Below are 198,262 nucleotides of genomic sequence, written 5' to 3'. Positions count from 1 at the left end.
CGAGAGCGACGAACACGCCGTCGAGCTCGGCCGAATACTGTGCCATGCGGCTAAGTATTGTCCGCCCCCAATACTTAGCGCAAGAGCAAAGTATTCAGATCGTGCCAGGCACCAGGCCGCGGCGCGCTCGACCAGGGATCGGCCTGTTGCGATGTTCCTCGCACGGAGGCCTGCGCGCTCCCGGTAGGCTCCCCGAGTCGCAGCGGAGACCAGGGAGTTCGTCGTGACGCACGAGGTGCGGGAGATCGAGGTCAAATACCGGGTGAGTGACCTGGCGGCGTTGGAGGACGCTCTCGTGCGGCGAGGGGCTCTGCTGTCGGCCCCCGTGCACCAAGACGATCAGGCGTATGCCGAGGACGGGTGGACCTACGCCCAGCCCAAGATCGGTAGGTCGTTCGCCCGGCTGCGCACCCAGCAGGGGCGGCACCTGTTCACCGTGAAGAAGCCCGTCGACAACGCGATGGCGTGTCTGGAGCACGAGACCACGGTCTCCGACCGCGAGCAGATGCACCACGCCATCACGCTCATGGGGTTCCATCCCACGATCCGCATCGTGAAGGTCCGACGCACCGCGACGCTGGGCGACATGACGATCTGTGTCGATGAGGTGGAACACGCCGGAGCCTTCGTCGAGATCGAACGCACCGTGCAGGGGCAGGAGTCCGGCGTCGCCGTTCAGGAGGAGCTCGATGGCTTCGCGCGGTCTCTCGGCGTCGCCTTGGAGCGCACGACCGACACCTACGATTCACTGGTGCGCGCCGCGCTGTCCCCGGCCTAGAACCTGGAACAGGGACAGGTCACCGGCCTCGACCGGGTCACCACACGGCAGGTAGGCCGCTTTCACATGGTCAGCTGGACCGCCGTGAACGCGGCTGTGCGGACGACGTCAGCGTGACCGGTCTTCTTCCAGCGGTCGGCAACACCGGGCTCGGCGGGTTTCCGCCTGGCAGCTGTGACCACTGTGGGTCCGGTGACTCAAGCGCGGAGGCCGGGCGTCACGGGGGTGACGCCCGGCCTCGCGGTCGGGGCCGGTCGACGGGGCGCCCGTCGACCGGGGACAGCCGTTACCGGCGGGAGCCGGCTAGCCGATCAGGTGCTTCATGATCTTCTTGATGGTCGCGGCACGCTCGGCCGGGGAGGCCACCTGCTCCAGGCCGAAGCCGAGGAAGACGGTGTCCTTCGTCGAGACGGCCGCCGTCTTGTCGGCCTGTGCCCTGGCGAAGTCACCGGCGTTCGCCGGGCTGCCCGGGGGCGGCCCGGGGATCGCCCAGGCGCCGAGGCCGGACTCGAAGCCCTCGGCGGCGAGCTGGCCGCCGACGGTGGTGACCTTGGTGTCGTCCACGAACGCGCCGGCGCCGCCGGTGGCGGGGTCGGTCACGTAGCTGACCGACACCTCGACCTTCTTGCCCGCGTACGCGGACAGGTCGAAGGCGACCGGCTGCCAGCCGCCGGAGCTACCGGTGAAGGCGTTCCAGGCACCGCTCGTCCCGGTCGGCGCACAGGGGTTGCCCGGGGTGAGGTAGCGCAGCAGCCACGGGTGCTCGTCCAGCAGGAAGCCGGCCTCGCACTGGGCGGGGACGTCGGTGCTGGTTCGGCCGTTGAGGTCGGGCAGGGTGGTCCAGTCGTCCTGGCCGACCGTGTGCGCCTCGACGATGACGTTGTCGTAGCCCTCCTCGGTGTCGTACGAGAGCTGGAACTGCAGCTTGGGCTGCTGCGCGGCCGGGACTGCCGCGAGGTCGATCGTGCGCGTCAGCCTCTTGTACGCGTCGTCGGTGTGCGGGCCCGCCACGTACCAGCCGCCCTCGACCGGGTCGAACGGGCCGGTCGCCCCGATGTAGTCGCCCGAGGCCCAGCTCTTGAACTGGGGGAACTTCGCGGGCGGCAGCGTGTTGCTGGTCACCTGCAGGTTGCCCGCCTCGTCCAGCGGGTTGTCGGCGAGCGCCGGGCCGCCGAAGGTGCCGCTCGTGCCGTTCAGCCCGGGACCGGTGCCGGTGAACCCGGTCGGCCCGACGCGCGGGTTGCGACCGTAGACACCGAGGTAGTACTGGGCGAAGTCGTCGGCGAGGATGAGGCACTCCTCGAAGAAGCCGTCCTGGGTGGTGATGACGCAGTCGGAGTCCGGCGCGCCGTCCAGGCCGTAGTAGATGCCGCCGAGGCTGGTGCCGAAGAAGCCGAAGTATCCGGCCGTCTCCCCGGTGTAGAGCAGCTTGCCTCCCTCGTTGAGGTAGTCGCGGACGGAGACGGTCAGATCCTGCTGCTCGCGCTTGACGTCCATGTCGGGAAGCGGGCCGAACGGGGTCTCGGTCTCCACGTCCTGGGCGTCCATCGCGAGCCGGTCGTCACCGAGGTACCAGGCCACCGCCTTGAAGTGGCCGAGCACCCCGAGGTGGTGCGGCACGCCCTGGGCGTCGACGTCCCACGTCTCCGAGGCGTATCCGGCGGTCTGCAGCGCCTGCCTGTACTGCGCCGCGTACTTCGGCGCGGTCACCGACGCCGGGTAGTCGGGGTTGAATCCCGTGTAGTCCTCGTTCGCCACGATGAGGACCTTGGCCTTGGACTTCTTCTCCAGTTTGTACGTGAAGTGTTCGCTCTCCACGGTCCCGACGCCGGGCTTGTGGCCGGTGAACCAGACCTCGACCTTGTCTCCCGGTTTCGCGCCCTCCACCTTGGAGCGGTACTCGGCGAAGTACAGCTTGTTCTCGTCGCCGTACCGCTCGCCGCCCTTCCACTCGCTGAGGCCGCGCTGGCGCACGGGGCCGCCGTTGATACGGAAGCGCAGCTGCTTGGTGAGCAGGGACCTCCGCATGGTGACGGCCACCGGCTGCGGGTCACCGTACGAGACGGTGAAGCTGTCGGGCCGGAAGTCGGGGACCGTGCGGCCCACCGGGGAGACCGGCGCGTCGGGGGTCTTCACGGACTTGGCGAGATTGACCGCGAGCGGGACGTTCTTGGCGAACTCCGCCTGGATCAGGGCCTCGCTGTCGGGGAAGGTGAAGCCCGAGCCGCCCGCGCAGTCGGCGAGCGTCCACTCGTCGTCGGGGACGCTCTCGACCGCGACCTCGCAGGTGCTCATCTCCGGTGTGATCGTGAGCGCGTCGTGCTTGTTGGTCATGTGACCGTCGGTCTCGCCGTTGGTCGTGTAGAGCTCGGCGCCGATGTCGGGGTCGTAGCCGGGTACGGCCGGCGTCGCGTCGTCACCGAGCAGCGCCTCGAAGATGAGGTCGTCGGGAGAGGGGGTCGCCTGCTGCCAGCCGACGCCGTACAGCAGCAGCTGGGCGGCCGAGTGGTAGTTGAGGATGTAGGTGAAGTCGACCCGCTTGGCGAGGTTGTCGACGGCCTTGGTCTCGGGTTCCGACTGCGCGCTCGGGCCCCGGTAGGTCTGGCTCGCCGGGTTGTCGGAGGAGCCCTCGTTGTCGTAGCCCCACTTGTAGGCGAAGTTACGGTTCAGGTCGACGCCGTCGGCGCTGGTGATCTGGCCGTCGTTGTTGTTGTCGCGGAGGTTCTTGCGCCAGAGGCGGTTGCCCGCGGTGAAGGTGTGGTCGTAGCCGTCGGGGTTGGAGACGGGGATGAACCAGAGCTCGACGTTGTCGACGAGCTGGGTGATCTCGGGGTTGGTGCCGTAGCCGTTCAGGTAGTGGAGCAGGAGCCTGCGGTTCATCTCCGGGGTGATCCACTCACGGGCGTGCTGGGCGGACATGTAGAGCACGGCCTTGCGCGCCCCGTCCTTGAGCTGCCGCGCGTTCTTCGTCACCTTGATCGCGGTGAGCGGCTGCCCCTTGACCGTGGTGCCGAGGTCGACGACCTTGGCGATGTTCGGCTTGGCGTTCGCCGCGTTGACGATCTGCTCGCGGATGCCGCCGGCGCCGCTGTACGGCTTGAAGACGCCGTCCCCCTTCGCCGCCTGCCTGCTCGCCGCCGCGGGCCGCTGGACCTTCAGGTCGAGGCCCGCCTTGCCGAGCTGCTCCGCCTGGGCCGCGCCGAGGATCGCCTCGACGCTGACCTTCTCACCGTTCGCGGACCTGGTGATCCGCAGTTCCTCACGCTCGACACCCGACTTCAGCAGCTCGTCCATCTGCTGCGGGGTGAGCTCGCCGACGTAGACGCTCACTCCGTCGTCGCCGTCGGCGGATGGATCGGGTACCGCCGCCGCGGGCGTGCTCACCATCAGGCCCAGAAGCAGGACCGCGATTGCGAGAACGACCGATCTCGCACGTTTCATTGCGACCTCCGTACATCCCCCGAAAGATAGGAATGCACGAAATCTGGGGGATAGTCGGACCTGAGTCAACGTCAACCATCGCCATGATTCCGCGCTGACCTGATCCGGTCAGGACGCGCCCGGGACTTCCGGAATCGCGAGGGACGCGCGGCGTGCGAGTCCTCGAAGACGCTCCCGAAGCCCTCTCCGAAGCCGTCTTCATGGACCGTCTCCGGAGACGGTCCATGAAGACGGCGAGGGTCCCGGCCGGGCGAACCTGGCCGGGACCCTCCTGGCGGGGAACCGCGAAACCGTCAGCTCCCGAAGTCGCCCGTGGCGACCCCGGCCGCGTAGCGAAGCCCGCCGTACAGGTGGGCGCGGAAGTTCGGCTCGCTGTAGGACTCGATGGTGTGGCCGAGGCCGGTGTACCAGGACCGGCCGCCCTCGTACGTCCTGTACCAGGCGATCGGGTGGTCGTCTCCCATCGACCCGCCGGAGTAGGTCGACTCGTCCAGCGTGGCGAGCACGTGGACGGTGGAGCGCGGGTTGGTGCGGTAGTTGTACAGCTCGTCGGTGCGCACCCAGGTCGTCGGCAGGTGAGCCGTCGAGGGGTGCGCGCCGTCCTCCACCCGTACGGTCACCTGCTGGATCTCGGGGTGGGAGGAGAAGTAGGCGCCGACGAGGCCGCCGTAGAAGGGCCAGTCGTACTCGGTGTCGGCGGCGGAGTGGACGCCCACGTATCCGCCACCGTCCGCGACGTACGACTCGAACGCCGTCTTCTGCGCGGCGTCGAGCACGTCGCCGGTGGTCATCAGGAAGACGACCGCCCGGTATCGGGCGAGGTTCTCGGCGGTGAAGACACCGGCGTCCTCGGTGGCGTCGACGGTGAAGCCGTTCTCGGTCGCGAGTTCGCCCAGCGCGGCGATGCCCGCCGGGATGGAGTCGTGCCGGAACCCGGCCGTCTTGGAGAAGACCAGAACCTCGTATGCCGGATCAACGGTCATAAACGGAGCACCCAGACCAATCGTGACGACGAACATCGCGGTGATCGCCGCGATGATATTACGTACCCTAAATCCCCATTTTTCATAGGAAGTAGCTGTATCGCGTAGATCGCTGGGTGCCGTACCCCCGCGCGTGGCGGAGCCGGACAGCCGGGATCCCGTTCGGTGGGGCTCACCGGCGCCGGTCGGGGCCGGATGGCTGCGATCGGATAAACCAGTCGAAGCCGGGGTGGACCAACCAGGATCATGACTTCCATGACGTTCCACGACGACAAGGACAGCGGCCGATCCCGCCGGGAGATCCTCGCCGAGTTGCACGACTCGCTGGATCGGCGGTACCGGCCCGAGGACGTCGCCGATCTGGTGCTGCGAGCACTGGACGGGCAGCTGTCGCGGCGTGAGCGTACGGTGTTGGAGCGCGCGGCCAGGTACTCCTCCCGTCGCGAGGGCTGGTTCTCCTCGATGTCCGCCGATTACGCGAGGCCGGTGGGCGGTGCCCGGCAGGTCGCGGCGGCGAACCGCCTGTTCGAGCGGTCGGCGCAGGTCGACCCCGACGTTCCCGAGTCGCTGCTGGAGTTCGCGGCGAACATGGGACGCGAGATCCGGTGGACGCCGGACCGCGGTGACTTCCTGGCCGACCGGCTCAACCGGGACGCCCGGGAGGCCGCGGGCATGGACCTGTCCAAGCGGCAGTACAACCGCCGGTTCAGGGTGCTGCGCCGGGTCGCCGCCAAGGCGGGCACGCTGGGTACCGAGCAGGTCAAGCGGCGTCTGCTCATGGTGGGCGTCACGGGATTCGGCGCGGACATCCCACTGGAGCGGTTCGTCTCCGACGTCGACGCCGCGTGCTTCGTGGCGTACTACACCGCGCGCCGCAAAACGCGCCGGAAGTTCAGCCTGTCCGGGCGGGACAACCCGTTCGACGAGATCGCGTCGATGCTGCTCGACCGGTGCGCGGACCGGAGCGACTGGTGGATGATCGCCCAGGTACGCACGACTCCCGACATCCTTGGACGCCTGACCGACGAGGAGCGCGGACGGCTGCTGGGGCAGTGGTCGGCCGTCATGCGGCACAGCGCCGATGTGCTACGCGCCTGCTGGAACCCCGGCACCGACCGCACCACGATGCTCGTACGGCGCGGGGACGACTCCACCACGTGGAACAACCTGGCGGTCGCCTACAACGCGGCCCGGGCCGCCTGGTTGTCCTGCCTGGCGTCGCTGGACGCGTTGGAACTGCTGGAAGTGGCCTGTCCCGGCAAGGTGATGCGCCTGATGGCCGCCGATCTGGCCGCCTGGCATCGCGATACCGGCGGCGACGTCGATCCCGACACCGCGGTGTGGGCGGCGCTGCCGCTGCCCTGGGAGGTGCTGGACGGCACCGCGGCCTGCCCGCGGGTCACCGTGGAGGCGGCCTGCCATGCGGCCGGGCTGGACCCGGAGCAGACGGGGTGGACCGCGCCCGCGGCTCGACGTGGCGTCGCGGCGTTTCGGCCGACGCCCGAACTGGTGCACGGGGTGACCGTCGCCGATCCGGTGTGGGCGGCCCTGCTGCGGCGTGCCGGGGTGTTCAGCGGCAAGGGCGTGAAGCCCGAGCTGGCCGCCGACGCCCGCCACGGGCTGGCCTCCGGAGTCGTGGTCGGTGATCTGCCCGCCGCGGACCTCCCGGAGAAATAGGCCGGTCACCCCGTTGAGGGTCAGCGGTGGCGCCGCCGGGCTTCGGATCGGGTGAGCGCCGGTGCGGGCCCGTCGGCGCCACCGATATGCCGGAATACCGGTGGCGTCCGCCAGGTGGCAACGGTCATACTGAGGCGCGGCCCGCTGTAGCTCAGTGGTAGAGCGCCTGGCTCTTCATCCGGGTGGACGCCGGTTCGAGCCCGGCCGGCGGTGCCGTACACGGTGGGATATCGCCTCGTGGTAGCTCAGTGGTAGAGCGCCCGGCTCTGGACCGGGTGGACGCCGGTTCGAGCCCGGCCGACGAGGCCTTCCACCGAACGCTCCGGGCACCGATCGTGTCGCCCCCTCCACCGGACAGAGGTCGCCTCCGGCGAAGTGGTGGACGAGCGGGTCTTCACGCGATCCCCACCGCCGAGACCGGACTTCTTCTCGCAGGTGAGCCGGGAGCCGACCGGGTCCCCTCCTTACCGCGCACCGTGGAAACACGGGTCGAACCTCACGGCACCACTCGACGAATGAAGATCCTGCCGCGAAAGAACAGATTCCAGAAAAGGCGGATCCGGCCGGCTCAGGCTTTCCCATCGCACATCCGCCGGATCGAGGCGGCCTTTCCGGCCGCGCGTCGACGGCGCCTTCCCGAGATTTCCGGTCATACGGCGACGGGGCGGTGGCGACTTTCCGGCCACACGTCGGCGCAGGATCGGAGATGGGCGCCGGACCGCCGTTCCCCTCCCTTCAGCACCGAACCAGAATTAAAATGATATTTCATACCATTCCACCTAAATCGCCTCACAGATCTTCGCGACCTCGCACTGACACGACTTCACATCGGTGACCCTCCGGCACGCGCGAGGGCCGCGAAACGCGGCCGGTCCACCGGATCCGACCACGGCGGGACGGTCGACTCCCCGAGGGAGCGAGCACCTCCACGACCTGCGACGACACAAAAGCCCTGCTCTCACCCGCCGGAATCGAGACATCTCATCCGAAGGACCGACGGCGGGAGAATCAACCGAGCCGTATTCCAAAGAAAGCACATCAGTGGATATGGTGACGCACGCCGGTATCTACGGCAGAATCAGTGACCTGTCAGGCGGCACAACGAACAACATCGATCTCCTGCGAGGTTTCATGGTTGTGGTGGCGGCTCCGAATGCCTCCGGTCACGGGGTCATCAACATAGAGCTCGACGAATTCGAGACGAACGACCACGCCTCGATCTACGACGACGACACCCGGGGGGCACTGGAAAAGCCCTTGGAAATCAGCCGCCACCTGTTCAGCGAGGCACTCCAGATGGTGGCGAACTGCGCCTACGAGGCGCGCAACCAGATCGAGGCCATGGAGGAGAAGGCCCGTCCCGACGAGTTCGAGATGCAGCTCGCCGTGAAGGTCGACGGCAAGGTCGGCGCGAAGATCGTGGAGTTGAGCTCGGGGGCACAGATCATGGTGACGCTGCGCTGGAGGAAGCCGGCTCCATGACCAAGGTGCGGATTCTGCCCTACAGCCACGTCGTCGGACAGGCCGACCTGCTCCGATGCCTGGAGCTCGCCTTCGTCGCCCCGGGCATCGGCGGTGTGCTGCTCAGCGGCGAGCGCGGCACGGCGAAGTCGACCACGGTGCGGTCCTTCAGCCTGATGGCCTACGGCGAGCTTCCGGTCACGCTGCCCATCAACGCCACCGAAGACCGCGTGCTGGGCGGCTGGAGCATCGACGCGCTGATGACGGGCAGGACCGAGCGGCAGCCGGGCCTGCTGGAGGCCGCCGACAAACAGGGCCTCCTCTACATCGACGAGGTCAACCTCCTCGACGACCACCTGGTCAACATCATCCTGGACGTCACCTCGACCAACGTGCTCGTGGTCCACCGGGAAGGGCTCGACCGGCCGACGATCCCCGTCAGGTTCACCCTGGTCGGCACCATGAATCCGGAGGAGGGGTGGTTGCGCCCGCAGCTTCTCGACCGGTTCGGCCTGCTGGTGCCCGTGAGTGCCGAGACGGCGGCCGAGCAGCGGCACGAGATCCTCCGCACGGTCCTGCGGTTCGAGGAGGAGATCACCAAGTCGGACTCCTCGTGGCTGGAGAACGGCGCCAGACAGGATCGGGAGATAAGAAAGCGGCTCAACCGTGCCAGGGCGAGGGTGGGAGAGGTGAAGATGCCGGACGAGATCCTCGGCCTCTGCTCCCGGATCTCGGCGAAGTTCGAGGTGGCCGGACACCGCGGCGAGAAGGTGATGGCACTCGCCGCCAGAGCGCGAGCGGCGCTGGACGGACACGGCACCGTCACGTCCGACGACGTCCGCGCGGTCGCCGAGTTCGCCCTCGCGCACCGCCTTCCCGAGGCGGTGTACGGAGAGTCGATCAAGTGGACCGCCAAGGAGCGAGACCAGCTGGACACGATCATCTTGGGGTGACCATGGCCATGCCGACCGCGTCGCGAGTGAGGTACGCCCTGGCGTGCGCCGCGCTCGATCCACGGCTTCGCGGGGTGCTCCTGTTCGACCTTGAGCCCGCCCTGCTGCTCGACATCGGGCAGTGGCTCGGCTCACTCCTCGGAAACCCCCACCCGTACGTGCTGGGAGCGTCGGCCGTCGCGGACAGCGCGTGGATCGGCCTGTCCTCCGGGCCCACGTTCGGCGTCTCCCCCGGTCCCCTGGTCGACAGGCCCGGTGCTCCTCCTCTCACCGTCCTCGTCTCCGATCTCGCGAAGCTCTCGCTCACCGGGCAGCGGGCCGCGCTCACCCTCCTGGACACCGACGTGGCCCACCTGGAGCGCGAAGGGCTCGGCGTGACCTGGGCACCGCGAAGCCGGTGGGTGGCCGTCTGCGCCCGCGCCGACATCGGCCGGATCCCTCCGCATCTGCTCGACCGCTTCCCGCTGCGCATCGACGCCTCAGGACTCTCCGCGGACCTGGACCCCCCGTCGGAGGAGTGGCGTCGCGCGCTGGCCGGGGGCCGACCGGCGACCGTACCCGACGAGGTGGTCACAGGAATCGTCGGCCGTACCGCGACAGGCACGGCCGGTGCGCGCCGAGACCTCGCCCTCGCCAGGATCGGCCGGGCGCTGGCGACCCTCGACGGCCGTGCGCGGACCACGGACGCCGACGTCGAGCGAGCGGTGTCACTCCTGCGTCTCCCTCCACCACGCGGCCGGGGTCACGGCGACGACTCCGGCCCCGGCGGTGGCGTTCAGGAAGGGGACGCCCTCGTGGGAGGCGGAGGGGCCGGACGGCGGCGCGACAGGGAGGAGCGGTCCCCGCGGGCGCGAACGGACGGGTTCGACGTCGTCTCCCCGGCTCCCGCCGAGCCGCTCGCTCCGGGACCCGCCCCGCCCGCCGACCTCGGCGGCCCCTACCCGGAGGACGACATCGAGCCGGAACGGGACCCGGGGTCGCTTCGCTCCCAGGCGACGCGGCACTCCTCCTCACGGCCGAGCCACGGCAGGTCCATCGGATCGCGCCCCGGCGCCTTCGGCGACCTGGCGATCGTCGCCACCATCCTCGGCGCCGCTCCCTTGCAGGCCCGGCGGTGCGAGGATCACTACTCACGCCCCCCGCATCCCCTGCACCTGATCCCACCGGATCTGAGGGTCCATCGCCGAGGCGCCGACCCGGCCAGGCTCCTCGTCCTCGTCCTCGACCACACGTGCAGGGCGGGCTGGAACTGGCTCGACGCCCTCGCCCCCTATCTGCAGTGGGCCTACACCGGCAGGGCGGCCGTCTGTGTGATCGAGGTCGGCGCCGCGGGCGTCGCCAACGAGCTCCGCGCCCAGCGGTTCAGCGCGTCCAGCCTGCTCGACCCGCGGGTCGTACGGGCCCTGGAACGGCCCGTCGGCCGCTGCACCCCGCTCGCGCATGGGCTCGACCTCGCCGTCGAGACTTTGCGCCACCGGCTCCACCTGGGGAGGGTGCCCGCCGACGACGTGCTGCTCGTCATCGTCACCGACGGGCGCGGCAACATCCCGTTGCGCGCGAGCGCGACGGGTGAGCTGCCCGACCTCGTCGGCAGGGAGGGAGTGGAGGACGCGCTGGCGATGGCACGAGAACTGAGCAGGATGAAACGGATCCACGCCGTCGTCCTCGATCCCGGGCCCCGGCCGGGCGCCACCCTGACCCGCGCGCTGGCCGAGGCCTGCGGTGCCCGGCTCCAGCACGGCGGTGAACCCCGGTGAGCGGCATGCCGAACGGGCTGCGCAGGGCACTGATCAACGGCGGACGTCCCTTCAACCCGCACGCCGCCGGACCGGCGCGTCCGCGGCCCCCCGGGGATCCCGGGGTGGCGGAGGCACCGGCCGGCGCCCCGGGGGCGGAGGTTTCCACGACGACCGTCCTTCCCTCCACCCCCGTCGACCCGACCGCCGGTCTGCCCCCCAGGACCGCCCGCCTGAACGTGTGGCGGGAGAGCGGCACCGGCAGGGAGAGTTACGGGCTCGCGGGGATCTGCTGCTGCGGCATCGCGCTCACCTACCAGAGACAGCCTCAGCAGGTGAGGCCTCCCAAGCTCGCCCTGGGAGACCTCATCCGTCGCGGCAGCGGCGGGGAGTCTCCGGTCGAGACGTTCTGGCGCCTCAGAAGCTGGTCCAAGGACGCGAGCGAGGGCCTCAAAGGCTTCATCTCCGCGATCCGCCGGGCGCACGGCGACGACGTACGCATGATCATCGAGGATTTCACGGGCTACGACCTCCCCTGGGAGTTGCTGCGGCACCGCGACAGGGGCCTGGCCGGTGAGTGGCTGGGCGCGCTGTTCCCGATCGCGCGCTCGGTGGGGACACCGCCCGCCGCGGTGACCGACTGCACCGGAGAGATCCTCGCCTACGTCGCTCCCGACATGTCCGACGACCGCGCCCTGCTGGATCGATTCCGGACGACCACCACGGACGTCACCCTCAAGGACCTGCTGAATCTCCTGGACGCGGAGGGCGACCCCGTCTCGCTGGTCTACGTGGCCTGCCACGGAAGATACGGGAACGCCGACAAGCCCTCCTCGGGAGCCGAGATCAAACTCCTCGAGGGCTCTCGCGACTCGAAGCGCGGGATCAGTCTCCGCCAGGTCCACGCGCGCGACCTGCTCCGCCTGGAACGAGCCGGCGGGCTCGTCTTCCTCAACGCCTGCCACTCCGCCAGGGAGAGGGTCGATCCCGACCTCGACAACACCGTCCTGCGCAGCTTCGCCAGGGTCTTCCTTGACGCCGGGGCCTCCGGGTTCATCGGGACCATGGGAGAGGTCGGCCTGAAACACGGGTACGACCTGGCGAAGAACCTGCTCGACGCGCTCTCCGAGAACCCGGGGACGCCCGTCGCCGTGGCCCTGCGCGACCATCGGAGAAGAGTGTCGGCCCCGATCGGGGACGACCTTGACGAGGACGACAAGGAGGCCGTCGGGAAGCTGCTCCCGTTCTTCTACGCCTTCATGTACGCGTACTTCGGAAGCCCGGAGACCACCCTGAGGCCGACGCCACGCGAGGAGACCCGGTGAGTCCGCCCACCATCCAGCTGGAGCCGCTGGTCAGCTGGCCCCGGACCATGACGGTGGGCCAGGAGTATCTGGTCACGGTGGACCTCAGGCTCGCGCGTCCCGGAGACGAGTGGCCGTACAGGGAGGAGGAGTTCGTCTTCAGCTGCATGCTCGACGGCGGGGAGCGGATCGCCGTCGAGTCGGTGGACGACATCTCGGTGATCCTTCACCGGTTCGGTGGCACGTACGGGCCCGCGAGGTTCGTCGTGACCGCGCGGGGAGAGGCCGGAGACCACAGGCTCCGGCTCAGCCTCAGCACCCAGAGGGGTGCCACCGTGAGGACCGACATGCTGCCCGTGCGCATCACCGCGCTCCCGTACGGGGAGGACCGCCGGGACGATCTTCAGGCGACACCCGGGATTCCCCTGCCCGGAGACCGGACGAGGCGGGAGAGGACCTGGATCGCCGCGATCCATCGGGGAGACGATCCCAGGCCGGTGGGCGCCGGAGTCCTCGTCGGCGAGAACCGGCTGCTCACCTGCGCCCATCTCGTCGCCCACACCGGCCACCGCTCCACGGAACGGTTGTGGGTGACCTTTCCCCGGGCGAACACGCCGACGCGTCGCTACGGCGCCTCGGTGGTCTCGGTGGGGACCTCGGTCGCGCCGTCGGCGACGTCTCCGGGCGGCCCCGCGTTCCTGCTGCTCGCGGAGCGCCCTTCAGCGGAGGTGGTCTCGGCGCCCCTACGGCTGGAGGAGGCGGACGACCTGGTGGGGCGGCGGTGGCTGGTGGAGGGGCAGGTCGACGTCGAGGGCCGGAGTGTGATCGTCAAGGGGATGATGGATCCCGCTTTCGCCCACGGGAACGTCACGCTCACCGCCGACCCGGGCCATCGGCTGGATCCCGGCCTCAGCGGCGCCCCGGTGTGGTCGCCGGGCTACGCGGCCGTCGTCGGAATGGTCGCCTCCGCCGACGACCTCGGCGGCGGGGTGGCGATCACGATGCGGGAGGTGAACAGACTGCTTCCCGGACAGCTGCCCGAGGCGCCCGGCAGCAGACCGGACCGGATGAACGGCCCGAACCTCTGGGGACGCCCCGCTCTCGTGCCTGACCCCGTCGCGTCGTATCCCGGTACCGGTGCCTCGCCGCCTGTCGGCATCGATTTCCTGGACGAAGCCGCCTACCTGATGGATGAGATGGACGCGCGTCCCGCTCCCGTGCCGCCGAAGCGGGCAGACGTGATCTTCGCCATCGAGATGTCCGGGAGGCACGAGACGGTCCAGCGACGCAGGCAACTGGCCGCGGACATCATCGAACGGCTCGCGGTCACCTACCCCGGCGAGGTGAACGTCGCGGTCGTCGGCTACACCTACCACGACTACAAGCGCCGCGGCGACGGGCGCCGGCCGGTGGTCACCGGCTCCTGGCTGGAACCCGCGGAGGACGCCCTGGAGTCACTGGCGCAGCTGGAGTCGACGTCGGAGGTCTTCCCCGGGGCGGCTCCCCTGGAGGACGCGCTGCACTACATCGACGAGCGCCTTCCCCCCGATGAGCAGGACCGGCCCGTCGTCCTGCTGGTGCTGGCGGGGCAACCGCCCCACCCGGCGAGGGCGAGCCGAGACGCCGCGCTTCCCTGCCCGAACCGCTACGACCACCGGAAACTGACCGATCGGCTCGCCGAGCGCGGGGTGCGTCTCATGGCCGTCACCGACGCCCCACCCGGCCGGGTGTCCCCGCACCTGCGAAGGATCGGCGCCGACCACTCCGTGGAACTGCGGCGGGCCGACCCCGCCGCCCTCGTGGACGCGATGGCCATACGAAACGTCGCGTCCGCCGGGAGTCCCGTGCTCACGCGCGTGACCGCGGCCGGGCGCGACCTGGCAACCGACCCCGAATACATCGTGCGCCGCATCGGGTTGCTGGGCGCCGTGGGCAGCGGCAAGTCGGCCTTTCTCGGCGCGCTCAGCGTGGCGGTCCTGCGCCAGGACTCCGGCCTGTCGGTGCTGGGTGCCGACAGCGCGGCGGCCGCTCGGCTCGTCGAACTCACCGACGCCCTCGTGCGGGAACGCAGGTTCCCCCCGGCGAGCGCCGACCTGGACGACGCGGAGGTGACGATCCGGACGAGCCGGTTGTCCCGGGGCTTCATGGGAATGGGGCGCCGTGAGACCGGCGTCGTCCTCCACCTCGGCTCCATGACCACCTCAGGCAGGCCGCGCGAGGACATGGCACGATGGCTCGCCGCCTGTGACGATCTGATCTATCTCTTCGACCCCCTCCGCGAATCCGGGTGGGACGACGCCACCGGCTTCTTCCTGAGGACGCTGCCGAAGCTCGGCCTGCCTCTCGACGAGACCGGTCGCCTGCCGCACCGTCTCGCGGTCTGTGTGACCAAGTTCGACGACTACAGGGTGCTGGAGACGGCCAACCGGCTGAGACTGCTCACGACCGACCCCGAGGACCCCTTCCGGTTTCCCCGGGTGGTCGGCGAGGACGCCGAGGAGTTGTTCACGCAGTTGTGCGGGTTGTCGGACGTGTACCCCGGCATGTTTCCCAACGTCCTCGGTCGTCTGTTCCACGAAAACCGGACCAGATACTTCGTGACCTCGTCGATCGGCTTCTATCTCGATCCCAGGAAGAGGCTTTTCGACATGGAGGACTACCAGAACATCGTTCCGGCGGCCCCCGGATCCGAGGGCCTCCAACCGGCCTCCTCCACCGAATCCGGTGCCCACCCCGCCGGTGAGGTCCGGGTACGCGGCGAGGTGCATCCGATCGACGTGGAGAAGCCCTTCCTCTGGCTGGCGCAGCCGTGAGGCGGAGCGCTCCGGGGTCCTTCTCTCCCCGGTCCGAGGCCGGAGGCGTGCGCGGTAGGTGATCCGAGGCGGCGCGGGAGCGTGCTGCTTCCGTGACAGGGGAACGTGCGTGCGCGACGGATCGGGACCCTCCGGGATGTCATCGCTAGAGCTGGAATTTCTCGAAGGTCTTTGACGTGATGCCCCCCTGGACGAGGAGCTCGCGGAAGACGAGCTGCGCGAGCAGTTGGCGGGCGGGGGCGTCGCACAGCAGTGCGAGCGCGGCGAGCCGCGGCACCGGCAACACTTCGGTATGAGAGGTGAAGGCCTCCCGTAACTCGTCGGAGTCGATGGACGAGCCGTAGTCGGCCACCAGCAGGACGAGGCATCTCTCGAACCGGCTGTCCGCGTCGGTCCCCTCAAGCCGCTCGATCGCGGCCCTGAGACGTGCGCGGCCCCGCAACGCCGTGCCGATGCCGGCCCGCTGTGAGGGCTTGGCGCAGCGGGCCGCGAGTTCCGAGCACACCAGCCGCACGACGGAGGTGTCGATCGGCTCCCGTTCTCCCGCCTCGACCAGTTTCTCGACGGAGAGCGACGCGAGGGCCGGCGCGGACCGGCGCGGGTCGAGGCGGCCGGCGAGCCGCACCGTGACGGCCGGATCGGCCACCGGCATCCGGGACAGCGCGGTCAGGAGCCGTGCGGGAACCGGATCCACGTCCCTGAAGATCTGCTCAAGCCCGTCCACGGTGAGCTTGGGCCCGTAGGCCACGCTCAGCACCAGGTCGTAGAGATGCTCCTGGACCGACGGGACCAGGACGGGACTACTGGCCAGGAGGCGGCGGTCGCTCACGATGTTGCGGCGGCGACGCACGCCGCCGTTCACGGCGGCCGAACCCCGCAGCGCGTCGAGCCGGGCCAGGTGATCGGGGATCAGGCCGACCTGCCCCTCCTCGATGCTGTCGGCGCAGGCGATCAGCAGGTCGTCGATCGACGTGTGGGAGGGTTCGCCACCGGACTCGACGATCGAAGGGACGACCTCCAGGTCCTCCGTGGAGAACCTTCGCTGCCCGGTGTCGCGGGCGAACCGCGCGATCAGCCCGGCGAGTCCCTTCTCCATCCCGCTCGCCAGCATCTCGTGGTAGCGGTGGGCGACGGGATGGCTCTCGGGAACGCTCACCTCCTGCTTCCAGGCGATGGTGAGCGCGTTCTCAGAGGGGTGATCGGCGAAGAACAGCCTGCTCCGGTGACCGGTCGCGAGGGGAGCCCACGTCGAGGCGATCAGTTTGGTCCTGAAGCCGTACGGGAGCAGCGCGGCCACCGTGTCCAGGAACCTGAGCCGGTCGAGCAGCGACACTCCACCGCCTTCGACGACGCAGACCTTTTTCCCGGTGAGCAGGAGGGCCGCCGCGCCGATGACGGTCTGGTCCACGGCCTCGGCGGTGACCTCGGCGTCCAGTGCCGGCGGGTCGATGACGAGCGGACCGCCGTCCGGCGGTCTCTGATCTTTCAGCGCCCGGTAGAGCCGCTCGTAGGAGACGGGGCCGAAGGCGGCCTGCGCGTAGGGCACGCAGAAGCAGCGGGTGACCGCTATCTCCCGGCCCAACCCGTCGAACGTGCCGGACCACTCCTGGACGGCGAGGAAGATGTGCGCGTCCTCGGCGGCGCCGGCCCAGGCGATCGTCACCTGGGGGAGCTGCCTGGGGGTCGTCATCGCGTACCGCTCGACGAGCTCGGAGAAGCCCGAGCGGGGGATCCGTCCCTGACCGCAGGACAGGACCTCGGGCAGGCCCTTGCTCCCGGGGGACATGCCCCACAGCGCCCACTCGACGGTTATCGGCATGGCCGGCCTCCCACTCAGGGACCCGGGATGAGCATGAGGAACTCCACGAGCGCGATGATCGCGAACGTGATGATGAGGAAATACAGGGTGAAGACGGGTACGGGATACTCGGCCCTTTTACCGCGGCGCCCGCGTCCGAACCACCTCTTCCTCGGCGGATCGGCCGCGGTCAGGCTGCCCACGCCCGACTCGGATTCGAGCAGCAGTCTCTCGGCCTTCTCGATGTTCTCGTACTGGAGGCCGGAAGCGCGCACGAGGTTGACAGCGGACTTCTTCACCGCGTCCCCCGCGCCCTTGCCGAACAGGAGCACCGCGGTGGTGAACAGGGGCGCCGACCGCCCACCCGAGGAGCGGATGACCTCCTCGAACTGTTTGGGGCCGAACTCCTGCCCGTAGGCAGCACCCAGCAGGTCGCGGAGCCTGTCGAACCGGGCCTGGCCTCCGGCCGGATGAAGCCCGCTGATCGCGTCGGCGAGATAACCGTGCTCGCGCAGGGCCTCGGCGATCTGGTGGTCCTCGGCATCGCCGCCACCCCGCTCGACGAGCTCGTCACAGACGATCTTCACCACCAGCTTGTCACAGCGCTGCCACGCCGCCGCCGCGACCAGCTCCCTGGTCTGCATCGGCTTGAGCGTCTCCTCCAGCTTCTCCGGGCCCTGCTCGTACGCCGCGTTTATGGAGGCGACCAAATCGGGGAGTCTGTGAACGATCGCCGTCGTCGGCGCCCTGTCCTGCCGAGCCACCTCCTGGGTGATCCCGTCCATCTGCGGCGCGGACGTGGCCTCCGGGCCGTATTCGATCATCTGGATCACCGCGGACAGCCGGCCCTGCAGATTTTCGGGCAGGACGTCCTTCAGCTGCCGCAGCCGAAGGTCCTTGATGATTTTCTGGTATCGGGCCCGCTCTTCGCCCGTGAACTGCAGCCCTCGGGTCGAGACAGCATCGTCCAGTCTTTGGATGGCATCTCTGATCTCGGCCGTCTCTCCGCGTTTGACGGCATCGGCGCACTCGGTCAGCAGCCCTGCCACCGAGTCCTGAGCGCGCGGGGACACGGGCGGGGGCATGAGTGCGGGCGGGGAGGGTCTGAACCCCCGTAGGAGGTCCAGCGCACGGGCCCTGCCGTTCTTGCCGAACGTGAGCGGTTCGGTCCGCGAGGCGAGCCAGCCGACCAGATCGGCGTCCGGATCGTGACGCGCCAGCAGGGTGAGGTAACGGTACGCGTCCTCCTCCCGATCGGGGATCTCCGCCGGCCGTCCCCAGACGACCGGGTATGTCCCTGCCGGGACGTGCTGGGTGAACGCGAGCCTGATCTTGTGGTCGGCGGTGCTGCTCGCCCAGGTCGACGCCGTCAGCCTCGCGCGCATGCCGTACGGGAGCAGCGCGGCCACCGTGTCGAGGAATCGCAGACGCTCGATCATCGGAACGGCCTCGCCACCCACGACGCAGACGTGCTGACCGGTCATGAGCAGCGCGGCCGCGTAGATGGCCGTCCGGTCGATCCTCGCCGCGACCGCGCCGGAGTCGAGCTCGGGAACGGAGACGACAAGTTGCCTGTCCGTGGGCAGCAAGACCCCCCCGAGGGCCTGGTGGAGATCTTCGTAGGACACGGGGAAGGCGGGCTGGGCGATGTGGGCGTACGGCAGGCAGAAGTAGTGGGTGCGGGCGATCCTGCGGTGCCGCCTGTCCTCCTCGTCCGACCAGCTCTGGATGGCCAGGACCAGGTGCGCGTCGTCCCCGCTGCCCACCCATGCGATCACGACCTGGGGCAGTTCCTCGGGAGTGCCGATCGTGTAGACGGTCCTGATGTCCTCGAAGTCGTCGCGGCTGAGCAGCCCCTCGCTGCAGGCGAGGATCCGGTAGTCGTCACCGCTGCCGGGGGGTTTTCCCCCGACCGCCCATTCGAACGGCAGTCGCACCGTGCTCATCGGCCAGTCCTCCTGATCGGCTACGGCGCGGAAATCCGCTGCCCGAGCCAGAGCATCGGCTCCATCACATTGATGGGACGCACCTCACCGCGTATCCGAATCTCGGTGTTGTATCGGGTCTCGGAGGCCGACTCACCGTCCACCGGCCGGGAAATCGTCGGAACAAGATTCTGATAGTCGTCCATGTCGAAGAGCTTGTTCTTCGGACCGACATAGAAACCAATCGATGACGTGACAAAGTACCTAATTCGGTCTTCACGGAAAAATCGCCCAATAGCATTCAGCACCATATCCGCGTTTCCGCTCGCCGACACCCTGCACAGCTGCTGGAACAGCTCTTTCGCGTCGTCGTTCGCCACCCGGGGAAACCCGAAGGGATCCTCGGGGTCGGTCGTGAGCAGCCTCAGCCGCTTCGCCGTCTCCAGCACCTTGAAGTCGTCGAACTTGGTGATGCAGACCGCGAGATGGTGCGGCAGCTTGCCGTCCGTCACCGCGGATCCGGCGATCACCTGCTCGGCGAGCTGGGCCAGGGCCCCGTAGAAGTATTCGAACGCGTCACCGTCCTCGTTCTCCCTGATGGGATCGAAGAGGAAGACGATGCCCCTGCTGTGCACCAGGTTGCGGAGCAGGTCCTGCTGGGAGGCGCCACCTCCTCGCTGGTTGCCGAACGCCCCGCCGGGCGGGTCGAGGAGATTGATGCCGATCTTGAGGGCACGGGGCGTTCTTGACCTGCGAAACCAGCGTGTACGCCGCTTGTGCCGCCCCACCAGGAACCAGTTGTAGTTGTCCAGCCCCTGCGTCGCCGGAGGGAACACCTTGTCCCGCGACAGTGCCGTGGTCTTCTCCGTCAGAAAGCTGGTGGACTGGGCGTCCGCGCCCACGACGCTCCAGTCGCCCTCCTGGCGGAGCAGGGCGATGTTGAGCGCGGCGAGAAGCGTGGTCTTCCCACTGCCCGGAGCGCCCCACATCGCGATGTTGGGCAGCGAACGCTCGGATCCGAGGTCGGGAGCCACGCGCTGCCCGCTCCACATGTTCGTCATGGCACCTCAATCAGGGGGAAGGGGATCGGTTGGTCCTGAGGCGCCGTCAGACCGAGCTCGGCACCGAACTCTCGGATGTCCAGAGCGTCCAGCCAGGTCAGCGCGGTGGCACCCAGGCGGGACCAGACGGGGTCGGCCTCTCCGACGTCTCGGTCGCAGATCGCTCCGAACGCGATGCCGGGGTGCTGTCCGAGCCGGCGCAGCAGCGCGCGCCAGTCGTGGCGATACGGGCAGGGCAGGATCGTCCCGTTCACCCTGGCCGGATGCGGCGGCCGGTCGCCGACCGTGAGGAGCACCGTCCGCTCGGCCTCTCCCTCACCGATCCGGCCGGCCACCACGGCGAGCATGTCCTCCAGCTGCGCACCGTGCGGGTGGCCTTCCGGCGCCGGGTCGCGCTCCTCCAGGCGGGACAGCGAGGCGAGGGCCTGCCCGGGAGGAGCCAGCCAGTCCGCGACCTCGACCTTCACCTCGGGGACCCTCCGGTCGTAGGAGTGCGCACCGTAGGCGACCAGTGAAACCCGGAGGAAACCCGAGGGGTCCGCGGACATCCTCGTGATCATCTGACGGATGCGGTCGAGCCGCGTCGTGACGTCACCCGGAGCACCGCTGATCTCCACCGCGCAGATCAGGTGCCGCGAGCCGTCCCGGGGGTCGAGCCGGCGCGGGACCGCCTCGACCAGGTCGGCCCAGCTGCGGTCGTCGTCCACCAGCCCCGGCAGACCGAGGAAACGGACCCGGCCGGGTCTCTCCAGCTCGACCGTGAAATCGTGAAGGCCGGGAACGAGTCTCGCCGACTGCACCGACAGCAGCAGCGGCCTCCGCCCCCAGGCCACCACGGCGAACGCGGTGCCCCTCTCGTCACCCGCCTCGCAGCGAGCGCTGACCTCGGCGACCGCGCCGGGCCTCGCCCCGATGCCGAACAGCTGGTGAGCGGCGAGTTCGAGCTCACCCGTCACCGCGCTCCGCCTCAGCACGACCAGCTCGTACGGGCGGTCCAGCGGGTCGTTCCCGACGACCTCGCGCAGCAGCGCGTCGACCCGCACGTCCGCCTGGACGAAAGCCATCGCCTCAGGGCACGCCGCGTGCAGCCAGGTCATCGCCTGCCCGGCCAGCGGGCTGTCGGGGAAGGAGCAGACAAGGATCAGCATGTCATGGGAGTGGACGTCCGCGGCGCGGAGGACGGCTTCCTCCGTGGGATCCTGCCTCGCGGCATCACGCCGCGCGGGGTCCTGCCACGTGAGGTCGCCCCGCGCGAAATCGCGCCCGCGCTCCCCCGACAGAGAGGTCCACGGGATCACCGGGGTGAACCGGCAGCGCGGCCTGCCCAGGTCGTCGCGGCGCAGGTGGAACGTGGTGATGCCGTCGGCGGCCACCTCCACCACGGTCAGCCCCCCGGACTCGTCGAGTCCCGCGACCGCCCCGGCGAGAGCCTTGCGGAGCGGAACCTCACCCGGCTCGGTCACCTGATGGCCTCCGTAACGCGTCTGAAGAAAGGCGCGGAGCACCGTCGGCGCGACGACTCCGCCCGCCTCCCGAAGCCCTCGGCGAATTCCCGAACATCTGCGGCGTAATTCCCTTTCCGCCTTTTGTCAAGGTCGCGACGGCCTCACAATGATCATCTCCGGGCACTGCCCGGACCTGATTTCCCTGCGGTATAAGGAATCACACCTTACGGAATTATAATAGTGTCCATGTCATGGCGACGCCCCGCGCTCGTGACCTAAAGTTCATAGCCGCCGGTTCGAGCGCCATTCGGAAGGGGAATAGATGAGGACACTCCTGATTGCCCTGTCCGGCGCACGCCCAGAAATCCTGAAGCTCTGCCCGACCGAGCAGGGCAAGTTCGAGGGCATCGGCGGGGCGGTGCTCACCACCAGCGTGCTGGCGGTCGTGTCGATGACGTTCGCCCTCAACTCCGCGCTCGGCGTCTCCCTCCTCATCGCCATTCCCGCCAGCCTCGTCTGGGGCCTCGCCATCATGAGCCTCGACCGCTGGCTGGTCAGCACCATGCACGCCGACGGGTCGCGCCGCTGGCGGGTGGCCCTGCCGCGGATCCTCATGGCCGTGCTGCTCGGCATCGTCATCTCCACCCCGCTGGTGCTGCAGATCTTCAAATCCGAGATCGACGCGCAGATCGTCCAGATCAAACAGCAGCGCGCCAACGAATTCGCCACGCGGCAGAGCGCGGGCAGCGTCGGGCGTGAAGTCGACGACCTCCGCAAGGAGGTGACCGCTCTCCAGAACGTGATCACTTCGGAGGGCGACGTCCCGCTGGATCCCGCCAAGGACCCGAAGGTCAAGTCACTGACGGCCGAGCGCGACGCCCAGCAGAAGCAGACCGAGAAGCTCTACGACGAGTGGCAGTGCCAGCTCTACGGCGGCAAGACGTGCCCGCGCAAGGGCAACGGCCCCCTCGCCCAGGCCAGTGAGAGAACGTACGAGAAGGCCAAGAGCCGGGTCGACCTGCTCAACCGGCAGATCGAGGAGCGCAAGGCGGAGCTCACCGCCACGGACGAGAACAGCAGGTCAGAGCGCCTCGCCCAGGCGAGGCAGGCACTGCCCAAGACCCAGGAGTCGCTCGACGCCGCCGTGCGGCGCCAGAGCGACCTGCAGAACGCGTTCGACGCGGAGAACCGCGCCACCGGCGGGCTGCTGATCCGGCTGCAGGCGCTCAACGAGGTGTCCGGCGAGGACATCACCCTCAGGTTGACCCACCTCCTGCTGATCCTGCTGTTCCTGCTGATCGAGTGCCTGCCGGTCGCGGTCAAGCTGATGCAGAAGCCGGGCAACTACGAGAAGATCCTCAACCTCGCCGCGAAGCAGGAGTTCCGCGACGCGCGAGACAGTTACAGCTCCCAGTTCGGTTCCGCCATCCCCTCACCGGGTTCCGCGACGCGGCAGGACCCCGGCGACGACCCCGCATCGATATGGGACATCTGGGAGGAGCCAGACCCGTTACGCGCCGCCCACAGGGTGCAGACTCCGGCCGGGCCGTCGAACACCGCGCGGATGACCGACCCTCGCACCCCGGACGGCGACCTCTACTCCGCCGAGGACGACATGCTGCGCGCGATGCCGAACACCCGGGCGTTCCGCAGATCCGACTCCGGCGGCGGCCCCGCGGGCGAGCGGCCCGGCAGGATCGAGCTGTTCCCCGATGACGACGACTGATCCTGCGTGACCCCCGAGACGAACGGCCGCGCGGTCAACGGCCGCTACCGGCTCCTGTCCGTGATCGGCAGCGGCGGGATGGGCAACGTGTGGCTCGCCGAGGACGAGATGCTCGGCCGCCGCGTCGCGCTCAAGGAGCTCGTCCTGTCACCGAACGGAGAGGCCCTGTCCGTGCGCCGCCGGCGCGTGCTGCGCGAGGCGCGGGCCGCGGCGCGGATCAGGCACCCCGGCATCGTCGAGGTCTACGACGTGGTCGTGCAGGACGACCTCTCCTGGATCGTGATGGCCTACGTCAAGGGCCACTCGCTCCAGGACCTGATCGAGCGCGGCCCCCTCGACGAGCGCCGGACCGCCGAGATCGGCGGGCGGGTGCTGGCCGCGTTGACCGCCGCGCACCGGGCCGACGTGCTTCACCGTGACGTGAAGCCCGCCAACATCCTCCTCGGCGAGGAGGGCGAGGTGTTCCTCGTCGACTTCGGCATCGCCCACATCGTCGGTGAGGGCCGCCTCACCTCGCAGAACACCTTCGCGGGCACCCTGGAGTACATGGCGCCCGAACGGATCAACGACCTCCCTTCGGGACCGCCCGCCGACCTGTGGTCCCTGGGCGTCACCCTCTTCCACTCCCTGGAGGGCCACTCCCCGTTCCTCCGCGGCAGCGTGCCGGCCACCATGAAGGCCATCGCCTTCGACGCCCCTCCCCCCCTCACCCGTACGGGGGCACTGTCCGACGCGGTCGTCAGGCTGCTGCGTAAGGCACCCGAGCGGCGGATGGACGCCCGGGAGCTCAAGGAGGTTCTGAGGTCGATCGTCGACGCCCCTCGGGGTCACCCCGCGCAGCACCGATCCCGCCCCGCTCCCGCATCCCCTTCTCCCGGCTTCACGCCCTCGCCTCCACCGCCTCGCCGCGAGGCGCCCCCCGCCTCTCCCCCACCTCCGCCGCACCGTCGCCAGGCGACCCCCGCGTCTCCCCCACCCGACCTCACCCCCTCACCTCCCTCCCCCCACCTCGCCCACTCCCCCTCGCGCCGCCCCGTGCCCGCAGTCGCGGATCGCACGCCGGAGAGGTCCGTGGACCTCGGAGGGCTGGATCCGGCGGAAACCGCACGGGTTCTCGGCGCCATGGCGACCTCATCCGCGGCGCGGCTGCTCGCCCGCCTTCCCACGGAGTCCGTCCAGCGGGTGCTGATCCGGATGGAAGCGGGCGTCGCGGCGGCGATCCTGCTGGAACTGTCCGCGGCGAGGGCCGCCTCGATCCTCGGCGCGGCTCCGGCGAGGACCGGCGGCGCCGTGCTGAACGTGATGGCGGCCAAGCCTCAGGAGGCCGCCGCGATACTGCGAGCGATGGGAACGGCCCGCGCCGGCCAGGCACTGAGCCACGTCGACCCCGGGCGGGGCGGCGCCCTGCTGGGCGCCGTTCCCCCCGGTGAGGCCGCGAAGATCCTCGCGTGCACGGACACCCGGACCACGGCCGGAATCGTCCGAGCCCTCTCGACGGGCCCGCTCGCCATCCGCCTGATCGAGACGATGCCGGCGAAAAGAGCGTGCGGCGTGCTCGGCTACCTGCCCCCGGCCATCATCGCCGGACTGCTCGGATCCTCCTCCGACGGCCGTGCCGACCGCCTGCTCAACGGGCTCGACGACGCCGTACGCGCTCAGGTCCTGCGCCACCTGCATCCGCCGAGGGAGCAACGGCCGCGCGGGGGAGGGGCACCTCCGGAAAACCCGGGTGGTGGCCGGAGGTGACCGCCGGACGACGACCGGGTGAGGACCGGGTGAAGGTCTGGCGGAAGCCGGACAAGCACCGGACGACGACCGGATGAAGGCCCGCGGTAGGGGCGGGGCGAGGCCGGAAATGACTGAGGGCACCCCCGCGATACGGAAGGTGCCCAGGTCATCGGCTTGAGCCGGTGGTGCGCCGCCAGGGACTCGAACCCCGGACCCGCTGATTAAGAGTCAGCTGCTCTAACCAACTGAGCTAGCGGCGCTTGCGACGGAGGTAACTCTAGCAGCAGCCTCAGCGCGCTCGCACCCCGGTTGATCCCGGTCGGACCCTGTGCGGATCCGCCAGTGAGTCGCCCGGGGTCCGGACCCGCCGCTGAACAGACGCGGGGCCGGACAGTCCCCCAACTGTCCGGCCCCGGCCTCTTCGCGGGCTTTGCCGTCGTCTCCCCCAAGACTCGGGCGGCTCCGCTCAGGAACGCGATCCCCCTCGCGTTCTTATCCGGTGAAAAGTCTCTGCAACGCTCCCCCCGGGCTTCGCAGACCCCTCGACCTGCAACAACACTACCTAGTCAAATGCAACGAGCGCGTCATCCAAAGGTTGATTTTGCGCCTACACCCAACCTTGACCCGGTATCACCGAAGCGCCGTCAGCCCTGCGGGCACGGGAAAACGTGCCGTCGAGGAGGCGATCGCATTGGTTCGGGGTCGGTGGCGCATCGGCTGGGGCGCCCGGCGGGGTCGTCAGGGGAGTTCGAGATTGATCTCGGTATTGTCCTTCAGAGCGCGGCTCACCGTGCAGTACTTCTCCTCGACGCGGTGGGCCACGGCGCGGAAGACCTCGGCGGCCTTCTCGTCGCCCTCGGGCAGTTCCACGTCGTAGGTGATGGTGATCGGCCCCAGCCTGGAGGTCTCGATCTTCTCGGCCTGGACGGTCATGGCGAGACGGACCATGCGGTGGCCGCGCTGGGCCGTGAGCGGCTCCACGGTGACGATGTTGCAGCCGCCGAGCGCGGCGAGCAGCAGCTCGACGGGGGTGAACACCCCCTGCTCGTCACCGCCGCCCATCGCGACCTCGGCTCCGCGGTCGTTACGCGCCACGAACCCGTCCTCGGTCCGCTCCACTCTCACCTGTGCCATGGCGTCCCTCCCCTGAGAACCTGCCGATCACCCTACAGAGGCTCGCAGGCGGAGGAACGCCCGGGTTGAGGCGGCAAGGAGACTCCCTCAGGCTTCGGGATGTTTGGAGAGGTATTCGATGTAGAACGGTCGCAACGCCTCTCCCAGCTCTCCGTGGCCCGAGGCCATCGCATCGCTGAGCAGGGCCGAGACCTTGCTGAGGTCGTTGGTCGTCTCAGTCTCGCTGCCCGTGGACGCATTCGCCGCGGGGATCAACGTGAGCAACTCCCACAGAAAGCCGAGATCTCCGTGGTGCACGGCGTAGTGCACCGCGCGATCATGCAGTTCCTGGGCCGACAGCGTCTCAAGCTCGTCCGTTTCCAACAGACCCACCCCCTCACGCCCCTTCTGCCCCGAGAATATGACCATCATGCGCAATTGACGGTATGCACCGTCAGCGCGTCGGCCGTGGCGACGTTTTTCCCGTGGTGGCGCCGCGAAAGCAGGTCGATGAACGCCCGAAGGGCGTTCTCCGCCCGTCGACCATGGTCCCAGCTGAGATGATCTTGGTCTCACAGAGTCATGGGGCCACTTCGTCGATCATGTCCGCCGACCTGGTTTCCGTCCCGGACCCGGCTTCCGTCCCCGGCCTGGGTTCCGTCCCCGCACCGGCTTTCGTCCCCGCACCGGTCCCGGGACCGGGCTTGGGTGGAGGGCCCGGCTTCGGCGGAGGCCCCGGCTTGGGAACCGGCCCCGGCCTGGGCGGAGGTCCCGGCTTGGGGACAGGACGTGATTCGGTCCCGGGTTCCGCACCGGGTTTCGTTCCGGCTCCCTCCTCGGGACTCCTCCCGGCCCCCGTCCCGAGCCCCCTCCCGGGTTCCCCCCCGGGGCTCCTCCCGGCTCGCGCGGACGGCTCCCCCTGTCGGTCGGCGGACGATCGGTTATCGGACATGATGCGGCCCTCCTCGGCGATTCGTGCTCCTCACCTGGGACTCTCCCATCCGGCGGAGGTCCTTCCCGCCGAGGAACGGCACGCCTGACAGGATCTCGCCACTTTCATGACCGCATACGGTCACGGATGCGAAACTCTCCACGGGAGCCGGGGGCGGCTCGCCGTCCCGCCGATCGGGGCGACCGGTGCCTCCGTGTCACCCGGTGACGATCGGAGCCGCAGATGCCGGGGCGATACAGCAGACTCCCTGTTATACGCATATATCCACTCTCAAGATGTGGACCTATCGCCCGTCCAACCATCCATGCGAGGATGCCGAAACGTGAAAATACTCATCAAAATAGTGGTCGTAGCAGCCGCTCTATGGGCGGCGACCCAACTCGTGAGCGGTATCGCCGTGTCCGCGGCGAGCCCGGCCAAGGAGATCGGCACGCTCGTCGTCGTCGCCCTCATCTTCGGGGTCGTCAACGCGGTCCTGAAGCCGATCATCGCGACGCTCGGCTGCGCCTTCTACATCCTCACACTCGGCCTGTTCGCCCTGGTGGTCAACGCCGGTCTGCTGCTGCTGACCAGCTGGATCGCCGAGCAGCTCCGGGTTCCCTTCCACGTCGACGGCTTCTGGGCCGCGTTCTGGGGAGCGATCGTCATCGCCCTGGTCAGCTGGCTGCTCGACCTGATCTTCGACGCGATCGTCGGCGACTGAGCGGATGACCTTCGTCCTTGACGGCGCCCACCTGACCTGCGAGCAGGTCGACCGGGCGGCCCACGGCTCCGGGATCGCGCTGGGCTCCACCGCCCGCGCGCAGGCGGCGTGGCGGATGGCCGGCCTGCTCAACGGGCCCGTGTACGGCCGGACCACCGGGGTGGGCGCCAACAAGGACGTGGAGACCGAGGACACCGGCCTGGATCTGCTCCGCAGCCACGCGGGCGGCGCCGGGCCGACGATCGAGGCGTTCCGCGCCCGCGCCACCCTCGTCGTCCGTCTCAACCAGTTGCTGGCCGGCGGCTCGGGGGTCGACCCGGCCCTCCTTCCCGTTCTCGCCGCCGCCGTCAACCTGGGCCTCACCCCGCCGATCCGCACCTACGGCGCCATCGGCACCGGCGACCTCACCGCCCTCGCCACCACCGCGCTCTGCCTCCTCGGCGAGCTTCCCTGGACCCGGCCCTCGGACACCGTACGGATCGAGGCACCAGCCGGGGACACCCGGAATCCCCCGACCGAGGCCGAGACCAGAACCGGGACCGGAACCGAAGCCGGGACCCAGGCCGGAGCCGGGACCTGGACCGACACCCGAGCCGGGACCGGCACCGGGACCGGGGACACCCGGTCCTGGGAGCGAGCCGAAGGCGGCCCTCCGGGGACGCGGCCGGGGGATCCCGTACCCCGGTTCGCGCTCGCCTCCGTCGACGCGCTGCCGTTCATCAGCTCGGGCGCGGCGACCCTGGCGGACGCGGCGCTGGCCTGTCACCGTCTGGGGGTCCTCCTGTCCGCCGCCACGGCGGTCGCGGCCCGTTCCTTCCGGGCGATCGAGGCCTCGCTCGAACCGCTCTCCCCCGTCGTGCAACGCGGCGCCGAGCAGACCGAGGTGGCGGCCGGGCTGCGCGCCCTGGTCGGCTCCACCAGCCCGCGCCGCGTTCAGGACCCGTACGGCTACCGGGCCTTTCCGCAGGTCCACGGAGCCGTGCTCGACGCCCTCGGACGAGCGGAACGAACGATCACCGAGGAGATGAACGCGGCTCCCGAGAACCCGCTGATCGCCGGTGGCCGGGCCTGGCACAACGGCAACTTCCACTCCGCGCGGGTCGCGCTCGCCCTCGACGCCCTGCGGTCCGCGCTCGTGCAGACCGCGACGCTGAGCGCGGCCAGGCTCGCCACCCTGAACGACCCGGCCCACACGGGACTGCTCCCCTTCCTCGCCGAGCGTCCCGGACTGTCCGGGGTGATGATCCTCGAATACGTCGCGCACTCCGCCCTGGCCGAGCTGCGCCACCTGGCCGCCCCGGTCACCCTGGGCGGCGCCGTGCTCTCCCTCGGCACCGAGGACCACGCGAGCTTCACCCCGCAGGCGGCCCGCTCCGCGCTCGCCGCCGCCGAACCGCTGGAGATCGTCCTGGCGTGCGAGCTGGTGGCCTCCGTACGAGCCCTGCGGCAGCGCGGCCTGCCCTGCGACCTGCCGCTCGATCCGGCGATGCGCGACCGCCCGCTGGACGCCGACCTCGACGCGGCGCGCGGGCTCCTGCCCGGTCTCGTCCCCTGAGACCTCCGAGTTCTTCACGACCCGTGAGGTTCACGTGGCCGGGTCAGCCCACCGAGCCGCGTTCGCGGAGCTGGGGGGCCTGGACGATACGGCGGCGGCGCGTGGCGGTGCCGTCGGCGGCGGCCACGACGATACGGACGGCGGCGCGGACGATGCCGTCGATGTCCCAGTCGACCGTGGTCAGGCCGGGGGTGAGCAGGCCCGACATGGGGTGGTCGTCGTAGCCCATCACGGACACCTCGAACGGTATGCCGAGCTTCCGCTCGGCCGAGGCCGCGTAGACGCCGTAGGCGATCGAGTCGGCGAAGCAGAAGAACGCCCGGTGTCCGGCGTCGAGCATCTCGCCCGCGACCCGGGTGGCCGGTCCCAGCGACTGCGAGGCGGTGACCATCTCGATGTCGAGTCCCAGCCTCCCGGCCTCGGCCATGACGTGCACGTCCGCGGGCCGGTCAGGGGTGCTGGCCCGGGTCGAGGTGAGGACGGCCAGGCGCCGGTGCCCCCGCTTGCGCAGATGCTCCAGCGCGAGGGTCACCCCGGCCCGGTTGTCGAAGACGACCTCGCCCGCGGCGCGTGCCCCGGCCAGGGCGTCACCGATCGACACCACCGGCAGCCCCTCGCACAGCTCGGCCCAGAGCGGCGCCGCGGGATCGACCGGCTGCACGATCAGCGCGTCCACCCGCTGGTCGCGGAGCTGTCTGGCGAGCGTCTTCTCCCTGGCGGGGTCTCCGGCGGCGTCCAGGATGAGGGCGTACCGGTCGTTGTCCTTGAGCGCGCGGCCGATGCCCACGGCGAGCGCCTGCTGCCAGAGATCCTCCAGGGAGCCGCAGAGCAGTCCGATCATGCCGGTCCTGCCGCTGGCCAGGGCCCGGGCGATCGGGTCGGCCTCGTAGCCGAGCTCGGCCGCGGCCCGGCGCACCCGCTCGATGGTCTCCTCCGACACCTGCATGCCACGCAGGGCGTAGGAGACAGAGGCCGGTGACAGACCGGTGGCCTTCGCCACCTCACGGATGGTCGCTCGTTTCCGGGGCTGGGGCATCGGTCCAGCCTATTCCCCGGGACCTTCGGGGGCGCGTTCCCCGCGCGATCAGAGGCGTCGCAGGAAGTCGGGAGATGTCGGGAGGTATTGACACGATGCAGGGTGAAGCGGTTCACTGAAACGGTTCACTGAACCGTGTCACTGTTGGATGTGGCAAGGTGAGAGTGTTTACCCCTATTCTAGGTAGGGAATGCCGCGAAGCGTGGAAGGAGGAGATCCGTCGTGACCGTCGACGTTCACCAGCATCTGTGGACGCCCGCGTTCGTGGACGCGCTCAGACGGCGTACGGCCGCGCCCCGGCTCGACGGCTGGACCCTCCACCTGGACGGCGAGCCCGCCTACGAGGTCGACCCCGCCGATCATGACCTCGCCGGACGCCTCGCGCTGAACGCGGATCTCGACCTCGCCCTCGTGTCGCTGTCCAGCCCGCTCGGCATCGAGTCCCTGCCCCCCGAGGACGCCTGGCCGATCATCGACGCCTACCACGAGGACGCCCTCGCCCTGCCCGCGCCCTTCGGCGCCTGGGCGGCGACCTGCCTCAGCGAGATCGACCCCGCCAGGCTCGCCAAGGCCCTCGACAGACGAGGCGACGCGCGAGACGACGCCCGGCACGGTGTACGGAACGCGACGGGAGACGACATCCGCAGCGGCGTACGAGACGACGCGAAGGACCGCGACACGGCGGGCGGCACGGAGAGTGCCGCGAAGAGCGGCACGGAGAGCGGCGTCGAGAACGGCAGGACGGACGCGCGACCCGGACTCGTCGGGCTCCAGCTGCCCGCGACCGCGGTGCGCGACGCCGCGGGTCTGGCGAGGGTCGCCCCGCTGCTGGACGTCCTCACCGAGCGCGACCTGCCGCTCTTCGTGCACCCGGGACCCGCCACCGAGCCGGAGGGGCCCGGCTGGTGGCCCGCCGTCGTGCCGTACGTGCAGCAGATGCACGCCGCGTGGTACGCCTTCGCCGCCTTCGGCCGGTCCCGCCACCCCCGCCTGCGGGTCTGCTTCTCGCTGCTCGCCGGGCTGGCACCGCTGCACTCCGAGCGCCTGGCCAACCGGGGCGGCGAGGGCCGGGGACAGGTCGATCCGAACCTGTTCCTGGAGACCTCCTCCTACGGCCCGCGCGCCGTCGACGCGATCGTCCGCGAACTCGGCGTCGACGTCGTGGTGAGCGGCTCCGACCAGCCCTACGCCATCGCACCCGACCCCGCGCTCGGCAACGCCGCCTGGCACGCCATCGCGGTCACCAACCCGAACCGCCTGCTGAACGGAAAGGAGTCGCGCAAGTGAACCAGTACCAGGGCCGCGAGAGCTGTGCGCTCCCGGCGACCGGAGCCGCGAGCCCGCGGCGCGCACGAGCCGCCCGGCCCGCCGACCGCGCCGGTCACGCCATTCACACCGGACGAGTGGACATCGCGGTCTCCGGACCGGTCGGCGGTGAGACCTCATGAGCTACGAGGCCCTGCCCGCTCGCGCCCTCGACCGGCGCGAACTCCTCGACCTGGTCAACGAGCTGGCCGCCGACCCGTCCCGGTGGCAGGACCAGGTGGAGTTCCCCGAGGAGGGGGGACGCCACTTCGCCTCCCTCTACCGCGACTCCCACGTGGACGTCTGGCTGCTGTGCTGGCGGCCCGAGGACGACACCGGCTGGCACGACCACGACACCTCCTCGGGGGCGGTCCGCGTGGTGGCCGGGACGCTTCTGGAGTGCAACCCCCGCATCGGCGGCGAGCACCTGGAGACCGTGATCTCGGAGGGCGAGTCCTTCTCCTTCGGTCCCGACCACATCCACCGGCTGACCGGCGCGGTTCACGGCAGCGTCTCGATCCACGCGTACTCGCCGCCGCTGTGGCGCCTGGGCCAGTACTCCATCAGCGACAGCGGCGTGATGCGCCGCGTCTCGGTCAGCTACGCCGACGAGCTGCGTCCCATGGACGACGCCGAGCAGATGGCCGGCGTCGCCTGACCTCTTCCATCGATCGTACGGTCGCCGCACCCGTTTGTTTTACGGGTGCGGCGATCGTACGGATCGGGTGTCTCGTCGCGGACCCAGGCGTCCGTCACAGCAGTCTGAGCGCGTAAAAGATCGCGAGCAGGAGCGTCACCGCCCCCGCGAAGGCAGCGCCACCCAGCAGGATGGCCGAAGAGACGGCGGCCCCGCCCACGGTGGACAGAATGCCCGCGATCAAACTGATGATCACACCGATGAGCACCGCGATGATGACCAGAAGCGCCCGATGAGTCGACTCGCTCACACGTTCCCCTTCGCTCGACCTTGATCACCCAGCGCCCCGAACCAACGTCGGTGAGGGCATAGATCACCCGGGTGATTAGTATCTGCGGCCTGCGGGGAACGCGGCCTGCGTGCTCACCTGTCCGGTGCGCGCGGCTCATCTCATGGACAAAGCACCTCAGATCTTAGGACGATCGAGAAGCTCGGGTAAAGAAAAACTTGCCGTAAGACGCGAAGAGTCGCGCAGGACTGGTGCCACTGCAGACGGACATGACCTACCCGAATTGCTTCCTTATTTCCGCAAGAAATCAAGCTGTTACCGGACCATGACAACCTGCGAGAACCTGTCAGCTCAGCAGGCCGAGCAGCCGTTCTGCCTGGCGCTCCAAGGTGCCGTACGGGTTGCGCGCGGAAAAAGAACTTCCAGGACCCAACATGCACATCCACGAGAAAGCGAACAAGCGTCGGAAAGCCAGCACCCGGGCCGTCTCGGTCACGCTCAGATCGAGGTGTTCCAGCAACGCGGGACCGTCGAATATACCGTCGACCTGCGAGATGTGCTCGACGGCTTCCGCGAGTTCGAAAGCACGGTCACTACGTCCAGAGTCTTCCCAGTCGATCAAACGGATACGTTTTCCGTCCCACAGGTAGTTGGCCAGATTGCTGTCGGAGAGCCCGAAAACGGGCGTCATCTCCCCCATCAACCGATCCAGGCGGGAATCGACGAGCCATTTCGAACCTGCGGCGAAGGCCTCGGCCACCACCGGATCGCCACCCAGATCGGGAGTTGCCGCTTGGAGCCTCTGAGCCTTGGCGATGGCCACGGACGGATTCCACGCGGAGGGCGCCAGATCAACCAGCACCCGCATGGGAATCGCTCGGTGCAGAGTTGTGATCGCCTCGGCCATCGCTTCGATCTGCTCTGATGTGACATCCAGTCCACGAAGGGGAACACCATCCAGGCGCGACATCACCACCACGGGTGGCTCCGCCTCCAAGTGGGCCTCAAGCGGCAGTGGAGCCAGCTCAGGCGCATATTCCGCGAGCAAGGTCAGCGCCCGCCACTCCTGCTCGTGCTCACCTCGGCCCCACGACTCGAAGGTTTTGATCACCCGGTCAGGATGCATTTCAATGCCGTGAGTGCTCGACTGACCAGTCACCCGTTTCTCCTGCCCCTTTGGCTCCTCCTGAACCTGAACGCAGGATCTCGGCCCAGGTGGTTCCCGAGGCTACCTCCATACGGGAGCCGCACAAGAAGGATCAGTAGCTCATGATTCGCGCGAGAGGCAGGAAAGAGACACTCCGCGCGTGGGGCACAGGCGGGCCTTACAGGTCTATTCGCAGAGCTTGCCGGATACGCCGTTGAAGCCGGTGTGATCGACCGCCCGCACCACCTCAGGCAGAACTCCTTAGATCAGCGGCGGACGCCCCAGACGTGCCATGCGCCAGACCGTGCTCCACCGCATCGGGTGGCGATCACCACACGATGTGGTGCACCCTTCGACGAATCCGCTGACCCATGCCCGGAGCCCCGCCAAAGGAGGTCTGCGGACGACGGTGATCACGGTCCAGGTGGCGAGGTAGACCGGCACCAGCACTGCGGGCAGGTGGCGCTTGGCCAGCCAGACGCGATTGCGGGCGACCATACGGAAATACACGGCATGGCGTGTCGGAGAGGTCCGAGGATGCTGTAGCACCAACTCCGGGCGGTATTCGATGCGCCAACCCGCGTCCAGCGCCCGCCACGCCACGTCGGTTTCCTCGTGCGCGTAGAAGAACGGCTCCGGCCAGGTACCGATATCGTCCACCACCGCCATCCGGATGGCGTTGCCGCCGCCGAGGAACGTGGTGACCTCCGAGGGACGCAGCGGTTGACCACTGCGGAGCCGGGGAACGTGACGGCGCTGTGTGTGGCCGGTCTCGTCCGCGATGCGAAAACTGACGATTCCCAGGTCAGAGCTGTGAGCGAACAGGCGGCGAATCGTGTCGGCGGTGCCGGAACGCGGCAGGAGTCCGTCGTCATCCAGATACATGACGACGTCGATGTCCCCGTGGTCGCGGAGAGCGGCGAGCGCGGCGTTACGCCCGCCGGAGATTCCCCGGTTCTCGGGCAGTTCCAGACCCTCGACTCCTGCGGGCAGTCGTCCCAGCTTGGTGCCGTTGCCGACGACCACGACGCGCATCACCGGCCCGGATTGCGCTTCGACGGAGTCCAGGAGCGCGGTGAGTTCGGCCGGCCGATCACCCATTGTGAGGATGACCACTCCGATCCTCACGCCTGCGGGCGAGGCGGGAGCCCTGTGGTCCTCGTACGGCATGCCTACCTCTCTCATCAGCGGGGCGGGAGGACGAGTGCATCACCGCTGGCTGTCCGAAAGCCTGGAAGGCCATGCCACAGTGATCGTACAGCGCCTGCCATCTGGGCCGTTGCTTTGCGGCCATGTTCAGATCGCCTGTCGTCAACGTAGTTCCGAGTGGCGCGGTGTGAGCGGATTTCATGGTGCTCCCCCGCGCCTGCCGTGCGCGGCCTCCTCGCACAACCGCTGGTACCTGTCGGCCACGGCGGCCCAACTGTAGGAGCGGTGTGTGTGCCGCGCCGCGTTGGCCGCCCGCCGGGCTCGTTCCACGGGGTCGGCCAAGGCTGCGGAAAGGGTCTCGACCAGATCGGTGACATTGTCGGGCTTCACGAGCCAACCGTCGGCACGACTGCCGCAACCGGTGATGATGCTCGCCGGGCCTCCCGTGTTCGTCGCGATCGGCGGCGTTCCGCAGGCGGCGGCCTCGATGTAGACCATGCCGAAGCTCTCGTTGACGGCGGGGGCGACCATGAGATCAGCACAGTTGAGGCCGTCGGGAAGCTCGTCATGGTCGCGCCAGCCGATGAAGTAGACATGATCGTCGATTTCGAGACGTCGAGCCGCGGTCAGCGGGTGCTCGCCTTCCGTTTCACCCGGGTAACCGCCCCACAGCAACAGGACAGGCGCCGGGTCCGCGGTCTTCAGGATCGCAGTGAACGCTTCGAGCAGGACGTTGAGCCGTTTTACCTGTTGGAACCGGCCTATCCACAACAGCACGGGACGCAGTGCTCCACTCGCGTCGACCATCCTGTCGAGATCGCTCGCGGTGTAGCGGATACTGCCGGGTTCCTGACCTGGCGCCCATCCCCGTGGGTCGTCGATCAGCCAGCGGCGTAGCCGCGCCAGGCGCTGGTCGTCGTCGAGGTGCTGCGGCACGAAACGCGTGGTGTCCACGCCGTTGGGCACCACCGTGATGTCGTCTTCCGGAATGCCCAGCAGGCGATTCACCTCGACGCGGTCACTGTCGGAGACCACGACGATCCGCCCGGCACAGCGGGCGTACCGGCGCATCTGCCCACTCCACAGATCGGCGTACCGCCACAACCTCCAGTCCTTCGTGTGGACATACGCGAGCTCCTCCCCGGTGAGACCCGCGTCCTTCAGGAGTCGCTCCAGAACCATGCGCTTCCGTCCAAGGTCATTGTCATGACAGGCATCACCCAGGGTGCTGAGTGATACGCCGAGGCGTTCAGCGAACCGGGTGACCTGCTGGGCCCGATCGAGAAGCTTGAGGTCGGTGCCGTGGAAAGTCGTGATGACCGGGATCCCTGGATAGGCACGACGGACCGCGACCTGCAGGTGGCTCAGATGGTGCAGGTGAACGACGGCGGGACGGGGGCTGCGGTGACCGGTCAGGTGCTCGTTCCAGGCGCTGATCAGGTGCTGGTTCGTCGCGGGTGCCACGGCGGTGAACATGCGGTCAGGTGCGCTGGGCCCGCGATCTTCGTAAGAAGGATGAAAGGGAGCGGATTGCCCGTCCATGCCACTCCCGCCGTGAGCGTAAGCGGCTGCCGCGGCGTTGTAGTCCATCGCAGCCACATCCAGGCCGGCATAGAAGGTGGGCGCGTGGCTGAAGTCGCCGCTCGTGCCCAGCGATCCGCACAGGATGCGAGACGTGAGACCGCGGCCGGTGAGCTCGCGGCCGAGATAGCGGATCACCTGAGCTGATCCGCCACGTGGGAAGAACTGGACGACGGTGTCCACGGTGAGCATGAAATGTCCTGACGATCAAGATGGAGAGGCGGACAGGGCGCTGAGAGACGGTTACTTCACTGGCGGATGAAGTCGTGGTCGACGAGGGACACGCAGGTGCCGGTACGGGCGGCGGTGAGGATCGCTTCGGTGGCCGCGACGGCGGCAGCGCCCTGACGCAGTGTGACGATGTCGTTCGGCAGGCCGAGCAACGCATCTCGGAAGGCTTCGTGCTGGATGCGGAACGGCTCCGCACCCGGGACCTCGTAGGTTGTGATCTTTCTTATGGGCACCGCGGTGCCCGGAGTATCGCCGTTGTCGTAGTGGGTGATCGTGCGGGTCAGGGCGTCGGCCATCACGCATCCCCTGGCCGTGTGCGCGATGACGATACGTTCCCTGTGCGGCGAGATACGGCTCACCTGGAGGTCAACGATCTCGCCACCGCTGAGGCGCAGAATCGCTGCGGCGAGATCTTCATACGGACCATCGTTCACGCTGCTGACCTGGGCGGCAACGGAGGTGATGTGGCGGCCGGTGAGCCAGGTCGCCAGATCGACGTCGTGGATGGCGATGTCGGTTACCACGCCGACATCACGGATCCGGTCCGGGAAGGGACCATGGCGGCGGGTCGCCACCTGGTAGACGGCACCGAAGTCTCCCTCGCGCAGGCGGACGCAGAGTTCCCGTACGGCTGGATTGCGCCGCTCGGTGTGCCCCACCGCGCCAATCAAACCGGCGCGCTCGAAGGCTTCCACCAGCCGAAACGCTGCGGGGAGGGAGGAAGCGAGGGGCTTTTCGATGAGGGCGTGCACTCCTGCGGCAGCGAGCGCGACGCCGATACGCTCGTGCTCGGTGGTCGGTGTCGCGACGACGCAGTAGTCCAGCTCGATGTCCAGCAGTTCATCGACGTCGCCGACTGTTCGAACACCGTTGAACCTGGAACGCCGCCCTGGATCGGTGTCAGCGACCGCGACCAGGGAGACGCCGTCCAGCGAGCTCAGAACCCTGGTGTGGACGCTCCCCGCCCATCCCAGCCCGATGACCGCGGCTCTGAGTGGTGTCGTCATTGCTCTACCAGCCAAGTAGGTGAAGGCGGACGTCTCCGGCGGAGGCCGGGACGTGAAGGCAGGTGATCTCAGATGCGCGGGGCGACGCTGGCGTTCCAGTTCGCGACCCGGTCGCCTTCAGTGCGGAGCCAGTCGGGGATGGCCGCTGGTACCGCGCGCAGCCAGTCCACGTAACGGGCGATACCCGCCTCCACGCTGATTTGCGGTTCCCAGCCCAAGGCCTGGCTCATCCGGTTGGTGTCCGCGCACCCGCCGAGCGGATCCTGTGCGGGCCTGGGCGCGTCACACAACTGTGCGTCGGGAAAATGGGTCTGGATCAGCTCGGCGACCCGCCGCACAGAAGTGATGCGGCCGGTTCCGAGGTTGACGGTCTGGCCTCCTGCCTCCTCGCTGACCAGGGCCAGGCAGATGCCGGTTGCGGCATCCTCGACGTGGACGAAGTCGCGGACCTGACGGCCGCCGTTGTTCAGCGGTAGCGGATCACCGATCGCGGCGTACATCGCGAACTGGGCGATCACCCACGAGTAGGCGCCTGGTTTCGGGATTTGGTGCTCGCCATACACGCTGAAGGGCCGCATCACGGTGAAATCGACGCCTGCGGCGTTCAGCAGGAACCGGGTCTGCCACTCTCCCCAGGCTTTCGCCGCGGCGTACACGTTGAGAGGGCTGATCGGCTGGTCCTCGGTGAAGGTCTGGACGGCGTCACTTCCAGTGGCTCCGTGCCCGTAGACCTGCGCCGAGGAGATGAACAGGAAGCGGCGCACGTCACCGGCGTCGGCCACGGCTCGCAGCACCGTCTCGACCCCCGCGACGTTGGAGTGGAAAGCGGTCTCGGGGTCGCGGGTACAACCAGCGACGGTCGAGTGCGCGGCCGCGTGGATGACGTAGTCGCTGTCGCGGACCAGGTCCCTGACGAGGCTCTCATCGCAGATGTCGCCGATCCGCAGACCGGCCTCGCGCGCGTCGGCCTTGGGCAGGGTCGGCATCGTCTCGTAGCCGCTGAGGTTATCCAGGGCCGTGACGTGCACTCCGGCGGCTTCCAACATCCGCCCGATCACAGCGCCGATCAGTCCCGCACCGCCCGTGATCAGTACTTGCCGGCCGGAGAGGGCGGCGAGCCGGTTGTCCATGTGATCTCCTCGCATCGGTTTTCCGGGAAGCTCGGTCTTCCGGGAAGGAATGAGGGCCGGAACGCGCCGCCGCAGATCTGGCGGCACCGACCGGCAGGGCAGCGGTCAGAAACAGATGAAGGATCCGGTGAACTTGGTGAGCGCGAAGTGACCGTCACGGTCGATGACGGCCTGGACCCGCGCTCGCGCCCGCGCCCGCAGCTCTGCGAAAAAGTCCTCACCGAGGTCGCCCGGGTCGGAGGCCGCGCAGCAGTAGTTGTGGGCGGAGTAGAAGGCCATGAATGCCTCTACGTCGGCGAAGCGCAGCTGGTCCTGCCAGGTGCGAAGCTCGACCTGTGTGAAACGCGGGTTCAGATACTCAGCTCCGTTGATGAGGGAGATCCGGGCTTTCGGTGTTGCCTTGAACAGCCGTGCCGGGGCGTCCATCTCCCGCAGGACGGCGAAGTGTGTCTGGTACATCTCCACCATCGATTCGGGCCGGTCGGTCGTGAGTACGAATCTCCCGCCGGGACGCAGCACGCGCCGCACCTCGGCCAGGCACCGGTCGATATCGGGGACGTAGTGCATCATGTACGTCGCGATCACCCGGTCGAAGGAGTCGTCACTGAACGCGGAGAGGTCATCCGCACTGCCTTCGACCCACTCACATGGGGTGGCGACACCGGCCAGCCGCGCCTTGGCGGCCTGGAGCACCCCGGGCGCGATGTCCAGTCCGACGATGCGGCCCTCGGCGAGGTGAGGGCGGAGGTGCTCCAGGACGAACCCGTTGCCGCATCCCACGTCGAGCAGCGTCTCGGTGCCGGCGAGCTCCAGTTGCTCGGCCAGGTGGTCGATCAGCGAGCGAGGACTGGTGCGGTAACGGTTGTGCGCGAGTTGCTTGCCGTCGAGCATCCGCGTGTCGGCGAAGAACACGTCGCGGGCGTCCCTGGCGGACAGTTCGAAGAACTCCTCGGGGATGATCTCAGCGGCGAGCCTGTCCATCTCGGGTGTACGGAAGTCCATGACGATCCTTTCAGGTGCGCGCGGGAGGCGATGGAACAGGGCCGGTTGGCCATTTGGTGCCGACGTACTTGTGCGGCAGCAGTTCCGCGAGTGGAGCGCACGTGCCGACGCCCTCGACGGAGACCACCACCGACAAGCCCGGTTCATGGTCGAGCAGGAGCTCGCGGCACAGCCCGCACGGCGGGACGATGCGAGCCGGGCCGTCTTCGCTGGGTTTGGGAAAGCGCACCGCGGCGACCGCGACCAGTGGTGCCCCAGTGGCCATCCGTGCGACCCCCAGCGCAACCGCTTCGGCGCAGATCGCCGCGCGGCCGACCATGGCGTCCAGGTGCAAGCCCAGATGAACGGCGCCGTCCGTGTCCAGCAACGCGGCGCCGATCTGGTGACGGGCGAGGACGTACCGTTCGGCGATCAGCTCGTGGGCTGCGGCCACCAGACGCCGGCCGACCTCGTCCTGGCAGGCGCCGCTCGGATCGCCTCTCTCTACGGCGGTCATACGACGACGCCTGCGGAAACGAGGAAGTCGCGGTGAATCTGTGATTCTTGCGGTCCGCGCGTTCCCTGGTACTTGCCCGTGTAGAGAGTGATGTCGCCCTGGGGGATCCAGAACGTCACCTGGCCGATCAGCAGACCAGGGTAGACACGGACGGGCTGTACGGCGTGAAGCTGCAGCGTCCACTGGTTGACGGAGCCGATGTCGATCAGGTCGGCGGTCACGTGTACGAACAGGCCAAGACGTGCGATTCCGGAGCGAGCCCGGATGATCGGCACGTAGTGATCGCTGCCCATGATTTCGACCGTGCTGCCGAGATAGATCCGATCCGGTTTCAGGATCAGCCCCGCTTCGGGGATGACCAGTTCCTTCACCGGATTGGGACGGCGTACGTCGAGCACCTCATCGGTGTAGACCTTCAGGGTGGCGCCGAGGCGGAAGTTGTAGCTGTTGGGATTGACCTGCTCGGCGTGGAAAGGCTCGATGGTGATGCGGCCTGCCTCGTACTGGCGAGTGATCTCCGGTCCCGTCAAGATCATTCCTTGGCTCCTCTGCGAGCGGGGCGGCGCCCTGCGGTCAGCAGGCCGGGATAGGGAGGGACGGCTTCGGAGAAGCGTCCGAAGTGGCCGTCGTAGGGAAGCCGGTCACCGGAGGGAACCCAGAAGGACACCTGGCCGACGATCATCCCGGCGTAGACGCGGACGGCCTGACACACGACGATCTCCAACGTCCAGCGGTGAACCGCACCCAGGTTTCCCAGGTCGGCGGAGACCTGCAGGTAGACGCCGAGCCTCCCGAGAGAGGAGCGGCCGATCAGAGATGGCACGTAGTGGTCGCTGCCGATCCGCTCGACGGTGGTACCCAGGTACACCCGGCCCGGCCGCAGTACGGCTCCCTCGTCGGGAATGGTGATCTCCCGCACCAAGTGCTCCCCCAGCGCGTCGACCACTGGACCGCGATATGTGCGCAGCACCGCACCCAGACGGTAGTTGTAGCTGTTGGGGTTGACCTGCTCGGAGTCGAAGGGCTCCAGGGCGATGCGTCCTGCCTTCTGTTGGCGGATGATCTCTGGTCCGGTGAGGATCACGGCATGACTTCGCGCACGAGCTCGGCCGCCCGGCCTCGCAACTGCTTCAAGCCACCGTCATTGATCACCCGGTGGTGGGGAGCGCAGTCCGGCGGAAGCTCGGTGACATGGTCGTCCGCGCCCGGCGACAGATCCCCGCGGGCCTGCTTGCGGGGCTGCCTTATCCTCTCCGGTGCCCACACCTCCACCAGAAGGAAGCCCATCTCGGCCAGCGCCTCGACGTCAGGAGCTCGCATGTCGTCGCACACCACCGCACCGCCGGGATACTTCTCGGCGGCCTGGACGACCCGACGGACGAATGGGTCGATCAGCGCGGCGGAGTTGATCCGGCGCAGGTGAACGGCCAGGTCGTTGAGCAACAACCCGTCTTGCTGGCCGAGGTCCAGCAGGGGGCGTCCCGCGAACACGTGGATGACAGCTTGGAGTGTGTACAGCGGAGCGGCGAGCTTCAGGGGTACGACCGGCACGCCGACGGCGGTGAACTCCTGGCCGAGGAAGGCTCCGAACGTGGATTTACCGGCTCCCGGCCTTCCGTAGAGTGCAATCTTGATCATGATGTCGACCTCCTCACGGGGCAGGGCTGGTCGGGAACGAATTCGCATGACCGGCGGCCAACCAGTCGCTGAAGGCTCAGGGCGGGTTTCTCAGGACCGGTCCTCACGGCGGATCCATCCGGCTCGTCGGGACGATGAACCAGACGGCTTTGCCTTCCGGTCCGCTTCTGGTGACGTAGGTGGCGTTACGCCAACCGCAGCGGCCTCCCGACAGCTCGAAAACGATGCCCAAGCCACGACCGTGTTCTGATTCGACTCCGGTGGCACGCATGGCCGGTCTGACGGTGCCGCTGTCTGTCATCTCGACACGGAACTCTTCCCCGAGGGATCGCAGGACCAGCTCGAAAGGCGGGTCCCCGTACATGACGGCGTTCCCCACCAGCTCGCTCACCATGAGCACCGCGTCGTCCACCGGATCCCGAGGAACGAACAGTTCGGTGAGAGCCTCCCGGATCAGATTCCTGGCTTGGGCAGCGGCTTGCGCGTCCTCTCGTAAGGGCCATGCGGCGACGATGGCCGATCGAGGCTGGAGCAGGGTCACCACGATGCCTCCCTCTGCTGCTCTACTGCTGGACGAGTTCAACGATGTCGCGAACCGATTACCGTCGGTAGCGAGAGAGGTCCGCACGCAGGTGCGGTGGATTCACACTGAGAGTGCGGCGGATTCACACCTTCAACAGGCCACTGCCGCGCGAGCACCTGACTTACGGTCGGGATATGCCTGGTCACGATGTGAATTGCGCCAGGAGGATCCGGGCACAGAGCCCTGGCAGGTCCTCTGGTGCGCTCGCTGAGGAGATCCGCTCCTGCTGTGGTCATTCCCCTCTCAAGGCGTACCGGCTGGCCAGAGGATGGACCATCGAGAGAGCCGTCGCGTCCTTTCACGAGATGTGCGCCCGCGAAGGCCTCGGAACGCGCGGCCTGACCGCTCGATCATGGATCGAGTGGGAGAGGGAGCACCTGCCCAGCGCCGACTACCAGGACCTTCTCTGCCGGCTGTTGCTGACCGGACCGGTGCAACTGGGATTCGCGCGCTCATACGCGCCAGTAGGCGGACCCACTTCGCCGCCGTTCCACAAAGAGGCCCTTGTAGCCGACGCGGCTCGTGAGTCACTCGCGCATGCCGCCGCTGCCCAGCTCACCGATGTGAGTACGGTGACTTTGGAACATGCCGACGACGAGATCCGCCGGCTGGCGGCCGAGTACGTCTACGCCGATCCCATGCCGCTCTTTCACCGGATGCTTCGGCTGCGTGGTGAGATCTTCGCGCTGCTGGACGGACGCGTCCGACCGGCTCAGGCCGTCCAGCTGACACTGATGGCCGGGCAGGTATGCGGGTTGCTCGCCAACGCGAGCCTTGACCTGGGCAATCGGGCCGCGGCGTCCGCACAGGCCAGGGCTGCGTGGACCTACGCCTCGATCATCGATCACCATGCACTGCGTGCCTGGGTACGCGGCCTCCAGGCCATGATCGCCTACTGGACGGGGTTCCCTGAGACGGCGGCCGATCTCGCCCGCGACGGGAAGCGGTACGCACCTGGGACCACGGCGTTCGCGCGCCTCGCCGGTATAGAGGCGCTCGCGTCGGCGGCGATGGGCATGAGGCCCGACGCCTTACGCGCGATCGGTAGTGCTTGGGATCGTTCGGGTTCTCACGACGACCTCCACGACGACGTCGGCGGCGAGTTCGGATTCGACCTGGCCAAGCACTCCTATCTCGCCGCTGGCACGTACATCCACCTGCGGTGTCCCGAGAACGCGATCGTTCTCGCCGAACAGGCGATCTCGCTTTATCAGTCAGGCCCGCCGCATCTGCGGGCCTATGGAAACGAGGCGATCGCCTGCTCCGATCTCGCTGTGGGACACCTTCTCAACGGTGACCTGGAGGCAACCGCGGCTGTAATCACCAAAGTCCTGTCGCTTCCCGAACACCAGCGCATCGACGGTCTGGCCCAGCGTCTCAACGGTGTACGCCTCAAGGTGGCCGGGGAGTCACGGTTTCACGGCTGTCCACGGGCGCGAGCGCTCGTCGAGCGCCTTGAGGAGTTCTCCTTCCTGTCGTCTCCTCGGGAGCTCTGCCGGTGAGTGCCGTCCTGTCGGAGAGTTCCACCTTGCTCCGGCTGTGCCGCGTGGCCGGCATCGACGGTAGGGACGCCCGGCTGATCCGTGTGTGCGTAAACGTGGTCTTCCATCTCCCACGTGCCAAAGCCGTGGCGCGGATCGCCTCGGCGGAGACGGCTACCCGCGCGCGTCGGGTGGTCCATCTGGCGCACTGGCTCGAAGCCATCGGGTTTCCCGCCGTACGTATTCACCGTGACGTTCCCGAAGCAATCCTCATGGACGGCCAGGTCGCCACATTCTGGGAACATCTTCCCCAGCAGGTCGGCTCCCCTCCTGTCGTACGGCTCGCACCACTGCTACGACGACTGCACGCGCAGATATCACCCTCCCCGCTGCCGTCCTGGGATCCCGTGACGGAAGCCCGGAGCAACCTGCGGCTGGCTCGGGAAGTCGTTCACGATCGTGATCGTGGTCTTCTGCTGGACTGGTGTGACCGGCTGGAGGCGGAACTGCCCACACTCCGGCGCAGCCTGCCGTACGGGCTGATACACGGTGATGCATGGGCGGGAAATCTGCTCTGGCGCGGGGAGGGGGTGGTTCTCTGTGACCTCGATCAGATGTGCTACGGGCCTCGGGCGTGGGATCTGGTACCCACCGCGGTAAACGCGTTGCGCTTCGGTCACCCGCCCGCGGACGAGCTTCTGGCGGCGTACGGCTTCGACGTGACCGCCTCGGCGGCGTTTCCCCTACTGAGGCAGGTTCGCGAACTGATCATGTTGACCGGGGTGTTACCGGCCCTGCCTGACCGCCCCTCCATCGCCGGAGAGTTCAGGCGGAGAGTCGCGAGTCTCCGGGGAAACGGCCCAGATCGGTGGACACCCTATGGATAGCTGCGAGCTCACCTGCTGTGACGTAGCGTTGTAGCCGACGACGTTTGGGAGGCCCCACGATGGCCAAGCCTGGACATGACGCCGATTGCGCCCAGCGCATCCGCATACGCCGACTCGCCCCGGAGGCGGATCCTCCGCCGATCGGTGTGCTGCACGCGATCGCGGCGGAGATTGGCGGGTGCTGCGAGCACCATCCGCTGAAGTGCTTCCGGCTCGCTCTGGGCTGGAGCAGCGCGGACAAGGCCGTCCAGGCGATGCACCGCATGTGCCAGACCCACGCTCTCGGTTCTCGCGGACTGACCAAGAGGTCCTGGCTGGACTGGGAGAACGGGCATCGTCCCGGCGCGGACTACCTCGACCTGCTGTGTCGCCTCTTCCAGACCGGCCCGGTAGAGCTCGGGTTCGCCACCGACTGCTCCCCAGGCGTGAAGACCCCGGTCCCCGTACCCGAACGGGAGATGATCATGAGTGCCGCCAACGAGTCCAGCGACCACGCCGCCGAGGCCGAGGCGGCCGTCGTCGGCCCCAACGCCCTGGAGCAGTTGAGCGACGACATCACCCGCCTTGCCCGCGCCTACGTACACGCGGCACCTCTTCCTCTTTTCGGTGAGCTGACGCGCATCCGCAATCGCACGTATCGTCTCATCGAACGCACTCGCCACCCCGGCCAGCAGCGTGACCTCTATCTGGTCGCCGGACAGGTCTGCGGGCTGCTGGGGAGCGCGAGCTTCGACCTCGGCTACCCGCACGCGGCGGCGGAGCAGGCCAGGGCGGCCCGGGTCTACGGTGAGGTCATCGGCCATGACGAGCTGACCGCGTGGGCCGACGGTCTGCTGGCCTGCGTGGAGTTCTGGGCCGACCGTCCGGCACAGGCGCTGCGGTTGGTGGAACGGGGCCTCGCTCTCGCCCCCACCGGCACCGCCCGGGTCCGCCTGCTCAGCATCGCGGCGCGAGCATCCGCCCTGCTCGGTGATGTCGAGGGGGTTCGCAAAGCGATTCGCAGCGCCCGGGACGCCCGCGGCCCTCAAGGGGAGTTGCATGACGGTGTGGGTGGCGAGTTCGGCTTCGACGAGGCGCGACAGGCCTTCTGCGCTGGGTCCGCTTATCTGAGGGCCGGGTTGGCGCCGGATGCGGAGACCGAATGTGAGCGCGCGCTCGCCCTATACCGTCGCGCACCTACCGAAGAGCGGTGGTACGCCGCCGAAGCGAGCGCCTCCGTCGATCTCGCGGCGTCCCGTCTGCTCTCCGATGACGTCAGCGGAGCAACGGACGCCCTCTCCCCCGTGTTCACGCTGCCGGCGGACAAGCGAGTCGATGGTCTGGTGAAGCGGCTTCATCAGGTCCGAACGTCACTCGCTGCGGTCCCGTCTCGGGAGACGACCACCTTGGCGGGAAAGATCGAGATATTCGCCGCCGAAACCGTCACGCGAACGCCCATCTCTTTTTAACGGCGATTCCAGATCTCAAGGAGCTCTCGCTCCCTCTCCTGGGACAACCCGTGGTGAGCCTGACGGTCGTAGGCAGAAGGGTCTCCGCTCTTGGACAACCATCCGTAGGTGTCTCGCACCGTCTCCTCGATCGGGCGGCAGGTCAGCCCGGCGTGTGCCGCCCTGGTCATGTCCACGGACCAGGTGCCCAGGGGAGTCCGCCACAGTGGGATCTCGGTCCACTGCCCGACCCGATGATCGATCAGGAATTCATCGTCGACCCAGGTCAACATGGCATCCGACCCGATCTCGGCGACGCAGGCGTCGAGCATCCGCCCAAAGGTGGCCTGCCCCTGAGGCGCCACCACGTTGAAGGTTCCTGCCGTCTTCCTCTCCAGGCACTTGAGGGTGAACGCGGCCAGGTCCCGGATGTCGACCGGCTGGATCGGCTTCGTGGCATCCCCCGGTGCGAGCACCCGGCCGCCGCGCTCGATTCGCCGTAGCCACCAGGTCAGGCGGCCGACGTTCTCCTGTGGCCCGAGGATCACTCCGGGGCGCAGGACGGTGACCCGGCCGTCAAAGGCGTCCACCGCCGCGCGCTCACAACCGGCCTTGTAGGCCCCGTACTGCGCGGCCGTCCACGTCGCCTCGTCCTCAGCCGTGCCTGACACGTCCGGTGCGCATTCGTAGGCGGGACTTTCCTCGCTGACAGGCTCGGCCGGCCAGGCCGGATAGACCGAGACGGTGGAGAAGAAGACATAGGCGTCCGCCCGGCCCGACAGGAGACGGGCTGCATCCCCGACGACTTTGGGCACGTACCCGCTGGTGTCGACAACCCAGTCCCACTCGCGGCCGGTGACCAGCTCGCGGAGATGAGTCGCGTTCTCCCGGTCTCCTCGGAGAACCTCCACACCGGGCACGTCCTGGCCCGTCCGGCCGCGGTTGAACGTCGTCACCTGATGCCCGAGGGCAAGGGCGTGTTCCACGAACACTCTGCCAACAAAGCGTGTTCCGCCCAGCACCAAGACATTCATGGGCACGATCATCACTCAGCGAGGACGGTGTGGTCGACTGAGGTTTCGCAGAAAGTAAGGGAGTACGGGGATCTCGCCTACGCGAGACCCCCGTTCTGAGGGCCGGGCGGGGACGTGTCAGAAGACGCGCGCCCTGACGGCGTTGGCCATGCCCGGGTCGTCGGCGAAGACGCCGTCGACGCCGAGGGAGTAGAGCCTCTCCAGCCAGCCCATCACGTTGCCGGTGGCGCGCGGGTAGGCCGGACTCGCCGGGTTGCCGAGCCGGAAGTCCACCGGGAGCTGCGCGTTCTCGTTCCGCACGGTCCAGGTGTGGACCTTCAGACCGGCGCGGTGGGCGTCGCGGACGAGCGTGGTGGGCGGCAGGAGGCGGCCGTCGGGACCGGCGGGCACGATCCGCCTGGTGTCGACGCCGATGCCGTCCGCGTAGCCCGCCACGTCACGGAGCCCCGCAGGAGTGACCATCGTGTCGTAGGTGCGCTGGTCTCCGGCGGCGACCCAGTCGTACGGGGCGCCGGTGGCGGTGATGAGCTGGATCAGCGGCAGCCTGGTCTTCTTCCTCAGCTCGCGCAGGTTGGCGGTCTCGAAGGACTGGATGAAGACCGGGTCGCGGCTCCCGCGCCAGCCGTGGCGGCCGAGCACCTCGATCAGCGGCTCCTCCAGGGAGAGCCCGATGGAGTCGAAATAGCTCGGGTGCTTGGTCTCGGGGTAGACGCCGACCCCGCTCCGCTTGGCGAGCGCGACGACCTCGTCGAAGGTCGGGATCTCCGCGAGTCCGTTGAAGGCGGTGTTGTTCGGACGCAGGTCGGGGATGCGCTCCTCGGCCCTGAGCGTCTTCAACTCGGCGAGCGTGAAGTCCTCGGTGAACCAGCCGGTGATCGAGACGCCGTCGATCGTCTTGGTCGTCCGGCGCCCCGCGAACTCGGGGTGGCTCTCGACGTCCGTGGTGCCGCCGATCTCGTTCTCGTGCCTGGCCACCAGCACGTGGTCCTTCGTCGAGACAAGGTCGGGCTCGATGTAGTCGGCACCCAGCGCGATCGCGGTCTCGTACGAGAGCAGGGTGTGCTCGGGCCGGTACGCGCTGGCGCCCCGGTGGCCGATGACGACGGGTTCGCGGCCACGGGGCTCGGCGGTGGCGGGTTCGGGTTGCTGCAGCACAACGGCGACGGTACCGGTCGCGAGGACCGCCAGCGCCGCGGACAGAAGCCTACGGATCATGTTCAGGACGCTAGAAGGCCCAGATGGCCGATGGGACAACGACTCGCAAAGGAAACGGGTCGCGGGGACAGCGACTCGTAAAGGTACGGTTTCCGAGCCGGAGAGAAGCCGGAACGGGTGTCGGGCCGGGACGAACGAGTCCCCGGCGGGGCGTGAGCCGTCCCGGGGAGGACGGGTCTTCGGCCCGGCGGGGGCGTGCGTTCCGGGAGGGCGAGTCCTCGGCCGGGCGTGAGCCGTCCGCTCAGGCCGAGGAGGGTGAGCCCTCGGCCGGGTGTGAGCCGTCCGTGCCGACCACCGTGACCGGACGGCCCGCCAGGAATCCGGCTCCCAGTTGCAGGGCGCACGCGCCGAGCCCCGCCAGCAGTGGCAGTGTCCAGCCGCCCGAGAGCTGGTAGAGAGCTCCGATCAGGAGCGGTCCGAGCGCGGCCAGCGTGTAGCCGACGGACTGGGCGACGGCCGACAGCGCGGTCACCGAGACCGGGTCGGGCGCGCGGAGCGTGATGATGAGCAGGGCGAGCGCGATCGAGGCGCCCTGCCCCACCCCAAGGACGATCATCCACAGCCACGGCAGGGCGGCCGGCGCGAACAGCACGCCGAGGTATCCGGCGATCGTGAGAACGGTCGCGGCGGTGACGTACGGCACCTGTGACCGGGCGCGTCCCGCGAGCACCGGGACGGTCAGCGTGGCCGCCACCTGGGCCAGGTTGGTGAGGCTGAGCATGTATCCGGCCTGGTCGGCGGGGAGTCCCGCGTCCTTGAAGATCGTCGGTATCCAGGCCAGCATGATGTAGAAGGTGAGCGACTGTATGCCCATGTAGGCGGTGACGTACCAGGTCACCCGGTTGCGGAGCAGCAGGGCGAACGGCCTGGGCGCGGCCTCCTGGCGAGCGGGGCGGCGCAGCGCCTGGGGCAGCCAGAGCACCGCCGCGGCCAGTGCGGGGATCGCGGTCATCGCGGTCACCTCGCGCCAGCCGAGCCCGGTGGCCCGCTCGATCGGCACCACGGAACCCGACGCCAGGGCGGCGCCCAGCACCAGGCCGGAGACGTAGATCGCGGTGAACGGCCCGACCCGCGAGGGGAAGTGCTGCTTGACCACGCCGGGCATCGCGACGTTCATCACCGCGATGGCCGTACCGGCGACGGCAGCACCCGCGTAGAGGGCCGGGACGCTGCCCGCGGCGCGCAGTGTCACCCCGGCCGCCAGGATCAGCAGCCCGGCCAGAAGCGTGCGGTCCAGGCCGAAGCGGCGGGCGAGCAGGGGAGCGAGCGGGCCGAGGACGCCCAGGCAGACCACCATGACCGTGGTGATCGCCCCTCCCCCGGCGGCGTTCAGCCCGAGATCGTTCATGATCTCGTCCAGCACCGGGGAGAAGCCCGCGAGCGCGGGCCGCAGGTTGAGCGACGCGAGCACGAATCCCGCGATGAGCAGAACCCGCGACGCCGACGACACCGGCGGCATCAACGGCGTCCCCGACGCCCGCGACACACTGACTCCCCGTTCGGACATTGCCCAACTCTCCCATAAGCCTCACGGCGCACCATCAGGGGCAGCTGGGTCATCACAAAAGGGTGTCAGGACACGGCCTGCCGCCGTCACGGCGCACCGTCGGGGAAGTCGGGTCAGGCGATCAGAAGGGGTAGGTCGCGATATTTCCTTGCATCGTCACCCAGCGGGTCTCGGTGAAAGCCTCGATGTTGGCCCGTCCTCCGCCGAAACGCGAGCCGGTGCCCGAGGCCCCGACCCCGCCGAACGGGGCCACCGCCTCGTCGTCCACCGTCTGGTCGTTGACGTGCACGATCCCGGTGGGAACGAGGTCGGCCAGCGCGAGGCCCCGCATCGCGTCGCGGGTGAGGATGCCCAGCGACAGGCCGTACTCGCTGTCGGACGCCAGCGCGGCGGCCTCCTCGATCGTGGAGAACGGCACGACGGGCGCCACCGGGCCGAACACCTCCTGGACGTAGGCGGGAGCGCGCTCGGGCAGGTCCGCCAGGACCGTGGGCCGGTAGAAGAGCCCTTCGTAGGTACCGCCCGCCGCCAGCCGCGCCCCGGCGTCGACGCTCGCGGTGACCAGGTTGTGCACCTTGTCCCGCTGGCCCGAGTCGATGAGCGGGCCGAGCGCGACCTGCCCGCCCGCGGGGTCGCCGACCGGCAGGTGGTCGGCCTTCTCCGCGAGCCGGGCCACATACTCCTCCGCGATCGAGGAGTGCACCAGGTGGCGTCCGGTGGTCATGCAGATCTGCCCCTGGTGCAGGAAGGAGCCCCACGCGCCCGCGGAGACCGCGAGGTCCAGGTCCGCGTCGTCCAGGACGATGAGCGCGCTGTTCCCGCCGAGTTCCAGATGCACCCGCTTGAGCAGCCGCCCGCACGCCTCGCCGACCGCGCGTCCCGCCGAGGTCGAGCCGGTGAAGGAGATCACCCGTACCAGCGGATCGCCGACGAGCGCCTGCCCCGCCTCCACCCCTCCCGGCAGCACCTGAAGCACGCCGGACGGCAGTCCCGCCTCCTCGAAGACGCGGGCGATGGCGACACCCCCGGAGACGGCGGTGCGTGGGTCGGGCTTGAGGATCACCGCGTTGCCCAGGGCGAGCGCAGGGGCGACCGAACGGATGGCGAGGATGAGCGGGAAGTTGAACGGCGCGATCACGCCGACCACCCCCACCGGTACCCGCCTGGCCAGGCTGAGCCGCTGCTTGACGGTCGGCAGGATCTCTCCCGGCGGCTGGGACGCCAGCGCGGCGGCCTCGTAGCACTCCTGGGCGGCGACGTGTGTCTCCACGCCCGCCTTGGGGCGGATCGACCCGGCCTCGCGAACGATCCAGTCCTGGATCTCCTCCGCGTGATCCTCGAACAGCCTCCCGGCCCGTCGCAGCACGGCCGCCCGCTCCTCGAAGGAGGCCGCCGCCCACTCCCGCTGCGCCCGTACGGCGAGCACGGCCGCCGCCGCCACGTCCTCGGCCCCCGCCACGCCGACCCTGCCGAGTTCGGCTCCGGTGGCGGGCTCGACCACGGCCGCGTCTCCCGCGTGCGAAGTCACCCAGCCGTTCCCGAAGACCTGCCCGGTCCACGTCTTCGCATCCATGAGGGTCGTACGGGGCACGGGACCTCCCGAGGGAAAGGACTAAGGGATAATGTTCGTTATGCGAACAATGATTCCCTCAACGAACGAGACGTATCGCGGAAGCTACGCCGCTTATGTCGGATATGTCAAGGAACGATCACCGAGGGATCGACCCCGCGGACAGCGGCGGCGAGGTCCGCCGCGACCACGACCTCCGCGCACCCTCAGACCGGCGGCCGCGACCTCCGAGCACTCCCAGACAGGAGCCCTCCACCGTGAACGACGTCTACATCCTCGACGCGGTCCGCACGCCCATCGGCCGGTACGGCGGAGCCCTGTCGGGCGTCCGCCCCGACGACCTCGCCGCCCACGTCGTCCGCGCGCTGGCCGACCGCGCCCCCGCCCTCGACCCGGCCGCGATCGAGGATGTGTTCTTCGGCGCGGCCAACGGCGCGGGCGAGGACAACCGGGACGTCGCACGGATGGCCGTGCTCCTCGCCGGGCTGCCGGTGACGGTGCCCGGCACGACCCTCAACCGGCTGTGCGGCTCCGGCCTGGAGGCGGCGATCGCCGCCTCCCGCGCGGTGGCCGTGGGCGACGCGTCCCTGGTGGTCGCCGGGGGCTCCGAGTCGATGAGCCGGGCGCCGTGGGTGATGCCCAAGCCCGCGAGGGGCTTCGAGCGGGGAGAGCGGTCCCTGCACGACACGGCCCTCGGCTGGCGCATGGTCAACCCCCGGATGCCCGCCGAGTGGACGGTCGCCCTGGGCGAGGGCGCCGAGATCCTCGCCAACCGCTACGCCATCGGCCGCGAGGCCCAGGACCGGTTCGCGCTGCGCAGCCACCGGCGCGCGGCGGCGGCCTGGGAGGGTGGCGTCTTCCAGCGCGAGGTGGTCCCGCTCGACGCCCTCGACCACGACGAGTCCGTCAGGGCCGACTCGACCCAGGAGTCCCTGTCCGGCCTGAAGCCGGTCTTCCGCCACGACGGCACCGTCACCGCGGGCAACGCCTCCCCCCTCAACGACGGCGCCGCCGCACTGCTCATCGGCGACGAGGCGGGTGCCGCCCGATCCGGGCGGGACCCGCTGGCCAGGATCGTCTCCCGCGCGGTGATCGGCGTCGAGCCGCACCTGTTCGGCATCGGACCCGTCGACGCGGCCCGCACGGCACTCAAGCGCGCGGGCATCGGCTGGTCCGACCTGAGTGTGGTCGAGCTCAACGAGGCGTTCGCCGCCCAGTCGCTGGCCTGCCTCGCCGAGTGGCCCGACCTCGACCCCGAGATCGTAAACGTCAACGGCGGCGCCATCGCCCTCGGCCACCCCCTCGGCTCCTCGGGGGCGCGCATCCTCGGCGCCCTCGCCCACGAACTGCACCGCAGGGGCGGCGGGTACGGTCTGGCCGCGATCTGCATCGGCGTGGGCCAAGGCCTCGCCGTCGTCCTTGAGGGAACGGGCTCCTGAGCGGCGTCCGGACCACCCGGAGGTGGACATGATCTCTCCCACGACCGGCGGCCCGTCCTCAGGCCCCTCTCCCGACGACCTTTCTCCCGGCCTGTTCTCCGATCCGCATCCCGGCCCGCCCGACCCGTCCGACGCGTCCGGCACGTCCGGCACGTCCGGCGCGTCTGGTCCGCCCGACCCGTCCGGTCCGTCTTCAGGCCCCTCCACCGGCCTGTTCTCAGGGATGTTCGCCAGGGGCGAGGCGTCGGCGCGGGTGTCGGACGTCGCCTGGCTCGCCGCCATGCTGGACGTCGAGGCCGCGCTCGCCGGCGCGCAGGCCGGGATCGGCCTCGTCCCCGCCGAGGTGCCCGCCGCGCTGGCCGCGGCCTGCCGTCCCGAGCTGTACGACATCGCCGAACTGGGCCGCGAGGCCGCGCGGACCGGCAACCCCGTCATCCCCCTGGTCGCCGCCCTGCGAGAACGGATCGAGCCGGAGCTGCGGCGGTTCGTCCACTACGGCGCCACCAGCCAGGACGTCAACGACACCGCGGCCATGCTGATCGCCCGTCGCGCCCTCGCACCGGTCCTCACCGACCTGTCGGCCTGCGCGAACGCCTGCGCGCGACTGGCGTCCGAACACCGCGACACCGTCATGGCCGGACGTACCGTGCTGCAACACGCCGTACCCATCACGTTCGGGCTGAAGGCGGCGGGCTGGCTCAGCGCACTGGACCACGCCAGGACCGGCCTCGCGCGGGTGCCGCTGCCGGTCCAGTACGGCGGGGCCGCGGGCACCCTCTCGGTCCTCGGCGCGCGAGGACATGAGGTGCCGCCACTCCTCGCGGCCGAGCTGGGACTCGCCGAGCCGGTCGTCCCCTGGCACACCGACCGGACCCCGGTGGCCCGGCTCGCCTGCGCACTCGGCACCGTCGCCGGGACACTCGGCAAGACCGCGAACGACGTGAAGCTGCTCGCCCAGACCGAGGTGGCGGAGGTCGCCGAGCCGACGGGTCCCGGCCGGGGCACCTCCAGCGCGATGCCGCACAAGCGCAACCCGGTGGGTTCGATGTCCGTACTCGCCTGCGTCCAGCGCGTCCCCGGGCTGGTCGCCTCGATCCTCGACGGCATGGTCCAGGAGCACGAGCGCGCGGCCGGCCCCTGGCAGGCCGAGTGGGAAACGCTGGGCGAGCTGTTCAGGCTCGTCGGCAGCGCCGCCTCCTGGCTCCGTGAGGTACTGGAGGGCCTCACCGTGGACGTCGCGAGGATGCGCGCCAACCTCGGCGCGACCCGCGGGCTGCTCATGGCCGAGCAGGTCGTCGTACGCCTCGGAGGCACCCCCGAGGCCCGGCGACTGGTGGACGCCGCCTGCGCCCGCGCCACCGGAGAGGGCTCGCAACTGCGGGAGGTCCTGCTCGCCGATCCCGGTGTCCGTCTGAGCGCCGAGGAGATCGACGCGGCCCTCGACCCGGCGGGCGCCCTCGGCTCCGCCGCCGTCTTCGTCGACCGGGCGCTCGCCGCCCACGAGAACCTCGGATGAGCCCGCACCTGAGCGGACCGACCGCGGACGAGTGGCATGAACGGACGGGAGACCGGAAAATGAGCGGCACGGGCGAGCGGGAAGCCGGGGGCACGGGCGGGGCGGCCGGACGAATGAGCGGCTTGGACGGACAGAAGCGCGGGGAGGCCCGAAGAATGAGCGACGCGGATGCGCGGAGGCCCGGGGAGACCGGGGAGATGAGCGACACGAAGAGGTGGGAGGCCGGGGACGCGACGCGCCGGGCCGTGCTCGGCGGCGAGCACGTGGACCGCGCCGTCGCGACGACCACCCCGTTCACCGCGGACTTCCAGGAGTTCATCACCAGGTACGCCTGGGGCGAGATCTGGACCCGCCCCGGCCTGGACCGGCGCACCCGCAGCTGTGTCACGCTGGCCATGCTCGCCGCGCTCGGGCACGAGAACGAGCTGGCCATGCACGTGAGGGCCGCGCTCCGCATCGGCCTGACCGAGGAGGAGATCAAGGAGGTCCTGCTGCAGACCGCGATCTACGCGGGCGTGCCCGCCGCCAACCGGGCGTTCGCGGTGGCACGGGCGGCACTGAGGTCCGAGGGAGACTTCGAGGGAAACGGGGAGGGCGGGGATGACCGAACCGATTGACCGTGGCTCGGAGCATGTCCAGTCACTGGCACGCGGGCTCTCGGTGATCAAGGCGTTCAGCGCGACGAGCCCCGAGCTGACGCTCAGCGAGGTGGCCCGCGCGACCGGCCTGACCAGGGCCGCGGCCCGGCGGTTCCTGCTGACGCTCGTCGACCTCGGCTACGTCAGGACCGACGGGCGGCTGTTCGCGCTCTCCCCCCGCGTCCTGGATCTCGGGTACGCCTACCTGTCCGGCCTCTCGCTGCCCGAGGTGGCCGAGCCGCACCTCGAACGCCTCGTCGCCGAGGTGCGCGAGTCGGCGTCGGTGGCGGTGCTCGACGGCGAGGACGTCGTCTACGTGGCCCGGGTGGCCACCAGCAGGATCATGCGGGTGACCATCAACATCGGCACCCGCTTCCCGGCCCACTGCACCTCGATGGGCAGGGTGCTGCTCGCCTGGCTGCCGCCCGACGACCTCGACGCCTACCTCGGGCGCGTCGAGTTCCACCGGTTCACCCCCAACACGATCACCTCCCCCGCCGCCCTCAGGACCGAGTTGGAGAAGGTCCGCGCCCAGGGCTGGGCCATGGTCGACCAGGAGTTAGAGGAGGGCCTGCGCTCGATCGCCGTCCCCGTCAGGGAACGTTCGGGACGGGTGAGCGCCGCGATCAACATCTCCTCGCACGCGAGCCGGACGACCCCGGAGTCCGCCCGTCGCGATCTGCTCCCGCCGCTGCTCGCCACCGCCGCGCGGGTGGAGACCGACCTGCACGCCTCGGGCGTCAGGAGCGGTTCCCTCTCCCACCGCTGACCCCTGTCCCTCTCCCCGTCCCACCGCTGCCCCTGTCCCCCGCTGTCTCCGTCCCCGCGAAGGCGCAGGTCGGCGCGGGGTTGGCCGTGACGACGGCGGGCATACCGACCTCGTTGCCGACTCGGGGGAGAGCGCATGTCGCAGGGGTGGAGGACAGCCGTTCCGCGGCGACGGCCACGGGCCAGGACCGCCACGGGGTCAGGGCACATCCACGATCCGGCCTGCCCGCGCCTGGCGGGAAGGCGACGGGCGTGAGCCCGGTGGCGGGGATCCTCGCCGGCGCGGCGGGCACCACCGCGCTGAACATCGCCGGCTACCTGGACATGGTCGTACGTGGCCGGGCCGCGAGCGGGTTGCCGGCCGAGGCCGCGGGCAAGCTGGCCGACCGCGCGGGTGCCGACCTCGGCTCGGGGGAGGCCGCCGACAGCAGGCGCGAGGGCATGGGCGCGCTGCTCGGGTACGCGACGGGCCTGGGCGTCGGCGGGCTGTACGGCCTGCTGACCGGAGACCGTCGCGTCCCGCCGCCGTTGGCCGCCCTGGGACTGTCGGCGATGGCGATGGCCGCGAGCGTGGCCCCCCTCACCACACTGGGCCTGACCGATCCGCGCGAGTGGGACGCGTCGTCCTGGGTCTCCGACATCGTCCCGCACCTCGCCTACGGCCTGACGGCCGCGACCGTCTACGACCGCCTGACCCGCCCCTGACCCGGATGACACCCCGACGCGCGTACGCGATCTACGACGGGTTGATCAACGACTGGGGCGTCAAGGTGCTGGAGAGCGTGCTCGCCAGCGAGGCCGAACGGCTCAGGGCCGATATCCGACGCCTCACCCCCGGCGAAAGCGTCGACCTCTGCCCCCCCTGTGGCCGGGAACATCACAGAAAAGGCTGGAACATGGGGAACGTGCCCGAGAGTGCCTCAGTCAGCGAGACCCATGTAAGCGAACAGACTGTCCTCGACCAGGGAAAGGTACTGCGCGGGTAACCGTCCCAAATAGTCGCCGAGTTCCTCCTTGAGGAACGGCTGGGCGCAGACCGTACGCACCCAGCACTTACTGGGAAGGTTGCCTGTTCCCTGGGCGAGCTTGACGCAGTATTCGGTCTTGCGCGTAGTCGCCGTTGACGTGGGGACGACGTACACCAAGGGCCAGTCGTCCTGTTCGTTTTTCGCGTCACCGCTGAGAACGATCACTGGCCGTTTCGGATGGAAGTTGCGCTGGTCATTGGGAGGCATCGTGAGCGACCGGTCGGGCACGAGGTAAACGCCACCCTTACGGATGGAACCCTTCACTGATCATCCAGCATCTTCGCGTTAGCTCGCCGGAGGCCGTCTCTCATCCCCCGGAACTCCGCCTCAAGAACGGCGCCAACCCCTGGATCGTCCTGCTGTGAAGGGCGCGCTCCGCGTCGTGACCGGAAGCGCTCTAGAAGCGTTTCCACCTGCCTGCGCCGCCGCGCACGATTGAGATCGAGTAGTGCTCCTCGCTCGCCGCCCGCCTGCGCCTCGATGACGGGAATGGTCTCGCGGGAAAGATGCTCAAGGTCGGTCGCGCTCTTGCCTCCGTGCAGGCGAAGCACATCCCGAACACATTCCATGTCGGTCGCATTCAGTGGATCTTCAATATCGACGGTCAGGGTGAGCAGGTGCGAGCCACAGCCCGTATCCCGATGATCGTGGCGTTCCACCAACTCGCTTTCCACCACCCAGTCCTCTGCCCGCGTAAGCGCGTGATCATAGGGACCTTGCTCGCCCCATCGCCACGTGGCGCCGGTGAACGGGGTGTATCCCGACTCCACGGCCTCCAGGTCGGCGAGATAGAGAAACCTCGACAGCTTGGTCCTGTTGACCTGGCAATTCAGCTCATGGGCCACCTTCACCACCGCGAGAACGGCACCGGCGAGAGGGTTGGGGGATTCGAGAGGTCTACTCATCACCGCTCCTCCCCTACTGTGCCTCGATATCACGGTACTCCTGTCGGTTGCTCGTCATCCGTGGTCATCGCCGGGCCGCATCCCCAAAGACAGGTCACGACGCTGCGTTGACCAATCATTACACTAAGGCACGTCGAAGTCAGTTGATTACGTAACGATGCCCGGTCTCCTGGGGCGGAGCATCGTCATGCGGGCGACTGTCCGCCGGTTCTCAGGGGGCGGTGCAGGGCGAGGGAACTGAGGACCGTCACGGCTCCCATGAGGACGATCGCCATGTGCGGGGAGGTCAGCTCGGCGGCGACGCCGGCGAGGGCGCCGCCCACGGCCTGGCCGGTCATCATTCCTGCGGCGGCCAGGCCGAAGGCCTGCCCCCTCACGGCTTCCGGCACCGCGTCCACGAACCACCGCTGCAATCCCAGCTGGCAGGCGCTCGACGCGGCGGTGGCGAGCATCACGATCAGCGCGGCTCCCGCGAGCCCCGGCTGGAGGACGAAGGCGAGCAGGGGGACGCCCGACACGATCGCGAAGGGAAACGCCAGTCGTTCCCTTCCGGTGGGCGAGACGAACCGGCCGATGACGAAGTTTCCGATCGCCAGGCCGACAGAGGCGGCGGCGAGCGCGAATCCTGCGGTGTTTCCCAGGTAGGGGACCATCATCGCCTCGGCACCCACCACGAGCGAGATCGGCAACCACTGCGCGAACAGCAGGCCGCGTACGCGGGAGTCCGTCAGCAGGGTCCGGTTGACGCGCAGCGTCTCCCGTACGGCGCCGCCACCCGCCCGGGTCCGGGCATCCGCCTTGCCCGTCTCCTCGGTGAGGGAGCCGCTGCCTGGAATACCCGTGTCAGAGAGCTCGCCATCGGAGAGGTTCTCATCGGGAAGGCCACCGCCGGAGGGGCCACCCTCCTTTGTGTCGGCGCCGGGCGAGCCGGTGCCCCTCGCGTTCCTGGCGGGGAAGTCGGGCAGGCCGTAACGCAGCACCGCGGCCGCCAGGAGGGACAGGACCGCGGTGACGGTCAGCGCCCCCTCGGGTCCGACGAAGGCGAGGATGGCGCCGCCCGCCGCGAGGCCGCCGATCTGGGCCCCGGCGGACGTCACGTTCAGCACCGACCTGGCCAGGACGAACGCGTCGCCGGGCAGCAGGTCGGGCAGGAGTGCGCTGCGCGCCGCCCCGAAGACCGGCGAGAACAGACCGGTGGTGAGAACGAGGACGAGCATCCCCCAGACGGGCAGCCCGGTGAAGGCGAGGAGCAGGCAGGTCACCATCCGCAGCAGCTCACCGGTGATCATCAGCGCGCGCGGGCGGAGCCGATCGGCCAGCGAGAGCAGGAACGTCCCGCCGACGATGTAGGGGAGGAAACCCACCATGTACGCCGCCGCCGACAGTCCCGGCGAGCCGGTCCGCGCGTACACCAGCGCCGACAGGGCGAGCATCTTGACCTGGTCCCCCGCCACCAGGAGGGTGAAGCTTCCGAACAGGACACGGAACTCCCGGCTCGCGAAGACCTCCGTATAGGTCGCGCCGCGCTCTTGTGTGGTCATGGACACGATGGTGGAAGACGCCCGGACGGCCGACTAACCTTTCGGATATATCCGAAAGGTCGCCTAGTGGTCTTCCGCATCGAGGTCACCCCGCACGACATCATGGCGAGCAGGTTCGCCATCTCCCCGCTCATCGTGACCAAGCACGCGCTCTGGATCCTCTCCGGCAGGCGGGAGGCCGGGCAGTGGCGGGCGTGGATCGGCAGGATGCGGGAGCCGTACGAGAGGCTGCTGCTCACCCACCCCGGGCTGGTTCCCATGGTGGCGCTGTTCCGCGAGCGGTACTACAACGCCGACTTCCCCGCACCGCCGCCGACCGGCGTGAACACCCCGTTCGAGACGGAGATCGCGGTGGTGCGGGCCACCCCGGTGGCGCGGGCGCACGCCGAGATCACCAGGAACCTGGAGGGGGCGCCGCGCCTTCCCCGGCCCGTCATGGACGTGCTGTTCTCGCCAGAGGTCGTACGGCTGTTCGCCGAGGCGCTGAGTGCGATCTGGCAGGAGATCGTGTCCCCCGCGTGGCCGCGCTTCCACGCGATCCTGGAGCGGGACGTGATCCAGCGGGCGGGCCGCCTCGCGACCTACGGCTGGGGCGCGGCACTCGACGACCTCAACCCCCGGGTCCGGTGGCGTCCCGACGGTGTCATCGAGGTGCTTTCCAGGGGCGCGGACGAGACCCACCGGCTCGACGGGCGCGGGCTGCTCTTCATACCGACCGTGTTCCCCACCGGGATCGGCTCCTACCTGGAGTCCCACTGGCCGTATGCGATCAGCTATCCGGCTCGGGGCACCGGCGTCCCGCCCGAGACGCCGGACGGCCTGGCCGGACTGATCGGCAGAACCAGGACCCGCCTCCTGCTGGAGTTGGCGACCCCGGCGACCACCACCCAGCTCGTATCCCTGCTGGAGCTGAGCCTGGGGACCGTGGGCGGGCACATCTCCGCCCTGCGCAGGGCGGGCCTGGTCACCGGGAGCCGCGCCGGTCGCGGTGTCCTGTACCACCGCACCGCGCTGGGCGACTCCCTGGTCAGCCCATCAGGGCTGCGGTCCTGAGGAGCCGACGGCCGATCACGCGATGAGGAACGCGGCCCGGAACACGATGCCCCGGACGCTCACGCCGCGTGCGACGGGAGAGAGACGCCGGTCAGCTTGGCGCACGCGTCGAGAAGACCGTCCTGCAACTCGGGCGAGCGCGCGGCGGGATGGACGAAACACGGTTTCCGGTGGTGGAAGTAACCGCCGGTCACGGTGGCCTCGGGGTCCTGGCTCACGGCGAGCCACGCCTGCGTCACCGGCCCCTGGGAAAGGTCGTCGGGCGCGCCCGGACCTCCCATCTTCGTCGGGACCCAGCCGGGTTCGAGCGCGTTGGACAGCACGTCGGGCCATCGGCGGGCGACCGCGAACGCGAGGACGACGTCCAGCAGCTTGCTGTCAGCGTACGCCCGCGAGCCGTCCCAGGGCCGGGCGGTCCACTGGAGGTCGTCCAGACCGGTGTCCCCGCCGCGATGCATGCCCGAGCTCAGGTAGACCAGCCGATCGGGCGGGGTGATGAGTGCCGTGAGCAGGTAAGGGGCGAGCACGTTGACCGCGAACACGTGGGCGAGCCCGTCGGCGGTCTCGATCCTGCGCGGCTCCCGGTATCCGACGGCGGCGTTGTGGATGATCGCGTCGTAGCGGGCCGTCCTGCCGGCCTGGGCGGCGACCGACCGCATTCCCTCGATGGTGGTCAGGTCGCCGATGAGGACGGCTTCGGCCTCCGGCAGCGCGTCGCGCGCGTCACCGGCGCGGGTGTCGTTACGTGCGTGCAGGGTGACGTCATGGCCGTCGTGGGCCAGCAGCCGGGCGGCCATGAGACCGAGGCCGTCGGTGGAACCGGTGATCAGAACGCGCGCCATGGAGACGATCCCCTTCGTCGAACGGGCTGATCGTTGACTACCCAGCGGAACGGGAAAGCACGCCGCCGGATGGGCATCAGGCCAGGTCAAACCCCTGCCAGGCCATCTCGGGGAGGCTATCGGACGCGCCCGGACACGGTCGGACACGGTCGGCGACCACCTGCAGGTCACCTCGGAGAGGCCGTCAGACGCGCTGGACGGCTCCGTCGGACAGTGCCACGACGGTGACCCCGAAGTCGTGGATCGTCGCCGACAGCTCGTCGGACGCGAGGCCGGGGGCCACGACGACCAGGGAGCCGCGCATCAGCGCCAGCCCGATCAGTGTCGTCATGGCCAGACTGCACTTCAGGGGCCAGGTCACCAGCAGGACGTCGGACTTGCCCAGCTCGGCACCCTCGTCGAGCGTGTTCATCCGCGTGATCAGGTCGTGGTGGGTGAGCACCCCCCCGTCGTCGATCAGGAGGGCGGGCTGCACCGCCGGATCGAGGAAGGGCAGCGGGACGGGCTCCAGGAGCAGCAGGTCGGCGAAGTCGACGGTGTCACGGGCCTGACCGAACGCGATCACCTGCCGGACCCGCGAGTCCTCCACGGCCCGCAACGACACGTCCGCCAGGCGCGGGGTGGTGATGAGCAGCCGCGCGTCCCACTCGGCCAGCAGGTCGGCCATCTCCTCGCATCCGGAGGTGATCGGCGCCGCCACCCCTCCCGCCGCGATGACCGTGTGCACCGCCAGTGTCTGGGCCACCGCGCTGTCCACGTGGATCCCGGCCACCTGGCGCCGTCTGGCTCCCCGCCTCACCAGGCCCGACGCCCCCCGCGTCACCTCCGCGGCCAGCCGGCGATAGCCGTACACCACCCCGGCACCGAGGTCGATCAGCGCGGGTCGATCACCTCGACCGTGTGCGTAGCCGAACACCGCCTCGGTGAGGGTGCAGCTGGTTGACGGGGAGGTGGGTCTCATGCCGCATGACGGTAGGGCCGTTCCATCCGCGCGGGCATCCGTAGATGTATGTAGATGACTGTGTATTCGGCCTCCTGCCCCCGGCGCACACCGGGTCGGCGGGTCCCGCACCCCCGGCGTGCACCCGGTCGGCGGGTCCCGCACCCTCGACGAAACCGCTCCCCGTGCTCCGAATCCCCGTTGAAAACGTGCCTCCGCATCGAATCCCCTGCATCCCCGGCGGGCGTCGGGGCCACGGGCTCCGCCCTTCGACGAAACCAACGAAATCGATGAAACCGCTCCTTGCGCTCGAAACCCCCGATGCGACCGGTCCGTCGACTCCCCGGCCTCCGCGAACCTCCGTGGCCTCCGCGAAAACGGAGACGCGATGGGCGGGCCCGAGCCCTGCGCGACTCGAGCCCGCTGTCGCATGGCCCATGACCCAGGTCTCCACCCCTCCGAGGAGACCCGGGCCATCAACGGGGACACGCGACGTCCGCGGCGTGCTCGACCGAGACGCCCGGGATGGTGTGGACCTGCCGTCCCGGACCGGAACTGTGACCGGCACGGTGCGGAAGGCTGGACGTCATCGGTCGAACACCAGGAAAACGTACGGCGCGCGGTGAGCACGACACATGCACCGGACTGCGTATCCGGAGATGTATCTTCACGCCCACGAATGTGTAGCCCGAGGTATGTAGAGCCGCACCCCCGCCGGACGGGACGCGCGAACGCGCGGCCTAGGAGCGGTTCTGCTCGATGACCCAGGTCGCCACCTGGGTGCGGGAGGAGAAGCCGAGCTTGCCCAGGATGTTGGCGACGTGCCTGGCGGCGGTGGCGGGGCTGATCACCAGCTCGTCGGCGATGGCCTTGTTGCTCATCCCCCTCGCGATCAGCTCGGCGATCTCCCATTCGCGGCAGGTGAGCGTGGTCAGCGGGGCCGCGACCGGATGCTTGCCGAGCAGCAGGGGCGCCTCGGACGGCTCGTCGAACTGCAGCGCGTAGCGGACCGCCTGTTCCTGGGACATCTCCTGGCCGTGCGCCCACAGCTGGGCGACGAGCGCGTCACCGAGGCGCGCACGGGCGGGCTGGAGCAGTTCCTCCATCCGCGCCCCGAACCCGGGTGGCAGTACGGCGCCGCTCATCGCGCTCCTGATCGCGGCGGAGGCCCCGGCCAGGCGCACCGCCCGGCGGTCGTCCTCCTCGGCGAGCGCGAGTTGTGCGAGCGTCTCGATGCGGCGGGCCACGCCGAGCCGCTGTCCGGTCCCGATGCAGAGTCTCAGGCTCTCGATCAGCCTGACCCGCGCGGTGGGGAGGTCTCCCTGGGCCAGCGCGATCCGGCCGAGCCCCGACAGGCAGGTGATCGCCTGCCAGTGGGCGGTGATGTCCTGGAGCATGTCGAGGGCGCGCTCGTAGCGGACGCGTGCCTCCACGAGGTCGCCGCGGAGCCAGGCGACCTGGGCGAGGCCGATGAGGGCGACCGGCGCGGCCCAGTGGTTGTCGAGTTCGTGGGCGATGGCGAGCGCGGCCTCGAAGGATCGCTGTGACTCCTTCGCCCTGCCCTCGGACAGCGCGAACGTGCCCTCCATGGAACGGATGACCGTCTCGTGCCAGGGGTCGTCGACCGTGCGTACGGCTTCCAGCGCCTCGTCGAGCAGGGACCTGACCCTCTCGGGGCGCCGCTGGTAGATGGCCACCCAGGCGAGGATGGCGAGCGCGCCGCTGAGCGGCCCGTACAGGCCCGCCTCGCGGCACAGGCCGACCGCGGCGGTGCAGGCGATCTGCGCGGTGTCGGGGTCGCCCTGCCCGAAGGCCACCTGCCCGCGCAGCGCGAGGGCGTCGCCGCGCACGCACGGCGTCAGCTCCTCGGGTGCGGCGTCGAGCAGGCGGTCGAGCCACTTGTCGGCCGGGGTGAACCTCCCTCCGGCGATGATCGGCCAGCGCAGCAGGACGAGGAGGCGCAGCGCGCTCTCCGGGTCGCCCGCGGACTCGACCGACCAGCGCACCGCCGCCCACACGTTGGCCTGGAGTTCGTCCAGCATGACCAGCATCGGGCAGATCTCCGGCCAGGTCGGGCGGGGGCGCCGGACGATCGTCCGGTGGATCCTGGCGGCGACCTCGATCATGTGGTCGCGGTGCAGCCGCCGGAACTCGGGCTCCTCGCCCGAGGCGTCGAGCTGTTCGACGGCGTACTCGCGGATCGTCTCCAGCATGCGGTAACGCGTCTCGCCGGCCACCTGGGCGTCGGCCAGGACCAGCGACTTGTCGACCAGGTCGCAGAGCACCCCCAGGACGTCCTCGGCCCACAGCGCGTTGCCCGCGCAGACCTGCTCGGCCATGTCGAGCGTCCACCCGCCGGTGAAGACCGCCAGCCGGCGCAGCAGGATCCGCTCGGGCTCGTTGAGCTGCTGGTAGCTCCAGTCGACGGTGGCCCTGAGCGTCTGCTGCCTGGCCGGGGCCGTCCGGTCGCCCGCGGAGAGCAGCCGGAACCTGTCCCTGATCCTGGCGTTGATCTGCTCCACGGTCAGCACCCTGCACAGGGCCGCGGCGAGCTCGATCGCGAGCGGCATCCCGTCGAGCGCCTCGCAGAGCCCGACGATGTCGGCCGCGTTCTGCTCGGTGACGGAGAAGGCCCGCGACGCGGCGGTGGCGCGGTCGGCGAAAAGGCGCACCGCCTCGCTGGTGTTGAGGAGGAGGTGCACCGCCTCGCCGGCGCCGAGGTCGTGGTCGCCCCCCCTGGGCAGGGTGAGCGGTGGCACCCGCCACACGGTCTCCCCCGCCACCCTGAGCGGCTCGCGGCTGGTCGTGATCACGCGCACGTCGGGACAGACGGTGAGCACGGCGCGGCAGAACCTCGCTGCCTCCTCGATGAGCGACTCGCAGTTGTCCATGACGAGCAGCAGCCGCCGGTCGCCGAGCGCGTCGATCAGGGTGTCGGCCAGCGCGCGGGACGGCTCGGCCTTCACCCCGAGCACGGCGGCCACCCGGGGTTCGATCTGGTCGCCGCGCACCGCGTCGGCCAGCTCGACCAGCCAGACGCCGCCGGGGAAATCCTCCGCCACCTGGCGCGCGACCCGGACCGCGAGCCTGCTCTTGCCGATGCCGCCCGCACCGCAGAGCGTCACCACCCGGGCGACACCCAGCAGGTCGATGAGCTCTTCCACGTCGGCTTCACGCCCCACGAAACCGTTGGGTTCGAGGGGAAGGTTGCCTCCGGTGAGGGAGGCGTGTGCGGTGTCCTGGGTCATCGGCTCTTAACGAGGTCGCGGATAGAACCGTCACAGAAAGTGTGACATCAATTACCGAACCATGCCCAACTCTTAGCACCTTTTCTCGCCTGCGACTCCTTCTTCCTCGAAGGGAAGGGCTTCTCGTCAAGCCGCCCGCGTGGATCGTCCCGCCCGGCCTTGGCCGCCCCCGGCCATCCGATGGCCATCACCGACGCGTCGACTCACACTGCTCCCATGACAGACTCCCCTGCCGACCAAGCTCCCGAGATCGGCGAGATCAGCGTCTCCGGCTGGTACGCCCACACCGACAAGATGGCGAAGGTCGGCTTCCTCACCATCGCCCGCAGGCTTCCCGCGCTGGTGTCGCAGGCCGTCAGGCTGGCGTGGCTGGCCGACCCCCGTGACACCGTCGTCGCGATCACCCTGAGCCTGCTGGGCGGGATCTTCACCGCGTTCGGACTGTTCGCCACCACGGGGGTGCTGTCGGCGCTGTTCGAGGCGGGACCGACCCCCGAGCGGGTGCGGGCCGCCCTGCCCAGCCTGATCCTGGTGGGTGTCGCCGCGACCCTGCGTACCCTCACGCAGGCGGGCGCGGGCTGGGCGCAGTCGCGACTGGAACCCCAGGTCGGCCGGATCGCCGAGGAACGTCTGTACGGGCTGACCAGCCGGGTCGACCTCGCGTCCTTCGACGACCCCGAATTCCACGACGCGCTCCAGCGGGCCAGGTCGCGCGGGGTCGCCGTCGCGGACGAGGTGGTGAGCACCGCGATCAACACGCTGACCGCGCTCATCGGCATCGTCGCCGCGGCGAGCGTGCTGGGAGTGCTGCACCCGGTCCTGCTGCCGCTGCTGGTGCTCGCGGTGCTCCCCGACGCGTGGGCGGCGGTCCGCGCGGCGCGCATGCGCTACACGACGATGTACGCCCTGATCCCGGCCAGGCGCCGTAAATGGATCATCGCGGAGCTGCTGGCCGATCGTGAGCCGGCCGCGGAGGTGCGCTCGTTCACCATGCGCGGCTTCCTGATGCGGATGTACGACGCGGTGGCGACGGCCGAGCAGAACGTGATGCTCGGACTGGCACGGCGCCAGGCCCTCGCGCGGGTGGTGGGCGAGGCGCTGGGCGGCGTCGGCACGGCCGTGGTCTACGTCGCCCTGGGCGTGCTGCTCGCGATGGGCGCGGTCCCCCTCGCGGTCGCGGGCACCGCGGTGCTCGCGATCCGTTCCGGCCAGACCTACCTCGCCAACCTGATGCACGCCACGAACCGCCTCTACGAGGAGGGCCTGTACTTCACCGACTTCCTCGACTTCTGCGTCGAGACCGAGAGCGGGCTGCCCGCCGGACGCCCGGCGCGGGCACCGGAGGATTTCGAGCGGATCACCGCCGAGGACGTCGTCTTCACCTACCCGGGAGCCACGGAGCCCGCGCTCCGAGGGCTCACGGTCACCATCGGCAGGGGGGAGGTGATCGCCCTCGTCGGGGAGAACGGTTCCGGCAAGACCACCCTGGCCAAGATCCTGTCGGGGCTGTACGAACCGGACAGCGGCCGGGTCAGCTGGGACGGCACGAACCTGGCGGACGTCGACCCCGACGAGCTGCGCACTCGCATCGCGGTCATCGCCCAGGACCACACGCGCTGGCCGCTGACCGCCCGGTACAACATCAGCATGGGCACCGACAAGGGGGAGCCGGCGCTCGTCGCGGCGGCCGAGGTCGCGGGCGCCGACCGGGTGGTGGCCGAGTTGCCGCACGGCTACGGCACCCTGCTCGACCGGCGGTTCAAGGACGGCCAGGAGCTGTCGGGCGGCCAGTGGCAGCGGATCGCCATAGCCCGGGGGTTCCACAGGGACGCTCCGCTGCTGATCTGCGACGAGCCCACCGCCGCCCTGGACGCCCGCGCCGAGCACGCCCTGTTCGAACGCATCCGGCGGCACGCCGACGGGCGCACCGTGCTGCTCATCACCCACCGGCTGGCGAGCGTCCGCTACGCCGACCGGATCTACGTCCTCGACCACGGCGAGGTCGTCGAGCACGGCACCCATGAGGAGCTCATGGATCTGGACGGCCTCTACGCCGACCTCTACGGCCTCCAGGCGAGGGCCTACTCGGCCTGACCGCCGAGGAACGCCTCGATCACGCCCTTCGCGATCGAGGCCGCCCGCCGGTCGGGGCCGCCGCCCTCGACCAGCACTCCGACGGCGATCCGCGGGGAGACCGTGGGGGCGAAGCCGCTGAAGACGGCGTGGTCCTCCCCTGCGGGGACGTTCTCCTCCGTGCCGGTCCTCCCCGCACCCTTCTTCCTCCGGAAGGCCGCGGCGGCACCGGTTCCCTCCTTGCCGGTGGTGGCGATCATCATCTCGGTGAGCCGTTCCGCCTCCTCGGCGCCGACCGCGCGGCGGTACGGCGAGGGCTCGGTCACGTCGATCACCGTGCCGTCGGCGAGGCGGACCTCGTCCACGAGATGGGGACGCATCAGCGAGCCGTCGTTGGCCACCGCCGCCGCGATCATCGCGATCATGAGCGGGGTCGCCCGGACGTCGGACCGTCCCAGGGCCGACATCGCGGTCCGCGCGTCGTCCAGTTCGGCGGGATAGACGCTTCTGGTCACCGGCATGGGCACCTCCAGGTCGTCGGTGTCGAACCCGAAGGCCTCCGCGCGCTCGCGCAGCGCGTCCTGGCCGAGGTCGATCCCGATCTTCGCGAAGGGGGTGTCGCAGGAGAGCCTGAACGCCTGGAGCAGCGGAAGGTCGACGTCGCCGCAGGCGGCGCGGCCGTCGCGCAGGTGGGTGCCGGCGCCGGGAAGGTGGAAGGAGGGCGGGGTGCCGACGTGGGTGCCGAGGTCGTAGCGTCCCGAGCCGAGCGCCGCCGCACTGGTGATGACCTTGAAGGCCGATCCCAGCGGGTAGGTCCGCTGGATCGCCCGGTTCAGCAGGGGGTCCGCGGGGTCGCCCCGCAGCCGCTTGTCCGTCATGTCGAGCATGGCCGCGTCGAAGCTCGCGTAGAGGTTCGGGTCGTAGGAGGGCAGCGAGACCATGGCGAGGATCGCGCCGGTGCGAGGATCGATCGCGACGACGGCGCCGGGCCTTCCCGTGGCGCGCAGCCCGTCGTACGCGGCCCGCTGGGCACCGCGGTCGACGGTGAGCCTGAGTGTGGCGCCGTCGCGGGTGCCCTCGACCAGCCCGTGCACCTTCACCCTGGGGTCCTTCCCCGACAGCAGTGCCTCCTCGGCCTGCTCGACGCCGCCGGTGCCGCGGAGCGAGAAGTGCCCGGTGATCGTGGCGTAGAGCGGACCCCCGGGATAGACCCTTCGGTACCGGTAGGCGGCCTTCCCTGCCCTGCGGCTGGTGGCGACGACCGTGCCGTCGCGGAGCAGGATCCCGCCCCGGGGGTTCTCCAGGCGCGCGATCATCGTCCGCCGGTTGCGCGGGTCCTCGTTGAGCCGTTCGGAGTCCAGCGCCTGGAGGTAGGTCACATTGGCGAGAAGGGCGAACATCATCCCTCCGCACATCAGAGCGACGTGACGCAGCGGAATGTTGATCCGGCGTGCCCGCGGTGCGATCATTACCCCTCCCCGGACACCCGACCTCGATACCGGTTTAACAGCCGGACCGAAAAGGGCACCTCGGCCGGGGGCAAAGCCGTCGTACGACTTCTGAACGGCCATATACCTCAGGGGTCACGCCGACACGAACCGCGCGGCCGCCCCCTTCCCCACCGACCTGGACACGCGGCCGCCGACGGCGCGGATCGACGCGGGCCGACGCGGGCCGCACGGTTCTCGGGGAGAGCGGATCGACGCGGGCCGCGCGACCTCCCGCCTGACCACCGGCGCGGGCCGCACGGTCCCCGACCTCCCACCGTGGCGGGGCTCACGGTTTCTAGCCGGCCACCGAGCGGTAGTACGCGATCTTGTTCCGGATCGCCCGCTGCCGCTCGCGCAGGTTCTCGACCTGCTCCTGCACCCGCCGGTCGTGGGCTTCGAGCAGCGCGATCCGGTCGTGGACCGTGTGGTCGCCCTCCCTGATCATCTCCGCGAAGCGGATCATCTCCGCGACCGGCATGCCGGTGTCGCGCAGGCAGCGGACCATACCGAGCCAGCCGACGTCCTTCTCGGTGAACCTGCGCTGCCCGGCCGCGTTGCGGTCGATCGACTCAAGCAACCCGATCCGCTCGTAGTAGCGGAGCGTGTCGAGGCTGAAGCCGGTCTCCTCCACCACCTGTCTCGGTGTGTACACACTCACACTCGTGGCCCCCATCGAATAACCGCCTAACCGAAAAGTCGCCCCTGCCGACCTGTCGCCACCGGCGAATCGGCACAATCAAAAACGGCCCCGATCCGGTGTGCCCACACCGGCTCAGAGCCTTGTCATATCCACCTGCGGAGAGTCCAGAGGATAAACCACGCATAACCCTACCTATGCCCTCCCGGCCCTCACAAACAGTTTTTCTCCATCATTTCCCGGCCATCCACTTGCCCTGGAGTTCACTCCAGCATTCAAGGTGGTGCCCATGACTCACATCCCCCTCGCTCTGGGCACCATCCCCTTCGGTACGACGGTCGACGACAAGACCGTCTTCGCGATTCTCGACCGGTTCGTCGACGCCGGAGGCGCCCTGCTGGACACCGCGAACAACTACCCGTTCTGGAACGAGGGCGCCACCGGCGACGAGAGCGAACTCGCCATCGGCCGCTGGCTGGCCGCCCGGGGCAACCGCGACCGGATCCTGCTGAGCACCAAGTGCGGCGGACGGCCGACCGTCCCCGATGACCGGACCCTGGACTCCGCCGAGGGCCTGTCCGCCCCGGTGATCGCCGCCGCCGCCGAGGGCAGCCTGCGCCGGCTGGGCACCGACCACGTCGACGTGTACTGGGCACACATCGAAGACCGTTCCGTTCCCCTGGAGGAGACCCTGGGCGCCTTCGCCGAACTCGCCCAGGCGGGCAAGGTCCGCGAGATCGGCGCGAGCAACGTACCGGCCTGGCGCCTGGAGCGCGCCCGCGCCGTCTCGCGGGCGAACGGCTGGCCGCCCTACACGAACGTGCAGCTCCGCCACACCTACCTGCGCCCCCGGCCCGGGGTGCCGCTGCGGGAGGGGGGCCACGTCCTGGCCCAGGACGACATGCTCGACTATCTGCGCTCGGAGTCCGACCTCACCCTGTGGGCGTACAACACGCTCATGTTCGGCGCCTACACCCGCGAGGACCGCCCGATCCAGGACATCTATGATCACCCGGGCACCACGCGCGGGCTCGCCGTGCTGCGGGAGATCGCGGGTGAGCTGAACGCGACCGTCAACCAGGTGGTGCTGGCCTGGCTGATCGGCGGTGACGTGAGGACGATCCCGATCGTCGGCGTGACCTCCATCGCCCAGCTGGAGGAGGCCCTGGGCGCCCTGGACCTCAAGCTCGACGACGAGCACCGCGCCCGCCTGGATGCCGCCCGCTGAGGGCACCCGCCGACGACGGACGGTTTCGCCGGCCGGCCCCGCTGACGGGCCGGCGGAACCGGCCGTCGTCTGCGGGGGGAAGGGCGGGTCAGTCCTGGGGCAGGTGCGCCGACAGGTAGCGGCGGACCAGGTGCTTGCACTCGACGATCAGGTCGGGATCCCCGTCGGGCAGGGAGCGGAAGGCGAGCTTGAGCACCGCGTCGGCGGCCTCCACCGCGACGAAGAGCACCCGGTCCAGCTCGGGTCCGATCGGGGCACCGACCACCTCGACGATGATCGTACGGAGCCGGTCGGCCACGATGGCGTTGTTCTCCAGCGCGGCGTCGAGCATGCGATTGGTCCCCTTGACCGCGGGACCGCCGGGGGTGGCGAGCACCTCCCCGAAGTCGACGACCCCGAAGCCCGGCGTGGACCGCTTCATCGCGACGAACTCGTCGATCGCGAGGTCGACCATCTCCGTCCACTCCGACAGCCGCACCTCGGAGAGCCTGGCCGTGACCCGGCCGAGGAACGCCTCCAGGTTGCGCAGCGCCAGCGCGCGCACGAGTCCTTGTTTGTCGGGGAAGAACTGGTAGAAGGTGCCGATGGGCACCTCCGCGCGGCGCGCGACCTCCTTGGTGGTCAGTGCCTCGTAGCCGACCTCGTCCAGCAGTCGCGCGCACTCGTCCAGCATGCGCTCCACCCGTTCCAGGCTGCGGCGCTGGGCGGGCCGACGGCGAAGCGTTCCCCCGGAGACGTTCGTCATCTCCCCATCATCCCCCACGGACAGACCGAGGGATTAACATGAGCCAGACTCGCGCTATCTGGAGGTCGGGATGTTTCTGTGGGGTACGGCGACCGCGTCCTACCAGATCGAGGGCGGCGTCGCCGAGGACGGACGAGGTGTCTCGATCTGGGACACCTTCTCCCACGAGCCCGGCCGCGTCCGCGACGGCGACACCGGCGACGTGACCTGCGACCACTACCACCGCTGGCCGGAGGACCTCGGGCTGATGTCCGATCTCGGGGTGAACTCCTACCGCTTCTCCATCGCCTGGCCGCGCGTCCAGCCGGACGGCAAGGGCGCGATCAACCGGGCGGGCCTCGACTTCTACGACCGGCTCGTCGACGCGCTCCACGAGAAGGACATCGTCCCCGCGGCCACGCTCTTCCACTGGGACCTGCCCCAGCCCCTGGAGGACGAGGGCGGCTGGCTGAACCGCGACACCGCCTACCGTTTCGCCGAGTACGCCGCGGCCGTGGCCGACAGGCTCGCCGACCGGGTCCCCCTGTGGATCACCCTGAACGAGCCCTTCATCCACATGGTCTTCGGCTACGCCCTGGGCACCCACGCCCCCGGCAGGACCCTCGTCCTGGACGCGCTGCCCGCCGTCCACCACCAGTTGCTCGGGCACGGCCTGGCCGTGCCCGAGCTCAGGGCACGCGGCGCGGAGAAGGTTCTGATCACCAACAACTGCACCCCGGTCTGGCCCGCCTCCCCCGACCCCGCCGACCTCGCCGCCGCCGACGCCTACGACACCCTGCACAACCGCCTGTTCAACGACCCCGTACTCCTCGGCGCCTATCCCGACCTGTCCGCGTACGGGGTGAGCCTCGACTGTGTGCGCGACGGCGACCTGGACCTGATCGGCACGCCCCTCGACGGCATCGGTATCAACTACTACAACCCCACTCGGATCGGCGCGCCCACCGGTGAGGGCCTCCCCTTCGAGGACGTGGGCGTCACCGGCTACCCCACCACCGCCTTCGGCTGGCCCGTCGTCCCCGACGGCCTGCGCGAACTGCTCTGCGGTCTCAAAGCCCGGTACGGTGACGCGCTCCCGCCGGTCTACGTCACCGAGAACGGCTGTTCCCAGCCCGACGAGCCCGGCCCCGGCGGGACCGTGGACGACCAGGGCAGGATCGCCTTCCTCGACGGCCACATCGAGGCCCTCGGGCGGGCGCGGGCCGAGGGGGTGGACGTGCGCGGCTACTACGTCTGGTCCCTGCTGGACAACTTCGAGTGGGCCGAGGGCTTCAGCCAGCGCTTCGGGCTCGTGCACGTCGACTTCCCCACCGGTACGCGCACCCCGAAGGCCTCCTACCACTGGCTGCGCGACCGCATCTCGCGCGGCGCGCCCTCCCCGTCGTGACGCGCGGCGCGGGCGGCCCCCTCACCGCACCCGGCCGCGCCGCCCACGCCGACCTCCGCGCCGCCCACACCGGATCTTCTCGTCGCCCGCGAGGCGCCGGGGCGCCCTTCCACGAGCCGCCCCCGGTGTGCCGCGCCGCAGGAAAACCCGTTGCGACGAAACGAGACGGGTCGTACCGTCTAGGGCCATGTGCCTGTACTTCGCCTACCAGATGGTCGGCTACGTGATCCGTCCCCGCCACAGCCGGCCTTCGGCCCGCTAGGGGACCGCGTTCACCTGTTTTTCCGTTCTGCACGCGTCCCCTGAGCGCGCCCAGGGCCTCCGAGACCTTCCTTCACCTCGGACCCGAAAGGGCGAAAAGCTGTGGCGCACTCCTTCGCGCACGGAAACCATTCACACACCCAGAGAAAGGTCGGAAACGGCGGTGGCCGCAGTGAGCGCGACCGCGCCAGACGCACCCTCTCGCAGAACTTCCTCGTCGATCCGCACGCCGTGCGGCGGATGGCCGAGGCGGCAGGATCGCACCAGCTGGTCCTGGAGCCCGGCGCGGGAGAGGGTGCCCTCACCCTCGCCCTCGCCGGAAGCTGCGCCAGGGTGGTGGCGTACGAGATCGACCCGCTGCACGCGGGCAAACTCGCCGCCCGCACCCGCGACGACGACCGGATCGAGGTGGTCAGGGGCGACTTCCTGACCGCCCGGATTCCGCGCGAGCCGTTCGCGGTCGCCGGGAACATCCCGTACTCGATCACCTCGAAGATCGTCGACTGGTGTCTGCGCGCACCGGCGCTCACCTCGGCGACCCTGCTCACCCAGCTGGAGTACGCGCGCAAGCGTTCCGGCGACTTCGGCCGCTGGAGCAGGCTGACCGTGCTGACCTGGCCCGGCCACTCCTGGGAGCTGCTCGGCCACGTCGGCCGCGCGAGTTTCCGGCCGGTGCCCGCCGTCGACTCCGCGATCCTGCGGATCGAGTCGCGTCCCGTCCCGCTGCTGCCCGGCGGCCGGGACGCGGCCTGGCGGGAGTTCGTCGAGTACGGCTTCACCGGGCTGGGCGGTTCGCTGCACGCCTCGCTGCGGATGCGGTACGCGTCCCACCGGGTCGACGCCGCGTTCGCGGAGGCGCGGGTCGACCGCGACACCGTGGTGGCGTTCGTCCATCCCGACCGGTGGCTCACGCTCTTCGAGCTGCTTCACCGATGACACCCGGGACCCCCGGGGGCCGGCCCGCCCCATCGGCCGGCCCCCGGGGGTCCCGGCGGACGGCTGTTCGCGCGGGGCCTACCCCTTGGCACCGTACGGGCGGTCGCGCCGGGCGTCGTGCAGGATCGAGCCCCACCAGTGAAGCTGGTCGAGCATCGTCTTCGCGTTCGCGTCGTGCCTCTCGGGCTCCTTGAGGTCGCCGTCGGGGCCGAACAGCTCGAAGTACCGGGGGAAGCTGACGTAGTCGCGGACCGTGTGGGCGTGCAACTCGCCGAAGACCTGCCGCAACTGCTCTATCGCGAGGAGGCCGCCGCTCCCCCCGCTGTAGCCGACGAAGCCGACCGCCTTCGCCTCCCACTCGGTGTAGTGCCAGTCGATCGCGGCCTTCAGCGAGGCCGGGAAGCTGCGGTTGTAGTCCGGCGTCACCACGACGATCGCGTCGGCCGCGTCGATCCGCCGGGTGAGGTCCGCCATCTCGGCGGGACGGGCCATGTCGGGTTCGAGCGCCGGCGGCAGGGGCGGCAGTTCCAGCGGCAGGGGCGTCTCCGTCAGATCGACGAGGTCCACCGCGAACCGGCCGTGCCGCTCGGCCCGCTCGACGAACCAGTTCGCGACCACGGGGCCGAACCGTTCCTGCCGCACGCTACCGATGATCACCGCGAGGTTGAGGGTCTCACTGGGCATGGCTGTGCTCCCTGCTGGAGATACGGGTTCATGGGTGACCGGAAGGGTCACGTCCCCCAACCTGCCGGGCGGCGCGGAGACCAGGAAGACCGGGCCGAGACTGGTAGTGGCAGGGCCACGACCACGGCGGCCACGGCCTGTTACGTTCGAAACGTGAGCGACAACGAGCTGGGCATGTTCCTGCGCATCCGCCGTGAAGCCGTCACCCCCGCCGAGGTGGGGCTGTCCACCGGCCCCCGCCGCCGCACGCCGGGCCTGCGCAGGGCCGAGCTCGCCACGCTCGCCGGAGTCAGCGTCGAATACCTCACCCGGCTCGAACAGGGACGAGACCGCCGCCCGTCCACCCCCGTACTCTCCGCGCTCGCCACCGCGCTACGGCTGACCACGAGCGAACGCGTCCACCTGCACCGGCTCTCCAAATCGGCCGACGGCGGCTTCACCTGCATGGACGCGCCGACCCCGGCCCGCGCGGTCCGCCCCACCGTACGGGCACTGCTCGACCGGCTGGAGCCCGCCCCCGCCCTGCTGCTCAACCGGCTGAGCGAGGTCCTCGCCTGGACGACGGGGTACGACCGGCTGGCGCGGCCGGTCGGCCTGCTGGACGGCGATCCGCCGAACCTCGCCCGCTTCGTGTTCACCGACAGCCGGGCTCGGACCGCCTACCCCGACTGGGAGCATGTCGCCGACGAACAGGCCGCCACGCTCAAGCAGGGACCGTTCAGGGCGGACTGGAACATCGCCGCGCTCGCCGACGAACTCGCCGTCACCGCCGGGGCGGATTTCGCCGGGCGGGTGGACACCCTGCCCGGCCTCCCGAAGTCCAGCGGCGTCACGCGGCTGGTCCACCCCGACGCCGGTGAGCTGCGCCTGGCGTACGAAACCCTCGAACTACCCGTCGACGACGACCAGCGCCTCATCGTCCATCTCCCCGCCGACGACGCCACCGCCGCCGCACTCGACCGCCTCACCGGCCGCCGACCGGGCGCGCTGCGCGCGGTGTCCGGCTGACGCGGGACACGTCGCCGCTGGGAAAGCGGTGCGTCCACCCGGATCGTACGGATCATCCGGCACGGGAGACGTCACCCGCCGGGGAAGCGGACCATACCCGCGTACGGCCACGATCGGGTCCGTACCAGCGTGGCTCCCCCCACTCTGCGTCACAACCGGCATAATCGAGACGATCAGCCTGGTCAGGGCGCACGCGCGATGCTCCCATCCGGTTCGTACCGCCGGGCGGATCCCCTCCACCGACACCCACGTCACGCCACGTGACGACCGTACAGCGACCCGGGCGTCAGGCAGGAGGAGCGCATGCGTCTCGCCATCCGGATCGGAGTGGCCACCACTCTCATGGCCGCCCCGAGCGCCCCGGCCGAGCCGGTCGCCCCGCCCACTCCCGCGGCCGCCGCCAGGCCGGTCGCACCGCCCACTCCCGCGCCGGCCGCCAGGGGCGACGTCAAGGCCCTCCCCACCCCGATCGTCGCGGCCAACGCCGCCCCCACCCCCGCACCCGTCGCCACGAACGGCGTCAGAGCCGTCCCCACCCCGGTCGCCACGGCCGCACCCACCCCGACTCCCACGCTCACCCCCACCCCCCTCGCCACGGCAACCCCCACCGCCACCGCCAGCGCCACCGCGACCGTGAACGCCACTTCGACCGCGACCGCGACCATCAAGAGCAAGACCAAGAGCACGGTCTGGCTGCCTCCCTTCGGCGGCAGGAACACCATCCCCCCGTGGCTGAAAAAGGTCCCTTCGCTCCGCGTCGTCCCCACGTGGCCCCGCCAGGCCAGCAGCGTCCGGATATTCGTGCACTGCCCCCCGAACTCGAACCACGCGATCATCGGCTCCGGCGCGTTCAACCTCAAGGGGTCGAGGCGCATCTACCGGGAGGTGGGGCTGGGACTCTCCAACCGAGGGCTGGGGCACCGCGCCGCGTCCATCTCCCGCTTCGTCCTGCCGGGATCCCACGGGGCGTGCCTGACGTGCGTGAAGGTCACGATGAACAAGCAGACCGGCATCAGGCGGATCAAGGTGCTCGGCCGGGCCTCCGCCCCCCTCTACGTACGAAGGTTCAGCATCTGGCAGTTCTTCAACGCCTCGACCACCTGCGTCAAACGCGACCGTTGCTGACCCCTCGCAGCACCGCCCGGCGAACTATCAGGGCTCGCCGGTAGGTTCCGCGAGCGGTTGGCGACATCGCGTCCACCGGTGATCGGGAAGGCGGCTCGACGGCGGCGGAAGGCCGAACCAGCGGACTTCCCCGGGGGACGCGTTCGACGGGCGGATGACCGCGAAGATCCTCGACAGGCGCGAATCCCCCCGGATAGCCTGCGCACCCCCGAGGAAATGAGCGGAGTCTTCGTGAGCGTTGATTCGACCCGGCTGACACTCACCGAGAGGGCGGGCTTGAGCTGCGGCCCAGAGGTGATGCGCGAGGCGCTGTACACGCAGCGCAGGAGCCTCGCCGGTCGCCTCGCCGAGTTGACGCCGTCCGACTGGGCGGCTCCGACGCACTGCACGGAGTGGTCCGTTCACGACGTCGTCCGCCACATCGTCGATGTGGCGGAGTATCACGTCGCCGAGCTCACCGGCCAGTCGGGGTACACCCGCTTCAACGGGCTCGGATCGTTCGATCCCACCTCGACTCCCGACCTGTGGCTCCAGGACTCCGCGGGCCGGTCCCCCGTGCAGACGGTCGAGGCGCTCCTGAGGGTGACGGAGGACGAGTACGAGAGCCTCGGTGCCCGAATCGAGAAGGGCGACGCCTCCCTGGAGCGCAACATCGCGGGTCGCGAGACCCTGTGGTCGGTGCGGTCCCTGCACGTGCTGTGGGACACCTGGCTCCACGAGCGCGACCTGTCGCGGACCCTGCGGGCGGACGGCCCGCCGGACGTCACCGTTCAGCGCCTCGCCGCCCTGTACGGCCTGCTGTTCGCCGGAGGTGTCGCCGCGCTGTTCGGTGACCTCCCACAGGTGTCCTTCCAGCTCGTGGGCAGCCCCGACGGCGTGTACGAGATCTCGGGGCGTCAGGACGACGTCAAGGTGACCGCCGCAAGCGCCTCGCCCCCTGACCTCGACGGACCGTTCGAGGCGGTGATGGGGAGCCTCTCCGGGCGCGGCCCCTCTCTCGCCGAGATCGTCGGGGTCTCGAACGCCGCCGTCGAGGGCCTTTCGAAACTGTCCACCACCATGAGGCCCGAGGATCCCGAAGACACGTGATCCCGAGCGTGCCCGGGCCGAGGTGAGAGACGCCGGTTCGCCGAGCGCGTCCAGGGCCGGGTGAGGAGCACCGGTTCGCCGAACGTGCTCCGATCGAGGGAAGACGCAGGTTCACCGAGCGGACCCCGGCCGGGGGAAGGCGCGGGTTCGCCGAGCGGACCCGCGCACCGTCGCGGTGCTCCCGAACATCGCGGAAGATCACGGAAGATCACGGAAATCATCGGCCGATCCAGGTCTTTTGTGACTCCGGACACAGGATTTCACCTCACCGAAACCTACGGCGGTATCGCGTCTGGGTAGAGTCCCGCCATCCTCGACAATGTTGATCCCTTCATCGGCACAGCGGCCACCGACCTGCCTCGGGCACACGGTCTGGCCGCTACGTGGTGGTGGCCGAAACCGCAGGTGGGCAACACCCATCCGGGCGCCACGTCACCGCTGGGCATGGTGTCGGCCTGCGCCTACTCCGGCGCGTACCCGACGGGCTACGGCAGATACACCAAGAACACCGAGGGCGTCCCCGAGGAGATGTTCGAGCGGCTGCAGGCGTCCGGGTTCACCCACTTCCAGCAGTCGGGCACCGGCGCGATCCGCAAGTACTACAACTACGTCCGGGTCACCCCGATGGTGCAGCCACTGGACGCGCTGGGCGAGGCCTGGCCGCTGCACGACGAGGTGGCGGAGGCGGGCTACTACGCGGCCACCCTCGACACCGGGATCCGCTGCGAGCTCACCGTGGGCACCAAGGTCGCCGTGCACCGATACACGTTCCCCGGGCACAGCAGCGCCCGCGTGGTGGTCGACCTGTCCTGCGGCGGCCTCGCCATCGAGCACGGCCGCACCGTGCCGTTGCGGGCGCAGGTGGAGAGCATGGGCCACGGCCGGGCCCAGGGCACGGTGGCGATGGAGGGCGTCCCGCTCTCGGTGTACCTGGACGTCGACGCTCCCGGCTGGCGGCAGATGCTCTGGTACGACCGGCGGCTCATCGACGGCGGCACCCGCCTGGACTTCGACAGCATCCGGCACACCACGTTGCGTCCCTTCGGCATGCTCTTCATGGGTCCCACCGAGCCCGGGCAGACGATCGAGGTGCGGCTCGGGTTCTCGCTGCGCGGGTGCGACCAGGCGCGGGAGAACCTGGAGCGCGAGTGCGGGACCCGGCCGGCGTTCGACGTGGTGCGGTCCAAGACCAGGGTCCGCTGGGGCGACCATCTCGACCGCGTCCAGGTCGAGGGCGGCACGCCGGCCCGCCGCACCGTGTTCGCGACGGCGCTCTACCACTCGCTGATCAAGCCGTGCTTCGCCGACGACGAGAGCCCGTTCTGGCCGACCTCCGGACCGTTCGCGTTCGACGTGTGCACCATGTGGGACATCTACAAGACGCAGTTGCCGCTGCTCGCGGCCATCGTCCCCGACCGGGCCGCGCATCTGCTGGAGTCGCTGATCCGGGTCTGCGAGGAGGAGGGCAACTTCCCCATCGGCTACCGGATGGCTCGCGGCGCCGACCGGTTCTACCGCCAGGCGAGCGCGCTCGCGCACACCGCGCTGGCCGACGCCCACGCTCTCGGCCGGGCGGGCCTGGACTGGAACTGGGCGCTCGTGCACATGGTCGACGACCTGCGTCGCCTGTACGGCGAGGAGTTCTTCGAGCACGGGGTGGTGCACCCGATCACCCACACCCTCGACCTCGCCTACGGCCACCACTGCACGGCGCAGGTCGCCCGGGCGATGAACGACCGGCGCCTCGCCGACGACCTCGACGACCGCAGCCGCCGGTGGGTGAACGCCTTCGACCCGAGTACGGGACTGCTGCGCGACTCGGAGTTCTACGAGGGCGGCAAGTGGAACTACTCGTTCCGGCTGCTGCACGACATGGCCGCGAGGATCGCCCTGGCGGGCGGCGACCGGGCCTTCATCGGCATGCTGGACAGGTTCTTCGGCTTCGACGCCGCACCGGTGACACAGCCGGGGCTGCGCCCCCAGGCTGCGGAGATGGCGGCCGGATACGCCCTGAACCGGTTCGAGGGGCTGAACAACGAGCCCGACATGGAAGCGCCGTGGGCGTATCACTACGCGGGACGGCCCGACCGTACGGCCGAGGTGGTCCAGGCGGCGCTGACCTGGCAGTTCGGCACCGGCTCCGGCGGGCTGCCCGGCAACGACGACTCCGGCGGCCTGAGTTCCTGGTACGTCTGGGCGTCGCTGGGACTGTTCCCGATCGCCGGCCAGAACCTGTTCCTGATCAACGCGCCCGCGTTCTCCGGGGCCGTGCTCAAGGCCGGCGGCAACGAGTTCGTCATCGAGACCAGTGGGCACCGCGAGACGCCGATCGGTGTCGACGGCGTCGACCGTGACCCGCCGGCGCAGTACGTCCAGTCGGCGACCCTCAACGGCGAACCCATGAACGCGACGCATCTGAGCGCCGCCACCGTGCATCGGGGCGGCGTGTTGCACCTGCGGCTGGGCCCGGAACCGTCCGGGTGGGGGCGGGAGGTCCGCCCCCCGTCTCTTTCAGATCCGCCCGCCAGAACGAAGGAAGCACGATGACCAACCCCCGCCGCCGTCTCGTCATCGTTGTCAGGGCCGACCCGGTCATCTGCGGCCATTCCGGCGAGGCCCGTAACCTCGCCGAGGTGGCGCTGACCCGCGGGTTCGACGACGTACGCCTGCTGACCTGGCCGATCCCCGCGCTGCAGGCGGCCGGGCTGCCGCTCAAGCCGCTCGACCGGCTGCTGCCGTACAGCGCCGGGATCACCGTGGAGCGTCCCGAGGCGGTCGGCGACTACCGGGTGCCCGACGGGCGCCACCAGGCGGGACTCACCGGGCGCCTTGTCGAGCTGCTCGCCGAACCGGTACCCACGACCTGCCTGTCTATGTATCTCGTGCCGCACACCTCGGTGGTCATGGACGCGGTCACCTCCGCGCGCGCCGCCGGGTTCGCGCCCGACGTGCACACCGTCGCGAAGGCGGTCGGCTCCGACGTGACCAACGTGATCCGGTCGTGCCTGCGGGAGGGCCGGTTCGGCGCGGCGACCGTGCTGTTCACCACGTTCCTCGCCAACGACGAGGTCGTCGCGGTCTCCGAGTACACCCGGGAGGAGATCGTCGCCTCGGCCGAGCAGGTGGACGCGCACTGCGGCACCACGTTCGCCGAGCAGTGCCGGCGTCGCGTGACCGTCAGTTATCCGCCGATCGACTCCGCCGCCTTCCTCGACCCGGATCCGGCCGACGTGGACGCCGCGCTCGCGAAACGCGGTCTGGAGCGCGACGGATACATCCTGTTCCTGTCCCGGGTGACCCGGGCGAAGGGCATCCACGACCTGATGGCCGCCTACGGCCGGATGCGCTGCCGGTCGCGGGTGAAGCTGGTCGTCGCCGGCACCGGGCCCGCGCTGGAGGAGATCCGGGCGCTGGCCAAGGATGACGACCGGGTGACGATCCTCACCGATGTGGACGACAACGAGAAGCCACTGCTCATGCGCGGCTGCGCGGCCTACGTCCTGCCCACCAAACCCGAGCCCGACTTCGTCGAGACGTTCGGCATCGCCCTCGCCGAGAAGATGCTGGCCGGAGGCGGACCGATCGTCACGACCAGGACGGGCGGGACCCTGGAGGCGGTCGGCGACACCGCCGTCATCGTCGAGCCCAGGGACATCGGCGGCCTCGCCGCGGCCGTGGACCGGGTGGTCCTGGAGATGTCCGCCGCCGAGCGCCAGGAGCTGGAACAGCGCGCCCGCACCCGCGCGATGACGTTCGACCGGGCGGCGGTGTTCGACAACCTGTTCCCCCAGAAAGCTCTCACCGTCGGCGCCCTCTGACCGCGAGGATGGAGGTGAACGCCTCCCGGTGAGGTCCGGCTCGTCGTCCGGCCGACCGTGGTGTCCTCAACAGGATCTGCCGGCCCTCCGTCCGGCCCGGTTCCCATGGAGTTCCCAGGCAGAGTTTGTAGCACTTTCGACTGAGATTAATGAGTATGGGTAGATGGAGCCCATGCCGCAGGAGACCGACGCGGCCGGGGCTCGAAAAGCCGTGGCCGGAAGGACCGGGCGGTTCGTCGTCGGAGGTGGCGCGCTCGTCGTCGTCGCGCTGCTCGCGTACTGGCTGGGAAGCGGCGGCGGGAACGGCGAGGAGGCCGCGTCCGGGCCGAGCGCGACACCGACGCCCAGCGCGACGCTCACGGTGACCGACGTCTTCAAGAGGGTCGGGCCGTCGGTGGTGGTCATCCAGGCCGATAAGTCGCTCGGCACCGGGGTGATCGCCGCCGAGGACGGCACGATCCTGACGGCGCACCACGTCGTCAAAGGCACTTCCGACAAAGGCGGTTCCGGCGAAGACGCCGGGAAGGTCACCGTGACGTTCGCCGACGGCACCAGGACGAAGGCCGTCGTCGCGTCGTCGAACCCCAAGCTCGACGTCGCGACCCTCAAACCCGAGAAGCTGCCCGAGATCGTCGTCCCGGCGACGCTCGGCGGCACCGCGGCCGTGGGCGCGCCCGTCGTGGCGATCGGCAATCCGCTGGGCCTCACCTACAGCGTCTCCACCGGCGTCGTATCGGGCCTGAACCGGACCGCCAAGGACGGCGGCCCGGACGGGCTCATCCAGTTCGACGCCTCCGTGAACCCCGGCAGCTCCGGCGGCCCCCTCCTCGACGCCCGCGGCCTGGTCATCGGGGTCGTCGTCTCGATCGCCGACCCGGGAAACGACGAGGCGTTCGCCGGCATCGCGTTCGCGGTGCCGATCGGTACGGCCCTGGGCGGCGGCGAAGGCGACGGGCCGCCAGGTGACGGACCCCAGATCTGACCGCGGCGCCACGAGAAGGAACACCATTCGACGTCCTCCCCACACCTCAAGGCAGGGGCCTCCACGCCGGAAGGAACACGATGACCTCGACCAGGTTCTCCGAGTCGGCCCACCCGCTCGAACAGGTGCTGTTCGAGGTCAAACGCACGATCGTCGGGCAGGACGTCCTGCTGGAACGCATGGCCGTCGCGTTGATCGCCGGTGGCCACCTGCTCGTCGAGGGCGTACCCGGCCTCGCCAAGACGCTCGCGGTGAGGTCGATGGCCGCCGCGATCGCCGGCAGTTTCCAGCGCGTCCAGTTCACCCCCGACCTGGTACCGGCCGACCTCGTGGGCACGCGGGTCTACCACCAGCACTCCGGGGAGTTCAAAACCGAACTCGGCCCGGTGTTCGCGAACCTGCTGCTCGCCGACGAGATCAACCGCGCCCCCGCCAAGGTGCAGAGCGCCCTGCTGGAGGTGATGCAGGAGCACCAGGTGACGATCGGCCGCGAGACGTTCCGGGTGCCCGAGCCGTTCCTGGTCATGGCGACGGAGAACCCGATCGAGTCGGAGGGCACCTACCCGCTGCCCGAGGCGCAGGTCGACCGTTTCATGATGAAGGTGGTCGTCGACTACCCGACCCAGGTCGAGGAGCGGGCGATCGTCGAACGAGCGCTGCGCCCGCCCGAGCCGCCGCAGCCGATGGTCACGGCCGAGGACCTGATCGCGATGCGGGCCCGCGCCCAGCAGGTGTACGTCGACCTGGCGATCGTCGACTACGCGGTACGGCTCGTCTCCGTGACCCGTTCCCCGGGGATGGCCGGGCTCGGCGAGCTGGAACGGTACGTCACCCACGGCGCGAGCCCGCGGGCGTCCATCGCGCTCGTCACCGGCGCCCGGGCGCTGGCGTTCCTGCGCGGCCGCGACTACGTCCTGCCGCACGACCTGTCCGAGATCGCGCTCGACGTGCTGCGCCACCGCCTCGTGCTGTCCTACGAGGCCCTCGCGGACGACGTCGACACCGACGCGATCATCACCGCGGTGCTCGGGGCCGTCCGTATGCCCGACGTCGTCCTGCAGAACCGCTGAACCGCCATGGCCACCGCCCCCGAGAAACTCCTGCTCCGCCTGGAGTGGAAGGTCGTCCGCAGGCTCGACGGCCGGCTCCAGGGTGCCCACCACACCGCGCACCGCGGCTCGGGAATCGACTTCACCGGGCTGCGCACCTACAGCGAAGGCGATGACGCCCGGCACATCGACTGGAACGTGACCGCACGGCTGGACGAGCCGCACCTGCGAGTGTTCACCGAAGATCGCGAACTGACGGTGTGGCTCGTCCTCGACCGGTCGGCGTCGATGACGGCCGGCCGACCGGGACGCGGCAAGCACGACGTACTCGCCGAACTCGCGCTCGTCCTCGCCCGGCTGTTCGGCCGGGGCGGCAACCGCGTCGGCGCCCTGCTCTTCGACACCGGGAAGCCGCGCGTCGTGCCGCCCGGCACCTCCCGGCGGCACGCGCTGCGGATCGGCGCCGAGCTGGAACACACCTCCGGGGCGCGCGACGGCGCCGGACTGAAACGTACTTCCGGGGTACGCGACGGCGCCGAACCGGAACGCACCTCCACGACGCGCGGCGGCACCGGACCGGAACGTCCTCCCAAGATCGGCATCGGCGCCGAACCGGAACGTCCTCCCAGGACCGGCGTCGGCGCCACGCTGAAACGCGCCTTCAAGATACGCGCCGACGCCGAGCCGAAACGCGCTTCCACGCCCCACTCCGGCACCACCACCGACCTGGCCGAGATGCTCGACGCGGCCGGACGACTCGCGCGCCGCCGCGCGCTCATCGTCGTACTGTCCGACTTCATCGGCGACGGCGACTGGGAGCGTTCACTCCAGCGCCTGGCCCGGCGGCACGAGGTGGTCGCCCTGCGGATCGTCGACACGGCCGACGACGTACTGCCCGAGGCCGGGCTGATCGTGGTCGAGGACGCCGAGACCGGCGAGCAGCTCGTCGTCGACTCCGCCGACCCGCTGCTACGGGTCCGCCTCCGCGCCGCCGTCGACGCCCGCGACGCCCGGCTCAAGGCGGGCATGCGCCGGGCAGGGGTGCCCGTCCACCGCATCGACACCGACCGCGACCTCGGCGAGGCGCTCGTCGAGGTCGTCGCCCGGACCAAGGACCGGTCGCCATGACCGAGCATGCCGGAACCATCGTTCGGCCCCGGGGCCGAACCGCCACGTCCGAGCACATCGGCACCGTCGCTCGAACCCGAAACCGAACCACCACGACCGAGTACCTCGGAACCATCACCCGAACCGGGAACCGAGAGGCCGTCAACGGACGCCCGAGACCGGCGAAGGATGCCTCGTGACGCTGTCCTTCCCGCTGCTGCTCGCCGTCGGACTGCTCCTCACCGCGGCGCTCGCCTGGGCGGCCGTCGTCTCGGCGCGCCGCAGAACGGCCGCCCTCACCGCCGCCGGGGTCGCGGTGCCCGGCGGTCGCCAGGCGTACCTCGGGATCGGCCTGGTGATCGCCGGCGTCGGGATACTCGCGGTCGCCGCGGCCGGACCTGCGGCGATGGTGCCGGTCCCGCGGACCGCGGGCACCGTCATCCTCGCCGTCGACGTCTCCAACAGCATGGGAGCCGACGACGTCGCGCCCACCCGGCTCGCGGCCGCGCAACGGGCGGCCCGCGCGTTCGTGGCGGCGCAGCCCGACAGCGTCGACATCGGAGTCGTCGCGTTCGAACGCGGTGCGCTCACCACCGCCCGGCCCGACGCCGACCACTCCGTCGCGCTCAAGGCCATCGACCGGCTGAAGGTCGTCGGTGGCACCTCGTTGGGAACGGCCATCACGGCCTCCCTGTCGGCGATCACCGGCAAACAGGTGACCGTCGGCCGCGACGGCCCCGCGCCCGACATCGGCTACTGGCCGTCCGCGACGATCGTGATGTTCTCCGACGGCCAGAACGGGGGCGGGGACGTCGAACAGGCCGCCGCGGTGGCCCAGCGGGCGGGCGTCCACATCCACACCGTCGGGGTCGGCACCACGGCCGGGGCGACGGTGAAGGTCGACGGCTACCATCTGCAGACCTCGCTTGAGGAGGACACCCTCACCTTGATCGCGCAGACCACCGGTGGCGCCTACCACCCGGCCTCCGACACCGCGCGACTCGACGGGATCGCCGACACGATCGACCTGCGGGTCACCGTCTCCGACGAACCTCTGCCCCTCGCCGGCGGACTGATCGGGCTCGCCCTCGCCCTGCTCACCGCGGGCGCGGCGCTCACCGTACTCCGAACCGGACGGGTGATCTGAGTGTCGTTCTCGTGGCCGTGGGCGCTGCTCTCTCTCCTCGTCATCCCGCTGATCTTCGCCGTCCGCGAGTGGGCGCGCCGCCGCCGTCGGCGGGCCGCCGTGCACGTCACCTCCATCGCGCTCGTACGCGGCGCCCTGCCCGGTCGTACGCTCTGGACGCGGAAGATCCCCACGGCGCTGTTCGCGGTCGGGCTCGCGCTGCTCGCGGTCGGGGCCGCGCGACCGCAGGCGTCGGTCCCGGTGCCGCAGACCTCGGCGACGATCCTGCTCGCGCTCGACACCTCCGGCTCCATGTGCTCGACGGACGTCGACCCCAACCGCATCACCGCCGCGAGGAAGGCCGCCGCCGAGTTCATCGAGTCACAGCGGGGCGGGCCGCGCATCGGCCTGGTCACCTTCGCGGGCACCGCGGGCCTGCTCGTCCCACCCACCGACGACACCGACTCGCTGATCGAGGCGTTGGACGATCTCACCGTGTCCCGTGGCACCGCGATCGGGCAGGCCGTGCTCACCTCGATCGACGCGATCGCGGAGGTCGACCCGTCGGTCGCCCCCACCGGGGCGGACCCCGGCGACAGCGGATCGGGTTACGCCGGTGCCGCGATCGTCGTACTCACCGACGGCGCCAACATCCAGGGCGTCGACCCGCAGGTCGCCGCCCAGGAGGCGGCCCTGCGCCGCGTCCGCGTCTTCACCATCGGCTTCGGTACCACGGACCCGGCCCCGATGGTCTGCGAGAACTCGCAGTTCGACGGCCGCGGCTTCGGCGGCTGGGGCGGTGGCGGCTGGGGAGGCGGCCGTGGCGGATTCGACAGGGGCCGCAACCCCCGCACCATCGACGAGCCCGCCCTCAAACAGATGGCCCAGACCACCGGCGGCTCCTACCATCGCGCCGAGAACGCCGACCAGCTCCAAAGCGCCCTCGACGCCCTCCCCGGCACCTTCACCGTCATCCGCCAACAGGTCGACACCGCCGCCGCCTTCGCCACCGGCGGCGGCCTCCTCGTCGCCGCGGCCCTCGCCCTCTCCCTCTGGTGGAACCGCCTTCGGCCTCCGATCCGCTGACCGCACCCGCGGCCGCGCGAAACCTCAGCGACGACCGTCGAGCGGGGCGTACAGCGAGAGATGCGGGGACAGGGCGCGGAGGAAGTCCGGGGCATCGAAGACCGCGCCCGCGGAGGCGACGCCCGCACTCCGAGCGCTCCCGGCGCCGCCGGTGCTCCCTCCGCCCTTGGCATCGCCGGAACTCTCAACGCCGCCGACGCCTCCGGTACCGGCGCTGCCGACACCCCTGGTCCGGCCGCTGAGGATACGGTCGACGGCCTCCACCGCGAGCGGCGCACTGATGGCGTAGATGTCCTGACCGGCGGCGGTCACCCGGCGTTCCGTGCCGCCGGAGCGGACGAGGACGTCGACGACGAAGGTCTGCGCGGAACGGCCACGCTCGTCGACGGCGGTCGGAGCCGGAGCGTCGGGAGCGGACAGGTCCGAGGCCGCCTTGGCGGTCATGTAGGTGCGCACCTCCGGGACCGCCAGGTGGCTGGGAACGGTGACGACGTCGGCCATGGTGAACTCTCCGATCACGCTCTGGGAGCCGAGCGGAGCAGGGAAGGGCCACTCCAGGGTCGGCAGGGCGTCGTCGTGATACTCCAGCCGTCCACCGGTGAAGCGAACACGGCGACCACCTCGCCGCTGCCCCGAGACCACGCCCGAGGCGAGCGTTCCGCCGGTGGGGTGCCAGCTGCTCAGGCCGTAGGCGATGTGCGCCTCGTCCGCCACCGTCCAGTCGCCCATCGCGGTGGTGACCAGGAGGTCGCCGAGCCCGCCGAAGAAGGCCATCGCCGGGACCACCAGGGTGCCCGCGGCGCGGGCGCGCTCCGCGAAGCGCGCGAACGTGTCGACGTTCGCCTCGATCTCGGCGGCCACGTCGACATACGGAATGCCGGCGCGCAATGCCGCCTCGATGAGCGGGGCGGCGGTCGTGGCGAAGGGCCCGGCGCAGTTGATCACGGCGACCGCGCCTTTCAGCGCGCGGTCGAGCGAGACCGGATCGTCGACCGATGCCCGCCGCGTCTCAACTCCGGGGTGGGCCTCCGCCAGCACCGTCAGCTTGTCCTGATCACGGCCGAGCAGCAGCGGGACGTACCCGCGCTCGCGCAACTCCGCGACCACGAACCGCCCGGTGTGCCCGTAGGCGCCGAGCACCGCCACGTTCCGACCCATTTCCATGCCTGCTCCCCCGTACTCGAAGTGATCCACCGCCGAAATCCTGTCCGCGTTGCCCCATCGAGGCCAGTGTCTGGAATGACATGACCCGTACAATTCCCGACATGAGTTCTGTCCCGCGCTCCGTCGCGGTCGCCGCCACCGACGGGATGCTCCACTTCGAACTGGCCCTCGCCTACGAGGTCTTCGGCTCCGCCCCCGCCGCTCTGCCCGGCCCCTGGTACGACGTCCGGGTGTGCGGCACGCACGCCGTCCGGGTCGGCCGGTTCCTACTGGAACCGGACTGCGGGCTCGACCGGCTGGCGCACGCCGACACCGTGATCGTCCCCGCCCTGGCGGACGTCGACGAGGACCCGCCGGCCGACCTGGTCGAGGCGGTGCGCACGGCCCACGCGTCGGGCGCGCGGGTGGTCTCCCTGTGCACGGGCGCGTTCGTGCTCGCCGCCGCCGGCCTGCTGGACGGGCTGCGCGCGACCACGCACTGGGCTCACACCGAGGAACTGGCCGCGCGCTACCCCCGGGTGGAGGTCGACCCGGACGTGCTCTACGTCGACAACGGCAGCGTGCTCACATCCGCGGGCAAGGCCGCGGCGATGGACCTGTGCCTGCACCTGGTACGCCGCGACCACGGCTCCACGATCGCCAACGTGGTCGCCCGCCGCCTGGTCGTACCGCCCCACCGGGCCGGCGGCCAGGCCCAGTTCGTCACCACACCGGTGCCCGCCCAGGACGGCCACCCCCTGGCCGAGCTGCTCACCTGGGTGATGCGGCGACTGGACCAGCCTCTCACCGTTGAGGACCTGGCCCGTCAGGCGAACATGAGCTCGCGCCACCTGGCCCGCCACTTCCGCTCGGTGGTCGGCACCACCCCGCTGCAGTGGCTGTTGACACAGCGGATCCGCCGCGCACAGGAGCTGCTGGAGAGCACGGACGACAGCGTCGAGACCATCGCCTCGGCCGCGGGCATGGGCACGGCGACGACCCTGCGCCGCCACTTCCACCGCACGATCGGCGTACCGCCGGACACCTACCGCCGCACATTCCGATCGTGAGACCACTCACCGACCTCGAAACCGTCCCGGCCGCGTATTCACGACAGCGGGCGAAGGCCCGTCCCGGGGAGCCGTAGCCCTCCCAGGTGTCCGGACCTCCGCCCGAGGCGCTTCACCCGATCGCTCTCATGCGCCGAACCGGCTGGTCGGCGTCAGCTGCGCAGGGTCCATCGCTGGTTGGCCTGGCCGTTGCAGGACCAAAGGATGATCTTCGTGCCGTTCGCTGTGGCGGCGGCGTTCGCGTCGAGACACAGGCCGGACTGCACGCCGGTGACGGTGCCGTTGGCGTTGACGTTCCACTGCTGGTTGGCCTGACCGTTGCAGTCCCAGATGACCACCTGGGTACCGTTCGCGGTGCCCTGCCCGTAGGCGTCCAGGCACTTGTTGCCGTACACCTGCAACTGCTTGCCCGCGGTGTAGGTGAACCGCTGGTTGGTGCCGCTCCCGCAGTCCCAGATCTGCGCCTGGGTGCCGTTGACGGTGCTGGAGTTCGGCACGTCGATGCAACGGTTGGACTGACCGCCGACGATCTGGACGTTCTGCTGCGGGTTACCGCCGCCCGCAGGCGCGTAACCGGCGGCGGTGATGTTGGCCTGTACGGCGTTCTCGGTGGCGGCCGTCGGATAACCGGAGGTCAACACGCCCTCGAAGAAGGTGCCGCGGGCGGAGACGCTGTTGTCGCCGCCGATACCGAGCAGGATGGCACCCTCCTTCTTCATCGGGTGGTAGCCGCTGGGACGCGGTCCGTCGAAGTAGGTCGTCAGACCGCCCGACTGCGCGTTCCCACCCCGGATCGCCCAGTGGTTCGGCTCGCCCTTGACGATGGCCGTGACGAAGCGGTGGTTGATCGACGGGAGGTTGTTGTAGCCCGCGTTCACCCCGGAGAAGAGTCCCCACTCCATGTCGGCCATGATCCAGGGACCGGCTCCGGCCCCGTAGCCCCACTGTTTGTTGGCGCCGAAGTAGACGGTCTCCATGATGCCGCGGGCGTCGGCCTGACCGTCCGTCTGCGCGTTGCCGTAGTCGAAGCAGCACCACTGGTTGTAGTGCGTGCCGTCGACGACGGCGTAGATGCCCTCGGGCTGGTCACCGGTCGCGACGCCGTTGGTGTTGTTGTTGCGGTAGCCGGTGCCGGGCTCCACGCGGACACCGTATGCCTTGTTCCCGTTGATGGTGATCGGCGCCGCGGTCGCGTTCGCGAGGTTGTCCCATCCACCGGGGCCAGGGCCGGGCCAGAAGCCGGGCGGCGCCTGGGTGAGCCGGTTATTGCGGCCGGACTGGTCATAGATGATGGTGATGAGGCAGGTCGTGCCGGCGCAGAACGAGTCCTGCGCGGCCGCGTTGGCGTACCCGCCCGCGCTCAGCACGCCGATGTCGCGGGTGGTGTTGTCCGAGGCGCGCCTGACCTGGTACAACGGGCCGTTGTACGCGCCGTACAGCGCCCGGGTCGTGCTGTGCGCCGCCACACACGGCGTGCCGCCCGCGGCGTAGATGTCGCATGACTGCGCCGCCGCGGCCTTGGCCGTACCGGCGCCGACCGGCCACGTCATGGCGATCAGCACGCTCGCACCGATCGCGAGCGACCTTCTCAGGGTCCCGAAAAGCATCATGCCTTCTTCTCTCGATGAAGAAATCGCGATCGGACAGCGCCGGGACGACAGGCCAGGTCGTGATGTTAGCGCTAACATAAATGGCTCGTCTGACAGCGATTCGCGGCTGAAGATACTGCGGAGTACATTCAACGGATGCCCTCGCGTCAATAGAGTGGGCTGAATCTCTCGGACATCCGACCGCCGTCGACGCATTACCTGGATCTCTGCCGTGACACACCTCACCGTCACGATGAGCCATCGTGAAACTTTCATCCGTGACACCCGCCAGACGGTGAGCCATCTGTTCGTCAAGGGCATCGTGCGACCGTCGAGCATCGGCCACACGGTGGGCGGCACGAAGCCGAACCATCTTGCGTTGTACGGATTCATCGCGTTCCGAAAGCGCACCTGAGCGAACAGGCTCCCGATCTCCTCTCCCGGCGGTCAGTCACCTTGGTGCGGCGGGGCGGTGCTCTCCCGGATCGTCAGCGTGGTCGCCAGTTCGAGGCCGACCTGCTGCGTTTCCTCGCCGCGGCCAAGAGCGAGCGCCAGTTCGGTGGCCGTAACGGCCATCTCGGTCAGTGGCTGGTGGACGGTGGTCAGCGGAGGGTCGACGAACGCGGCGACCGGCAGATCGTCGAAGCCGACCACGCTCAGGTCTCCGGGAATCCGCAGTTCCAGCTCGCGAGCAGCCTGGTAGACCCCGAGTGCCTGAAGGTCGTTGCAGGCGAAGATCGCCGTCGGCCGCTCCCGGCCTCCCAACAGCCTGATCGCGGCCTCACGGCCGTCCTCTCTCGTGAGTTCGGTACGCACGACGAGGCTGTCGTCCATCGACAGACCCGCCGTCTCCAGGGCAGAGCGGTAGCCGTCGAGCCTGGCGCGGCAGCACAGGATGCGGTCCGGGCCTGCGATCATCGCGATGCGCCTGTGGCCCAGCTCGATGAGATGCCGGGTGGCCGACCGTCCGCCGGCCCAGTTGGTCGCTCCGACGAAAGGGACGCCGTCCGGTAGTTCGGTGGTGGGGTCGAAGACCACGAACGGAATGTCCTTGGCCCGCAACTGGTTCCGCTGTTCCTCCGACAGCTGGGCCACCGTCACGACGCATGCCGGACGGCGGGCCAGGGTCTCGTCGATCGGGTGTTCCGTGGAATCCTGGTGAGGGCCGAACTCCGTCAGCACAACACCCACTCGGTGCTCACGGGCCACCCGCTCGACTCCTCGGATGATCTCCAGGCCCCACATGTCCTGGAGCTCGCCGAAGACGAGCTCCATCATGTTCTTACGGTTGGTCTTTCGATAGCCGTACTCGCTGATCAGCGCCTCTACTCGGGCACGGGTGTCAGCGGAAACGCCGGCACGGCCATTGATGACCTTGGAGACCGTCGGAACGGACACTCCGGCGGTCTCCGCGATGTAGGAAATGGTCACGGGACGCGTGGGGTCGCCTGCGGGGTGCTCTCCGTCGGAGACCGGGCCGCCCGCCTCGACGTACGACAACGTGGCCCCCTTCTTCGCGTTTCGTTCTCGCCGGTGAGCCGTCGCGGGCCTGTTCACGGCACGAGGACAACCCGTCGGGTTTCACTTGAACGGCGCCGTGCGTCCTCGTCGAGCGACTCGTCGTCGAACCAGTCGCACCGGACGGTGCCCGCCGCGGCGTAGAGACCTGTCACACGCCCGGTGAAACCGCCGGCGACCTCCGTCGACGGGTATCTGCCGTCGAGTTCGGCCAGCACGTCGACCCCACCGTCCGCGTCTTCGATACCGAAACGGAGCCTATCGGGTTCTTTCAGGGGATGCCGCTCCTCGGGCCGGGTGGCGAGGATGTCGATTCGAAGCCGGACCGGCCCAAGGGTTGTGTGACGGATGGCCGCGACGGTGTGAAGCGAGCCGACCTGTGCCCGGTGCACCGGATCCCGGCGTGGAGGATCGGCACGCCGGGGAAGTACTCGAGGCTGGAACAGGCCAGGAAGTAGTCGTCGCCGACCCTGCGGATGCTCGAATCCGGGTGCGTACCGGAGATCACCGAGTTGACGAACGTGCCGTTGGTCCAGAGCTCCGCCACAGGATTTCGTATTTCCGCTCCCGCTCCCTCATCGAATGATCGTCGGCCTGAAACATTCAGGAACCATAGCCAGAAACTTTCTTCGTCTCTCGCCCTCTCGTCACTGTGGGCGACCACCGCGACGGAGCATACGTGGCTCTTGGCCTGCCTCTTTGCCTTCCTCATCAGGACAGGGTCCGCCATGTCCGATCCGAGCCTTTCATCGAGCATGTCGGCAGGGGATGGACAGCACCGCTCCTCCCTCTTATTTAATGTTTCCGGTCAATATGACAGAAACTTTCTCAGCAACCGGATGGAGCGCGCATGGTGGCCGCCCTCGACTCCGGCGCTTCCGCCGACACCGCCACACCGCCCACCGAGGCGAGCGAGACGGCTGTCGGCGTCCTCACCGTCGCGCCGATCGCCGCCTACCCGTTCGTCCAACGCCACTTCATCAAGGAGTGCTGATCGGCGCCGTCAAAGGTCGACGCGCCCGAAGGAGGACAACCGTGAAACCGCACAGGTTACGAAGAGCCCGCTCACGGATCGGCGCCGCCCTCGCCACCGTGATCGCGTTATTGACAGTCAGCACGATGACGGCTTTCAACGCCCAGGCCGCCACCGGATGCCGCGTGGAGTACACGGTCTCGTCCCAATGGCAAGGCGGGTTCACCGCCAACGTGAACGTCACCAACCTCGGCGACCCGGTCAACACCTGGCGGCTCGCCTGGACGTTCCCATCGGGACAGCAGATCACCCAGGCGTGGAACGCGACGGTCACCTCGTCCGGGGCGCAGACAACCGCCGCGAACATGAGCTACAACGGGACCGTGGCGACCAACGCCTCGGTCTCCTTCGGCTTCAACGGTTCATGGTCCGGCAGCAACACCGCGCCCGCCACGTTCACCCTCAACGGCGTCACGTGCTCGGGAAACGTCGGACCGTCTCCCAGCCCGACCCCTTCCCCGACCCCTTCGCCGACCCCTTCCCCCTCACCGACCCCGCAGCCGGGGGACGCGATGGCCACCGTGGCCGCGATGCAACCCGGGTGGAATCTGGGCAACACCCTCGACGCGATTCCCGACGAGACCGCCTGGGGCAATCCGCTGACGACCCAGACCCTGCTCCGGCACGTACGGTCCCAGGGGTACAAGAGCATCCGGCTGCCGATCACCTGGAGCAACCACCACGGCCCCGCACCGGACTACACCATCGACACCGCCTGGCTGAACCGCGTCCGCCAGATCGTCGACTGGTCGCTGGCCGAGGACTTCTACGTGATGATCAACCTCCACCACGACTCATGGCAGTGGATCAACGGCTACCCGGCCGACTCCACAACCGTGATGAACCGGTACAAGGCCCTGTGGCGGCAGATCTCCGGCACCTTCCGCAACCACTCGCCGAAGCTGGTGTTCGAGAGCATCAACGAGCCGCAGTTCGCAGGCACGTCCGGAGACGACCAGAGCGACCAGGTGACGAACACCTTCAACACGGAGTTCGTCCACCTCGTGCGGCAGTCGGGCGGGGGCAACACCACCCGGCTTCTCGTGCTGCCCACCCTGCACACCAGCGGCGAGCAGGCTCGGCTGGACGCGTTGAACACCACCATCACCGCACTGCGTGATCCCAACCTGGCCGCGACGGTCCACTTCTACGGCTGGTGGCCGTTCAGCGTCAACATCGCGGGCGGCACCCGATATGACAGCAATGTCGAACAGGACCTCGTCGGTACCTTCGACCGGGTACGGACCACATTCGTCTCCCGCGGAATCCCCGTGATCATCGGAGAGTGGGCACTCCTCAGCTGGGATCACACCAGGCCCGGCATCATCGAGCGGGGCGAGTTCCTGAAGTATCTGGAGGCGGTCGGATATCACGCCCGGATCCGGAACCTCACCACCATGGTCTGGGACGCGGGCCAGTTCCTGAACCGCAACGAACTGAAGTGGCGCGACCAGGGCGTCTACGAGATGTTCAAGGCGAGCTGGACCACACGCTCGGGGACGGCATCCTCCGATCAGGTGTACCTGCCACGGACCGGCACGATCACCAGCCGGACGCTCACGCTCAACCCCAACGGCACCACCTTCCAGGGCCTGCGGCAGGGCGGCACCAACCTCGCCCAGGGCGCCGACTACACCGTTTCCGGCAACACACTCACCCTCACCGCCTCAGCCCTCACCAGGCTGGCCGGAAGCCGCGCCTACGGCGTGAACTCCACCATCGAGGCCCGGTTCTCCCAGGGCACCCCATGGTCGATCAGCATCATCAGCTCCGACACACCGACCCAGTCCGCCGCGAGTGGCACGACCAGCTCGTTCACCATTCCCACCCAGTTCCGCGGAGACCAGCTCGCCACGATGGAGGCCAAGTACGCCGACGGCAGCCCCGCCGGACCGGCCAACTGGACCACCTACAAGGAGTTCTGGCAGAACTTCCAGCCCGACTACAACGCGAACAGCATCATCTTGAAGCCCGAGTTCTTCGCCGAGGTCAACGACGGCCGGATCACCCTGACCTTCCACTTCTGGAGCGGAAAGCAGCTCACGTACTACATCACCAAGTCCGGAAGCACCGTGACCGGCGCCACCACCTGACAGCGGCTCCCTGACAGCGGATGGAACAGGTATCGGTACCTGTTTTCGACCTGAAGTTTCCACCGGTACCGGTACCTGTTCGAATTCACTCTCCCAGAGCATCGAGACCTGATCCGTCATCGTTGTTGACGACGCGCGAATGGTGACCGACCTACGGTGGCCTCTCGAAGTGGAGGCCGCACCGGGACGCGACCGACCGCGGTACCCCGGATTCAACAGCCGCGACTCTCGGCCTTCCGGCGAATCCTCGCGCTTCCGTACTGCCCCGGAGGCAGGCACACCGGGCACGGGCCGGGGAACCGGCCGTGAGCGTCGGGCATGTACCGCCAGCCGGTGACCCGGACGTACGGCCCGGTCTCGCGATCACCTGCCTCATCCGACACGTCACGGGCCGGACCGGTCACAGCGTGGCGTCCTCCCAGTGCGGGGTATGCGATTCGATGTCCTCCGGCACGCGAATCCGCCCGCCCACGAGAACGAGTGGCGCGATCTCGGTGCTCTCGTGGAAGCGCAGGTAGCCGACGAAGGATTCGACACCGTCGGCCGGCGCGCCGATCGAGCACCCGCCGAGCCAGTCCAGCAGTGTCCGGAGCCGGTAGAAGTCGTCGGGATGGAGTTCTTGGCGTACCGTCAGCGCCCAGCCGTCAGGCCGCTCTCGCGCGACCAGGTCGGCGACGAGCGCGCCTCCTACCCGCCAGGCGGCGCCTCGCCGCGCGAACACCGGCTCCACCTCCGCGTCCTCCCACTCGCAGTCGGGGTCGTCGGGATCACCGAGCGGATAGGTCTCCACATATCGGTCAGAGCCGATCGGCAGGCGCTCGGGCCGCGGCCCCTGCCCCACGTGCCACCGCAGTTCGGCGAGCTCGTCGTCGGTCACGTCAGCGCGAATGTTCACCGACAGCACGAGTTCGTAGATGTCCCCCATCGGCACACCGTACCGTCGCGTCACCCTGAGAGATCGTTCTGGGAGGAGTTCACACGGAACGAGACCATCGTCCGTTGTCTGTCGCGTTCGCCTTGTCCGCCCCGGGGGAATCGGTAGTCTGCGGCAATGCCATTCGATCATCGATCTATTGGCGCGGCAGCGCTGACGGCGGCCGTCGCGCTCACCACGGCCGCCCCCTCGGCCGCGCGGGCGCACGAAGCGCCCACGACCTCGGCGGATCGCGTCCTACGGGTCTACAACAACAACATCGAGAACCTGGTCAGGAACAACGCCGACGGCTCGTGCACCCGGGTCTCGGGTCCGGACCACCTCACGTCGATGCTGGTCGACGACAACGACCGAACCGGCACCTCAGGTGTGCAAGCGCCCGACCTCCTGATCGTGCAGCAGGTGCGCGGCACCGGACAGGCCACCGCGTACGCCGACCAGCTCTCGGCCAAGTTCGGCTATCCGGCGGGCACCTACAGGGCGATCGTGGCCTGGGACGACCCCGAGGAGTGGGGCGGCACGCACAGGTGCAGTCAGCAATCGCTCGGCGACCTGAAGAAGAAGCAGACCAACGGGATCCTCTACAACACCAGAACGTTGAGCCTCGCGGCGGGCGACATCTCGAAATACTGGAGCGCGGGCTGGCTGAAGCCGGGAACGTCCTACCGCGACGGGGCCGGGTGCACGCTGTACAAGCCGCCGAGCAACGACGCGAGCAGCGCCAACGAGCACAAGTGGAAGCGCACGAGCGCCATCGCCGCGAAGTTCACCGTCAAGGCGACGGGAACACCGGTGTTCGCCGCGACCATGCACCTCCCGGAAGAGAACGGGGCGAACGCCTGCGCGGGCGCCGGCTCCGCGGGCATCGCGAAATCCGGCATCCATCTCGGCGCGGACGCCACGAGCCTGATGAACGCGTCGACCATCCGCGTGATCGGGATCGACGCCAACCGCACGGGCATCGCCCCGACGACGCTGGGCGGCTTCGGCATGACCGGTTACGGAACGAAGGCGACCTCCGGCTCCAGGAAGATTGACTACCTGTTCGTCAAGGGCACCGTGCGACCGTCGAGCATCGGCCACACGGTGGGCAGCACGAAGTCGAACCATCTCGCGCTGTACGGATTCATCACGTTCTGAAAGCGCACCTGAGCGAACGGGCTCATCTACCGACCGGTCAGTCATCGTGGTGCGGCTGGGCATCGAAGAAAACGGACGCATTGTGCGGCTACCTCACCAGGGCACGTGGGCACCTGCCCCGAGACTGGCCCTCCGTGACCTTGTGCGAGCCGGATGCCGAAGAGCGCGCCGAGGCGGGTCGAAACCTGCTCTGGTTCAGCACCTCGACCGCGAAGCCCGATAGCACCCACACGCACCTCACGTTGTCTGCTCCTCGGACAACACGATCAAGCGTACGAGTGAGAAGGAAAATCCTCTCGCGTCGTTGCCCAATCCTCTCGGCACCTAGGAGGGTGCCGTTGAGTGCGAAGTACCGGACGTGGCGCGACTGAAGATTCGATAGGAATGTGCAAGGCGTCGCGAGCTTTCTTCTACCTCCGCGCACGTGGAGCTGTTGTTATTACAGCTATCGAATCCACGAAACGAAACGGATGGTTCAATCATGCGCGTCGCCATCATCACCGGGGCCAGCTCGGGCATCGGGCAGAGCGCCGCCGTCCAGCTCGCGCGGCGCGGGACAGGCGTCATCCTGACCTATCAGGGTAACGAAGCCGGAGCTTTGGACACGGTCGCGACGATCGAGAAGGCCGGCGGTACGGCCGTCGCACTCCCCCTCGATGTCGGCCGCTCCGAGACGTTCCCGGCCTTCCGCGACTCGGTGGTCGCGGCACTGCGCGACACCTGGCAGCGGGACAGCTTCGACTTCCTGGTCAACAACGCCGGGGCCGGCCACATGGCCCTGTTCGAGGACACCACCGAGGAGATTTTCGACCGGCTCACGCGCGTACTCCTCAAAGGACCGTACTTCCTGACCCAGACGCTGCTGCCGCTGATGGTCGACGGCGGCGCGATCGTCAACACCACGAGCAGCTCGTCCCAATCCTTGGGCCTGGAGCCCGGCTACTCGGCGTACGGGAGCCTGAAGGGCGGTCTTGTGGTCCTCACCCGCTACATGGCCAAGGAGTTCAGCAAGCGGGGCATCCGCGTCAACTCCGTCTCGCCCGGCGTCACCCGCACCCGCATCGGCGACGACGCGTTCGCACGTTTCCCCGAGCTGATCCCCGGCATCGCCGCCCGTACCGCCCTCGGCCGGATCGGCGAGCCGGACGACGTCGGCATGGCCATCGCGATGCTGCTCGGCGAGGAAAGCCGCTGGATCACCGCGCAGGACATCGAGGCCTCCGGTGGGTACAACCTCTGACGACCGGGCCGCGTCGAGCTGTGGCCCGCGGCACCGCACGATCACGGAACGCGGGATCACCGTCAAGCGAGCGTGCCGGTGGCCCCGCGGGACGCGGGGCCACCGGCACGGCAGGTCATGCGAGGTGGTGGCGGGGATCGGTCAGCGACCCCAACCCGGCGTGGTGCCGCACTTGGCTTTCGCGTTGAGGCAGACCTTCACGAGCGCGCCGAGCGTCTCCGGCGTCCACGCGTTCATGAAGTCCCCGTGGATCGAGGACGGCAGGCCCGACGACAGCGCCAGGCCGTCACCGCCGAGGGAGTCGTAGCCGAGCATGAACGAGAGGTTGGGGACCGCGACCGGGTAGTCGCCGGAGCACGTGCCGTTCTTGGCCGGCCCCATGTGCGACTTGTGGTCGGGCGAGTCGATGTGCTTGCCGTCCCAGCAATCCTGGAACGTCAGCTGGTAGATCAGGTTGCCGCCCGGGGCGCAGACGGGCCAGTTGCCGTCGGCGCTACGGCCGGTCTCCGCGCTGCCGGCGCACCAGAACTGGCCGGAGGCACCCTTCGGCGTCGCCACCTGCCGCTTCGCGTCGCCCTGCACCACGCGCAGGCCGGGCGGGAACGGCACGACCTCCGACGGGTCCTTGAGCCGGGAGCCGTAGTACACGCGGAAGTTCTTCATCGGGACCGGCTTGCCGTTCTTCAGCAGGGTCGGTGCCCAGTAGGCGCTGTTGTCCCCGAGAGCGTCACAGGTCGTGGCGCTCTTGAGCAGGTCCTCCGTCGTGGTGTTCGCCGACACCTTCGGGCCGAAGAAGGTGTGCAGGTGGGAGGCGCCGACCAGGCCGGGCAGCACGATCGGGTCGTCCTTGGCCTCGTTGGCCACCGTGCAGTTGGTGTGGAACTCGGGGACCCTCACGATTCCCGCGGGGACCGCCTGGGGCGCGACCTTGTTGTAGATGTCCAGGGCCTTCTTCCACGCGGCCTGGTTCACCGGCACCCAGCCGACGGCGGGCGTGGTGGTGGTCGGGGTGGCGCTGGACGTCGGCTTGGGCGTCGCGGTGGTGGTCGGCTTCGGGGTCGAGGTGGGAGTCGGGGTCGGGTTCGTGGTGCCCGAGCCGGTGCCGAAGACCTGGAACTCCCACAGCGAGACGCCGTACTGGCCGGACCGCTTGGTCGCGTACAGCCGCACGAACCTGCCGGTGGCCGACAGGTTGATGGTCTGGACGCCGCCCTTGCCCGCTGTGGTGCTGTGCACCGTCTTCCAGGGGCCGTTACCGCCGGCGGCGGTCTGGATCTGGAACGCCGTCGCGTAGGCGTTCTCCCAGTTGATGACGATCTTCTTGATGGCGGTGGACCTGCCGAGGTCGACCGCGAGCCACTGTGGGTCGCTGAACTTGCTGCCCCAGCGGGTGCCGGCCTTGCCGTCGACGGCGGCCGCGGCCGACAGGTCACCGCGCTCCGCCGAGGAGGCGATGGCGGTACGGCCCTGCGAGAGGGGCACCTCGGCCGCGGCGGCCGGGGAGGTGACGCTCACCATGGAGGCGCCCAGGAGGCCGACGAGAACACCGGCCAGCGACAGGCGGCGGACCTGGCGTACGACGGACCCGCGTCCGGCTCGGATGCCGCGCGAGGCGGTTGTGCTCATAGTGAATGAAGTCCTTGTCCTGTTGGGGAATCTCGGAGGGGACGTCTGGCGGCGCTCGCATGTGCCGCCACACAGGAGACCCCCAGGCCACGAGCGGACAACGAAAACTTCGGAAAAGCTCGAAACTTTTGTTGCCCGTCCCGCGCCCGGCCCGTCTACGGAATACGCCTGGCCTGAGTCCGATCCCGCAGGGCAAGGTCGATCGATCTTAACGAGATCACCGCAGGTCAGAAGCCTGGCAGCTCAGAACATCGAGATGTGGACGTGGTCGATGTGGTTGGCGGTGTTGCCGCCTCGGTTGGACATCATCTTCCATCCGGCGCCCGTACGGACGTCGTAGTACTTCTGCTGCCAGATGATGTACATGACCCCCAGGCGGTTGCCGTTGTCGATGGCCCACTGGGCGAGGCGGTTGCCGCGCGCCAGCGCGTCCGCCGCGGGGACGCTGCCGCCGGAGCTCATCATGAAGTCGCAGGCCCGGCCGCTGCCGTGTTCGCCGGGGTCGCCGGGGCGCAGGCAGCCGTAGCCGTAGGGCATCGGGAAGTTCTGCAGCACGAGGTTGCGCATGGTGACCGTACGGGGGGTGAGGCCGCCGTTGCCCGAGGGGGTCTGGAAGCCGTACTTGGCCAGGAGTCTCTCGATCCTGACCCGCTGCCGCTTGAGGTCGGCGATGTCCTTCTTGAGCTTGACGATCTTCGCGTCGGCGGACTTCTCCGCGGTCTTGGCCTTCTTGACGAGGTCCCTGACCCGGTTGAGCTGGCTGGCTCGGCGACTGGCCAGGTGGGACATGGTGGCGGCCTGGCTGAGGGCCTGGTTGGCGTCGCCCTGGAAGCTCAGCAGGCTGCCGTCGTCGAGGGCGCCGCCCATGTAGGCGGTCTGGGCGAAACGCACGACGTCGGTCTCGGCCCTGGCCAGGGCGCGCCTGAGGCTTTTGGCGGTGGTGGTGGCCTTGCCGGCCTGGACCCGGGTCTCCTCCAGGCTCTGCACCTGACCGCGGTAACTCTTGTTGATCGCGGCGGCCTCTTGGGTGAGCCTCTTGAGTTCGGCCTCGGGGTTGGGTCTGGCGGTCCGGAGGGGCGCGGCTCCGGCGACGGCGGGCGACAGGATCATCACGGTGAGTGTTACAGCCAATGCGGCTGCGCGAGTCGGCCTCACGCTTCGCTCACCTCCGAGCACCCTCATAGACGGAGCGAAACTATAGAAGGCGATCTTGACGCTCGCCACCGGAACGAAGGAACTCGCGCACCATTGGTGAACTATATGCCCCTTTAAGGGGATTTAAAGAAGTACTGCAGGACATGCCACTCCTGTCACTCCGGTGAATCCTCGCACAGAACACACCACGCCGCCCGCACCGGGATGAGCATCACGAAGACCACCGTCAAGACCCCGCGAAGGCCATCGCCGGGACCGTCACGAAGAGCGCCCCACGAGCGTCACGAAGAGCGCGACGAAGAAGTCCGGCCAAGAGCGTGACGAAGAGTCCGACGACGACACGGCGAGGACCCGGCTGAGACGCCACGAGGATGAGACGCTACGAGGACACGGCGAGAGCGCGGGAAGGGCTCCGAAGACGTCCGGCGACTCTTGTCATCAGCGGTAGAACATGATTCGGTCTCAAACAGCGTCTCAAGCACCGGCAGGGCGCGTCGCGTCCTCCCCAGCCGATGAGACCATCCGAGAATCGCGACTCTGGCCCGCCCACCAGGAGGCAACACATCATGCGCCAGCACGACACGCTCTTCATCGGAGGCGACTGGGTGGCCCCCGCGGGAACCGACGTCATCGACGTCGTCTCCCCTCACACCGAGGAGGTCGTCGGCCGGGTCCCCGACGGCACCCCGGCCGACATGGACCGGGCGGTGGCCGCCGCCCGCCAGGCGTTCGACCACGGCCCGTGGCCGCGGATGACGATGGCCGAGCGCGCGGCCGTCGTCGGCAGGCTCGCCGAGATCTACGCGGCCCGCCAGGGCGAGATCGCCGAGCTCATCACCCTGGAGATGGGCTCCCCGATCACCTTCTCCCAGCTGGCGCAGGCCCCGCAGCCGCTCGGCATGCTCCAGTACTACGCCGAGCTGGGCAAGACCTTCCCCGTCGAGGAGGAGCGCCCCGGCACGTTCGGCAGCGTGACCGTCCGCCGCGAGCCGGTGGGCGTGGTCGCCGCGGTGGTCCCGTGGAACGTCCCGCAGTTCGTCATCATGATCAAGCTGGCCCCGGCCCTCGTCGCGGGATGCACGGTCGTGGTCAAGCCCGCGCCCGAGACCCCGCTCGACTCCTACCTGCTGGCCGAGATGATCAAGGAGGCGGGCATCCCCGACGGCGTGGTCAACATCGTCGCCGCCGGGCGCGAGACGAGCGAGTACCTGATCTCCCACCCCGGCGTGGACAAGGTCGCCTTCACCGGCTCCACCGCCGCCGGGCGGCGCATCGCGGCGATCTGCGGCGAGCAGCTCAAGCGGTGCACCCTGGAGCTGGGCGGCAAGTCCGCGGCGATCATCCTCGACGACTGCGACCTGCCCTCCGCGATGGGCTTTCTCTCGATCGCCTCGCTGATGAACAACGGCCAGGCGTGCGTCGCCCAGACCCGCATCCTCGCCTCGCGCAACCGCTACGACGAGGTCGTGGACGCGGTCTCGGCGATGGTACGGAGCATGCCGGTCGGCGACCCCGCCGACCCGGCCACCGGCATCGGCCCGATGGTCGCCAAGCGGCAGCAGGAGCGGGTCGAGAACTACATCAGGATCGGCATCGACGAGGGCGCCAAGCCGGTCGTCGGCGGCCTGGAGCGCCCTTACGACCGCGGCTGGTACGTGGCGCCGACCGTCTTCGCGGGGGCCACCAACGAGATGCGCATCGCCCGCGAGGAGATCTTCGGGCCGGTCCTGGCCGTGATCCCGTACGAGGACGAGAAGGACGCGGTCCGCATCGCCAACGACAGCGACTACGGCCTCGCGGGGACGGTGTGGACCGCCGACACCGAGCGCGGCATGGACATCGCCCGCCAGGTGCGCACCGGCACCTACGGCGTGAACCTCTTTATGATCGAGAACAGCTCGCCCTTCGGCGGCTTCAAGGGCAGCGGCCTCGGCCGCGAGCTGGGCCCGGAGGGGCTGTCCGCCTATCTGGAGTACAAGTCGATCGCCCGTCTGGGCTGAGGGGACCGCTCCCCGGGCGTGCCCGTACGGCGCACACCGTTCCACGGTTGCCGGGTCGGTTCGTTGGACCACCCCCAGGTGTGCCCGTACGGCTCGCGACGAGTCGTACGGGCACACCGCCGGACGGCCGCCCAACGCACCCCCGCGACGCTGGGCGACCGTCCGGCCACGAGAAGTATGGCCCACGACGATCCCCGAACGATGATTCGGTTTCGCGCACTTCTCGCGGCGGATTCGACCCGCTGCCGTGATAGACGTCTTTCAGCCGCGAAAGGTTCGGGAAACGACGGAAAGAGTTTGGCGGGCGATCTCGAACTCCTCGTCCGTGGGGATCACCGCGACCTTCACGGCCCCGCCGTCGGCGGAGACGAGCGTGTCGCCGCGGGCGTTGCGCACCGGGTCGACGGCGATGCCGAGCGCCCCGAGACCGGCGAGCGCCCGCTCCCTGACCAGGGCGGAGTTCTCCCCGACACCGCCGGTGAAGGCGATGACGTCGACCGTGCCGAGGACGGCGTAGTAGGCGCCGACGTACTTGCGGAGCCGGTGGCAGTAGACCGAGAGGGCCAGTTCGGCGTCGGGGTCGCCCGCGGCCACCCGCTCCGTCACCGCGCGCATGTCGTTGTCCCCGCACAGGCCGAGCATGCCGCTGCGCCGGTTGAGCAGCGCGTCGATCTCGTCGAGGGACATGCCCGCCGTACGCGCCAGGTAGAGGACCACCGCCGGGTCCAGGTCGCCGCTGCGGGTCCCCATCACGAGCCCTTCGAGCGGGGTCATGCCCATGGACGTGTCCACGCACCGCCCCGCGGACACCGCCGAGGCGCTGGCCCCGTTGCCAAGGTGCAGGACGATCACGTTGGCCTCGGGCCCACCGGCGAGGAGTGCGGCCTGGCGCGAGACGTAGGCGTGTGAGGTGCCGTGGAAGCCGTAACGCCGCACGCCCAGCCGCGCGGCCACCTCGCGGTCGATCGCGTACGTCGAGGCGGCCGGGGGGATCGTGGCGTGGAAGGCGGTGTCGAAGACGGCGACCTGCGGCAGGTCGGGGCGGAGCCGCCGGGCGACCTCGATGCCCGCCAGGTTCGCGGGGTTGTGCAGCGGCGCGAGCGGGATGAGCCGCTCGATCCCTCTCACCACCTCGTCGGTGATGAGGGTGGGCCGGGTGAAGTCCGTCCCCCCGTGCACCACCCGGTGCCCGATCGCGGCGAGTTCCGGGGAGTCGAGTCCCAGTCCTTCGGCGGCGAGCCGCTCGGCGACGGCCTTCAGCGCCGCCCGGTGGTCGGGTACCGGGGAGCCGGGCTCGCCGATGCGCTCCACCGTTCCCGAGGCGAGCCGCTCGGCGCCGGACAGGAGCCGGTACTTCAGCGAGGAGGACCCCGAGTTGAGGACGAGCACCCGGCCCGGCTCCCCGGCCCCGTCGTCCTCCCGCGCCGGGCCATTCCCCCGGCCCGCGTCACCGCCCACCGTCGAACCACTCCCCCGAACCGCTCCCCCCTCCCGGCCCGCGTCACCCTCACGCACCGAACCACTCCTGTGGACCACGTCACCCGCCCGGCCCGCGTCACTCGCCCGCACCACATCACTCCCGTGGTCGGTACCCCCGTCCAGGCCGGAGACCTCGGTCGTCCGCGCGGCTCGTTCGCTCATTCGGTGACCTCCTGCGCCTGTACGGCGGTGATGGCGACGGTGCTCACGATGTCGGTGACCAGGGCTCCGCGCGACAGGTCGTTGACCGGCCTGCGCAGTCCCTGCAGGACGGGTCCGACCGCGACGGCTCCGGCCGAGCGCTGCACGGCCTTGTAGGTGTTGTTGCCGGTGTTCAGGTCCGGGAAGATCAGCACGGTCGCCCGGCCGGCGACCCGCGACCCGGGCAGCTTGGCGGCGGCGACCCTGGCGTCCACCGCCGCGTCGTACTGGATCGGCCCCTCGACCAGCAGGTCGGGGGCCCGTTCCGCGACCAGGGCGGTGGCGGCGCGGACCTTGTCGACGTCGGCGCCGCTGCCCGACTCGCCGGTGGAGTAGGAGAGCATCGCGATCCTCGGCTCGACGCCGAACCGCCTCGCCGTACGGGCCGAGGAGATCGCGATGTCGGCGAGCATCTCGGCGCCGGGGTCGGGGTTGATCGCGCAGTCGCCGTAGACGAGCACCCGGTCGGCCAGGCACATGAAGAAGACCGAGGAGACGATCGAGGTGTCGGGCACCGTCTTGATGATCTGGAAGGCGGGCAGGATCGTGGCGGCCGTGGTGTGCGCGGCCCCGGAGACCATGCCGTGCACCAGGCCCCGGTGCAGCATCATCGTGCCGAAGAAGTTGACGTCGGCGACCACGTCCATCGCCGGCTCGAAGGTCATCCCCTTGTGGGCCCTCAGCGCCGCGTACTCCTCGGCGAACGACTCCCGCAGCGGCGAGGTGAGCGGGTCGACGACGGTCACGCCGGACAGGTCGAGGCCGAGGTCGCCGATCCGCCGCCGCACCACGTCCTCCCTGCCGAGGAGGGTGAGGTCGACGATGCCGCGCCGCAGGAGGATGTCGGCCGCCCGCAGGATGCGGTCCTCCTCGCCCTCGGGCAGCACGATGTGGCGCCGGTCGGCTCGCGCCCGTTCCAGCAGGGTGTGCTCGAACATCATCGGGGTGACCCGTTCCGAGCGGGTCAGTTCGATCCTGTCGGCGAGACCGGTCGCGTCCACGTGCGCCTCGAAGTGGCCGAGGGCCGTCTCGATCTTGCGGGGGTTGTCCGCGGTGAGCCGTCCCTCCAGCTCGGCGAGGGTGGTCGCCACGGTGAAGCTGTCCTGTTTGGCCGCGAGCACCGGCACGCCGGGCGCGAGGCGGGCGGTGAGCTCCATCACGGCCTCGCTGGGCCGCTCCCCCACGGTGAGGACGACCCCGGCCGGTCTCGCCGTACCGGCGGCCTCGACGGCGAGCGAGACCAGCAGCAGGTCCGCGCGGTCGCCCGGTGTGATCACGAGCGCGCCGTCGACGAGGTGCTCAAGGAAGACCGGCAGCGTGGCCCCGCCGAAGACGAAGCCGAGCACGTCGCGGAGCAGCCCGTCCTCGGCCCCCTGGATGAACTCGGCGTCCACGGCCCGCATGACCTGTCCGACGGTCGGCGCCGACAGTGAGGGGTGCTCCGGTACGGCGTAGTGGGGCACCGGCAGGTCGCACTCGATGACCGTGCCCTCGGGCACCCGGTTGGCGATCACCGCGAGCACGGTGCAGCCCAGGTCGGAGAAGACCTGGTAGCCGGTGCGCATCTCCGTCGCGATCTCCTCGGCGTCGTCGCCGTGCGCGCCCACCACCACGATCACCGGAGCGCCGAACTCGGCGGCGAGGCGGGCGTTGAAGGCGAGCTCGCGCGGCAGGTCGTCGGTGTCGAAGAAGCTGCCGAGCACCAGCATGGCGTCGCACTCGCGCTCCAGGGTGTGGAAGCGGGCGACCAGGCGGCCGATGAGCTCCTCGGCGCCCCGCTCCGCGTAGATCTCCGCGGCCTCCTCGGCGCTCACCCCGGTCGCCGAGGCCGCGGGGCGGTATCTGGCCCGGAGCAGCTCCATCACCCGGTCCTCACCGCCACCGGTGATCGGCCGGAACACTCCCGTGCGGTCGGCCCGCCCGCTCAGCAGCTCCATCATGCCGAGCTCGACGATCTGCCTGCCGTCTCCCCGCCCAAGACCCGCAACGTAGATGCTTCGCATGCGTCCTGTTCCGTCCCCTCGCCGCCGCCTCGTCGCTGCCCGTGCCGCCGCCTCGGGCCGGTGTCCGTACCGCTGCCTGGGCCACTACCCGCGGCCGTCGCCGCTGCCCGCCGCCGTCACGTCACCTTCGTCACGTCACCTTCGCCGCGTCGCCTCGTCACGTCGCCTTCGCCATACGGTCAATCTTCACGAGGATAGACATTCCGGAGGGCCGGAACGGGTCGCGACCCACCTCCCGACGCGACGGACCAGATCCGGTGTGGCCGCCGTCTCCGCGTGGCCGAAGCCGGGTTCGATCCACAGCTCCTTCGGCTCGTTCGCGGCCTCGTAGATCTGGTACGCGTGGTCGAGGGGGAAGAACCGGTCCGCGTCGCCGTGCACGACCAGGAGCGGCACCGGTGAGATCTTCGCCGCCGCCTCGTACGGCGCCAGCGGGAGCGGGTCCCACACGCCCTTCATGATCCGGGTGCGCTTGCCGAGCCGCGCGGCGAGCCGCCCGGCCGGTCTCTCGATCGCCCAGTGCACCTGGCGCATCGGCCTGGTCCCCCGGTAGTACCACCGGGCGGGCGCGCTCACCGACACCACCGCCTCCACGCCGCCCAGCACCCCCGCGTGCCGTACGGCGACCGCCCCGCCCATGGAGAACCCGACGGTCACCACCCTGCGGTAGCCGATCGCCCGCGCGTGCCGTACCGCCGCCTCCATGTCGAAGATCTCCCTGTCTCCCACGGTCGACATACCTGCGGAACGGCCGTGTCCCCTGAAGTCGAACGCCACCACCCCGCCGAACCCGCCGAGCACGTGGGCGATACGGCGCGTGGCGCGTTCCCTGAACGATCCGGTGAAGCCGTGGGCGAGGACGATCCCGAGATCGTCCGCGCCGCGTGAGGGGCTGTGGGCGGCGTCTATCCGCAGGTTGTCCCGGGTTCTGAGCATCGCGGGAAACGAGGGTGCGAGAGGCATGGATCCGAGCTTAGGCAGTGCCGGTCGCCCGGTCGCGCCCCGCCCGTCCCCCTTCTTCCGTGCCCCGTCCGCGCCCCGTTCACAGCCGGTCCGCCTCGCTCACCCCCGCCCGCGCACCGGACACCCCCGGCCCGGTCGCGAACCCGCCGCGGCAGGGCCGAAACCGCGATCCGCGCTACCTCCCGCCGCCCTCCGCCGGAGGGCTGGAGGGTGTCCCGCGGGTGAATTGACGCACCTCATATGCCGGACACGTGAGAGCGATTGTCCGGATCAACTAAAATAGGAGGGCCGCACAGTCCGCGGTCAGCCTCCACGATCACAGAGTGAGACTCCATCATGCCTTTGAACAGCCGCGACGACCTGCGGAACATCGCGATCATCGCGCACGTCGACCACGGCAAGACCACTCTCGTGGATGCCATGCTCTGGCAGTCGGGCGCCTTCCGCGTCAACCAGGACGTGGACGACCGCGTCATGGACTCCAACGACCTTGAGCGCGAGAAGGGGATCACCATTCTCGCGAAGAACACCGCCGTCAAGCACGGCGGCATGACGCTCAACATCATCGACACCCCCGGCCACGCCGACTTCGGCGGCGAGGTCGAGCGGGGCCTGTCCATGGTCGACGGTGTCGTGCTGCTGGTCGACGCCTCCGAGGGGCCGCTGCCGCAGACCCGGTTCGTGCTGCGCAAGGCGTTCGCCGCCAAGATGCCGGTCATCCTGTGCATCAACAAGGTCGACCGCCCCGACGCCCGGATCAAGGAGGTCGTGGACGAGGTCTACGAGCTCTTCATCGACCTGGACGCCACCGAGGAGCAGATCGACTTCCCGATCGTCTACGCCTCGGCCAAGGCCGGGCGCGCCTCGCTCAACCGTCCCGAGGACGCGGCGATGCCGGACTCCGAGGACCTGGAGCCGCTGTTCGAGGTCATCAAGAACACGATCCCGGCCCCGGTGTACGACCCGACGGCCCCGCTGCAGGCGCACGTCACCAACCTCGACGCCTCCTCCTACCTGGGCAGGATCGCGCTCTGCCGCATCCACCAGGGCACCATCAAGAAGGGCCAGCAGGTCGCCTGGTGCCGCACCGACGGCAGCATCCAGCGGGTGAAGATCACCGAGCTGCTGATGACCGACGCGCTGGAGCGCAAGCCCGCCGAGGAGGCGGGGCCCGGCGACATCATCGCGATCGCCGGCATCCCGGACATCATGATCGGTGAGACCCTCGCCGACCCCGACGACCCGCGCCCGCTCCCCCTCATCACGGTCGACGAGCCCGCGATCTCCATGACCATCGGCACCAACACCTCTCCGCTGGTCGGCAGGGTGAAGGGCTCCAAGGTCACCGCCCGCATGGTGAAGGACCGGCTCGACAAGGAGCTCGTCGGCAACGTGTCGCTGCGCGTCCTGCCGACCGACCGCCCCGACGCGTGGGAGGTGCAGGGCCGTGGTGAGCTCGCGCTCGCCATCCTGGTCGAGCAGATGCGCCGCGAGGGCTACGAGCTCACCGTCGGCAAGCCGCAGGTCGTCACCAAGCTCGTCGACGGCAAGGTCCACGAGCCGGTCGAGCGGGTGACCATCGACTGCCCTGAGGAATACCTCGGGGCGATCACGCAGCTGCTCGCCGTCCGCAAGGGCCGCATGGAGCACATGACCAACCACGGCACCGGCTGGATCCGCATGGAGTTCGTGGTCCCGGCCCGCGGCCTGATCGGTTTCCGCACCGAGTTCCTCACCGAGACCCGCGGCACCGGCATCGTGAACCACGTCTTCGAGGACTACGAGCCGTGGTTCGGCGAGCTGCGCACCCGCAACAACGGCTCGCTCGTCGCCGACCGGCCGGGCCCGGTGACCCCGTTCGCCATGCTGAACCTGCAGGAGCGCGGTGTCCTGTTCGTCCAGCCGACCACCGAGGTCTACGAGGGCATGATCATCGGTGAGAACTCGCGCTCCGACGACATGGACGTGAACATCACCAAGGAGAAGAAGCTCACCAACATGCGCTCCTCGACGAGCGACACGACGGAGACGCTGATCCCGCCGCGTCAGCTCTCGCTGGAGCAGGCGCTGGAGTTCATCCGCGAGGACGAGTGCGTGGAGATCACGCCGGAGAACGTGCGCATCCGCAAGGTCGTCCTCGACGCCTCGACCCGCGCCCGCACCACCGCCCGCGCCAAGCGCGCCAACTGATCCTCACCACCCCCGTCCCGCCGGGCGCCTCCGGCGGGACGGGGGTGGTCTCGTCTCGTACGACTTTCCCGTCACGCTCGCCCGGCGTGGCCTCGGGCGGCACGCCTCCGTACGGCCCGGTTACGCCTCGGACGGCCTCGCACGGTACGGCTTTGCCCGATGAGACGGCGTGGTTCCCCCGGTTCCCGTCCCCACCTGGGGTAGGAAGCCTGTACCGGGCTCCCCGCCGTCTCGGGGAGCCCGGGACTCGTACGGGGGGATATCTCATGCTTCACAGAACCTGTCTCGCCCTGGCCGTCGCGCTCGGGACGACGGTGCCGGCTCCGGCCGCCCAGGCGATATCGCAGATGTCACAGATGCCACACACGTCACATATGTCGCAGATTTCACCGATGTCATCGCCGGGACCCCAGTCGTCGGCCAAGGCCGTCATCAAGAACACCGCGGGGAAGAACGTCGGTTCCCTGAGCATCGCCGAGCAGCCGGACGGCAAGTCCAAGCTGACGATCACCGTCGGCGGCCTGCCGGCCGGATTCCACGGCTTCCACGTTCACATGAAGGGCGTCTGCGACCCGAAGTCGACCGACCCGGTCACCGGCAGCCCCTTCGCCAGCGCGGGCCCGCACTTCACCATCCCGCCGGTCAAACACAGCGACCACTCCGGTGACCTGCCCAACCTCCTCGTCGGCGCCGACGGCACCGGTGCGGCGACCGTCGTGACCGACCGGTTCAGGGTGGGACAGCTCTTCGACCGCGACGGCAGTGCCGTCGTCATCCACGCCCTGCCGGACAACCACTCCAACATTCCCGACCGCTACAGCCACCCGGCCGACCCGAGCCCCGGCACCGGTCCGGACGCGGAGACCCTCAAAGCGGGAGACTCCGGCGGGCGCATCGCCTGCGGTGTGATCACCGGGAACCAGTGACTCCCAACCGCCTTCCAAGAACGGCCGGGCAGGATCCCCTGCAGAAAGGGGGGATCACCATGCAGGTCCTGACCGGCCGGATGCACCTGGCCCTGCTGCTCGCGTGGGTGGCCTTCGCCACGCTCGTGACGCTGCTCACCTGACGTCTTCGTCCGGTACGGCTCCGGTGGGGAGAAGGAGCCATACCGGACCCACCCGAATCGGACCGCCAAAGGCCCCGGGGATGACTCCCCACGCCAGGGAACCGATCGCCCCAGCCGAGCCCCGGTCGGCCGATCCGGCCGAGGACTCCCCGTGCCGGGGAGCCGGTCGCGGAATCGCGCCCGATACGACGACCGGGCGTCAGGGACTCTCGCGCGGCAGCTCGACGGCGACCGTCAGACCGCCCTCCTCCCGGGAGCTCGCGGTCACGGTGCCGCCGTGGGCCTCGGCGACGACCCGCACGATCGACAGGCCCAGACCGCTGCCGCGCTCGGAGCGCAGCCGGTCGCCGTGCAGCCGCCGGAACGGCTCGAAGATCGTCTCGATCTCGTAGTGCGGCACCGGCAACCCGGTGTTGGCCACCACCAGCTCCACCCGGTCGGCGCGAGAGCGGGTGGAGACCCACACCTCGCCGTCGGCGTGGTTGTGCCGGATCGCGTTCTCCACGAGGTTCTGCACGAGCCTCTCGACCAGCACCGGCTCACCGGCGGTCGGCGCGGGGTCCAGCAGCCGGTGGATGGCCACCTCGCGTTCTCCCGCCTCCTTGCCCGCCAGGTCGAGCACGTGCTCGACCACGTCGGTCAGGTCGAAGGGACGGCGGTCGAGGACCGCCTGCTCGCCCTCGGTCAGGGCGAGCAGACCGTCGATCAGCCGCTCGTGGCGGGCGTTGACCAGCAGCAGGGACTCGCCGAGCCGCTTGACGTCCTCCGTCGCGTCGGGCCGCCTGACCGCCACGTCCACGAGGGTGCGGTTGATGGTGAGCGGGGTGCGCAGCTCGTGGGAGGCGTTGGCGACGAAGCGCCGCTGACCGTCGAAGGAGCGGGCGAGACGGCCGACGATGGTGTCGACGATGTCGGCGAGCTCCTTGACCTCGCCGTCGCGGCCGGCGTAGGTGATGCGGCCGCTGAGGTCATGGCTCTGGGCGATGTGCCGCGCGCTCGCGGTGACCTCCCTGACAGGGCGGAGCGCCCAGGTCGCGGCCCGCCAGCCGATCACCGTCGCGAGCCCGGCGCTCACGAACACCGCGAGGCCGCCCAGGGTGAGGACCTTGTTGATCGTGTCGGCCTGGTAGACGCGCCTCACCTGCGCGACGCGCTGCTCCGCCACCCGATACTCGGAATGCTCCGGGCTGTAGAACATGCCCGCGACCCGGATGTACGCGGGATGTCGCAACCCGTCGCGGGGCTCCAGGCTCTGCCGTACGAGGAAGGCGAGTCCCCCGACCAGCATGACGCCGACGTAGAGGGTCACCGTGCCGCAGATGACGGCGAGCCGGAAACGAACGCTCATCCTCATGGAATCCGGTATCCCACTCCCGTGACGGTCTCGATGACCGGCGGGTCGCCGATCTTCCGGCGCAACTTCATCATCGTCGTTCTCACCGTGTTGGTGAACGGGTCGGTGTGCTCGTCCCACACCTTCTCCAGGAGCGTCTCGCTGGAGACCACCGCCCCTGCGGCGCGCAGCAGCTCGGCCAGCACGCCGAACTCCTTGCGTGCGAGCGGCACGTAGCGGCCGTCGCGGAACACCTGCCGGTGCGCCCGGTCCAGGCTGATGCCGGCCCGCACCAGCACCGGCGGGTCGGCGGGGCGCACCCGGCGGCCCAGTGCGTGGACGCGGGCCGTCAGCTCCTCGAAGGCGAACGGCTTGGGCAGGTAGTCGTCGGCGCCCAGGGCGAGCCCCTCCACCCTGCAGCGCACGTCGCCCGCCGCGGTGAGCATGATGATCCGCACCTCGCCGCCCTCGGCGACCACGGTCCTGCACACGTCGTCGCCGTGCAGGCCGGGCAGGTCCCGGTCGAGGACGAGCACGTCGTAGGCGTGCAGCCGTAGCCGTTCCAGCGCCGCCTCCCCGTCGTAGGCGACGTCGACGGCGAGCGCCTCCCCGCGCAGCCCTTCCGCGATCGAGTCGGCGAGCATTCTCTCGTCCTCGACGACCAAAACCCGCACAGTGTGCCTCCCCCTGGGCCGAATCGCGCCAGCGTGCCACAGGTCGCATAACGCGGGCATAACCGGATTCGGTGACGTCAAGGTTATCGATCACTCGCTGGACTGCTCCCACCGTGCCGGAATTCTCCGGCCCTGAATCGGGGGAACCATCCATGCTCGCCTCACCCGGCGGCGTCACGACCGTACCCACAGCGCCAGGACCGAGCGCGCCGGGTAACCGCCTCCTCGGCGGTCACCTGCCGTTCGCCGTCGCGATCGCGCCGGCGGCGGGGCTCCGCGTCCTCGTCATGCTCGGCTACGACACCGCCCAGCTCTACTGGTACGACTCCTTCACCTATCTCAACACCGCGGTCCACCTGGAGCCGTCGGGCGCGTTCCATCCGGCCGGGTACTCCTTCCTGCTCAGGCTGCTGCTGCCCTTCCACAGCGTCGTGCTCGTCGCGGGCCTGCAGCACCTGATGGGCCTGGGCACGGCCCTGATGATCTATCTGGTGCTGCGCCGTCACGCGCTCCCCGGGTGGGGTGCGGCGCTGGCCACCCTGCCCCTGCTGTTCAACCCCGCGTTCCTGCGGCTCGAACACGCCGTGCTCTCCGACACCCAGCTCATCTTCCTCATCACCGCGGCCCTCACGGTCCTGATGTGGCGGGCGAGGCCCTCGGCGCGGGCGGCCGCCGTGGCGGGCCTGCTGCTGGCGCTGGCCGGGCTCACCCGCACGGTCGCGGTGCCGCTGCTCGGTCTGGTCCTGCTCCACCTGCTCCTGCGGCGGGCCGGTTGGAAGCGGGTGGTCGCGCTGGCCGCCGCCGGACTGCTGCCGCTCGCCGCCTACGCGGGCTGGTACCAGCAGCACCACGGGCGGTTCGCGCTGAGCGGCTCCGACGGCGTGGCGCCGTGGGCGCGCACGATGACGTTCGCCGACTGCTCGGTGATCAGACCACCGGCGAGGGAGGCGGTGCTCTGCCCGAACGGCACGGTGGTCGACGCCGCCTCCGAGTACGTCTGGGCCGCCGACGCCTCGCTCAACAGGTTGCCGGGAGGCCGGTTCGCCCACAACGACCTGGCCAGGTCCTTCGCGCTGCGCGCCATCGCCGCGCAGCCGTTCGACTATCTCCGCGAGGTCGTCCGCGACACCTCGCTCACCTTCGCCGCGACTCCGGTGCGCCATCCCCTGCGGGTCTCCCCCGCCCTCACGTTCCCCGTCGGCTCCTGGTCGCTGCCCGCCTTCCCGCTCATCGACCAGGTGCGCCGGGAGTACGACGGCGACATCCGGGGGATGTCGTCGGTCGAGCCCTACGGGAGCCTTCTCGGCGCCTATCACTACCCCGGAGTCCTGCACGGCCCGCTGCTCGGCGCGCTCCTGCTGCTGGGCGGCGTCGGAGCCGTCGGGCGGCGGCGCGCGGCCCTGCTGCCGTGGGCCGCGGCCGTCTTCCTGCTTCTCGCCCCGGTCGCCGTGCTCGACTTCGACCACCGCTACGTGCTTCCGTCGGTCCCGATGGCCTGCCTCGCCGCGGCTCTCGCCGCGGCGGGCCTCAGCCGCCGAGTTCGCGCTTACGTCGCAGCAGGGCGGCGCGGTCGGCGCGGGCCCTGAGCAGGACGGCCACCGCGAGCACGGTCAGCGTCGCGGCGACGGCGACCCCCGCCATGCCCGTCCAGGTGCCCTTCGCGACGGCGACCGCGGCCGTTCCCGCCGTCAGCAGGCCCGTCGCGGCCACCGCCAGCCAGGCGGCGATCACCCGGTCGAGGGCGAACAGCGGGGTCCTGCGGCTCAGTGCCCAGGCCCCGTAACCGGCCCAGGCCAGACCGAGCGCGACCAGCGCGCCGAAGGCGAGGTGCGTACGGCCGGGCAGGGCGGGCTCGGTGGCCCACAGCAGGCCGACGAACAGCGCCCCGCCCAGGCCGCCGAGCAGCGCCACGACGTTGGCGATCCGGCGGCGCAACGACAACGGGCCGGACAACCTGGCGATCATGTCATCGGGGTTCATCGGTATCCCTCCTCCGTGAGCTGTTCGCGCAGCATGCGCCGCGCGCGGGACAGGCGTGACTTGACCGTGCCGACGGGGACGGCGCAGACCTGCGCGCAGTCCTCCAGGGAGAGGTCCTGCAGGTAGAACAGCACGAGGACCTCCCGCTCCCTGACCGGCAGGCCCGCCAGACCCGAGAGCAGGTCGGCGCTCTCCACGAGGGCGTCGATGGGATCGGCGGACGCCCGTTCCTCCTCCAGCGGAATCTCGGGCCTGGCGTACTCCTCGCGGAGCCTGTCGGCCACCGCGCGCCTCGCGATCGTGAACAGCCAGGGCGCGAACCTGCCCGGCTCCTTCAGGCGCGGCAGCCCGCGCACCACGGCCACCCAGACCTCCTGAGCCACGTCGTCGGCCCGCGAGGGTCCCAGCATGCGCCGTACGTAGTTCCACACCGGATCGTGCCAGGCCCTCACCAGCTCCGCGAACGCCTCACGCTCGCCGAGCCGGCACCGGACCACCAGCAGTTCGTCAGTCACCCTGCCTCCTCGCCCTGGACAGTCGGGAAACGGGTGCGAAAGGTTCACGCCTCTTCCGCCGGGCCTTCCACCGAGTTTCCTCCCCGGCGCGTCATCCCTCCCTTCGCGGGACTCTCTTGCGCCTTTCCCCCCTTTCTTCGCCGGACTCTCCCAGGAGCCTTCCGCCCCTTTCCTCACCGGCCTCCTCGTCGGCGGTGCGGTCGTCCCGGCCCGTGTAGTACTTCCTCCCCGGCCTGGGGCGTCCGCCGTACAACTCGGACAGCGTCACGAACCTGTAGCCCTTGGCGGCGAGTTCGTCCAGCATCCGGGGGACGGCCTGGATCGTGGAGAGGTGGATGTCGTGCATCAGCACGATGGAACCCGGTTCGGCCTGGGCCGCGCGCCGGGCGATGACCGCGGGGTCATGGTCACGCCAGTCGAGCGTGTCGACGTCCCACATGATCTGGGCGAGCCCCAGATAGCGGCTCTCGGTGGCGACCCGGGTGTCGGTCAACCCGTACGGCGGGCGCATGAGGATCATCGCGACCCCGGTCGCCTGCTTGACGAGCCACTGGGTACGCCCCAGTTCCTCCCTGATCCCGGCCTGTGACAGCAGGGGCAGTTGCGGGTGGTCCCAGGTGTGGTTGCCCAGCTCGTGTCCCTCGGCCACCATCCTGCGCAGGGTTTTCTCGCCGTCTCCCAGGGCCATGCGTCCGACGACGAAGAAGGTCGCCTTGGCCCGGTGCCTGGCGAGGATGTCGAGCAGGGACTCGGTGTAGGTCCCAGGCCCGTCGTCGAAGGTGAGCGCCACGCACCTGCTTCGCTCGCAGTCGATGCGGCGCGCCCGGGGAGAGACGGGGAGGTCCTCCCACGCCCAGTGCCGCCGTGCCGCGCCGGGTCCGAGCCCGGGGACGGTGGCGGGTTTCTCCGGCCCCGCGGGTCCCGTCGGGGCGGGAGAGGTCACGGTCGCCCGTTCCACCGAACCCACCATGGTGACCGGGGAGGTGCATCCCCAGAGCGCGAGCAGCGACGCCACCGGCACGATCCACACCCGCCATACCCGCATGCTTCCCCCCGAAAGCATCGCGGGGACGGCGAGCGGCCCGGCCGGGTCCCCCCGCAAGATCATGACCGGGTATTCCACCAGGATGAGGCATCGACCGCCGGTTACCCGTACCGACGCGCCACTTCACGCCACATCCGGAGAGATACGCATCTGGTGGCCGTCTCATCCGATGGGACCGGTTAGAGCTTCAAAGTGCCCAAGACAGGCGGACCACGCATATGCGGGCGGCCATGACATGGCGCGGCACGCGCCCGCCGGGCCTCGGAAAACGGCCAGGTGTCGGCCGGGCGGGGCCCGGGTCGGTCCGCTCGACGGCTCAGGAGCGGTCGGGCGTCTCGCGGGGTTCGGTCACCACCATCATGAACCGCAGGGGGGTGTCCTCCTCGTTGGCGTACCGGTGCGGGCGGTCGGCGCTGAACACGACCGCGTCGCCCGTCTCCGCGATGTGGTTCTTGCCGTACACCGAGAGGGTGAGCCGCCCTTCGAGGACGGTCAGCATCTCGCGCGTGCCCGGGGGGTGGGCGTCGCCGTCGTGGTGGTCGCCGGGGGCGAGCCGCCAGTCCCACAGCTCCAGGATGGCGGGCGCGTCGGTGCCGACCAGCAGGCGCGCGGTGCTGGAGACGCCGTGCGGGAAGGTGACGACGTCGGCGCCGCTGACCACCCGGACCACGGGGGTGTCGGAGACCTCCACCATTCGCGCGACCGTCACCCCGAGCGCGTCGGCGATGCGGGTGAGCGTGCTGATGCTCGGGTTGGTTCTGCCCTGCTCGACCTGGACGAGCATGCCCCGGCTCACTCCCGAGCGCGCGGCGAGCTCGTCGAGGGTCATCTGCCGGTGCGCCCGCTGTGCCCGCACGTTGTTGGCGACCGCGGCGGTGATCGTCTCTGGATCCATGAGTTCAGTGTAGTGAACCCGATTTGCACTCTATTGCACTACATATATTGTACTTTCAGTACACTCCATTGAACCGAGGTGACCTGTGACGGCTGTGGTGCTGGCGACGACCTGCGCGGTGGTGTACGGCGCCGCCGACTTCCTCGGCGGGCTGGCCACCCGCAGATCACGGGTGCTCGCAGTGGTGCTCCTCTCCCAGATCGCCGGGCTCGCTCTGATCGCCGCGCTGCTGCCGTTCCTGCCCGAGCGCCCCACGCCCGCGGCCCTCGCCTGGGGCGCGGCCTCCGGCCTCTGCGGCACGGCGGGGGTCGTGCTGTTCTACCGGGCGCTGGCGGGCGGCGTGATGTCGGTGGTGGCGCCGATCACCGCGACGTTCTCCGCGGCGCTGCCCGTGCTGTTCGGGCTCGCCGTCGGGGAGCGCCCCGAGCCGGTCGCGCTGGCCGGGGTGGTCCTCGCGCTGCTCGCGGTCCTGCTGGTGAGCCGCGGCTCCCCGGGCGGGGAGGCGAGCCGGGGACGCCGGGGACGCCGAGAACACGGCCCGGTCCTGGCCTCGCTCGCCGCGGGCGCGGGTTTCGGCGGGTTCTTCATCATCATCGCCCAGGCTCCGGCGGACAGCGGCATGTGGCCGCTCTTCGGGGCCCGCCTGATCTCGGTCACCTTCATCGCCCTGTCGGCCCTCGCCGTCGGCCGCCTCTCGCGTCCCGGTTCCGGCACGCTGCCCGTCATCATCGCGGCCGGAGCGCTCGACATGGTCGCCAACGTGCTCTTCGTGCTCGCCCAGCAGCGCGGGATGCTCAGCCTCGTCGCCGTCCTGGTCTCGCTCTACCCGGCGAGCACCCTGGTGCTCGCCCGCCGTTTCCTGGGAGAGCGGCTCAACACGGTCCAGGCGGTGGGGATCGGATTCACCCTCGCCGCGGTCGCGCTGATCGCGTCCGGTTGACACGATGTCGCGAACTGACTCTGTTGTGTTGAAGCCGGGCGCTTGTTACGGTCATCCCCGTGCAGCCCGAGCGGGCGTTCCTCGACTCCGGCGGGCCGTTCGCGCACACGGCTGTCGCGTACGGTTCCGACTCCGGCCTTCTTGGACTCCTCCAGCCCCTGATCGCCGGTGCCCTCCGCGAGGGCCGGCGGGTCCTGGTCGTCACGGGCGAGCGCGCACTCGACCTGGTCGGTGACGCCTTCGGCGCGGACGCCCGCCACATCGACCGCCGCCCCGCAGAGGAGTGGTACACCCACCCGACGCGGACCCTCGCCGCCTTCCACGACTACGTCCGGCAGCGAGAGCGGCCGCTGGTCGTCGGGGAGCCGGTGTGGTCGGGCCGGACCGAGCGGCAGGTTCGTGAGTGGATCCGCTACGAGTCGGTGCTCAACGCCGCGTTCGCCGGGGTCCCGGTCAGCATGTGGTGCCTGTACGACGAGACGCCGGCGCTCGATCATGTCCTCCGCACCCACCCCACGGAGCTGACCGGCGCCGGCCTGCGAAGAAGTGATCGCTATGTCCCCCCGGAGCGGTTCACCCTGCCGGGAGACGACCTCCCCCTCCCCGACGCGCCGCCGTCCGCGGTGGTCACCCACTTCACCCTGGACGAGCTGGGACGGCTGCGCGCGCTCGTCACCGACCACGCGAGCCGGGCCGGTCTGGGACGCGATCTGATCTCCTCACTCGTGCTGAGCGTCTCGGAGATGGCGGCCAACAGCGTGGAGCACGGGGCGGGACACGGCCGGGCGTCCATCTGGACGGCCGGCGGGGAGATCGTGTGCGAGATCGCCGACTCCGGCGGCGGTGACCTGGACGTCCCGTTGCCCGGCTACCTCCCGCCCGAGCCGGGGTCACCACGCGGCTACGGGCTCTGGATCAGCCGCCAGCTCTGCGACCTGGTGCAGGTGCGCGGCGTGGGCGGGGAGCTGAGGGTGAGGCTCCACATCACGCTGGATTGACCGCTTCTTCACCGACAGACCCGGACCGGCGGGACGCACGGGAACACAGGAACTCACCCGCCCCTCGGACGCGCGACGCCGGCCCGTCCCCGGACACACCTACGGCCCGCCCTCGTGGGATGCGGGCCGTACGTGACGTCGAAAGGCGGGAAGGATCGGGAGCGGAGAGGCCGTCAGGCGGCCTGGACCTCCTCGGACACCCGGAGACCTGCCTCCTCGCGGGCGTAGTCCTCGAGCATCGTGCGAAGCTGGCGCCGGCCCCGGTGGAGGCGGGACATGACCGTGCCGATGGGGGTGCCCATCCGCTCGGCGATCTCCTTGTAGGCGAAGCCCTCCACGTCGGCCAGGTAAACGGCCACCCGGAAGTCCTCGGGCAGGGAGCGCAGGGCGTTCATGACCGCACTGTCGGGCAGCTGCTCCAGCGCCTCGGTCTCGGCGGACTTGAGACCGCTGGACATGTGGGACTCGGCGGCGGCGAGCTGCCAGTCCTCGATCTCCTCGGTGGCCGAGAGCTTGGGCGAGCGCTGCTTCTTGCGGTAGTCGTTGATGAAGTTGTTGGTCAGGATGCGGTGCAGCCACGCCTTGAGGTTGGTGCCCTCGCGGAACTGGTGGTAGGAGGTGAACGCCTTGGTGACGGTCTCCTGAACCAGGTCCTCGGCGTCGGCGGTGTTACGGGTCAGACGCATCGCGGATGCGTAGAGCTGACTGGTGACCGGCACGACATCGCGTTCGAACCAGTCCTGGCGCTGCTCTTCCGTCATCGTGATCATTGGACCCCCCTCGCGCTTTCCCCCCAATTACCGTCCGGCAAAGTGGTGACGCACCCCTTCTGACGGCGTATCCGATGCTCGCAGGCACCTCGTAAGGAGGCCGTTAAAAGCTCTACGTGGTCAGGGGATTGATCTTTGGCTGTGCCGATGGCGGGCGCGACACGCTCTACAGCCGGACAAGTCTCAGTATCGTAACATCGTTCTCCCGATTCGGTAGGAGATGTGTCTATCATCACATAACCCCAGGTAGCAGCCCATTTCGGGTGGCGGGAAACGTCGATCGCCACGGCCCGGGAACCCACCCCCGCCGGACGGCCGAGGCCGACCGGCGGGGCGAGGCCCGCACCCCGAGAAACTCCGACACCCATCTCCACGTCTCCCCGCTTCCCGCGCACTGGGGACTTAATCTCTCTCTAAGAGACGGATCGACACGCCCCCAGGTTCACCCGAACGCCCCCGTCTCGGCTCGCGGGCCCGCCACCGGTCACGGCGCCGGGCGGGAGGTCAGGCGGCCCTCGCCGGGTCGACCTCGAAGAACGTCGCCAGGTCGTCGAGGATGGAGTGCGCTCCCTGGATGCCGACGGCGCTCATCCAGGTGGTGTCGCTGACGTCGTGCTTGACACCCTTGAGCCTGCCCCAGAGCGGGTTGGCCTCGAACTTCTCCTTCACCGGCTTCACCGCCGGGTCCTGGTAGGCCGCGACGAAGATGTGCTCGGCGTCGAGCTGGGAGATGTTCTCCTGGCTGATCGGAACCATGATGGTGTCGGTAACGGTCGGCTGGTCCTCGGGGCGCGGGAAGCCGACGTCCTTCAGCACCAGTCCCGAGTAGGAGTTCTCCACGTACAGGCGGACGGTCGGCTCGCCCGCGAAGCGGACGACGGAGACGGTGGGCAACTCGCCGTCCTTGGCCTTGATGGACTCGCCGATCTTGGCGGCGCGGTCCCGATACTCGGTGAGCCTGCGCTCGGCGAGATCCTCCTTGCCCAGGGCCTCGCCCACGAGCTTGAGGTTCTCCTGCCAGATCGCCCCCGTGGTCTCACTGAAGACCGTCGGCGCGATCTGTGCCAGCTTGTCGTACAGCGCCTCGTGGCGGACCTTGGCGGAGATGATCAGGTCGGGCTTGAGCGCGACGATCCGCTCCAGGCTCGGCTGCTCCAGGGTCCCGACCGACGTGGCATCCTTGGCGTGACCGAGGACCGGGGCGAGATAGCCGGGCAGCTTGTCGTCGATGCCCCGGTAGCTGGTGAACCCCACGACGTCGGTCTCCAGGGTCAGCACCGCGTCGACGAAACTCTGGTCGAGGGCGACGACCCGCTTGGGCTGGGCCGGGATCTCGGTCTCCCCCATGACGTGTTTCACCGTCCGGGGGTAGGCCGCCGCGTCGCTCGCCTCGGGAGCCGCGGACGCGCCCGCGGCTCCCGAGGTCTCCCCCGCACTCCCCGAGGTGGTCGAACCACAGGCGGCGAGGCCACCGGACAGCACCACTCCCGCCACTCCGAGGGCCAGGACGCGCAACGCTCTCATCTTCATCGGTTCCTTCGTCAAATTAAGGTCAGCCTTATTTAGCTTAGCCATACCTAAACTGACATACTCGTACCGGCTCGGGCAAGAAAGGGGAGGTCAGGTGATCAACGCGGTGGCCGTCGCACGGCCCGCACCCCTCGCGGGGCCGAAGAAAACCCGTCGGCGACGCCTGCTCGTCCTCGCCGTATCGTTCGCCGTCCTCGCGGCGGCGGTCGTGCTGAGCCTCGCCGTCGGCGCCAAACCGGTGCCTCCCGCCGACGTCTGGCACGCGCTCACCGGCCCCACCGGCACCGAGAACGACATCGTCGTGCGGTCGCTGCGGATCCCCAGGACCGCCATCGGCGTCATGTCCGGGATCGCCCTCGGTGTCGCGGGCGCCCTCATGCAGGGCCACACCCGCAACCCGCTCGCCGATCCCGGACTGCTCGGCGTCACCCAGGGCGCCGCGTTCGCGATGGTCCTCAGCATCATCGCGCTGGGCGTCACCAGCCCGTACGGCTACATCTGGTTCGGTCTCGCCGGAGCCCTCGTCGCCAGCGCGGGGGTCTTCGCCCTCGGCATGGCCGGCGGCAGGGGCGGCCCCACCCCGGTGACCCTCGCCCTCGCGGGCACCGCGGTCAGCGCGTTCCTGTACGGGCTCACCTCGGCGCTCGTCCTCCTGGACGAGCAGGCCATGGACGTCTTCCGCTTCTGGCAGGCGGGCTCCATAGCGGCCAGGGGGGCCGACGTGGCCTGGCAGGTGCTCCCGTTCGTCGCCGCCGGCCTGCTCCTCGCCCTGTTCAACGCGCCCGGCCTCAACGCCCTCTCCCTGGGCGAGGACGTCGCCCGTGCGCTCGGGCAGAACATCACCCTCACCCGTGCCGTCGGCATCGCCGCCATCACCCTGCTCAGCGGCGCCTCCGTGGCGGCCTGCGGCTCGCTCGCCTTCATCGGCCTGATCGTGCCGCACCTCACCCGGCCGCTCTCCGGCCCCGACCACCGCTGGCTGCTGCCGTACTCGGGCCTGGCGGGCGCCGCCGCCCTGCTCCTCGCCGACGTGATCGGCCGCGTGGTGGCCTTCCCCGGTGAGCTGGAGGTGGGCGTGGTCCTCGCCCTCGCCGGGGCGCCGTTCTTCATCGTCCTGGTACGACGCAGGAAGCCGGTGCGGCTGTGACCGTCTCCACCGCCCCCTCCTTGGGAAGGCGCGCCCTGCGCGCCGGACCCGCCTCCTGGCCGCTCCGGCCGCGCTCCGTCGTCGCGGCGCTCGTCCTGCTGGCGATGACGGCGCTGTTCATGGCGCTCAGCATGCGGCTCGGCGACATCCCGATGAGCGTTCTCGACGTCCTTCGCGCGATCACCGGCGACGGCCCGGACCATTTTGTGATCATGGAGCTCAGGCTCCCCCGCGCGCTCACCGGCGCCCTCGTCGGCGCCGCGCTCGCCCTCGCCGGGGCGATCACCCAGGCCGTCGCCCGCAACCCGCTGGCCAGCCCCGACATCCTGGGCGTCACCACCGGCGCGAGCGTGACCGTGGTCGCGGCCATCGTGGCGGCGGGAAACACCTGGGGCGGCACCAGCGGCGCCCTCGCCGAGGTGGGCATCCCCCTCGTCGCCCTGCTGGGCGGGCTGGCCGGAGCGCTGGCGGTCTACGCGCTGGCCTGGCGCGACGGCCTGGACGGCTACCGGCTCGTCCTGATCGGCATCGGGGTCTCGGCGATCTGCACCAACCTCAAGTACTGGCTGCTCACCGTCGGCGACGTCAACGACAGCAGCCGGGCCATGGTCTGGATCAGCGGCTCACTGCACGGCCGGGGATGGGAGCACGTGGTGCCGGTCGCGCTCGCGCTCGCCCTCCTCGTCCCGGCGACACTGCTCGGCACCCGCTCGCTCGGCGCGCTGCGCTTCGGTGACGACACCGTGACCGGCCTGGGCGTACGGATGAACCTCGCGAGGGGGGTGATGATCCTCGCGGCCGTGCTGCTCGCGGCGACGGCGACCGCCTCGGCCGGGCCGATCGCGTTCGTCGCCCTCGCCGCCCCGCAGATCGCACTGCGCCTGGCGGGAGTGGCACAGCCCCCGCTCGTCGTCTCCGCCCTGATGGGCGCGGTCCTCACCACCGGCGCCGACCTGGTCGCCAGGACCGCGTTCACCCCCGTCGAACTGCCGGTGGGCGTGGTCACCGCGATCCTCGGCGCCCCCTACCTGATCTATCTCCTCGTCCGTGTGCGCAGAAAGGCCCGCCAGTGAGACTGCAAGCCGTCGACGTCAGGCTGGGGTACGGGGACCGCGTCGTCGTCGACGGTCTCGACCTCGGGATCGAGGCCGGGACGGTGACCACGATCATCGGGCCGAACGGATGCGGCAAGTCCACGCTGCTGCGCGCCATGGGACGGCTGCTCAGGCCGTCGGGCGGCGAGGTGCTGCTCGACGGCAAGCGCATCGACAAGATGCCCTCCAGGGAGGTCGCGAGGATCCTGGGCGTGCTGCCGCAGGCCCCCTCGGCTCCCGAGGGACTGACCGTCGCCGACCTGGTCGCGAGGGGACGGCACCCGCACCAGACCTGGTACCGCCAGTGGTCCTCCGACGACGAGTCCGCGGTCGGCGAGGCCCTCGCCATGACCGGACTGCTCGATCTTGGCGAGCGGCCGCTGGACGAGCTGTCCGGCGGGCAGCGGCAGCGGGCGTGGATCTCCATGGCCCTCGCCCAGGGCACCGACCTGCTGCTGCTCGACGAGCCGACGACCTTTCTCGACCTGGCCCACCAGATCGAGGTGCTGGAGCTGGTACGCAGGCTCCACGGGGAGCTGGGCCGCACCGTGGTGATGGTCCTGCACGACCTGAACCTCGCCGCCCGCTACGCCGACCGCCTGGTCGCGATGCGGGACGGCAGGATCGTCGCCGCGGGACCTCCGGCCGAGGTGCTCACCGAGACCCTGCTGGCGGAGGTCTTCGAGCTGGACGCCAAGGTCATCGAGGACCCGGTGACCGGCACCCCGCTCGTCGTCCCCATCGGCACCCTGCCGCAGCACCCCCTGCGCTGACCCGGTCCTCCGTCCGGGAACGGCCCTGGGGAAAACGGCCCGGACGCCGCGCGCCGTCCGGGCGATACCGGGGAGTACCCCGGGCCCGTCGCGGCGCTGGGCCTCGCGAGGGTACGGCCCGCGGCAGTGGGACTCACTCTCCGAGGAGCGTGTCCACGAAGACCTCGGGGTCGAACGGGGCCAGGTCGTCGGGTCCCTCACCGAGGCCGACCAGCTTGACCGGGACCCCCAGCTCGCGCTGGACGGAGATGATGATGCCGCCCTTGGCGGTGCCGTCGAGCTTGGTCAGGGCGATGCCGGTGATGTTGACGACCTCGGCGAACACCTGCGCCTGACGCATGCCGTTCTGACCCGTGGTGGCGTCGAGGACGAGCAGGACCTCGTCGACCGTGGCCTTCTTCTCGATGACGCGCTTGACCTTGCCGAGCTCGTCCATCAGACCGGTCTTGGTGTGCAGCCGCCCCGCGGTGTCGACGATCACCACGTCGGCCTTCTCCGCGATGCCCTCGGCGACGGCGTCGAAGGCCACGGAGGCGGGGTCGCCGCCCTCGGGCCCGCGTACGACCGCGGCTCCGACACGGTTCCCCCAGGTCTGCAGCTGGTCGGCGGCGGCGGCGCGGAAGGTGTCGGCGGCGCCCAGCACGACCTTGCCTCCGTCACCGATGAGGACGCGCGCCAGCTTGCCGGTGGTGGTGGTCTTGCCGGTGCCGTTCACACCGACCACGAGGACCACCGCGGGACGCTCGCCGTGCGGCGTGACGTGCAGCGTGCGGTCCATGTCGACGCCGATCTGGACGAGCAGCTGCTCCCTGAGCAGAGCCCGCGCCTCCTGCGGCGTCCGGCTGCCCAGCACCTTCACCCGGGTGCGCAACTCGTCGACCATCGCCCGGGTCGGCGCCACGCCGACGTCGGCGGTGATCAGGGTCTCCTCGATCTCGTCCCAGGTGTCGTCGTCGAGACGGTCGCGGGAGAGCAGTTCGAGGAGCCCCTTGCCCAGCGTGCTCTGTGACCTGGCCAGCCGGGCGCGGAGCCGTGCCATCCGTCCCGCCGACGGCGGAGGAATCTCGATCACCGGCGCGACGACGGTGACCTCCGGCTCGACCGGCCTGGCGGGCGGCGGCACGGTGGTCGTCGCCGTGTCGTCGTCCACGACCGAGCCCCGGCCGGGGGCCTTCGTCTCCTCGGGGATCGACGGCGCCTCCGGCGGCCGGACCGGCGGCGGCGCGGTCTTACCCCCTGACCTGAACAGCAGGAGCATGCCGCCGGCCGCCAGCAGGGCGATGACGACGATGATCGCGATTATGCCGAGATAGGCTTCCACAAGACCACAGTTTTCCAGACGCCCCGGGATGCTCCGACACCCCGGTGCTCAGGACCGGCTCACACTCGCCCCGGACCTCGGCCTCCCGAGGCCCAGGACCCCGCTCGCATCCCCCGGCGTCCAGGACCGGCTCACCCTCCTCGACCGACCGGCCTTTCCCCTCGGATTCCGCGAACACCGGCGACTCCCCTGCGGGCCAGGACAAGGACGGCACGGCTCTGACGAGGATCGGCTCAGACTGACTCGTGTTCCCTCAGGCGCTGGCTGATGACCTGGGTGACGCCGTCCCCGCGCATCGACACCCCGTACAGCGCGTCGGCGATCTCCATGGTGCGCTTCTGGTGGGTGATGATGATGATCTGCGAGGTCTGCCTGAGCTCCTCGAAGAGGGTGAGCAGGCGCTGGGTGTTGGTGTCGTCCAGCGCGGCCTCGACCTCGTCCATCACGTAGAACGGTGAGGGGCGCGCCTTGAAGATGGACACGAGGAACGCCACCGCCGTCAGCGACCGCTCGCCGCCCGACAGCAGCGACAGCCGCTTCACCTTCTTGCCCGGCGGCCTCGCCTCGACCTCGACTCCGGTGGTGAGCATGTTCTCCGGATCGGTGAGCAGCAGCCTGCCCTCACCGCCGGGGAACACCCGCGTGAAGATCGTCTCGAACTCACGGGCCACGTCCGCGAAGGCTGCGCCGAAGACCTGCTCGACCCGGTCGTCGACCTCCTTGACCACGAGCAACAGGTCGCGGCGGGTCTTCTTGAGATCCTCCAGCTGCGAGGTGAGGAACGAGTGCCGCTCCTCGAGCGCCGCGAACTCCTCAAGCGCGAGCGGGTTGACCTTGCCGAGCTGGGACATCTGGCGATCGGCCGCCCTGGCCCGCTTGAGCTGCTCGTCGCGGTCGTAGGGAACGGGGTCGCCGTCGGCCGTCGGAATCGGCTCGCCGGGGCCGTACTCGGCGATGAGGGTGTCGGCCTCGACGCCGTACTCCTCCACCGCCCGCCCCTCCAGCTGCTCCAGGCGGAGCCGCTGCTCGGTGCGGGCCACCTCGCTGCCGTGCGCCCGGTTGACCAGTTTGTCCAGCTCGCCGGAGAGCTCCCTGACCCGGATCCGCACGGCCTTGAGCGAGGCGTCGATCTGCCCGCGCGCGAGCTCCGCCTCGTCGCGCTCGCCCGCGGCGGCCTCCAGCGAGGTCTCCAGCGCACGCAGCGCCAGCTCGGCGCCCCGGACGACCGCCTGGGCCGTCCCGGCCTGCCTGCGCCGCCACTCGCGGCGCTCGGCCGCCCTGGAGCGCTCCTCGCGCTCACGCTCGGCGGCGCGCGTCAGCTCCTCGGCCCTGCCCTCGATGCCCCTGACCCGCTCCTCCGCCGTCCGCACCGCGAGGCGGAGCTCCATCTCGTCCTGTCTCGCCGTCGCGCAGATCTCGGCGAGCTCGTCGCGGAGGTCGGTGCTGGGCTCGGTCTCCAGCTCCTCGGCGCCGTCGGCCGCGGCGAGCCGCTCCTCCAGCTCCGCGAGACCCGCCGCGTCGCGGTCGCGCGCCTCCTCGGCGGCCCGTACGCCCCCGGCCAGGCGTTCGCACTCGTCGCGGGCCGCCTTGGCGGCGGCGCCCAGCTGGGCGAGCCGCCTCGCCACCGCGGCGACCTTCTGGTCCGCCTCGCGCTGCCTCGCCCTCACCCGGTCCAGCGCGGCCTGCGCCGCGTTCACCCCCGCCTGCGCGTTCTGCACGCCCGTCTGCGCTTCGGCGACCCGCGCCTGTGCGGCCTCGACCGCGAGCTGCGCCTCCGCCTCGGCCTCCGCGGTCTCCTCCAGCTCCGTTCCCGCCAGCTCGGCGGCGACCCTGGCCCGGGCGAGATCCGCGGCGGCCTCGTCGAGGGCGGCCCGCATCTGGAGCGCGGAGGTGCCGCCCCCGGAGCCGCCGCGGGCGGTGTGGGGTCCCAGGAGGTCACCGGCGCGGGTGACGGCCCGCAGCTCGGGACCCTGCTCGACCGCCTTGCTCGCGGTCGCGAGGTCGTCCACGACCAGAACGCCCGCGAGCAGGTGGGCGGCGGCGGCCCGCAGCTCGGGGGAGACCGTGACCAGGTCGATCGCCCACTCGGCTCCGGTCACCGGCACCGGCACCGGCGAGCCCGCCGGGGCCTCCCCCGCCCCGCCGGAGGCGATGACGAGGGTGGCGTGGCCTCCTTCGTGGCCCCTGAGGAACTCGATGGCGTCGGCGGCGCTGCGCAGTGAGTCGACGGCGACGGCCTCGGCCGCGGCCCCGAGCACCGCGGCGACGGCCACCTCCGCGCCCGGGCGCACGGACAGCATGGTCGCCACCGGGCCGAGCACCCCGGCCAGGTCGGCGGCGAGCAACGCGGCGCCACCGTCGGCACCACCGGCCAGGCCCATCTCCAGCGCCTCGAACCTCGCCCCGAGGGCCGCCACCTCGCGCTGTGCCCGCTGGTCGGCCTCGCGTGCGGCGGTGAGGGCGGCCCTGGCGGCGCCGAGCGCGGAGTTGGGGCCCGCGACGGCCGCCTTCGCCTCCTCGACGCCGGCCCTGGCCGACTCGACGGACTCCCTCGCCTGCTCGACCGTCTCCAGGGCGATCTCCAGCTCCTCGGCGAGAGCGGGGTCGGCGGACGGCTCGGCGCGCTCCTGGCCCTCGTGTTCGGCCTGGGCCTCCTCGGCGCGCTGCTCGGCCTCCCGCAGCGAGTTTCTCAGCCTGCCGATCTCCTCCTCCGCGGCCCCCGCCCGGCTGCGCGCGGCCCCGACCTGCCCCCGCAGCCTGGCCAGGCCCTCGCGCCGGTCGGCGGCGGCCCTCGCCTCGGCGGCGAGTCTCCGCTCCTCGGCGGCGAGCGCGGCCTCGGTCTCGGCGCGCCTGGCCACCGCCTCGGCGAGCGACTCCCGCTCCCCTTCGAGCAACTCGGCCAGGACCCGCTCCTGTTCGCGGACCTCCTCGGCCTCGCGCTCGAAGTCCTCGGGGTCGCGCCCGCGCCGCTCCACGGCGGTCTCGGTGGCGTGCCGATGCCTCTCGGCGGCGAGCCCCGCCAGACCCCTGAGGCGCTCGCGCAGGGAGGAGAGCCGGAAGAACGTCTCCTGGGCCGCGGCGAGGCGCGGCTGCGCCTCGGCCTCGGCGGACTCCAGCTCCGACTCGGCGACCTGGCCCTGCTCCAGCTCGGTCTCCACCTCGGCGCGGCGGGTGCGGACGGCCTCCTCGTCGGCCATCTCCCGTTCCAGGGTGGTCCGCAGGGTGAGCACGTCGTCGGCGAGCAGCCGGAGCCTGGCGTCGCGCAGGTCGGCCTGGATGACGGCGGCCTTACGGGCGATCTCGGCCTGGCGGCCCAGCGGTTTGAGCTGGCGGCGCAGCTCGGTGGTGAGGTCCTGGACGCGGGTCATGTTGGCCTGCATCGCGTCGAGCTTCCGCAGCGCCTTCTCCTTGCGCTTGCGGTGCTTCAGGACACCCGCGGCCTCCTCGATGAACGCCCTGCGCTCCTCGGGCCCCGCGTGCAACACCTGGTCGAGCTGGCCCTGCCCGACGATGACGTGCATCTCGCGGCCGATGCCGGAGTCCGACAGCAACTCCTGGATGTCGAGCAGGCGGCAGGTGTCACCGTTGATCGCGTACTCGCTCTGGCCCGCCCGGAACATCAGGCGGCTGATCGTCACCTCGGTGTAGTCGATCGGGAGCATGCCGTCGGTGTTGTCGATGGTCAGCGTGACCTCGGCGCGTCCCAGCGGCGCTCGCGAGGAGGTGCCGGCGAAGATGACGTCCTCCATCTTGCCGCCGCGCAGCGACTTGGCGCTGTGCTCGCCCATGACCCAGGCCAGGGCGTCGACCACGTTGGACTTGCCGGATCCGTTGGGACCCACAACAGCGGTGATGCCCGGCTCGAACCGGAGCGTGGTGGCCGAGGCGAAGGACTTGAACCCGCGCAGGGTGAGGGTCTTGAGATACAACGAACCCCCCATTCATGGCGCGGCCGCGCCGACCGGCGTGTCACGCGCCGCGTCCCGGGCGCCGGTGAACGCGTCCGCCCCTGTCAGACCACTGCCGGAGCACTGCCGGCCGACTGTCGGCCCACTGCCGCGGTCACGCGGGAAGACTACCGTTCTTCACCCGCGCCCGCCCGCGCACCGCCTATCGTGCCCTGCATGGACGCGGAACGCGGCGGGGACGAGGCTCCATCCCACCCATCGGGCGACAGGGGACATCTCGGGCGACGTGCCTTCCTGGTGGGCGGCGGACTGGCCGCCCTCGGCCTCGGTGGCGCCGCCCTGGCGGTCGGCCCCGACGGCATCCGGGGCGCGTACGCCCAGATCGTCTGCGGCGCGGTTCCCGAGCCCCCGGTGACCTCTCCTGGAACGCTCCAACGCAGCCGGGTCGACCGGCGACGGGTGATCATAGGGCTGCCGCCGGGGGCCGAGGACGGGCTCCCCGCGGTGATCATGCTGCACGGGGCCGCGGGTGACGCGCGCACGCCGTTCGACGTGTACGCGATCGACCGTTACCTGGCCGCGGGAGGCGGGCGCTTCGCGGTGGTCTCCATCGACGACTGGCCCTCCGCCGACATTCCCGGCACGCTGCTGCCGTACCTGAACACGAACGGGATGGACACCACGAAGATCGGGCTGATGGGGTGGTCGTCGGGCGGCGCCGGGGCGCTGAGGCTCGCCGCGGAGCTCGGCCCCGAGCAGGTGGCCGCGGTGGTCGCGGCGTCGCCGACGGTGAGCGCGGCGCAGGCGCCACTGCGTGAGCTCGTGGACATCCCGGTCTGGCTGGGCTGCGGTGAGCGCGACGCGTGGGCCAGGCAGACCCAGACCATGCTGAAGGGCCTGAAGGCGCTGGGCGCCACCGCCGAAGGCGGCATCACAGAAGGGTGCCAGGACACGGCCTACCGCCGCAGGGTGTTACCCGAGCAGCTGGCCTTCCTGGCACGACATATACAGCGCACGTGACGGATGTGACGTGCGTATCGCTATGACAAGGGACGCCCCGACGAGGCGTCCCTGTACAGTGTTGTTCCGCCCCGGCCCCCGTTAGGTGAGGGCCGGCTCGCGATCCTGCAGACGGTTGAACTCCTCATCGCGGGTGTTGGCCGCGAGTTCGTCGTTCTGGGCCTGGAGCCGGGTGAGCTCTCCCTCGAGATCACGGATGCGCTGCTGGAGGCGACGCATTTCCGAGACCATACGAGGGTCGGGACCGCCGACGTGGCCGAGTAGAGCCTTCGCCATAGTAAAGGGTCCTCCACGCTGAGTGACCAGACTGGTTCGCGCACTTCTTTGCCGCGGGAGGGGTGCGCGTGGTTCTTTATCAAGAGTCGCACCGGTGAGGGAGACGGTCAAGCTGAACGCTCCAGGTGGATGCACCAGTAGGCACTCTCGACAGTCAACTATACCTCATTTTGGGCGGTTTGGGGAAGCGGTCAGCGCTCGACAAAACCTTCGACACCGCCCTTGGTCTCACTCCAGCGTTCGACGACTCCGGTGACCTGGCCGGGAGTCTCACCGCCCCTGAGGAGCTCGAGCAGCCTGGCACACGATTTCTCCGGGCCCTGCGCGACCACCTCGACCCGGCCGTCCTCGGTGTTGCGCGCCCAGCCGACCAGGCCGAGCTCAAGCGCCCGCGCACGCGTCCACCAGCGAAAACCCACCCCCTGCACCCGGCCCCTCACCCAGGCGGTGAGCCGTACCTCCGTCATGCCGCGACCTTCCTGGGCCTGGGCTGGCAGCGGGGGCAACTGTAGGAGGAACGGTTCATGAACGATTCGCGGACGATCGGGGAACCGCACCGGGAGCAGGGTTCGTCGCGCCGACCGTAAACCGCGAGGGAACGGTCGAAATAACCGCTCTCCCCATTGACATTCACGTAAAGACTGTCGAAGGATGTGCCGCCCTCCGACAGGGCCGCGGCCATCACCCCCCGGGCGGCGGCCAGCAACTCGGCCACCTTCGGTCCGGTCAGCGTCGCGGTGGGACGGGCGCCGTGCAGCCTGGCCCGCCACAGGGCCTCGTCGGCGTAGATGTTGCCGACACCGCTGATCAGCGACTGGTCCAGGAGCGCCCGCTTGACCTCGGTCTGCCTGGCGCGCAGCCGGTGGGCGAACCCGTCGTCGTCGAAGTGCCTCTCGAACGGGTCGGCCGCGATGTGCGCGATCGGCTCGGGCACCGCCCGGCCGCCGGCCTGGGTCATACCGGTCACCAGCACGTGGCCGAAGGTCCGCTGGTCGACGAAGCGCAGCTCGGGACCGCCGTCGGCGAAGCCGATCCTGACGCGCAGATGCTTCTCCGGCGCCGAGTCCGGCTCCACGACGAGCAGCTGACCGCTCATCCCGAGGTGGGCGAGGATCGCGTCCGAGCCGCCCAGGGGCAGCCACAGGTATTTGCCCCTGCGCTCGGCGGGGCCGATCGTGCGGCCCTCCATCCGGGCGGAGAACTCCGCGGCGCCGGGGACGTGCCGCCTGATCGCCCTCGGGTGGAGCACCTCGGCACGGGCGACGACCCGGCCGGAGACCCACCGCTCCAGGCCGCGGCGTACCACCTCGACCTCGGGCAGCTCGGGCATGCGTCCCTCCTCTGGCGACGGATCAGCCGACGGATCAGCTGGCCTCGCGCCGCTCGCGGTCCTCGCGGATGCGGTTCCAGGCGGCTTCCGCGGCCTGCTGCTCGGCTTCCTTCTTCGAGCGCCCCGCCCCCGAGCCGTACCCCTCGCCACCGACGCGGACGACTGCGGTGAAGGACTTGGCGTGGTCGGGACCGCTCTCCTCGACATGGTATTCGGGCACGCCGAGCGACTCGGACGCGGTGAGCTCCTGCAGGGAGGTCTTCCAGTCGAGTCCGGCGCCGAGCGAGGCGGAGCGGGTGATGAGGGGGTCGAAGAGCAGGTGGACGACGCGGAATGCCTCATCCAGGCCCCTGTTCACGTAGACCGCGCCGATGAGCGCCTCAAGGGTGTCGGCGAGGATCGAGGACTTGTCGCGCCCTCCGGTGCCCTCCTCGCCCCGGCCGAGCCGCAGGAAGCGGCCCAGGCCCAGGGTGCGGGCCACGTCGGCGAGGGCGCGCATGTTGACCACCGCGGCCCTGAGCTTGGCGAGCTGCCCCTCGGGCAGGTCGGGGTGGTTGCGGTAAAGGGTGTCGGTGACGACGAGGCCCAGCACCGAGTCTCCGAGGAACTCCAGTCGCTCGTTGGTCGGCAGGCCGCCGTTCTCGTACGCGTAGGAGCGGTGCGTCAGCGCCCGCTCCAGGATCGCGACGTCGAGGCGCACCAGAAGGAGGCGCTCCAGCTCTTCCTTGACGAACTCCACGGCGACAGGCTTGACGCTTGTACCCACGACTTCTCCTCGCACGTTCTCTCAGCGAATGCGCGATGGCGAAGGTAGGGAGAGGAAGATGCCCGAAGATGTGGTGGGCGCCGGGAGGGCACGCGTTCTACCGCGAACCCCGGCGTCCACCACAGCCGCGGGCGGACCGCCATCGCAGAGGGCGCAGACGTTGACACCGACCGGGACCCGTGGCGGGCCCGGTCGGCATCCGTCGGTCAGAATGCGATCAGGCGGAGGGCTCGATCACCTGACGGCGGTTGTAAGTGCCGCAGGTCGGACACGCCACGTGCGGACGCTTCGGCGAGCGGCACTGGGGGCAGCTCACGAGCGAAACCGCGGCGGCCTTCCACTGCGACCTGCGGGAGCGAGTATTGCTCCGCGACATCTTGCGCTTGGGGACAGCCACGTCAGCTCTCCTGATCGTTGTTATGTTCCGGAACCAGACCTTGCAGCTTCGCCCAGCGGGCGTCGATCACCTCGTGGCCGTGGTCAGGCTCGGCATCGGCCAGCCTGACACCGCACTCCACGCAGAGCCCGGCGCAGTCTTCACCGCAGACCGGGCTCAACGGCAGTGTGAGCACCACCGCGTCGCGAAACACGGGTTCGAGGTCGAGAAGCTCACCGTCGAGAAGCGAGTCACCCTCGGCAGCATCCTCTGCCGAGTAGAAGAACAGCTCCTGGAAGTCCACCTCGCTGCGCGAGATGACCGGTTCCAGGCAGCGTGCGCACTCCCCCCGCAGCGGGGCTTGCGCAGTGCCCGTGACGAGCACACCCTCCATGACCGCCTCAAGCCGGATGTCCAGCTCGACGTCGGCGTCCTTGGGGACGCCGATCATGTCGACGCCGATGTCCGCCGGTGCCGGGAGCGCGAGATTCATCCGGCGCATCGACCCCGGTCGCCGCCCAAGATCATGGGTGGAGATCACCCATGGGGCGCGGGGGTCAAGGTGCTGAGTCATTTCGCTCTCGTTAGGCATGGCGCATCATCGCCGTCGTGCAAGGCCGAAACAAGAGAATAGCAGGGCCTAGCCCCTGAGCCGTTCGACCAGGAGTTCCTGTACAAGATCGGGAACCAGCCCGGCCACGTCCCCACCGTACTTGACGATCTCCTTGATGCGGCTGGACGACAGGAACGAGACCTCGGGCCCGGTGGCCATGAACAGGGTCTCCACCCCGGACATCCGGTAGTTGAGCTGCGCCATCTGGAGCTCGTAGTCGAAGTCGCTCACCGCGCGCAGGCCCTTCACGATGGCGGGAATCTCCTGCTGCCTGCAGTAGTCGACCAGGAGTCCGTGGAATTTGTCCACGCGGACGTTCCCGTACTCCTTGGTGACCGTCTGGAGGGTCTGGATGCGTTCCTCCACCGTGAAGAGGCTCTTCTTCTCGATGTTGATCAGTACGGCTACGACGACCTCGTCGTACTGCCGGGAAGCCCGGCCGATGATGTCCAGATGACCGTTCGTGACGGGATCGAAGGATCCCGGACAGACAACGCGACGCAAGGTGGACCCCCTGCTCTAAGGATTCCCGGCGGCGCGACCGTACCAAACGGACGCTTCGCCGTAACGACGGACCCTCTCCTCTTCGTACCCCGCGGGCCAGACCAGACCCTTCCCCCTGCTCTCCCGCTCCACCGCGACCAGCGCGTCCTCGGCCAGCCAGCCCCGGTCGCGCAGCGACACGAGCATCGCGTCCACCTCCTCGCCGGCCAGCGCGTACGGCGGGTCGGCGAAGACGAGGTCGTACGGTCTCCCGGCGCCCCCTGTGTCTTCTGCGTCTCCGGCGTCTCCGGTGCCCCCCGGGCCCCTCGCCAGCAGGCGCTCCACCCTGTCGGCGGCGACCTCGGCCCCCGGCAGTCCCAGCGAGGCGATGTTCTGCCTGATCGTCCGGATCGCCTTCGCGTCCGACTCCACGAGGAGCGCGTGATGCGCTCCCCTGGAGAGCGCCTCAAGCCCGAGCGCCCCCGAGCCCGCGTAGAGGTCGAGCACCCGGCACCCCTCCAGCGGGCCGATCAGCGACCCCACGGTGGAGAAGATCCCCTCCCTCGCCCGGTCACTGGTGGGGCGGGTCCCCCGCCCCGGTGGCACGGCCAGCCGCCGTCCTCCTGCGCTTCCCGCGATGACTCGGCTCACCCGGCCATCCTCTCAGTGCCGTCCGCGCCGTCGTCCACGCCGCGGGCGCAGCGGCGCCGCACGCACCCCGGCGTGTCGCGACGCATCACATAACCGCAGGTCAAAAGGGTCCTGATAGGTGATCTAGGTCAAGAGTGGGCAAGGAGTGGCGACGAAAGCGTAAGGGTCGTTCCGTCCGGTGCCGGTCCCTTGCATGATGATTCCTGCGGCCTCCAAGTGACCCAGGGGGAGGCCGACCGGCGTGATCGTGAGCCCTTCCGCACGCCGGTGCTCTCGGCACCTGACCCGGGAGTGGGCCCAAGCGGGGACGGCATTCGGGGGGAGGCCGTCCCCGCAGTTGGGCACAGGGGCCGGTGAACGCCCTCGGCCCCGAGAAGAACCCGCGGACACCTCGTCACCCGCCCCATCAGGTCTTCTCCAGATATTCCGCGCGCTCGTCCGCGAGGAGCCTGTCGATCTCGGCGCGGAGCACGGGATGGCCGGCGAGCTCGGGGTCGGCCTCCAGCATCGCCTCGGCGTCCAGGCGCGCGGCGTGGATGACGTCCTCGTCACGCAGCAGCCTGAGCATCTTCAGCGACGATCTGCGCCCCGACTGGGCCACACCGAGCACATCACCCTCCCTGCGCTGTTCCAGGTCGACACGGGACAGCTCGAAGCCGTCCAGGGTGGCCGCCACCGCGTCGAGCCGTGCCCTGGCGGGCGTGCCCCCCGGAGAGTCGGTCACCAGCAGACACAGGCCGGGCAGCCCGCCGCGCCCGACCCGGCCGCGGAGCTGGTGGAGCTGGGAGACGCCGAAGCGGTCGGCGTCCATGATGACCATGACCGAGGAGTTGGGGACGTCGACGCCGACCTCGATGACCGTGGTCGCCACCAGCACGTCGATCTCCCCCCTGGTGAAGGCCTTCATCACCGCCTCCTTCTCCTCGGGCGGCAGCTTGCCGTGCAGCACCTCCGTACGCAGCCCGTGCAGCGGCCCGTCGGAGAGCGTCTCGGCCACGTCGAGCACCGCGAGCGGCGGTCTGCGCTCGTCGTCGGCCTTCGACATGTCGCCCTCGTCGCCCTCCAGGTCGCCGATGCGCGGGCACACGACGTATGCCTGGCGGCCCAGCTCGATCTCCTCGCGCAGCCGCGTCCAGGCCCGGTCGAGGAAGTGCGGCTTCTCCGCGGCGGGGACCACGTGCGTGGTGATCGGAGCACGGCCGGAGGGCAGCTGGGAGAGCGTGGAGACCGTGAGGTCGCCGAAGACGGTCATCGCGACGGTGCGCGGGATGGGCGTGGCGGTCATCACGAGCACGTGCGGGCGGCCGCCCCCGGCCTTCTCGCGGAGCGCGTCGCGCTGCTCGACGCCGAACCGGTGCTGCTCGTCGACCACGACCAGGCCGAGGTCGGCGAACTGGACGCGCTCCTGCAGGACCGCGTGGGTGCCGACGACGATGCCCGCCGCGCCGGAGGCCGCGTCGAGCATGGCCGAGCGGCGGGCCGCGGCGCCCAGCGAGCCGGTCAGCAGGGCGACCGCGGTGCCGCCGAACATGCCGCCGGTGGCCAGGTCTCCGAGCATGGCCGAGATCGACCGGTGATGCTGCTGCGCGAGCACCTCGGTGGGGGCCAGCAGCACGGCCTGCCCCCCGGCGTCGACCACCTGGAGCATCGCCCGCAGCGCGACGATGGTCTTGCCCGCGCCGACCTCGCCCTGGAGCAGCCGGTGCATGGGGTGGGGCAGCGCCAGGTCGGCCGCGATCTCCTTGCCCACCTCGCGCTGCCCCTCGGTGAGCTCGAACGGCAGCCGCCCGTCGAAGTCGGCGAGCAGCCCGCCCGAGATCGCGGGCCGGGGCGTGGCGGGCCAGGAGGCCGCGGCCATCCGGCGCTGCAGCAGCACCGCCTGGAGCAGGAACGCCTCGTCGAACCTGAGCCGTTTGCGCGCCCTGGCCACGTCGGCGTGGTCGCGGGGGCGATGGATCGCGAGCAGCGCCTCCGACAGGCCGGGGAGCCGGTGCCGGGCGCGCAGCTCCGCGGGGAGCGAGTCGTCGAGCTCGCCCATCGTGTCGAGGACGACGCCCAGCGCCCTGCGGATCGCCCAGGGCGTCACGTCCTTGCCCGCCGGGTAGATCGGCACGAGCGCGGCGGCGAACTCCTCCGCGCCCGCCTCGCTCTCCTCGATCATCTCGAACTCGGGGTGGGAGAGCTGCCACTTGCGCTTCTCGCCCTGGCCGAAGGCGCCGACCTTCCCCGCGAACATGCCGCGCCTGCCCGGCTTCAGCCGCGTCTCCGCGATGTGGGACGTCTTGCCGAAGAACGAGAGATAGATCTTGCTGCCCCGGGCGTCGGCGACCTCGACCTCCAGCCAGGTGCCGCCCTTGTTGCGCATCGGCCTGCGCATGGCCCTGGTGACCTCTCCCACCACGGTGACGTGGTCGTCGACCCGAAGATCGTCGAGATCGGTCAGCTCGCCCCGTTCGGCGTAGCGCCGCGGGTAGTGCCGCAGCAGGTCGCCGACGGTGCGCAGGTCGAGAACGCTCTCCAGCAGCTTGGCCGTCTTGGGGTCAAGCGCCTTCGCCAGCGGCTCGTCGAAGCTCGTCACCCCCGTTTTCTACCGTGTCGAGGCGACAGAATTCACCCGCCACGACGTACCCGGGCACCCGGCGCCGTCTCACTCCACGCCGATGAGCAGCGGGTAGCCGCCCTGCCCGCCCTCGTAGCGGACCACCTCGATGTCCGGCCTGGTCTCGGCCAGATGCTCGGCCACGGCGCGGGCGAGCCCTTCCGGCGCGTCGGCCCCCTCCAGGACGGTCACCAGCTCACTGCTCGACGAGACCATGCGGCGTACGACCTCCAGCGCGGTCGCCACCAGGTCCGTGCCGATCAGCGCGGCGTCGCCGTCGACCACCCCCAGGACGTCGCCGGGCGAGGTCAGGCCCGCGCTCGTCATCACCTCGCGGTCGGCCACCCAGACGTGCCCGTGGCGGGTGTGCGCGGCGGCCTCGGTCATCGCCACCACGTCGTCGTCGAAGCGACGCAGCGGGTCGTGGACGGCGAGCGCCGACAGGCCCTGCACCGAGGCCCTGGTCGGGAGCACGCCGACCACCAGGCCCTCCTCCCTCGCGACCTCCGCCGCGGCGGCCGCGACCTCGCGCGTCCCGCTGTCGTTGGGCAGGACCACGACCTCGGAGCCCGCCTCGCGGATGGCGGCGAGCACCGTCGCCAGCGGAGGGCTCGATCCGGGCTCGCGCCGGACGACCACGGCCCCGGCCTCCTCGAACACCGCCGCCAGCGCGGGTCCCGCGGCCACCGCGACCACGCCCCTGCCCCGCGCGGCCGGATGGATCCTGCCCGAGCCGACCAGGTACGTCACCTTGATCCGGTGGGGGCGGCCCAGCCTCGTCGCCGCCTCGATCGCCGCGCCGGCGTCGTTCACGTGGACGTGGACGTTCCACAGGCCGTCCCCGCCCACGATCACCAGCGAGTCGCCGAGCGCGTCGAGCTCCTCGCGCAGCGCGGCGACCTCCTCCTGACCGGCGTCCAGCAGATACATGACCTCGTAGCCGGGCCCGTCCCCGTCCTCCCCCGCCCGCGCCGCGGTCTCGGGGACGACCCGGTGTGCCGGAGCCGGGATGTCCACCCGCCCGGTGTAGGAGTCGGTGACGACGGCGGCGAGGCTCTCCAGGATGATCGTCAGACCGGCGCCGCCCGCGTCCACCACCCCGCCGCGGGCCAGCACGTCGAGTTGCCCGGTGGTACGGCCGAGCGCGGAGCGCGCCTCCCCCGCCGCTCTCCTCGCGACCGAGGCGAGGTCCTCCCGCCCGTCGCGCACCGCCGTCGCCACGGCCGCCAGGACGCTCAGGATCGTGCCCTCGACCGGCCTGGAGACCGCGGCCCGGGCGAGCTCGGCCGCTCTGACCAGGCCCCGCCCGAGGTCCGCGCCGCGTCCCTCGGCCTCCCTGAGCACCTCGGCGAGGCCGCGCAGCGCCTGGCTGACGATCACCCCCGAGTTTCCCCGGGCGCCGAGCAGCGCCCCCTGCGCGAACGCCCGCCAGGTGGCCTCGGCACCGGCGTCGGCGGGCAGCCCGTCGAGCGCCTCCGCGGCGGAGAGCATGGTCAGGTGCAGGTTGGTGCCGGTGTCGCCGTCGGGTACGGGGAAGACGTTGAGCGCGTCGATCTCCTCACGGGCCCTTCCCAGCGTCTCCGCCGCGAGCCGTGACCACCTGCGCACCGCGGGCGGGTCGAGAACCTGCAGCATTCCTGCCCTCCTGCTCTCCCACACCTGCTCACGCCCGTCCTGGAACGCACCGACTGCCCCCTGGAGGTCGGAAAGCGGCCGATGTCCGGGCGCGAAACCCGCTTCTGCTCGCGCTCGTCCCGTGATGCGCTACGGTTGCCTCCGGAGATTATCCCCGTTCGACCGTTCGCCGCGGGTCGCGTTCGCGTGCAGGGCCGGACATCGGATATCCTCGTGTGGCCAGCCGGCCGTCCCGGCGTGCCCGATGACCGCCGCCAGTGCGGCGGATCGAGCCTCTCGACTGATATAAGGAGCGAACCGTGGCTTCCGTCTGCGACGTTTGCGCTAAGAAGCCGACCTTCGGCAACAACGTCTCCCACTCGCACCGCCGCACCCGCCGCCGCTGGAACCCCAACATCCAGCCCGTGCGCGCAGTGGTGAACGGCACGCCGAAGCGGCTGAACGTGTGCACCTCCTGCATCAAGGCCGGCAAGGTCACCCGCTAGCCAGATCTTCGCGAAGCCCGCCGCCCTCTCGACAGGGCGGCGGGCTTCGTCGTTCCCCGAGAGCCTCCCTCCCGGTCAGGGGGAGACGCGCAGCCGCCAGGCGTGGTCCACGGGACCGATGCCCGCTCCCAGCGGGAAACCGTGCGCGATCGCGCCGGTGACGTACGCCTTCGCCTTCTCCACGGCGGCCGGGACGTCCTCGCCGAGGGCGAGGTGGGAGGCGATCGCGGAGGCCAGCGTGCAGCCCGTGCCGTGGGTGTGCCGGTTGTCGTGGCGCTCCGCGCCGAAGCGGAACTCCCGGGTGCCGTCGGTCAGCAGGTCGATCGGGGCGCCCGGCAGGTGGCCTCCCTTGATGAGCGCCCACCTCGGCCCGAACTCCAGGACCGCGTCCGCGGCCCGGCGCAGGTCGGCCTCGTCCTCGACCTTCATCCCGGTGAGCTGCAGGACCTCCCACAGGTTGGGGGTGACCACCGTGGCCGTGGGCAGCAGGCGCGACTTCACCGTCTCCACGGCCTCGGGGGCGAGGAGCGCGTCGCCGTGCTTGGAGACCCCGACGGGGTCGACCACGACGGGCACGTCCAGCCTCGCCAGCACTTCGGCCACCGTCTCCACGAGTACGGGTGAGGCGAGCATGCCGGTCTTGACCGCCTGTGCCCCGATGTCACCGAGCACCGAGTCGAGCTGGGCACGTACCGCCTCGGGAGGAAGCTCCCAGTAGCCCTGCACGCCCATCGAGTTCTGCGCGGTCACCGCGGCGATCACACTCATGCCGTGTACGCCGAGGGCCAGCATGGTCTTCAGGTCGGCCTGGATGCCCGCGCCGCCTCCGGAGTCGGAGCCGGCGACGGTCAGCACGCGAGGGGGAGTCAAAACGGTCATGTTTCCCATCCAACCAGTCGCGCCCAACCGGCGTCGTCCACCCGCGTGCCTCCGGACGTCGACGTCCGGTCCGATGACTCGTCGCCCACCGACGAGCCCGCCCCCGAGCCCCTCGTCGTCCACGCGGCGTCGCTCCGGCCGCGAAGCGCTCCCCCTGGCCTTCCCCGTCCCCGGCGCGGGACCTCTCGACGCCGCTTCCCGAGACAGGGACGCCTCCCCCGGAGGTTCTCGCCGCTCCAGAGCCCTCTGAGCGGCTCTCTGCCGGTTTACGGAGGGGAAACAGGATCCTTGACCGTCTACGGCTTCATTGGGACCGTGTGGGCGGTTTGGAGGGCTGTGTCGCGAGCGCCCCCGGTCAGGCGACGGAGCACTCTCCCTGGTCGCTCCAGCAGCTCGCCGGGATCTCCGCGTCCCCGCTCGCGGTGAAGGTGACGACGAATTTCTCACCGGCCCTCAGGTTCTTCCGCGACTCGATCACCAGGTCGCCGTCGACCTGCTCCCAGCCGGCTCCCCGCACCGAGGAGATCTCACCGCTGACCGGCAGGCTCACCGTCAGGTTCGCGACGTTCTCGTTCGCGGCGACCACGAGTTCGACGGTGTAGGTCCGCGACCTCTCCCGCACCACGCCGGCGCCGACCGTGATCGCGGCGCCCCCCGCGGACGGGGGCGCGACGAAGGTCGTCTCACTGGGCGCGGGATCGGGTCCGGCGCTGCTCAGGGGCTGCTCGGCGGGGGCCGGCGTCTGTTCGCCGACGACGAGGGGCTCGGGGGCGGAGCCGGGCTCGTCGGTGAGTGACGAGTCGTCGGGCCGGGCGTCGACGTCCAGGGGCGCGCGGGTGGCCTTCGGCGTCGGCGTGGGCCGGGGGGTGGAGGTGGTGCCTCCGTCTCCCCTGCGGGGGGAGGGCCGGTCAGGTGCGGCCGTGGGCCTCGCCTTCTCGTCCTCGGGCTCCGGAGTCTCGTCGCCCGTCTCCGCGGGCTCGTCCTCCGGCGCCGGTTCCTCGGTGGGCTCCTCGGCGAGGCCGGTGTCGTCCGCCTCCGGCAGCGGCTGGTTCGACGCCGCGACGCAGCCGGCGGGCGGGCAGTCGGCGGGGCTCTCCGAACCGGCCAGGGCCCGGACGCCGACCACGGTCCCGCCCAACACCACGGCCACCGCGGCGACGATCAGCAGTGCCTTCCTGACCCGTCCGCCGGATCCCTCTTCGTCCTCCGGCCACGGGTCGAGCGCGGTGGAGGTCGCTGCCGTGTCGGACGGCTCGGACTCCGAGGTCCATCCCGATCCCAGGAAACCCGTCCGGGTCTCGGCGCTCGCCGACTCCTCGGGACGGAGCCGGCGCCCGAGCGGCTCGTCCCTGGGACCCGGTTCCGGAGTGGGCTCCGGCCTGCGTTTACCCCGGTTGGGGAGAGCCTCTTCCCCGTTCGCGCCGTGGCGGCCCATGTGGCCCCTTTCTCGAGGGAATCTCGACCGCCCATCTTCATACCAGTTAGATAACCGTTTGTCGCAATTTTCACAAACATCACGGAAAGTGGTACATGTCACTCCCGGAAGTGATCCCAGCCTCCGCGATCAAGCAGAAGGCCCTTGACCTGCACACCTTCCCCCTCGACGACGTGACCCACCACGTTCCAGCCCTCCGGGAGCCCCAGGTGAGCGGGGAAGGTCGCGGCGAGGGCGTGGTCGTCGCCGCCGGAGAGAATCCACTCCAGCGGATCGACGCCGAGCAGCCGGGCGGCCTCCCGCATCACCGGCGGGACGGCGAACGCCTCCGGGTCGAGGACGAGCGCGATCCCGGCCGCCGCCGCCACGTGGCCGAGATCCTGGAGCAGGCCGTCGCTCACGTCGAGCATCGCGGTCGCGCCGAGCGCGGCGGCCTCCGGGCCGCGTGCGTAGGGGGGCAGCGGGCGGCGGTGGGCGTCGATCAACTCCGTCGGTCCCGTCGATCCCGCGCGAAGCAGCGCGAGCCCGGCCGCGGCGTACCCGAGGCGGCCCGCGAAGGCGATCACGTCACCGGGACGGGCCCCCGAGCGCGTGACCGGTGCCCGGCCGCCCAGGTCGCCGAGAGCGGTGACGGCGACCACGACGAGGTCGCAGCGGGTGATGTCACCGCCCGCCACCGCGGCGCCGACGAGATCACACTCGTCGCGGAAGCCGTCGGTGAGGTCGTCCAGCCAGTCGGTGGTGGCGTCGGCGGGCAGTCCGAGACCGACGACGAGACCGGTGGGATCGGCCCCCATCGCCACGACGTCGGAGAGATTCTGCGCGGCGGCCTTGCGGCCGATGTCGTAGCCACTGGACCAATCGCGGCGGAAGTGCCTACCCTCAATCAACAGGTCGGTCGTGACGACGACCCGTCCGTCGGGAGCGCTCACCACCGCGGCGTCGTCCCCAGGACCGAGCAACACGGCCCTACCTCGTGGCAAACGTCCGGCAATACGTGCAACAACCCCGAATTCGCCGAGATCTCCGACTGTGATGACACACCTCCCGTTCATCACAGGGTACGGTGGCCCTTCGGCACTGATCCAATCGCCCGGGAGGTCGCTATGGTGCAGGCCTACATCCTTATCCAGACCGAGGTCGGCAAGGCCGCGAACGTGGCGTCGGAGATCTCCGGTATCTCAGGTGTCACCCAGGCGGAGGACGTCACCGGGCCGTACGACGTCATCGTGCGCGCCGAGGCCCGCAACGTCGACGAGCTGGGAAAGCTCGTGGTGGCCCAGATCCAGGGTGTGGAGGGGATCACGCGTACGCTGACGTGTCCCATCGTCCACATCTGAGTTCGCGAATCGAGCCGGTGCCCGGTCTCACGTCCGGGTTCCCGGCTCCCGCATCCGACCCATGGAACGTGACATGCCACTGCGGTTCGCCCGCCGGACGGCGTGCGCCTGCGCCCTGCTGATCCTGGCGGGCTGCGGCGGCGCCGTCCGGGTCGAGCCTCCGGCCCCCGAGGGGCCGGCCGCCGCCGCCTGCCAGGCGCTCGCCGAGCGGCTCCCGCGCACGCTCGACGGCGCGGACCGTACGGAGTCCACCCCCGCCTCCCCCTACGTCGCCGTGTGGGGGGAGGCGCGCATCGCCCTGCGCTGCGGGGTGCCGCGACCGGTGACGATGTCACCGACCGACCAGGTGCCCGAGATCGACGGGGTGGCGTGGTACGCCGACCCGGCCAGGCCGACGCTGTTCACCGCGATCGGCAGGGAGGCCTACGTCGAGGTGACGATCGCGCGGGAGCACACCCCGCAGAACGTGCTGATCGATCTCGCGGCCCCCATCAAGAGCGCCCTACCGCAGACCGGGTGAGCGTTCGAGCGCGAGCCGGATCAGCCGGTCGACCAGCTCGGCGTAGGGCACCCCGGTGGCGGCCCACAGCTGCGGCGCGACCGACATCGAGGTGAACCCCGGCATGGTGTTGATCTCGTTGACGATCAACCGCCCGTCGGGGGTGAAGAAGAAGTCGACCCGGGACAGGCCCTCGCAGCCCAGCGCCTCGAAGGCGCGGACGGCCATCGCACGCAGCTCCTCCGCGGTCTCCTGGGGGATGTCGGCGGGCACGGACAGCGACATGTCGTCCCCGAGGTACTTGGCCTCGAAGTCGAAGAACTCGTGGTCGCCGTGGACCAGCACCTCGCCGGGCAGGCTCGCCCTGGGCGCCTCGTCGCCCGGCGACTCCAGCACCGCGCACTCGATCTCGCGGCCCGTGACGGCGGCCTCGACCAGCACCTTGGGGTCGTGCTCGCGGGCGAACTCGATCGCCCGCTCCAGCTCCTCCAGGTTGGCGGCCTTGGAGATGCCCTGGCTGGACCCGGCGCGCGCGGGCTTGACGAAGACCGGCCAGCCGAGCTCCTGGACCTCCTTGAGGACCCGGCCGCGGTCGGTCCGCCAGTCGCGGTCGCGGATCGTGACGTACGGGCCGACGGGCAGGCCCGCGGCGGCGAGCACCAGCTTCATGTAGGACTTGTCCATGCCGACCGAGCTCGCCAGCACCCCGGAGCCGACGTAGCGGACCCCCGCCATCTCCAGCAGCCCCTGGATCGTGCCGTCCTCGGCGAAGGGGCCGTGCATCACGGGAAAGACGACGTCGACCTGGCCGAGCTCGACGGGAATGCTGCCGGGGTCGTGCGCCACCAGCGAGCCGCCGCCCGCCGTCGAGGTCGCGAGCGCGAGGGTCGCCCCCGCCGCGTCGACGGCGGGCAGCTCACCGCTGTCGATCTCGTAGCGCTGCTCCCCCGAGGCGAGCACCCACCGGCCGTCCTGGGCGATCCCGATGGGGACCACCTCGTACTTGGATCTGTCGATGGCCTCCAGCACGCTTCCCGCCCCGAGAATGGAGACGGCGTGCTCGGAATTGCGACCGCCGAAGACGACGGCGACCCTCGGTAGAGGTTCGTGCTGCTCACTCATGATGACCGAATCTACCCCCTGTTAGGGGGCAATCCAGCTGTTGGACGCGCCTACCTACCCGATGTGGGTAATGAGTCGAGCGCCTTGGTCACGTCCATGATCAGATCCTCGGCGTCCTCCAGCCCGATGGAGAAGCGGACCGCCGCCGCGTCGACCCCGGATCCCTCACCGAGCCGCCCGTGGGCGGCCGAGGCCACGTGCGCGGCCTTGGTGCGGGTCCCTCCGGCGGAGGTGGCGATCGGGACGAGCTTGAGCGCGTCGGCGAGGGCCACCCCCGCGTCGTAGCCGCCGCGCGGGGTGATCGTCACGCAGGCGCCGTATCTCGTGCCCTCGGGGCCTGAGTCGAACAGGTGCCTGGCGAGCTGGTGGCCGGGGTGTCCCGGCAGTCCCGGGTAGTCGACCCGGCGCACGGCGGGATGCTTGGCCACGGCGGCGGCGAAGACCATCGCGGTGGAGCACATCCGGCGGACCCGCAGCGTCAGGGTCTCCAGACCTCGGCGGAGCAGGAACGCGTCGTCGGGGGAAAGGGTGCCCCCGGTGTCGATCCTGACCTCGCGCAGCTGGGCGATGAGGTCGGGACGGCCCACCGCCACACCTCCGGCGCAGTCGTCGTGGCCGCCGAGATACTTGGTCGCGGAGTGGATCACCAGGTCGGCGCCGTGTTCGAGGGGACGGCACACGATCGGGGTCGCGAAGGTGGAGTCGACCACCAGCAGCGCCCCGGCGGCGCGGGCGATCCGGTAGAGGCCCCGGATGTCGGAGACGGCCATGGTGGGGTTGGACAGCGTCTCCGCGTAGATGATCTTCGTGTTGGGTTTGATCGCCGCCCGCACCCGGGACAGCTCGCCGTAGCCGACGAAGTCCGCGCCGACCCCGAACCTGGCCAGCACGTTCGTGATCAGCGAGTGGGTCCCGCCGTACAGCGGGGTGGGGGCCACGATGTGCGCGCCCGCGCGCAGGAACGTCATCAGGACCGCGTTGACCGCGGCCATCCCCGAGGCGAACGCCTGGCCCGCCACGTCCTCGGGCGCCGCGGCGCCCTCCAGGGAGGCCACCGCCGAGGCGAAGGAGGCCGTGGTGGGGTTGTCGGCCAGGCCGTAGGCGTATCCGGGGCTTTTGTCGTCGAACGCCTCGGCGTACTCGGCGGAGTCACCGAAGTGCCACGCGGAACTGCGCCACACGGGAGGGCCGAGCGGGTCCTGCGGCGGCGGCTCGGGAGCGGGCAGGTGCACCGACCGGGTGTTCTCGCCCTTGCGTCTGCGCATCCGTCTGTTCATCGACCACGCCGTCCGTTCACAGGCCGTACCGTTCCGGCTTGGGAGTCCGCGACATCAGCAGCACCGCGGCCTCGCTGGGGGGCATCGCGTCGTGGACGACGGCCACCACCACCTCGGTGATCGGCATCTCCACATCGTGTTTTCTGGCCAGTTCGAGCACCGACTCGCAGGACTTGACCCCCTCGGCGGTCTGTTTCGTGGCGGCGATGACCTCGGTCAGCGTCATGCCTCGCCCCAGATTCTCACCGAAAGTACGGTTCCTCGACAATGGGGAGGTACAGGTCGCCACCAGATCACCCATGCCCGCGAGGCCCGCGAAGGTGTGCGGGTCCGCGCCGAGCGCCGCGCCGAGCCGGGAGATCTCGGCCAGGCCGCGCGTCATCAGCATCGCCCCGACGTTGTCGCCGAGTCCCATCCCCGCCGAGATGCCGACCGCCAGGGCGATCACGTTCTTGACGGCCCCACCGAGCTCGACCCCGATGACGTCGGGGTTGGTGTACGGACGAAACCAGGGCGGCAGGTAGCAGGCCTCCTGAAGTCGCTCCATCGCCCGCTCGTCCGTGCAGGCGACCACCGTGGCGGCCGGCTGGCCCCTGACGATCTCACCGGCCAGGTTGGGTCCCGACACCACCGCGACGCGCTCCTCGGGCACCTCGGCGACCTCGCGGATCACCTCGCTCATCCGCTTGGTGGTGCCCAGCTCGATGCCCTTCATCAGGCTGACCAGCACCGCACCGGGCGGCAGGTGCGGCTTCCAGCGGGTCAGGTTCTCCCGCAAGGTCTGGGAGGGCACCGCGAGCACCACGAAGTCGGCGCCTTCGAGGGCCTCGGCGGGGTCGACGGTGGCGCGCAGGGTCTCGGGCAGCACCGCGCCCGGCAGGTAGTCGGGGTTCTCGTGCCGCCGGTCGATCGCCTCGACGATCTCCGGCTTGCGTCCCCACAGCGTCGTCCGGGTGCCCGCCCCGGCGAGGATCATGCCGAAGGTCGTCCCCCACGAGCCCGTGCCGAACACGGCCGCCTTGGTCATCGGTTCTCCTCGGGCGTGGAGACCTCCGCCTCGGGGCGGGCGAGGAGGCGCGCGGCGCCGTACGGCTCCGTACCGGGTCCGGCGATGACCAGGTCACCACGGGGGTGACCTGCGGCGTCCTCACCCCCCGGACGGCGGGAAGGCGAAACGCCTGCGGAGTTGCTGTAGGACCTCAAGGGATTTCTCCTGGCGGGCGACCGATGGTGAATCAGGAACTCTCACGGGCGACCGTGGGAACCCCCTCCCCCTACGGAGGGGGGATGTCAACACCGTACGCCGAAGTCAGTTGTCGGACGGTCGCCTGAACGGCGTCTCGGGTGCCTTCTCCCCGCGAATCTCGGCCAGCTGAGCCGTGATCGCCGCCATGATGTCGGTGGTCGCCTCGCGCAGGACGTCGGCGGAGGGTGGCTCCCCCTCGCGTCCCGCGTACTTGGACAGGTCGACCGGCGGCCCCGTCTGCACGCTGAACGTCTTGCGCGGCAGCAGGCGGGGCCTCTTCGCGCCGTACGGCAGGATCTCCTGGGCTCCCCAGTGGGCGACGGGGATCACCGTCGCGCCGGTCGCCAGCGCGAGCCTGGCCGCGCCGGTCTTGCCCTCCATCGGCCAGAAGTCCGGGTCGCGGGTGCAGGTGCCCTCCGGGTAGAACATCACGCACGCCCCGGCGGCGAGCCGCCGCTTCGACTCCTCCAGCGAGCGCGCCGCGTCGGCGCTCCCCCGGTAGACCGGGATGGCCTGCATGACCTTCACCAGGTGACCGACGAGCGGTACGGAGAAGAGACCCGACTTGGCGAGGATCACCGGCCAGCGGCCGTGGTTGTAGAGGAAGTGCGCGACGAGGATGGGGTCCAGCCACGACAGATGGTTGGTCACCATGATGATCCCGCCCGTCCTGGGGAGGCGGTCGCTGCGGCGCCAGTCCTTCTTGACCAGGAGCCACGAGATCGGCTTGACGATGACGACGGCGAAGGCCACCCAGAATCGCGAAGGCCATCCGGGGCGTCTCATGGGCTCCTCCATCCGAGCGGGGTGCGCCTCAGTCTCCCGGTTCGCTCCGGGGGATGTCGAGGCGGGATGCTTAAGGCTATGTCTGCTTCGGAGAGCTCCGGCTGGACCCTGGTCGTCCCGGTCAAGACGCTGGTCGCCGCCAAGACCCGCCTGTCGGCCGCGGCGGGCCCGCACCGGGCCGCGCTGGCCGTGGCGATCGCCTGCGACACCGTCGAGGCGGCGCTGAGCTGCGCGCTCGTCGCGCGGGTGATCGTGGTGACGGGCGACCCGGTGGCCGCCGAGGCGCTCGGCGAGGTCGGCGCGCACGTGGTCGGCGATCCGGAGGCGGGGCTGAACGCCGCCCTGCGGCACGGGGCCCTGGAGGCGGCGCGGCTCGCGCCCGGCGACCCCGTGGGCGCCCTGCAGGCCGACCTTCCCGCCCTGCGTCCTGCGGAGCTGGCCCGCGTGCTGATCGCCGCCGCGGAGTTCGACCAGGTGTTCCTGCCCGACGCCGCCGAGATCGGCACCACCTTCTACGGCGTACGGCCCACGGTGCCGTTCACGCCGGGATTCGGCGGCGAGTCGCGGGAGCGGCACCTGCGGCGCGGCGCGAAGGAGCTCTCCGTACAGGACGTGGAGTCGGTTCGCCACGACGTGGACACCCCGGACGACCTGCGTCTCGCGCTCGCCCTCGGCGTCGGCCCCCGCACGCTGGCGATGGCGCGGAGGATCTCGGCGTCGAACCGGGACGACGGTTAGGCTGGACGGATGCAGGCGACGGTGCGGGACTTCGATCCGGCGACCCGGTCGGGGTCGGTCTTCCTGGACGACGGGACCCAGATCCCGTTCGGGGCGGCGGCGTTCGACGCGGGGCCGCTGCGGCTGCTCAGGTCGGGCCAGCGGGTCAACCTCGTGATGGACGGCGACGACGTCACCTACGTCACCCTCTCGACCTTTCCGCTGCCCGGATAGCCCGGAAAGACGACCCTCGCGGCCCGGTCGCGAATCGGTCGCGAAGACGAGGACGACGAGGACAGGGTTTCGGGAAAACTCTCGGGCGCCCGGGCCGCCCGGCGCAAAAGCCGGGCGCCCGGACTCCCGTGACGGGAGTCCGGGCGCCCGTGCCCGGGACCTACCGCTTCTTCGACGACTTCTTGCCGCCGTTGTTGACGAGTTCCTTGAAGTCGGAGCCGGGCCGGAACTTCGGCCCCCAGCTCTCGGCGACGTGAATCTCGGCACCCGTGGAGGGGTTGCGGGCGGTGCGGGCCGGCTTGTGCACCATCTCGAAGGCGCCGAACCCCGTGATCGAGACCTTGTCGCCACTCGCGACGGCGGTCTGGATGGCGTCAAGCACCGCGTTCACGGCCTCGGTGGCCGTCTTCTTGTCGCCCACCCGATCCGCGATGGCGTCGACGAGTTCCTTTTTGTTCATTAAGGTTGCTCCCCCTGCTTACCGATGTCCGGGAGTGGGTCACGAGGCAGAAAACCCGTCTCACCCGATTTGTCACGGCGAGGGGTCTCATCACAGATCTCTCATCAACGATCACGACGAGAAACCCCTTGCCCGCTTGAAATTAGGGGACGGAGCCGTATGACTCAATCACCTTCCGCAATGTTTCCAGTGCTCGGCGTATCCGAAACCACGACATCAATACTGAGAAGGAACAAATCAAGACGCCCGGCGGCGTGTTCGAGGTCGCGTTTGGCCATATCGCAGATGGCGAGAAGGCGCCGGGCGAGACGTTTTCTCTCCTCGGCGGGGACGGGCAGAGACCGGACGTGGCGGTGCGCCTCGCGCAGCCGCCACGCCAGCTCGTGTTCTGAACGCGTCAGACGGTCGTCGGCAGCCATGGCTGCCGACCATTCTCGTATGTCCCGATGGCATCGGCGTTGCGCAGGGTCAGCCCGATGTCGTCCAGGCCCTCCATGAGCCGCCAGCGCGTGTAGTCGTCGATCTCGAACGCGACGCTCTCCCCGCCCCAGCGGACCTGGCGCTCCGCCAGGTCCACGGTGATCTCCAGGGTGGGGTCCGCCTCCACCGCGGCCTGCAGGGCCTCGACGGTCTCGCCGGGCAGGACGACCGGGAGCAGGCCCATCTTGGTGGAATTATTACGGAAGATGTCGGCGAACCGGGCCGCGATCACGACGCGGAAGCCGTACTGCTGCAGGGCCCAGACCGCGTGTTCGCGGGAGGAGCCGGTGCCGAAGTCGGGTCCGGCGAGCAGGATCGTGGCGCCCTCGTGGGCGGGGTTGTTCAGGACGAAGTCGGGGTCCTCGCGCCAGGCGGAGAACAGGCCCTTCTCGAAACCGGTCCGGCTGACCTGCTTGAGCCAGACGGCGGGGATGATCTGGTCGGTGTCCACGTTGCTGCGGCGCAGCGGCACGGCCCGGCCGGTGTGGGTGACGAACGCTTCCATCGCGAGGACTCCTTACAGGCCGGCGGGCAGATCGGCGGGCGCGGTGAGTTTGCCGGTGACGGCGGTCGCGGCGGCGACCTGCGGGGACACGAGGTGCGTACGGCCGCCCTTGCCCTGACGCCCCTCGAAGTTGCGGTTGGAGGTCGAGGCGCTGCGCTCGCCGGGGGCGAGGGTGTCGGGGTTCATGCCCAGGCACATGGAACAGCCCGCCTCGCGCCATTCGGCGCCCGCGTTCTTGAAGACCTCGTGCAGCCCCTCCTGCTCGGCCTGGAGCTTGACCAGCATCGAGCCGGGCACGATCAGCGTGCGCGTGACGACCTGGCGCCCGCGCAGCACGTCGGCCGCGGCGCGCAGGTCCTCCAGGCGCCCGTTGGTGCAGGAGCCCACGAAGACCGTGTCGACCTGGACCTCGCGGAGCGGGGTGCCCGCGGTCAGGCCCATGTACTCCAGGGCGCGGGCGGCGGCGGCCGGGTCGCCGGTGTCCTCCGGGCGCGGCACGGACGTCCCCAGCGGGGCCCCCTGGCCAGGGTTGGTGCCCCAGGTGACGAACGGGGTGAGCGTCGAGGCGTCGATCTCCACGACGGTGTCGAAGACGGCGTCCTCGTCGGTCACCAGCGTCTTCCAGTACGCGACCGCGGCGTCCCAGTCGGCGCCGGAGGGCGCGTGGGGACGGCCCTTGAGGTATTCGAAGGTGGTCTCGTCGGGAGCGATCAGGCCCGCGCGGGCGCCCGCCTCGATGGACATGTTGCAGACGGTCATCCGGCCCTCCATGGAGAGCCTGCGGATCGCCTCACCGCGGTATTCCACGATGTAGCCCTGGCCGCCGCCGGTGCCGATCTTGGCGATGATCGCGAGGATCAGGTCCTTCGCCGTGACGCCGGTCGGCAGCTCGCCGGAGACCTCGATCGCCATCGTCTTCGGCCGGTAGGCGGGCAGCGTCTGGGTGGCCAGCACGTGCTCGACCTCGGAGGTGCCGATGCCGAACGCGATGCCGCCGAAGGCGCCGTGGGTGGAGGTGTGAGAATCACCACACACGATCGTCATGCCGGGCTGGGTCAGACCGAACTGCGGGCCGATGATGTGGACCACGCCCTGCCCCGCGTCGCCCATCGGATACAGCCGGACGCCGAACTCCGCGCAGTTCTTGCGCAGCGTCTCGACCTGCACCCGCGACACCGGGTCGTCGATGGGACCGCGCACGGTCGGGACGTTGTGGTCCTCGGTGGCGATGGTGAGCTCGGGACGCCGGATGGGGCGGTTGGCCATGCGCAGGCCGTCGAACGCCTGCGGGCTCGTCACCTCGTGAATGAGGTGCAGGTCGATGTAGAGCAGGTCGGGTTCTCCCTCGGCACGTCGTACGACGTGCTGCTCCCATACCTTCTCAGCGAGCGTGCGGCCCATGTCGCCTCCTTGCGATCGGCTGTCCCACTCCCACTTGCTTTCTCATATGTCGAGACTGCAGTATCGGTGTATGGACAACTCTAGCGGAGTCGGCGTACTGGACAAGGCCGTCCTCGTGCTCAATGCCCTCGAAGCGGGACCGGCGTCCCTCGCCCAGCTCGTTCAGGCCACCGGCCTGGCCCGGCCGACCGCCCATCGGCTCGCCGTCGCGCTGGAGCACCACCGCATCGTCTCCCGCGACACACAGGGCAGGTTCGTGCTGGGCCCGCGCCTGTCCGAGTTGTCCACGGCCGCCGGCGAGGACCGGCTGCTCGCCGTCGCCTCCCCGATTCTCACCCAGCTGAGGGACCTGACCGGCGAGAGCGCACAGCTCTACCGCCGCCAGGGTGACGAGCGGGTCTGCGTGGCCGCCGCCGAGCGCGCCAGCGGACTGCGCGACACCGTGCCCGTCGGCTCGGCCCTGCCGATGCTCGCCGGTTCCGCCGCGCAGATCCTGCTCGCCTGGGAGGAGCCCGACCGTCTGCACCGAGGACTGCGCGGGGCCAAGTTCACCGCCGCCACGCTGGCGAGCGTACGGCGCAGGGGCTGGGCACACAGCGTCGGCGAGCGCGAGCAGGGTGTGGCCAGCGTCTCGGCGCCGATCAGGGGCGCGGGCGGCAAGGTGGTCGCCGCCGTCTCGGTCTCCGGCCCGATCGAGCGCCTGACCCGCACCCCCGGCCGCCTCCACGCCGCCCCCGTGGTCACCGCCGCCGAGCGGATCACCGAGTCGATGCGCCGCGCCAACTGAGGACGAGCGGATCACCGCCGTTCGCCGCGGTGAGGGCGCTTTCCGCCCTCGACGGCCGGATCGCGGGGCCGGAGGCAGTGCCCGGACAGTGCCCGGACAGTGCCCGGGCCGCGCGCCGGTTGACACCCGCCGGTCGGCGGGCGATATGAGGAGGCGAGCACCCCCGCGGCCCCCTAGGCTGGGAAGGTGACAGATCGCATCGAGGCAGCCGCGGCTGAACTGCGTCCCCTGCTCCAAAACTTCATCCTCTGGGCGCGTGAGAACGCGCCCGGCAGCGATTCCAACCTGGTGGGCTCCGTCGCCCTGTGGCACCGCCTGATCGCCTCCGACGACGTCGGCCGGTGGAAGCAGTCCGACCTGCGCACGGTGCTCCTCGATCGGATGCCCCAGGTCGTCGAGGACCCCGACGCCGCCGCCGACGGCATGGTGCCCGCGATCCGCGCCTACCTGACCTTCCTGTCGGAGTCCGACCGTCTCGCCAAGGGCTCGGCCTCGCTGAGCGACCTGCTCTCCGAGCTCGACCGCCTCGAAGACGATTTCGTCGACGCGATGGAGGAGCTCGTCGTCGAGGAGGACGAGGACGAGGAGTACGACGAGGAGGAGTCCGAAGGGCTCGGCGACTTCGAGCCGTTCGCCGACGAGCTCTCCGAGCTGCCGACGATCAGGCTCCGGCCCGACAGCGAGCTGGCCGCGGCCACCCGTAAGGCGACCCTGATCACCAAGGCCCGCGACCTCGCGGTCTGGGTCGGCTCCGAGCGCCGGGTGGGCGAGACGAGCCTGCTCACCGACACCGAGATCACCGAGGCCCTCGCGGTTCTCGGGCTTCCTGTCCCGGAGAAGCCCGGCGCCTCGCTCGCCGACTCCGTCCCCGCGCTCTGGAACATCTGGAACCTCGCGATCGACCTCGACTTCCTCCAGCCCGAGGGGGAGGACACCGTGAGTGTCGACGCCGACACCGCGGAGTGGCCCTTCGAGGAGGACGACGACGCCCTCGACGCGTGGATGGCGGGCCTGCAGTCCATCGACTACGGCGACCCCGAGCTGGAGGACGAGGAGGCCACGATCGCCCTGTCCGGGCTGACCAGGGCACTGCTGGTCCGGGTGCTGCTGGCGACGGGCTCGAAGCCGCTGGCCGAGCTGCGCACCGAGCTGGCCGAGGCCGCCGCCGAGTACGACGACCTGGGCGCCGACGCCTGGGCCGCCGCCACCGCGCAGTACGGCGACCCGCTCAACCCCGTGCTCGACTGGCTGATCGGATACGGCATGGTCGAGGTCGAGCACGACCAGGTGCGGCTCACGCCGCTCGGCATGGAAGGCGTGGTCCACCTCGTGGACGACGCCGACATCGAGCTGGACGCCCGGCCGGCCATCGACGCGATGACGGCTCTCGACCTGCTCTCCTTCGGCGCCGAGCTTCCCGAGGAGGAGGCGGACGCCGAGTTCGCGGCCTGGATGGAGCTGCGCGCCCCCGAGCAGGCCGCCAGGGACCTGCTGGAGGCCGCGGCCGAGGACGACGCGGACGCGCTGATCCGGGTCCAGGCGGCCAGCATGGTCGGCTCGCTCGGCGACGTGGCCGTGCCCGCGTGGCGGGAGGCTCTCGACGAGCCGTCCCTGCGCCCGTACGCGGCCACCCACCTCGCCCAGCTGGGCGTCGAGGACGCCCCCACGCCCACCCAGTCCGACACCCACTGGCTCATCCTCGACATGCTGACCATCTCCGCGGGTCTCGGCCGCCCGGAGTTCGTCAGCAGCCTTGACGACATCGGCAACGTGCCGAATCTCGTCAGCCTGCTCGAAGTGATCTGGAAGGTGCCGCACCCGCACCTTGAGGAGCTGCTGGAGGCGATCGGCAAGGCACACCCGGACAAGCAGGTGGGCAAGGCCGCCAAGCGGGCCCTCTTCAAGGCCCGCTCCGGGCAGAACTAGCCCCACGTTCCCGGAGAAGGGGCTCCAGGCTCTGTTCAGAGCCTGGAGCCCCTTCTCCGTTCTGCACGGCTCTCAAAGCCCTCAGGGCCGACTCCGTTCCACGGGGCCCGGATGACCGTGGTCCGGGAGCGGGTCCGGGAATCCGTGAGGTGAATCGAGTGGGGCGGCGAGATGGTCGCCGTGCACGCTCGCGAGCGGGCGCACAGGAAATTCAAGAAATCCGGAAATGCAAAAACCCCGGAAGCCGTTGCTTCCGGGGTTCGCGATGTAGCCCCGACCGGATTCGAACCGGCGCTACCGCCTTGAGAGGGCGGCGTCCTAGGCCACTAGACGACGGAGCCTTGCGAGAGACAGTGGTAGTCCCGACCGGATTCGAACCGGCGCTACCGCCTTGAGAGGGCGGCGTCCTAGGCCACTAGACGACGGGACCCTACACACTGTCATCGGAGTCGGAGGGAACCGAATCCGCAACATCTTCCTGAGAAGATGCAGCTGGGGTACCAGGACTCGAACCTAGAACAACTGAACCAGAATCAGCCGTGTTGCCAATTACACCATACCCCACCGCACTGGACCCCCTTGCGGGGCTCGCTGGCGACTCCGAAAGAATAGCCCAGGTTGGGGGTCAAGACCAAAACGATTGCCGGAGGCCCAATCGCGGTATCACCGGGCTGTCGCCACGAAGGTCCACCGTGTAACGCTGCTGGGGAGATCCAGCCGCATGTGAGGAGTTTGCGCCTTGACCGACAACCCGTTCTTCACCCCCAGCGAGCTGCCCTACGGGCTGCCGCCGTTCGCCCTGGTCAAGGAGGAGCACTACCTTCCCGCCTTCGAACGCGGCATGACCGACCAGCTGCGTGAGGTGCGGGAGATCATCGAGAACCCGGAGGCCCCGACGTTCGCCAACACGATCGAGGCGCTGGAGCGCTCGGGTCGCGTCCTCCATCGGACCGTGGTCGTTTTCTCCACCCTTTCCGCCTCGGACGCGACCGACGGCATCCGGGATATCGAGACCCAGATCTCCCCCAGGCTCACCCAGCACGCCGACTCCATCCGGCTGAACCGCTCCCTGTACGCCCGGATCAAGCAGATCACCACCGACGACGCGGAGGAGGCGTGGCTGCTGGAGAAATACCGCGTCGACTTCGTCAGGTCGGGAGCCGACCTTTCCGAGGCCGACCAGGGGCGTCTCAGGGAGCTCAACGAGGAGCTGACCAAGCTCTCCACGACCTTCACCCAGAACCTTCTCGCCGCCTCCACGGACTCCGCGCTCGTCGTCGAGGACGTCAAGCTGCTGGACGGGCTCTCCGAGAGCGCGATCAAGGCGATCGAGAAGGACGGCTCGTACGTCCTGGCGCTGTTCAACCACACCAACCACCCCGTCCTCGCGGAGCTGACCGACAGGGAGACCCGCAGGAGGCTGTACGAGCTGTCCACGGGCCGGGCTCCCGAGAACTTCGAACTGGCGGCCAGGATGGCGACGCTCCGCGCCGAGCGGGCGGCGCTGCTCGGCTACCCCAGCCACGCCGCCTACTCCGTCGCCGATCAGACGGCCAAGACCACCGAGGCCGTCGAGGAGATGCTCGGCAAGCTGGTGGGACCCGCGGTGGCCAACGCCCGCCGGGAGGCCGAGGCGCTGAGCGAGGAGGCCGGTTTCCCCATCGAGCCGTGGGACTGGTCCTTCTACGCGGAGCGGGTGCGCAAGGCCAGGTACGACTTCGATGGCGCCGACCTGCGTCCGTACTTCGAGTTGGACCGGGTGCTGCGCGACGGCGTCTTCCACGCGGCGGGCGAGCTGTACGGGGTCGTCTTCTCCGAGCGGGACGACCTGGCCGGATACCACCCGGACGTGCGGGTCTTCGAGGTGTTCGAGGCCGACGGCTCGCCGCTCGGGCTGTTCCTGTTCGACCCGTACGCCCGGCCCACCAAACGCGGCGGTGCCTGGATGAACGCCCTGGTCGACCAGTCGCACCTGTTGGGCACGCGGCCCGTGGTGATGAACAACCTCAACATCACCAAGCCCGCCGAGGGGCCGACGCTGCTCACGTTCGACGAGGTCAACACCGCCTTCCACGAGTTCGGCCACGCCCTGCACGGCCTCTTCTCCGACGTGCGCTTCCCCCGGGTCTCCGGCACGGCGGTGCCGCGCGACTTCGTGGAGTATCCCTCGCAGGTCAACGAGATGTGGGCCACCTGGCCGTCGATCCTCGCCAACTTCGCCAGGCACCACGAGACCGGCGAGCCCGTGCCCGCCGAGCTCCTGGAGAAGATGAGGGCCGCGGAGAAGTTCAACCAGGGCTTCGCCACCGTCGAGTATCTCGCGGCGACGCTGCTCGACTGGTCCTGGCACAAGCTGGCGGCGGGCGAGACCGTCGAGGACGCGGAGGCGTTCGAGAACGCGGCCCTGGAGCGCAACGGGATCGCCTTCGAGCTGGTCAGACCCCGCTACCGGACCAACTACTTCGCCCACATCTTCTTCAGCGGGGTGGGCGGCTACAGCGCCGGCTACTACTCCTACATCTGGAGTGAGGTGCTCGACGCCGAGAGCGTCGACTGGTTCAAGGAGAACGGCGGCCTGGAACGCGGGAACGGCGATCACTTCCGCTCCACCCTGCTGTCGGTCGGCGGTTCGCGGGACGTGATGGACGCCTTCCGTGACTTCCGTGGGAGCGACCCGCGCATCGAGCCCCTGCTGAAGCGCCGCGGGCTGCTGGTCCCGTAACCGGTCCCCCGGGAAGCTCCGCCCGCCGGCCCTCTCACCCCGTGCGGTGTCCGCGTCGCGGAGGTTTCCTCAGAGGGTCACCCGGGGTCTTCGAGCGGCCTCCGAGGCGATGACCTGCCGGTTTACGCTTCGGTGCAGCGCCGGGGTGTGGCTTCCCACACCCCGGCCGGGACCACAGACCCAATGCGCCGGAAAGCGGGCGACGGGCATCGTGGACGCCATGAGACGACTACAGCGAAGGACGGGCGCCGTGCTCGTCGCCGGCCTGGCGGGCGCCCTGCTGCTGGGAACGGCGACCCCGGCGACGGCACGGCAGGAGACGGCACGGACACCGCGGGCCACCCCCGCCGTCTCGACCTCCACCGCCGGTACGGGCGGGCCCGGCGGGGATGTGAAGGTGCGCACCGACGCCGGGTGGGTGAAGGGTGCGAAGGTAGGAGACCACCGGCTCTTCCAGGGCATCCCGTACGCCGCGCCCCCGGTCGGAGAGCTGCGCTGGCGATCACCGCGGGCCGTCACCCCGTGGCAGGGGGTGCGCGACGCCACCGCGCCCGGCAACCGGTGCGCGCAGACCGCCGACGTCTGGGGACTGCCGGGAAGCGAGGCGGAGGACTGCCTCTACCTCAACGTGACCGCGCCCGCGTCGAGCGCCGGGAAACGCCTCAAGCCGGTCATGGTGTGGCTGCACGGCGGGAGCCTGACGAAGGGGGCCGGCAGCGACTACGACGCCCGCAGGCTGGCCGTGCGGGGCGACGTCGTGGTGGTGACGGTGAACTACCGGTTGGGGATCTTCGGGTTCTTCGGGTATCCCGGGCTTGAGAACTCGGGGGCGTTCGGGATCGAGGACCAGCAGGCGGCCCTGCGCTGGGTGCGGCGCAACGCGGCGGCCTTCGGTGGCGATCCGCGCAACGTCACCCTGGCCGGTGAGTCCGCGGGGTCGCACTCGGTGTGCGCGCAGCTCGCCTCCCCCTCGGCGGCCGGGCTGTTCCACCGGGCGATCACCCAGAGCTCCCCGTGCGGCGCGGGAAGCTTCGAGGGGACTCCGCTGAGGCCGGTCCTGGACGTGCCCCTCTGGGTGCCCCAAGCCTCCCACGAGGGCTACGGACAGTTCCTCGCCACCGGGCTGGGGTGCGCCGACCCGGCGACCGCGCTCGCCTGCCTGCGGGGCAGGCCGGTGGCCGACCTGCTCGCCCAGCAGCCCCTCCCGCTGCCGGGGTACGGCAACGCGGTGCTGCCCGAGGATCCCGCGAAGGTGCTCCAGGAGGGCCGATTCCACCGGGTGCCTGTGCTGACGGGCATCACCCGGGACGAGGGCACGCTGTTCACCTCGCTGATATTCCCGCCGATGACGGCCGCCGAGTACGAGACCGCCGTCAACGACAGGTACGGCGCCGCGGGACCCGACATCCTGGCGCGTTACCCGCTGAGCGCTCACGGCGACTCGCCCCTCCAGGCGGTCTCCGCCATCATGAGCGATCTCGACTGGGCGTGGCCGGCGCGCGACACCGACCTGCTGCTCGCCCGGCACGTGCCGACCTTCTCCTACGAGTTCACCGACCGTACGGCGCCCGTGCTCTTCCCGTTGCCCAACGGGATCAGGCCGCTCGCCTCGCACGGCTCCGAGCTGTCGTTCCTCTTCGGGGTCGGCTGGGAGTCCGCCCCGCTCACCCCCGCGCAGCGACGGCTCGGGGACACGATGATCGACTACTGGTCGCGGTTCGCCGCCGTCGGCGATCCGAACCGGCCGGGACTGCCCGTCTGGAAGCCCGTGCGTCCCGGACACGGCACGCCGTACGTGCAGGAGCTGTCCCCGGGACAGGGCGGTATCAAGCCCTTCGACCGCGCCTCGGCCCACAACCTCGGCTTCTGGGACGAGCTCGCCGGGCGGGGCACGGAACGGGGACGTCCCTCGGGCTCCCCGTCCTGAGCTTCTCGTCCTGAGATCCTTCCCCGTGACCGCGGTCACGGGGAAGCGGCGAGAAAAGCGACGGCCCGCCCCGGGCAGAGACCGGGGCGGGCCCTCAGCCTTTGCAGGCCGTGCAGGCCCTGCAGGCCGGAAGCCTTTTCAGGGCCCGGGCCCGGTCGGGCCTGGGGCCCCTTTCTCCTTCGGGTCCCTCAAGGCATCCGATCGGGTGTGAAAGCCCGTCCGAAGCCCGCGAAGCCCGATCAGGCCTGGAGCCTCGCGAGGGCGGCACGCAGACGCTCGATGGAGCGCTCACGGCCGAGGACCTCGATCGACTCGAACAGCGGCAGGCCCACGGTCCGGCCGGTGACGGCGACGCGTACGGGGGCCTGGGCCTTGCCGAGCTTGAGGCCCTGTTCGAGGCCGACCTCCTCCAGCGCGGTCTTCAACGACTCGGGATCCATGTCGACCGTCTCCATACGGGCGAGATAGCCGGTGAGGATCTCCACGGCGGAGTTCTTCATCGCCTTGTCCCACGACGCCTGGTCGAAGACGGGCTCGTCGAGGAAGAGGAAGTCGACGTTCGCCGTGATCTCGGACAGGACCGCGATGCGGGTCTGGGCGAGCTCGGCGACCTTGGCGAAGGTCTCGCGGTCCCAGCCGGGCTCCAGCCACGGCTCGCATCGGGCGACGAACTCCTCCAGGGGCAGCGCCCGGATGTACTCACCGTTGAACGCGCGGAGCTTCTTCTCGTCGAAGAACGCCGGGGAGGGGTTGACGTCCTCCAGCTTGAACAACGGCACCATCTCCGACCAGGGCATGATCTCCCGGTCGTCGCCGGGGCCCCAGCCGAGCAGCATCAGGTAGTTGACCATCGCCTCGGCCAGGTAGCCCTCCTCGCGGTAGGACTCCAGGGCGACCTTGTCACGTCGCTTGGACAGCTTCTGGCGCTTCTCGTTGACGATGACCGGCACGTGCGCCCAGGTGGGCGGGGCGACGCCGAGCGCCTCCCAGAGCAGCTGCTGCTTGGGCGTGTTGGACAGGTGCTCCTCGGCGCGGACCACGTGGCTGATCCGCATCTCGACGTCGTCGACGACGTTGGCCAGCACGAACAGCGGGGAGCCGTCGCCACGCGCGACGACGAAGTCCTCCATCGCGTTGTTGGGGAACTCGACGGTGCCGCGGACCAGGTCCTGGATCACGGTGACACCCTCGTCGGGGGTGCGGAAGCGGACCGCGCCCTCGCTCAGGCCACGGTCGCGGCAGAAGCCGTCGTAGCCCTGGTGCTCGGAGCCGGTGCGCGCCTTCACCTCGTCGCGGGTGCAGGTGCAGTAGTAGGCCCGGCCGCCGGCGACGAGCTTGGCCACGGCCTCGCGGTGCTGCTCCTCGTACGACGACTGGAAGTAGGGGCCCTCGAAGGCCTGGCTGTCGTCGTTGACACCGATCCAGGCGAGCGCCGAGATGATGCCCTCGGTCCATTCCGGCCGGTTGCGCGCGGCGTCGGTGTCCTCGATGCGCAGCACGAATTTTCCGCCGGTCTGCTCGGCCAGGGCCCAGTTGAACAGCGCGGAGCGGGCGCCGCCGACATGGAACATGCCGGTCGGCGAGGGGGCGAAACGAACCCTAATCACGGGAGACCACCCGGTTGCTGAGAGTGCCGATTCCTTCGATGAAAACGCTGACCTCGTCGCCGACGCCGAGCGGGCCGACCCCTTCCGGGGTCCCGGTGAGGATGACGTCACCGGGGATCAGGGTCATGACCGCGCTCACGTGGGCGATCAGCGCGGGGATGTCGTACATGAGCTTGGAGGTGCGGGAACTCTGCTTGACCTCGCCGTTCACCGACGTGACGATGCCGACGTCACTCGGGTCGAGCTCGGTCTGGATCCACGGGCCGAGGGGACAGAAGGTGTCGAAGCCCTTGGCCCGGGTGAACTGGACGTCCTTCTTCTGCAGGTCCCTCGCCGTGACGTCGTTGGCGCAGGTGTAGCCGAAGATGACCTCGTGCGCCCGTTCGCGGGGCACCTCACGGCAGAGCCTGCCGATCACCACCGCCAGCTCCCCCTCGTAGTCGACCCGCTGGGAGAGGGTCGTCGGATAGGCGATCGCCTCCCCCGAGCCGATCACCGAGGTCGACGGCTTGAGGAAGACGAGCGGCTCGTCGGGGACCTCGTTGCCCATCTCCTTGGCGTGGTCGGCGTAGTTTCTGCCGATCGCGACGACCTTGCTGGGCAGCATGGGCGCGACCAGCCTGACCTGGGAGAGCGAGTATCGCTCGCCGGTGAACTGGATCGGCCCGAACGGGTGACCCGAGATCCCGGAGATGAACTCCTCCCCTGGGCCGCCGTCGACCACCCCGAACCCGACACCGTCTCCTGTGGAGAACCTCGCTATACGCACACGACAAGGCTAGTCGGGCTCCGGATCCCGCCGGACCGTACCGGGGCCGCCCCATCTCACCGCCCGGGGGCCGACGCCATATGTACCTGTAGATCCGATTTCCCGGATATTGCTATTTTTGCTCCAAAAAACACTATGCCCTGATTTATGCCTATATGGGGGGTATGACCGCCACAGAAGCATCGGGGGGCCAGAAGGGTCTTCCCTCGGGGGAAGGAACGGACGTGACTGAAGCCAGCACGGTGAACAGGCCCAAGGGCGACGAGGCCACGGTGCCCCGGGCACGCACCGACAGTCCCGGATCCCAGAGTGGCCTGGTCACACCGAAGGGGACCACCACCATCGACAGCGGGGTCGTCGCGAAGATCGCGGGCCTCGCGGCCAGGGAGATCCCTGGCGTGCACAACATGGGAGCGGGCCCGGCACGCGCTCTCGGCGCGGTACGCGACATGGTCGGCGCCGACCGGAGCGCCACCCAGGGCGTATCGGTCGAGGTGGGCGAGCGGCAGGCCGCCGCCGACCTGGAAGTGGTCGTCGAGTACGGGATCGCGATCCCCGACCTGGCCGCCGCCGTACGCCGCAACGTGATCACGGCGGTCGAGCGTATGACCGGCCTTGAGGTCACCGAGGTCAACATCAAGGTCTCCGACGTCCGCATGCCCGGCCAGGACAGGGACTCCTCGGAGGAGGCGTCCGAGTCGGAGCCCCGCGTCCGGTGAGAGGCCCGGAAGGCGGTGCGACGGGACCGGGTCGCGAGCCGAAGGACCCGGGCCGCGAGATCATCACGCCCCCGGCACCGGTGGATCCCGGCCGCGGGACGTCCGCGCCCGGGCACGGGAAACCCGGACGAGGAACGACAGAGCCCACGCGCGGGCCGGAGGATCCCGCACACAGACCGGAAGCGCGTGAACCGAAGGCACCCAGAGAGGCACACGGACCGGAGGCGCGAAGGCCGGGCGTCCCGACACCCGCGACGGCCATGCCGGCTCACCGGCCCGAGGATCCGTCCCGCAGGCCGCCTGCCATACCCCGGCAGAAGGCCGCGCCCACACGCAGGCCGGAGGCCCCGGCCCGCGAGACGGCCGGTCAGGGCCGGGAGGTCACGAGCCCGCCGCGCGGGGCGGTCGCCACCCGTGAGCAGGAGGCGCCGGCCCGCGAGACGGCCGGCCTCGCCCACCGGATCGCCGAGGCCGTACTGCGCTGCCCCGACGTCGCGGATATGTCGGGCGGGCCGTTCGGGACCGTGGCGACCTATCTGCCCGGCGAACGGTTCCCAGGTGTCGCGCTGCGCGAGAACGAGGTGGAGGTCTCGATCGTCGTCAGGCTGGGGCGCCCGATTCCGGAGATCGCCGACGCAGTGCGAGCGGCGGTCGCCCCGATGGTGGGCGATCGGCCGGTAAACGTCCATATCGGAGGTTTGAGATGAGCAGTTTCCCAGTGTGGTCCGTAGTCGGCACGATCGTCGGTGTCCTTCTGGGCTTCGCCGCGGCCTTCGGCGGCCTCGGCGCGTTCCTGCTGGTGCTCGTACTGGGCGCCGTCGGACTCCTCATCGGTCGCTTCGTGGAGACCGGAGAGGTCGACCTCTCCCGGCTGGCGGCGAGACGGCGATGAACACCCCCGTCGAGCACCGGCCCGCGTCCTCGGGAACGACCGCGCCGCCCGCAGGGCGAGAGGATCCCGTTCCCGGCGAAACCGGGCGGTCCGGGCTGCCCGCCGTGCCCGCCCAGCCGTCATGGCGGGGCGTACCGGCCGAGCGACGCGGCAGGACCGAGATATCCGACCAGGTGGTGTCGCGCATCGCGGCCCACGCGGCCGGAGAGGTGCCACGGGTACGGGAGGTCGGCGAGTGGAAGCCGCTGTTCTTTCGCGGCGGCACCCACGCCACCCTCGACGCCGAACTCGCGACGCTCCAGATCGACGTGACGATCGAGTATCCGGCCCCGATCCGTGAGGTGGCCGAGGAGGTCAGACGTCACGTCGCCGAACGGGTCATGACCCTCACCGGCAAGGACGTCGGCTACATCGACGTCAACGTCACCGGCGTGGCTCCCGCCCGCGGCGACCGCGAGACCTCGCGGGCCCCGGACGCCGTACCGGCCGGAGAGAACCCGCGGGAACGCTCGCCGGAGAACCTGGAGACCCCGGAGAACCCGCAGGAGCCACCGCTGGAACGCTCGGCGGCGAACCCGGCGAACCCGGCGCGCGGCACCGGGCAGGCCGTCGCCGGCCCTTCGGGAGGGGCCGCGACGCCCGCCGACGATCCCGACGACGACCTCACCTCGGACACCGATGACATCGTCCCGCTACGTGAGGAGCGATGATGGCCAGGCAGGTACCCGACCCGGCGGAGCCGGTCCCAGGCGCGGAACCGACCGGCGAGCCGCCCCCGCCCCATGCGCGCCCGGCCGTACCGCCGGAGTACGACACCGGCACACCACGGGCGTACGGCGACGCGGAACCCACCACATCACCGACATACGGCACCACCGAACCCACCACGCCGGCGTACGGCACCACCATGCCGGCCGCGCCGATGTACGGCGCGACGGAACCTGCGCCTCCGACGTACGGCACGGTGCCGAAGAACTCCTCCGCGGACCGCGCGGCGATCAGGGCCTTCCGCCCGCGCCGGGCGCTTCCCTCGGTCATCACGGCCGTCCTGATGACCGTGATCGGCCTCCTCCTCGCGCTGGAGGTCGTCTCCGCGCTGCTGGGCCGCCCACTCCGCCTGGTGCCGTACGACCGGATCCTGGCCTGGGCGACGTCGACACCGTGGAGCGACCCGCGAATGATGGCGGGCGCGGGCCTGGTCGGCCTGCTCGGCCTGCTGCTGGTGCTGCTCGCGATCATCCCCGGGAGGCCCACGCTGATCCCGGTGAGGACCGGGGACAAGGATCTGGCCATCGGCATGCGGCGCCGGGGCTTCGCCCGGTCGCTGGCTCACGCGGCCGAACAGGTGCAGGGGGTCGAGCATGCCCGGGTACGGCTGCACGGGAAGGCCGTGCACGTCGCGGCCGACAGCGGCATGCGGGACACCCGCGGGCTGGCCGACGCCGTACGGGAGGCCGTGAACATGCGGATCACCGCGCTCTCCCCCGTCTGGAAGTATCCCGTCCACGTGCATCTGCGAGAGAAGTGAGCCTCATGGACGACAAGACCGCCCGGGGTAACCGGTTGGGACTGCTGATCGTGGGACTGGCGCTGATGGTCCTCAGCGCCCTCACGATCGCACGGGGCGCGGGAGCGTTTCCGCGGACGGTGGCCCCCGCGGACAGCCCGCTCGTGGACAGCCTGGTACGCCAGCCGTTCGCCACCTACGACCCGTGGATGTGGTGGCTGATCGCGGCGGCGGGCATCGTGCTCGCACTGTTCGGCCTGCGCTGGCTGCTCGTACAGGGACGCCGCGGGAAGCTGGGCGGCATGCGGCTGGACGGCGGTCCCGGCGGGGTGACCGAGGTCGACACGGGCAGCGTGACCGACGCGGCGGCCGCCGAGGCGGGCACGCACCCCGCGATCATCAACGCCACCGCCGCCATGGTCGGTACGAGCGAGCACCCGGCCGTACGAATGCGGATGACGGTCGCCGAGGACGCGCCGATGAGCGCGGTCCGCGAGCAGCTGGGCGGGGTGGTCATCCCGCACATGCGCCAGGCCCTGGAGACCGAGCACATACCCACCGTCGCCCGGGTGAGCCTGGAGAACGCGCCGCGCCGCTCAAGGACCGTCGTCTGACCCACGTGACGGAGCGCCGATCATAGAGTGATCGGCGAAACCAACGCTTCGAGGAGACGATGTGCCTTCGGTCGTGAAGATAAACGTGCTGACGGTGCCCGAGGAGATGCGCGAGCAGCTGGAACGCCGCTTCTCCGGGCGGGCGGGGATCGTCGAGTCCGCGGACGGATTCGAGTGGTTCGAGCTGCTTCGCCCCGTGGACGGCGGCGACCGGTACCTGGTCTACACCCGCTGGCGCTCCGAGGAGGATTTCAAACGCTGGACCGAGAGCCAGGCCTTCCAGCGGGGCCACGCCCAGGCCGCCGCCGAGGCGGGCGAGGGAGCGGGGCAGGGCGACGCCCCCGGCACGGCCCAGGGACACGGGCACGGCCAGGGCGCGGGTCCGGCCCAGGGACACGGCCACGGGCAGGGGCCGGCCGCCACCGGGGCCGAGCTGTGGTCCTTCGAGGTCGTCCAGAGCACCGGTCCCGCATCGGGAGCCTGACGAGGGCGAGGAGGACTCCCGGCGGGGAGTCCTCAGCGGTCCCCTCGGGCGGTTCGGGGCGCCCTTGACCGGCCCGAGTCCGGAGCACCTCAGCGGTTCAGGCGAAGAAGCCCTCCGGCCGCCCTTGAACCGGGAGTTCTTCAGCGGCTCGGACGGGGGTACTCAGGGGACCGGCGGGGAGTCCTCAGTGGTCAAGGGGGTTGGCGGCGATGCGCTCGGCGACCCCCGCGCGGACGAACCGCCCGGCCAGGCTGTCCGGCTTGCGCGCGGCCTGGTCGACGAAGCATGCGGTGAACTCCGGGCCGATGCCCAGCCGGGGGTGGCGTTCCAGCACCTCGGCGCGGAGCTCCGCGGGGAAGTTCTCCACTCCCCGCCCGGAGATGTCGAGCCCGGTGGACAGTTCGAGAAGATGTCCCTCGGGGTCCTGCTCGGGGTCGACCTTGTCCCACATGTGGCGTACGACGATCTCCGACGCGCGTACGCGGCGTTCCACGGGCCACCCTGCCCCGGCGGCGAAGACCCACGCGACGTGGCCCCCCGCCTCCTCGAACGGCACGGTGTGGCTGTCGAACTCCCTCACGAGGCCGATGTCGTGCATCATCGAGGCGACGTACAGCAGTTCGTCGTCGAAGGCGATGCCGTTCATCGCGCCGTAGGCCGCCGCCCACAGGTAGGCGCGGACGGAGTGGTTGAGCAGGGCGGGCGAACAGTAGGCGGTCGCCACCTCCAGCGCGCCACGTGCGGCAGGTGTGCCGGGGATGACGATGTCGGCGAGTCTCATGCCCCGAGCCTGCCGAAACGCGAGGACCCGCGCGAGTGGTCGCAGGGCCATCGACCGATGGAATCACGCCACGGTACGAGCGTGGGTTCACCGCCCGTACCGTGAGGGTGAAGAGCGGCGCGGGCGACACCGGACGCGGCGCAGCGACACGAGCGGCACCGACCGCACCGACCGGCCAACGCTGTGACCTCTGTGAATCGCGTGACGGCTGTGAGGAAACTGGGAGACCCGCATCTAGTTGCTAACGATGTTCCGGAAGCGACCACCCCAGCTTGACCGGTTTGGTGGGATTCGGAAGCATGATCCACCTCCCCCGTTCGGCCCGGAAGGAACTGGCGTGCGCCGCCGCACACAAGCACTCGCTCTCTCCCTCATCCTCCTGATGACCTGCGGCGTCACAGCCGGTACCGCGGAGGCGAGGGAGGCGAAACGCACCACCGAGTGCCAGGGCGACTGGCTCCCCGCCACCCCGACGGGGGCGGACATCATGAACGGCGAGCTCGCCTTTCTCGCCCTGGACCCGGTGAAGATCGGCAAGGACGTCAACTGGCGTACCGACCCCTACCGCAACCGCTCGTGGAGCATGGTCTTCCACTCGCTGCGCTGGATGGGCCGTCTCGTCGCCGACTACGAGACGAACGGCAACGAGGCCTACCTGGCGCGGGCCGTCGAGATCGCGAAGGACTGGGTGGCGGACAACCCCCGCGGCGGCGCGAAGACCAGCCCGTACGCCTGGCAGGAGCACCCGATCGCGCTGCGCGCCCCCGCCCTGGTCTGCCTCAGCAAGCACGTCGGCGGGTCGTGGCTCTCCGGCAGCCTGGCCGAACACGCGAAGATGCTCTCCGACCCCAAGCTGTACGAGAAGGGCCACAACCACGGGATCGACCAGGACATCGCGCTGCTCGGCATCGGCTGCCGCTACGGCCGCGACCAGTGGTCCAGCCTCGCGATCAGGCGGCTCACCGAGACCGTGAAGCTCGACGTCGACTCCCAGGGCGCGCTGCGCGAGCAGGCCCCGCGCTACGCGCTCTACGTCTACGACCGCCTGAAGGTCGCGATGGACGACATCAGGGCCTGCAAGCGGAAGGTGCCCGCCGACATCTCCAGGCGCTGGAAGTCGCTGGAGGACTTCATCTCCCACTCCACCCAGCCCGACGGGTTCATGGTCCCGATCGGTGACGGCGGCGCGGACGTGCGACCGGTCGGCTACAGCCATCCGAAGCAGGCCGTACGGGTGTTCCGGGGCGGCTACGTCTACGGGCGCACCGCCTGGGACAAGCCCGAGTCGGCGTTCTACTCCATCCGCTTCGGGCCCGGCATGAAGTATCACGGCCACGAGGACCACCTGGGCGTGACCTACTACGCCCAGGGCCGTAACGTCCTGGTCGACGCCGGCTTCGACTCCTACGAGAACAGCGGCTACCGCCACTGGACGATGTCCCCCGAGGCCCACAACACCTCGATGGTGGCCGGGGCGAGATTCCGCGGCAAGACCGCCACCGCGCTGAGCAGGTCCTCGATCGGCTCCGACCGGCAGAGTTACCGGCTCACCGACAGGGCCTACGGCGTGCCCAGGACCCGCTCGGTGCTCGTCAACCACCGCGAGGACGTGATGGCCGTGCTGGACACGGTTCCCAAGGGCTCGAAGGTCCGCAACCTCTGGCACTTCTCCCACGAACTGTCCACCGTCTCCAGCAGCGGCGGCCAGGTCGTGGTGAAGGACAAGACGGGCTGGAAGGCGACGCTCGTCCAGGTCTCGATGCCGTCCTGCAAGCCGGTCTCGGGACTGAAGGTGGTCCAGGGGCAGAAGAACCCCTACCAGGGCTGGGTCTCCTCCTCCTACCTGCTGAAGCACCCCGCCCCCGCGGTCGTCTCGCCCGCCTCGGGCGACGCCGTGCTGACCGTGGTGGTGCCCGGCACCGGCAGTCCGTCGCTCTCCTGCTCGGGCGGCAAGGTCAGCCTGGAGACCTCTGAGGGCCAGGTGAGCTTCCGCGTGCGCGGCGCCGACCTCTCCTGACGGTCTCCCCCGCCCGAGAAGAGTCCTCTCCGGCGGCCTTCCCGCCGAGCCTGACGGCTCTCCTCGCCGGAGACGACACGGGCGGGTGCCTCCCGGCACCCACCCGTTCACCGTGGAGAGGTCTCCCGGCGGCCCTTTCCCGACAGCGCCCGCCGCCCCCGAGGGCTGTGGCGGGGCGGCTGTCAGACGGCGTGGCCCGCGCGCAGGAGCCCGAAGGTCACCGCCTGCTCAAGCGCCTGCCAGGAGGCCTCGATGATGTTCTCGTCGACGCCGACCGTGGACCACTCCCCGGCCGCGTCGCTGGAGGTGACCAGCACGCGCGTGACGGCGTCGGTGCCGTGCGTACCCTCCAGGATCCGCACCTTGAAGTCGATCAGCTCGACCCCCGCCAGCTCGGGGTAGAGCCGCTCCAGGCCCAGCCGCACGGCCCGGTCGAGGGCGTTGACCGGGCCGTTGCCCTCGCCGGTGGCGATGATCCGCTCCCCCTTGGCGTGCAGCTTCACGGTGGCCTCGCTCACGACCTCGCCGCCTCGCGCCCGCTCGACGATCACCCTCCAGGACTCGACCTGGAAGTGGCGCCTGCTCTCGCCCGCGACGGTGTCGCGCAACAGGAGCTCGAAGGAGGCGTCGGCGGCCTCGAAGGTGTAGCCCTTCGACTCCATCTCCTTGACCCGGTTCACCAGCTCCCGTGAGGTGTCGGAGGACAGCTCGTAACCCAGCTCGCGCCCCTTGAGCTCGACCGAGGCGCGCCCGGCCATGTCGGAGACGAGCATGCGCATGTCGTTGCCGACCTCGGCGGGGTCGATGTGCTGGTAGAGGTTGGGATCGACCTTGATCGCGCTGGCGTGCAGCCCGGCCTTGTGCGCGAAGGCGGAGACGCCCACGTAGGGAGCGTGGGAGTTGGGGGTGACGTTGGTGACCTCGGTGATCGCGTGGGCGATCCTGGTCATGTCGGCCAGCGCCTCCTTCGGCACGAGGTCGAATCCCCGCTTGAGCTGCAGGTTCGCCACCACGGTGAAGAGGTTGGCGTTGCCCGACCGCTCGCCGTAGCCGTTGGCGCAGCCCTGCACGTGGGTGGCGCCCGCCTTGACCGCGGCCAGCGAGTTGGCGACCGCGCAGCCGGTGTCGTCGTGGCAGTGGATGCCGATCCTCGCCGACGTCCCGACGGCCGCGTGCACCACCTCGGCCAGCTCGTCGGGGAGCATGCCCCCGTTGGTGTCGCACAGCGCGATGACCGAGGCTCCCGCCTCGGCGGCGGTGCGCAGGACCTCCAGCGCGTAGTCGGGGTTGGACTTGTAACCGTCGAAGAAGTGTTCCGCGTCGAGGAAGACTCTCTGGCCCTCCGCACGAAGGTGGGAGACCGTGTCGCGGATCATCGCGAGGTTCTCCTGAAGGGTCGTGCGGAGGGCCAGCTCCACGTGCCGGTCGTGACTCTTGGCGACAAGGGTTACGACCGGCGCGCCGGATTCGCGCAGCGCGGCCACCAATGGGTCGTCGGCTGCCTTCACACCTGCCCGGCGGGTCGCGCCGAACGCGGCGAGCTGCGCGTGCTTCAGGTCGAGCTCTGTTTGAGCACGCCTGAAGAATTCCGTGTCCTTGGGGTTGGCTCCCGGCCAGCCTCCCTCGATGAAGCCGACGCCCAGACCGTCCAGGTGACGCGCGATGGCCAGTTTGTCGGCCACCGTGAGGTTGAGCCCCTCCTGCTGGGCACCGTCACGGAGAGTCGTGTCGTACACGTGGAAACGATCGTCGGCCATGTCAATCTCCTTCGCGGTTCGATGATTCGCCGCGCGCTCGTTCGGCTTCTGGAAACAAAAATGACCCCTCACGGACGTGAGAGGTCTGCGCGCCGGCGGTGTCCCTTTTCAGCCGGCGCGCCTGCCGATAATGAGCAGACCGTAGAACATGATGCTTCGGAGTCTGCCACACGCCGACACCATCTGACACATTGATCTCAGGATCCGAGATCCGCGGCGCGCCCGAACGGCCCGGGACACGACCTGGAATCACCCCCGTCGCCGTCCGGCACGGGCGAGAATGGGCCCATGAAGGCGACTTACCTCGACCCCACCGTGGGGCAGTATCTGCTCGCGCACACCAGCCAGCCCGACGACGTCCTCGACGCCCTCGCCGTCGAGACCCGCGAGCTGACCGGCGACAACGCGTCCATGCAGATCTCCCCCGACCAGGGGCGTTTCCTTACCATGATCGCCCAGCTCTGCGGCGCCAGGAACGCGGTGGAGGTGGGCACCTTCACCGGTTACTCCTCCATCTGCCTCGCCAGAGGGCTCGCCCCCGGCGGCGGGCTCACCTGCTTCGACGTGAGCGAGGAGTGGACGGCGATCGCCCGGAGTCACTGGGAGAAGGCCCAGGTCGCCGACCGCATCGAGCTGAGGATCGGGCCCGCGGCCGAGCGGCTGCGCGAGCTTCCCGAACACCCGGCCGTCGACCTGGCGTTCATCGACGCCGACAAGGTCAACTATCCCGTCTACTACGAGATCCTCATGTCGCGCCTGGCCCCCGGCGGGGTGATCCTCGTCGACAACACCCTGTGGAGCGGGCACGTCGCCGACCCCACCAGGGACGACGAGACCGTGCGGCACATCCGCGAGTTCAACGACATGGTGAGCGCCGACGAGCGGGTCACCTCGATCATGCTTCCCATCGCCGACGGCCTCACCATGATTCGAAAGCACTGACGAAAACTTTTCCGAACCGTGGGCGGAGGAAAACTCTTCCGATTACCGTAAGCGATGTGACAAACACGTTGCGCCCACCCGTGTGGAGGGAAGGATGAGCTCATGGCCAAGACCCTGGAACGCCGCGAGGCGAAGCTCGTGTCCACCAACCATCAGGAGCTCGAAGCGCACTACCAGAGGACCTGCGACCAGTGGCCCGACCGTAAGGTCGAGATCATCAACGGCCGGATCGTGGTGAGGGAGTTGCCCACACTCAACCACGCCAAGAGCATCCTGCAGTTGTTGATCCAGCTCATCCCGTTCGCCACGGAACAGGGCTGGCACCCCGTATACGACGTCAAGCTCTTCCTGGGCGTCCAGAAAGATCGTTATCGGCCCGATCTCCTTGTCGTGCCGAAGTCTCCCCGCATGTGGGACGAGGAGAACGTCTATGCGGAGGAGACCCTGCTCGTCGTGGAGGTGGTCTCCCCCAGCAGTCGGAGCGACGACCACGTCACCAAACCGGAAAACTGCGCGATCGCCGGAGTTCCGCTCTATCTCGTGATCGACGCCACCCAGAATCTCGCCCGGCTCCTCAGCCATCCCGGGGAGAGGGGTTACCAGCGGCAACACCAGGTGACCCTTGGAGAGCCCCTTGAGCTCCCCGCTCCCTGGAACCTCACGATCGACACCGGCAAGCTGACCGAAGGGTAGGCCCACTCGGCGGGAGGCCCGGCCGGGGTGGGAGGCCGGAGCCCCCGCCGAGCGGGGATCCCCGGACGCCTCGACCGGGCCTGCCCTGCGGGGGATCGGCCCCGTACTCCGCACGCGACCTCGATCAACCTGAAGCGATCACCGTCGCACCGGATCGGACACGGCCGCTGACCGGCGACGACGCGGCGCGTGCGGAAAACGGGGGCAACGGATCGGGTGGACCAGCCGTGCGCTCCGTCGCCTTCGACGTCGGCGGAAGGTGCTCAGCAGATCTTGTGGACCCAGCTGTGCGGGTCGGGACGGGTCCCGTACTGGATCCCCACGAGCTCCTCGCGGATCTTCGAGGTGACGGGCCCCTGGGTGCCGTCGCCGATCGTCCAGGCGCGGTCGGCGCCCTTGACCGAGCCGACCGGGGTGACGACCGCGGCGGTGCCGCAGGCGAAGACCTCGGTGAGCTCGCCCGTCTCGCAGCCCTGCTGCCACTCCTCGACCGACAGGCGCCCCTCCTCGGCCTGGAGGCCGAGGTCGGAGGCGAGGGAGAGGATCGAGTCACGGGTGATGCCGGGCAGGAGGGTGCCGGTGAGCGCCGGGGTGAGCAGGCGGTCTCCGTAGACGAAGAACAGGTTCATCCCGCCCATCTCCTCGACGTAGCGGTGCTCGCCCGCATCCAGCCAGACCACCTGGTCACAGCCCTGCTCGACGGCCTGGCGCTGGGCGACGAAGGCCGCCGCGTAGTTGCCGCCGCACTTGGCGAAGCCGGTGCCGCCGGGGGCCGCGCGGGTGTACTCGGTGGAGAGCCAGACCGTCACGGCCTGCCCGCCTCCGAAGTAGGCCGCCGCCGGAGAGGCGATGACCATGTACTTGTAGCTCCTGGACGGGTAGTTGACACCGAGCGCCGGCTGCGTGGCGATCATGAAGGGGCGCAGATAGAGGCTGTGCCCCGGCGTGGTCGGGACCCACTCGCGGTCGGTCTGGACGAGCAGCTCCAGCGACTCGACGAACGTCTCCTCGGGCAGTTCGGGCATGGCCATCCGCAGCGCGGAGCTGTTGAAGCGGGCGGCGTTCGCCTCCGGCCGGAAGGTCACGATCGCGCCGTTCTCCTGGCGGTAGGCCTTGAGCCCTTCGAAAAGCTCCTGCGCGTAGTGGAAGACCGACGTCGCGGGGTCGAGGCTGAGCGGGCCGTACGGCATGAGCCTGGCGTCGTGCCAGCCCTCCCCCTCGGTGTAGTCGATCGAGATCATGTGGTCGGTGAAGACCTGACCGAACCCGGGGCTCGCCATTACCTGCTCGCGCTCTGCCGCGGTGCGAGCGTGGTCGGAGAGCTGCACGTCGAAGCTGAGCTTCTGAGCGGTGGTCATCGCACGGATCCTTCTCTTGAGGTCTGGCTTACCCTTGGGTCCATTCTGCGTCGGACCGGGTAACGGGAAACTACTCCATCCATGCCGAAAACCGGCAGTGCTGGAGAAACAAAAACGCGCCTGGCGGCTCAGGTGAGCCGCCAGGCGCGTCGGGGTCGAGGGAGGCGGCTTCCTCAGCCGGCTACTCGGGCGGTGATGTCGTCGCCGATCTCGCGGGTGGTCCGGCCGGCCCGGCCGGCCGTCCGCTCGACCAGGTCGTCGGCGACGGCCTGCTCGACCCTGGTGGCCTCGGCGGTCATGCCGAGGTGGTCGAGGAGCATGGCGACCGACAGGATCGTGGCGGTCGGGTCGGCCTTGCCCTGGCCCGCGATGTCGGGGGCGCTGCCGTGAACCGGCTCGAACATGCTCGGCGCGGTGCGGTCGGGGTTGACGTTGCCGCTCGCCGCCAGGCCGATGCCGCCGGCGATCGCCGCGCCGATGTCGGTGAGGATGTCACCGAAGAGGTTGTCGGTGACGATCACGTCGAAGCGCTCCGGCTGGCTGACGAAGAACATCGAGGCCGCGTCGACGTGGCAGTAGTCGGTCTGGACCTCGGGATATTCCAGGCCGACGCGGTCGAAGGTGCGGGCCCAGAGGTCGCCGGCGTAGGTGAGCACGTTGGTCTTGTGGACCAGCGTCAGCTTTTTGCGGGGGCGGCCGAGCGCCTTGTCGAAGGCGTAACGCACGACGCGCTCGACGCCGTAGGCGGTGTTCAGCGACTCCTGGGTGGCGATCTCGTGCGGCGTGCCCCTGCGCATGACGCCACCCGCTCCGGCGTACGGACCCTCGGTGCCCTCGCGGATGACGATCATGTCGATGTCCTCGGGGCGGGATCCGCCCAGCGGCGTCTCGACGCCGGGGAAGAGCTTGACCGGGCGCAGGTTCACGTAGTGGTCGAGCTGGAAGCGGAGCTTGAGCAGCAGGTCGCGCTCCAGGATGCCCGGGGGCACGCTGGGGTCGCCGACCGCGCCGAGCAGGATCGCGTCGTATCCGCGCAGTTCGTCGAGGACCGGGTCCGGCAGGGTCTCGCCGGTTTCGTGGTAGCGCTTGGCGCCGAGGTCGTAGGTGGTGGTCTCCACCTTAGTGCCGACCGCTTCGAGGACCTTCAGCCCTTCGGCGACGACCTCGACTCCGATTCCGTCCCCGGGGATGACCGCCAGGCGAATGTTACGCGAATCCATGCAGGCACCTTACCGGTCCGTCTCGGCGATTGAACACCGGTCTCATTCTGCGGACGTGTTCGCACGACAGACCCTCTGATCGTTTTGTCCTTTTTTGCTGTGTATTGACCGTTTCGAGAGGTTTCGTTATGGTCCTCCCATTCACATCACTGCCTAATCCGTACGGGCCATCCCCTTACCGGGCCCGCACGGAGCCGGGGAACCACTCTTTACGGGATCTACCGCACCCCGGGAACACCGCTCCTCCCCCGGAGCGCGTTCCCGGTCGTCATCAGGCGGATCCCTTGGGGCGAATCAGCGCGTTCTCGCGCCGTAGGGCGGCCTCCACGCCCGAGCCCGACAGCTCACCCGGCCGGCCTTATGGAAGGAATCATCCTGTCCGGCACAGTTCTCCCCCGTGTCCTGTCCATCTCCGCCTCCCTGATCCTCGCCGGCGCCGCGGTGTGCGCGACCTCGACCGCCGCCCTGGCCGCCTCCCCGCCCCCCGCCCCCGGGCCCGCGGCGCTCAAAACCCCCACACTGAAGGAAACGCTGAAGGCGATGGACGTCAGGCCCGCCTGGCAGAAGGCCGTGCAGTGGGCCATGTCCAAGCGCGGAACGCCCTACGTCTGGGGCGGCACCGGCAACGGCGGCTTCGACTGCTCCGGCCTGATGCTCCGCGCCTACGGCGCCGCCGGGATCAAACTCCCCCGCGTCACCTACGACCAGTACGCCGCCTTCTCCAAGAAGATCGCCTGGAAGGATCTCAGACCCGGTGACCTGGTCTTCTTCAGCGGTCTCGGCCACGTCGGCATGATCACAAAGCCCGGCTACATGGTTCACGCCCCGCAGAGCGGCGACGTCGTCAAGGAGGAGAAGCTCAGCTCCTGGCGCCGCGCCGCCTTCTCCGGCGCGGTCCGCCCCGACCCGCAGGGGGTCCAGCTCGCCAAGCGGGTCGAGCTCGCGACCGAAGTCGTGCCCGGCGGATGAGACACGCCGGCGGATCGCCGCCGGGAGGCCGTGGAGGCCCCGGTGGCGGCGAGAACGGGTTCAGCGGGTGGGGGCACCACCGTTGTCCCTGCGGTCCAGAGCGGTCTGGAGCGCGTCGGTGGCCTCGTCCTCTGTCTCTTCGGGACGGTTCCAGGGATACATGTCGTACATGGCGAATCTCGTCTCGGTCGCACGCGAGCAAGGAAGGTGGTCAAGTCTCCGGTCGGGACTCCGACCAGGCCTGATGTCGAGGGTCCGGATCACGGACCGGCGACGGGGGCTTGGAGCCGGCAAGCGCCACGACACCGCGGCGAGTCGCCGGCCTGCCCCTGTCAGGCCTCGCCGCGGCAGGTAGGAATTACGAGAACCTGGCGCATTTCATTCCAGGTTACCTGCTCACGAAAACACCGTCTCGCCCGGCGTACACACTTCTCACATGCTGAGACGAGATGTGGCCGCCGCCCCGGTCATCGGGGCGGCGGCCACATCGGTGGACCACGGTCGTGTTTCCCGTACGTCCCCCGATCGGTCCTGGGTGATCGCATGTCGTCCTGGATCGGGAAGGGCCACCGACCCGCGACGACGCGGCACGCGCGGGAAACGGGGCTAGTCGGCCAGGTCGGCCGAGCGGCCGCTGTCGGCGCCGATCTCCGCGCCGATCTGGTCGATCACCTCGGCCGGGATCGCGGTGTCGACGGTGAGGGCGATCAGCGCCTTACCGCCCTTGGCGTCCCGGGCCACCTGCATCGAGGCGATGTTGATCGAGTGGTCGCCGAGGATACGGCCGACCACGCCGACGATGCCGGGACGGTCGGTGTAGGTGAAGAACGACAGGTGGTCGGTGGGCTCGATCTCCATCTGGTAGCCGTTGACCTCGACGATCTTCGTGATCTGCCTCGGCCCGGACAGGGTGCCGGAGACCGAGACCGTGCGGCCGTCGGCGAGGACGCCGCGGACCGTCACGACGTTGCGCCAGTCGGGGCTCTCGGAGCTGGTGACCAGCTCGACCGACACCCCCCGGTCCTTGGCCAGCAGCGGGGCGTTGACGTAGGTGACCGAGTCCTCGACCACGTCGGTGAAGACGCCCTTGAGCGCGGCCAGCTCCAGCACGCGGACGTCGTGGGAGGCGATCTCACCGCGCACCTCGACGTCGAGCTTGGTGGCGACCTCGCCCGCGAGGGCGGTGAACACCCGGCCGAGCTTCTCGGCGAGCGGCAGGCCCGGCTTGACGTCCTCGGCGACGGCACCGCCCTGGACGTTGACCGCGTCCGGCACGAACTCCCCGGCGAGGGCGAGCTTCACGCTGCGCGCGACCTGGGTGCCCGCCTTCTCCTGGGCCTCGTGGGTGGAGGCGCCCAGGTGCGGGGTGACGACGACCTGGTCGAGCTCGAAGAGCGGGCTGTCGGTGACCGGCTCCTTGGGGAACACGTCGATGCCGGCGCCGGCGACGCGGCCCTCCTTGATCGCGGAGTAGAGGGCGTTCTCGTCGATGATGCCGCCCCGGGCGACGTTGATGAGGCGCACGTTCGGCTTGACCGCGTGGAGCTCCCTGTCGCCGATGAGACCGATGGTCTCCTTGGACTTGGGCAGGTGCACCGTGATGAAGTCGGCCTCGCTCAGGGCCTCCTCGAGCGAGACCAGCCGGACGCCCATCTGCGCGGCGCGGGCCGGCTGCAGGTAGGGGTCGTAGGCGATCAGTTCGACGCCGAACGGCTGGAGGCGCTGCGCGACCAGCTGGCCGATCTTGCCGAGGCCGAGGATCGCGACGACCTTCTCGTCGAGCTCCACCCCGGTGTACTTCGAGCGCTTCCACTCGCCGCCCTTGAGCGCGGAGTGCGCCTGGGCGACGTTGCGGGCGGAGGCGAGGATGAGGGCGACGGTGTGCTCGGCGGCGCTGGTGATGTTGGAGGTCGGCGCGTTGACGACCATGACACCGGCCTTGGTGGCGGCCTCCACATCGACGTTGTCCAGGCCGACGCCCGCGCGGGCGACGACGCGGAGCCTGGGAGCGTTGGCGATCGCCTCGGCGTCGACCTGCGTGGCGCTGCGCACGATGAGCGCGTCCACGTCGGCGAGGGCGGGCAGGAACTGGGCGCGGTCGGCGCCGTCGGTGTGGCGGACTTCGAAGTCCGCGCCCAGAACCGCGAGACCAGCCTCGGAAAGTTCCTCAGCGACCAGTACGACGGGCTTGTTCACAGGCTGGATCCTTACTAGACGGTGAGGGGTGCACGGACCTCACGTAGTCTATCGGCGCTTGTGAACGCGTTCACGAGTGTCCCGCGATCCGAGACGCTTCGCGCCGTCGGTGAGCCCCTCGGAGAGGCTCCGGAGACTCGTGGGACGTGAGGGGACCTCGCGGCCCACGAGGCGATTACCCCTCCTTGACAGATCTCATGCACCAAAATTCAAGTTGGTCTTGATCCCAAGAAAACTTCGCTATTACCCTGATAAGCCGTGGTCCACTACCTATCGTTCCTCATATGAGCATCGGGAACCCCGCTCTCGGCAACGTGCTCGCGCAGCACGGCGACCCGCACCGGCTGCTTGCGGCGCTGGCCGAATGGGGACTCCTGGTTGCCGTGCGACCCGACCGATCCGTCGTGCTCGGCACGACCCAGGCCGGTGATCGTGTCCTGCTCGGATACACCTCGGCGGACACCTACGCGCGGCACCGCGGCAGCCACTCGCTGTCGGCGTGCGACGCCGACACCATCCTCGACATCCAGCGCGTCACCGGCGTGCGGGAGATCGTGATCGACGCGGCGGGTCCGGCGGCCGCGGCCGTGCCGATCGAGGACCTCCAGCGCTACCTGCTCTCGACGCGCAGCGGCCCCACGCCCGCGCTGTCGAGCGCGGCGCCGACGGCGTACGCGACCGGGGCGATGGCCACGGTCTCGCGTCCCGCGCCCGCGCGCCCGCAGAGAACACCGGTGCCGGCAGCGCCCTCCCAGCCGTGGATCCCGGCGCCTCGCCCGCACCTGTCGGGCCCGATGCAGATGGTGGACCCGGGATACCGCCGATGCGACCACCCGATCCTGCCCGCGCTGCGTGCCGCGATCTCACACCTGCTCGTCGACTATCCGCTCGTCCACCACGTGTGGATCTCCGAGGCCAGTACCTCCTCGGGCGCCCCGGGGATCATGCTGCATGTGAAGGTCCACATGTCGGCGGCCGAGGACGTGGTCAGGGACATCCATCGCGGGGTGCGCGCCAGGTTGCCACAGCTCGCCGCGAGCGAGGCGCCGATCCTGATGGCGAGGGTCGCCGACGCGCGCAGCGAGCAGCGGATGGTCGAGCTGGGCGCCCACGTGGTCTGCGCCGACGTCACCGACTGACCGGTCACCACGGTGCGTCCCACCGTGATGACGCACCGGAAAGGCGGTCCCGGAGAACGGCCGCGGACAAGGTGGCGCGAGAAGGCGCCTCCTCCTCCGTCACGAAACGTCACGGCCGCTAACCCGGTTTTCCGCATGTGCCGCATCGTTGCGGGTCAGAAGCCGTATCCGATCCGACAGGGCCGGGGCATCTCCGGTTCGGACGGCGGCACGGGGGCTAGCCGGTCCTGCGGGTCAGCGTCACCTTCGGCCGGGTGAACGCCCCCGCCACCAGGGCGGCCAGCACCGGCAGGCCGACCACCACGGCAGCGAGGAGGAGCCAGGGCATCTCGACCGTCGGCGACATCGGTGAGAAGGACGAGAGTTCGCCGGACCGGATGAGGACGGTCCCGGATACCCCGACCGTGAGGGGCCAGGTCGCGGCGATCCCCGTCACGCAACCGGCCACCGTGCCGATCAGGACACCGAGCCCGGCGATGAACCCGGCCTGCCCGGCGACGACCAGCCGGTGCGTGCCCGGCGGCGCCCCGACCGCGGCCATCGTCGCGAGATCGGGACGCATGTCGGCCGCGGCGAGCCCGGTGGCGACGAAAGTGCCGCCGAGCACCAGGACGAGCGCCGCCCCCAGGAGCAGCACCAGCCGGGAGGTGTTGTCGTCCTGGAATCCGCTCGTGACATCGACGCGGATTTCTGCCTTGGGAAGCGCCGTCATGAGATCCCACTCCAGCGTCGCCGCCTGCTTGGCGGTGAGCCTGTGCGAAGCCGGCTCGATGTACAGGACGCGCGGTTCGGCTCTCAGCCCGGCGTTCTCCGCGACGGAGAGCGGCAGCACCACCACACCGTACCCGAGGTCGGCAGGACGGGCCAGGACGGCGGGAACCGCGATCTCGACGGGCTCGGCTTCCCCTCTCCTCCCTTCCAGGATCAGAGTGATCTTTCCGTTCCGTACCATCCCGGGGTCGAACACCACGGCCTTGCCCGAGGCGAACGCGGCCCCGGCCGCCGGGTCCCGCCGTCCCTGCACGAGGGTGAGCAGCCGCTCGCCCCCGATCGGAAAACCCGCGACGGAGTACTGCGGCCCGTACTCGTCGGCTCGCTGGATCGCCATCTCGACGCTTTCCCCTTCGGCGTTCCTGAGCTTGGCGGCCTCGATGAGTGGCACACCGGGCAACCTCCGCTCGACGACGGTCTTCAGCGCGCTCCAGCGGTCGGCGTCGAGTCCCTCGCTGTCGATCCTCGTGGTTCCCGCTGGAGCGATCGCCTGGAAGGCGTCCCGGCGCTGGGCGAAGGAGCTGGTGGTCGCGATGCCGGCCACGACAACCGTGGCCGTGGCGGTCATGACCGCCGCGACCGCGGACGCGGTGCGAACGCGGTGGCGGGCGGCGTCGCGGGCGGCCAGGCGTAAGGGCAGCGAAAGCCGCGCGACCAGGCTCGCGGCCCCCTTGACCAGCCTCGGCGCCAGCGCGACCAGTCCCAGCTGCGTCAGGACCGCGGCGACGAGAACCCAGATCACGTCGTACCTGACGGCGAAGACGGTAGCCGCGATCCCCGCGGCGACCAGGACCAGGCCGAGCAGCGGGCGGCCCACCCGGTCACGCACCGCGCTCCGGCGCCCGCCGATCACCGCCGCCGCGTCCTGCCTGGCCGCCTGCACCGCGGGGATCAGGGCCGCGATGAGCCCGCTGCCCGCCCCGAGCAGAGCGACGGCCACGACCGGAATCCAGGGGATCTCCAACGGGCCGACCACTCCGACCAGCCTGCCGGCCCCCAGCGCGGCCGAGAGCGCGACCAGGCCCAGGCCCAGGATCAGTCCCGCGAGCGCGGCCCCGCCGCCGAGGACGACGCCGTCGGCCAGGACGATGAGACGCAGGTGGCCCGGAGCACCGCCCTGCGCGGTGATCAGTGCGAGTTCCCTGCGACGGCGGCGCAGGCCGACCGCGAAGGCGGGGCCGGCGAGCAGCACCACCTCCAGCACGATCATGACCGCGGCCAGCCCGATCGCCACGGTCCTGTCCACCTCATAGGAGTCAGGGATGAAGAGCCAGACGCGGTCGGGCGGATCCTCGATGACGGCGCGGGACCCGGCCAGCAGCCCGGCCGCGTTCAGCCGCTGGACGGCGGCCCAGGTGACCGGCTCCGGCGTGTCGGCCAGCCAGCCGGTGCCGTGAAGGCCATGGTCGGCGAAGAGCAGGGTGCCGGGGAGTCCGACGATCTCCGCTGTGCGGGTCCGGTGCGGGTGCTCGACGACGCCGACGACCCTCATCGCCTTCCTGTCCCGCGTGACCTGCAGCGGGGTATCGAGGCGGGCTCCCCTCTCCAGGATCTCCGGAGTCACCGCGATCTCCTGGGCGGAAGCCGGGAACCGGCCCCGGAGCAGGTGGTACATGCCCGCCGTCATGGGGTCTCGCAGGTCCGTCTCCAGCGCGGAGACGTGATCGCGGCCATCACTGCTCAGGTAGTCGACGCTGCCCTCGTTCAGCGGGAGGAGCCGGGTGCCGGGTTCCAGGAGCTTCGCCACCTCCCCCTGTGTCCAGGGCCGCGTCGCGGCGAAAGGGGGCTGGCCGGAAGCCACCCATATCCGACCTTCGACGTCCTGTTCCACCTTTTCCCGGGCTCCGCTCACCGTGATCCGGGCGTCGGCGGCGCCCAGGTTCGCCGTGAGGCCCTCGCGGGGGTTGATGTTCGAGGTCTCGAGAAAGGCCAGGAGGCCCGTGATGACGAGGACCGGCAGGCCGATCATGATCATGATCAGGGCGCTGCGCCCCCTGGCGCGCCGGATGTCCCTGCGGGAGATGCGCAGCGCGGCGAGCAGGGCGCTCATGCGACCGCCCCACCCGGTGACCGGAGGGCCGCTTCGCCGTCCGGTGGCCGGAGATCCGCGCACGCGCCCCACGCGTCCGTTCGCTCGCTCATCGGGCGCTCTCCAGGGGGGTGGCGGTGGAGTCGGCGATCTCGCCGTCGCGCAGGAAGACCACCCGGTCGGCCCAGGCGGCGTAGCGGGGTTCGTGGGTGACGAGCAGCGCGGCGGCTCCCGCGTCGCAGCGGGTGCGCAGGAGCTGGAGGATGTCGTCGCCGGTCGGGGTGTCGAGCGCGCCGGTGGGCTCGTCGGCCAGGATCAGCCGCCGCTCCCCCAGCAGCGCGCGGGCGATGGCGACCCGCTGGCGCTGGCCACCGGAGATCTCTTCGGGGAAGCGGTCGGCGATCTCGCCCAGACCGACCTCGGTGAGCACCTCCATCGCCTCGCGGCGGGCGTTTTTGAAGGCGATCCCGTCCAGCTCGCGCGGGAGGGTCACGTTCTCCAGCGCGGTGAGCGACGGGATCAGGTTGAGGTCCTGGAAGACGTAACCCACATGCCTGCGCCGGAGGCCGGCCAGTTCCCCGGCCCGCAGGCTCGCCAGCGGCGTGCCCTCCACGACCACGGAGCCCGAGGTGGGCAGGTCGAGGCCCCCGGCGAGGTTGAGCAGGGTGGACTTACCTGACCCCGAGGGGCCCATCACCGCGACGAGCTCTCCGGCGCCGACGTCGAGGCTCACCCCGCGCAGCGCCGTCACGCTCTGCGGCCCGTCGCCGTGCGTGCGGGTCACGTCCGCGAGCCGGACGACCGGTTCGAAGGTCATCCGGATACCCCCTGCGCGCGGGTCCCTGGCCGTGGTCGTGGTCCCGGTAGTCGTGGTCCTGGTCCTGGTCCTGGTAAGGGCGTCAACTGTCCGTCTCCTGTGTCTGGGGATAACGCTTCGGGAGGTCACCCGCGCGGGGATCCCGCGTCCGGGACTTCCACGTCCGGGACCTCTGCGTTCGGGTGTTCCGTGTCCGGGTTTTCCGTGGCCGTGGCTGCGGGCCTTCGCGGCCGGGGGGAGGCCGTGAGCACGGCCTCGCAGTGGTCGAGCCAGCGTTGCTCGGCCTCGGCCTGGAAGATCATCGAGTCGAGTACCAGCCGCTGTGCGGGGTTCTCGACGCTCGCGCGCCTGGCCTGGACGAACGCCTGCAACGTGCGCATGGTCGCGGTGCGCTGGGCCTGGATGATCGGCCGCACGTCCGTGGTGGCGGTGACCGCCAGGGCGAGCTTGATGACCAGCTCGTCCCGAGGCCGGTCCGACTGGGCGACGGGGGTGCTGAACCATCGCCCCATCTCGGCCAGACCGGCCTCGGTGATCGAGTAGACGACCCGGCCCTGCTCGTCCTGCTCGCCGGGGCTCACCAGGCCGTCGCGTTCCAGGCGGGAGAGCGTTGTGTAGACCTGGCCGATGTTGAGCGGCCAGGTCGCCCCCGTGGACGCCTCGAACTCGGCACGCAACTGGTAGCCGTAACGAGGCCCCTGACTCAGCAGGGCGAGAAGCCCCTGTCGGATCGCCATGAATACCGAGTATGCATACGCAGTATTCACGGCGCAAGAGATCTGCATATTCTGGACAGGCTCCGCCCTCGGGGCCGATACTCGGAGGATGAGCTCGACGCATCCCCCGGCCCGTGCCTCCGACGGGGACCGTGATCGCGCGATCAACGAGCTGCGCGACCGTGCCGTCGAGGGGCATCTGTCGCACGACACCTTCCTCGGCCGCGTCGACATGGCTCTGCGCGCACGCAATCAGGGCGAGCTCGACAATCTGGTCGCCGATCTGCCGCAACGCGGCCGGTTTCGCCGCATGGTCACCGAGGCCGTCGCCTCGGCCTCCGACTTCACCAAGCGGGTGGAGTCGGCCTGGCGGCGCCCGCGGCTGCCCCGGCTCGCGCTGCCCGGCGACGGCAGGACCCGCTACGTGGTGGGCCGGGGGTCGTCCTGCGATCTGGTCCTCGCCGACCTGACCGTCTCCCGGGTGCACGCCGAGCTCCGCCGCGACGAGGAGGGCTGGGTCCTCGTCGACCTCGGCTCACTGAACGGCACCCGCCTGAACGACTGGCGCCTGGTCGGTCCGGCCAAGGTCCGGCCGGGCGACGTCGTCTCCTTCGGCGACTGCGGCTTCCTGATGATCACGCCCTAGATGCAGGGGGATCCTCTCACCCCTCCTGAACCCTGGCCGCTCCGGTTTCCTGGGCCTCCTTGATCTTCACCGCCGTCAGGGTGTAGCGCATGGTCAGCAGGATGCTGAGCCCCATCAGGATCGCGGGCAGCAGCGTCGAGCCGTACAGTGCCGCCGTGGTCGCCGACTCGGGCTGGGCGACCGGCGTGGAGGGGTCGGACTCGACGAATCCGGTCGCACCCAGCAACCAGCCGAGCACGAGCGCGCCGAACGCGAAGACCACGGTCTCGGCGGCCGTCCAGAGCCCGGTGAACACCCCGGCCCTGCGCTTGCCGGTGACCAGGGCATCGTGGACGATCACGTCGGAGAGCATCGAGAACTGCAGTAGCTGCAACCCGGCGTAGCCGACGCCGACGAGGAACACGCACGCGTGCGCGTACGCCCAGCCGAGCGGGCCGGCGAAGGCCATCCCGACGGCGCCCACCATGAACAGCGCCGACGCCAGGATCATCGCGCCGCGCTTGTCGTAACGCTTGGACAGCCGGACCCAGAGCGGCATGGTGATCAGCAACGGACCGACGATGCCCAGGAAGAGCGTGGTGGTCGCCGCCGGGTCGCCCAGCGTGTAGGTGGCGAAGTACGGCGCTCCGGCGAGCATGGCTCCGGCGGCGAACATCTGGGCGCAGCTCAGACCGAGCAGCACCATGAACGTCGTGTTCGAGCGGGCGGCGGCGAACTGGGCGGCGATCGACGGCTCCGTCTCGGCCCGCGCGACCATCGGGGCCCGGGCCGTGCCGAAGAAGGCGCCGAGCATCGACAGCAGCAGCACGGCACCGATGACCAGCCCCATGGTCCGGTAGCCGGCGGCCTCGGTGCCCGCGATCACCGGCGCGACCGCCCCGGAGAGCAGGATCCCCAGGCCGACGAAGACCATCTTCCACTGCAGCAGCGAGGAACGCTCGTGGTAGTCGTCGGTCATCTCCGCGGGCATCGCCTTGTAGGGAACCTCGTAGAAGGCGTAAGCCGTCGCGGTGAGGAAGTAGAAGAAGGCGACGTACAGGGCGGCGGAGAGGCCGGTGAGCGGGGGGCCCGCGAAGGTGAGGGCGAACGTCACCGGCAGGGTGACCGCGCCCATGAGCAGCCAGGGACGGCGGGCGCCGAAGCGGGAGACCGTCCGGTCGGAGCGCTGACCCACCCAGGGGTTGATGAACATGTCCCAGAGCTTGGGCAGGAAGACCACGATGCCGGCGATCCACGCGGGAACCGCGAGCACGTTCGTCATGTAGAACAGCAGCAGCAATCCGGGGACCGTGGAGAAGGTCGCGGTGCAGATCGAGCCGACACCGTAGCCGACGCGCACGCCGCGCGACACGGTGACGACGGCCGGTGAGGGCGCCGGGGAGACCATGCCACATTCAATCGCAGCGAGTGGACGTCCGGTAGGCCCCGAAACCTCGTGATCGCCGGAAGATGAGAATATTTCGGCTCCTGCCGGTCCGGGAGAGCCCGGCGACGGAGCCGCCGTCCGGCCCGGGTGACCCCCGCGGGACCGCCTCCCTTCATGCGGCATATATCCAGCTCAGGTGGCCTATAGAGGGAAATTTCGTCTCTCGGGCGCCCCTGACGCCGACCGGAGCACCACCGGCCCCCGACGCCTATGCGATCACTCTGGTTTACCTGGGACTCACAGTAAATGTCCGGAATTTGCTGACAAGACGGATCTGTCACCGACAGAATGCGGGGGCCATCCAGCGTCTAACCAACCGGAGGAACCGACATGCGCAGACCGCTAGGGGCGGCACTGCTCTGCCTCGGGAGTCTGGCGGCCATCAGCACGCCGATCGCCACGGCTCACGCCGCGTCCGCTCCGCAGGCCGAGTGCCGTGTGTACGCCGCCAAGCCGTACGTCACCGCGGCGGGACGGATCCAGGCCTCCGCCGCGCGGCTCGGCTGCGACGACACCGCCCTGGTCCGCATCCGCGTCAAGCGCGCCGTTCCCGGGGCCGACCCGATCGTGAAGAGCGCGTCCCGGAAGGGCACCAACGGACGGGTGACGGTGAGACTGCGCTGCGCTCCCGGCGTCTACTACGCCGTCGTCACCGACTACCGGGGAAACAGCGGCCGCTCCAAGCCCGTCAGGCTCGGCTGCTCCCCCACCGACACCCCGGCCCCCACCCCCGCGCCGACCACTACCACCACCCCCAGGCCGACCCCGACCCCGTCGGCCAGTGCCACCCCCACCAAGCCCACTCCCACCCCCAGCTCCACTACCAGCTCCGCACCGGGATCCTCCCTGTCCGAGGAAGTGGTGCGCCTGACCAACGTCGAGCGGCAGAAGGGCGGCTGTGGCCCGCTCATCTCCGACCCGCAGCTGCGTTCGGCCGCGCAGGGCCACTCGGACGACATGGCGGCCAAGAACTACTTCAGCCACACCTCGCAGGACGGCCGTGACATGACCGCCCGGATCAAGGCGAGCGGGTTCAGCCCGATGCGCGCCTGGGCCGAGAACATCGCGATGGGCCAGCGCACCCCGGCCGACGTGGTCACCGCCTGGATGAACAGCTCCGGGCACCGGGCCAACATCATGAACTGCGCCTACACCCACCTCGGCGTGGGCGTGGCGAACAGCTCCCGGGGCATCTACTGGACCCAGAACTTCGCCAAACACTAGGAATCAGGCACAACCGGACCGCGAGGCACCCGGTGTGAAACGGCCCGTGCCCCTGGTGACGAGAACTCGTCACCAGGGGCACGGGCCGCTGCTTTCGGCTCGGCGTTCACGTGAGCGCTGTCGCATGAACGCCGTCACCCGAACCTCTACTTGAGCCAGCTCATCATCGGACGGAGCTTGGCGCCGGTCTTCTCGATCGGGTGCTCGGCGAGCTCGTCGCGGTAGGCGGTGAACTTCTTCTGGCCGCCGTCGAACTCGTCCACCAGTTCCTTGGTGAACTCGCCGGACTGGATCTCGGCGAGAATGCGCTGCATCTCCTTCTTCGTCTCCTGCGTCACGATGCGCGGGCCGCGGGAGTAGCCGCCGTACTCGGCGGTGTCGGAGACCGACCAGTACATCTTGTGGATGCCGCCCTCGTACATCAGGTCGACGATCAGCTTCATCTCGTGCAGGCACTCGAAGTAGGCGACCTCGGGCTGGTAGCCCGCCTCGATCAGGGTCTCGAAACCGACCTTGATCAGCTCGGAGACGCCGCCGCACAGCACGGCCTGCTCACCGAACAGGTCGGTCTCGGTCTCCTCCTTGAAGGTCGTCTTCAGCGCGCCGGCGCGGGTGCCGCCGATGCCCTTGGCGTACGACAGGGCGAGGTCCAGGGCGTTGCCGCTCGCGTCCTTCTCGACCGCGACGAGACACGGCACGCCGCGGCCCGCCGTGTACTGGCGGCGTACGAGGTGGCCGGGGCCCTTGGGAGCGACCATGGCCACGTCCACGCCCTCGGGCGCCTCGATGAGGCCGTAGCGGATGTTGAGGCCGTGCCCGAAGAAGAGCGCGTCGCCCTCGACGAGGTTCGGGGCCACGTGGTCGGCGTACAGGTGGCGCTGGATGTGGTCCGGCGCGAGGATCATGGTCAGGTCGGCCTCTTCGACGGCCTCCGAGGGAGTGAGCACGCGCAGGCCGTCGGCCTCCGCCTTCTCCCTGCTCTTGGAGCCCTCGGGCAGGCCGACCCGCACGTCCACGCCGGAGTCGCGCAGCGAGAGCGCGTGGGCGTGGCCCTGGCTGCCGTATCCCAGAACGGCGACGTGCCGGCCCTGGATGATCGACAGGTCGGCCTGGTCGTCGTAGAAGATCTCAGTCACTTGCTTAACCTTTCGGGTTTCTCGTGCGCGTTACGCGGTCCGGTCCAGGGCCCGGAGAGAACGGTCGGTGATGGAACGGGCACCGCGGCCGATGGCCACCATGCCCGACTGGACGAGCTCCTTGATGCCGAACGGCTCCAGGACCTTGATGAAGGCCTGCAGCTTGTCCGGAGTGCCGGTGACCTCGATGGTCACCGCGTCGGAGGAAACGTCGACACAGCGTGCCCGGAACAGGTTGACCAGCTCCAGCACGCTGGACCTGTTGTCGGCGTCGGCCCGCACCTTGATCAGCGTGAGCTCGCGCTGCACCGACTGCGCCGGGTCGAGCTCCACGATCTTCAGCACGTTGACGAGCTTGTTGAGCTGCTTGGTGACCTGTTCCAGCGGCAGGTCGGCGACGTTGACCACGATGGTCATCCTGGAGATGTCCGCGTGCTCGGTCGGGCCGACCGCGAGCGAGTCGATGTTGAACCCCCTGCGGCTGAACAGCGCCGCGACGCGCGCGAGCACGCCGGGCTTGTTCTCCACCAGCACGGAGAGCGTGTGCCTGCTCATGCCTAGTCCTCGCTGTCCCAGACCGGCGCCATGTCGCGCGCGAACTTGATGTCATCGTTGCTGGTCCCGGCCGCGACCATCGGCCACACCATGGCGTCCTGGTGCACCACGAAGTCGACGACCACCGGCACGTCGTTGATCTCCATGGCCTTCTTGATCGTCGCGTCCACGTCCTCGGGGCGTTCGCAGCGCAGCCCCACGCAACCGTAGGCCTCGGCGAGCTTGACGAAGTCGGGGATGCGGCGGACCGTCTGCAGGTCGGTGTTGGAGTAACGCTGGTTGTAGAACAGCGTCTGCCACTGCCGGACCATGCCAAGGTTACCGTTGTTGATGATCGCGACCTTGATCGGCACACCCTCGATCGTGCAGGTGGCGAGCTCCTGGTTGGTCATCTGGAAGCAGCCGTCGCCGTCGATCGCCCACACCGTGGTGTCCGGGCGGCCCATCTTGGCCCCCATCGCCGCCGGGACGGAGAAGCCCATCGTGCCCGCGCCGCCGGAGTTGATGAACGTGCCGGGGTTCTCGTAGCCGATGAACTGCGCGGCCCACATCTGGTGCTGTCCGACACCGGCGGTGTAGATCGCGTCCGGGCCGACGAGCGCGCCCAGCCGCTCCATCACGTACTGCGGGGCGAGGGAGCCGTCCTCGAACTCGGTGTAGCCCAGCGGATAGGTCGCCTTGTAGGCGTTGAGCGCCGTCCACCAGTCGGCGTAGTCGCCCTTGCGCCCCTCACCGCGCACCGCGGCGATCAGGTCGGAGATGACCTCCTTGCAGTCGCCCACGATCGGGACGTCCGCGTGCCGGTTCTTGGAGATCTCCGCCGGGTCGATGTCCGCGTGGACGACCTTCGCGTGCGGCGCGAAGCTGGACAGCTGGCCGGTGACCCGGTCGTCGAAGCGGACGCCGAGCCCGATGATCAGATCGGACCTCTGCAGCGCACCGACCGCCGAGACCGAGCCGTGCATGCCGGGCATGCCCATGTGCTGCGGGTGGCTGTCGGGGAAGGTGCCCCGTGCCATCAGGGTGGTGACCACCGGGATGCCGGTCAGCTCGGCGAACTCCAGCAGCTCCCCCGACGCCCCCGCCCGGTGCACGCCGCCGCCCACGTAGAGGACGGGCCGCCTCGCCTCGGCGATCAGCTTCGCCGCCTCGCGGATCTGCTTGGAGTGCGGCCGGGTCACCGGACGGTAGCCGGGCAGCTGCATCGCGACCGGCCACTCGAAGGTCATCTTCGCCTGGAGCGTGTCCTTGGCGATGTCGACCAGCACCGGCCCGGGACGCCCCGTCGAGGCGATGTGGAAGGCCTCCACGATCGTCCTGGGAATCTCGTTCGGGTCGATGACCAGGAAGTTGTGCTTCGTGATCGGCATGGTGATGCCGGAGATGTCGGCTTCCTGGAAGGCGTCCGTGCCGATGGCGGCGCTGGCCACCTGACCGGTGATCGCGACCATCGGGACCGAGTCCATGTAGGCGTCGGCGATCGGGGTGACCAGGTTGGTGGCGCCGGGGCCGCTCGTGGCCATGCACACCCCGACCTTGCCGGTGGCCTGCGCGTATCCCTGAGCCGCATGCCCCGCGCCCTGCTCGTGCCGTACGAGCACGTGCCGGACCTTGGTCGAGTCGTAGAGAGGATCGTAGGCGGGGAGAATCGCGCCGCCCGGGATCCCGAACACGGTGTCGACCCCGACGAGCTCCAGCGCCCTCACGAGGGCCTGGGCTCCTGTCATCTGTTCGGTCATCGGCTCGTTCCTTGTGGCTGAACATGCTTAATGGCATAAAAAATGCCCCATCCCGCCTGGTCGGCGGAGCTGGGGCGGCGCGCAGGTCGTAGTGATTCGCTATCGGCCCGCGCGCCGGCGAAGTACTACGAGAATCCCACGGTGAAGCTGCATGCCTCCACCATGGCCGACGGAGTACCCCCGCGTCAAATTCATGGGACACATATCTCAGAGTCCGAGATGCGAGGTCACGCGGGAGACCCGAGGCTGGAGAGGCTGGTGCGGATCAGCGAGTCGACGCCGCGCGCGGCCATCGGGCGCGCCACCAGGAACCCCTGGCCGCGGGTGCAGCCCATCTCGCGCAGCAACTCCAGCTGCTCGGGCCGCTCGATGCCCTCGGCGACCACGATCAGCCCCAGGTCGTGCCCCAGCCGCACGATCGTGCGGGTGAGCAGGGTGAGCGTCTCGTCACGGCCGAGCCCGGACACGAAGGACGGGTCGATCTTGATCATGTCGACCGGGAGCTGCCGCAGGAACGCCAGCGAGGCGTATCCGGTGCCGAAGTCGTCGATGGCGAGCCGGACGCCGAGGGCACGCAGCTCGGAGAGCCGGGTGATGGTCTCCTCCGCGTCCTCGACCAGCATCTCCTCGATGACCTCCAGGGTGAGCGCGCTGGGCGGCAGCTCGCTCTCGGCCAGGACCGCCTCGACGGTCTCCACGAAGCGCGGCGCCATGATCTGGCGGGCCGAGAGGTTCAGCGAGAGCCCGATCTCCCAGGAGGAGGCGCGCCAGGCGGCCACCTCCCTGCAGGACTCGCGCAGGATCCACTCGCTCAGCGGCACGATCAGGCCGGTGTCCTCCGCCGGGCCGAGGAACTGCTCGGGCGGGACGAACTCGCCGCCCCGGCACCAGCGCACCAGCGCCTCGACGGCGGTGACGCGCGAGGTGGCCAGATCGACCACCGGCTGGTACTCGATCGCGAACTGGTTCTCCAGCAGCGCCCGCTGCAGGTCGGCGGCGAGCTCCAGGCGTCGTACCACGTCGGCGTGCATGTGCGCGGCGAACACCTCGACCCTGCGCCCGCCCAGCTCCTTCGCCCTCGCCATCGCCACGTCGGCGTTGCGGATCAGGTCGGCGGAGGAGACGTCCGCGGTGGAGAAGGCCACCCCGACGCTCGCGGTGAGCGCGACGTCGCGGTCGGCGACCCGGAACGGCTCGGACGAGACCGTACGGACCAGCAGCTCGGCCAGGTCGACCGCCGTCTGGGCGTCGACCGGCGCCTCCAGCAGCACCGCGAACTCGTCGCCGCCCCAGCGCGCCAGGGTGTCGTCGGCCCGTACGGCGGCGCGGAGCCTGCGGGCCGCCTGGCCGAGCAGGTAGTCGCCGCTGGCGTGGCCGACCGAGTCGTTCACCGCGGTGAAGCCGTCCAGGTCCAGGAAGACCACGGCGACGTTGCTCGCGCCGGGACGGGCCAGCACCTCCCGGGTGCGCTCCTCGAAGTAGGCCCGGTTGGGCAGGCCGGTGATGCCGTCGTGGAAGGTGAGGTGGGCGACCTGGCTGCGCAGGGCCTCCTGGTCGCTGATGTCGCGGGTGGTGACGAGGAGCAGGTCGTCGCCGCGCACGTGCCGGGTCGCCACCGACTCGGCGGGCCGCCACGTCCCGTCGGAGGCCCGGACCCGGCAGGCGACCATGCAGGCGCCCGGCCCCTCCTCGGCCTCCTCCTCCAGGCTCATCGCGCTCAGCGCCGCCTGGATCCCCGGCACGTCCTCGGGGTGGATGTAGTCGAAGATCTTCCGGCCGACCAGGTCGTCAGGACGGTAGCCGTACGTGATCTCGACGCCCTCGCCGATCTCCCGCACCACGCCGTCGTAGCCGCACAGTATGACCACGTCCCCCGCGCTCTCCGCGAGGTCCCGCAGCTGCCGCTCGCCGAGATGCAGCAGGCTCCGCATCCGCCCGGTCTCCATCAGCATCACGAACAGGCGCACCACCAGGACGGCGACGATCGACGCGCACACCGAGGCGAGGACCGCCGGGGGGCCCTGCACCCCGCCGCTGATCACGCGCAGGAGCACGACGACGGTGGCCGCCCCCACGAGGAACAGCGGCACCGCCGCGATCAGCGAGGACGTGCTCTCCCTGACGAACGGCTCGTCGTCCCTGGGCGCGACAGACCGCGTCGCGGGCCCGCTCCACGGGACCGCGGCGAGCACCAGGAACGCGGCGGGGGCGAGCCACACCCAGGTCAGGGACGGCGTGTCGCCGTTCACCCGGGCCACCGCGGTGATCGTCTCGGAGGTCGCGATCGCGGCGAGCACGGCGAGCGCGGCGAGCCCGACCGGCCAGGCCGAGCGCCGGATCGGCACCACGGCCGGGCCCACGACGCTGGCGAGGATCAGGCAGAACAGCGGCGAGGCGAAGGTGACCGCGGCGTCGCCCGCGTCACCGCCGGTGCCGTACAGCGGACCCACCAGCGACACCCAGACGATCACCATGATGGCCGCGGCGCACACGTAGGAGTCGGCGAGGTCACGCAGCAGGGCGTGTCCCCGCGCGGGTCTGGCCGCCGACAGCGCGGTGCCGACCGCGAGCATCGCCGTACCGGCCAGGAGCACCAGGTCGGCGAAGGTCACCACGAAGGGTGTGCCTTCCGCGATCGGCCGTACCCCTACCCCGGCCAGCCAGGTGAGCGATCCTCCGGCCAGCCAGCGCCAGGCCAGCGCCCTGCGCCGGTCGGTGATTTTGGAGGCGGCGGCGAACAGCGAGCCCGCGGCCGCCGCGGCGGTGACGACGCCCGCCACCGCCTCGACGACCACGGCCGGAGCGCCGCTGACGAGCGCGGCAACGAGCCCCACCACGCCTGCGGCGGCGGCGGTCAGCGGTACCCGGGGGTCACGCCAGCGGATCAATGTCGTCTGCCCATCAATGTCGTTTGGTGTTTTTCGCTTTCGCAGCTTCCCTTGCTCGCTGCGCCCGCGCTACCGGTGCGAGCGCGTCGTCCTTCGTCCTCGGCGCTCGTACCGGCACAGGGCCAGTGTGTGCCGTCCGACCCGCGCGGGTGGTGACAACGCCGTAGTCGTCACCGATCTGATAACCACGCGAGCAACGGTGATCGCTTTTACCGACGGTACGCACCGCAGGTCACGGGGCAGCCACGGCCCGGATTCCTTTGCCGGTCAGTACGAACCCGTGATCACATCTTTGAGCGGCTCCCTCGCGAGGTGACGGCGGAGAGGCTTCGGCGTGCGCCGCGGGCACACGGCCCGGATTCCCCCGCCGGTCAGTACGAACCCGTGATCACATTCTTCAGCGGCTCCCCCGCCAGATAACGCAGCAACTGGGAGCGCAGAAGCTTCAGCGTGCGTCGTACGGACGCCGGGTTGCTGCCCGCGACGTGCGGGGTGATGAGAACCCCCGGCGCCGTCCACAGCGGGTGGCCCTCCGGCAGGGGCTCGGGGTCGGTGACGTCCAGCGCGGCGAGGATCCGGCCCGCCCGCAGCTCGGCGACGAGCGCGTCCGTGTCGACCACCGTGCCCCTGGCCGCGTTCACCAGGAGGGCGCCGTCCCTCATCGCGGCCAGGAACCCGGCGTCCACCATGCCGGTGGTCTCGGGCGTCGAGGGTACGAGCAGCACCACCACGTCCGCCTCCGGCAGCAGCCCCGGCAACTCGTCCAGGCCGTGCACACCGGCCCTGGCGGTCCTGGCCACCCGGACGACGTCGACCTCGAAGCCGTCGAGCCGCCGCTCCAGCGCCTCACCGATCGAGCCGTAGCCGACGATCAGGACCGTGGAGTCGGCCAGCACCCCGGTGTGGTGGTAGGTCCACTCGCCCTCGCGCTGCGCGTGGACGAACCCGGGAAACTCCCGCAGCACGGAGATCATGGCTCCCACCGCCCACTCGGCGGTACCCGCGTCGTGCACCCCCCTGGCGTTGCACAGCGTCACCCCCTCCCGCACGTGCGGCCGGTAGGCGTCGACACCCGCGGTGACGGTCTGCAGCAGCCGCAGGCCGGTCATGCGGGCGAGCAGACCGGGAAGATCCGCCAGCGGCGTGAGCGGCGGGATCCAGACCTCGGCCTCCTCCACGCCCTCGGGCACCGGCTCCGTGCCGTCGTAGACGACGCACTCCACTTCCGGGAGATCACACAGGACATCGGCGATGGCTTTGGAAGGTACCCAGATCTTCATGTGCGCATTATCCAGCCGTACGGCCGGTGGCGCCGCCCCTCACGACCGCACCGTCCGGCCGTGCGGGACGCGCCGGCACCGTGATTATTCGGACACACACTTCAGGTCGAGTTCGGGGCGGTAGACCGTGGTCTTCTTGACGCGCTTGATCTCCTTGCCGTCCTGCTTGAAGACGCGCCAGACATCGATCGTGAACCCGTTCTGGCCGACCATCGGGATGCAGGTGGGGCCGCTGTCGGTCTCGCTCTTGAACGGGGTGACGTTGTATCTCTCCGAGGAGATCGACTCGATCTCGTAACGCTTGGTGCTCCAGAAGGCGACGGTGACCCCGCTGTCGTTGTAGGAGGTCTTCACCAGCACCCCGTACGGCGAGTCGTTCTTCCAGCGGAAGTCGGGCTGGGGCCAGGAGACCGTGGACTCGCGTCCGGCCGGGTAGCGGGAGATGTAGAACTCGTGCGCCATGTGCTGGACGTCTTCGAGGCCGCCGAAGAACACCGCGTTGTACATGGTGGTGACGAACTGGGAGATGCCGCCGCCGACCGAGTCGACCAGCCTGCCGCCCTGGATCATGGGGGCGGGGACGAAGCCGCGTGCCGTGTCGCGCTGGCCGATGACGCCGTTGAGCGAGAAGGTCTCACCCGGCTTCACCAGGTGACCGTCCAGGAGCTTGGCGATCGTCCTGATGTTGGTGACCCGCGGCGGGCAGCAGTCGTAGGGGGTGGTGAACTGGCTGATCCGCTCCTTGATGCCGAGCTTGCGCGCGTCGGCGTCGGACATCCTCGGCTTGACGGTGGCGAGGAGAACCGGGATCGTCCGGTCACCGTCACGGGCGACCATGTTCGCCACGTCGGTGGCGAGCCGCTCGTCGTCGATGCCCTTGCCCTTGCGTCCGGGCACCAGCTTCGGCTTTCCCCCGACGATCTGGAACGTGGGGTCGCGGGGGGCGAGGGCCGAGTCGATCAGGTCCCCCTCCACGGAGGCGACGGCGTTCTTGGCGTCGAACTTCGGGCTCATGCCGCCGGAGCTGTCCGGCTTGAAGGACAGGTGGGCGGCGAGGGTCTCCACCGGCAGCTGGGTCTGCTTGCCGGCGAAGGTCAGCGTGACCGGCCCCGACAGCGCCTTCCGCGCACTGGCCGCGGCCTGCTTGACCGTCTCCGCCCCGGCCATCGGCTTGATCACCGAGACCGGGAGGCGGACCTCCTTCTCCGGGCCGAGGAAGGCCTTCGTGATCGCGGCGACCGCGGCCTCCCGCTCCAGCTCCCGGCCGTCGCGGGGCGTGACGACGACGGGCTTGACGCCTTCGAACGTGACCGAGCCCTCGCGGACCTTGAGGTCGACCTTCTTGGCCAGGCCGGCGACCGCGGCCCTCATCTTCTCAAGGTCGGAGGAGACCTTGGGCTCCAGGTCGGTGGTGCCGGTGAAGGCCCGCCAGACCTCGGCGGGGCTGGGGAAGCCGCTGGGCGCCTGGGCGATGGTGGCGACCACGTCGAACTCCAGGCCCGACTTCGCGGGGTCGAAGTCGTAACGCTTGCCCGCCGCCAGCAGGGTCATCTTCTCGGTGGCCTTGCCCGACAGACGGTCCCTGAGCTTGTCGGCCGCCTCGGTCGCGGTCAGGCCGCCGATGTCGATGCCCCGCACGGTGGTGCCCGGCAGCATCTTTCCGGACATGATGACGGCGGGCACCGCGTAGGCGAGCGCGACGACGAAGAGTACGGCGAAAACGATCAGGAAGAGCCTGCGGGCCCCGCGGCGACGCGGAGGCGGCTCCTCGTAGCGGAGCCCGTCCGGTTGCGGGAACCCGCCGTCGCCACCGGGGACGAGCGTCGGCTCGTCGCGCCGGAAGGGGCGTTCCGGCGTGGCCATCTGCCAGGGCTGCGGGGGCTGGGCCGCGGGGGGAAGCGTCGTCCCACGGGGCGGTGCGGACTGACCACCGGGGCCGGGCCTTCCGGCACCCGGGGATCCTCCGTGGCCGGTGGGGCCGAAGATGTCGGGCGAGACACCGGGGGGAAGGCGCGAACCCCCCTGGGGCTGGGCGGTCTGAGTGCCGGGAGCTCGTCGCGGGTCGCGGGCGCCCGGTGGCACGGGGCGTGAAGGAAGGGGCATTGCCTCAAAGGGGTCCGTCGGTGGGTCCACAGACGCTCCGGCGTTCCGCACGGCCTCCGCATCCTCCTGCTTCGCAGCTTCCACCTCCGGCAACCTTAAACCACATTGGTCAGCCTCCGCCCAAAATGAAATAACAAATCATCCTGTCCATCGGTAGCGATGCTCGGGTCTTCCCGCCGTGCCGTACTTCGGGCGGAGCTCCGCCTGACCCACCGCGCACAGGTGTTCCAGATACCGGCGGGCGCTCACCCTGGACAGACCGGTCACCGTCGCCGTCTCGGTCGCCGACAGGTCGCCGCCGCTCTCTCTGAGCGCCTCGGCGACGAGGGAGCACGTGGTGCCCGACAGCCCTTTGGGCAGCGGTGGCGGAACCCCCCTGACCGCGCCGAAGAGCCTGTCGACCTCGTCCTGACGGGCCTCGTCCCCGAGGGTGGCGAGCCGTCTGCGGATCTCGGCGTACTGTTCGAGACGCTCGGTCAGGGCGCGGGCGGTGAAGGGCTTGATCAGGTAGTTGACCGCGCCGCCGCGCATCGCCGCCCGGACCGTGGTGACGTCGCGCGCGGCGGTGATCACCAGGATGTCCACCGGTTGCGCGGCCCCCCTGAGCTTCCTCAGGACGTCGAGTCCGGACATGTCCGGCAGGTAGATGTCGAGCAGCACCAGGTCGGG

General features: G+C 70.0%; 170 protein-coding genes, 6 tRNA genes, 1 pseudogene and 1 riboswitch (1 of these 178 cut by a window edge). Of the genes and pseudogenes, 78 read left to right on the top strand and 99 right to left on the bottom strand.

The features are described from left to right. Positions 1-223 precede the first annotated feature (223 nt). Positions 224-778: a class IV adenylate cyclase gene (gene cyaB / locus ACFY3D_RS14270; protein WP_389979179.1), complete on the top strand. Its 555-nt coding sequence runs from the start codon at positions 224-226 to the stop codon at positions 776-778. A 303-nt stretch (positions 779-1,081) separates the two neighbouring features. Here the strand turns inward: cyaB and ACFY3D_RS14265 are convergent, their stop codons facing one another. Together ACFY3D_RS14265 and ACFY3D_RS14260 are read right to left on the bottom strand one after the other, a co-directional pair. Continuing rightward, complete coding sequence (locus ACFY3D_RS14265; RefSeq protein WP_389979177.1) at positions 1,082-4,219, bottom strand: M14 family zinc carboxypeptidase; 3,138 nt, start codon at positions 4,217-4,219, stop codon at positions 1,082-1,084. Between the two features lie 293 nt (positions 4,220-4,512). Continuing rightward, on the bottom strand, positions 4,513-5,202 hold the full coding sequence (locus ACFY3D_RS14260) for a ThuA domain-containing protein (protein ID WP_362905035.1): 690 nt from the start codon (positions 5,200-5,202) through the stop codon (positions 4,513-4,515). 255 nt (positions 5,203-5,457) lie between these two features. On the opposite strand from ACFY3D_RS14260, the gene ACFY3D_RS14255 reads away from it, so the two are divergent. The 8 genes from ACFY3D_RS14255 (at position 5,458) to ACFY3D_RS14220 (ending at position 15,146) form a co-directional block, all read left to right on the top strand. Continuing rightward, positions 5,458-6,879, top strand: coding sequence for a hypothetical protein (locus ACFY3D_RS14255; protein WP_389979174.1), 1,422 nt, complete (start codon positions 5,458-5,460; stop codon positions 6,877-6,879). Between the two features lie 140 nt (positions 6,880-7,019). Next, positions 7,020-7,092, top strand: a tRNA-Lys gene (locus ACFY3D_RS14250). A 19-nt stretch (positions 7,093-7,111) separates the two neighbouring features. Then, positions 7,112-7,187, top strand: a tRNA-Gln gene (locus tag ACFY3D_RS14245). 832 nt (positions 7,188-8,019) lie between these two features. Further along, complete coding sequence (locus tag ACFY3D_RS14240; protein WP_389979171.1) at positions 8,020-8,361, top strand: CU044_2847 family protein; 342 nt, start codon at positions 8,020-8,022, stop codon at positions 8,359-8,361. Further along, positions 8,358-9,293: an AAA family ATPase gene (locus tag ACFY3D_RS14235; protein WP_362905031.1), complete on the top strand. Its 936-nt coding sequence runs from the start codon at positions 8,358-8,360 to the stop codon at positions 9,291-9,293. The genes ACFY3D_RS14240 and ACFY3D_RS14235 overlap by 4 nt, the downstream gene beginning before the upstream one ends. Further along, positions 9,290-11,050: a hypothetical protein gene (locus ACFY3D_RS14230; RefSeq protein WP_389979168.1), complete on the top strand. Its 1,761-nt coding sequence runs from the start codon at positions 9,290-9,292 to the stop codon at positions 11,048-11,050. Before ACFY3D_RS14235 ends, ACFY3D_RS14230 begins: the two co-directional genes overlap by 4 nt. Positions 11,051-11,055: 5 nt before the next feature. After that, complete coding sequence (locus tag ACFY3D_RS14225; RefSeq protein WP_389979198.1) at positions 11,056-12,354, top strand: CHAT domain-containing protein; 1,299 nt, start codon at positions 11,056-11,058, stop codon at positions 12,352-12,354. Next, a complete protein-coding gene (locus tag ACFY3D_RS14220; protein ID WP_389979165.1) occupies positions 12,351-15,146 on the top strand; it encodes a hypothetical protein in 2,796 nt (931 codons plus the stop codon). The genes ACFY3D_RS14225 and ACFY3D_RS14220 overlap by 4 nt, the downstream gene beginning before the upstream one ends. A 145-nt stretch (positions 15,147-15,291) precedes the next feature. Here ACFY3D_RS14220 and ACFY3D_RS14215 read toward each other — a convergent pair whose 3' ends face one another. Genes ACFY3D_RS14215 through ACFY3D_RS14200 form a run of 4 tightly spaced genes read right to left on the bottom strand, consistent with a single transcriptional unit; the run spans position 15,292 to position 21,393 of the window. Continuing rightward, entirely contained in the window at positions 15,292-16,965 is a 1,674-nt protein-coding gene (locus tag ACFY3D_RS14215) for a hypothetical protein (RefSeq protein WP_389979163.1), read from the bottom strand. 14 nt (positions 16,966-16,979) lie between these two features. Then, positions 16,980-18,890, bottom strand: a complete 1,911-nt coding sequence (locus tag ACFY3D_RS14210) for a hypothetical protein (protein WP_389979160.1) — start codon at positions 18,888-18,890, stop codon at positions 16,980-16,982. A gap of 20 nt (positions 18,891-18,910) precedes the next feature. After that, the gene (locus tag ACFY3D_RS14205; protein ID WP_389979157.1) at positions 18,911-19,930 is read right to left on the bottom strand and encodes a hypothetical protein; all 1,020 of its coding nucleotides are present in this window, start codon (positions 19,928-19,930) and stop codon (positions 18,911-18,913) included. Further along, on the bottom strand, positions 19,927-21,393 hold the full coding sequence (locus ACFY3D_RS14200; protein WP_389979154.1) for a hypothetical protein: 1,467 nt from the start codon (positions 21,391-21,393) through the stop codon (positions 19,927-19,929). Before ACFY3D_RS14200 ends, ACFY3D_RS14205 begins: the two co-directional genes overlap by 4 nt. Positions 21,394-21,697: 304 nt before the next feature. On the opposite strand from ACFY3D_RS14200, the gene ACFY3D_RS14195 reads away from it, so the two are divergent. Beyond that, the gene (locus tag ACFY3D_RS14195; protein WP_389979151.1) at positions 21,698-23,101 is read left to right on the top strand and encodes a DUF4407 domain-containing protein; all 1,404 of its coding nucleotides are present in this window, start codon (positions 21,698-21,700) and stop codon (positions 23,099-23,101) included. Between the two features lie 6 nt (positions 23,102-23,107). Beyond that, positions 23,108-24,847, top strand: coding sequence for a protein kinase (locus ACFY3D_RS14190; protein ID WP_389979149.1), 1,740 nt, complete (start codon positions 23,108-23,110; stop codon positions 24,845-24,847). Between the two features lie 165 nt (positions 24,848-25,012). On the opposite strand, the gene ACFY3D_RS14185 is transcribed toward ACFY3D_RS14190, so the two are convergent. The 3 genes from ACFY3D_RS14185 to ACFY3D_RS14175 form a co-directional block, all read right to left on the bottom strand. Then, positions 25,013-25,089 (bottom strand) — tRNA-Lys (locus ACFY3D_RS14185). A gap of 478 nt (positions 25,090-25,567) precedes the next feature. Then, on the bottom strand, positions 25,568-25,963 hold the full coding sequence (locus ACFY3D_RS14180) for an OsmC family protein (RefSeq protein ID WP_362508142.1): 396 nt from the start codon (positions 25,961-25,963) through the stop codon (positions 25,568-25,570). Between the two features lie 87 nt (positions 25,964-26,050). Next, entirely contained in the window at positions 26,051-26,374 is a 324-nt protein-coding gene (locus tag ACFY3D_RS14175) for a hypothetical protein (protein WP_362508139.1), read from the bottom strand. An 842-nt stretch (positions 26,375-27,216) separates the two neighbouring features. On the opposite strand from ACFY3D_RS14175, the gene ACFY3D_RS14170 reads away from it, so the two are divergent. Both ACFY3D_RS14170 and ACFY3D_RS14165 read left to right on the top strand, forming a co-directional pair. Continuing rightward, complete coding sequence (locus tag ACFY3D_RS14170; protein WP_350944882.1) at positions 27,217-27,597, top strand: phage holin family protein; 381 nt, start codon at positions 27,217-27,219, stop codon at positions 27,595-27,597. A gap of 4 nt (positions 27,598-27,601) precedes the next feature. Beyond that, positions 27,602-29,152 (top strand): aromatic amino acid lyase, encoded by a 1,551-nt coding sequence (locus ACFY3D_RS14165; RefSeq protein ID WP_389979144.1) that lies wholly within the window; start codon positions 27,602-27,604, stop codon positions 29,150-29,152. A gap of 43 nt (positions 29,153-29,195) precedes the next feature. On the opposite strand, the gene ACFY3D_RS14160 is transcribed toward ACFY3D_RS14165, so the two are convergent. Next, positions 29,196-30,188, bottom strand: a complete 993-nt coding sequence (locus ACFY3D_RS14160) for a LacI family DNA-binding transcriptional regulator (RefSeq protein WP_389979141.1) — start codon at positions 30,186-30,188, stop codon at positions 29,196-29,198. Positions 30,189-30,410: 222 nt separating this feature from the next. Here ACFY3D_RS14160 and ACFY3D_RS14155 point away from each other — a divergent pair, with 222 nt between their 5' ends. Together ACFY3D_RS14155 and ACFY3D_RS14150 are read left to right on the top strand one after the other, a co-directional pair. Beyond that, entirely contained in the window at positions 30,411-31,475 is a 1,065-nt protein-coding gene (locus ACFY3D_RS14155) for an amidohydrolase (RefSeq protein WP_389979139.1), read from the top strand. Positions 31,476-31,632: 157 nt separating this feature from the next. Further along, entirely contained in the window at positions 31,633-32,151 is a 519-nt protein-coding gene (locus tag ACFY3D_RS14150; RefSeq protein WP_350944873.1) for a cysteine dioxygenase family protein, read from the top strand. A gap of 94 nt (positions 32,152-32,245) precedes the next feature. Here ACFY3D_RS14150 and ACFY3D_RS14145 read toward each other — a convergent pair whose 3' ends face one another. From ACFY3D_RS14145 to ACFY3D_RS14090, 12 genes are all read right to left on the bottom strand, one after another. Then, positions 32,246-32,440 carry a hypothetical protein gene (locus tag ACFY3D_RS14145; protein WP_389979136.1) on the bottom strand — a complete coding sequence of 65 codons (195 nt, stop codon included), beginning with the start codon at positions 32,438-32,440 and terminating at the stop codon, positions 32,246-32,248. 325 nt (positions 32,441-32,765) lie between these two features. Then, the gene (locus tag ACFY3D_RS14140; protein ID WP_389979133.1) at positions 32,766-33,578 is read right to left on the bottom strand and encodes a phosphotransferase family protein; all 813 of its coding nucleotides are present in this window, start codon (positions 33,576-33,578) and stop codon (positions 32,766-32,768) included. Between the two features lie 249 nt (positions 33,579-33,827). Further along, positions 33,828-34,667: a glycosyltransferase family 2 protein gene (locus ACFY3D_RS14135; RefSeq protein WP_389979130.1), complete on the bottom strand. Its 840-nt coding sequence runs from the start codon at positions 34,665-34,667 to the stop codon at positions 33,828-33,830. A 246-nt stretch (positions 34,668-34,913) separates the two neighbouring features. Further along, the gene (locus tag ACFY3D_RS14130) at positions 34,914-36,488 is read right to left on the bottom strand and encodes a glycosyltransferase family 4 protein (protein ID WP_389979127.1); all 1,575 of its coding nucleotides are present in this window, start codon (positions 36,486-36,488) and stop codon (positions 34,914-34,916) included. 56 nt (positions 36,489-36,544) lie between these two features. Beyond that, positions 36,545-37,534: a Gfo/Idh/MocA family protein gene (locus ACFY3D_RS14125; RefSeq protein ID WP_389979124.1), complete on the bottom strand. Its 990-nt coding sequence runs from the start codon at positions 37,532-37,534 to the stop codon at positions 36,545-36,547. A 68-nt stretch (positions 37,535-37,602) separates the two neighbouring features. Then, on the bottom strand, positions 37,603-38,664 hold the full coding sequence (locus ACFY3D_RS14120) for an NAD-dependent epimerase/dehydratase family protein (RefSeq protein WP_389979121.1): 1,062 nt from the start codon (positions 38,662-38,664) through the stop codon (positions 37,603-37,605). A gap of 105 nt (positions 38,665-38,769) precedes the next feature. After that, positions 38,770-39,666: a class I SAM-dependent methyltransferase gene (locus ACFY3D_RS14115; protein WP_389979118.1), complete on the bottom strand. Its 897-nt coding sequence runs from the start codon at positions 39,664-39,666 to the stop codon at positions 38,770-38,772. 10 nt (positions 39,667-39,676) lie between these two features. Next, positions 39,677-40,162, bottom strand: coding sequence for a hypothetical protein (locus ACFY3D_RS14110; RefSeq protein WP_389979115.1), 486 nt, complete (start codon positions 40,160-40,162; stop codon positions 39,677-39,679). Beyond that, entirely contained in the window at positions 40,159-40,698 is a 540-nt protein-coding gene (locus ACFY3D_RS14105; protein ID WP_389979112.1) for a hypothetical protein, read from the bottom strand. Before ACFY3D_RS14105 ends, ACFY3D_RS14110 begins: the two co-directional genes overlap by 4 nt. Beyond that, positions 40,695-41,246: a hypothetical protein gene (locus ACFY3D_RS14100; protein ID WP_389979109.1), complete on the bottom strand. Its 552-nt coding sequence runs from the start codon at positions 41,244-41,246 to the stop codon at positions 40,695-40,697. Before ACFY3D_RS14100 ends, ACFY3D_RS14105 begins: the two co-directional genes overlap by 4 nt. After that, a complete protein-coding gene (locus tag ACFY3D_RS14095) occupies positions 41,243-41,800 on the bottom strand; it encodes a hypothetical protein (protein ID WP_389979107.1) in 558 nt (185 codons plus the stop codon). Before ACFY3D_RS14095 ends, ACFY3D_RS14100 begins: the two co-directional genes overlap by 4 nt. 103 nt (positions 41,801-41,903) lie before the next feature. Next, on the bottom strand, positions 41,904-42,344 hold the full coding sequence (locus ACFY3D_RS14090; protein ID WP_389979105.1) for an ATP-binding protein: 441 nt from the start codon (positions 42,342-42,344) through the stop codon (positions 41,904-41,906). 344 nt (positions 42,345-42,688) lie between these two features. Between ACFY3D_RS14090 and ACFY3D_RS14085 the strand changes: the two genes are divergently transcribed. Genes ACFY3D_RS14085 through ACFY3D_RS14075 form a run of 3 tightly spaced genes read left to right on the top strand, consistent with a single transcriptional unit; the run spans position 42,689 to position 46,199 of the window. Next, the gene (locus ACFY3D_RS14085) at positions 42,689-43,885 is read left to right on the top strand and encodes an XRE family transcriptional regulator (protein ID WP_389979102.1); all 1,197 of its coding nucleotides are present in this window, start codon (positions 42,689-42,691) and stop codon (positions 43,883-43,885) included. Continuing rightward, positions 43,882-44,751, top strand: coding sequence for a phosphotransferase enzyme family protein (locus ACFY3D_RS14080; protein WP_389979099.1), 870 nt, complete (start codon positions 43,882-43,884; stop codon positions 44,749-44,751). The genes ACFY3D_RS14085 and ACFY3D_RS14080 overlap by 4 nt, the downstream gene beginning before the upstream one ends. Before the next feature lie 59 nt (positions 44,752-44,810). Beyond that, positions 44,811-46,199 carry an XRE family transcriptional regulator gene (locus tag ACFY3D_RS14075; RefSeq protein ID WP_389979096.1) on the top strand — a complete coding sequence of 463 codons (1,389 nt, stop codon included), beginning with the start codon at positions 44,811-44,813 and terminating at the stop codon, positions 46,197-46,199. Here ACFY3D_RS14075 and ACFY3D_RS14070 read toward each other — a convergent pair. From ACFY3D_RS14070 to ACFY3D_RS14055, 4 genes are all read right to left on the bottom strand, one after another. Then, on the bottom strand, positions 46,196-47,212 hold the full coding sequence (locus ACFY3D_RS14070) for an NAD-dependent epimerase/dehydratase family protein (RefSeq protein ID WP_389979093.1): 1,017 nt from the start codon (positions 47,210-47,212) through the stop codon (positions 46,196-46,198). The two genes, ACFY3D_RS14075 and ACFY3D_RS14070, sit on opposite strands and share 4 nt — an antisense overlap. Before the next feature lie 117 nt (positions 47,213-47,329). Beyond that, positions 47,330-48,427: a glycerophosphodiester phosphodiesterase gene (locus ACFY3D_RS14065; protein ID WP_389979090.1), complete on the bottom strand. Its 1,098-nt coding sequence runs from the start codon at positions 48,425-48,427 to the stop codon at positions 47,330-47,332. Between the two features lie 241 nt (positions 48,428-48,668). Then, on the bottom strand, positions 48,669-49,934 hold the full coding sequence (locus tag ACFY3D_RS14060) for a CynX/NimT family MFS transporter (protein WP_389979088.1): 1,266 nt from the start codon (positions 49,932-49,934) through the stop codon (positions 48,669-48,671). Between the two features lie 121 nt (positions 49,935-50,055). After that, the gene (locus ACFY3D_RS14055; protein ID WP_389979195.1) at positions 50,056-51,507 is read right to left on the bottom strand and encodes a benzaldehyde dehydrogenase; all 1,452 of its coding nucleotides are present in this window, start codon (positions 51,505-51,507) and stop codon (positions 50,056-50,058) included. Positions 51,508-51,761: 254 nt separating this feature from the next. On the opposite strand from ACFY3D_RS14055, the gene ACFY3D_RS14050 reads away from it, so the two are divergent. From ACFY3D_RS14050 to ACFY3D_RS14030, 5 genes are all read left to right on the top strand, one after another. Then, positions 51,762-52,943 (top strand): thiolase family protein, encoded by a 1,182-nt coding sequence (locus ACFY3D_RS14050; protein ID WP_389979085.1) that lies wholly within the window; start codon positions 51,762-51,764, stop codon positions 52,941-52,943. Between the two features lie 28 nt (positions 52,944-52,971). After that, complete coding sequence (gene pcaB / locus ACFY3D_RS14045; protein WP_389979082.1) at positions 52,972-54,459, top strand: 3-carboxy-cis,cis-muconate cycloisomerase; 1,488 nt, start codon at positions 52,972-52,974, stop codon at positions 54,457-54,459. Positions 54,460-54,656: 197 nt separating this feature from the next. Further along, positions 54,657-55,076: a 4-carboxymuconolactone decarboxylase gene (pcaC, locus tag ACFY3D_RS14040; RefSeq protein WP_389979080.1), complete on the top strand. Its 420-nt coding sequence runs from the start codon at positions 54,657-54,659 to the stop codon at positions 55,074-55,076. Next, positions 55,060-55,866, top strand: a complete 807-nt coding sequence (locus tag ACFY3D_RS14035; RefSeq protein WP_389771318.1) for an IclR family transcriptional regulator — start codon at positions 55,060-55,062, stop codon at positions 55,864-55,866. The genes pcaC and ACFY3D_RS14035 overlap by 17 nt, the downstream gene beginning before the upstream one ends. Positions 55,867-56,117: 251 nt before the next feature. Then, entirely contained in the window at positions 56,118-56,570 is a 453-nt protein-coding gene (locus tag ACFY3D_RS14030; RefSeq protein ID WP_389979077.1) for a hypothetical protein, read from the top strand. A gap of 215 nt (positions 56,571-56,785) precedes the next feature. Here the strand turns inward: ACFY3D_RS14030 and ACFY3D_RS14025 are convergent, their stop codons facing one another. The 3 genes from ACFY3D_RS14025 to ACFY3D_RS14015 all read right to left on the bottom strand — a co-directional run bounded on the left by ACFY3D_RS14025 (position 56,786) and on the right by ACFY3D_RS14015 (position 59,339). Further along, on the bottom strand, positions 56,786-57,157 hold the full coding sequence (locus ACFY3D_RS14025) for a type II toxin-antitoxin system PemK/MazF family toxin (protein ID WP_389979074.1): 372 nt from the start codon (positions 57,155-57,157) through the stop codon (positions 56,786-56,788). Then, entirely contained in the window at positions 57,154-57,798 is a 645-nt protein-coding gene (locus ACFY3D_RS14020; RefSeq protein ID WP_389979071.1) for a hypothetical protein, read from the bottom strand. Before ACFY3D_RS14020 ends, ACFY3D_RS14025 begins: the two co-directional genes overlap by 4 nt. Before the next feature lie 185 nt (positions 57,799-57,983). Further along, complete coding sequence (locus ACFY3D_RS14015; RefSeq protein WP_389979068.1) at positions 57,984-59,339, bottom strand: MFS transporter; 1,356 nt, start codon at positions 59,337-59,339, stop codon at positions 57,984-57,986. Positions 59,340-59,405: 66 nt separating this feature from the next. Between ACFY3D_RS14015 and ACFY3D_RS14010 the strand changes: the two genes are divergently transcribed. After that, positions 59,406-60,392: an ArsR/SmtB family transcription factor gene (locus ACFY3D_RS14010; protein WP_389979065.1), complete on the top strand. Its 987-nt coding sequence runs from the start codon at positions 59,406-59,408 to the stop codon at positions 60,390-60,392. Between the two features lie 59 nt (positions 60,393-60,451). Here ACFY3D_RS14010 and ACFY3D_RS14005 read toward each other — a convergent pair whose 3' ends face one another. From ACFY3D_RS14005 to ACFY3D_RS13995, 3 genes are all read right to left on the bottom strand, one after another. Next, positions 60,452-61,234: an SDR family NAD(P)-dependent oxidoreductase gene (locus tag ACFY3D_RS14005; protein ID WP_389979062.1), complete on the bottom strand. Its 783-nt coding sequence runs from the start codon at positions 61,232-61,234 to the stop codon at positions 60,452-60,454. 184 nt (positions 61,235-61,418) lie between these two features. Further along, positions 61,419-62,195, bottom strand: a complete 777-nt coding sequence (locus ACFY3D_RS14000; RefSeq protein WP_389979059.1) for an AMP-binding protein — start codon at positions 62,193-62,195, stop codon at positions 61,419-61,421. 719 nt (positions 62,196-62,914) lie between these two features. After that, positions 62,915-65,422 (bottom strand): ATP-binding protein, encoded by a 2,508-nt coding sequence (locus ACFY3D_RS13995; RefSeq protein WP_389979056.1) that lies wholly within the window; start codon positions 65,420-65,422, stop codon positions 62,915-62,917. Positions 65,423-65,638: 216 nt separating this feature from the next. Between ACFY3D_RS13995 and ACFY3D_RS13990 the strand changes: the two genes are divergently transcribed. Beyond that, positions 65,639-67,516 (top strand): ABC transporter ATP-binding protein, encoded by a 1,878-nt coding sequence (locus ACFY3D_RS13990; RefSeq protein ID WP_389979053.1) that lies wholly within the window; start codon positions 65,639-65,641, stop codon positions 67,514-67,516. On the opposite strand, the gene ACFY3D_RS13985 is transcribed toward ACFY3D_RS13990, so the two are convergent. Beyond that, on the bottom strand, positions 67,504-68,964 hold the full coding sequence (locus ACFY3D_RS13985; protein WP_389979050.1) for a penicillin-binding transpeptidase domain-containing protein: 1,461 nt from the start codon (positions 68,962-68,964) through the stop codon (positions 67,504-67,506). The two genes, ACFY3D_RS13990 and ACFY3D_RS13985, sit on opposite strands and share 13 nt — an antisense overlap. Before the next feature lie 316 nt (positions 68,965-69,280). Further along, the gene (locus ACFY3D_RS13980) at positions 69,281-69,637 is read right to left on the bottom strand and encodes a MerR family transcriptional regulator (RefSeq protein WP_389979047.1); all 357 of its coding nucleotides are present in this window, start codon (positions 69,635-69,637) and stop codon (positions 69,281-69,283) included. A gap of 274 nt (positions 69,638-69,911) precedes the next feature. On the opposite strand from ACFY3D_RS13980, the gene ACFY3D_RS13975 reads away from it, so the two are divergent. Next, positions 69,912-70,850 carry an aldo/keto reductase gene (locus tag ACFY3D_RS13975; RefSeq protein ID WP_389979044.1) on the top strand — a complete coding sequence of 313 codons (939 nt, stop codon included), beginning with the start codon at positions 69,912-69,914 and terminating at the stop codon, positions 70,848-70,850. A gap of 88 nt (positions 70,851-70,938) precedes the next feature. Here ACFY3D_RS13975 and ACFY3D_RS13970 read toward each other — a convergent pair whose 3' ends face one another. Next, a complete protein-coding gene (locus tag ACFY3D_RS13970; RefSeq protein WP_350949292.1) occupies positions 70,939-71,595 on the bottom strand; it encodes a TetR/AcrR family transcriptional regulator in 657 nt (218 codons plus the stop codon). A gap of 70 nt (positions 71,596-71,665) precedes the next feature. Between ACFY3D_RS13970 and ACFY3D_RS13965 the strand changes: the two genes are divergently transcribed. Both ACFY3D_RS13965 and erm read left to right on the top strand, forming a co-directional pair. Beyond that, positions 71,666-72,982, top strand: a complete 1,317-nt coding sequence (locus ACFY3D_RS13965) for a GH1 family beta-glucosidase (RefSeq protein WP_389979041.1) — start codon at positions 71,666-71,668, stop codon at positions 72,980-72,982. Positions 72,983-73,345: 363 nt separating this feature from the next. Continuing rightward, a complete protein-coding gene (gene erm / locus ACFY3D_RS13960; RefSeq protein WP_389979038.1) occupies positions 73,346-74,179 on the top strand; it encodes an ErmE/ErmH/ErmO/ErmR family 23S rRNA (adenine(2058)-N(6))-methyltransferase in 834 nt (277 codons plus the stop codon). Between the two features lie 78 nt (positions 74,180-74,257). On the opposite strand, the gene ACFY3D_RS13955 is transcribed toward erm, so the two are convergent. Continuing rightward, positions 74,258-74,863, bottom strand: a complete 606-nt coding sequence (locus tag ACFY3D_RS13955; RefSeq protein WP_389979036.1) for an NADPH-dependent FMN reductase — start codon at positions 74,861-74,863, stop codon at positions 74,258-74,260. Between the two features lie 153 nt (positions 74,864-75,016). Between ACFY3D_RS13955 and ACFY3D_RS13950 the strand changes: the two genes are divergently transcribed. The 10 genes from ACFY3D_RS13950 (at position 75,017) to ACFY3D_RS13905 (ending at position 87,253) form a co-directional block, all read left to right on the top strand. Further along, on the top strand, positions 75,017-75,871 hold the full coding sequence (locus ACFY3D_RS13950; RefSeq protein WP_389979033.1) for a helix-turn-helix domain-containing protein: 855 nt from the start codon (positions 75,017-75,019) through the stop codon (positions 75,869-75,871). 303 nt (positions 75,872-76,174) lie between these two features. Beyond that, positions 76,175-76,996: a hypothetical protein gene (locus ACFY3D_RS13945; protein ID WP_389979030.1), complete on the top strand. Its 822-nt coding sequence runs from the start codon at positions 76,175-76,177 to the stop codon at positions 76,994-76,996. Positions 76,997-77,227: 231 nt separating this feature from the next. After that, on the top strand, positions 77,228-78,085 hold the full coding sequence (locus ACFY3D_RS13940) for a maleylpyruvate isomerase family mycothiol-dependent enzyme (protein WP_389979027.1): 858 nt from the start codon (positions 77,228-77,230) through the stop codon (positions 78,083-78,085). A gap of 309 nt (positions 78,086-78,394) precedes the next feature. Beyond that, positions 78,395-80,632, top strand: coding sequence for a glycoside hydrolase domain-containing protein (locus ACFY3D_RS13935; protein WP_389777604.1), 2,238 nt, complete (start codon positions 78,395-78,397; stop codon positions 80,630-80,632). Continuing rightward, positions 80,629-81,903, top strand: coding sequence for a glycosyltransferase (locus ACFY3D_RS13930; protein WP_389979024.1), 1,275 nt, complete (start codon positions 80,629-80,631; stop codon positions 81,901-81,903). Before ACFY3D_RS13935 ends, ACFY3D_RS13930 begins: the two co-directional genes overlap by 4 nt. A gap of 163 nt (positions 81,904-82,066) precedes the next feature. Next, on the top strand, positions 82,067-82,885 hold the full coding sequence (locus ACFY3D_RS13925; RefSeq protein WP_389979021.1) for a S1C family serine protease: 819 nt from the start codon (positions 82,067-82,069) through the stop codon (positions 82,883-82,885). An 80-nt stretch (positions 82,886-82,965) separates the two neighbouring features. Then, complete coding sequence (locus tag ACFY3D_RS13920) at positions 82,966-83,955, top strand: AAA family ATPase (protein ID WP_389979018.1); 990 nt, start codon at positions 82,966-82,968, stop codon at positions 83,953-83,955. 6 nt (positions 83,956-83,961) lie between these two features. Next, the gene (locus ACFY3D_RS13915; RefSeq protein ID WP_389979015.1) at positions 83,962-85,062 is read left to right on the top strand and encodes a DUF58 domain-containing protein; all 1,101 of its coding nucleotides are present in this window, start codon (positions 83,962-83,964) and stop codon (positions 85,060-85,062) included. A 175-nt stretch (positions 85,063-85,237) separates the two neighbouring features. Then, positions 85,238-86,188 (top strand): VWA domain-containing protein, encoded by a 951-nt coding sequence (locus ACFY3D_RS13910; RefSeq protein ID WP_389979012.1) that lies wholly within the window; start codon positions 85,238-85,240, stop codon positions 86,186-86,188. Then, a complete protein-coding gene (locus tag ACFY3D_RS13905; protein WP_389979009.1) occupies positions 86,189-87,253 on the top strand; it encodes a VWA domain-containing protein in 1,065 nt (354 codons plus the stop codon). A 24-nt stretch (positions 87,254-87,277) separates the two neighbouring features. On the opposite strand, the gene ACFY3D_RS13900 is transcribed toward ACFY3D_RS13905, so the two are convergent. Further along, positions 87,278-88,417 carry a saccharopine dehydrogenase NADP-binding domain-containing protein gene (locus tag ACFY3D_RS13900; protein ID WP_389979006.1) on the bottom strand — a complete coding sequence of 380 codons (1,140 nt, stop codon included), beginning with the start codon at positions 88,415-88,417 and terminating at the stop codon, positions 87,278-87,280. Between the two features lie 101 nt (positions 88,418-88,518). Here ACFY3D_RS13900 and ACFY3D_RS13895 point away from each other — a divergent pair, with 101 nt between their 5' ends. Continuing rightward, complete coding sequence (locus tag ACFY3D_RS13895; protein ID WP_389979003.1) at positions 88,519-89,466, top strand: GlxA family transcriptional regulator; 948 nt, start codon at positions 88,519-88,521, stop codon at positions 89,464-89,466. 152 nt (positions 89,467-89,618) lie between these two features. Here the strand turns inward: ACFY3D_RS13895 and ACFY3D_RS13890 are convergent, their stop codons facing one another. Then, on the bottom strand, positions 89,619-91,076 hold the full coding sequence (locus ACFY3D_RS13890) for an arabinofuranosidase catalytic domain-containing protein (RefSeq protein ID WP_389979000.1): 1,458 nt from the start codon (positions 91,074-91,076) through the stop codon (positions 89,619-89,621). Between the two features lie 211 nt (positions 91,077-91,287). Between ACFY3D_RS13890 and ACFY3D_RS13885 the strand changes: the two genes are divergently transcribed. Beyond that, entirely contained in the window at positions 91,288-91,470 is a 183-nt protein-coding gene (locus ACFY3D_RS13885; protein WP_389978997.1) for a hypothetical protein, read from the top strand. A 32-nt stretch (positions 91,471-91,502) separates the two neighbouring features. On the opposite strand, the gene ACFY3D_RS13880 is transcribed toward ACFY3D_RS13885, so the two are convergent. Together ACFY3D_RS13880 and ACFY3D_RS13875 are read right to left on the bottom strand one after the other, a co-directional pair. Next, positions 91,503-92,555, bottom strand: a complete 1,053-nt coding sequence (locus ACFY3D_RS13880; protein WP_389978994.1) for a LacI family DNA-binding transcriptional regulator — start codon at positions 92,553-92,555, stop codon at positions 91,503-91,505. 53 nt (positions 92,556-92,608) lie between these two features. Further along, entirely contained in the window at positions 92,609-92,965 is a 357-nt protein-coding gene (locus ACFY3D_RS13875) for a hypothetical protein (protein WP_389978991.1), read from the bottom strand. Between the two features lie 458 nt (positions 92,966-93,423). On the opposite strand from ACFY3D_RS13875, the gene ACFY3D_RS13870 reads away from it, so the two are divergent. Together ACFY3D_RS13870 and ACFY3D_RS13865 are read left to right on the top strand one after the other, a co-directional pair. Next, positions 93,424-93,567, top strand: coding sequence for a hypothetical protein (locus ACFY3D_RS13870; protein WP_389978988.1), 144 nt, complete (start codon positions 93,424-93,426; stop codon positions 93,565-93,567). A gap of 125 nt (positions 93,568-93,692) precedes the next feature. After that, positions 93,693-95,699, top strand: a complete 2,007-nt coding sequence (locus ACFY3D_RS13865) for a cellulase family glycosylhydrolase (RefSeq protein ID WP_389978985.1) — start codon at positions 93,693-93,695, stop codon at positions 95,697-95,699. A 400-nt stretch (positions 95,700-96,099) separates the two neighbouring features. Here ACFY3D_RS13865 and ACFY3D_RS13860 read toward each other — a convergent pair whose 3' ends face one another. Further along, positions 96,100-96,624, bottom strand: coding sequence for a hypothetical protein (locus ACFY3D_RS13860; RefSeq protein ID WP_389978982.1), 525 nt, complete (start codon positions 96,622-96,624; stop codon positions 96,100-96,102). Positions 96,625-96,750: 126 nt separating this feature from the next. Between ACFY3D_RS13860 and ACFY3D_RS13855 the strand changes: the two genes are divergently transcribed. Together ACFY3D_RS13855 and ACFY3D_RS13850 are read left to right on the top strand one after the other, a co-directional pair. Then, positions 96,751-97,773: a hypothetical protein gene (locus ACFY3D_RS13855; RefSeq protein ID WP_389978979.1), complete on the top strand. Its 1,023-nt coding sequence runs from the start codon at positions 96,751-96,753 to the stop codon at positions 97,771-97,773. 481 nt (positions 97,774-98,254) lie between these two features. Next, a complete protein-coding gene (locus ACFY3D_RS13850; RefSeq protein ID WP_389978976.1) occupies positions 98,255-99,013 on the top strand; it encodes an SDR family NAD(P)-dependent oxidoreductase in 759 nt (252 codons plus the stop codon). 141 nt (positions 99,014-99,154) lie between these two features. Here the strand turns inward: ACFY3D_RS13850 and ACFY3D_RS13845 are convergent, their stop codons facing one another. Further along, complete coding sequence (locus tag ACFY3D_RS13845; protein WP_389978973.1) at positions 99,155-100,639, bottom strand: DUF1996 domain-containing protein; 1,485 nt, start codon at positions 100,637-100,639, stop codon at positions 99,155-99,157. A gap of 243 nt (positions 100,640-100,882) precedes the next feature. Further along, positions 100,883-101,749, bottom strand: coding sequence for a hypothetical protein (locus tag ACFY3D_RS13840; protein ID WP_389978970.1), 867 nt, complete (start codon positions 101,747-101,749; stop codon positions 100,883-100,885). 611 nt (positions 101,750-102,360) lie between these two features. On the opposite strand from ACFY3D_RS13840, the gene ACFY3D_RS13835 reads away from it, so the two are divergent. Continuing rightward, on the top strand, positions 102,361-103,794 hold the full coding sequence (locus ACFY3D_RS13835) for an aldehyde dehydrogenase (protein ID WP_389978967.1): 1,434 nt from the start codon (positions 102,361-102,363) through the stop codon (positions 103,792-103,794). Positions 103,795-104,055: 261 nt separating this feature from the next. Here ACFY3D_RS13835 and ACFY3D_RS13830 read toward each other — a convergent pair whose 3' ends face one another. The 3 genes from ACFY3D_RS13830 to ACFY3D_RS13820 all read right to left on the bottom strand — a co-directional run bounded on the left by ACFY3D_RS13830 (position 104,056) and on the right by ACFY3D_RS13820 (position 108,440). Further along, positions 104,056-105,435: an acetate/propionate family kinase gene (locus ACFY3D_RS13830; protein ID WP_389978964.1), complete on the bottom strand. Its 1,380-nt coding sequence runs from the start codon at positions 105,433-105,435 to the stop codon at positions 104,056-104,058. Further along, positions 105,432-107,477 carry a phosphate acetyltransferase gene (pta, locus tag ACFY3D_RS13825; RefSeq protein WP_389978960.1) on the bottom strand — a complete coding sequence of 682 codons (2,046 nt, stop codon included), beginning with the start codon at positions 107,475-107,477 and terminating at the stop codon, positions 105,432-105,434. Before pta ends, ACFY3D_RS13830 begins: the two co-directional genes overlap by 4 nt. 186 nt (positions 107,478-107,663) lie before the next feature. Beyond that, entirely contained in the window at positions 107,664-108,440 is a 777-nt protein-coding gene (locus tag ACFY3D_RS13820; RefSeq protein WP_389978957.1) for an alpha/beta hydrolase, read from the bottom strand. A 336-nt stretch (positions 108,441-108,776) separates the two neighbouring features. Here ACFY3D_RS13820 and typA point away from each other — a divergent pair, with 336 nt between their 5' ends. The 3 genes from typA (at position 108,777) to ACFY3D_RS13805 (ending at position 111,699) form a co-directional block, all read left to right on the top strand. Further along, complete coding sequence (gene typA / locus ACFY3D_RS13815; protein WP_350949322.1) at positions 108,777-110,630, top strand: translational GTPase TypA; 1,854 nt, start codon at positions 108,777-108,779, stop codon at positions 110,628-110,630. 392 nt (positions 110,631-111,022) lie between these two features. Continuing rightward, the gene (locus ACFY3D_RS13810; RefSeq protein ID WP_389978954.1) at positions 111,023-111,556 is read left to right on the top strand and encodes a superoxide dismutase family protein; all 534 of its coding nucleotides are present in this window, start codon (positions 111,023-111,025) and stop codon (positions 111,554-111,556) included. Beyond that, positions 111,553-111,699, top strand: a complete 147-nt coding sequence (locus ACFY3D_RS13805; RefSeq protein ID WP_389978951.1) for a hypothetical protein — start codon at positions 111,553-111,555, stop codon at positions 111,697-111,699. The genes ACFY3D_RS13810 and ACFY3D_RS13805 overlap by 4 nt, the downstream gene beginning before the upstream one ends. A gap of 199 nt (positions 111,700-111,898) precedes the next feature. Here the strand turns inward: ACFY3D_RS13805 and ACFY3D_RS13800 are convergent, their stop codons facing one another. Further along, positions 111,899-113,047: a sensor histidine kinase gene (locus tag ACFY3D_RS13800; protein WP_389978948.1), complete on the bottom strand. Its 1,149-nt coding sequence runs from the start codon at positions 113,045-113,047 to the stop codon at positions 111,899-111,901. 2 nt (positions 113,048-113,049) lie between these two features. After that, on the bottom strand, positions 113,050-113,706 hold the full coding sequence (locus ACFY3D_RS13795) for a response regulator transcription factor (RefSeq protein ID WP_362899542.1): 657 nt from the start codon (positions 113,704-113,706) through the stop codon (positions 113,050-113,052). A 152-nt stretch (positions 113,707-113,858) separates the two neighbouring features. Here ACFY3D_RS13795 and ACFY3D_RS13790 point away from each other — a divergent pair, with 152 nt between their 5' ends. Next, the gene (locus ACFY3D_RS13790) at positions 113,859-115,292 is read left to right on the top strand and encodes a phospholipid carrier-dependent glycosyltransferase (RefSeq protein ID WP_389978945.1); all 1,434 of its coding nucleotides are present in this window, start codon (positions 113,859-113,861) and stop codon (positions 115,290-115,292) included. Here ACFY3D_RS13790 and ACFY3D_RS13785 read toward each other — a convergent pair. From ACFY3D_RS13785 to ACFY3D_RS13770, 4 genes are all read right to left on the bottom strand, one after another. Then, the gene (locus tag ACFY3D_RS13785) at positions 115,234-115,686 is read right to left on the bottom strand and encodes a hypothetical protein (RefSeq protein ID WP_362899538.1); all 453 of its coding nucleotides are present in this window, start codon (positions 115,684-115,686) and stop codon (positions 115,234-115,236) included. The genes ACFY3D_RS13790 and ACFY3D_RS13785 overlap by 59 nt on opposite strands. Beyond that, the gene (locus ACFY3D_RS13780) at positions 115,683-116,201 is read right to left on the bottom strand and encodes an RNA polymerase sigma factor (RefSeq protein ID WP_389978941.1); all 519 of its coding nucleotides are present in this window, start codon (positions 116,199-116,201) and stop codon (positions 115,683-115,685) included. The genes ACFY3D_RS13785 and ACFY3D_RS13780 overlap by 4 nt, the downstream gene beginning before the upstream one ends. Before the next feature lie 91 nt (positions 116,202-116,292). Continuing rightward, entirely contained in the window at positions 116,293-117,309 is a 1,017-nt protein-coding gene (locus ACFY3D_RS13775; protein ID WP_389978938.1) for a polysaccharide deacetylase family protein, read from the bottom strand. A gap of 253 nt (positions 117,310-117,562) precedes the next feature. Next, positions 117,563-118,141, bottom strand: a complete 579-nt coding sequence (locus tag ACFY3D_RS13770) for a helix-turn-helix domain-containing protein (RefSeq protein WP_389978935.1) — start codon at positions 118,139-118,141, stop codon at positions 117,563-117,565. An 85-nt stretch (positions 118,142-118,226) separates the two neighbouring features. On the opposite strand from ACFY3D_RS13770, the gene ACFY3D_RS13765 reads away from it, so the two are divergent. Next, positions 118,227-119,081 (top strand): EamA family transporter, encoded by an 855-nt coding sequence (locus ACFY3D_RS13765; protein WP_389978932.1) that lies wholly within the window; start codon positions 118,227-118,229, stop codon positions 119,079-119,081. 59 nt (positions 119,082-119,140) lie between these two features. Then, complete coding sequence (locus ACFY3D_RS13760) at positions 119,141-120,079, top strand: anti-sigma factor RsbA family regulatory protein (protein WP_389978929.1); 939 nt, start codon at positions 119,141-119,143, stop codon at positions 120,077-120,079. Positions 120,080-120,252: 173 nt separating this feature from the next. On the opposite strand, the gene ACFY3D_RS13755 is transcribed toward ACFY3D_RS13760, so the two are convergent. Continuing rightward, positions 120,253-120,849 (bottom strand): sigma-70 family RNA polymerase sigma factor, encoded by a 597-nt coding sequence (locus tag ACFY3D_RS13755; RefSeq protein WP_350949333.1) that lies wholly within the window; start codon positions 120,847-120,849, stop codon positions 120,253-120,255. Between the two features lie 504 nt (positions 120,850-121,353). Next, positions 121,354-122,373, bottom strand: coding sequence for an ABC transporter substrate-binding protein (locus ACFY3D_RS13750; RefSeq protein WP_389978926.1), 1,020 nt, complete (start codon positions 122,371-122,373; stop codon positions 121,354-121,356). Between the two features lie 100 nt (positions 122,374-122,473). Here ACFY3D_RS13750 and ACFY3D_RS13745 point away from each other — a divergent pair, with 100 nt between their 5' ends. The 3 genes from ACFY3D_RS13745 to ACFY3D_RS13735 are packed head-to-tail and all read left to right on the top strand — an operon-like array spanning position 122,474 to position 125,393. Further along, complete coding sequence (locus tag ACFY3D_RS13745; RefSeq protein ID WP_389978923.1) at positions 122,474-123,526, top strand: FecCD family ABC transporter permease; 1,053 nt, start codon at positions 122,474-122,476, stop codon at positions 123,524-123,526. Then, a complete protein-coding gene (locus tag ACFY3D_RS13740) occupies positions 123,523-124,599 on the top strand; it encodes a FecCD family ABC transporter permease (protein WP_389978920.1) in 1,077 nt (358 codons plus the stop codon). Before ACFY3D_RS13745 ends, ACFY3D_RS13740 begins: the two co-directional genes overlap by 4 nt. Then, positions 124,596-125,393: an ABC transporter ATP-binding protein gene (locus ACFY3D_RS13735; protein WP_389978917.1), complete on the top strand. Its 798-nt coding sequence runs from the start codon at positions 124,596-124,598 to the stop codon at positions 125,391-125,393. Before ACFY3D_RS13740 ends, ACFY3D_RS13735 begins: the two co-directional genes overlap by 4 nt. Positions 125,394-125,526: 133 nt before the next feature. Here the strand turns inward: ACFY3D_RS13735 and ftsY are convergent, their stop codons facing one another. After that, positions 125,527-126,714: a signal recognition particle-docking protein FtsY gene (ftsY, locus tag ACFY3D_RS13730; RefSeq protein WP_362899522.1), complete on the bottom strand. Its 1,188-nt coding sequence runs from the start codon at positions 126,712-126,714 to the stop codon at positions 125,527-125,529. 233 nt (positions 126,715-126,947) lie between these two features. Further along, a complete protein-coding gene (gene smc, locus ACFY3D_RS13725; protein WP_389978914.1) occupies positions 126,948-130,643 on the bottom strand; it encodes a chromosome segregation protein SMC in 3,696 nt (1,231 codons plus the stop codon). 195 nt (positions 130,644-130,838) lie between these two features. Here smc and ACFY3D_RS13720 point away from each other — a divergent pair, with 195 nt between their 5' ends. After that, complete coding sequence (locus ACFY3D_RS13720) at positions 130,839-131,642, top strand: alpha/beta hydrolase-fold protein (RefSeq protein ID WP_389978911.1); 804 nt, start codon at positions 130,839-130,841, stop codon at positions 131,640-131,642. An 81-nt stretch (positions 131,643-131,723) separates the two neighbouring features. Here the strand turns inward: ACFY3D_RS13720 and ACFY3D_RS13715 are convergent, their stop codons facing one another. The 10 genes from ACFY3D_RS13715 to ACFY3D_RS13670 all read right to left on the bottom strand — a co-directional run bounded on the left by ACFY3D_RS13715 (position 131,724) and on the right by ACFY3D_RS13670 (position 140,371). After that, positions 131,724-131,918, bottom strand: a complete 195-nt coding sequence (locus ACFY3D_RS13715) for a hypothetical protein (RefSeq protein ID WP_089213397.1) — start codon at positions 131,916-131,918, stop codon at positions 131,724-131,726. A 191-nt stretch (positions 131,919-132,109) separates the two neighbouring features. Further along, a complete protein-coding gene (locus ACFY3D_RS13710; RefSeq protein ID WP_389978908.1) occupies positions 132,110-132,385 on the bottom strand; it encodes an acylphosphatase in 276 nt (91 codons plus the stop codon). Continuing rightward, entirely contained in the window at positions 132,382-133,248 is an 867-nt protein-coding gene (gene mutM / locus ACFY3D_RS13705; RefSeq protein ID WP_350949347.1) for a bifunctional DNA-formamidopyrimidine glycosylase/DNA-(apurinic or apyrimidinic site) lyase, read from the bottom strand. Before mutM ends, ACFY3D_RS13710 begins: the two co-directional genes overlap by 4 nt. A gap of 34 nt (positions 133,249-133,282) precedes the next feature. After that, complete coding sequence (gene rnc, locus ACFY3D_RS13700) at positions 133,283-133,987, bottom strand: ribonuclease III (RefSeq protein WP_362899670.1); 705 nt, start codon at positions 133,985-133,987, stop codon at positions 133,283-133,285. 244 nt (positions 133,988-134,231) lie between these two features. Beyond that, complete coding sequence (rpmF, locus tag ACFY3D_RS13695) at positions 134,232-134,411, bottom strand: 50S ribosomal protein L32 (RefSeq protein ID WP_012894381.1); 180 nt, start codon at positions 134,409-134,411, stop codon at positions 134,232-134,234. A gap of 1 nt (position 134,412) precedes the next feature. Further along, the gene (locus ACFY3D_RS13690) at positions 134,413-134,964 is read right to left on the bottom strand and encodes a YceD family protein (RefSeq protein ID WP_350949348.1); all 552 of its coding nucleotides are present in this window, start codon (positions 134,962-134,964) and stop codon (positions 134,413-134,415) included. A gap of 66 nt (positions 134,965-135,030) precedes the next feature. Then, positions 135,031-135,507, bottom strand: a complete 477-nt coding sequence (gene coaD / locus ACFY3D_RS13685) for a pantetheine-phosphate adenylyltransferase (RefSeq protein WP_350949349.1) — start codon at positions 135,505-135,507, stop codon at positions 135,031-135,033. Positions 135,508-135,522: 15 nt separating this feature from the next. Continuing rightward, complete coding sequence (gene rsmD / locus ACFY3D_RS13680) at positions 135,523-136,137, bottom strand: 16S rRNA (guanine(966)-N(2))-methyltransferase RsmD (protein WP_389978904.1); 615 nt, start codon at positions 136,135-136,137, stop codon at positions 135,523-135,525. Between the two features lie 406 nt (positions 136,138-136,543). Next, positions 136,544-138,715 carry an ATP-dependent DNA helicase RecG gene (gene recG / locus ACFY3D_RS13675; RefSeq protein ID WP_389978901.1) on the bottom strand — a complete coding sequence of 724 codons (2,172 nt, stop codon included), beginning with the start codon at positions 138,713-138,715 and terminating at the stop codon, positions 136,544-136,546. 69 nt (positions 138,716-138,784) lie between these two features. Further along, positions 138,785-140,371 carry a DAK2 domain-containing protein gene (locus ACFY3D_RS13670; RefSeq protein ID WP_389978898.1) on the bottom strand — a complete coding sequence of 529 codons (1,587 nt, stop codon included), beginning with the start codon at positions 140,369-140,371 and terminating at the stop codon, positions 138,785-138,787. A 299-nt stretch (positions 140,372-140,670) separates the two neighbouring features. On the opposite strand from ACFY3D_RS13670, the gene rpmB reads away from it, so the two are divergent. After that, a complete protein-coding gene (gene rpmB, locus ACFY3D_RS13665) occupies positions 140,671-140,856 on the top strand; it encodes a 50S ribosomal protein L28 (protein WP_012894387.1) in 186 nt (61 codons plus the stop codon). A gap of 75 nt (positions 140,857-140,931) precedes the next feature. On the opposite strand, the gene thiD is transcribed toward rpmB, so the two are convergent. From thiD to ACFY3D_RS13650, 3 genes are all read right to left on the bottom strand, one after another. Further along, a complete protein-coding gene (gene thiD, locus ACFY3D_RS13660) occupies positions 140,932-141,744 on the bottom strand; it encodes a bifunctional hydroxymethylpyrimidine kinase/phosphomethylpyrimidine kinase (RefSeq protein WP_350949353.1) in 813 nt (270 codons plus the stop codon). 346 nt (positions 141,745-142,090) lie between these two features. Next, positions 142,091-143,170, bottom strand: a complete 1,080-nt coding sequence (locus tag ACFY3D_RS13655) for a hypothetical protein (RefSeq protein ID WP_389978895.1) — start codon at positions 143,168-143,170, stop codon at positions 142,091-142,093. 98 nt (positions 143,171-143,268) lie between these two features. Next, complete coding sequence (locus ACFY3D_RS13650) at positions 143,269-144,225, bottom strand: thiamine-phosphate kinase (RefSeq protein ID WP_389978892.1); 957 nt, start codon at positions 144,223-144,225, stop codon at positions 143,269-143,271. A gap of 51 nt (positions 144,226-144,276) precedes the next feature. Here ACFY3D_RS13650 and ACFY3D_RS13645 point away from each other — a divergent pair, with 51 nt between their 5' ends. Both ACFY3D_RS13645 and ACFY3D_RS13640 read left to right on the top strand, forming a co-directional pair. Next, a complete protein-coding gene (locus ACFY3D_RS13645) occupies positions 144,277-144,510 on the top strand; it encodes an Lrp/AsnC ligand binding domain-containing protein (RefSeq protein WP_350949356.1) in 234 nt (77 codons plus the stop codon). Between the two features lie 73 nt (positions 144,511-144,583). Then, positions 144,584-145,030, top strand: coding sequence for a DUF3515 family protein (locus ACFY3D_RS13640; protein WP_389978889.1), 447 nt, complete (start codon positions 144,584-144,586; stop codon positions 145,028-145,030). On the opposite strand, the gene ACFY3D_RS13635 is transcribed toward ACFY3D_RS13640, so the two are convergent. From ACFY3D_RS13635 to ACFY3D_RS13615, 5 genes are all read right to left on the bottom strand, one after another. Then, the gene (locus tag ACFY3D_RS13635) at positions 145,013-146,131 is read right to left on the bottom strand and encodes a D-alanine--D-alanine ligase family protein (RefSeq protein WP_389978886.1); all 1,119 of its coding nucleotides are present in this window, start codon (positions 146,129-146,131) and stop codon (positions 145,013-145,015) included. The genes ACFY3D_RS13640 and ACFY3D_RS13635 overlap by 18 nt on opposite strands. Before the next feature lie 50 nt (positions 146,132-146,181). After that, complete coding sequence (locus ACFY3D_RS13630; protein ID WP_389978883.1) at positions 146,182-147,396, bottom strand: trans-sulfuration enzyme family protein; 1,215 nt, start codon at positions 147,394-147,396, stop codon at positions 146,182-146,184. Between the two features lie 28 nt (positions 147,397-147,424). Beyond that, the gene (locus tag ACFY3D_RS13625; RefSeq protein WP_350949360.1) at positions 147,425-148,435 is read right to left on the bottom strand and encodes an NAD(P)H-dependent glycerol-3-phosphate dehydrogenase; all 1,011 of its coding nucleotides are present in this window, start codon (positions 148,433-148,435) and stop codon (positions 147,425-147,427) included. After that, positions 148,432-148,611: a hypothetical protein gene (locus tag ACFY3D_RS13620; protein ID WP_389978880.1), complete on the bottom strand. Its 180-nt coding sequence runs from the start codon at positions 148,609-148,611 to the stop codon at positions 148,432-148,434. Before ACFY3D_RS13620 ends, ACFY3D_RS13625 begins: the two co-directional genes overlap by 4 nt. A 106-nt stretch (positions 148,612-148,717) precedes the next feature. Then, positions 148,718-149,440: a lysophospholipid acyltransferase family protein gene (locus tag ACFY3D_RS13615; RefSeq protein ID WP_389978877.1), complete on the bottom strand. Its 723-nt coding sequence runs from the start codon at positions 149,438-149,440 to the stop codon at positions 148,718-148,720. A 78-nt stretch (positions 149,441-149,518) separates the two neighbouring features. Here ACFY3D_RS13615 and cofC point away from each other — a divergent pair, with 78 nt between their 5' ends. Next, a complete protein-coding gene (gene cofC, locus ACFY3D_RS13610; protein WP_389777425.1) occupies positions 149,519-150,178 on the top strand; it encodes a 2-phospho-L-lactate guanylyltransferase in 660 nt (219 codons plus the stop codon). A gap of 9 nt (positions 150,179-150,187) precedes the next feature. Next, positions 150,188-150,391, top strand: coding sequence for a hypothetical protein (locus ACFY3D_RS13605; protein ID WP_350949364.1), 204 nt, complete (start codon positions 150,188-150,190; stop codon positions 150,389-150,391). 160 nt (positions 150,392-150,551) lie between these two features. Here ACFY3D_RS13605 and ACFY3D_RS13600 read toward each other — a convergent pair whose 3' ends face one another. The 4 genes from ACFY3D_RS13600 to leuC form a co-directional block, all read right to left on the bottom strand. Continuing rightward, on the bottom strand, positions 150,552-150,851 hold the full coding sequence (locus tag ACFY3D_RS13600; protein WP_386200819.1) for an HU family DNA-binding protein: 300 nt from the start codon (positions 150,849-150,851) through the stop codon (positions 150,552-150,554). 164 nt (positions 150,852-151,015) lie between these two features. Continuing rightward, positions 151,016-151,270, bottom strand: a complete 255-nt coding sequence (locus tag ACFY3D_RS13595) for a hypothetical protein (RefSeq protein WP_350949366.1) — start codon at positions 151,268-151,270, stop codon at positions 151,016-151,018. Next, positions 151,249-151,836 (bottom strand): 3-isopropylmalate dehydratase small subunit, encoded by a 588-nt coding sequence (gene leuD / locus ACFY3D_RS13590; RefSeq protein WP_350949367.1) that lies wholly within the window; start codon positions 151,834-151,836, stop codon positions 151,249-151,251. Before leuD ends, ACFY3D_RS13595 begins: the two co-directional genes overlap by 22 nt. Before the next feature lie 12 nt (positions 151,837-151,848). Then, positions 151,849-153,237 carry a 3-isopropylmalate dehydratase large subunit gene (gene leuC / locus ACFY3D_RS13585; protein ID WP_389978873.1) on the bottom strand — a complete coding sequence of 463 codons (1,389 nt, stop codon included), beginning with the start codon at positions 153,235-153,237 and terminating at the stop codon, positions 151,849-151,851. 70 nt (positions 153,238-153,307) lie between these two features. Here leuC and ACFY3D_RS13580 point away from each other — a divergent pair, with 70 nt between their 5' ends. Then, the gene (locus tag ACFY3D_RS13580; protein ID WP_350949369.1) at positions 153,308-154,024 is read left to right on the top strand and encodes an IclR family transcriptional regulator; all 717 of its coding nucleotides are present in this window, start codon (positions 153,308-153,310) and stop codon (positions 154,022-154,024) included. A gap of 186 nt (positions 154,025-154,210) precedes the next feature. Then, positions 154,211-155,950: a hypothetical protein gene (locus tag ACFY3D_RS13575; protein WP_350949370.1), complete on the top strand. Its 1,740-nt coding sequence runs from the start codon at positions 154,211-154,213 to the stop codon at positions 155,948-155,950. A 268-nt stretch (positions 155,951-156,218) separates the two neighbouring features. On the opposite strand, the gene ACFY3D_RS13570 is transcribed toward ACFY3D_RS13575, so the two are convergent. The 3 genes from ACFY3D_RS13570 to ACFY3D_RS13560 all read right to left on the bottom strand — a co-directional run bounded on the left by ACFY3D_RS13570 (position 156,219) and on the right by ACFY3D_RS13560 (position 156,514). After that, a tRNA-Glu gene (locus ACFY3D_RS13570) sits at positions 156,219-156,291 on the bottom strand. A gap of 13 nt (positions 156,292-156,304) precedes the next feature. Beyond that, positions 156,305-156,380 (bottom strand) — tRNA-Glu (locus ACFY3D_RS13565). 62 nt (positions 156,381-156,442) lie between these two features. After that, a tRNA-Gln gene (locus tag ACFY3D_RS13560) sits at positions 156,443-156,514 on the bottom strand. A gap of 175 nt (positions 156,515-156,689) precedes the next feature. On the opposite strand from ACFY3D_RS13560, the gene ACFY3D_RS13555 reads away from it, so the two are divergent. Then, entirely contained in the window at positions 156,690-158,672 is a 1,983-nt protein-coding gene (locus tag ACFY3D_RS13555; protein ID WP_389978870.1) for a M3 family metallopeptidase, read from the top strand. A 220-nt stretch (positions 158,673-158,892) separates the two neighbouring features. Further along, positions 158,893-160,599, top strand: a complete 1,707-nt coding sequence (locus ACFY3D_RS13550) for a carboxylesterase/lipase family protein (RefSeq protein WP_389978867.1) — start codon at positions 158,893-158,895, stop codon at positions 160,597-160,599. 239 nt (positions 160,600-160,838) lie between these two features. Here ACFY3D_RS13550 and gltX read toward each other — a convergent pair whose 3' ends face one another. Together gltX and ACFY3D_RS13540 are read right to left on the bottom strand one after the other, a co-directional pair. Beyond that, positions 160,839-162,170, bottom strand: a complete 1,332-nt coding sequence (gltX, locus tag ACFY3D_RS13545) for a glutamate--tRNA ligase (protein ID WP_389979192.1) — start codon at positions 162,168-162,170, stop codon at positions 160,839-160,841. 28 nt (positions 162,171-162,198) lie between these two features. Then, on the bottom strand, positions 162,199-162,975 hold the full coding sequence (locus ACFY3D_RS13540; RefSeq protein ID WP_389978864.1) for a fumarylacetoacetate hydrolase family protein: 777 nt from the start codon (positions 162,973-162,975) through the stop codon (positions 162,199-162,201). A 224-nt stretch (positions 162,976-163,199) separates the two neighbouring features. On the opposite strand from ACFY3D_RS13540, the gene ACFY3D_RS13535 reads away from it, so the two are divergent. The 7 genes from ACFY3D_RS13535 to ACFY3D_RS13505 all read left to right on the top strand — a co-directional run bounded on the left by ACFY3D_RS13535 (position 163,200) and on the right by ACFY3D_RS13505 (position 167,191). Beyond that, positions 163,200-163,694 (top strand): Asp23/Gls24 family envelope stress response protein, encoded by a 495-nt coding sequence (locus tag ACFY3D_RS13535; RefSeq protein ID WP_389978862.1) that lies wholly within the window; start codon positions 163,200-163,202, stop codon positions 163,692-163,694. 260 nt (positions 163,695-163,954) lie between these two features. After that, entirely contained in the window at positions 163,955-164,401 is a 447-nt protein-coding gene (locus ACFY3D_RS13530; RefSeq protein ID WP_389978859.1) for a hypothetical protein, read from the top strand. Further along, positions 164,398-164,586, top strand: coding sequence for a hypothetical protein (locus ACFY3D_RS13525; RefSeq protein WP_389978857.1), 189 nt, complete (start codon positions 164,398-164,400; stop codon positions 164,584-164,586). Before ACFY3D_RS13530 ends, ACFY3D_RS13525 begins: the two co-directional genes overlap by 4 nt. Next, positions 164,583-165,296 (top strand): Asp23/Gls24 family envelope stress response protein, encoded by a 714-nt coding sequence (locus ACFY3D_RS13520; RefSeq protein ID WP_389978854.1) that lies wholly within the window; start codon positions 164,583-164,585, stop codon positions 165,294-165,296. The genes ACFY3D_RS13525 and ACFY3D_RS13520 overlap by 4 nt, the downstream gene beginning before the upstream one ends. Then, positions 165,296-166,114 (top strand): DUF6286 domain-containing protein, encoded by an 819-nt coding sequence (locus ACFY3D_RS13515; protein WP_389978850.1) that lies wholly within the window; start codon positions 165,296-165,298, stop codon positions 166,112-166,114. The genes ACFY3D_RS13520 and ACFY3D_RS13515 overlap by 1 nt, the downstream gene beginning before the upstream one ends. A gap of 5 nt (positions 166,115-166,119) precedes the next feature. After that, a complete protein-coding gene (locus tag ACFY3D_RS13510; RefSeq protein ID WP_389978845.1) occupies positions 166,120-166,707 on the top strand; it encodes a hypothetical protein in 588 nt (195 codons plus the stop codon). Between the two features lie 61 nt (positions 166,708-166,768). Then, entirely contained in the window at positions 166,769-167,191 is a 423-nt protein-coding gene (locus tag ACFY3D_RS13505) for an antibiotic biosynthesis monooxygenase family protein (RefSeq protein ID WP_389978842.1), read from the top strand. A 184-nt stretch (positions 167,192-167,375) separates the two neighbouring features. On the opposite strand, the gene ACFY3D_RS13500 is transcribed toward ACFY3D_RS13505, so the two are convergent. Next, the gene (locus ACFY3D_RS13500) at positions 167,376-167,972 is read right to left on the bottom strand and encodes an HD domain-containing protein (protein ID WP_350947638.1); all 597 of its coding nucleotides are present in this window, start codon (positions 167,970-167,972) and stop codon (positions 167,376-167,378) included. 337 nt (positions 167,973-168,309) lie between these two features. On the opposite strand from ACFY3D_RS13500, the gene ACFY3D_RS13495 reads away from it, so the two are divergent. Then, positions 168,310-169,989 carry a heparinase II/III family protein gene (locus ACFY3D_RS13495; protein ID WP_389978839.1) on the top strand — a complete coding sequence of 560 codons (1,680 nt, stop codon included), beginning with the start codon at positions 168,310-168,312 and terminating at the stop codon, positions 169,987-169,989. Between the two features lie 182 nt (positions 169,990-170,171). On the opposite strand, the gene cimA is transcribed toward ACFY3D_RS13495, so the two are convergent. Then, positions 170,172-171,746, bottom strand: coding sequence for a citramalate synthase (gene cimA, locus ACFY3D_RS13490; RefSeq protein WP_362507810.1), 1,575 nt, complete (start codon positions 171,744-171,746; stop codon positions 170,172-170,174). 288 nt (positions 171,747-172,034) lie between these two features. Between cimA and ACFY3D_RS13485 the strand changes: the two genes are divergently transcribed. Further along, positions 172,035-172,688 (top strand): O-methyltransferase, encoded by a 654-nt coding sequence (locus ACFY3D_RS13485; protein WP_389978835.1) that lies wholly within the window; start codon positions 172,035-172,037, stop codon positions 172,686-172,688. A 102-nt stretch (positions 172,689-172,790) separates the two neighbouring features. Continuing rightward, a complete protein-coding gene (locus ACFY3D_RS13480; RefSeq protein WP_389978832.1) occupies positions 172,791-173,381 on the top strand; it encodes a Uma2 family endonuclease in 591 nt (196 codons plus the stop codon). A gap of 263 nt (positions 173,382-173,644) precedes the next feature. Here the strand turns inward: ACFY3D_RS13480 and ACFY3D_RS13475 are convergent, their stop codons facing one another. Both ACFY3D_RS13475 and ACFY3D_RS13470 read right to left on the bottom strand, forming a co-directional pair. After that, on the bottom strand, positions 173,645-174,739 hold the full coding sequence (locus tag ACFY3D_RS13475) for a branched-chain amino acid aminotransferase (RefSeq protein ID WP_362507801.1): 1,095 nt from the start codon (positions 174,737-174,739) through the stop codon (positions 173,645-173,647). Between the two features lie 173 nt (positions 174,740-174,912). Continuing rightward, complete coding sequence (locus tag ACFY3D_RS13470; protein ID WP_389978828.1) at positions 174,913-175,959, bottom strand: 3-isopropylmalate dehydrogenase; 1,047 nt, start codon at positions 175,957-175,959, stop codon at positions 174,913-174,915. Between the two features lie 155 nt (positions 175,960-176,114). Then, a riboswitch (cyclic di-AMP (ydaO/yuaA leader) is annotated at positions 176,115-176,332 on the top strand. Between ACFY3D_RS13470 and ACFY3D_RS13465 the strand changes: the two genes are divergently transcribed. After that, positions 176,320-176,928, top strand: a complete 609-nt coding sequence (locus ACFY3D_RS13465) for a C40 family peptidase (protein ID WP_389978825.1) — start codon at positions 176,320-176,322, stop codon at positions 176,926-176,928. It overlaps the preceding riboswitch by 13 nt. A 606-nt stretch (positions 176,929-177,534) precedes the next feature. Here the strand turns inward: ACFY3D_RS13465 and serA are convergent. Next, positions 177,535-179,124 (bottom strand): phosphoglycerate dehydrogenase, encoded by a 1,590-nt coding sequence (serA, locus tag ACFY3D_RS13460; RefSeq protein WP_350947630.1) that lies wholly within the window; start codon positions 179,122-179,124, stop codon positions 177,535-177,537. A gap of 284 nt (positions 179,125-179,408) precedes the next feature. Here serA and ACFY3D_RS13455 point away from each other — a divergent pair, with 284 nt between their 5' ends. After that, complete coding sequence (locus ACFY3D_RS13455; protein WP_350947629.1) at positions 179,409-180,263, top strand: hypothetical protein; 855 nt, start codon at positions 179,409-179,411, stop codon at positions 180,261-180,263. Positions 180,264-180,480: 217 nt separating this feature from the next. On the opposite strand, the gene ACFY3D_RS13450 is transcribed toward ACFY3D_RS13455, so the two are convergent. The 3 genes from ACFY3D_RS13450 to ACFY3D_RS13440 form a co-directional block, all read right to left on the bottom strand. Next, complete coding sequence (locus tag ACFY3D_RS13450) at positions 180,481-183,084, bottom strand: FtsX-like permease family protein (protein ID WP_389978821.1); 2,604 nt, start codon at positions 183,082-183,084, stop codon at positions 180,481-180,483. Between the two features lie 88 nt (positions 183,085-183,172). Further along, entirely contained in the window at positions 183,173-183,880 is a 708-nt protein-coding gene (locus tag ACFY3D_RS13445; RefSeq protein ID WP_389978818.1) for an ABC transporter ATP-binding protein, read from the bottom strand. Positions 183,881-184,005: 125 nt separating this feature from the next. Then, entirely contained in the window at positions 184,006-184,617 is a 612-nt protein-coding gene (locus ACFY3D_RS13440; RefSeq protein ID WP_389978815.1) for a PadR family transcriptional regulator, read from the bottom strand. Between the two features lie 88 nt (positions 184,618-184,705). Between ACFY3D_RS13440 and ACFY3D_RS13435 the strand changes: the two genes are divergently transcribed. After that, complete coding sequence (locus ACFY3D_RS13435) at positions 184,706-185,242, top strand: DUF1707 and FHA domain-containing protein (protein ID WP_350947626.1); 537 nt, start codon at positions 184,706-184,708, stop codon at positions 185,240-185,242. 16 nt (positions 185,243-185,258) lie between these two features. On the opposite strand, the gene ACFY3D_RS13430 is transcribed toward ACFY3D_RS13435, so the two are convergent. Further along, the gene (locus ACFY3D_RS13430; RefSeq protein ID WP_389978812.1) at positions 185,259-186,629 is read right to left on the bottom strand and encodes an MFS transporter; all 1,371 of its coding nucleotides are present in this window, start codon (positions 186,627-186,629) and stop codon (positions 185,259-185,261) included. Positions 186,630-186,998: 369 nt separating this feature from the next. Between ACFY3D_RS13430 and ACFY3D_RS13425 the strand changes: the two genes are divergently transcribed. Beyond that, complete coding sequence (locus ACFY3D_RS13425; protein WP_389978809.1) at positions 186,999-187,892, top strand: CAP domain-containing protein; 894 nt, start codon at positions 186,999-187,001, stop codon at positions 187,890-187,892. A 146-nt stretch (positions 187,893-188,038) separates the two neighbouring features. Here the strand turns inward: ACFY3D_RS13425 and ilvC are convergent, their stop codons facing one another. The 7 genes and pseudogenes from ilvC to ACFY3D_RS13390 all read right to left on the bottom strand — a co-directional run. Beyond that, positions 188,039-189,019 carry a ketol-acid reductoisomerase gene (ilvC, locus tag ACFY3D_RS13420; RefSeq protein WP_350947649.1) on the bottom strand — a complete coding sequence of 327 codons (981 nt, stop codon included), beginning with the start codon at positions 189,017-189,019 and terminating at the stop codon, positions 188,039-188,041. 39 nt (positions 189,020-189,058) lie between these two features. Beyond that, positions 189,059-189,583 (bottom strand): acetolactate synthase small subunit, encoded by a 525-nt coding sequence (ilvN, locus tag ACFY3D_RS13415; RefSeq protein WP_350947623.1) that lies wholly within the window; start codon positions 189,581-189,583, stop codon positions 189,059-189,061. A gap of 2 nt (positions 189,584-189,585) precedes the next feature. Next, positions 189,586-191,325 (bottom strand): annotated as a pseudogene (locus tag ACFY3D_RS13410) (acetolactate synthase large subunit); the annotation flags it as partial. A 224-nt stretch (positions 191,326-191,549) separates the two neighbouring features. Further along, positions 191,550-194,210: a putative bifunctional diguanylate cyclase/phosphodiesterase gene (locus ACFY3D_RS13405; RefSeq protein ID WP_389978806.1), complete on the bottom strand. Its 2,661-nt coding sequence runs from the start codon at positions 194,208-194,210 to the stop codon at positions 191,550-191,552. Between the two features lie 371 nt (positions 194,211-194,581). Further along, positions 194,582-195,490: a 2-hydroxyacid dehydrogenase gene (locus tag ACFY3D_RS13400; RefSeq protein ID WP_350947621.1), complete on the bottom strand. Its 909-nt coding sequence runs from the start codon at positions 195,488-195,490 to the stop codon at positions 194,582-194,584. Positions 195,491-195,574: 84 nt separating this feature from the next. After that, positions 195,575-197,353, bottom strand: a complete 1,779-nt coding sequence (locus ACFY3D_RS13395; protein WP_389978802.1) for a VanW family protein — start codon at positions 197,351-197,353, stop codon at positions 195,575-195,577. 378 nt (positions 197,354-197,731) lie between these two features. Continuing rightward, positions 197,732-198,262 carry the 3' portion of a response regulator gene (locus ACFY3D_RS13390; RefSeq protein WP_350947648.1) on the bottom strand. The gene runs 147 nt beyond the window's last position, so 531 of the gene's 678 nt are visible here — the last part of the coding sequence; the start codon falls outside the window, past its right edge; the stop codon is at positions 197,732-197,734.

Origin of the sequence: Streptosporangium sp. NPDC000509 (assembly GCF_042898365.1) — a bacterium.
Classification (GTDB): Bacteria; Actinomycetota; Actinomycetes; order Streptosporangiales; family Streptosporangiaceae; genus Streptosporangium.
The sequence above is the reverse complement of the archived record's forward strand: the minus strand, read 5'-3'. Positions and strand labels throughout refer to the sequence as shown.

Bases quoted from the DNA above. Each gene is read 5' to 3' on its own strand.
- ACFY3D_RS13510 (WP_389978845.1), top strand. From the start codon at position 166,120: ATGGACGACAAGACCGCCCGGGGTAACCGGTTGGGACTGCTGATCGTG.
- ACFY3D_RS13915 (WP_389979015.1), top strand. From the start codon at position 83,962: ATGGCCACCGCCCCCGAGAAACTCCTGCTCCGCCTGGAGTGGAAGGTC.
- ACFY3D_RS13820 (WP_389978957.1), bottom strand. From the start codon at position 108,440: ATGCCTCTCGCACCCTCGTTTCCCGCGATGCTCAGAACCCGGGACAAC.
- ACFY3D_RS13770 (WP_389978935.1), bottom strand. From the start codon at position 118,141: ATGGATCCAGAGACGATCACCGCCGCGGTCGCCAACAACGTGCGGGCA.
- ACFY3D_RS13425 (WP_389978809.1), top strand. From the start codon at position 186,999: ATGCGCAGACCGCTAGGGGCGGCACTGCTCTGCCTCGGGAGTCTGGCG.
- ACFY3D_RS14095 (WP_389979107.1), bottom strand. From the start codon at position 41,800: ATGATCAAGATTGCACTCTACGGAAGGCCGGGAGCCGGTAAATCCACG.
- ACFY3D_RS13455 (WP_350947629.1), top strand. From the start codon at position 179,409: ATGAGCATCGGGAACCCCGCTCTCGGCAACGTGCTCGCGCAGCACGGC.
- ACFY3D_RS14110 (WP_389979115.1), bottom strand. From the start codon at position 40,162: ATGACCGCCGTAGAGAGAGGCGATCCGAGCGGCGCCTGCCAGGACGAG.
- ACFY3D_RS14125 (WP_389979124.1), bottom strand. From the start codon at position 37,534: ATGACGACACCACTCAGAGCCGCGGTCATCGGGCTGGGATGGGCGGGG.
- ACFY3D_RS13500 (WP_350947638.1), bottom strand. From the start codon at position 167,972: ATGAGACTCGCCGACATCGTCATCCCCGGCACACCTGCCGCACGTGGC.
- pcaB (WP_389979082.1), top strand. From the start codon at position 52,972: ATGATCTCTCCCACGACCGGCGGCCCGTCCTCAGGCCCCTCTCCCGAC.
- ACFY3D_RS13435 (WP_350947626.1), top strand. From the start codon at position 184,706: ATGAGCTCGACGCATCCCCCGGCCCGTGCCTCCGACGGGGACCGTGAT.
- gltX (WP_389979192.1), bottom strand. From the start codon at position 162,170: ATGTTCCATGTCGGCGGCGCCCGCTCCGCGCTGTTCAACTGGGCCCTG.
- cimA (WP_362507810.1), bottom strand. From the start codon at position 171,746: ATGGCCGACGATCGTTTCCACGTGTACGACACGACTCTCCGTGACGGT.
- ACFY3D_RS13785 (WP_362899538.1), bottom strand. From the start codon at position 115,686: ATGAACCCCGATGACATGATCGCCAGGTTGTCCGGCCCGTTGTCGTTG.
- ACFY3D_RS13750 (WP_389978926.1), bottom strand. From the start codon at position 122,373: ATGAGAGCGTTGCGCGTCCTGGCCCTCGGAGTGGCGGGAGTGGTGCTG.
- ACFY3D_RS14065 (WP_389979090.1), bottom strand. From the start codon at position 48,427: ATGATCCGTAGGCTTCTGTCCGCGGCGCTGGCGGTCCTCGCGACCGGT.
- ACFY3D_RS13645 (WP_350949356.1), top strand. From the start codon at position 144,277: ATGGTGCAGGCCTACATCCTTATCCAGACCGAGGTCGGCAAGGCCGCG.
- ACFY3D_RS13670 (WP_389978898.1), bottom strand. From the start codon at position 140,371: ATGCTGCAGGTTCTCGACCCGCCCGCGGTGCGCAGGTGGTCACGGCTC.
- ACFY3D_RS13865 (WP_389978985.1), top strand. From the start codon at position 93,693: ATGACGGCTTTCAACGCCCAGGCCGCCACCGGATGCCGCGTGGAGTAC.
- ACFY3D_RS13480 (WP_389978832.1), top strand. From the start codon at position 172,791: ATGGCCAAGACCCTGGAACGCCGCGAGGCGAAGCTCGTGTCCACCAAC.
- ACFY3D_RS13930 (WP_389979024.1), top strand. From the start codon at position 80,629: ATGACCAACCCCCGCCGCCGTCTCGTCATCGTTGTCAGGGCCGACCCG.
- ACFY3D_RS14215 (WP_389979163.1), bottom strand. From the start codon at position 16,965: ATGCCGATAACCGTCGAGTGGGCGCTGTGGGGCATGTCCCCCGGGAGC.
- ACFY3D_RS13965 (WP_389979041.1), top strand. From the start codon at position 71,666: ATGTTTCTGTGGGGTACGGCGACCGCGTCCTACCAGATCGAGGGCGGC.
- ACFY3D_RS13900 (WP_389979006.1), bottom strand. From the start codon at position 88,417: ATGGAAATGGGTCGGAACGTGGCGGTGCTCGGCGCCTACGGGCACACC.
- cofC (WP_389777425.1), top strand. From the start codon at position 149,519: ATGTCTGCTTCGGAGAGCTCCGGCTGGACCCTGGTCGTCCCGGTCAAG.
- ACFY3D_RS14085 (WP_389979102.1), top strand. From the start codon at position 42,689: ATGTGCGCCCGCGAAGGCCTCGGAACGCGCGGCCTGACCGCTCGATCA.
- ACFY3D_RS13710 (WP_389978908.1), bottom strand. From the start codon at position 132,385: ATGACGGAGGTACGGCTCACCGCCTGGGTGAGGGGCCGGGTGCAGGGG.
- ACFY3D_RS13625 (WP_350949360.1), bottom strand. From the start codon at position 148,435: ATGACCAAGGCGGCCGTGTTCGGCACGGGCTCGTGGGGGACGACCTTC.
- ACFY3D_RS13845 (WP_389978973.1), bottom strand. From the start codon at position 100,639: ATGAGCACAACCGCCTCGCGCGGCATCCGAGCCGGACGCGGGTCCGTC.
- ACFY3D_RS14225 (WP_389979198.1), top strand. From the start codon at position 11,056: ATGCCGAACGGGCTGCGCAGGGCACTGATCAACGGCGGACGTCCCTTC.
- ACFY3D_RS13470 (WP_389978828.1), bottom strand. From the start codon at position 175,959: ATGGATTCGCGTAACATTCGCCTGGCGGTCATCCCCGGGGACGGAATC.
- ACFY3D_RS13850 (WP_389978976.1), top strand. From the start codon at position 98,255: ATGCGCGTCGCCATCATCACCGGGGCCAGCTCGGGCATCGGGCAGAGC.
- ACFY3D_RS13530 (WP_389978859.1), top strand. From the start codon at position 163,955: ATGCCGGCTCACCGGCCCGAGGATCCGTCCCGCAGGCCGCCTGCCATA.
- ACFY3D_RS13690 (WP_350949348.1), bottom strand. From the start codon at position 134,964: ATGACTCAGCACCTTGACCCCCGCGCCCCATGGGTGATCTCCACCCAT.
- ACFY3D_RS13835 (WP_389978967.1), top strand. From the start codon at position 102,361: ATGCGCCAGCACGACACGCTCTTCATCGGAGGCGACTGGGTGGCCCCC.
- ACFY3D_RS13970 (WP_350949292.1), bottom strand. From the start codon at position 71,595: ATGACGAACGTCTCCGGGGGAACGCTTCGCCGTCGGCCCGCCCAGCGC.
- ACFY3D_RS13550 (WP_389978867.1), top strand. From the start codon at position 158,893: ATGAGACGACTACAGCGAAGGACGGGCGCCGTGCTCGTCGCCGGCCTG.
- ACFY3D_RS13840 (WP_389978970.1), bottom strand. From the start codon at position 101,749: ATGATCCTGTCGCCCGCCGTCGCCGGAGCCGCGCCCCTCCGGACCGCC.
- pta (WP_389978960.1), bottom strand. From the start codon at position 107,477: ATGCGAAGCATCTACGTTGCGGGTCTTGGGCGGGGAGACGGCAGGCAG.
- ACFY3D_RS13655 (WP_389978895.1), bottom strand. From the start codon at position 143,170: ATGGGCCGCCACGGCGCGAACGGGGAAGAGGCTCTCCCCAACCGGGGT.
- ACFY3D_RS13855 (WP_389978979.1), top strand. From the start codon at position 96,751: ATGCCATTCGATCATCGATCTATTGGCGCGGCAGCGCTGACGGCGGCC.
- ACFY3D_RS14035 (WP_389771318.1), top strand. From the start codon at position 55,060: ATGACCGAACCGATTGACCGTGGCTCGGAGCATGTCCAGTCACTGGCA.
- ACFY3D_RS14000 (WP_389979059.1), bottom strand. From the start codon at position 62,195: ATGAGACCCACCTCCCCGTCAACCAGCTGCACCCTCACCGAGGCGGTG.
- ACFY3D_RS13515 (WP_389978850.1), top strand. From the start codon at position 165,296: ATGGCCAGGCAGGTACCCGACCCGGCGGAGCCGGTCCCAGGCGCGGAA.
- ACFY3D_RS13715 (WP_089213397.1), bottom strand. From the start codon at position 131,918: ATGGCGAAGGCTCTACTCGGCCACGTCGGCGGTCCCGACCCTCGTATG.
- ACFY3D_RS14070 (WP_389979093.1), bottom strand. From the start codon at position 47,212: ATGAATGTCTTGGTGCTGGGCGGAACACGCTTTGTTGGCAGAGTGTTC.
- ACFY3D_RS13465 (WP_389978825.1), top strand. From the start codon at position 176,320: ATGGAAGGAATCATCCTGTCCGGCACAGTTCTCCCCCGTGTCCTGTCC.
- ACFY3D_RS13450 (WP_389978821.1), bottom strand. From the start codon at position 183,084: ATGAGCGCCCTGCTCGCCGCGCTGCGCATCTCCCGCAGGGACATCCGG.
- ACFY3D_RS14130 (WP_389979127.1), bottom strand. From the start codon at position 36,488: ATGCTCACCGTGGACACCGTCGTCCAGTTCTTCCCACGTGGCGGATCA.
- ACFY3D_RS13870 (WP_389978988.1), top strand. From the start codon at position 93,424: ATGGTGGCCGCCCTCGACTCCGGCGCTTCCGCCGACACCGCCACACCG.
- thiD (WP_350949353.1), bottom strand. From the start codon at position 141,744: ATGGGAAACATGACCGTTTTGACTCCCCCTCGCGTGCTGACCGTCGCC.
- ACFY3D_RS14205 (WP_389979157.1), bottom strand. From the start codon at position 19,930: ATGACGAACATGTGGAGCGGGCAGCGCGTGGCTCCCGACCTCGGATCC.
- ACFY3D_RS14105 (WP_389979112.1), bottom strand. From the start codon at position 40,698: ATGATCTTGACGGGACCGGAGATCACTCGCCAGTACGAGGCAGGCCGC.
- ACFY3D_RS14165 (WP_389979144.1), top strand. From the start codon at position 27,602: ATGACCTTCGTCCTTGACGGCGCCCACCTGACCTGCGAGCAGGTCGAC.
- ACFY3D_RS13640 (WP_389978889.1), top strand. From the start codon at position 144,584: ATGCCACTGCGGTTCGCCCGCCGGACGGCGTGCGCCTGCGCCCTGCTG.
- ACFY3D_RS13580 (WP_350949369.1), top strand. From the start codon at position 153,308: ATGGACAACTCTAGCGGAGTCGGCGTACTGGACAAGGCCGTCCTCGTG.
- ACFY3D_RS14180 (WP_362508142.1), bottom strand. From the start codon at position 25,963: ATGGCACAGGTGAGAGTGGAGCGGACCGAGGACGGGTTCGTGGCGCGT.
- ACFY3D_RS13630 (WP_389978883.1), bottom strand. From the start codon at position 147,396: ATGCGCAGACGCAAGGGCGAGAACACCCGGTCGGTGCACCTGCCCGCT.
- ACFY3D_RS13925 (WP_389979021.1), top strand. From the start codon at position 82,067: ATGGAGCCCATGCCGCAGGAGACCGACGCGGCCGGGGCTCGAAAAGCC.
- ACFY3D_RS13485 (WP_389978835.1), top strand. From the start codon at position 172,035: ATGAAGGCGACTTACCTCGACCCCACCGTGGGGCAGTATCTGCTCGCG.
- pcaC (WP_389979080.1), top strand. From the start codon at position 54,657: ATGAGCGACACGAAGAGGTGGGAGGCCGGGGACGCGACGCGCCGGGCC.
- ACFY3D_RS13520 (WP_389978854.1), top strand. From the start codon at position 164,583: ATGAACACCCCCGTCGAGCACCGGCCCGCGTCCTCGGGAACGACCGCG.
- ACFY3D_RS14055 (WP_389979195.1), bottom strand. From the start codon at position 51,507: ATGGATGCGAAGACGTGGACCGGGCAGGTCTTCGGGAACGGCTGGGTG.
- ACFY3D_RS13860 (WP_389978982.1), bottom strand. From the start codon at position 96,624: ATGGGGGACATCTACGAACTCGTGCTGTCGGTGAACATTCGCGCTGAC.
- ACFY3D_RS13395 (WP_389978802.1), bottom strand. From the start codon at position 197,353: ATGGCCACGCCGGAACGCCCCTTCCGGCGCGACGAGCCGACGCTCGTC.
- ACFY3D_RS14115 (WP_389979118.1), bottom strand. From the start codon at position 39,666: ATGGACTTCCGTACACCCGAGATGGACAGGCTCGCCGCTGAGATCATC.
- ACFY3D_RS13995 (WP_389979056.1), bottom strand. From the start codon at position 65,422: ATGACCCAGGACACCGCACACGCCTCCCTCACCGGAGGCAACCTTCCC.
- ACFY3D_RS14210 (WP_389979160.1), bottom strand. From the start codon at position 18,890: ATGAGCACGGTGCGACTGCCGTTCGAATGGGCGGTCGGGGGAAAACCC.
- ilvN (WP_350947623.1), bottom strand. From the start codon at position 189,583: ATGAGCAGGCACACGCTCTCCGTGCTGGTGGAGAACAAGCCCGGCGTG.
- ACFY3D_RS13975 (WP_389979044.1), top strand. From the start codon at position 69,912: ATGACTCACATCCCCCTCGCTCTGGGCACCATCCCCTTCGGTACGACG.
- mutM (WP_350949347.1), bottom strand. From the start codon at position 133,248: ATGCCCGAGCTGCCCGAGGTCGAGGTGGTACGCCGCGGCCTGGAGCGG.
- ACFY3D_RS13445 (WP_389978818.1), bottom strand. From the start codon at position 183,880: ATGACCTTCGAACCGGTCGTCCGGCTCGCGGACGTGACCCGCACGCAC.
- ACFY3D_RS13600 (WP_386200819.1), bottom strand. From the start codon at position 150,851: ATGAACAAAAAGGAACTCGTCGACGCCATCGCGGATCGGGTGGGCGAC.
- ACFY3D_RS13635 (WP_389978886.1), bottom strand. From the start codon at position 146,131: ATGAGTGAGCAGCACGAACCTCTACCGAGGGTCGCCGTCGTCTTCGGC.
- ACFY3D_RS13440 (WP_389978815.1), bottom strand. From the start codon at position 184,617: ATGGCGATCCGACAGGGGCTTCTCGCCCTGCTGAGTCAGGGGCCTCGT.
- ACFY3D_RS13615 (WP_389978877.1), bottom strand. From the start codon at position 149,440: ATGAGACGCCCCGGATGGCCTTCGCGATTCTGGGTGGCCTTCGCCGTC.
- ACFY3D_RS13400 (WP_350947621.1), bottom strand. From the start codon at position 195,490: ATGAAGATCTGGGTACCTTCCAAAGCCATCGCCGATGTCCTGTGTGAT.
- ACFY3D_RS14075 (WP_389979096.1), top strand. From the start codon at position 44,811: ATGGCCAAGCCTGGACATGACGCCGATTGCGCCCAGCGCATCCGCATA.
- ACFY3D_RS14015 (WP_389979068.1), bottom strand. From the start codon at position 59,339: ATGACCACACAAGAGCGCGGCGCGACCTATACGGAGGTCTTCGCGAGC.
- ACFY3D_RS14175 (WP_362508139.1), bottom strand. From the start codon at position 26,374: ATGATGGTCATATTCTCGGGGCAGAAGGGGCGTGAGGGGGTGGGTCTG.
- ACFY3D_RS13920 (WP_389979018.1), top strand. From the start codon at position 82,966: ATGACCTCGACCAGGTTCTCCGAGTCGGCCCACCCGCTCGAACAGGTG.
- ACFY3D_RS14150 (WP_350944873.1), top strand. From the start codon at position 31,633: ATGAGCTACGAGGCCCTGCCCGCTCGCGCCCTCGACCGGCGCGAACTC.
- ACFY3D_RS14060 (WP_389979088.1), bottom strand. From the start codon at position 49,934: ATGTCCGAACGGGGAGTCAGTGTGTCGCGGGCGTCGGGGACGCCGTTG.
- ACFY3D_RS13945 (WP_389979030.1), top strand. From the start codon at position 76,175: ATGCGTCTCGCCATCCGGATCGGAGTGGCCACCACTCTCATGGCCGCC.
- ACFY3D_RS14020 (WP_389979071.1), bottom strand. From the start codon at position 57,798: ATGAGTAGACCTCTCGAATCCCCCAACCCTCTCGCCGGTGCCGTTCTC.
- ACFY3D_RS13430 (WP_389978812.1), bottom strand. From the start codon at position 186,629: ATGGTCTCCCCGGCGCCCTCACCGGCCGTCGTCACCGTGTCGCGCGGC.
- ACFY3D_RS13475 (WP_362507801.1), bottom strand. From the start codon at position 174,739: ATGACCACCGCTCAGAAGCTCAGCTTCGACGTGCAGCTCTCCGACCAC.
- ACFY3D_RS13605 (WP_350949364.1), top strand. From the start codon at position 150,188: ATGCAGGCGACGGTGCGGGACTTCGATCCGGCGACCCGGTCGGGGTCG.
- ACFY3D_RS13890 (WP_389979000.1), bottom strand. From the start codon at position 91,076: ATGATGCTTTTCGGGACCCTGAGAAGGTCGCTCGCGATCGGTGCGAGC.
- ACFY3D_RS13895 (WP_389979003.1), top strand. From the start codon at position 88,519: ATGAGTTCTGTCCCGCGCTCCGTCGCGGTCGCCGCCACCGACGGGATG.
- ACFY3D_RS13650 (WP_389978892.1), bottom strand. From the start codon at position 144,225: ATGAACGGGAGGTGTGTCATCACAGTCGGAGATCTCGGCGAATTCGGG.
- ACFY3D_RS13595 (WP_350949366.1), bottom strand. From the start codon at position 151,270: ATGGCTGCCGACGACCGTCTGACGCGTTCAGAACACGAGCTGGCGTGG.
- typA (WP_350949322.1), top strand. From the start codon at position 108,777: ATGCCTTTGAACAGCCGCGACGACCTGCGGAACATCGCGATCATCGCG.
- ACFY3D_RS14135 (WP_389979130.1), bottom strand. From the start codon at position 34,667: ATGGGTGATCGGCCGGCCGAACTCACCGCGCTCCTGGACTCCGTCGAA.
- ACFY3D_RS14265 (WP_389979177.1), bottom strand. From the start codon at position 4,219: ATGAAACGTGCGAGATCGGTCGTTCTCGCAATCGCGGTCCTGCTTCTG.
- ACFY3D_RS14005 (WP_389979062.1), bottom strand. From the start codon at position 61,234: ATGGCGCGCGTTCTGATCACCGGTTCCACCGACGGCCTCGGTCTCATG.
- ACFY3D_RS13955 (WP_389979036.1), bottom strand. From the start codon at position 74,863: ATGCCCAGTGAGACCCTCAACCTCGCGGTGATCATCGGTAGCGTGCGG.
- ACFY3D_RS13525 (WP_389978857.1), top strand. From the start codon at position 164,398: ATGAGCAGTTTCCCAGTGTGGTCCGTAGTCGGCACGATCGTCGGTGTC.
- ACFY3D_RS14195 (WP_389979151.1), top strand. From the start codon at position 21,698: ATGAGGACACTCCTGATTGCCCTGTCCGGCGCACGCCCAGAAATCCTG.
- ACFY3D_RS13800 (WP_389978948.1), bottom strand. From the start codon at position 113,047: ATGAGCGTTCGTTTCCGGCTCGCCGTCATCTGCGGCACGGTGACCCTC.
- ACFY3D_RS14235 (WP_362905031.1), top strand. From the start codon at position 8,358: ATGACCAAGGTGCGGATTCTGCCCTACAGCCACGTCGTCGGACAGGCC.
- ACFY3D_RS13790 (WP_389978945.1), top strand. From the start codon at position 113,859: ATGCTCGCCTCACCCGGCGGCGTCACGACCGTACCCACAGCGCCAGGA.
- ACFY3D_RS13990 (WP_389979053.1), top strand. From the start codon at position 65,639: ATGACAGACTCCCCTGCCGACCAAGCTCCCGAGATCGGCGAGATCAGC.
- ACFY3D_RS14260 (WP_362905035.1), bottom strand. From the start codon at position 5,202: ATGACCGTTGATCCGGCATACGAGGTTCTGGTCTTCTCCAAGACGGCC.
- leuC (WP_389978873.1), bottom strand. From the start codon at position 153,237: ATGGGCCGCACGCTCGCTGAGAAGGTATGGGAGCAGCACGTCGTACGA.
- ACFY3D_RS13810 (WP_389978954.1), top strand. From the start codon at position 111,023: ATGTCATCGCCGGGACCCCAGTCGTCGGCCAAGGCCGTCATCAAGAAC.
- ACFY3D_RS13985 (WP_389979050.1), bottom strand. From the start codon at position 68,964: ATGATCGCACCGCGGGCACGCCGGATCAACATTCCGCTGCGTCACGTC.
- ACFY3D_RS14255 (WP_389979174.1), top strand. From the start codon at position 5,458: ATGACGTTCCACGACGACAAGGACAGCGGCCGATCCCGCCGGGAGATC.
- ACFY3D_RS13830 (WP_389978964.1), bottom strand. From the start codon at position 105,435: ATGAGCGAACGAGCCGCGCGGACGACCGAGGTCTCCGGCCTGGACGGG.
- ACFY3D_RS13775 (WP_389978938.1), bottom strand. From the start codon at position 117,309: ATGATCTTGCGGGGGGACCCGGCCGGGCCGCTCGCCGTCCCCGCGATG.
- leuD (WP_350949367.1), bottom strand. From the start codon at position 151,836: ATGGAAGCGTTCGTCACCCACACCGGCCGGGCCGTGCCGCTGCGCCGC.
- ACFY3D_RS14120 (WP_389979121.1), bottom strand. From the start codon at position 38,664: ATGGACAACCGGCTCGCCGCCCTCTCCGGCCGGCAAGTACTGATCACG.
- ACFY3D_RS13720 (WP_389978911.1), top strand. From the start codon at position 130,839: ATGGACGCGGAACGCGGCGGGGACGAGGCTCCATCCCACCCATCGGGC.
- ACFY3D_RS13755 (WP_350949333.1), bottom strand. From the start codon at position 120,849: ATGATCACGATGACGGAAGAGCAGCGCCAGGACTGGTTCGAACGCGAT.
- ACFY3D_RS14160 (WP_389979141.1), bottom strand. From the start codon at position 30,188: ATGCCCCAGCCCCGGAAACGAGCGACCATCCGTGAGGTGGCGAAGGCC.